A 183,314-nucleotide genomic window follows, 5' to 3' on the forward strand; every position below is an offset into this window, starting at 1 on the left:
CGGCTTATTCTTGTTGACCCAGGCATGAACGGCGTCCTGATCGCTAAGGTCGAGTTCCTGCCGGCTTACCGTAAGGACTTTGCGCCCTTCATTTTCCAGAGCGCGGACAACGGCGCTGCCCACCATCCCTCGATGCCCGGCAATCCAAATCACGTCCTGCATGCACCGCTCCAATTAGATCTGCTGCGTCGCGCGCCGCTATCGGCATAACTGGTTTCGACGTCAAGGCTTGGGCCATTGGCAATCTCCGCAGGCCAGCCCGTCGTAGAACGTTACCAACTACCGAGATCCAACGGTCAAGACTCTTAGCCAAGTACCGGTCCTTGCCCGTTTTTGCGCAGCATAGCAATTCGTCCAAAACCGCTTGCAAAGCTGGTCGGATGCGCTTCGGTCGCGGGGCGAACGGTTGCCCGCATCGTCATCGCACAGACGCGCCGCGCACCGTCGCGTGCGAACGTCAACCCGACCGCGCTGGCCCATGCTATCCCGTTACACCGCGCGAGCCCTATTAATGCCGCAGCAGGCACTCTATTTAGACACCAGCCCCTCCCGCAGGCGGCATTTATGATGTGACGGCTGATGCGACAGCCAAGAACCACCGCGGAGACTTTCAGTTGAATATGAGAACTCGGTTCGGTTCATGTGCGGCAGCACTGCTCATCACGCTGGCATCGACGCTTTTTTGCTATGCCGGACCGGCGCTATCGGAAGATACCGAAACGGGGTCGACTATCGTGGTGCATTCATCTGCCGAGCTCTACCAGGCGATTGACGCGGTCCATGTGAACAACGTTCGCGTTATTCGCGTCGCGTCGGGGCGATACGCGTTGGATCACCCGTTATTGCTGAGCGCGGCAACGTCCGGAACCGCGTCTCATCCCTTCACGATCGAGGGGATCGCTGGCGCCAAGGTCGAGTTTGATGGATCACGGGCCCTTCCTCCCCTAAAATGGGAACGACAGCCTGATGGTATCTGGCGCGCGCACTTGGAGACGGCGCCGTTCCAGCGACTGTGGTACGCCGATCGCCTGCTGCCCCGCGCCCGCTATCCAAATTACGATCCGGCGAAACTCCCGCTCGGCGGGGTATCGGCCGACGCGACGTCTGCGGAGCGGATCGCGCGCTGGAAGAACCCTGCCGGCGGGATCGTTCAGGCCCTCCACAGCAGCCGCTGGGGGAGTGTCCATATTCCGATCCTCGGAAAGAATGCAGATGGCACGCTTCGTCTCGGTCCGGCCGTTGGGAACGCCCCAAGTACCTCGCCAAGCATCACCGAGCGCTTCGTCGAAAACATTCGCGAGGAACTCGACGCGCCCGGTGAATGGTATCACGACGTCGGGCAAAATTGGCTTTACTTCAAGCCGCCCGTCCGGGACGCGTCGCCTCCGCCCCTTGGCTTCCGTGCCAGCACCGCCGAATCGCTGATCCAGATCGTCGGCGCGCCAGGGGCACCGGCGCATAACATACGCATCGCCGGCATCGGCTTTCGCGGGACCGAGCCGACCTTCCTCAAATCGACCGAACCGCTGCTTCGGTCCGACTGGAGGTTCTATCGGGGTGGCGCGCTCTTTATTACCGATGCGGAACGCATCGGAATCGAAGACGACAAGTTTCATGACCTCGGCGGCAATGCGATTGTCGTTAGCGGGCATGCCCGCGGCGTGTCGATCCGCCGCAACCTGATCGATCAAATCGGCGCGAGCGCGATCTCGTTTGTCGGAGAACCCCAAGCGGTACGGTTGCCCCCCCCTCCCCCCGCTGATGGCCAGTTGCGGGCCGATATCGATCGAACGACCGGCCCGAGATCAGATCAATATCCGGCGGATAGCATCGCGCAGGACAATCTGATCCACGACGTCGGCACGATCGAAAAGCAGTCCGCGGGCGTCGAGATCGCGATGTCGGCGCGGATCACAATTGACCACAACAGCATCTATCGCGTGCCCCGCGCCGGGATCAATATCGGCGATGGCAATTGGGGTGGACATCGAATCACCAACAACGATGTGTTCGACACGGTACGCGAAAGCAGCGACCATGGAGCGTTCAACAGTTGGGGGCGAGACCGCTATTGGCAGAGCGATCGTCCCGCGATGGAACGTGCCACGACCGCCGACCGGGCGATCGTCCGGCTGGATACGCTCGAGACAATCGTGTTGCGCCATAATCGCTTCCGCTCCGATCACGGCTGGGATATCGACCTTGATGATGGCTCGACAAATTATTTGATAGAAGACAATCTCCTGCTCGCTGGCGGATTGAAGCTCCGCGAGGGCTTCGATCGTACTGCGCGCAACAACATCATCCTCAACAACAGCTTTCATCCACACATGTGGTTTACCAACAGCAACGATGTCTTCGAGCACAATATCGTGATGGCGGGATATCAGCCTGTGATCATCAAGCGCTGGGGGAAGGCGGTCGACTTCAATCTGTTCGTCACCGCGTCCGATCTGAAAACGGCGCAGAGCAATGAGACGGATCTGCATTCGCTATCCGGCGATCCCCAGTTCATTTCGTCGAGACCGGGCGATTACGCCGTGCGTCCGACGTCCCCGGCCATTCGGATTGGATACCACAACATCGCAATGGGCGATTTCGGGGTCCGTCCGCAGCGACTGCGCGCGCTCGCGGAACGCCCCGCATTCCCCAAGCCCGAACTTGCCCCCGCCCCCGCACAGCGCGGTGCCCCGCGCGCCTTCGCTGGGATGATGGTCAAGACGGTCAGCACGTTGGGCGAGCAATCGGCCGCCGGACTCGCCAAGCAAGTCGGGGTGCTCGTGCTATCCGTCAAACCGGACAGCGCCGCGGCAACGTCGGGGTTGCGGCCAGGGGACGTTATTCTGACGATCGAGGGCACGACAGACATTCTCGCCCAAGCGGTGACGGCAGCGTCTTCTCTGATCGCCACGGCCAAGGCACGGCAATGGCAAGGGTCGATGGTGATCAGCGTCTTTCGCAATCAGCAGATCCGCAAGGTCTCACTACCGTTGCAGTGAGACACGCGGGGGCTCGACGATCGCGCGACGGCAGCGTCAAGCCGAACGCGCCATCGCTTCGAAAGTGGCCGAATCGATAAGGTCCGCCAAGGAAACGAACGCCGCACCTTCCGCGCTCGTCGGCTTACCAATCAGGAAGCGATGGCCGACCCCTGCCGCTTTGCCCGCCGCCAGATCACTCGGGCGATCGCCCACCATGATCGAGCGGAGCGGGTCGATTGCATGGTCGGCACAAGCCTGCAGGAGCAACCCCGGGCCCGGCTTGCGGCAGTCGCAGGCAAACGCCAGGTCGGGCACCACGCCATCGGGATGATGCGGGCAGTGATAGATACCGGTGAATTGGACGCCCAGCGCGGCGAACACCGCCACCATATGCCGTTCCACGCGGACATAGTCCGCAGCCGTATAATAGCCGCGCGCGATCCCCGATTGATTGGTAACGACGATGAGCCGGTAGCCGAGCCGCATCGCCTTCACGAGCGCGTCGGCAACGCCGGGGATGATCTCGAAGCGGTCGATCGTCCCGACATATCCGGAATCGAAATTCAGCACGCCGTCGCGGTCGAGGAAGAGCGCCCGCTCGGTCGCGATCACGCCGGGAACTTGCGGATGCGCTCGACCAGCTTCGTTGTCGAATACCCCGGCCGGAGCGCGATAGCCTGCGCCCGCCCGCCCCACGATTGGACAAGCGCAGTTTCGGGAAGCGCAGCGACGTCGTAATCACCACCCTTCACATAGATATCGGGTCGGACCTGCTCGATCAGCGCCAACGGGGTCCGGTCGTCGAAGAGGCAGACGAAGCTCACCGCTTCCAATGCCGCCAACATGATGGCGCGATCGCGCTCACCGTTGATAGGGCGATCGCTTCCCTTGCCCAGCAGCCGGGCGGAGAGATCGCTGTTCAAGCCGACAAGGAGGGCCGCGCCGAGGGCCCGGGCATCGGCTAAATATTCCACATGGCCGCGGTGCAGCAGATCGAACACGCCATTGGTGAAAACCAGCGGCCTACCGATATCGCGCACTGCGCGGGTCAAGGTGTCGCCGGCGAGGATCTTATCCCCGAACGTCATGCGGACACCGACCAAGCCTCGATATCCTCGAACACGGAAGCGACCTCCTCGAAGGTTGCGACCGACGTCCCAAGCTTGCTGACGACGATCCCGGCCGCAGCGTTGGCGAAATCGACGGTCCGCTCCCATGTCGCGCCCGCTGCAAGCATGACCGCCAGCGCGGCAATAACGGTATCGCCGGCGCCAGACACGTCGAACACCTCGCGTGCCTGCGCCGGCCTGTGGAGGACGGAGCCCTCGCGAACGAGCATCATGCCCTGCTCGCTCATCGTCACGAGCAAGGCGTCGAGCTCCAGATGCCGACGTAGAGCCTGCGCCTTGCTTTCGAACTCCTCCTGGGTGTTCCAGCTTCCTGCAACCGCGGTAAATTCCGCACGGTTCGGGGTGAGCACGGTCGCGCCGGTGTACCGACCATATTCGTCGCCCTTGGGGTCGACCAGGACCGGCTTGCCGCGCGCCCGCACACGCCGGATCAGTTCCTCGACATGCTCGAGGGCACCCTTGCGATAGTCGGAGAACACGACCAGGTCGGCAGCATCGAGACTTTGTTCGAACTCCGCTCTCTTCTGGTCGAGCACTTCGCGCGATGGCGCATCCTCGAAATCGATACGCAACATCTGCTGCTGCTGCCCGATCACGCGAAGCTTGACGGTGGTGCGGATGTGCGGGTCGGTCTGAAGACGGTGATCGATCCCCGCCTCGGTAAGAACCGTACGCAGTCGATCGGCCGCACTGTCCGCACCGACAACCGAAAGGAGCGTTGCGCTGGCGCCCAGCGCGACGATATTGCGCGCTACGTTTGCTGCGCCGCCCGGCCGTTCTTCGGACCGTGCGATCCGTACGATCGGCACCGGCGCCTCCGGCGAAATCCGCTGGACGTCACCAAACCAATATTCATCGAGCATCACGTCGCCGACGACGATGATGCGCAGATCCCTGATCGCGTCGCGAAGCGTCACTGAAATTCGGTGTCCAGGTGCGAGCAGAGCGCATGGTAGGTCAGCAGATGCGCGGCCTGGATCTGATCGGTCGCGGCGAGCGGGACGACCATCGCCACATCGCTCAACGGCAACAGCCGGCCGCCGTCCCGACCCAACATCCCTAAGGTTGTCGCGCCGATCGCGCGAGCGCTCTCGAATGCTGCAACCACATTGCGCGAATTGCCCGAGGTCGAGATCCCCCAAACGATGTCGCCAGGCCGCGCCAAGGCCTCGACCTGACGGCTGAACACCGTGTCGTAGTTGTAATCGTTGCTCCACGCGGTGAGGATCGAACTGTCGGTGGTGAGCGCTATAGCCGCAAGCGCTTTGCGCTTGACCTTGTAGCGGCCGACGAGTTCCGCCGCGATGTGCTGGGCATCGGCGGCCGATCCGCCGTTCCCCATGATGAGGACCTTGCCGCCATGCCGCAGAACCTCGGTTAGCGCCTCGGCGGCCCGATCGATCGCGCTGCAATATTCGGGCGTGAAGGCCGTTTGGAGCGACGCGATGGTCCCGGCAATCTCAACGGCGATCGGGGAACCTGAAGAAACAGTCGCCATGATAAACCCTTAGTTTGCCACCGCAGCGACATTTGCGCTGGCCCGGCGATTGGAGCGAGGGCTGGATCTTGCCGTCAGGATGTCGGCTAGACGCACGACCGCCCCCGCCGCAAGCGCATTTCTTGGCGGTTGCGCCGCAATGCTGCCTTCGATCGGATCGACCCGTTGAATCGACAGCGGACGCTCACGTGGCGGTGCATTCTCGCGGACCCACGCCTCTACCAATGGCCTGGGCGCGCCCGCCATGATGATCTCGTCGAAATGCGTCGCCTGACGGAGGAACGTCTCGAACAGCACCGCGCGCTCGTCGTCAGGCGCGGCCGCCCCCCACATCTCGAGCTCGTGTTCCGGAAGCAGAAAGGCCGTGAAGACCCCCTGTGAGCGCCAGCTATAGATCAGATCCCACTGCGGCTGGCTTCGAAATAGATAGCTTTCGACGCCGAGATAAATGTCGCCGGCAAACGGCACTACGACCGGCGCGTTGCGCGTCGAGGCCGACATCTCCTCGATCGATTCGAACGGCTGCTCGTAGAAATCGGTGTCGTGCCGATCGGCGGCGATCGGGACGACCGTATGGCCAGCCGGCAGGGAGCGCCGCAACGTCCGTATAAGATCGCTGACGGCTTCCCACTCGAACTGCGTCTTGGGATCGAGCACGTCGACATCGCGCCGGAAATTGGAGACGTCGACATACATCGAAGCCCCTTGCCGCATCCTTTCCGGGAAATTGCGCGCGATCGCCGCAGCCAAGGCCACCTTGTGCTCCGGAAGCACGGTGCCGAGCGTGTGCATGGTCTTGAGCTTGTTGATCTCGTTGATGAGAGCCGGAACCGCGCTCGCTGGATTGCGCGCGGTGATTTCGGAGCGGTAAATTGTATCGGTCTTCCCGGCGACGTCCGCAAGAACCAGATCGAACACCGCGTTGACCGAGATATCCTCCAGGCAGAAGACATCGAAGGGGCAACTTTTGCGATCGGGCAAATGACACGGCGCACATGCCGCATCGATCATGATCGCCTTCGCGTCGTTGAAGCCGGCACCCCATTGCTGGGGCAACTCATGGCCGCTGTATATGCCGATCGTGCGGCATCCGACATAGCTGGCGAGATGCACACCAAAGCTGTTGTTGCCGACACAGACTTGGTTCCCCGACAAGGATGTGTGGAGGTCGGCGAATTTCAAACCGCACCCCAGGTTGATCTTCTTATGGTGCGGCACCTGGATCGGCTCGAGCTCTTCGGCCTTTCCTGCATAGACATTGATTTCGGTGATCAGAGGGGAGGCCGCCAAGCGTTCGATAAGCTGCCGGAACCGATCGGAATCCCACTGCCGGGCGTCGAGTCCCACGCGGGGAAAGATCGCTACGGCGCCAGGGCGCTGCGGAACGCTCACGCCCAGTTTCGGCAACTGGACATAGTCGTTCGGATCGAACGGCAAGGCATCGACGATACGCAGGATTTGCTCGGAGACGTGCGTTTCTTCGAAATAGCGCCGCTCGCCCGCTTTCTCGGGATAGATTTCCAGGCCGGACGTCAGCAGGTTGTCGATGACCGCCTTGCCCGTCTTGTAGCCGAAATATTTGAGCGCATTGAATTTGAGCAGGATGAATCGCGTATCGTCCTGCCGCCTCAGATCGATCGCAAAATCATAATAGGGCATATCATCGGTGATGTTCAGCAGGTCACTGCGAAACTGCGCGCGATCCGACGACTTAATCTTAAAGAAATCCAAGATATAGATGTTGTCGAACAAGCCGCTGGCCTCAGCCGCATCCTTGTTCCAACTACCGATCACAGCGTCGATCCGCGCATCGGGGTAGCGCGCGCGCAGTTTTGCCATTGCCGGCAGGCCGAGGATGAAATCGCCGTGATGATCGAGCTTCTGCATCAGGATCGAGATGGTATTTGGACGGAAGATGCCGGTGGTCACGACTGATGCACGGCGGCTCTGATCGAGCGGCCGCTGCGTCTTGAGCGCCTCCAACGCCGCCAATGCCTCTTTCGCGCAATCGTCCCAAGTCAATTGTGCCGCGCGGGTGGCACCAGCCCCGGCCAAGCGGGATTGCAGCGCGGGGTTGGTGAGAACCTCGGTCATCTTCGCGGCGATGGCGCGCGGCGAGGTCGGATCGAAAACCGCGTCCGGATTGGCCACGATTTCGGGCAGGCTGGTCGCGTTGGAGACGATCGTCGGGGCCCCGCAGGCCATCGCCTCGAGCGCGGGCAAACCAAACCCTTCCCGCAGCGAGGGACAGACGAAGAGCGCGCAGGCGTTATACAGGTCAACCAATTCTTGGTCGGCGACATGTCCCACGATCGACATCATCTCCCGCACCGAAGGATCCGGAGCAAGGTTCAGGATTGCATCGACTTCGCCGGCGTTGCGCCGGCCGACGCAAACGAAGTGATACTGGCTGCGGAGCGTTGCCGGAAGGTACGACAAGCCTTCGACGAGGCCTTGCAGGTTCTTGTTGGGCTCCAGCCCCCCCACGAACAGGATGAAAGGCTTGGTAAGGCCGAAACGGCGCCGGACATCGTCCTTCTCCGTGTCCGAAAACGCCTTCGCGACGAACGCATCGCTATGCGCCGCGAATATGTTCACGACGCTGGATGCGTCACGACCCAATTCGTGCACGACCTCTGTCTTGCTGCTTTCGGAGATCGCCAGGAGCAGATCGCAGCGGTTGAGATTCTCGATACGATCGCGATACCAGGAACGCCGCACGGGATCCTCGCGATACGGCGCATCCGGCAGGAATACCGGCGTGAGATCGTAGAAAATAGCTGCAGTAGGAACTTCCGGCGTACTTTTCCTGACCGATATTACCGCTTCGTCATCAAATCCCTCGAACAGACTTGTTATCAGCACGACATCGGGCTCGAGCGCACGGATATAATGCTCGCGGAGGACCTCGGCGATTTCCCGAAGGTCCCGCCCCTGCGGTGCCGAAGCCTGGACAGGCCCCGGGGTATGCCAAACGCGAATCTGGGATTGCGGAAGGACGGAATCCAGATCCGCGCGAATCGCCTCGATGCCGGCCGAAAACCTACCATTCAAGACGATGATATAGTCGTGCTCGGGCTCGCGGCGAACCATTGCCTTGACAAGGGACGCCGCATACCGACCGATCCCGCGGTAACGGCTGTCGGTCTGCACGCCCTGATAATCTATAACGATCCGCATATGATCCCGCTAAACACGCAGAGCGTGGAACACACGCCGTTCGTTGCTGTGAAAATCGATCTCTCGCACATCGGCGATCGTCACGACCCGCGGCACATGGCTTACCGGAATGGTGCGCGCCGATTCGGTGCTCGCGGCCGGCGCGACGCTTTGACGGCTGACCAGCAGACTCAGATCGCGCTGCGCCGCCAGAAGGTCGCCGAACGCGAGGATGATCTCCTGCCGCGTGCGCTCAAGGGAATTTGTCATGGCGCGCGCCCGAGCGAATGCAGCGCGATTGCCAATCTCGGGATCTTTCCACCGCCGCCAAAATCCCGCAAAGAGCGGACGGGACGCTCGGTAGGCCTTCAAGGCAGCCTCGAGACCCTTCACCCGAGCCAAAAGCGGACTCGCCTCGGGCGACTTGCCTAGCTGATCGAGGACCTCAATTCGGCTACGCCCGCGTCGTAATCGGTCTACGTAATAGGTGCTGCCGGCAGTGTCCGCCGGACGCTGCAGCATGACATGATAGGCAATTTCTACGAATATGGTGTCGTGCCACTGCAAGATCTTCTCGATCGACGTCATCGAGTCGATGAATTCCTGACTAAGCGGCATACTCAGCGTGGGTACGGGATTCAGACTCTGCAACGCGTCAAATCCGCTCTTCATTTCCGGTCCTCACTCCGCCATCGGCGCAGGCGCACCGCTCTTGGACGATCACAAACGATTTGGCAACGTCGGGGGAGCGCGCGGCGTCGGATTGGATCGATGGTCGCGACGCTTGGCGAGCACGCCACATAACGTGCCCGCTTCCGGCGCAGAATCGTCAGGATGGTCCATCTCAGCCAATTGGATCACAACCAGAATCAGCCGATCTGGCACCCTTCTCGCGCGCGAGCTTCTTGAAAACGCTGGCATGCTCGCTCGCGCATTTTTCCCACGCGCGGATGTCCGCGGCGTCCAGCGATTGGCTCTCGGAGACGGCATCGGGGTGGCCATCCATGATCCGTCTTCGAATGGCATCGGCCAGTTCGGCCGTGTTCATCGGATCGACCAGAATAGCAGCCTGCCCGCAAAGCTCGGCCATCGCCGAACCGCGACCGGCGATCACCGGCGTTCCCGCAGCAAGGGAATCGCCAATGGGAAATCCGAAGCCGTCCCCCAGCGCCGGAAACACGGTGCAGCGCGCGTCCGCGTACAGCGACGACAGCGCCGCATTCTCAACCTCGCCGAGAAACCGGACCTGGCCCGCCGCCGTTCCGGCGCGCTTCGAAAGCTCTGCCGCTGGAATAGACCAGCCGTCTTCGCCCACCACCCACATCTCGCAGTCGGGCACATCGGCGTGTGAGAGAAGCTCCATTGCGGCGATCGCAGAGACCACGTTTTCGCGCGGTCGCGTCGTTCCGACGCATAACACATAGCGGGGGCGACGATCCCCGCGCGTGCGCACCACATCTGACTTCGCTCGCTCCGCCGTGCGGGCTTCCGGTCGATCGATTCCGAGCGGCACCACGGATGTTGCGACCGTCAAACCGGGGATAGCTTGCTTCAAGGCCTGCTCCGCCGAGTTCGATATGCAAATGATGTGATCCGCCGTGGCCAAGGCGTGCATTCGCCTGCGATACGAGACGAGCGCCCGCTCCGAGAACCATTGCGGGCCGATCAGCGGAAGGACGTCGCAGACCGTCATTACAGTGCCCAGACCGTCGAACCGCACGTCGAGCTTGTCCAACGGCACATCGGGGTAAAAGACGACGCCATTAGCCATAATGCCGTGCGGGGGCGCGAACCTAAGGTCATCGGGAAGCTTCCCTTCGCGGATGAGCTTTGCACACGACTCCGCCATCGGCGCCGAATGGAACATCTCAAGGTCGATCGTCGGGAGCCGGGCCAGATGAGTGAGCAGGGCGGAGACGTAGCGCGCGACGTTCGCCTCCGCGGCGGGATCGGTCGTCGCCACGCATAACATATCGATGTTGAAATACACCTTCAGTCCCCCGTGGTGCGCATGCAGCGCCGGGGGATCGTCTTTGATGGGTGCGAGGCGACCAGCCGCTTCTGCCACGGAGGGCACGCGGCTGTGTTCGGATATCTGATCGACGATCCAGGCTTCGCGCGGTGCCAGGGTGCCTCGCTCAGAGCCGCGCTTCGGGGTCTTCGGGAGCCTCAAAAGCGCCAGCAGGAATCCCCGCAACGCGGGCTGGACAGCCATGAACTCGCCACTGTTCACGAACCTTTCAAGGATAGCCGCGCGCGACTGCCCGCTGCTGACCATTTCCGCATAGTGCGCATATTCGGCGTCGCTGGCGGCCCGCCGGAGCAGGTTTGCATAAGCCATCACGACAAAGTCGCCGGCAGGTAAGGTGAGAAGGATCGCCAGATCTTCGGCGGCACAGAGAACCGGATCGAGCGGCGGGAAAAAGCTTTTGATATCGGCCCTGCGGTGGTCTTCCTCTGCTCCCAGAAAGCGGACCAACCGTACCATCCGCGACCAGATCCGCCAGTCGTCCTGCCGCAGATACTTCGCGTAGTATCGCACCAGAGCGCGACTTTTCAGATCCGTTGGGCAGTATTGATCAAGAACGTACAGCGTCGCCCGGAGATAGTTTGCCGAACGGAAGGAGAAGAAGCGACGATTTCTCGCCGATGTTCCTCCATCCGAAGCCTCCGAAAAGCGATTGTAGACGCGTGCCGCGGGCGAAACCCATCGCTCTATTCCCGCCCGCTCGGCGCGCATCGTCAGTTCGCTGTCGGCGTGATAATGCGGCGTCCATTTTTCGTTGTACAGCCCCACAGCTTCGTAGACCGAACGATGAAACAAACTGCCGTTCCCGGAAAGGTAGTCGACCGGAAGCAGCTCCAAATCCCCGGACAGGTCGGACAGGTCCTCCCATATGTTGCCCTGATTGAGCTGGACGAAGGCCCCCTCCGCCCAATTGTTGTAGGCGCCCACAGCCCAAAGCCGGCCGGGCTCATCGACATACGCAATGACACTGCCGACGATCTTGGCGTTCGTAGCGACCACCGACGCCATAAGGCGTGACAGGTAATCCTGCGCTACGATCGCATCATCGTTTATCGTTAGGATGAACTCGCAACCATCATCGAGCGCCTGCCGCACCCCAAGATTGGTCGCGGCACCCCAGTAATAGGACTCCGGTGCCCGCAAAACTTTGAGGAATGGGAACCTAAGCGCCTCGAGCGCCGCCGGCGTTCCATCGGTCGAACTCGAATCCACGATATAGAGTTTGAAGACAGGATAGTCCTGCGTATCCATCATCCGACAAAACGCAACGGACCAGGGAAGCCGGTTACGAACCGGAGTAACGATACCGACGACTGGGAACCGCTGAGATACCCCGCGTTCAATGGAGCCCGCGGACGAGGTAAAAGTCATAACTGAAGGTCCAGTTTCCACCCGAGGACTAACATATGACGGTCAGGCCGATGGGACTCGAAGGCAGCGCAGCTTGGTGCATAAATGCGAAAGGTACGCGGTCGATCCGTTCCGCAAATCCGCGACCGAACTCCGTTTGACAATCATGTCGAAGACCGACGCGCCACTCCGCCGTAGTTGCTCGTACTGAAGGACGCCTGAGACCTCTGTCGGCGTCGAATCCAAGACACAGTCGGCCACGTCGGGATCCAACACCGCATAGTCTGCCTCCTGATGAAGGTCCAATGCCATCGCGGCCAAGGCTATCCTATCCGGCGAATACCGGCCGAACCGACGATGATCGAACCGAACGACCAGTTGCAAGCTCGATCGGTCGTAGCGGGCGCTGAAATCAGCGACCGCATGGTCGACGGCAGACTTCGACGTGTCAGCACAATATAGGAACTTCGGAACGCCAGAAAATAGAGCGTCCATATCGTGATCCGCGCACATGCCCTGCGCCGCCGCGACCGATATGTCGGTATCTGCGCCAAACACTGATCCATGGAAGTCTGCCAGGCCTCCGCGCGCGCTAAGCCACGCTATGTCGGCCGGCCCAAGATCGACGTACAGAATCAAGATCGAAATTGGCCGGAATGGCGCCGGGGAAGACGGGCGAACTGCGGCCCCCCGTGCGCAATGCGCGCCCTTAGCCGCTATCGCTTGATCGATCGCATCCAGAAGATTCGCCGCCATCTTTTCGGACGAGAACTTCTCCGCCTGCCTAATACCTGCGCGTTTGTTCGCCTCACGCGTATCAGCATCTTCCCAGAACACCAGAATATCATTGGCGACCGCAATCGGATTCGCGGCATTCGCGAAATAGGATACCGCACCCGCACAGATCTCGGGGACCGCCGAGGTCCGATTTGCCAACACCGGAACGCCCAAGGCCATCGCATCGACCAGAGGAATGCCGAAGCCTTCGTACAGCGATGGGAATACCAGACCGGTGCTTTGGACGAACAGGTCGTAGAGTTCGGGTTCGGGCAGATACGCTTTCGGGACGACCAATCCATCGACCCCATTCGCTTTCACACTATCCGTCAACGCCTTCCGTATGCCGCCTCGATCGCCGACATTGGTAAGAATGACGGGCACCTCGATCCCACGACGTTTGAGATGACCAATGGCCTGGATCAAAACCTCATGGTTTTTGTGCAACCACGGCACCGCGGGATAAAGGAGATATCTGGCTTGAGGTTCGGCGGGTGCAGGATCGATCTGCCGCCGAGTCGCGGTGTCCTCCGCCATGAAACCCGCCAAGTGCACAACCGAGACGCGATCTGCCCCATAGAATTCCCGAAAATTGTCGCGTTCATATTCTGAGATTACGACCAGCCGGTCGGCGCGAGCTACCGCGTACGTATATTCGGCAAGCCGTGACGACATCTCCGACGCCGAAAAAAGCCACGGCATCCGCATATGTTGCAGGTCCAGCAAGATGCTGATCACGGCGACGGCGGGATCGATACTGGTGGGACGAAGGCCGTTCAGAGGATCGATGTAGCACTGGCACCACCGAAGATGGTCCGTCAAATACACATTTGTATCTTCAGGAACCGTAATCCAGTTGATCGCCGGAAAGCCTGCCGACAGGTGTTCGGAATGGGCCGCAATCGCAACCCGCAAATCGACATGCTGCGGAAGATGGGTCAACAGCGCGGTGACGAACCTTCCGGCCCCGCCTGCCCCTTGCGTCTCCGGCAGAAGCCGGACGAGGTTCATCAGAACGCGGGGTCGATCCAGCCGCTCTCTTCCATGGTGCGCCAGCATCACGCCTCGGCCGAAGCGGGTCTGAGCGGCAGAGGCACCAAGTCGCGCCCGTAGCGTGATCGCCGGCTAGCGCGTCGAGCCCTCGCGCCGAGCGCAAAATCGCCTCTGCCGTGCCACAGATGCCCGACCGGTCCGGTCGGCCGTCCGCCGCGGTGTTCCCCACAGCGTATCACCGCGCCCCAGAGGAGAGGTTCCCTGGTTCGTAGCCCCAAATCCCGCGCCGGCGCGGGCCACCATAAAGGAGCGCCCGAACCCGACCTCCAATCCCGGACAAGACCGCATTCACCCCGCACCGCGCGCCTCAACGGCGCGCGTGAACGATTGTACGGTAATTGCCTCTTTTGCTCGATCCCGCGGAGAACATCGACTTTCGCTTCCGCGTCAGCGGGTGGTTTGGCGATGTTGGCGACGCGGTCACCTCGATCTTGGAAAAGCCGAAGCTACCCAACATCACTTCCATCGCTGGGATGTTCGGCGCCCAGAAATTGGTTGGATCATTGCCCAGCTCGCCGGGCTTGTAGAGGCGCATCGCCGGAACGGTTTCATTTGGAAGCGCGGTGACGGTCTCGATGATCAGCTGGTCCGACGCCATCCGCGCCGCTGCCTCGAGACAGACATATGGGTCCTTAACATGATATAGGACACCGAGAAAAAGCACGACATCGAACGTACCGAGCGCATCGGGGGAGAGCGAAAGAACGTCGACGTCCAGACTTTCCACCTTGGAATTCAGCGTGCGATGAACGAAGTCGAATCCGTCACGCGTTCCCCATCCCGGTCCCGACCAGCAGAAGTGATCGGTAGCCAGCACGCGTGCTGCTCCACGTCTCTCGGCCTCAAACGAAAAGAAGCCGTCCCAGGCGCCGATATCGAGCACGGATTTGCCGTGCAGCTCATCCGAAAAAAAGATGTCGGCCTCTTGGCGCTGAACCTGCAGCGACTTGATACCCTCGAAAACTTGTCCATCCGGCAATTCAAATGAGTGAAACCATTGAATATTGGACGGATCATCTAAAGCGGTGGCAGTGGCTTCATTCATACTCAAAAGCTCTCACATCAAAATTTCGTGGTCGGAAATGCGGGTCGCGCGGTTTTCACCGTACCGACACCAGTGTCGGATCAGGACCACGCCAATAGAACCTTTACAACCTGCGGCCTTCCTGTCCCGGGATTCACAGCATGCCCGCAATACGCCCCATGGATCAGCGCGTCCACGGGCTATGCGGTCCTCATTATCGCCGATTGGTGCGACTGCCAAATGGCGATGTCATGCCACCGCGAACGCATCGCGGCCACGCGGGCCACGCGGCTCCGCCCACGCGCAAGCCGGCACCTCACCGAGACCGTGGCGAGCAACACGATCCCGCAGCCGCCGCATCTCACGCGCCATCGACAAGGCCGCCTTCCTGCCCCAATCAGTTAGCGACCGTCGCGCCACGGTCGGAATGACCATCGCGCCGCCAGACCCGATACGGCGGGCTTTCCCCCAAGATCGTCGCGAGCAACGACTGCGCACTCTTGCTCCAGGTTGACCACGCGACGGTCTGGATACGGGCGCCATCACTACCCTGCTCCAGGAAGCGTTCCACCGCTCCGCTTATCACGGCAGGGTCCACGTCATTCACGAAATAGCTGGCGACATCGCCCCCAACCTCCCGAAACACCGGTATGTCGCGCGCGATGACCGGGATGCCGTGGCGCGACGCCTCGATCAGCGGCAAACCAAAGCCCTCCCCCTCGCTCGCGGCCACAAGGCAGCCGCAGGAATTGTAGACGGCATCGAGATATTCGTCGCTGATCGCCCGGAGCCAAAACAAGCGCACACCATAATATGGGCTTTCGCGAACCTGGGCCGCGAAATCGTCCATCATCCAACCCAGCTGGCCGACAAGAACCAGATTTACGGTTAGCCCCTTCGACCATAAGATCTCGAACGCGGCCAACGTTTGGCGATGCCCCTTTCGCGGCTCGATGGTTCCAACCGACAGGAATGATGGGGCCGCGCGGATCGACGCCAGCACCGTCGGCGCGTCGTCCGGCAGGCCCTTGGTCGGCACGCTGCTTTCCATATCTGCGCCCAGATGAAACCAGTGAAGTTCAAGACCACGGGCCCTGTTTGGCCCATATCGACCGAGCCAATCGCAAAACTCGTCAGCGACAGCACGAGAGATACCAATGACACCGTTGAATTGTGCGATGACGTCGAGCCATAGCTGATGCCCGTCCTTCGTTCCCTCGACGAAATAATGCGAAAGGGTGACTGGCAAGAGATCGTACAATACGAAGTAGATCTTCATCCCGGATCGATGCCACTCCTCCAACGTCTCCCTTTGGCGTGGCACCACATGCGACTGGAGATCGAGACCGACGAAAATGTCGCTCGCGGTCGGCTCGATCAAATCGTCGGTCCACACGCCCGCCAGCCCAAGGAATTTCGCGGTAAAGGCGCGGGCGTAGCGATACCCGACGCGATCGGCCTCGGCGTATACGGGTTCGATGAGCCATCCCGAGGGGGGGGCGAGGAGCCATTGCATCAAGATCGAGCGCACGACCCGCTGGATACCAGACTTGGAATCGCGTTGCGCGAGTTCCGATACATCGACAAAGATGCGCTTTGTCTGCGGGCGGGGCGCCAGGGTGCGCGAGATTGCCTCGGCAAGCGCGACCAGATCGGCTTTCGATGGCGCCAGGTCGGCCGCAAGCAGGGCGTGTCCAATGCCGTATTCGCCGGTCGCAGCGCGAGCGTAACATGCCTCGATCGCTGCTACATACGCGTCGGCGCACGGTCCCGGAGCGTGCTTCGACAAAATCTGCGCCTGGGCGCGTCTGGCCATTTCGCGCCGCTCGCCCGGACTTGCTCGCAAGGCATTCAGGCCACCGATCAGATCGGCATCGCCGAAATGGTCCTCCAGGATCCAACCGCAGCCATTCGGCAACGGGTCGATGAGGCCGTTCCGCCGTGTGATGATCGGCACCTCCGCATCGACACAGTCCAGTACAGCGGCATCCGCGCGCCCCCCAAATCCTGAAAGCACGATCGCAACGTCAGCCGACGCCAACCACAGGGTGTAGGTATCACCGATGGTATGATCACAAAATTCAATTCTCCCGGATCGCGCGGCCCGGGCCCTCCGCCGCGCTTCCCCATCTCCCTCGTCCACGCCTAGAAAAACGAGGCGAGACTCGGGATCGCGCGCGAATGGACTGGCGAGCCAGGCCTCCAACACGCGCAACGTGTCGCCCGTCGCGTTCGATCCGCCGCCGAAGCAACACACGACGAACGCCGCATCCCCGACGCCGAGCTCGCCACGCGCCGCGCCCGTATCCGGCAAAGATTTCGAACCACGAATGACGGGAATGACACTCCACTCGTCCGCGGCACGCGCGCCATACCATTTCATGGCAAGGGCCCGGTCGTGCTCGCGGTGCACGATCACCCCCAGGGCGGCACGCAGGACATCAAGATTGCACGGGTAGCCGTGGCCATCGTCATAGGGCGCGTCAGGACGATAGCGCATCGCCGAAGCCCAGCCATGCGCCTGCACGATTGCCCGGACGACGCCTTTTCGGCCGTCGCCGATCGTATCGCGGTGTTCTGCCATCTTTACCTGCGAGAAGTCCTGCAGGATGACCAATCCAGGATGATCGTTCAGAGTGCTGACCGTACCGAAATCGTTCGGGGTTCCGCCGATTTGGTATACTACGCGCTCGCACCTCGCCGCATTCGCCCTGAACCAGCTGAGATCGCGAATGCTGCAATTTCCTACAATTTCCGGATCGGTGATATCATTTGCCGTCGATACGGCATCGATCTCGTAAAAGCGTGTGAGCTCTTTTAAGAGATTCGGGGTGGAGCGGTCGGATTTGATCCGCGCATCATCGGCATAAACAAAAACTAGCCGCCGACGCCGCACTTGGGGCGATCGATCTTTGCGAACCCCGATCTCCGCTACACGCCTTTGGCATTCTAGCCAAATCGCTTCGGTGGAAAGACCTTCGTCAAACTGTCGCACGGCGTCGAGCCCCGCTCGCTCCAACGAACCGCGGAAATCCACATCGACAAGCGCCCGTGCGATATCGCGGCTCAGGGAATCCGCATCAATCTCGTCGAATACCCTATTTCGTAGAGCAGCCCCCGAGCGTGGGGCTGCAGCGCTCGCGATTACCGTGCGACCACATTGCATCGCCTCGCGCGCCGCCACCCCCTGCGGTCCGTGCCAACCGGGAGACACGAAGAGTGCGCATGCGCGATACCATGCCGGCCAATCCTCGTCCGCGACGGCGCGATGCAAAACCAAATCGCTCGCTGACAAACCAAGACCTGCCCCCAGTTCGAGCAGTCTCGCACGATCCTCCGCGCCCGTCTCACACACGATCGCCAATTGGTGTGCCTCGCGCACTTCGATCGGAAGCTTGGCGAATGCTGCGATCATGCCCTCGACATCGGCACGACAACACAGAGGATCGGCATACAGAATGAAGGAACGCGACACGCCATAGTCGCGCTCCAGCGCCTGTGCCTCCATAGCAGTGGCGGCCCCGCGCGCAAATCGGCCGCTGGGGGGCGCCGCGATCACGATCGAGTCGACCGCTAGATGACGGCCCGCTTCCATCTGCGCCGCCTGCGACACAGCCAGGATCAGATCGGCGCGGCGCAAATGACCGAGCCTAGCCTCATACCATGGCGCCATAGCCAACCCAGCGCCGCTCGGCCGCTCGTCAAGCACGGACGAGAGAGAAAAGATCACCGCGAACGTCGGGATCGATGTGGATAGGCTGCCTATACTTGCTACGCCCCGCGCATCCTGCTCTTCCAGCAAAGACAGAATGATAACGAGATCCGGACTGAGGCTTGCGAACGCCGCTTCGCGGACCAATTCGGACGAGCGTCGCCGGACATCATGCATTGGCAGCTCGTGCGTAGTTGGCTCCACCCCATGCCATACGAACACGTTTTCGCCGGGCAGCGTATTTGCCAAATCGCTGCGGATGGACTCGATGCTGTCAGGAAAAAGGGAACTCAACCCTACGAAAACTTCATGATGGCCACGGCACATCGCCAGACTACGGACGAAATCGAGACCGTATCGAGCGATGGCAGTATGCCGGTTACTTCCTTGCGCGACTTGCAAATCAATGATGACGCGCATCTTGCTTTCCCGTTGACGCTTGGCTGAACGCCATAAGCGAATGGAGGCGCCGGAGGGATTTCGTGCCGCTAGCCCCCAGCTGCGGCGCGACGATGGACGTGGAAGGCCCGTCCTCGACCAACCCGCGCATCGATTTTTGCGCCGCGACGGCAGACGCCAGCCCTTCCGCAGGAACATCCAGCGCCAACCGAGCGACTAGGCTCTCGGTACGGTCACGCCAGCCATTCTGGTCGCGCCGCTCAGCCCGATCGTCGCGATGGTGATGTCGATTGAAGAGTTCGAATTGGCGATTCGATCGCCGGTTGGCGCTGACGATCCGTCGGAGCCACGCCCCGAGGCCCCGCGAACATCTCGCCTCTTCGTCGGTCACGAGCTTCAGTTCCCGCCAGAACGTGGAAGCCGCAGCAGCCTCGGCCGAACCCGCGATATCGCGCACAACGTTCTTTCGCGAGCGCCCCTTGGCGAGAACCTTGAGATAATGCTCAAGGCCCGCCGGATCCGAGCCTCTTCCAGCATACATTCGAAACTGCCGCTCGATAAATGCCGCGTCGGTCTGGTCGCGCTCTTCGCGAGACCATCGCTCGGCATATTCCCGCGAGGCCACAAGATCACTTAACAGCCGTTCCCGCCCCAGCCCCACTCGCAAGGCGCCGATCCTTGTGGTGTGCTCGCTCGGCTCAGGTGCGCGACCAAGCATAATCCGATAAGCCGCCTCGACGAAATAGGGGATCGGCAGATCTAAAAGATCAAGCACACCGACGTCAGGTCCAGGGACATCAGGAATCATCTCGGCTCGCAGGTTGGAATGTCGAAGCCCATAGAGAGACTGCAGGCGTTCTGCAAACACGATCGCAGCCCTCCACTGCCGGAACGCCCCCCCCCAGCCTATCGTGCTTCAATCAAGCGAACTTCCGCGATCGTTGGCAACGTGCCATTCTCGGCGACCAGGGCGTTTCAGAGAAATACCTATCGTTGAAGCGCTAGGGCTTTTAGGGGCGTGTCCCAGCGAAGATCGTCTTGTCGACATTCTGAATTATTCTTACGCGCCAGAAATCCGCAACGCGGCTATTGTATCGGCGGCCTTTTTCGCGCCAGGGGGACACGATAGGCTCGCACGGCCAGAAACACCTAGACGATAGATTTCGGGTATCTATCACCCTAATTCCACAAAAGTGCTACGCCGGACGTGTAAGGCCAGGCGATAGAGCGAACTGTCTTGGCCCGACAGGGAACGATCTTGGAGTCCTCAGAGATGAAATTTAGTGTTGTTACGGTCGCCCTCAATGCGGCAGCTGATCTGCCTCTGACGATCGAGAGCGTACTACAGCAATCATTCTCGGATTTTGAGTATATCGTTGTCGACGGCGGCAGCTGCGACGACACGCCGGCGGTTCTCGATCGATACGACGAATTTATCTCGCGCATTGTCAGAATAGAGGACGCCGGCATTTTCGCGGCGATGAATCAGGCGCTCGATTCCTGCAAAGGCGAGTTCGTCCTGTTCCTCAATGCAAAGGACAGGTTTTACGCTGCGGACGTTCTCGAAAAAATCAACGCGGCGATGGACGAGTCAGCCGACGTCGTGTTTGGCGACCATATTTACGTGAACGGGCGGCAGCACCATTTCCATCGAGCAGGCCGCTTCGAAGACACCGCAAGACTGCTGGAAAACGGCCAAGTCGATTATCGCTGGCACAGCCGGATCCCGGGGCATCAGGCCACATTCACCCGCACAGAACTTCTGCGGGAGCTGCACTACGACACGCGACTTCAGATTTGCGCGGATCACGACTTCATGTTCCGCGCATTCGCGCAGGGCGCTTCGTTCCAATATATCGATGAAACCGTCTGCCATTATATGGCGGGCGGCTTTTCGGCATTGCGGAGCGAACGACTCCGCCAGGAGTTTACGAGCACATATCGTAAGTTTTCGAAGCGGCCGTCGGAAGTCGATCGCTTGTTCTATCCAGAAATATCCGCTCCCTTTTCGCCCTACACGCCGAGAACGGGCCGACCTCTGGGCGGTGTCGGTCCGATTGAAGGGCCGTATCCCGAATTCGGCATTCCGAGCCAGATTGCATGGTGCAACGGCGACGGCTTCGAATTCCTGTCTCCGTCCGATCGGGCGACCACGGGATGCTCAATCAGCGTTTTCAACGTTTTCCCGGATCAAACCCTTGCGATCGTATGTGACGGCCAAGTCCTGCGCGAAGTCGTCGTTCCAAACGGATATACGAGCTATCGTGTGGAGTTCCTGGCCCCGGTGCCTCCAACATCGAAGGTGACGTTTACGACGTCGCAGCGCGGGCAGCTATCGCCCGGCGACGAACGCTTTGTGTCGCTGGCGTTGGGCAGTTTCCGCTTCGAAGATCATCAGACCCCGGACTTACCAAACGCGTCCGATATACCGGTGGGCGTCGGAAGCTACGAAGGTGCTGCAGTAGCGCTGGACCGATCGGCGGACAGCCTGTCGACCGACTCATGGCGTCTGGTTCTGCATGTGCGGAACACCGTTCTTACCGAAGCTGGCGCGCAAAGCCCGGATCAGATCGCAGCGGGCGACCTGCTTGCGACCGATCGGGGTGAGCCGGTCGCCGTGCGGAGCGTGCAACGGATGAGCGATCGACCCGGCGAAGTGCGCACACCCGTGATTACGATCGAACCCGAAGCCCTGGACACACAGGTCCCTTCGGTGCGGCTGACGGTCCTGCCGGGAACAATCCTTGCGACCAACACCGCGACCGTCAAGGCCGCGCAGCTCGCGAACGGAGCGACCATAATCCACGATACCGCCGACGCCGCCGATATCTATACTCTGGAATTGGCGGGCCCCGGGACCGTCGCCATCGGCGGCGTCAACGTCGCTCTCACGACCCCAAGACAGGTTCAGGAGACATCGGGTGCGGTCGATCTCTTGGCCTTGCGCCAGACCGTACGCGCTCAGGCGCTAGCAACCGGGTGGGAATATGTCGAAGACCGTCGCGTGCAGATTGCGGTGGAGGGCGCAATCGTTGCTCCGGCTGCGGTCGACGCCCGCCGCTCGCGTTTCGTGCTCGACAAGCCAGCGCGGCTTTTTCAGGTCTTTTCCGCCGCGGCAATCGCCGCGGAACACCTTCCTGCCAGCGCCGATGGTCGCCGCCTCGGCGTGCAAGTCGCTTGGGTGAAGGGCGACGGTCAAGATATTCCCTTGGACTCGGAGAGCTTTGGCAACGGCTTCTATGACGTGGAGCAGGGCAAGAAGGCCCGCTTCCGCTGGACCAACGGCAATGCGATGTTGCGGTTACCGATGCCGGTTTCCGTGCTGGAGATCGGCGTGCAATCGGCCCTTCATATCCTTGAGCACCATCCCGCCGGCGCATCAGCAGCGCGTATTTTGGTACAACGCAGGAAGGCGGGCTGGCGCGGCTGGCTACGCTCGGTCAAGCAGGCGATCGAGGCAGCTATCAGACGGTATCGCAGCTAACGATTGAAAGAGACCGGGGACCGCCTCGCTCGCGTGAAGCATGCGAGCAGGGCGGCGCGTTAGCCGTAGCTCCGGTTGCGCATGCCGCACGCGGCGGGCGCTGGTTGTCGCTTCAGCTGGCGATTTGCATCGGCTGATGCCGATCCTTCTCGAGCAGGCCGATCAAGGCCTTGGCGGTGTCGGGCCAGCTCGCGAGCGATGGCAGGACGTTCGCCGTAGCAGGCGACGTCTGGCAATCGAGCGCCGACAAAATCGAGGCGGCAAGCTCGTCTGCGCCAGCATCCGCGGGAAAGTAGCGAAGGCCGAGATGGGCGTTTTCCCGAAACACCGGTATGTCGCGCGCCAACACCGCGCAGGATCGCTGTGTTGCCTCGAGGATGGGGAGGCCGAAGCCTTCGCGATACGACGCCGCGATCAGCAGCGTCGCATCCTCATACATCGCCACCAGGTTCGTATCGTCCGTGGTGGCCGACCAGGATAGCCGGCGCCCGAATTCAGGGTGCCGCTTGATCCGGCGCTGTAGCGTTCCCGTTTTCCAGCCTGGCGACCCGACGATAGCGAGCGAAACGTTATGCCCGCGTGCCCACAACAGATCGAACGCGTCCAACACGTCCGAATATCCCTTCCGCGGCTCAATCGTCCCCACCGCGAGGACTGATGGCCCTCCAGCGTCCCGTACGTGCGCCCGGTGCCGCTCGGGCGAACCCGCCGGCGTTGGGTCCACCCCCATCGGGATGACCGAGATTATTGGCGCGCGGTCGATCCGAAACCGCTTGCACATGATCATGCGTAAATCCGCGGCGGTCGCCTGAGAGATACAGGCGTAGCCATCAGCGACGCGCGCGGTCGCTATCAGCCAGCGATCGAAACGGGCGACCACTTTCGACGAAAAGAAGCCGGGGTCACTGACCGGCAACAGATCATACATCACAAACCAGATGCGCGCGCCAGTGCGCCGTCGCGCCAGCAGCATTGCCGCTTGGCGGCGGACCGCATCGAACGACAAATCCAGCCCCAGAAAGACATCTCCGACGCGCAGATCCATCACCTCCCCTGGCTCTGCGTCGGACGAAGGCCAGAGAGAATGCCGATACGCGCCATCTACGTATCGGATTGGTTGTACAGTCCACCCGTTCGGGTCGAGGATGAGGGCGCCTGTGATTGATCGCACCACACGCTGGATCCCGGTGCCGGCATCATGCCGCGCGATGTTGGTGACATCCACGAAGAGGGTCGGGTGCTCCGTCGACGCGCCGCGGCACGGCAGGTCATGGCGGGAATGGGCGATTATCAGCCGCTGCAGCCACACTGGATACAGCGTCGAAAAAACACCACGAACAACAGTCCAGAGCAGTGCGGCCCGCATTTCTGCCGTTCCCAGCACAATCTCAGCGCATCGAGCTCTCATAGAATTCAAACGCCTGGTCGATCTCGTCAAAATTATGGAGTTGACCCTGCACGAGCACCGCGGCGCGCGTGCAATGCTCCCGAATGTATCCGGCATCGTGCGATACGATGACCAAAGCGCGATCAGCACGCTTCTCGAACAGTTCGACACGACATTTCTCGTGGAACCGGGAATCGCCGACCGATACGACCTCGTCGATGAGAAAGCAGTCGAACTCGATGCTCATTGATACCGCGAAGCCAAGACGGGCCCGCATACCGGCCGAATAGGTGTTGATCGGCTCGTACAGATATTCGCCCAAGTCCGAAAACTGCTGAACGAAATCAATTCGGCTTTTGGGATCCACGCCATAGATCCGGCAGATGAACCGAAGGTTGTCGATACCAGTAAGCGCGGACTGGAAGGCTCCGGTATAGGCAATCGGCCACGACGCACTCATTCCGCGATGCACGCGACCATCCGAGGGCTGTTCGGCGCCACTGATGATCCTGATCAAGGTCGACTTGCCGGCACCGTTACGACCGAGAATGCCAATCTTGTCGCCGTGTTCGATCGACAAATTCACCGAGTTGAGAATTTGCCTGGCGCCACGGCGGGTATGATAGAATTTATTGATATTCTCGAGTCTGATCATTCGGGAATTACCTCACGACTCACTTTGCGAAGCTGCGCGAGGGCCAATAAAGTCAAGACAGCATTGATCACGATGGGATAGGACGGCGTGTAATGCGCATGGAACTTCGACCCGAAATAGCCGTCTCTGATCATCTCGGTACAGTGCACCATCGGGACATACAGCAAGAAGTCCTGCGCATTCTTTGGCAGGATTTCCACCAGAAACGCCGCGCCCGAAAGCGGAAAGATGAGATACGCGGCAGGGTGCCACAATTTGTCGACGATCTCCGATCGCTCGGCCAAGGCGGCAAGCAACAATGCAAGCGAGATCCCGAACCACGCCAGGATCGCCCAGCCGGCGATGACCAGCAGAAGGTCTTCGGGGGGCTGGATCCATTCGATCGAGATGAAGATCAAGGATAGGACGGTGAAAGAGATCGTCGCACCCGCCCCCTCGAGCATCAAGCGCGCAAGCAGGATGTCGAGCACCTTCACCTGCCGGTGATACATCAAGGACAGATTGGGCTTAACCGCGCCGATGCTGCGCGAAGGCATATTGCGCCAGAGCAGGACCGACGAATAGCCGGTCAGCGCAAACGACACGATCGGCAGGCTCGTACCATGCGACGCTCCGGTCAGCGACCAGAGCGCCGTCACACCGAGCGTGAAGAGCATAGGCTCGACGAACAGCCAGAGGAACCCGATGTTATGCCGACCGTAGCGGGTAAGCACTTCACGCATTAACAACGCACCGAGCACCCGGCGCTGGATCGGCCATGCTGCCCTTAGCGACGCAAAGGTACTGTCCGCAGCCATGCGCTTAATCCTTATGCTCTTGAACACCAGCGAGCAGCATCGTCAGGATTCCCCAAGCCACCATCCCCAGCAACAGGGTCGACAGTATTCCACGCCAGCGGCGCGGCTCGACCGCCTGATCTGGAATGCTGGGCTCGACGATCCGCTCGAGATACGCCTGCTTGCGGCGCGCTTCGTTCGACGCATCCTGCAGCGACGACATCGCCGCTCCGAGTTGCTTGTCGGCCAGCTGGCTCTCCAGCGAAAGGCGCTGATACTGGGCGGCAGTCGATGAAAGCGACTTTCTCCCACCGGCGACCATCGAGACCTGGTTCTGCATTTCGCGCTCGAGTCCGGCAACCCGCGTAGCCAAGACTTCGATCTGCGGGTTCTGCGGGGTGAAAGAACGCAATTGGAGCAATTCGGATCGCGCCGAAATGATCTCGTCCTGAAGCTTGGACACCATCTGCAGCTGCACAGTAGCCTGCTTCTCTGGATCCACGACGCCTTGGCTATTGCGGAAAGCCGACAGCGCGACCGCGGCGGATCTGGCCTTTTCCTTGGCCTCGTCGACCTCGACGCTCGCGAAGTGAATCAAATCCTGCCGACCGCGCTCGTTGAGGTTGTTAACCGTGAGTTCAGCCATGTGGAGCAGTTGCGTATTAACCCTATACGCTTCCCGAGCCGTATACGCGCGCACCGTCAAACTGGTGATCGACGCGGTCGTCTCATGTTCGATGAGAACCTTCGACTTGTAAAACTTGTAAAGCGCTTCGAAGCTACCGTTGAACCCCAATCCGTTGAAGCGATCGACGAACGATATCTTGCGGTCGGAATAAGCTTGAGCAAAGGCGCCATTCTTATTCAGCGCGACCAGCGCGTCGCGGGACTGGATGAAACTTTCCGCGGCATAAATCTCATCACCTCCGCCCGTGAACCCGGTCGATTTGAGCAACACGCCCAGACCGGTGGATGCTGGCTTATCAGGGCTGCGCACAACAAACCGCGATTCGGATACGTAAACGTCAGACGCAAGAAAACCGAAATAAACGACCGCGACAATAACCGGTACAACTACAGTAATCATCAATATTCGGTCGATCTTAGCGACCCGGTCGAAAATAGTGTTTTGCATGATATCCAGGACTCTACCTAAACCGATGGTCGCATTTCATATTACATTGCGGGTCTGCAACCGCAAAGCCTTGTCTCAGCCGACAGCAAAAACGCCGCGAGGCATAGGCCGCATCGACGCGCCTTCCAGCGATCGCGCGCCACCTACCATCGGGCGCCTGCGTACGTCATGGCACAGCCGTCGCGACCGTAGCGATCGGAAATACGGTCGAAGAAATCACGCTAACGAACTTCTGGATATCCGCGAGAGGCGCGTTGGATACGTATACGACATCCTTGTCGCGGATCGGGAAGCTCTGCGCGACGAAGAAGGTCGACGGATCCTTGAAATTGATCCGGTAGATCACCGCAACCTTGCCGTCGGGCGTCAATTGCGCGCTCTGCAGCATTGCCGGATCGAGCGCCGCGGGATCCTCGAAACGGAAGATGAAGACCCCCTTCATGTCGGCGCGCTGGTCGTTGAGCCCGGCGAAGCGTCCAATCGCCTGTGCAAGGGTGAGGCCGGTGCCTTCAAACGCCAGTTCCTCGTTGCGGCCCGTCGCACCCAGTGCCGTAAAGCTGAAGGGCTGGTACAGCGCCGTAATCACGTCATCCGGCTGGAGGCGGATATTCTGTCGCGGATCGCGAATAACCGCACCCAGCGGCATCGAAGCGATCTTGGCACCGCGCGTTATCTGGATCGTAATCTTACCGATCGGCTGGCGCACTCCGCCGACCGATGCGAGAACGTCGAGCAAGCGCTCGCCCTTCGCGGTAACCGGCACGCGCGCACTCGAGTTGACGTCACCGACGACGGTAACGTTCGAGCTCGCATTCTTGACCATCCGGACGACAACCTGCGGCAAGTGTGCCTTGCCCGCCAGGCGGTTGGCGATCTCGCGCTCGATCTGGGACGAAGAGCGCCCCGCGGCGACGACCGAACCGACGAACGGGATGTTGATCCGCCCGTCACTGTTGACCATCTGCTCGGGCAGCGTGGTGCCGCGTGCGGTAGACGTCGACGTTGCGGTGCGAACATCTCCGCTGGGAGCGCCGAACAGCGCGGCCGGCGGCGCCTCCCAGATCGCGATGTCGAGAACGTCGCCCCGCCCGATGATCGAACCGGCGGCATAGCCCTCGCCCAGCGATTCGGAGAAGAGCCGATCATGCTGGGTCGCAATGACGCGGCGCGCGACAAGGTCAGAGACATCGATAACCTTGATCGACGCTTGGTTCGCCATCACCACGCCATCTGAACGATTTACGGCGCGCGACGAAGGCCCCGCCCCCGGAACGATCGCGCACCCGGAAAGGGGAATCGTAACGGCGGAAGCGAGCAATAGCCTACGGATCGCCTGCGAGCAGCCGCCCAGTTTAAAAGTCGTCATCACGTTCCCTTAACCGACCTCGGCGCCATACGCACGGTAAACCTCGACGGTTTTGTCCACACAGCACGCCCAACTGTAATGGGCCGCGACCGTTATGCCCGCCGCTATAGCGGCGTTGCGCCAGATGTCATCATCCAAACCCCGTTCGATCGCCAGGCTCAGGGAGTCGATATCGTCCGGGTCGATCGTCATTGCGGCGCCGCGCGTGACTTCGGGAAGACATGATCGGTTCGACACGATTGTCGGGACACCGCAGGCCATGGCTTCGATGGGGGGAAGGCCGAAGCCCTCGTACACGGACGGATAGAGAAAAAGGCGCGCGCCCGCATACAGCGTTGGAAGATCGTCCTCTTGGACGAAGCCAAGCATGATCAAACGGCCTTTGCGCTGTTCCTCCTCGATCAAGGCATGCAAGCTTTCGTTCCGCCACCCCTTGGCGCCAACCAATACCAGCGGCACGTCGCGCCCAGCCCGACTACAAAATTGGGCATGCGCCAGGATTGCCGCTTCGATGCGCTTGCGCGGCTCGAAGGTGGCGACGGACAGGACATACGCGCCGATGTCCCGACCCAATAGGGCTCGCAGCTTCTGCGGAGCGCCACGACTTGCCGGGTGAAAACGAGTGGAAACGCCGAGGTGGACCGTCGTTACCCTGTCTGCCGGATAGGACAGGTGCGCGATCAGGTCGCGCCGGGTGGCTTCTGAATCGGTCATGACGTGCGCCGCTCGATCCAGCGAGCGAGCGAACTGCTTTTCGAAATCCCGGATACGTTCGACCGGATGCGTTTCGGGGTAGAGATAAATTGAGAGATCGTGGACCGTAATCACGCCGGTCTCGGCCATCGGAGGGAGAAAGTAATTCGTACCGTGGATAAGACGCCCCTTGAAACCCGACTTCGCGCGCCACGGCCGCAGAATCTTGGGCAGCGGCGACCTCCGCCGTACACTCCCGTCGAGGAGTCCGGCAGGATTGGAATGCCAATGGTCGTTCAGAAAGAATGCGAGATCGTCGACGACGGGATGTCGGGCCAAACCTTGCCAAATCTCGCGGGTGTAGCGACCTATGCCGGTCAGATTGGTCGAAAGCGGATCAACGGTAATGCCTACGCGCATTCGCTACCCCTCGATCATCCATTGCAACGTCTCTTCCAAGGGCGGCATCGAAAGCGGTCCGATCGTTCTTTCCAGCTTATCGCGGGATCCCTTTAGCAACTTCACTTCGTTGGCGCGAACGAATGCCGGATTGACCGTCACCTCGATTTCATGCCCGGCGATCTTGCATGCCAAGGCGACCACGTCCCGCAACGAGACCGCCCGACCGGAGCATACGTTGAAGACATCGCCGATCGCCGACGGGGTTTCCAGCAATCGAAGATAAGCGTGGGTGACGGCCCGAACATCCGAAAAGTCCCGCGCCACGTCGAGGTTGCCGAGCTCGATCAAAGGTGCTCGCTTGCGGATATAGCTGACGATCTTCGGTATCAGAAAATCCACACTTTGCCCAACCCCGGTATAGTTGAACGGACGCGCCAGGATAACCGGAAGCCGCGGGGCATAAATCGCCGCGAGGTTTTCGACGGCCACCTTCGTTATGGCATAATCGTTCGCTGGATGAACCGGCGCGCTTTCCGTCAGCGTTCCCTCACTCGCGTTCCCGTAGACATTTGCGCTACTCGCCACCAGCACCGCACGGGGGGGCACAGAGGCGTTGGCGCTCGCCTCCAACAGAGCGCGCGTTCCCAGAATATTGGAACGATACATCTCTTCCAGATCACCGTGCGCGATGAAGGCGATCCCGGCCAGATGGAGGATATAGTCCGGCCGGACTTCCTCCATCACCGCCGTGAGGCGATCCAGATCCAGTAGATCGCAGGCATGCAAGGTGCCGATTTCACAGCACCCCGCACGGTCCGGCTCGCGCGCAAGGCCATGGACGGCATGGCCGGCGTCACGCAAGCGTTTCGCCATGTACCGTCCCGTAAAGCCATTAATGCCGGTTACCAGCGTCGTCGTCACTGTCGCGCACTCGTGCCGCGGCGTTCGCTCTTGACCGACGGCCCAGTCCGTCCCGGCACGGACCCGGCACGAGCCGAGATGCGCTTCATCAGAAGGACATGCCGTACTGGTTGCGACCCAGGTCAGCGTCCACCATCAGGCGGCAGAGTTCCTCGAGCGTGGTTTTCGGCTTCCAGCCCAGCACGCGTTCCGCCTTGCTGGGATCGCCGATCAGCAGATCGACCTCGGCCGGACGATGGAAGCGCGGGTTGACGCGAACGACCTCCTTGCCGGTCTTGACGTCGACTGCTGTCTCCTGATCTTCGCTACCCCGGAAATCGAGCTCGATGTCGGCCGCCTTGAATGCCATGCGGACGAAATCGCGGACGGTCTCGGTGCGGTTGGTCGCAAGCACGAAGGTGTCAGGCTCATCAGCCTGAAGCATCAGGTACATGCCTTCGACATATTCCTTTGCAAAGCCCCAGTCGCGCTTGGCGTCCATGTTGCCCAGCTCGAGCACCTCGGCCTTGCCGAGCTTAATCTTGGCAACGGTGTCCGTGATCTTGCGCGTGACGAATTCACGGCCGCGCAGCGGGCTCTCGTGGTTGAACAGGATGCCGCTGCTGCCAAAGATGCCGTAGCTCTCGCGGTAGTTGATCGTGATCCAGTGCGCATAGAGCTTGGCAACGCCGTACGGGCTGCGCGGCCAGAAAGGCGTATCCTCCTTCTGTGGCACGGCTTGCACCTTGCCGAACATTTCCGAAGTGCTTGCCTGATAGAAGCGGATTTTGGGGTTCACACAGCGGATCGCCTCGAGCATGTTCAACGCGCCGATGCCGGTGATCTCTGCGGTGGTCGCAGGCTGGTCGAACGACACCCCGACAAAGCTTTGCGCAGCGAGGTTATAAACTTCCGTCGCTTCCGACGTCTGCAACAATCGGATCGACGACGAAAGGTCGGTCAGATCATGCTCGACCAGATGCAGATTGGGATCGTTGAGAATGCCGAGCTCTTCGATCCGCCAGAAATTGACCGAGCTAGTGCGGCGATATGTGCCATAGACACGATAATTCTTGGCAAGCAGCATCTGCGCGAGATACGCACCATCCTGCCCCGAAATCCCTGTTATGACAACGGTTTTCATTAATCGCCTCTCAATTTCTCATTGCGTCGAAGGAGGTCTAGGACGCGCTGCCACCCAGGCATCTTCCGAAGCATCGGAAAAAACCAGTCGACACTCGGTCAGGCGCTTTTCGTCGCTTCACAATTGCCGTTCGGCCATTAGCAGGGTTTTTAGGGTGGTACAGTGCAAAGTTAGATTTTTCCGGGAGCATCATGCTGCGCTGCAGCAATGACGAGAACGGTATTTTGGCTCCGCCATGAGCTCAATCCCGAACCGAGCGTCACCCCGGACTTGCGTTCACTATCGACCTCTTATCTACCGCTACCTTCAGCGGACTTGCCGCCTCCAACCGAGCCACGACACCCTCGATCACCTTGTCGAGCGCCTCGTCGGAAAAGAACCCGCCCGCCACCAGGCAGCGGTCGATCAGCACGCGCCGAAACGCCGCAAAGGTTTCGGCATCGGGCTTGCCCGGGTCGCGCCAGAAATCGTCGAGCCGCCCCTGATAGGTAACGCCTTCGATGTCGTAGACCGCCTGACCCAGCGCGATCACGGGAACATCGAGCGCGATCGCCAGCGTGCCGCTGGTGCTGTTGATCGTCACCATCCCCTTCGAGCGTTGCGTCACGGGTATGATATCGCCCATCTCGAGATAATCGACCCGGTCAGCCACGCCGTGAAGCGCCGCGAGCATCATCGCCTCGTCGCGCCAGTCGCGCACGCCGTTGTCGAGCGGATGCTCCTTCACCACCAGCCGCATATCCTTCGGCGCATGGCTGGCGAACGACGTGACCACCATCAGCAACGCATCGGCGACACCCGCGAACGACGAGTGAAAGCGGATTTGCGCATCCGAATCGAGCTGGAGCGGAAACACCATATAGGGTTCGGTCGTCACCGCGAGCCGGGCAAGGACCGTATCGGCGCGTTCGCGCGCTTCCTTGCGGCGCATCAATCGCCGCGCCCAGCCGATGCCCTCGACCACCGGATGGAACGGCCGGTGGTTTTCCCAGAACGGATAATGCCAGCGCGTCAGCACGTCGGCGAGATTGTAGAGAATGCCTTCCGCTGCGCGGCGGCGAAACGACGAGGGGAAGGGATGCTGCGGCGGCACCGGCGGCAGCGTCGCCGCCTCGCCACGATACCAGGCTGCATCGCGCGGCAGCGTTGAATGGCCATTCACCCCGCCGAGCTCAAGCGTCACCCAGTCGGGCCGGATATAGCCTTCTTCGAAGACATGGACGGGAATGTGGAGATCGCGGCACAGCGCGATCGCGGCGATGTGGAGCGGCCGGCAGTCGCCGAACAGCACGACATCGGTAATGCCGCGATCGGCGATGATCCGCTCGAGAGCCGCCGGCCATTCCGTGGGGGTGCCGCGATAGTCGATCCCGTTCGGCAAGCGCCAGAACAACCGGTCGCCGCCGTTGAAATTGACCTTGTAGACGCCGTACCCGTCGCGTCGCAGCGCCTGCCCGACCTTGCGAAAGAGCGGCCCCATCAGGCCCTGCAGCAACAAGATGTTGCGGCGCTCGAGCGCGGGCGGCACGCCCGGCGCCGCGACCTGCGGCATCAGGACCGGAGCGCCGGTAGAGTGTTCGGGCATGTGGTCTTCCTCGTCTTTACCCGGCAATGGCTGCGCCCCATAAGCCATCGTACCAAACCGCGCTCATACAGAGCGTTGCCGAACTTTCCAAGAAGGCGCGCGTGCTTGGCCGATCGTGACAGCGTCGTCCGCCGGCGCTATAGCGCAGCCGCGTCTCCTTCCAGCATGTGCGCGGGCAAGGTTCGGTCTAGGCAGACGCGCCCGTTCGAAGCGCGCATTTGTGGCGGATGATGTGATCGTCTTTATTACTATGCTGATCGCGTCGATGCTGCTTGACGCTACTGTAAGGCCGCGCCCCGTGCGCTTTCGCGAGCCGCGCGGATTGGCGCTGCATGTACTGGCGATGACGGCGCTATTCGGTTTCGGCCTCGCCGTGTCGGGTAATGCGCCAGTCGCGGCGTTGCTGGCGATCGCCCTGCTGGCGTTGTTCGTCGTCGCCTCCAACGCGAAATTCACGATGCTAGGCGAGCCGCTGGTGTTTTCCGATCTCGCCTTACTCTTCGCCGTCGCGCGCCACCCGCGATTCTACTTCACCGCGATACCGCACCAACAGCGCTGGTTCGGGGCGATCGCGATGATGCTCGCCGCACTGACGCTGATGGCGCTGTTCGAGCCCGCGCCGCTCGCGCGCGCGGTGGGATTGGCGGTGATGGTCGGCGCGGGCGCCGCGATGGTGGCGCTGCTCCGCGGACGCTGGTTCGCGGCGGAGGCGCTGCGGCCGGCGCTTGAGGCCGATCTCGCGCGGTTCGGGCTGATCGCGACCGCGGCGCTGTATTGGCGGCGCTGGCGCGAAACCGCCGACCCGCAGCCGCAACCGCCCTTGCCCGCGCCGTACGCTGCCGCCGGCATCGCGGCGCCGCAGGTGATCGTCATCGTGCAGTGCGAATCGTTTGCCGACCCGGTCGCCTTGACGGGCGACCCGTCGCGCGCGCTGCCTGGGCTCGCCCATGCCCGCGCCGCCGCGTGGCAATATGGCGAGCTCGAGGTGAGCGGCTTCGGCGCCTATACGATGCGCACCGAATATGGCGTGCTGTTCGGCCGCAGCGAAGCAGCGCTCGGTTTCCGCCGATACGATCCTTTTCTCAGCGCACACGGCGAGGCGAGCTATGCGCTGTCGGCGCGGCTCGGCTCGGTCGGCTATCGTACGACCTTCGTCCATCCGCACGATCTGCGTTTCTATGGCCGCAACCGCCTGATGCCGGCGGTCGGGTTCGACCGGTTGATCGGCGCGGAGGGCTTTGCGCCGCTGCCCGAAGGCGGCGGGCGCTATGTCGATGACCGGACACTGGGCTACGCGCTCGCCGCGCTGGTCGAGGAAGCGCCCGAAACCGCGCTGATCTATGCGGTGACGATGGAAAACCATGGCCCGTGGGACAAACATCGCGAGCCCGGCGCGGCGATCGGGATTGACGCCTATCTGCGGCACCTGCGCAGCAGCGATGCAATGCTGACCGCGCTGTGCGAACGCCTCACGACCGACGAACGCCCGGCGCTGCTCGTGTTCTTTGGCGATCATCGGCCGAGCATTCCGGGGATCGTCGAGCCCGGCGGCGCGCGGCACACGCCCTATGTCATGCTACGCTTCGACGGGGCGGGGAACACGCTTGCAGGCAAGGGTCGAGTCGACCTCACGCCCGCCGATCTGCATCACGCCGTGCTCGACTGCCTCTGGCCGCCCGCAATGGTGTGATCGTCGCGCGCGCCGCGACGCCGTACGCCGCCGGCTGACCGCCAGCGGCTGTACCGCTTATTTGAGGCAGGCGACGATACCCTCGATCACCGCGACGGTTTCCTTGGGGTCGCGCACGCGAACCGTGTCAAGCCCGAGTTCCTTCGCCGGATAATCGTTGCCGCCCGGGAAGATCGCGTCGCCGATGAACATCATCTCGTCGAGCGGGATGCCGCTCGCGTCGCGCAGCTTCTTGATGCCGTAGGCCTTGTCGACGCCTTCGCGCGTGATGTCGATCGAGGTCGCGCCGCCCATGTTGATCGACAGCCCCGGCAGACGCTTGCGGAGGTCGGCCTGGATGATCTTGCGCTTGGCGAAATCGGGGTCCCAATGCTCCTTGGCGTCGAGCGGCGCCTGCTGGCCGAGCGCCGAGAATGTGATCTGGCTGCCGCGATCCTCGATCCGCTCGCCCCAGGTCTGCTCGGGGACGAAGCCCGTCGCGACCAGCGCCGCGTCGAATTCGGTGAGGATCTTGGCCTTGGTCGCATCGTCGAACAGTTCGGCGAAGACCGCCGACCAGGCGCCGTCGTTGAAGGTGTAGAGCTTGGTGCCGGTGGTCGGCATCAGCCACAATTTGCTGCGATCGGCGGCTTCGGGCAGGCGCGAGGCGACCTGCTTTTCGAACTGCGGCCAGTCGCCGCCCGAGATCACCGCAACGTGCGCGACGCCGAGCAGATCGGTCAGCGCCTGCTGCATCGCCTCCTGCAGCGGCTGCTTGCTCTCGGCCAGCGTTCCATCGAGGTCGAAGGCAACCAGTTTTTTCATACGCCGGGTCTCTAAAACGTGGGCCCGAAGGGCCGATGGACAGAATGCCTGAGGCCTTTGCGTAGCGTGCGCATTCTTGGCAAGCCAAATGTTGTCCGAGTCGGCGACGCCACAGACGCCATCAATCCCCCCACAAAATGATCTGCGGTCCGGTTTGCACTGTCTTAAGGTGCAGCCCTTAAGCACGGCAGCGGCGGACGAGACTGCCGGAAGCGAAAGAGATAGTCGTGAACAGCAATCCCCGGATAGACACTTCCGCCCGCAGAGGGATCATTCTTGCCGGCGGGTCGGGCACGCGGCTCTATCCGCTCACCAAGGGCGTCTCAAAGCAGCTGATCGCGATCTACGACAAGCCGATGATCTATTATTCGCTGTCGACACTTCTCCTCGCGGGCGTTCGCGAGATCATGGTGATCACCACGCCAAACGATCAGCCGGCGTTCAAGGCGCTGCTTGGCGACGGCAGCGCGCTTGGCATCCGGCTCGACTATGCGGTTCAGGCCGAACCCGCCGGCGTGGCGCAAGCCTATCATATCGCGGCCGATTTCATCGCGGACCGACCTTCCGCGCTGATCCTCGGGGACAATATCTTCTACGGCCACGGCCTGATCGACACCCTCGCGCGCGCCTCGGCGACCGCCTCGGGCGCGACGGTGTTCGGCTATTACGTCAAGGACGCTTCGGCTTACGGCGTGGTGTCGCTCGACGCGTCGGGCAGGGCCGAGACGATCGAGGAGAAACCGATAGCCCCCAAATCGCATTATGCCGTGACCGGGCTCTATTTCTATGACGGCCGCGCAGTCGAACTTGCGCGTAGGCTCAAACCCTCGGCGCGCGGCGAACTCGAAATCACCGATCTCAACCGGCTGTATCTGGCCCAGGGGCAGCTCTCGGTCGAGATATTGGGCCGCGGTTTCGCCTGGCTCGACACGGGCACGCACGCCTCGCTGCTTGATGCGGCGCTTTATGTGCGGATCATTGAGGAGCGCCAGGGGCTCAAAATCTGCTGCCCGGAAGAGATTGCGTGGCGGCAAGGCTTTGTCAACGATGCCCAACTCGAGCGCCTCGCGGCGCCGCTGCGCAAGAGCGGCTATGGCGAGTATCTCCTTGGTTTGCTCGATGGCCGGGCGGCTCTTTCGGCGGTGGCGCAATGACCATGTCGACGATCGCGCGTACGAGCCCCGTCTCACCCATGGGTTCGGGGCGCACGCGCAATGGCTAATTTGATCGTCACCGGCGGCGCCGGCTTTATCGGCGCCAATTTCGTCCATCACTGGCGCACGGCGGTCCCCGACGATTCGATCGTCGTGCTCGACGCGCTGACCTATGCCGGCAACCGCGCCAATCTCGACGGGCTTGCGGGCGTCGAGCTGATCGTAGGGGATATCTGCGATACCGATCTGGTGTCGCAGACTATCGCCGATCACCGCATCGACACGATCGTGCATTTCGCAGCGGAGACGCATGTGGACCGGTCGATCACCGGCCCCGACGCGTTCATCACCACTAACGTCGTCGGCACGCACAGCCTGCTCAAGGCGGCGAAGGCCGCCTGGCTCGATCGCGGTAGCGGCATGCCGCATCGCTTCCACCATGTCTCGACCGACGAGGTCTATGGCTCGCTGCGGCCGGACGACGCGGCCTTCAGCGAGACGACCGCGTATGCGCCAAATTCGCCCTATTCGGCGTCGAAGGCTGGCTCGGACCACCTCGTCCGCGCCTATCACCATACCTATGGACTCGAAACGACGACGAGCAATTGCTCGAACAATTATGGGCCGTTCCAATTCCCCGAAAAGCTGATCCCACTGTTCGTGCTCAACGCGCTGTCGGGTCGGCCGCTGCCGATCTATGGCGACGGGATGAATGTGCGCGACTGGCTGCACGTCGCCGACCATTGCCGCGGGATCGAACTGGTGCTGCGCGGCGGTCGGGTCGGAGAGACCTACAATATTGGCGGCGGCCAGGAATTGCCCAACCACGCGGTGGTCGACGCGATCTGCCAAGGCGTCGACCTGGCGTTTGCACGCGATCCGTCGCTCGCGCGTCGCTTTTCCCGCGCCCCGGCCGCACAAGGGCGTCCAACCGCCGAACTGAAGACCTTTGTCGAAGACCGAAAGGGACACGATCGCCGCTACGCGATCGACGAAAGCAAAATCTGTCGCGAACTCGGATACACCCCGGCACGAAATTTTAAGGGTGGATTCACCGAAACACTTGCTTGGTATCTAGCGCATGAGCAGTGGTGGCAGCCCTTAATAACCCGAGCGCAAGCCCAAGCCGCCGTCAGCGCATAGCGCCCCCGCCTTCCCCGATCGCCATGTGCTGCCTACGATTATGGGGTTCAGTTCCGTGAATTTTTGGTTGTATAAGGCTTGGCTGTATCCGTATTCCGGAAGGTCATTATACTTGGTTTCGAAACCCGAAGATGGATCTGCTAGGGCTGGAAAATTAAATAAGCAGCGCCGTCGCAGTCCTGCCAATGTTCGACCAACGAGCGGCCTGGACATTGTCCAGACACAGCCGCACGAGCTAGCGCGCACGAAAATGATCGAAGCGCCACCTCCCCCCGTTTTTCTTCATTCGAGCTTTCGAACGTCGAGCACATGGATTTGGACGAAGTTTAGAAAACTTCCGAACGTTCTTGCTTACTATGAGATATTCAATGACTCGCTCATAGATATCAACGAAAGGCACATCAGTGCTACGACCTACTCTACGTGGGACTCGCATCACCCTGCTCAAGCGCCGTATTTCCTGGAATACCTTCCCCTTCTGAAAAAGAGCGGGGGCGTCGTTGGCTTCGATTCTAGCATGGCATTGGACCGTTTCATCCCTGAAGGCGGGTTGAGCGGAAATTTGTCACTCGAAGAGCAATCGTATCTCAATATGCTCGTAGAGCACGCATATCAAAGTCGGAAGGTGCCGCTTCTCAGTTGCACCCGAAGCATCGGACGCATGGCTGCGATCAAGCGGTTCATGCCCGTGCAAAATGTATTGCTCCACCGGAACATTTTTGAGCAATGGTCATCCTACTCGGGGCAGTTCCTTCGCGGAAATCGATTTTTCTTTGACACCATCGACAAGACTTCTGCGTCTTTTCAACACGACACTTTCTTAAATGGGCTCAATCGGGTATTTTCAGCTCGCGATTCGTCGCCGAAAGATGAACAGACATTCCTCCTGTTCATTCTTATGCACATTTATTTGTACGCTCAGGCGATCGATTCCGCCGATGTCGTAGTCGATACGAGCGCGCTAACAACGGACCCCGAATTACGACATGCAATCGAAGCGCAATTGTCCAACCTAGTGTTCGCGCCTGTCGATCTGTCCGACGCGAAACCGAACTTCGATTGCTCGATCGTGCAGGTGCGCGACCGAAAGCAGTTCGTTGACACCATCGAGCAGTTCGTAAAGCTCATCGCATCGACCTGTTCGAGCGAGAAATCGGCGGCTTTCGCATTCAAGCTCAAAGACGACACACTAGCGCAATGGGATCTGCATGACACGCTAACGCGCAACTCGACCGCATGGTATGAACGTCTCACCATCGATCTGCAGCAGAAAACCGACGAGCATGGCCGTGCCCATGCGGCCATCGAATCGACGGTAGCCGCGGTGGCAGGCGAGCGTGACGAGGCGATCGCCACCGTTTCCACCCTCGACGCGGCGCGGGATACAGCCGAGGCGGCGTTGGCGATGGTAACCGCCGAACGCGACGCGATCGCTGCCATACTCGGCCAAGCCTCGGCCGCCAGGGAGACCGCCGACCAAATTGCGGCCGAGCTCGAGGCCGAGCGCGCTCGCATCAGCGCGGCGTTCGCCGAAACCGCGGCCGCCAAGGAAGCCGCTTGCCAAACTGTCGCCGAACTCACAACCGAGCGCGATCGGATTGCTGCGGCGCTGGCCGACACAAGCGCTGCCCAGGCTAACGCGGATGGCGCGGTCATCGTGCTTCAGGCAGAGCGCGATCGCCTCGCCGCGGCTCTCGCGGACAGCGACTTCGCGAAGGCCGTCGTAGACCATACGGCAGCGACGCTGACCGCGGAGCGGGACAACCTCGCCGTGCGGCTTGCCGAAACGGACGCCGCGCGAATCGCCGCCGAAGATGCGATCGCCCAAGCGAACGTCGAACGCGATCGTATCGCTGCCGCCCTTGCGGAAACCGCCGCGGCGCGCACCGACGCCGACGCCACCCGGGCCGCCGTTGCGGCCGAACGCGACCGAGTCGCCGCCGCACTGGAGGAAACCCTCGCGGCTCGGGACCTTGCAGAACAGGCGAACACTGCCCTTCGGGCCGAACGGGATAGCATTGCGGCCAATCTTGCCGAGACGATAGCAGCGAAAACGGCTGCGGATGACGCCATCTGCGTGCTCACAACGGAGCGCGATCGTATCTCCGCGACCCTCGCGGAAACCACGGTAGGCAAAGACGCCGCCGACCGTGCCGTCGTCCAACTCGAAGCGAATCGCAGTCGCATCGCGGCGACCCTTACCGAAACCACCGCCGCCAAAGACGCCGCCGACCACCGCCTCGCCGAACTCGGCGCAGAGCATGAGCGCATCCTCACCTCCCTTGCCAAAACCAGAGCCGCCAACGCCGCATCGGACGACAAACGCGCCGAACTCGAGGCCGAGCGCGATCGCATCGCCGCGACCCTCGCCGAAACTGCGGCCGGCAAGGACGCTGTCGACCATCGCGGCGCCGAACTCGAGGCCGAGCGCGACCGCATCGCCGCGACCCTCGCTGAAACCACGGCCGCCAAGGACGCTGCCGACCATCGCGTCGCCGAACTCGAGGCCGAACGCGACCGCATCGCCGCGACCCTCGCCGAAACCACGGCTGCCAAGGACGCTGCCGTCGATAGCGTCGCCGAGCTCGAGGCCGAATGCAACCGCATCGCCACAACCCTCGCCGAAACCACGGCCGCCAAGGACGCTGCCGACCATTGCGTCGCCGAACTCGAGGCCGAGCGCGATCGCATCGCCGCGACCCTCGCCGAAACTGCGGCCGGCAAGGACGCTGTCGACCATCGCGGCGCCGAACTCGAGGCCGAGCGCGACCGCATCGCCGCTGCCCTCGCTGAAACCACGGCCGCCAAGGAGGCTTCCGACAATCGGGTCGCCGAACTCGAGGCCGAGCGCGATCGCATCGCCGCGACCCTCGCCGAACTCGAGGCCGAGCGCGACCGCATCGCCGCGACCCTCGCCGAGACCGCGACCGCTAAAGACGCTGCCAACACCATCGTTGCCGAACTCGAAGCCGAGCGCGATCATCTCGGCGCGACCTTGGCCGGAACGGTAGCTGCCAAGGCCGCGTCAAACGCCACGATTACCACGCTTGAAGCCGAGCGCGATCGGATCTCCGCGACCCTGTCTGACATCAGCGCCGCGAAGGCGAGCGCGGACGAGAGCGTGACGGCGCTGCAAAGCGACCGCGACCGGCTCGCGACCGAGCTGACCGAGACGGCGGGCGCGCGCGACGCGGCGAACAGCCGCCTTTCGAAGGTCGTGGCGGAGCGCGACCAACTCGCCGCCACGCTCGCCGAAATGGAAGCGGCGCGCTCGGCCGCCGAAAGCGCGCGCGCTGCGCGCGCCTCACCGTTGCGCCGACTTTGGTCGAATTGACGCGGCGCACGGGCTTGTCGCAGGGCCTACCGCATGGCAGCGTCGCGGTCGACGGCGGCTGTGTTGCCAAAATCAACGCCAAGCCGTGCACGTTTCGGAAGTGTCTTTCCGGTATTTGGGATTGCGCTATTGCGAATTGATCCCATCTTTCGCTGCGTGTACTATCTTCGCTGCACTGCAGCTAAGCCGTTGCGCAGTCTGCCGTAGGATGACCATGCCAATCACTGGAACGCGACATAAAAGGGATAGCGGTGAGGAACAGCGTATCCGGCTGTTTCGCAACGACTTTCTCGAGCATACGACGACAGTGTCGCCGATCGCCTTCGTGATCACCTGGGCTGGCATGCTCGCGCTTGCGATCTATGCGGGCTGGGGCGCGGCGAGCTTTATCAAATCGGTCGGGCTTGCGCTGTTCGGCCTGTTCCTGTGGTCGCTGTTCGAATATGCGATGCACCGCTTCGTGTTCCACATGAAGCTCACCTCGAACCTCGGCCGCGCTTTCCTTTTCCTGTCGCACGGCAACCACCATACCCAGCCCAACGACGGGCTGCGCAACATCATGCCGCCGCTTGTCAGCGTGGCGATCTGCGGGTCGGTGTGGATTGTCCTTTATCTCGTCGCGGGGCCGATAGGTTCGGTAATCTTCGTCGGCTTCGGGATCGGCTATGTGATCTATGACAGCGTGCATTACGCGGTTCATCAGTTTCCACTGCGCTACGGCGTGCTCGGACGGCTGAAGCGCCACCATATCCGCCATCACTATGCGCATGAGGAAGGCAATTTCTCGATCACCGCGATCTTCTGGGACCGTGTCTTCGGGACCGAAGTGCCAACCAAGCGCCGCTGAGCGGGCTGTCGGGGCGCTCAGTCGCGCGCTCCGCTCCCGACAAATATCTCGCACAGCGGAGCAGGCTTATGAGCTCTCCTCAACCGGAGCGGCGACGGCTTCTGTTTCTTGCGCGGGCGTTTCTACCGGGGACGACTCGATCACGGGCGCCGCGGCCACCTGATCCGCAAGCGATTCATCGGTGATCGTCACACGCGCGCCGAGCCGGGTAATCGCATAAAGCCGCTTGGCAAAGGCGATCGGAACGCGGACGCAGCCATGCGAGGCGGCATAGCCCGGATCGCGCCCGGCGTGGATCGCGACGCCGTCCCACGTGATGCGCTGCATGTACGGCATCGCTGCGGAGTTATAGAGATTCGAGCTGTGCTTGACCGCCTTTTGCAGGATCTTGAAGTCGCCCGTCGGCGTATCGTGACCCGGCTTGCCCGTCGAAACCGCCGACACCGCAAGCAACGTCGCGCCGCGGTACACGTACAATTTCTGATCGGGGATGCTGACGATCAGCCGGACGCCGCTCGGCGCCGACACCGCACTGGGCGCGTCGTCCCACAAATAGCTGCCCGCACCCATCGTCGCGACCGACTCGCTGGTCAAACCGGCGCTGCGAGCCTGCGCGGCAAGCGGCATCGATGCCAATACAAAACCGACCGCCGCGGCACACACGCCGCGGCGCAAAAGCCGTGAAGCCATAGCGCACCTCGATTGTTCGCCCCGTCCTTCGTCGCGCGAGTCGCAGCGACTAAGTCAGGATCAAGGGCAAAACGCCAAGCGACGAAATTCGATCCAAAACCGCCGAAGTGCCGTCGCGTCAGGAAGGATTGCGGTGAGCGGGGCAAGTCCCGCGACGAAATCCCGTAAAATCCGGAACATATCGGTGCGCCGCGCAAAGCGTTCACCGATTCCGTGCTATGCCTGCGAGGTCGTTTCCGAAGGACCTGTTACCCATCGTGCAAAATCCAGCATTCACCCTTTCGCGGCGCAACCTCGGCAAAGCCGGGCTCGCTCTGCTCGGCGCCGCCGCCCTCCCGCGCGTCGCCTCCGCCGCACAAGTGCCCGCCACCGTCCAGCCGCTCGCTTCGAGCCGCGTCGTACGCCCCGAACTGCTCCGTCGCGCAATGGCAGCACTGCAGCGCCACGGACCGCGGATCGCGCACCGCGACCGGATCGCGATCGCCGATTTCGCGCAGCCTTCGGCACAGCCACGCTTCTATCTGATCGACATGGCGAGCGGGATGACGACGACCTTGCTCGTCGCGCATGGCAGCGGCAGCGACCCGACGCATAGCGGCTTCCTTCAGCGCTTTTCGAACACCGAAGGCTCGAACGCATCGAGCGAGGGCGCCTTCCTCGCCTCTGATTACTATGTCGGCAAGCATGGCAAGTCGCAGCGCCTGATCGGGCTCGATCCGACCAACAACAATGCGCTGGCGCGCGCGCTCGTCGTCCATGCCGCCTGGTACGCCAATCCCGACATGCTGCGCACGCACGGCCAGCTCGGCCGCAGCCAGGGCTGTTTCGCGGTCAGCGAGGGCGATCTGCAGCAGGTCTTCGCGCGGCTCGGCGAAGGCCGGATGATCTATTCCGCCAAGGTGTGAGCGACCGCCGCGGCGCTAGAAGGCGCCGCGCCGGTGCCGCGCGGGCGGCGTGAAGCCAAGTTCGACCAGATTGGCGACGCGCACGTCGCGCGCCTGGACCGACTTCTCGCCGAGCACCACCGCGATGACGCGAACCCCGCCACGCTTCGCCGAGGTCGCGATATTGTAGCCCGCGTCTGCCGTGTAGCCGGTCTTGATTCCGTCGACCCCGCCGACCTTGCCGAGCAGATGGTCGTGATTGACGTAGCGCCGCGACCGCCAGGTGATCGCGCGCGTCGCAAAGACCGGATATTCGCGCGGATGATCGCGCAACAGCGCGCGCGCCAGCGTCACCATGTCGCGCGCGGTGGTCTGGTTGCCGGCATTGGTCAGCCCCGATGCATTGGCAAAGCTGGTTCGCGTCATGCCGAGCTGGCGCGCCTTGGCGTTCATCAGCACGGCGAAATCGGCCTCATTCCCGGCGAGCCGTTCGGCGATCGCGACGGTCACGTCATTCGCCGAATGCACCGCCATCGCCTGCACCGCGGTCCTCAACGGCAGCGACGTGCCCGCCGTCAGGCCCAGCCGCGATGCCGGCTGGCGCGCGGCGTTGCGCGAGACGGGGATCGACTCGGTAACCCGCACCCTGCCCGATTCGAGCGCATCGTACAGCAGATAGAGCGTCATCATCTTGGTCAGCGACGCAGGGCGATGCGGGGAGTCGGGCAAATTGGCGAAGATCACGCGGCCGGTCGATGCGTTGATCAGCAGTTCGGAGACCGGTGCGCGCGGCGCGACTCGCGCGCTCGACGGCTGCGCCGCGAGTCCGCAGCCGAGCGCCAGAATGCCGAACACGATCCGCGTCGATCGTGCGGGGGGTACCCTTACGCTTACATCTACAAAAGCCATCGTCCGGTCTTTGCCCACCGCTCGCTTAACATGAGATTGCGCATCCACATTTTTTGGGCGGCGGCGCACGCCCGCGAAAAACCCCGGCCCCCATGATGGGGACCGGGGTCGCGCAGCCCCGACACCCGATATCGGGGGTCGGGCGCCGGGGCCGAGACCGTTTAGCCGAGCAGCTTGAGCACGCCCTGCTGGCTCTGGTTCGCCTGTGCGAGCAGCGCGGTCGAAGCCTGGCTGAGGATCTGCGCCTTGGCGAGGTTGGTCGTTTCCGTCGAGAAATCGACGTCTTCGATCCGGCTCTTCGCGTCGGTCAAATTGGCGACGCTCGAAGTGAGGGTGTTGACGACCGAGGTGAGGCGGCTTTCACCGGCACCGAGCGAAGCGCGAGTCGTGTTTACCGACGTCAGCGCCGCGTCGAGCGCGGTAAGCGCCGAAGTCGCCGAGCCCGAGCTCGAAACCGAGACGCCGCCGCTGACCGAATCGCCGGGCTGCGCATCGTGATAGATTTGGTCGCCGGTTGCCAGCACCTTGCTCTTGCCGATGTCGGCCGTGGTGACGGTCGCACCGGCCACCTTGCCGGCATAAGCGACGTCCGATGCGGTGACGATATGATTGGTGCCGACGCTGGAGTCGGTCGATGCGAGCGCTGTGCCGAGCCCGGCGGTGACCGCGCCGCCGACGGTGCCGCTGACAGCCGACATGTCAAGCGCACCAATGTTCAGCTTGACCTGATCGGTTGATGCCGAGCCGGTCTGGACGTTCACGGTCGTTCCCGTAGTGCTAAACAGCGAAACGCCATTATACTTTGTCGCGGCGATGTTGGTCAGCTGCTTCTGCAGTTCAGTCACTTCGGTCTGCATGTTGGTGCGGTCGCTGTCCTGATAGGTGCCCGATGCCGACTGGACCGCTAGCTCACGGATACGCTGCAGGATGTTGGTCGCTTCGCCGAGCGCGCCGTCTGCGGTCTGGGCGAGCGCGATGCCGTCATTGGCGTTGCGGATCGCCTGGTTCTGGCCCTTGATCTGCGAGGTCAGCGACGAGGCGATCGCGAGACCGGCGGCATCGTCCTTGGCCGAGTTGATGCGCTTGCCGGTCGACAGGCGCTCGATGCTGGTCGAGAGCGCCGAGCTCGCCGAGTTCGATGCGTTGGTCGCCTTGAGTGCGGCGACGTTGGTTCCGATAACGGTCATGGTGAGAATCTCCATCGTGGTCCGGCAATCCCGCCGCCCCCCCATCGGAGAGCCGAGCCGCCAAAGATGCTAACGACCGGGCTCGTCCGCGATTAAGCACTTTTGCAAACCAGATGCATTTTTGCCGATTTTGCGCGTGTTTACCGGCAACGCGACACAGAGCGGTCAGAGTTTGCCGCACCGGCAACGTCCTTAACCACTCGTTTACCAAAAGTGCGGCATTGCAAGGCTCGTTCAAGGGGGCCCTTCATGCGATCCATCGTTCCATCAGCCGCGATCCTTCGCCAACACTATCCGCTGGTGTCCGCGCTGCGCGCGCAAGGCTTTGCGATCGGCGCGTTCGAAGACGGCAAGCCACCGCGCGATGCGCTGTTCCTGGTCGCCGAGGGCGAGACCCCGCCCGCCGCCGCGCGCACCGTCGTGCTCGGCAGCGAAGGCCGCTATATCATCCCGTCGCGCGACGGCGGCCCGGCCCAGGTCGCGTTCGAGAGCGCCGATGCCGCGGTCGGTGCTGGCTTCGTCCGCGCGCTGCTCGCCGAGCCCGAAATGCCGACCGCCGCCGATCCCGAAAGCCTCGCGCTCCACGCGCTCGCCGATCGCGTCGCCGCGGCCGACATCACCGTGCTGATCAACGGCCCGACCGGCACCGGCAAGGAAGTGCTCGCGCGCTCGATCCACCTCAAGTCCGCGCGCGCCGCGGGTCCGTTCATCGCGATCAACTGCGCCGCGCTGCCCGAGACGATGCTCGAGGCCCTGCTGTTCGGCCATCAGAAGGGCGCGTTCACCGGCGCCTCGGCCGGCGGCGAAGGCTTCTTCCGCGCGGCACATGGCGGCACGCTGCTGCTCGACGAGGTCGCCGAGCTGCCGCTCCAGCTTCAGGCCAAGCTGCTCCGCGCGCTGCAGGAGCGCGAGATCGTCCCGATCGGCGCGACCACACCGCAGCCGATCGACGTACGCGTCATCGCCTGCGCGAACCGCGACCTGCAGGACGAAGTCGCCGCCGGCCGCTTCCGCGCCGATCTTTACTATCGCCTCTCGGTCTTCCCGCTGACGACCAAGCTGCTCGCCGAGCGTCCGCAGGACATTCCCGCGCTCGCCGCGACGCTGATCCTGCGCCACGCGGGCGCTCGCGCGACGATCCCCTGGCCCGACGCCTCGGCGATCGACCTGCTGCTGCGCCACGATTGGCCGGGCAATGTCCGCGAGCTCGAGAATGTCGTCCAGCGCGCGCTGCTGTTCGCCGGTGGGGACACGATCTCGGCCGAACATATCGTGTTCGACCGCCCGAGCGCGCGCGCCGCAAGTGCTGCGAACGACGAGCCCGCGCAACCCGCCACGCTCGGCAACATCGTCCAGATGCACGAATTCCAGGCGATCCGCGAAACGCTCGCGGCGTGCAACGGCAGCCGGATCGAGACCGCGCGGCGGCTCGGCATTTCGGAGCGCACGCTCCGTTACCGTCTCGCCAAGGCGCGCGAACAGGGTGACGACATCGTCTCCGCCGCCAGCCGCGTGGCTCAGTACGCCGTGGGTGCTGCATGAGCATCAACGCAATCGGCGGCGGCGGCGCGATGGGCGTCGACCGGGTGATGGCGCTGCGCGCACAGATCCTCGAACGCAACCAGGCGCTCGCGCGCGCCGGGACCTCGGGCCCCGCTGCCCCCGCGACCGAGGCCAAGCCCGCCAACTTCGCCGCGACGATGGAAGACGCGCTGAAAAGCGTGAACCAGGGCCAGGTCGAAGCGAGCAAGCTCTCCGAAAGCTATGAGCGCGGCGAGACGATCGACATCGCCAAGGTGATGCTCGCGCGCCAGCAGGCCTCGGTCGGCTTCGAGGCGACGCTGCAAGTCCGCAACAAACTCCTGTCCGCCTACAAGGACATAATGAGCATGCCGGTATAATCGATGAGCAACGCTCTCACCCCCGCTCCGCAAGGGTCGACTGGCTCCGGGCTCGCCGCAATGGTGCCCGAACGCTTCGCCAACCCGCTCAACCAGCTCCAGGGCCTGTTCGCGCAGCCTGCGGTCCGCCGCAGCCTGCCGATGGCGTTGCTGATCGGCCTGATCGGCGCCGCAGCACTCGCCTGGATGATGCTCGCCAGCCCCAACCAGAAGGTGCTGTTCGCCGGCCTCGCCGATGCCGACAAGGCCTCGGTCACCGCTGCGCTGCAGGCCGCCAACATCACATCGAAGATCGACGCGGCGACCGGATCGCTGACGGTCAATGAGGACGATTATTCGCGGGCACGCATCCTGCTCGCCGGCCAGGGGCTGCCCAAGGCGGCACCCGGCGGCTACGCGATCCTCGACAATCTCCCGATGGGCGTCTCGCGCGCGGTCGAGGGCGAACGCCTCCGCCAGGCGCGCGAAACCGAACTCGCGCGGTCGATCCAGGAGATCGACGCGGTCGCCGAGGCGCGCGTCCATCTCGCCACACCCGAACAATCGGTGTTCGTCCGCGATTCCGCCGCACCCTCGGCCTCGGTCATCGTCAAATTGCAGCCGGGCCGCTCACTCGGCGACGCGCAGGTGTCGTCGATCATCAACCTCGTCGCATCCTCCGTGCCGGGAATGAAGCCCGAAGGCGTGACGATCGTCGATCAGATGGGCGGGCTGCTGACCAAGGGTGCCAACCAGAGCGCGCTCGGCGCGGCGAGCGACGAGCGCGTCGCATTCCAGCGCCGCATCGAGGAGAAATACCGCGCGCAGGTCGTGCAGATGCTCACGCCGCTGATCGGCGCGGGCAATTTCACCACCGAAGTGCAAGCGGATGTCGATCTTAACGAAACGCAGGCGACCAAGGAAAGCTATGACAAGCAGGGTGTGCTCCGCGTCGAACAGGGCCAGTGGACCGGCAACGGCAAGGACGGTCAAGCCCCCGGCGGTATTCCAGGCGCACTGTCGAACACGCCGCCGCCCGCCTCGACGCTGAGCGCGCCGCAGCCGACCCCGACGCCTACCCCTGCCCCGGGAACTGCTCCGGTCGCATCGACGCCCGGTGCCACCGGCCCGGTCGTCGCGGCAGCTGCCGGTGCGGTCAGCGATGCGCTGAAAGCGAGCGACCAATATTCGCGGGCGTACGATCTCGGCAAGGAAGTGTCCGTCAGCCGCACCGCGCCTGGCACGATCACGCGCCTTTCGGTCGCAGTCCTGCTCCGCGATCCCGAAACGGGCAAGCCGCGCAGCCAGCTTGAGATCCAGCAGATCACCCAGCTCGTCCAGACTGCGGTCGGCTACAGCCAGCCGCGCGGCGACCAGGTCACCGTGATCAGCCGCAAATTCGCCGGCGCGACCGCGCTCGACGACAAGCAGCCCTGGTATGAAGCCGGCTGGCTGCCGGTGGTGGCGCGCAACGTGACGGCGCTCGTCATCGCGCTGCTCGTGCTGTTCCTCGGCGTCCGCCCGCTCGCGACCGCGCTGCTCAAGAAGCGCGACGACAATGCCGCCCAGCCCCGTGCCGCGCTCGGTCGCGAGATCGGCCCGCCCGACGGCTATGAAGGCGGCCAGATCCCGCCCCCGCGCAGCGACCAGCCGGTCAGCATCGATGCGCTCGAAAATGCGCGCAACTATGACGACCGGATTGGCATGGTGCGCGGCTTCACCCGCGACAATCCGGCGCGCGCCGCGCTCGCCGTTCGGGACATGATCAAGTCATGAACGCTCCAACCCGAATCTATACCGGCGTCGAACGCGCCGCCGTCCTGATGATGCTCGTCGGCGAGGAGGAAGCCGCCGCGATCCTGCAGAAGCTCGATCCCGAGGAAGTCCGCCAGCTCGGCAAGGCGATGTTCGCCGTCGCCGATGTCAGCGAGCTCGAAGTCGAAGGCGTGCTCGACGATTTCGTCGGCAAGGCGCGCGAACGCACCGCGATCGGCTTCGACCCGCGACCGCGGATCGAGGCGGTGATGACGCGCGCGTTGGGGCAGGAGAAAGCCGACAGCGTGCTCGCGCGGATCGTGCCCGCCCAGGAATCGTGCCAGCTCGACCTGCTCGACTGGCTCGACGCGGGCGAGATCGCCGCGATGATCGAAAAGGAGCATCCGCAGATCGCCGCGGTGATGATCGCCAATCTCGATCCGACCGTCGGCGCGCAGGTGCTCGAGCTGATGCCCGATGCGGTGCAGCCCGACATCCTCCACCGGCTCGCGCGACTGGGGCCGATCCCGCCCGAGGCGGTCGAGACGCTCAAGACGATGCTGGCGAACCGCACTGGTACGTCGCAAGCCTCGGCCGGCGTCACGCTCGGTGGCACCAAGGATGCCGCCAAGATCCTGTCGAGCGGGCGCAAGGCGACCGAGCTGCGCGTCATGCCGAAGCTGTTCAAGATCGACCGCGACGTGGCGAAGGCGATCGAGGAAGCGATGTTCGTGTTCGACAACCTGCTCGAGCTCGACGACAAGAACCTCGGCACGCTGATCCGCAACGTCGACAGCGATATCCTCACGCGCGCGTTGAAGGGCGTCGACGAGAGCATTCGCGCGCGGTTCCTCGGCTGCATGTCGAGCCGCGCCGCCGATGGCATTCGCGACGAGATGGAAGCGCGCGGGCCGATGAAGCTCAGCGAGGTGCTCGAGGCGCAGAAGGTGATCATCCAGATCGCGCGCAACCTCGCCAAGGACGGCACGATCCAAATGGGTGCAGGCGAGGACGATTATGTCTGAGTTCACTGCCGGATTCTCGTCGCGCGGCCAGGGCGTGGCCGAAGCGCTCAAGGCGGCGTTCGCGCCGCGCGTCGGCGGCTTCGCACCCGCCGATTTGCGCGACCGGGTGGCGCGCGGCCCCGTCTCGTTCGCGCCGCAAGCCGCGGGCGAGGCCGGCCCGCGCCACTTCACCCCCGCCGATCCCGACACCAACCCGACCGAAGGCTGGGACCCGTTCGACGCGGTTGCCGCCGCGACGCCGTTCGTCGATCCGATCGAGGCGGCGCATTCCGCTGGCTTCGCCGAAGGCGTCGCCGCGGCGCAGGCCGAGATGGCGGTGACGGGCGAGCGCGACCGCACGCTGCTAGCCTCGCTGGCACAGGCACTCCAATCCGATGATCGCGTCGATCGCGACGCGGTGGCGCAGCGGTTGCGGCAGACGGTGCTGTTCCTCGTAACGCGGCTGGTCGGCGAGGCCGGCATCGCGCCCGACCTGCTCGCACGCCGGATTGAGACCGCCGTCGATCTGCTCAGCGACGCTGCCGAATCGGCGATCCTCCATGTCCATCCCGACGATGTCGCGTTGCTCGACGGCAAATTGCCGCGCCAGATCTTCGCGGTCGGCGATGCGAGCCTGACGCGCGGATCGTTCCAGCTCGAAAGCGCCGCGACGATCGTCGAAGACGGGCCCGAACTGTGGCTCGAACAATTGGCGCACGCGATCGACCGCGTCGCGGTGCCGGAGGCGTGATGAAATTCGCTACAGCGCTCCCCTCCCTGAAAAGGAGGGGCTGGGGGTGGGTCGGCCTAAGGCGGGCGCGGCGTTCGATAACGGGCCGACCCACCCCCGCCCCCTCCCTTCCAGGGAGGGGAGGAGAATGCTGAACCGCTTTACCGACAGCTACCTCGAATCGCTCGGCCTCCCCGATTTCGCGCCCGCACCCAAGGTCGCCGGCCGGCTCGCCTCGTTCGACGGGTTGCTGATGGAGGCGGTCGGGCTGACCGTCCCGGTCGGCACCGTCTGCCAGGTCGGCGATCGCCAGTCGGGCGTCGAAGCCGAGGTGATCGGCTTCCGCAACGGCCGCACGCTCCTCATGAACCTCGGCGGCCCCGCCGCGCTCCTCCCGCAAGCCCCGGTCCGCCCGACCGGCGCGCCAGGCGAAGCCGAAGTCGGCGCAGCACTGCTCGGACGCGTCGTCGACGGCGCGGGCAAGCCGATCGACGGGCTCGGCCCGATCCGCGGCGCAGGCCGCTGGCCGCTCGCGGGCAAATTGCAGTCGCCGCTCGATCGCGGCCGTGTGCTCCATCCGCTCGATGTCGGCGTACGCGCGATCAACGGCTTGCTGACCGTCGGCCAGGGCCAGCGCATCGGCATCATGGCGGGCTCGGGCGTCGGCAAGTCGGTGCTGCTCGGTATGATCGTCCGCGCGGCGGAAGCCGATGTGATCTTGATCGGCCTGATCGGCGAGCGGTCGCGCGAGGTCGCCGACTTCCTCGAAACCAAGGTCGCAGGCGACGCGCGCAAGCGTGCGGTCGTCGTCGCGGTGCCCGCCAACCATTCGCCCGTGCTGCGCATCCGCGGTGCGCTCCGCGTCCATGCGATCGCCGAGGCGTTCCGCGCCGAGGGCAAGAAGGTCCTGCTGATCATGGATTCGCTCACCCGCGTCGCGCATGCCGGGCGTGAAATCGGGCTGGCGCTCGGCGAACCGGCGAGCGCGCGCGGCTATCCGCCGTCCGCGATCGCGATGCTGCCCAATCTGATCGAACGCGCCGGGACCGACGTCCATTCGGGCGGATCGATCACCGCGATCTACACCGTGCTCGCCGATGGCGACGACGGCAACGACCCGGTCGTCGATTCCGCGCGCTCGATCCTCGACGGCCATATCGTGCTGTCGCGCCAGCTTGCCGAGCGCGGCGTCTATCCGGCGATCGACATCGGCCCCTCGGTCAGCCGCGTGATGACCGACATCGTCGACAAGCCGCACCTCAAGGCTGCGCGCACGCTGCGCCGTCACCTCGCGACCTATGAGGAGAATCGCGACCTCGTACTGATGGGCGCGTATCGCGCCGGCGCCGATCCGGCGATCGACACCGCGATCGCATGCCATCCGGCGGTGATGGAATATATCAAGCAGGACCCCGACGAGCAGGTCTCGCTGCCCGATTCGGCGATCGAGCTGATCGGCGTGTTCGGCGCCGACTGAGATGGCCAAGCCGACCAAGCTCGAACGCATCCTGCGCGTCCGCACGCTCCAGCTCGGCCTCGTCCAGGCCGAGGAAGCGCGCGCGCATGATCGCACCGCGAGCGAGGCGGCGCTGAAAGGCCGTATCGCGCAGCTTACCGCCGGCGTCGCGCCAGCCCCCGAACCCGTGGCGGGTTTCTCGCTCGTCGCCGCGGCGCATTTCCGCGAGCGCCTCCAGCAATCGGCGCACGCCGCCGAGGGCCGGCTGCGCGCGGCGCAAGCGACCGCCGAGCGCGCGGTCGAGGCGACGCGCGAGGCACGCCGCGACCAGAGTGCCGTCGAGAAGCTGATCGCGCGCGCCGATGCGCAGGCGGTGATCAAGGAAATCCGCGCGCTCGAGGCCGCGCCGGCTGGCCGCAAGGTTCGGCACGATCCTTGCTGATCACGGTATGACGGCCGTTTGCGGCCGCGCCGGAGCCCCAATGATCGACCTTCCGCCCCTCTCGACCTCCCCCGTTGCCACCGCCCCGTCCGCGGCGAAGGCGGCCGCGAGCGCGCGCCCAGCGAGCTTCGGGCAAACGCTCAAGGCGTTCCTCGATTCGCGCGATACCGCGAGCGATCCGCCCACTGCTGCGACGGCGGCAGCCGACGCCCGGCACGACCCTGCCGATGACGGCAAGAGCTTGCCGACCGATTCCGACGCCGATGCACCCGACGCGACACCGCCGATCTGGACCCCGGCTATGCTTCCCGTAGCCGATCCGGCCGTGCCGATCGCGACGCCGACCCCGGTGCCCACCGCCATAACCGCCGTCACGACGGGGGCACAGCCGTCGCTCACCGCGACCCCGCCCGCCGTCGGACTGACCGACCCCGCCAGCGGCGCACCCAACCCCGCACCCACCGATACCTCCACCGCGACGCCGCCACCACTAGACCCGGCGATCACCGCAGCGCTCGACGCGGTGCTGACCCGCGCCACCACCGTGCGACAGGACGCGCAGCCGACCTCGGCGCCAGCGAGCGACGGCGCCCAGCCGCCAGCGCTCATCGCGTCCGATCCAACCGCCACCGCGATCGTCGCGAACGCCGCGCCACAGCCGGCGGGCCAGGTATTCGCGGCAGCGCTCGCCACCGCATGGCGTGACCGAACGCAGCGCACCGGTGATTCGGACGCGCTTGCCGGCGCGGCCGCGCTCGGCGCCGCTGCACCGAGCCAGGCGAGTAGCCATGCGATCGTGGCGGCATCGGGCGATGCGAACCAGACCGGGCTCGATCTCACGCGCGACACCGGGCTGCAGCGGATGATCGAGCATATCGAGACGCTGCGCGACGATATGGATTCGCGCGACACGCGGATCCGGCTGATCCCCGATTCGCTCGGCGGAGTCGATGTCGCGGTGCGGCAGGTCGGCGACCGCGTCCATGTCCACTTCACCGCCGAGCAGGAAGCGACCCGCGCCTTGCTGACCGAGGCGCAGCCACGGCTGACCGAGCTTGCCGCGGCGCGCGGCATGCGGATCGGCGACACCAGCGTCTCGGCCGATCCCGGCGGCGGCAATGGCACCGCGCCCCAGCCCCGCCCCGCGCCGCTGCTCGCCCCCGCGCCACACGCGGTTGCCGCAGACACCGAAACCCCAAGCGACGCCCGCGTCGCGTAACCTTTGAAGGACGCAGAGACCATGAGTGACATCGTCGAAGACAAGCCCAAAAAGAAGAAGGGCGGGATGATGAAGATCGTGCTGCTCGTCGTCGGCGCGCTCGTGCTCGTCGGCGGCGGCGTCGGCGGCGCGCTCTATGCGATGAACGCCGGATTGATCGGCGGCGGCAAGGGCGCAGCCGAACCAACCGGTCCGCGGCTCGTCCCCAAGGCCGAGCAGAAGCGCGCTGGCTCGGGCGAAGGCGGCGAAGCCAAGGAAGGCGGCCACAAGCCCCCGACGGGCACCGGCGGCGACAAATATGCCTCCAATTATTATGCGATGGACAAGGAGTTCACCTCCAACCTCCAGGACAGCGTCCACTTCGTCCAGGTCGGCATCGCAGTGTCGACTCCTTACGACGACACGGTGGTCGAGAACATCAAGACCAACGAAATCGCAGTCCGCTCATCGATCCTGATGGCGCTCGGCGACACCACCGAGGAACAGGTTTTCTCGAGCAATGGCAAGCAGATGCTTCAGCGTCGGCTGGCCAAGGCGATCAACGACACGCTGAAGGAGAAGGAAGGTTTCGGAGGCGTTGGTAACGTTTACTTTACCAATTTTGTTGTTCAGTGAGGCATGGTTAACGAAGACCTTCAGCACGCAGCAAGCGACCGGCGCGAACGTCCGCGCCGCGAGGCCGCGCATGCGACGCTCGGGGTCGCCAATCTCAACCCGTTCGGCGATCTGCACACGGTGCAGCATCTCTCGGCGCGGCTCGCGCGCGGCGTGCGCGCCGTGTTCGAGCCGCTGCTGCGCCGCGAATGCCGCACCTGGGCCGAGCCGCTCGTCGTCCAGCGGCTTGCCGATTACCGCGCGGAACGCCCCGACGGGCTGACCGCATGGCTGCCGCTGACGATGGCGTCTGCGGGCGCGCTGCCCTCGGGCCAGGCGCTCGCGGTGCTCGACGGGCGCTTCGTGCTCGAACTGCTCGATCTGTTCTTCGGCGGCACCGGTGCGGTGTCGAACGACGTGGGCAGCGAATTCACGCCGGCCGCCGAAGCGATGATGACGCGGCTCGGCGCGATGCTCGCGCTGCCGATGCAGGCGGCGTGGGAGCCGCTCGCGCGGATCGAGTTCACCCCCGGCCATGTCGAGGCGAACCCGTCGCTGATCCCCGAGCTCGATGTCGACGACGCCGTGGTGATCACGCGCTTCGGCATCGCGGTCGGCACCGCCAAGCCGGTGTTCCTCGACCTGCTCTATCCGGTCGCGGCGTTGAAGCCGCACGGCCCGTCGCTCACCGGCAAGGTCCACAAGACCGCCGAGCCCGATCCGGCGTGGCGCAACAGTCTCACCCGCGCGGTGATGGACGTGCGCTTCGAGGTTCGCTCGGTGCTCGCCGAGCCGATGGTCTCGCTGCAGCTGCTGATGGACCTCAAGGCCGGCGACGTGATCCCGATCACCGTCGGTCAGGATGTGCCGGTGATGGTCGGGGGCGACCGGCTCGGGGCGGGGACGGTCGGCACGTCGAACGGCAAGGCCGCGATCCGGCTGACGACAATTTCGAACGATTTAGAACGTGATCTCAGGGGTGGACTGCAATGAGCGAGATGAGCGGCGGTTTCTCCGTCGATACCAGCCTGGCGGCCAATTTCCGGCTGCTGCAGGATGTCGACGTCAAATTGACCGTCGAGATCGGCTCGACCTCGCTGACGCTGCGCGAACTGCTCGCACTCGGCGAAACCAGCGTGATCGAGCTCGACCGCCAAGCCAACGAACTGCTCGACGTGCTCGTCAACGGCACGCTCATCGGGCGCGGCGAGGTGGTGATGGTCGGCGATCATTTCGGCGTGCGCATGACCGAGCTGGTCAGCCCTGAAAAGCGGGGCTGACGCCATGATGTGGTCGTATATCCTAAAGCTCGTCGTGCTGCTGCCGCTCGTCTGCGGGCTGATGATCGGCTGCCTCTATGCGTGGCGCAAGCTCGAGTCGCGCATGCCGGGGCAGCCATCCAACCGGATGCTCAAGGTCGTCGAGACGATGATGATCTCGCCGAGCGTGCGCGTCGCGGTGCTCGATTTCGAGGGGCGCAAGCTGCTCGTCTCGGTCAGCCGCACCGGCGTGTCGCTGCTCGATCGCGGCGACGGCAAATGAGCGTCAAGGTCGTTCGCAAGGGCTCGGGGCCCACGCTGATCAAGGCGCCAGCGCCGCGCGTTGCGCCGTGGGGCAAGATCGCGCTCGTCGTGCTCGGCATCGTCTTCGCGCTGATCGTCGCGCATCCTGCCTTCGCGCAGGCCGCACCGCTTGCCACCCCGCCCGCACCGGGTGCCGGCGATGCCGCCGACCGCGCGCTGAAGGATCTCGGCGGCGGCAATGCGCCGCTCGCGCTGTCGCTGCAGCTGCTCATCGTCATGGGGCTGCTGACGATCCTGCCCGGCATCCTGTTGATGATGACGAGCTTCACGCGGATCATCATCGTGCTGTCGATCGTGCGCCAGGCGATGGGCCTCCAGCAGACCCCACCCAACCAGGTGCTGATCGGGCTCGCGCTCTTCCTTTCGTTCTTCGTGATGGCGCCGACGATCAACCAGATCAACGCAAGCGCGATCCAGCCCTATGCCGCCAACAAGATCGGCGCGACCGACATGATCAAGGCGGCCGGCGTCCCGCTCCACGCCTTTATGACCAAGCAGACGCGCAAGAAGGACATCACGATGTTCGCCGGCATCGCCAAGAGCGGGCCGTATCAGAATGCCGAGCAGATCCCGTTCTCGGTGCTGCTCCCCGCCTTCGTGACGAGCGAGCTCAAGACCGCGTTCCAGATCGGGTTTCTCGTGTTCCTGCCGTTCATCGTGATCGATCTCGTCGTCGCGACCGTGCTGATGTCGCTTGGCATGATGATGCTCTCTCCGACGATCATCTCGATGCCGTTCAAGCTGCTCCTGTTCGTGCTGGTCGATGGCTGGGCGCTGACGATGGGCTCGCTCGCAAACTCGTTCGTGAACTGAGCCGATGGACGCGGACTATTTCCTGACGATCGCCAACCAGACGATGTGGGTGCTCGCGCTCGCCTCGGCACCGATCCTCATTCCTGCTCTGCTCGCGGGGCTCATCACCGGCATGATCCAGGCGGCAACGTCGATCAACGAACAGACGCTGTCGTTCGTGCCCAAGCTGATCGTCGTTGCGGTGTCGCTGGCGGTGTTCGGCAGCTTGATCCTTGGACTGCTGTGCGATTTCACGTTGGGGATCTTCGAGCGGATCCCGGATCTGGTGCGATGATCGAGGGCTTGCGCCCTTCTTCCCCCCTCCCGCTTGCGGGAGGGGTCTGCCCTTCTGCTCCCCTCCCGCTTGCGGGAGGAGCTGGGGGAGGGCCTGTCGCAAGCGCATCGCATGGTTCCAGGTCATTCCCACCCCTAACCCAGTTCGAGGTGAACGATGCCCCGCATCGTTCAGGTCATGCCGGGGGCATGACCGACCTCGAACTCGCAAGCGGGAGGGGGATTTGAGTCCCTTAGGCTTCGGCCTGTCGATCGAACCGCAACTCTGGGCGCTGATCTTCGTGATGGTCCGCGTCGGTGCCGCCTTCGTCGCCGCCCCCGTGTTCAGCGCCGTCGGGATCCCGCTCGTCGTGCGCGTCACGCTGTCGGGCGCGATCGGCGTGCTCGTGCTGACCGCTCACCCGATCACCCCGCCCGAACACGTCTTCGCACTCGCGACGATCCTTGCGGTCGCCGCGGAAGCGCTGGTCGGGCTCGCGCTCGGCTTCGTGCTGCAGATCGCCTTTGCCGCACCGATGATCGCGAGCGAACTGATCGGCACCTCGATGGGCATCGGCTTTGCCTCGGCAATCGACCCGCAGAACGGCAAGTCGACCCCAGCGCTCGGCCAGTTCTTCTCGATGATGCTCACGCTGCTGTTCCTCAGCGTCAACGGCCACCTGATCCTCGTCGAGATGATCGTGAAGAGCTATGTCGCGCTCCCGCCCGGCGGCGCCTGGCTGAAACCCCAGCAGCTCGAGAATATCGCCTTTTTCGGCGGCTACACCTTCCTCGCGGGACTCCTGCTCGCGCTCCCGGTCGGCTTCCTCCTGCTGTGCCTCAACCTCATCGTCGGGATGATCTCGCGCTCGGCGCCGTCGCTCAACCTGTTTGCGGTGGGGCTCCCGGCGAGTCTCGCCGTCGGCGTCGTCGCGCTTGCGCTCGGCTTCCCGGCGATGGGCGATTATCTGCTCGTCATCATCGATGAGGGCCTGGCCGCGACGCAATCGCTGGTGCTCGGCTGATGGCAGACGAATATGGCGAAAAGACAGAAGCCCCAACCGCCAAGCGCAAACGCGATGCGGCCGAAAAGGGCGACGTCCTCAAATCCCGCGAACTCGCCACCGCATTGATGATGCTCGCCGGCTGCGGCTGGCTCGCCTTTATGGGCCCGTCGCTGGTCGGCGCGTGCAAAGAGGTGATGATGTCGAGCTTCGCGTTCGACCATCGCGACATCGAGGATTTCTCACCCTTCCGCCCGCTCATCCAGAGCGGCTGGAAGCTCGCGCCGTCGGTGATCTCGCTGCTTGCGCTGACGATCGTCGCGGCGATCGTGAGCCAGGCGGGGCTCGGCCATCTCAGCTTCAACGGCTCGCTGCTCGCGCCCAAGGCGGCGCGGATCAATCCGGCGTCGGGGCTCAAGCGGATCTTCGGCCCTCAAGGGTGGATCGAGCTCGGCAAGTCGCTGCTCAAGGTCGTCCTGCTCGGCGCGATCGGCTGGCACATGCTCGACCAGGTCGCGCATGCGACGATCGGGCTCGCCTCGACCAATATCGGCACCGCGGTCGGCGTGCTCGGCAGCACCTTTACCGGCGTGCTGTTCGCGATGGCGGGCGGGCTCGTCGTCATCGCCGGGATCGACGTGCCGCTGCAGATTATCCAGCTGCTGCGCAAGTTGCGCATGTCGAAACAGGATCTGCGCGACGAGCATAAGGAGAGCGAAGGCTCGCCCGAGGCGAAGGGCGCGATGCGCCAACGCCAGCGCGAGATGTCGAAACGCTCGATGCGCGGCGCGGTGAGCGAGGCGCATGTCATCCTCACCAACCCGACGCATTTCGCGGTCGCTTTGCGCTACAATCGCGAGACCGACCAGGTCCCCGTCGTCGTCGCCAAGGGCCGCGGCGTGATCGCGCTCGCGATCCGCGAGCTCGGCGCCGAGGCACGCGTGCCGGTGCTCGAATATCCGTCTCTGGCGCGCGCGGTCTATTACACCAGCCGCGAGGGGCAGGAAGTCCGCGACGATCTCTACGTCGCGCTCGCCACCATCCTCGCCTTCGTCTTCGGGCTCAACAGCCAGGCGGGCGCCGCCGCGCTGCCACCGTCGGTGCAGGTCCCGCCAAGTGCGCGCTTCGACGAGAATGGCGTGAAAGAAAGCTAAATTTCTCGGCGGTTTCGCCGTTCCTTGAGATGCGCACTTCTGGGGTATTACGATGACGACGACCTCTACGACGACTTCGGTATCGGGCTCGTCGATCCTCTCATCGCTCGGCGCCGGCTCGGGGGTCGATACCGCCGCCCTGGTCAAGCAGCTGGTCGAGGCGCAATTTTCCGCCAAGAACGCTTCGCTCAGCGCGCAGGACACCGCGCTCAACGCGCAAATCTCCTCGGTCGCCAAGGTCCAGAGCGCGATCACCAGCTTCTCCTCGGCGCTGAGCTCGCTCGTCACCGGCGGGTCGCTGGCGACGCAGCCGACCAGCTCGGATTCGGGCGTGCTGACCGCCACCGCGCTGCCCGGCGCGAAACTGTCCGGCCTGTCGACCCAGGTCACGGTCAACAAGCTCGCCACGGCGCAGACCGCGACGGCGAGCTTTCCAAGCGGCGCGCCGACCTTCGACACGGGCACGCTGACGCTGACCTTCGGCACGGCGTCCGACGACACGGTCGCGTCGCTGACCAATCCCACCGACCCGATCTCGATTTCGATCGCGCAAGGCGCATCGCTCGCCGATGTCGCCAAGTCGATCAACGCCAGCGGCAAGGGCCTGACCGCGACCGTGGTGAGCGACGTCGACGGCGCGACCTATCTGGCGTTGAAGGGGCCGACCGGAAAGGCCCAAGCCTTCACGCTCAGCGGGACCGGCACCCTTGCGCAATTGAACGTGGGTGGCGCGAGCAATGCGGCCAAGATCAACACCGCCGCCGGCAATGCCAATCTGACCGTCGACGGGGTGACGGTCGACCGCGCGAGCAACACGATCAGCGACCTGGTCCCAGGCGTGAAACTGACGCTCACCGGCGTCTCGCCGGGGGCAGGCAGCGGCAGTGCCGTCAAGCCGGTCACACTCGGCAGCACGACGCCGACCGATGGGATCGGCCAGGCGGTAAGCAATTTCGTCACGACCTACAATGAGGTGCTGGCCGAGCTCAAGACCGAGACCGACGCCACGAACGGCCCGCTCCGCAACGATTATAACGCGACCAATCTGATGCGCTCGCTGCGCGGACTGACGCTGACCACGCTGTCGAGCGACGCGGCGCCCGGCGACCCCGTCAATCTCGCCTCGATCGGCGTCAGCACCAACAAGGACGGCACGCTCAGCGTCGATTCGGCCAAGCTCAACACCGCCCTGCTCCAGACCCCTGCCGCGGTCGAGGCGCTGTTCGCCAATGGCACCGGCGCGAGCGGAGGCGGCCTCGCCGCTGCGCTGAGCGCAATCACTACCGCGGCGACCAACAACAAGGTGGTCATCAACGGCCAGACCGAGAGCACCGGGCTCGTCGGCAGCACGGCGCTCTACACCGCCAAGCTCGCCAAGGTGACCGATGCCGAGGCGAAGGTGGCGACCGACACCGCCGCCTATCAGGAGCGGCTGACCAAGCAATATGCCGCGTCCGACGCGATCGTCGCGGCTTATAAAGCGAGCGCGAGCTCGTTGCAGAGCCAGATCGACCAGTGGAACAAGAGCAGCTGATGAGCCTCGCTTACGCGACGGCCCTCTGCCGCAATCCCGAAGCGACCTACCGCCAGATCGAGCTTGCCGGGCAGACCGCCCAGGCCGATGGCCCGGCACTGGTGCAGCTGCTCTACGACGAAGCGATCCGCGCTTTGCGCGGCGCCGCCTGGGCGGCCGAGAACGGCAAATATGCGATGAAGAGCGACAAGGTGACGCGCGCCACCGCGATCCTGTTCGCGCTTGAGGCCGGGCTCGATTTCGCGGCGGGCGGGACGGTCGCCCCGGCGCTCGCCAAACTCTATGCCGGCACGCGCCATACCGTCGTCAACGCCGCGATCGGCCACGACCCGCAGCCGTTCCGCGAAGTCGCCGATACGCTCGAGGAGATCGGCCAGGCCTGGCGCTCGGTCCGCGCGGCCTGAAGCGCACGCCGACCCGACAGGCCGCCGGTCTCAGCCGAACCAGCGCTTCGCCGAGAAATATCCGATGATGCCGAGCGTGATCGCGATGCAGATCCCGCCGATCACGTCGAACGCCCAGGGCTCCTTGGCGAACGGCAGCCCTTCGACGTTCATCCCGTACAGCCCGGTGAGGAAGGTCAGCGGCAGGAAGATCAGCGCGACGATCGAGATCAGCAGCGAGCGCGAATCGATCTGTTCGGCGCGCAGGTCGGTCAGCGCCTCGTGCATCAGTGCCGAGCGTTCGCGGATCGCCTCCAACTCCTCGGCCATCCGCGCAGCACGATCGGCGGCGGAGGCGAGGTGCAACCGATCGTCGTCCTGCAGCCAGTCGCACGGCAGCGAGGCGAGCTTTTCGAGCGCGGCGCGCTGTGGTGTCAGGAAGCGGCGATAGCCGATTGCGGCGACGCGCACCTTGGTGACGCCGCGGCGCAGTTCGAACACCTTGTCGCCGTCGAGATCGGCCTCGCAATCGTCGAGGCTGTCGCCGAGATCGGCGACCTCGGGATCGAGCTCCTCGGTGATCGCCACCGCGAACTCGGCGATCAGATCGCCGGGATCGCGGATCGTGCCGCCTTCGATCTGCTTGATGACGTCGTCGACCGCAGTGACCGAGCGCCGCGTCACCGAGATCACCCGCCCCGCCATCGCCCAGATGCGTAGCGACGCGAGCGGGTCCGAGGTCGTCATCGCCTCGTTCGATCGGCCGCGCAGATTGAGGAACGCGCCGTCGCCGAGCGCCTCACAGCGCGGCCGCGACTCGCTCGTGGTCAGCGCGTCGACGACATAGCCGGGGACCTTGGCGACATCGCTCAGCCACGCCTGCGCCTGCTCGTTATTGCTGGTGAGATGCACCCAGATGAGATCGCCCGGCGTCTCGAGCGCCTTGGCGATTTCGACGCGTTCGGCCTTGCCGTCGGCGACCCGGTACGCAAATCCACTCATGCCCATTCCACCCAAATCGTCAGCCCCGCTTCGCGCGTAACGGGCGGCGTGTCGCAGAGGATCCGCACCGCATCGGCGCGCGCGCGGTCAAGGATCGCGGCGGGTACGTGCGCGGGGGCGTAGATCCGATCGGCAAGCGCAAGCGCGCGTGCCTCGCCGAGCGTCAGATCGTCGGGATCGGCCGAGCGCAGCCGCAGCGGGACGAGCCGGTCGATCGGTGCGGTGGGCGTCGCCAGCCACGTCTCGACCGCCTCGGGCGGTGCCGCGAGCGGATCGAGCGCGCCCCCTTGCGCGAAAGCGGCGCCCAGCGCACGGCGCCGCGTATCGAGCGCCGGGAACGCGAGCCGGATCGCCGCGCGCAAGGCGTAGAGCCGGTCGGCAAGCGGCCCGAGCGTCGCGGGGAGCAGCGCCTCGAGCCGCTGGCGCAGCGCCGCCGCAAGGCCCGCCGACGCGCCGCCAGTGCCGATCGCGATCAGCACCGGGCTGCGGTCGATGATCGCGGGCAGCGTGAAATCACAGCGATCGGGCCGGTCGACCGCGTTGATCAGCACGCCGCGCGCCTGAAGGCGGGCAATCGCCGCCTGCGCCTCGGCCTCATCCTCGATCGCGACGATCGCGAGCGCGGCGCTAGCCTCCTCGCCGACGATCACCGCACCCGCGCGTTCGAGCAGCCGGCGTTTCGCATCGGCCGGCTCGCCTTCGCCGAGCAGCATCACCGGCCGGCCCGCCAGCCGCACGAACAGCGGCAGGCTGTGCAGGCTCACGCCGCGGACGCTTCGGGCTTCAGCCATTCGGGAACGCGCTCGGCGGCGAGCACCGTCTCGGGCAGGATGCGGTCGGCGACGACGGCGAAGCGGTCGCCATCGACGAGCACCTCTGCCACCCAGGCGCGGCTGTTGTAGGTCGACGACATCGTCGCGCCATACGCGCCAGCGGTGCGGAAGATCGCGAGGTCGCCACGCTTCACCACGTCGATATCGCGTCCCATCGCGAAGGTGTCGCCGGTCTCGCACACCGGCCCGGCGATATTGGCGGTCATCCGCTCGCCGGTCGGGCGGACCGCGGCGAAATCGTGCCACGCGTCGTACATTGCGGGCCGCGCGAGATCGTTCATTGCGGCGTCGACGATGACATAGGGTGTCGGTACGCCCGGCTTGACCCAGATCACCTCGGTCAGCAGTACCCCGGCATTGCCGGCGATGAAGCGGCCGGGTTCGAACATCAGCCGGACGCCCCAATCCTTGGTCACGCGCGCGACCATCGCGCCATATTCCACGGGACTCGGGAAGGTCTCGCCCGCGCGATACGGAATGCCGAGCCCACCGCCGAGATCGACGCGCTCGATCGGATGGCCGGCGGCGCGCAGTTCGGCGACCAGCGCGCCGATCCGCGCATAGGCCGCCTCGAGCGGGCCGAGCTCGCTCAACTGGCTGCCGATATGCATCGCCACGCCGCGCATCGCGAGCCCGGGCAATGCCGCGAGCCGCGCGAAGATCGCGGGCGCCTGGTCGATCGGCACGCCGAACTTGTTCTCGCGCTTGCCGGTCGAGATCTTAGCATGCGTACCGGCATCGACGTCGGGATTGACGCGCAGCGTCGCATCGGCGCGCAGCCCCCGCGCGGCGGCGATCTGGGCGAGCACGACGCCCTCTTCCTCGAGCTCGAGGTTGAACTGGCCGAGCCCGACGTCGAGCGCGGCGTTCAACTCGGCGTCGGTCTTTCCGACCCCTGAGAAGACGATATCGGCGGCCGGGATCCCCGCCGCCAGCGCACGCGCGAGCTCGCCGCCCGAGACGACATCGGCGCCATAGCCGGCCTTCGCGAGCACGCGCAGCACGCCGAGATTGGGGTTGGCCTTGATCGCATAAGCGAGGTGGACGTCGCCCGCCCCCGCCAGCCCTTCGCGGAAGGCGCGCGCGTTCTGCTCGAACATCGCGGACGAATAGACATAGACCGGCGTGCCGACCGCTTCGGCAATCGCCGCGAGCGGCACGCCCTCACAGTGCAGCGCGCCGTCGACGAGCGAAAAATGATCCATCGAATGAAAGCCTGTCAGTTGGGAGGCGGAAGGCTGAACTCGTCGCTCCGGCGTTCCGCGGAATTGGTGAGCACCTCGTCGCTGCGCAGCGGCCGTTCCTGGTTGGTCGGTTTGAGCAGCTGCGCGGGGGTCGGCGTTTCTTTCGCGCCGTACGGCGCGACGGGGAGCGATCTCCCCTCGGCCGGTTTCAAGCTCGACGCCGCACCGCATCCGGCGAGCAACAGCGCCACGCAGAACCCCAGAGCCAGACCGTGCTTCATGCCGTCTTCCTCCCACGCGCCGCCGCGATCGCCGCGCGGACCCGGACCGGCGCGGTGCCGCCGAAACTCACGCGGCTGGCGACCGAGGCATCGACCGACAGCACGTCATAGACGCGCTCGTCGATCCGGCTGTCGATCGCCTGCAAAGCGGTCAGCGGCAGCGCATCGAGCTTGAGCCCGAGCGCCTCGGCGCGCGCGACCGCCTGGCCGGTGATGTGATGCGCCTCGCGGAACGGCACGCCGGCTTCGCGCACCAGCCAGTCGGCGAGATCGGTTGCGGTGGCAAAACCCGCCTCCGCCACTTCGCGCATCCGTGTGGTGCGGAAGGTCGCGCTCTCGACCATCCCGGTCATCGCCGCGATCGACAGGCCGAGCAGATCGTGCGCCTCGAACACCGGCGGCTTGTCGTCCTGCATGTCCTTCGAATAGGCGAGCGGCAGGCCCTTCATCGTCACCATCAGCGCCGTCATGCAGCCGAGGATGCGCCCCGCATGGCCGCGCACCAGCTCAGCGGCGTCGGGGTTGCGCTTCTGCGGCATGATCGAGCTGCCGGTCGACCATTGATCCGACAAAGCGACGAAGCCGAACGGCTGCGACGCCCAGAGCACGAATTCCTCGGCCAGCCGCGACAGGTGCAGCGAACATTGCGTCGCGCAAGTCAGATATTCGATCGCGAAATCGCGGTCGGACACACCGTCGAGCGAGTTGCGCGTCGGGCCGTCGAAGCCGAGCGCCGCCGCGGTCATCTCGCGGTCGATCGGGAAGCCCGTCCCCGCCAGCGCCGCCGAGCCGAGCGGCGACAGGTTCATCCGCTTGCGCGCATCGGCGAAGCGGCTGCGGTCGCGCGCGATCATCTCGTGATACGCCATCAGATGATGGCCGAGCGTCACCGGCTGCGCGCTCTGCAAATGCGTGAAGCCGGGCATCACGCTATCGGCATGCTCTTCGGCGCGTGTCAGCAGCGCGTCCTGGAAGGCGGCGAGCGCGGTCTCGACCTCGTCGATCGCATCGCGCACCCACAGCTTGAAATCGGTCGCGACCTGATCGTTGCGCGAGCGCGCGGTGTGGAGCCGCCCGGCGACCGGGCCGATCGCCGCGGCGAGCCGCGACTCGCTCTGCATGTGAATATCTTCGAGCGCCATATCCTCGGCGACGCCGTGCGCCTCGTAATGCGCCGCGACCACGTCGAGACCCGCGGAAATCGCCGATGCATCGTCGGGCGCAACGATTCCGGTCGCGCCGAGCATCGCGACATGCGCCTTCGACCCGGCGATATCCTGCCGCCAGAGCCGCTTGTCGAACGGGATCGAGGCATTTATCGACCGCATAACCGCGGCCGGACCCTCGGCGAAGCGCCCACCCCACATCGCATTGGACGTGCCCATGTTGTTTCGCTCGGTGATCGCTTCGGTCCTGCTGCTCGTGCTTGCCGGGTGCGATAAGCAAGTCTCGTCCAACGGGCAAGCGGAGGTCGCAGCGAACACCACCGCGCCCGCCGCCGCTACGCCCCCGGCCGAGGCCAGCAAGATCGATCGCAGCCACAAGGGCGAGGCCGCGCCGACGCTTTCGTTCGAGGACCCGACGGGGAAGAAGACCAGCCTCGCCGCGTTCAAGGGCAAGCCGCTGCTCGTCAACCTGTGGGCAACGTGGTGCGGGCCGTGCGTCAAGGAGATGCCGACGCTCGACCAGGCCGCCGCGACGATCACCGTTCTGCCGATCAGCCAGGACAAGGACCGCCCGACTGTCGCCACCTTCTTCGCCAAAGAAAAGTTCACGCGGCTCCAGCCGTATCTCGACAAGGAATTGGGCTTCAGCCTCGCGTACAATGCCAGCCTGCCGATGAGCATCCTGTTCGATTCGACCGGCCACGAGGTATGGCGCAGCACCGGCGGGATGGACTGGACCAGCGCCGCCGCGAAGGCCGCGCTCGCCGAGGCGAAGTAACATGGCCGATCTCGCGATCCTCTACGAGCATCCCGCCTGGTTCACGCCCCTGTTCGCAGCGCTCGACCGGCGCGGCGTCGATTATGTCGCGGTGACGCCCGACGGCGCGTTCGATCCCGCAGACACGACCCCGCCCGCGCGGCTGGTGTTCAACCGGATCGCGATGTCGAGCTTCCTGCGCGCGAGCGAACATCCGATCTTCTATGCGACCGCGTTGCTCGACCATTGGCGGCGCGGCGGCGCGACGATCGTCAACGGGCCCGAAGTGCTCGCGATCGACTCGTCGAAGGCGCGGCAATTGTCGCTGATCGCCTCGCTCGGCCTGGCGATCCCGGCGACGCGCGTCGTCCACCGTGGGGCGGACGTCGTCGCGGCGGCGCAGGCGATCGGCTTCCCGCTGGTCGTAAAGGCCAATATCGGTGGATCGGGCGCGGGGATCACGCGCTTCGATAATCTCGCCGAGCTGCGCTACGCGGTCGAGGCGGGTGAATTGCCGAGCAGCGTCGATGGCGTATTGCTGGTGCAGGATTACGTCCCCGCACGTGACGGCCGCGTCACGCGGATCGAGACGCTCGACCGCAAATTCCTCTACGCGCTCGACATTGCGGGGGGCGGCGCGTTCGATCTGTGCCCGGCCGACGCCTGCGTCGACGATGCCGCGCCTATCGCGATGGTCGCGACCGACCCCGGCCCCGCCTTGCGCGACGCCGCCGAACGGATCGCGCACGCGGTCGATCTCGACGTCGGCGGGATCGAGGTGATGATCGACGACCGCGACGGACTTCCACGCTTCTACGACATCAACGCGCTGTCGAACTTCGTCGCCAAGCCGCACGACGTGCTCGGCTACGATCCGCACGACCAGCTGGTCGACTATCTGCTCGCCCGACTGGGGGCCCTGTGATGCGCTACGGTTTCTGGATGCCGGTGTTCGGCGGCTGGCTGCGCAATGTCGCCGACGAGCCCGAGGCGAGCTGGGCGTACGCCAAGCGCCTCACGCAGCGCGCCGAGCAGATCGGGTACGACCTGACGCTGATCGCCGAGCTCAACCTCAACGACATCAAGGGAATCGAGCAGCCCGCGCTCGACGCCTGGTCGACCGCCGCCGCGCTCGCCGCGGTTACCGAGACGATCGAGCTGATGGTCGCGGTGCGGCCGAACTTCCACCACCCTGCGCTGTTCGCCAAGGCGGCGGCGAACATCGACCAGATTTCGGGCGGGCGGCTCGCACTCAACGTCGTCTCGTCCTGGTGGGCCGACGAAGCGAAGCAATACGGTCTGCAGTTCGACCAGCATGACGATCGCTACGCGCGCACCGACGAGTGGCTGCAGGTGGTCGATGGACTGTGGACCCAGGAGCGCTTCGACTTCACGGGCCAGTTCTACCAGACCGAGCAGGCGATCTGCGCGCCCAAGCCCGCGCACAAGCCGGTCATCTATGCCGGCGGCGAGAGCGAGAAGGCCAAGGCGATGATCGCCGCGCGCTGCGACGCCTATGTCATGCACGGCGACCCGGTCGAGGCGATCGCGCCGAAGATCGCCGACATGGCGGCGCGGCGCGAAGCCGCCGGTGGCGCGCCGATGCAGTACGGCATGGCCGCCTATGCGATCGTCCGTGACAGCGAGGCCGAGGCGCGGCGCGAGCTCGCGCGGATCACCACCGTCACAGATCTGCCGGCGGGCTATGCCAATTTCGACCAGTGGCTATCGGGCACGCAGTTGGAGCGCGAACTCAAGCTGCAGGAATATGCGGTGTCGAACCGGGGGTTGCGGCCCAATCTGGTCGGCACGCCCGAGCAGCTCAAGGAGCGGATCGCCGAATATGAGGCGGCGGGGCTCGACCTGCTGCTGCTCCAGATGAGCCCGCAGGAAGAGGAAATGGAGCGCTTTGCAGCGCAGGTGATCGGGACCGTCGCGGACTAGCGCTCGCCCCCCCACGTCACCCCGGGCTCGTCCCGGGGTCCACCGTGCCTCACACGCACCAGCCGCAATACGCGCGGCTCAGTGGACCCCGGGACGAGCCCGGGGTGACGGCGGGTCAAATACAGCGCGAATCGCGCTCCGGAGCCCCAGCGCCCCGCGTCTTCCACTGGCCATCAGGCCCCTTGTACTTCTCGCCCGGCGCGGTCTGGCCGATCAGGTTGCAGCCGCTGGTGAAGGCGAACTGCTCGACCGTCGCGCCCGAGCTCGCGCTCTGCTGCGTATAGGCGGCCTTGCGCTGGATGTTGATGTTGTTGACCAGCGCACGCACCGCCGGGCTCGCGCTGCCGACCACGCCGAGATAACCGTCGGGCTGCTCGCCGACCTCGCCCGCCGAGCGCGCCGCCTGATAGGCCGGGTCGCGCTGCGCGAGCGCCGCGGACGCGCTGCCGAACACCGCCAGCGCCAAAACCATCTTCAAGACCATGCGTGCCATCAGAAAATCCCCGGTTTGGACTGGATCAAACTCTTCGCCTGACCATCGAGACGATAGACCACTTCCTGCGTCACGCTGATGTTCAGGTTGATGACGATCGGCTTGTCGGGCGCGGTCACCGTGACGCAGCCGCCCGGCACCCAACACACCGCCAGCGCGGTCAGCCTCAAAATCCTGCTCATCGGCGTCGTGGTCGGGCGATCTGCGGTCTTCGTCAATGCTGTTTCGGTCATGGCACGATCCTGCTGTCGGAAGGCTGAATGGGGGGAGCCGCGCGCTTGCTCTGCTCCTCGAGCAAGGAGGGCAGATTGCGCTCGATCAGGCGCCGCGGATCATAGAAGCTCTGCGCCGAATCGATCAGCTGGCGGAAGGGCGCGGTGATCTTGACGTTGAACACCAAGGGCAGCTTCTGCAGCCGGTCGAACAGGAAGTTGCGCTTGGCGCCCGCCCCCTGCCCGATCCCGGCGAAACGCACCTGGGTGATCATCTCGCCCGCGAGCGGACCGTTCATCACGATCTCGAGGCTGCGATAGCGCAGTGACTTCAACGCCCGGAACGCGAAATTGCCCCAGAAGCCGACATCCTTCTGCGTCAGCTCGCCGACATAGGCGACCGTTCCTCCGCCCGGCTGCACGACGAGCGTGCCGCCCTCGATCCGCCCGCCGGTCGCATCGAACACCATCGGCAGCGACCCGTCGAACACCCCCGTCGCGTTGAGATTCTTGAAGTCGAACTGCTGGAGAAACTCATCGGCCTGCATCCCGGCGACCCTGAAGGTCAGCCGACGCTCCTGCGCGCTGCCGAAATCGAGCACCGTCGGGTCTAGTGTCAGAGCACCTCGCGCGAACGGCCAGCGCCCCTGCTCGACCGCGATCCGCGTACCGCGCAGCAATTGATAGCGCACCACGCCGTCATTGACCGCGATCCCCGGGTTGAGCGTCTTGATCGTCGCGACCTGCCCCGGCGCACTTTCGAGCGCGAGCAGGTCGGTGAAGTGGATCTCGCCCGCAATCCCCGTCGCCGGGCCGAACGCGGCGGCGAGATCGGTGCCGGGGGTGCGGAACACGCCGTCGCTCGTCAACGCTTGAGGCGTCCAGCGGATATGCCCCGCGCCCGACACGGTGCCGACGACATTGGCGATCACGCCGTACGTCAGCAGCGTCAGCTGGTCGGGCTGGAATTGCGGACCGAAGGTGATGCCGGGAACGGTGAGATCGGCATGGCCCGCCCCGCTGCCAAGATCGTGCGCGATCGCGACGTCGGCGATCCTGACGGCCTTGGTCGGTTCGAACAGCGTGCCGGTCGCGGTGATCGCGTTCCCCACAAGCGTCAGCGCGACGCTGCGTGCAGCGAGCGGCTTGAAGCGCGGGTCGGCAGCGCTGTCGGCAACCATCAGGCCGCCGTCGAGCGCCAGCCGATTCGCCGCGAACCGCCAGTTTCCGGCGGCCGATGACAGCAAGAGCGGCACCGCGCCCATCTGGCCGCCCGCGCCGTCGAAGCTGCCCGCGAACCCCGCAGCCGTCAGGCTCCCGCTAAGCGTCGCGACATCGAGACGCGTCTGACGCTCGGGCGTCCCCAGTCGAACGCCGAGCCCGGCGGCGGTGAAGCGCCGCGCACCCAGCAGCCATTCGCCATGCTCGAGCGTCACGGCAGCCGGCGCCGCGCCGAGCCGCCCGGCTAGGCGAACCGGCCCAATCGCCCCGCCCCCGCGTATCGCGCCCTGCTCGAGCCGGAACAGCGCCCCATCGCGCGGGCACAGCGTCACGCTCGAGCGCGGCAGATCGAGCCCGCCCGTCTGCAGCCGCTCGAACGCGAGCGGCGCGCAGGCGGGGTTGAGCGTCAGTCGAGCGCCGCCGTCCCAGCGCGCGTCGAGCGGAAGGCTGAGCGCGGTCACCTGGCCGGTGCCGATCGGCCCGCTGAGCGCGACCCGCGTCGTGATGTGCGTCACGCCGGTGCCGGTTGCGGTAAAATCGATCGGCGACAGCGCCAATCGTGCGCTGCCCGCCGCATAGGCCGCGACGATGGCGCGGCCGGTCAGCGGCGCGCCGAACCCGGCCTGCCGTAAGCGGAACTGCGCGCTCGGCAGGCCGCCGCCGCTCACCGTCATGCTGCTGTCGATGCGCACGCCCCCCGGCCAGCGATACAACAGGCCCTCCCCGCCCGCGAGCGTCGCCCGCGCGCCCGATGCCGCCGCGAAGCCGAGCCGCGAGACGAGCACCTGCCCGCGCCCCGGATTGATAATCGTCGAAAAGCGCGCGTCGAGATCGCCCGACCGTGCCGCCGCACGTAGCGCATCGACCGCGCGCGCGACGATCGGCCCGACGGGTGTCCCCACCCCCGCATTGCGCCATGGATCGAGCCCCGCGCGCCACGCGGCCGGCAGCCGCGCGCCACCGGCTTGCGCGCGCCCATTGAACGCAAGCCCGCCGCCCGCATAGCGATACTGCCCGACAATCGACGTCCGCGACGCGCTGATTCCGGCGGCCGCCGCATTGCCCGACTGCAGATCGACGCGGCCCGCGACGTCGCTGGCAGACCCGGCGAAATCGACCGTCCCCGCCACGCTGCGCAGCATCGCCCCGCCGCCCTCGAGCGCCGCGATCGCCAGACGGGCCGATCCCTGCCCGCTATCGAGCCGCGCTGCGAGCATGGCGGACAAGTCCGCGCGCGCCCAACGAACCCGCGCGCCGCCGCAGTCGCCACGCGCGAGCGTGACGGGTCCGGCCAGGCTCGGCCGCGCGTCGCGGATCTGGACCTGCAGCACCGCATCGACCGCCTCAAACCGGCAATCGCCGAAATCGAGCCGCGCCGCCGCCGCCCCGAGCGTCCCGGCAAAGCCGTCATCGAGCCGCCCCGCCCCGGTCAGATGCACCACGACCGGACCATGCGGCGTCGCCAGATCGATCCGGCCATCCGCGACGCCCAGATCGATCGCGGGAAGCGCGAACGGCTTGCCCGACGACGCCGGCAACAACCGATCGATCACGCCGAACGAGACCTTCCCGCCCGCAAGCGTCGCCCGCAGCGCGACCGGACCGACGCGAATCGCGCTGACGCTCGCGCCGGTAAAGCCCAGGCTGGTATCGACCTCGACCCAATCCGCGCGCAGAGCGGGGCGGCGCGGGTCGCCGAGGCTAAGGTTGGTCAGCCGCTGCGTGCGCAGCCCGATTCGTTCGATCTCATAGCGCGCCGGGATCCCGCGCGCGGCGAGCGCATCGTCGATGAAATGTTCGGCAACGGGTTTGCGCGCCAGCCACAGGGTCGCCACGATCGCCACGAGCAGCACCAGCACCGCGGCCGCCAGCCGCCAATAGCGTGGGCGGCGGTGCGGCGGCGCTGCCTCTGCAACCGCCGCTGCGCTGGGGACACCGTCAGTCACGCCCCACCCGTATTGCGTGGGGCGATCGGCCGCAAGCCGTGGTGGCGGCCGACCCAGAGCGGAAAGGTTTGGAAGTCGCTGGATGCCCTGTGAGGACTATAAGTAGATTTTCGCCAACATTCGCCACTGACCGCAAATGCCCTGAGCGTTCTCGCTGCGTTCCGGTTTGAACTTCGCCACGTTCCGCTAGTGTTCGCCGGTAACCGCGCTAAAGTGTGGTATCGGATGTGGGGCCATTGTAGTAAGCTAACCGTTGCCTTCGTGAAGAACGCCAAGCCTGGTCGTCACGGGGACGGCAAGGGCCTGTGTCTCGTCGTGAAGCCGTCCCGTGGCAAGTCCTGGGTCCTGCGCATCCAGCACGGCGGCATGCGCCAGGATATAGGCCTTGGCTCAGTCGACCTATCGGTGCGTTCGCCTGAAGGGTGCTGAGAGTCCGAGAAGTTGTCGGTCCTTCTACGGCGTGATCTCACGCTCGCTGAAGCTCGGGAGCAGGCCGATGAGCTGGGGAAGTTCGCGAAGTCGGGTCGCGACCCGATTGCCGAGCGAGATCGCGACCGTGCAGCCACGCCCGACTTCAAGCGGCGGAATTCGCGCACGCCGCGCTTAAGGATGGATGGGAGGCGACCCGACGCACATGGCGGTATTCCAAACCCGGCTCGATGAGTATCAGGATCCACGAGACCCACGCGAAGTGCTATTAGATATTGTAAAAAATCAGGGGTGAAATGAAGAGGACGAGCGGCTTCTGGCGAAGCTATCGGCCGCGCAATTTGAAGACTTAATCGAAGCAACCGAGAGGAAGGAACTGCGACAAGTGATTCAGATGGCATTGAGGATGGCCGCTCATCGCGGCATCGGTACGGGAATCCACGGGCCACTATCCGAAGCGCTCACGCGGATAGCATCGAAATCTCCCCTTCGCGAACGGCGGCTACGTGGGTGGGGTTTCGTTCCTCCGCCCCAAGCGCAACCAGATCCGTAAGCTCCCGATAGTTATGGTCGAGGAGATTAAGCCAGCGCTCCACTTTGTCGGCTTCCGGAGCCACAAATATCTTCGGCTGTGCAGATATGAGGGAAGCCCGACTTCATTCACCCAGCCTGGGATCGGTGGGCGCAGCAGGACATGCACCCCAGCGACAAGGTTATCTTCGCGCGAAGGACCGAGGCGGATCCGACGGCGCGGTTCACGGGAGTGAGCGGGCCTAGTGTCCGCTCACGCCCTAAAGCGCACATTGCCGAGCTTCACGAACGCGATCGTGCGCGGCGCGTTTGTCTGCAAGCAATGCGCCCATTGTAATTCGATCAGGTGGAGATCCTCTTTAAGAGCGGGAAGCAAGGTGTGAGATGCCCCGCTCAACGAAATGCGACTCAACCTTTCGAACCGCTCCTGTTGAAAACGTTGGCTGTTGAAGTCCTTGTCCTGCGTGATCAGAATGCGGCCAGTCCTGAGATAAGTCACTGCTACCACGGGGTCGGGCGAATCAGCAGGGGTCGGAAAGCGCTGACGCTTAACGCTATGACCACGCCGCTGGAGATATTTTCCAATCGAATCGGGGACATTGTTGTCGAGGAAAAATTGCAACCTAATCGTCGCAGTTACCATTAGGCGGCGACCGACTCCGATAGATAAGACAGTACTGCTTCGACATCTCGCACGGTGATGTCCAGGTATTCTTTTACAATCTTGGCTGCCGAATACCCTGCGTTGGCAAAGTCGCGGATCGCCGCAACAGAAACACGATTCCCGGCAATTACAGGCTTGTTTTGAGCAACGAAGCGAGCTTCAATCACTTGGCCGACGAGTTCGTCGCGATTATTGCGCTCTTTTACAGCTTTGCGTGTGATTGAAATGACAACGCGGAGCGGGATTTAGAACTCGCGCTGGCCACTGGCGATCTCCTGCCGGACCTTGGTCCGAGGATCGACGAACACGACCCATTTCCCGAGCACGTATAGAGTTGTCACAGTCCACCTTGCGTCACCGAGGTGGGCAAGTTCGGCGGAAACTGCGCGCAGATGCCTCAGAGGGATCCGCTTCGTATTGCGCAGGTCATTCAGCGCGCGAAGCGTAACGATATCGCGGAACGAGTAGATGCGGCCGAACGGCACCCCCTTCGCTTCGCTAAAGCTGGGCAAGAAAAAGCAGTTCGAATCCCAAGCTCTAAGCTGGTTCAGGGAGACGCCAGACAGCTGGGCTGCCTGGTCCTCGCTGCAGGCGCTAATGATGTTTTCTGCTTCGCTTATCACCCGCCTGCAACGCCTCGATCGCAAGCGCTATACCACCGGGTCGCGAATGAAAAGTTGAAGCATTTCGATTTCTCACTGGCGACACCGACGCGTGCTCCAGACTGCTCGCGCCCGCGGGCAGCATCATTCGGTCGTGGTCGCGCACATTGCGCAGTTCAACACAAACCCCGACGGCTTGGTCAACGCGGGGCACGACATGCGCGAGTTGATCAGCACCGACGCGACGCGCGGACCGCACCAGGGCGTGATCGAGACGACGCTGATCGAAGAGTGCGCACTGCCGCCGGAGCCGCTCGAGCGCGCGGTGATGACCGCGGCGTTCCTCGTCAAATATTACGGCGAGGGCGGGCAGCACCAAGCCACCGACCGGCCACTCGACGTGGTAATCACCAAGGCGCGTTATGCCGTCGTCACCGTGACGATCGACGCGGTGACCTATGTCATCGTCGATATTTTCGTGCGGATGCTTAAGCCGCCCGAACTGGCGCGCGCAGGGCTTCCCCGAGGGCTGCGTGCTCGACCCGATCGTGCGGAAGTTCGTGCGCGGCAAGTGGGTCGAGCAGCGCCTGACCATAGCCGAGCAAATCAGCGCGATTGGCAACAGCGTCTGCCCGCCGATGGCGCGGGCGCTAGCGCGGCCAATCAGCCGGGGGCCGAAGAGATGAGGATAGCGGCATGATCGGGCGGCACACCGACAATCAAGCCGATGGCCGCCCTAGCTCCGCCGAGTTCTCAATGCAGGGAGAGCTGCTCGGAACTATGGTCGACAGATCATGCGGCGGATACCCCAATAAAGGGGGATTGACGCCCGCGCACGCGCTGAACGTGTCCCCCGAGGCGCAAATCGACACGCTGCGAATGGCGGCATGATCGGGCAGCGCACCGTTCACCAATCCGGTCGCCGCCCTGGCTCTGGCCAGTTCCGAGCCCCGGCAGAGCTGATCGGGAATATGACAGATGATCCGCGCGGCGCAACTCCCCCGGAATGGGGATTGACGGGCACCATTTTGCGCAAGGTAGGCGGATCCAATGGCAATCGATAACCTCTTCGCGCGGGGCGCGCGGATGGTCCACGAAGACGCGGTCGAGATGACGCTCGCGTCGCTTCGTGCCTACTGGGATCGGCACGAGCATGTCGTCGTCGCCTATTCAGGAGGGAAGGACAGCACGGCTACGCTGACGTCGCTGATCCACTTGATCGACTCAGGAGAGCTGCCGCAGCCGCAGCGCCTCTACGTGCTCTACGCCGATACCCGGCGGGAGCTTCCGCCGATCCAGGCGGCGGCCGAAATGATCATGGCGAAGCTCGCGCAACGCAACTGGATCAAGGTCATCGTCGTGCGCGCCGATCGCCAGGCGCTTCATGCCCTACACCCTCGGGCGCGGCGTGCCGCCGCCGAACAACAACACGCTGCGCTGGTGCACCCGCCAGATCAAGGTCGAGGCGATGGCGGTCGCGATGGAGCAGGTGCTCGTGAGCCTGCCCGGCACGCTGCACCATCACTGGCGTGCGTGAGGGCGAGAGCGCGGTGCGCGGCGGCCGCATCCGCATGTCGTGCTCGAAGGACGGGGCCGAGTGCGGCCAGGGCTGGTATCAGCAGACCTTACCGAACTCGCCGGAGATCCGCGGTCGGATCGCGACGCTCGCGCCAATCCTGCATTGGGGCGTCTGCATCGTCTGGGATTGGCTGAAGGTCTACGCGCCGCGCGATGAATTCTGCGGCTGGCCGACGGCGATCCTTGCCGATGCGTATGGCGGCGACGACGCGGTCGAGGTCAACGGGCGCACCGGCTGCACTGGCTGCCCGCTGGCGGCCGAGCATACCGCCCTGGCGGTGATCGTCGCGACGAAGGGCTGGACGCACCTGTCGCCATTGCTCGAGCTGCGGCCGATCTACCGATGGATGCGGTTGCCGGCGCAGCGGCTCCGGAAAGCTGGCGTCGAACGGCTCAAGAGCGGCGCGATCGCGAAGAATCCGCAACGCATGGGCCCGCTGACGCTCGAGGCGCGCGCGACGGCGCTGGAGCAGATCCTCGACATTCAGGCTCGGGTCTGCGCTGGCGCGATCGCCGCTGGAACACCGGCACGCGGCATCGACCTGATCAATGCCGAGGAAGAAGCGCTGATACGGGAACTGATCGCCGTGCGCACCTTCCCGGACAAATGGGAAGGCGATGAACCCAGCGCCGCCGCGGGGCTCGACAGCGTCTATGGTGACGGCACCGCGCAACCGATCCTTTTCCGAGACCTGGTGGGATCATGGCCTGCGAGCCGTCACTCTCCCGGGCGGCATCCGCGCGATCGTCTGTTCCTCGCGCAAGCGCTCGCGCTGCGCCTGCGGCCGCCCCGCGCAGCTGCTCTGCGACCGGAAGGTCGAGGGGCGGCACGTGCGACGCGCCGATCTGCGGGCGCTGCACGACGTCGCCGGCAGAGGGGAAGGATTTGTGTCCGACGCATGCTGAAGCGTTCCGCGCGTGGAAGGCGGGGCGATAAGGGTACGCCACCTGAAAAATGAATTTATCATAAGTTTGGCCGGTATAACGTTTGGTTCGTAGGACGAGCGATGAGGCTATCGCACGACGACGCAAATTCTGAGGATCACGAATGGCCTGTTCAAAATCGTCCCGTTTTTCAACACGAGAAATGACAGATGACGAACTTCTAGCGTCGTTCGACCAAAGCTTGACGACCTTGACGCATCTCGCGCAGACTCATGACGACGGATATCATCCGATTTGCCTTGCCATGGCTACAGAGGTCCACAAGATTTTGGCGGGCAATGGTTCCACTGCAAAGCTGCGCGGCACACGCGTCTTTCTAACCGTCGACTTTGGTGAAGAAAGCGAAATGCTCAACGCCATGCATAAACTCGTCGGCGCGCGGGTAACAGGAGCCGTCCCCGCCCTGGACTTCATTCCAGATTTTCAGTTTGGCCAGGATATCACTAATGCGCTGAAGTTCGGAGACTGGTGGAACACTGACGTGATTTACTGCGCCAGCGCTGCCATCCCCGGTGACAACCCAGGCGTGATCCCAATCAATGCAAGCCCATTGCTCCCTTTCGACAAACGGCAGACGATAAATAGGCGGGACTTCGTGAGTTTGCTTCGCAACAAACGGGGGGCACATCAAGACGATGACATGCCGCAACTACTCGACGAGCTTGAGACGTCGCGCTCCTGGGGGGTCTTTGAATGTCAGACGCCCGCTGGGGTGCTCAGCACGTTGAATGACACTCTTTTGACAGGCGCATCTATGATGGCGGCAATGATGCGCCAAATCGTCCACGAGGTTCTTTTGGCGTACGGCCGGGCCGCCCCTCCCGCCTTGGTGTGGGAGGTCGAGCAGTAGATGAGATGGAAACCCATGCGCGTCCCGATTGGATATAACGGGCTTCATCAGTCTAGCGACGGGTCATATCCTCCCGATCACGCTGCCGTTCGCGACCTGGCCCGCATGACCTGGCCCTTCGGCGACCTGCAGCCCTTCCGATACTACGGCTTGAGAAACCAGATTGTTAGGAATTCCCCATGCTCGCTTGGAAGCCCTGCCTGATCTGCACCTCGCGGCACACGGTCCACCTGCAGGAAATCTACCTGCAACGGCAAGAGACAACGACAGCTCAATATTACTGCATGAAATGCCGCTCGTTTTTCCACCAAAGCAATTACGCGGAAAACGATGAGGCGCACCGAAACGATGCCCAGTGGCTCGCCGACCATCCGAGCGTAGAGAACGAGATCATTGCCGAGGAAGTTGTAACGAGGCTCGGCGCGCGGCGCGTGTTCGAGGCGGGCTGCGGAGTGGGGGATTTGTTGCTTGCCGTCGAGCGCTTAGGGGCTGCGGCGCAGGGAGTTGACCCAAATCCCGAGGCGGTGATGGTGGCCCATCAGAAAGGCGCACGTGTCGAGGCCGGCTATTTCTCGACACTAGCGGACCCTGTTGATGCGATATTCGCGCTCGACGTAATCGAGCACGTTCCGGATCCGCGGCAATTTTTTCACCAGCTGCGGGATTCGGTGGTCGATAAGGGGATGATTATCGTTCGCGTGCCAGAAGTGAACGAAGCTGACTGGCATCACCTCGAAGGTGCAGATCGCGCGCGCGATCACGTCCATACTGATCCGTTCATCGATAACAGCGTCCATATTAATCACTTCTCGGCATATGGCCTGGAAATGATGGGTGAGTCTTTGGGGGCAAGGTATGGGGGCCGGATCGTTGGTGGATGTCATCTATTTCGGCGGCTGTAGACGCCGGACCGGTCGTTGACTCCGGCATTCCTGCCGCGCACGTTCTCGCGATGCAGCACTCCGACCGACCCGACCCCGATGTCGAGGCGATCGTACGCGAGATCGAGCGGCGCGGCCTCGACATTTAGGACCCGCGATGGCCGACGAACAATCCGCTGAGGATTTAGGCGCGCTCCGCTGGATGCAAGCCGCGGCGTTTATGGATCTGCATGGGGATATGTGGCTACGTCGGGCCATAGAAGGATTGAAATCCTCCGGCCGGGATGACAGCGACCATCACTGGGCGGACCTTATCAATAAGATGGGGGCGATCGCGCATTCGCCCAGGCAATAAGCCCGAACCGCCTCAACGAAGCTCGGCGTTAACAGCACAATCCTTCTCCAAGAGCGCCGAGACGATCCGGCTATCCGAGTTGTGACAGCCCTCCCACGGACGATCGCGCGGGTTCGATGCGGATTCCCAATATGCGCGCAAGTCGGTCTGATCGCGCGGGAACGGGTAAAGCACCCGCAGCGCTAGGCGGACGTCCGACGTGGCGATTGGCACGCTGGCCGCGCGGTAGGTCGCCGCGTGCAGCACGGTCAGGGCGAGGTTCATCAGGATCGTCTCGGCGCGCTTCCGCCGGAGCGCGATGCGGCCCTGGCGGAAGGGCAGAGCCTCGACTTGTGTGTTCTTGCTGCCGCAGCGCGCGTTCTAGCGAAATAGGCTGGCGCACACCGAGTCCCAGTCCAACGTATCGCGGTGTCGATTGCGATGCTGGATCAGCGCCTCGCGATCGCACATCGGGACATGGCCGCATTCGTTGCAGGTCACGCGCACCGCTGCCTCGATCCGGTGCAGGTCTGTCAGGGTTTTGATGGCGCCGACCATGGCCGCGGTGAAGCACATCGCGGCGCGATTCGGCTAGAACATTGTGAGAACGACCGGGATGGCGATCGAGACGATGCTCGAGCGTCATTGGGCGCCGGGGTAACTCCGAATAAGAAGCTCTACGGCTTCGGCCCTATCCGGCCGGTTCTCGTGGCCCACATTGGAAGAGCAGGCCGATAGTGATCGTAGACCCGGTCGTACCCCTGCACCTCATAATGCGACAGCTCGGTCCCCTCAATTTTCCTGATCAGGCTGCCGATGCTCGCATCGTGACGATGCTCGCCAAAGGAGGGGTGGTTCGGTACTATCGAAGGACTATCGTCAGAATATCGGTAGTTGTCCTCCACAGAGATGTCGCACCACCTCTGCATGATGCCTATGTTTCGAATGGTCGGCATCACGATGAAAAACCCAGCAGCTATCTGGGTTGTGAACATGACGGCACCGTTATTTTGCACGCCAAGGCGAACTGCTAGATCCGCTTTAGTCCAATGGGCTTCGATGTGCGTGTTGTAAAACGACAGCATCTTATGCGTCGACGAACGAACGATATCGAAATATTCTAACATGCGATTGCGACCGGCTGCGTTGATCGTGAAGCCGACATCGCTGTAGACGATGATGTCATCCGGAGCGGATTGCAGCATCGTCATCAGCACGATCCTCGGCTTCCAGATCCAGTAACCAAACCCCTGCTTCCGCTCGTGCACAAATTCGCCGTGTGCGAGCTTAAATTCCTCAGGCAACGAGGCAAAGTCGTAGATATCGATGGAGTCATACAACTCGATCGCTTCAGCCTCGGCCCGGAAATCCACGCCTCTGCCGGCGAACGCGCCATCCGCAAATGATACCAGTCGCAGTGCCATAGAGTATTGCCTCGATCGTCGCGCGCTGAGGGTAAGGCCGAAGCCACGGGCGCGGTCAAGCAATCCGAGTAAGTGTGGGATCGATTCGGAGAGCGACCCAGAATATAGCATAATCTCAAGCTCTTAAGAGCAAATGGCTGGATGCCCCGTGAGGATTCGAACCTCAATAGGCGGTATCAGAAACCGCAGTCTTACCATTAGACGACGGGGCATCAGCAGGGCGTGGGCCAAGCCGGGATCTACGGGGGTGTGCGGTGGCTGTCAACCGATCGCGTGACACATCCGTCGCATCGCTTGCCGCTAGTCGGGGCTTGAGCTAGGATCGCGCCCAAGCACCGAACGGCGCGCCATCCGGCGAGCCGCGACGGCAGAACAGAATAAGCGAGTATCACGGCATGGCGGATCGATCGCCGGAGGTGCCGTACCGGCAGGGAAAACCTGCCCGTTCGGCGCCGTCCAACGGCAAGCCCCCCGGCCGGCCGCCGGCCGCCAAGCCACCGGCGGCGCGCGGCGGCGTAGCGCGTGGTCGCGAACCGCGGCATTTCGCCGCGCTCGATCTCGGCACCAACAATTGTCGCTTGTTGATCGCGCGGCCGCAAGGCGACGGCTTCGCGGTGATCGATGCCTTTTCGCGAATCGTGCGGCTCGGCGAAGGGCTCGCCGGGTCGGGGCGGCTGAGCGATGCCGCGATCGACCGCACGATCGCCGCGCTGAAGATCTGCGCCGACAAGCTGCGCCGCCGCAACGTCACGCTGTCGCGCGCGGTCGCGACCGAGGCGTGCCGCCGCGCGAGCAACGGCGCCGATTTCATCGCGCGCGCTTATGCCGAGACCGGCATCCTGCTCGACATCATCACCGCCGAGGAAGAGGCGCGGCTCGCCGTGCTCGGCTGCCACTCGCTGATCGAACCCGGCGAGGACCCGGCGCTGGTGTTCGACATCGGCGGGGGATCGACCGAATTGGTGCTCGTCGACACGCGCTCCGAGACACCGCGCGTGCTCGACTGGCACAGCGCGCCCTGGGGCGTGGTCTCGCTGACCGAAAGCGCCGGCCACGGCCCGCCCGGCCAAGATGGCGGCCCCGAAGGCCGCGCCGCATCCTATGCCGCGATGCGCGCGCTCGTTACCGAGAGCATGGCGCCGTTCGCGGCGCGGCTGCCGCGCGGGATCCCGGTGCCGCGGTTGCTCGGGACGTCGGGGACGGTGACCACGCTCGCCAGCGTCCATCTCGGGCTGACGCATTACGACCGCGCGCAGGTCGACGGGCTAATCGTTCCCGCCACCGCGATGCGCCGGATCAGCAGCGACCTTGCCGGCATGGATTTGCGCGAGCGTGCGCAATTACCCTGCATCGGCACCGAACGCGCCGATCTGGTGGTCGCTGGGTGCGCGATCCTCGAGACGATCATGGATTTGTGGCCGGCCGAACGGCTCGGCATCGCCGATCGCGGCATTCGCGAAGGCATTCTCCGACGATTGATGGGAAGTACGGCATGAGCAACGACGGCGGCGGACTGCGCGTCCGCGTCAAGACGGCGCGCAAGCGCACCGCGCAATCGACGCGCTGGCTCGAGCGCCAGCTCAACGATCCGTACGTCAAGCGCGCCAAGGCCGACGGCTTCCGCAGCCGCGCGGCGTATAAATTGAGCGAGCTCGACGAGCGTTTCAGTTTCCTGAAGGGCAAGCGCCGCGTGGTCGATCTCGGGCTCGCGCCGGGTGGCTGGGCACAGGTCGTGCGGCGCCAGGTGCCCAAGGCGGCGATCGTCGGGATCGATCTGCTGCCGGTCGATCCGATCGAAGGCGTGACGATCCTACAACTCGATTTCATGGACGACGTCGCGCCCGAGCGGCTGATGGCGGGCCTGGGCGGGACACCCGACCTGGTGCTGTCGGACATGGCGGCCAATACCGTCGGACATCCGCAGACCGATGCGCTCCGCACGATGGGGCTGGTCGAGGCGGCGCTGGCGTTCGCGATCGACGTGCTCGAGCCGGGCGGCGCGTTCGTCGGCAAGGTGTTTGCGGGCGGCGCGGATACCGCACTCGTTGCCGAGATGAAGCGCAACTTCACGACCGTGAAGCACGCCAAGCCGCCGGCGAGCCGGAAGGCGTCGTCAGAATGGTATGTGGTCGCGCAGGGGTTCAAGGGTCGGGCGAAGGCCGGACCGATCAGCACCGACGACGAAGACGCTTAACCGCGTCTCGTAACCGCTCCCCGCGCAAGCCGAGGGGCGGGAATAGCCATGATCTTTGGAGTGGGTCACGCCGTGGCAAAGCCACATCGGCCGAGACGCGCGGGGACAAGCCCGCGCGGTCGCCGTCCGGGTCTAGGCTGATCCTCGGCTAACGGCTTTGCCGTTAGCGTCGGGCCTCAACCTTCGTAATCAGCACCCAGATTCTGGTTCCGCGGCGGCGCAGCAGCCGTGAGACGGAGCGCCTCGGCCGAAGCCGACAGCGAACCGACCGCATCGGCGACGTCGTCTTCGTCGACCTGTACGCGCTGCAGGCTCTGGATCACCGATTCCTTGAGCGTCGGCGGATGCACCATTTCATCGGCGATCTCGCGCAGCGCGACGACCGGGTTCTTGTCGCGATCGCGATCGATCGTGATCTCGGCACCGCCCGAAATCTGCCGCGCGCGCTGAGCGGCGAACAGGACGAGATCGAAGCGGTTGGGAATCTTGTCGACGCAATCTTCGACAGTGACGCGCGCCATGAACGGCTTCCTTCAAAACGACGATAGTCGGAAAGGCGATCATCTAGGCGGGAAACGCTCGGAAGTCAACGAAACGCCGCAATCAAGCGTCGCGCGGCTCGACCGCAGACCAACACCGCGCCAGTGTATCAAGACTTTTGTCGACCCATCCGGCGAGCGGCGTGCCGACATTCGAGTCGAAGTCCAACCGCCCCCCCGCCGCCGTCAAAGCGCGCCTGTGTCCGCAACCGGTATCCGATGCCGTCCACGATGATGCTCCCGAGGCGCTGCTCCATCCCCGGTACGGTCGGGCGCGGAACCGCCAGCGTCCGCATCGCTTTGAGCACCGGCAGCATAGCGGGGCAGCCCCGGCTGTCGGCCCAGCCGATCGTATCGGGCTGTTGAAACCGCCGGCGGGTGATACGCATCGCGTAAACCGCTACGCTGGAGCGCGGCGGCAACGCGATAATCGCGACATCGACGGTTTCGCTGGTCCCCTTGAACGCGGGCTCGCGCGAAAAATGCGCCAGGCACGCTGCGCAAAGACGTCGGGCGGCGAGGGTAGCGCGGCGACAGCGGCGGCGTGTAAAATGAGCGAGATCAGCATCAGCGGCCTTCCCGAGTTTCGCTATGCTAAGACGCGCGCGCAGACCGCGTCAACGCCTTGCATCCGGCGCGCATAGCCATCACCAAGGCGCCCATGCCCGACCCCGCTCCGCAACCCACCTTCACCGTCGCCGGCAACCGTCTGACCATGCTCGACACCGGCCCGCGCCGGCTCGACACGCTGATCGCGCTGATCGACAGTGCGCGCGCCACGCTGCGGATCATCTACTACATCTATGTCGACGACGATGCCGGCGCCAAGGTCCGCGCAGCGATGATCCGTGCTGCCGAACGCGGCGTGCGCGTGGCGCTGGTGGTCGATGGACTTGGCAGCGAAGTCGCCGACAGCCACCATTTCTTCGAGCCGCTGCGCGATGCGGGCGTCCAGGTGTGCCGCTTCGTGCCGCGCTGGGGCCGGCGCTATCTGCTGCGCAACCATCAGAAGCTCGCGCTCGCCGATGGCGAAAGCAGCGAGGCGCGCGCGATCATCGGCGGGTTCAACGTCGAGGATGCCTATTTCGGCACGCCGGCCGAACAGGCGTGGCGCGATCTCGGACTGCTCATCGAAGGGCCGGCGGCAGAGCGGATCACCGGCTATTTCGACGCGCTGTCGAACTGGTCGAAGCAGCCCAAGCCGCCGCTCCGGTCGCTGCGCCGCGCGCTGAAGGCGTGGAGCGAGCCAGAGGGGCAGGTGCGCTGGCTGTTCGGCGGCCCGACGCGGCGACTATCGCCCTGGGCGCGCGCGGTGAAGTCAGACCTCGAGCGCTCCGCCAAGGTCGATTTGATCTCGGCCTATTTCGCGCCCAATCCGGGGATGCTGCGGCGGCTCGACCGCGCGGGGATGCGCGGACAGGTGCGGATCGTGCTCGCCTCGAAGAACGATCACGGCGCCGCGATCTGGGCGTCGCGCTTCACCTATGCCGGGTTGCTGCGCAAGCGCGTGCAGATCTACGAATATCAGCCGACCAAGCTCCACACCAAGCTCTTCCTGATCGACGATGTCGTCTATATCGGCTCGGCAAATTACGACATTCGCAGCCTGTTCCTCAATCTTGAGATGATGCTGCGGATCGACAATCCCGAGTTTGCCGCGCATGTCCGTGCCTATGTCGATGGCGAGGTCGCTGACTCGGAGCGGATCACCGCGCAGGGCTATCGCCAGCATACCGGCTGGTGGACACGCACGCGCCAGTTCGCCGCCTTCTTCGTGATGACGGTGCTCGACTATAACATCACCAAGCGGCTCAATTTCGGGCCCGAGCGGTGAAGTCCGCCGCCCGCATCGACCGCGATTTCGCGCTGCTGTTCACGGTGATGCTGACGATCGCGGCGGGCAACACCGCGCTGCAATCGGTGCTGCCCGCGCTCGGGCGATCGTTGAAGGTCGCCGACAGCGCAGTCGCGGCGGCGTTTTCGGTCTCTGCACTGTTGTGGGTGATCGCCGCGCCGTTCTGGGCGAAGCGCTCGGACCGGCACGGCCGGCGCGCGATGATCCTGCTTGGCATGGGCGGCTTCTGCGTGTCGCTCGGGGTATGCGGCGTGTTCCTCGTCGCCGGGATCAACGGCTGGATCAGCGGGACCGCGGCGTTCGTCTGCTTCATCCTCGGGCGGCTGATTTATGGCAGCCTCGGCGCCGCCGCGCCGCCTGCGGTGCAGGCACTCGTCGCGGGCAATACGACGCGCGCCGAGCGGACCAAGGCGCTGACGCTGCTTGGTTCGGCGTTCGGGCTGGGGACGATCCTCGGTCCGACGCTCGCGCCGTTCCTGCGGCTCGGGTCGATCGGCGGGATCAAGCTGCAGCTTGCCGGGCCGGCCTTCGTCTTCGGGCTGTTCGGGCTCGTCGTGTTTATCGCGGTGCGGCAGTTGCTGCCCGACGATCTCGTCCCGCAAGCCGACACGCATGGCGCGGCGAGCGCCTATCCCTCGATCGGCGGGCAAAGCTCGGGCGCGAGCATCACCGCGGCGACCGAGCCGCATAGCGAACATGTCCGCTATGCCGATCGGCGGATTCGCGGCTGGATGATCGCGGGACTGGTCTCGGGGCACGGCCAGGCGATGACGGGGCAGGCGATCGGGTTTCTGGTGATCGACCGCTTGCGGCTTGCGCCCGAGGAGGCGCTTCAGCCGACCGGTATCGTGCTAATGATCGGCGCGGGGGCGGCTTTGCTGGTGCAATGGGGGATAATTCCCAATCTCAATCTGCGGCCGCGGCCGATGATGCTCGCGGGGCTTGTACTCGCCGCGGCGGGCTGCGCGCTGACAGGGATCGCGACGTCGCTGTATACGCTGGCGTGCGCCTATGCGCTGGCGAGCGTCGGGTTCGGTTTCACGCGGCCGGCGTTTACCGCGGGCGCGTCGCTTGCGGTCGGGCATGCCGCGCAAGGCTCGGTCGCGGGGAAGGTCACCTCGATCAACGGGGCAGCGTTCGTGCTCGGGCCGTCGATCGGGGTCGGGCTGTACCAGGTGCAGCATTCGCTGCCGTATCTGGTCGCGGGCGCGGCGATGATGGTGTTGTACGGCTATGCCTGGGTGAAATTGCGCGAACGGTAACTTCCTCCCCGCCCTGGAAGGGAGGGGATCGAGGGGTGGGTCGGCCCGTAGTCGGGCGGAGCGTTCCACCTGAGAGCAACCCACCCCCCAACCCCTCCCTTCCTGGGAGGGGAGGAAGCAGCTCAGCCTTCCTTAGCGCGCGGCGGGAAGGCGAAGCCGATCGGCTGCAACGACGTCGCATCCTGCTTCAACCGCGCCTTCATCGTCTCATACTCGCGTTCGAGTTCCGGCGTGACCGAAGCGCGCGAATCGCCCAGCGCGGTTTCGAAATGCGCCATCGTCACCTCGCGCACCTCGAGCGATTCGCGCAAAGCCACGAGCCCCGCACGGCGCACCAGATCCTCGAGATCCGCACCCGTGAAGCGATCGGTCCGGCCCGCCAGCACGTCGAGATCGACATCCTCGGCGATCGGCATCTTGGCGGTCTGGATCGCGAGGATCCGCGCACGCCCATCGCGACTCGGCACGCCGACATAGATCAGCTCGTCGAACCGCCCCGGCCGCAACAGCGCCGGATCGATGAGGTTGGGCCGATTGGTAGCCCCGATCACCACCACCGACTGCAATTCCTCGAGCCCGTCCATCTCGGCGAGGATCGTGTTGACCACGCGCTCGGTGACCTGCGGCTCGCCCATCCCGCTGCCGCGCGTGGGAACGAGCGAATCGAGCTCGTCGATGAAGATCACGCACGGCGCGACCTGGCGGGCCCGCGCGAATAGTTTGGCGATCTGCTGCTCGCTCTCGCCATACCATTTGCTGAGCAGGTCGCTCGACTTGGTCGCGATGAAGTTCGCCTGCGCCTCGCGCGCCACCGCTTTCGCCAGCAAGGTCTTGCCGGTGCCGGGCGGCCCATAGAGCAGGAAGCCCTTGGCCGGGCGGATGCCCAGCCGCCGGAACGCATCCGGATCCTTCAACGGAAGCTCGACGCCTTCCTTCAACCGCATCTGCGCATCGTCGAGCCCGCCGACATCGTCCCAGCGGACGCGCGGCGCCTCGACCATCACTTCGCGCATCGCGCTCGGCTGGACGCGCTTGAGCGCATCGACGAAGTCCTCGCGCGTGACCGCGAGCGTGTCGAGGACCTCGGGCGGGATCGTCCCCTCGGACAGGTTGAGCCGCGGCATCAGCTTGCGCACCGCCTCGATCGCCGCCTCGCGCGCGAGCGCGGCGAGATCGGCGCCGACGAACCCGTAGGTCGTGCGCGACAGCTCGTCCAAATCGACCTTGTCGCCGAGCGGCATGCCGCGCGTGTGGATGCCGAGAATTTCGCGGCGCCCGCGCTCATCCGGCACGCCCACGACGATCTCGCGGTCGAACCGGCCCGGTCGGCGCAGCGCTTCGTCGATCGCCTCGGGGCGATTCGTCGCCGCGATCACGACGACATTGGCGCGTGCCTCGAGCCCGTCCATCAGCGTCAGCAACTGCGCGACGAGCCGCTTCTCGGCTTCGCCCGAAACCTGCCCACGCTTGGGCGCGATCGAGTCGATCTCGTCGATGAAGACGATCGAGGGCGCCGCCTTTGCGGCTTCCTCGAACACCTGGCGCAGCTTGCTCTCCGACTCGCCGTAAGCCGAGCCCATGATCTCGGGCCCGTTGATCAGGAAGAATTCGGCCGCTGATTCGTTGGCGACGGCACGCGCGAGGCGCGTCTTGCCGGTTCCGGGCGGCCCGTGCAGCAACACGCCCTTGGGCGGATCGACACCCAGGCGCTGGAACAGCTCGGGATAGCGCAATGGCAGCTCGACCATCTCGCGGAGCTGATCGATCGTCGGGCCCATCCCGCCGATATCGTCATAGGTGACGTCGGCGCGGCGCGCTTCCTTGGGCTCTTCATATTCGGGGCGCAGCTCGATCTCGGTCGTCTCGTCGACATGCACCACGCCCTTGGGCACGGTCGCGATCACCGCGAGACGGATTTCCTGTAGCGCATAGGCCGGCGCGCGCAGCATGTTCTGGACGCCCGGCGGCATGTTGTCGACGCGCTGCTGCCCGGCGGTCGCGACGACATCGCCCTGCGTCAGCGGACGCCCGAAGAAGGTGCGTTTCAGCGCATTGGACGAGCCCTGCAGCCGCAAATTCTGCTGCGCCGGCGCGAAGATCACCCGCGTCGCTGCCTTCGATTCGACCGCGCGGATCTCGACGAAGTCGCCCGAGCCGACCCCGGCATTGGCGCGCTGCAGGCCGTCGATGCGAATGATGTCGAGCCCTTCATCCTCGGCATAAGGCGCGACCGCGCGCGCCGGGGTCGAGGATTTGCCGACGATCTCGATGACATCGCCCTCGCCCAGCCCGAGCGCTGCGAGCATCGCGCGCGGCACATGCGCAAGACCGCGCCCGCTATCCTCGGGCCGTGCATTGGCCACCTGCAATTTCCGAATCGGCGTCTCGACGTCCGCCATGCTATCTGTTCCTCGCGTAAACCCGTTAAGTGCGCGAGATAGGCATGCGGTTCCGCGAATACGAGGGCGACCCGCGGGCCGCGAACAGACAAAAAAAGACCGACCCCCGGAGGGATCGGCCTTGAAAGTTTTAGGAGAGGATGCCTGAAAGGCACCCCCTATGTGACGCACGGCGGATTATGTTGCAAGTGCGAAAGGACCGAGGTGCGATTGTCGTTTCTGCAATCGTTGCATTGTCAGCTTCCACCGAGGATGGAGGTATTAGAGCGGATGGTATCTTGGTGCGCCGCACAAGATAGCGATGCCATAAGGAGATAAAGTCGACCATGCGCAGACTGCCGCCCCTCACCGCGATCGAAGCGTTCGTGCAGGTCGCCCGCACCGGCTCGATCAAGGCGGCGTCGCAAGAGCTCGCTTTGTCGCCGCCTGCGCTCAGCCGTCGAATCCAGGCGCTGGAACGCTTTATCGGACGGCCATTGTTCGAACGCCGCCACCAGGCGGTGGTGCTCAACGCCGATGGCGACCGCCTGTTGCAGCAGATCGCGCCCGCGCTCGATCAGCTGTCCGACGCGGTCGAGGTGATGACGAGCAATACCGATGTGCTGCGGCTGCGACTCGGGCTGCTCCCGCTCTGGGCGTCGCAGAAGCTGTTCCCGCGACTCGGCGAATTGCGCACGCAACATCCCGAACTGCACCTCGACATCGACACCGCGGCGCATCTGCTGTCGCGATTGGGCGAAGGGCTCGACGCGGTGATCGCGCTCGCGCGCGACATCGACCCGTCGCTCTATGCCAAGCGGCTCGATCGCAACCAGGTCTATGTCATCGGCGCGCGCGCGCTGATCGAGGGGGCGAACCCGATCACCGCGCCCGAGCAGCTCGCCGGGCTGACCGCTTTGGTCCATCGCGACATGCCCGACACGTTCAGCGCGTGGCGCGCGGCGGCGGGGCTGACCGATCTCGAGCCGCTGGCGATCGACCATTTCGATTCGGGCGCGCTGATGCTCGAGGCGGCGGCGCAGGGGCTCGGCATTGCCTTCATGCACGCCAGCCATTTCGAGGAAGCGCGCGACGATCGGATCGTCCGGCTGTTCGATATCCCGGTCGAGAGCCCGTACAGCTATTGGTTCGCGTGCCGCCCGCGCGCGCTGACGCAGAAGCCGGTGCGGCTGTTCCACGACTGGCTGATCGCGACGATCGCCGATCCGGGAGTTTGAGGGGCACGCAGGCCCTCTCCCGCGTGCGGGAGAGGCTACGCAGACTTGGGTCGCGGTCTTCACGCGGCCCTAGTCGTAGTCGGTGAGGGTCTTCTGCTTTTCGGGCGTCGGTTAGAAGAAGGCCCTCACCCAACCCTCTCCCGCAAGCGGGAGAGGGCTTTCGGTTGCGCTCGTTACTCGGCGTGCGCCTTCAGGATCTTGCCCGGGCTACGCGGCGGCTCGCCCTTCGGCAGCGCGTCGACATGCTCCATGCCCGACGTGACCTGACCCCAGACGGTGTACTGGTTGTCGAGGAAACGCGCATCGTCGAAGCAGATGAAGAACTGGCTGTTCGCCGAGTTCGGATCCTGCGCGCGCGCCATCGACGCGGTGCCGCGCACATGCGGCTCCTTCGAGAATTCGGCAGGGAGGTTCGGGTGGTTCTTCGAGCCGTGCATGCCGGTGCCCGTGGGATCGCCGCCCTGCGCCATGAAGCCGGGGATCACGCGGTGGAACACGACGCCGTCGTAGAAGCCGGCATTGGCCAGCTCGGCAATCCGCGCGACGTGCTGCGGCGCGAGGTCGCCGCGCAGCTTGATGACAACGTCGCCGCCGCTGTCGAGCGTCAGCGTGAGGGTTTCGGGAAGATCGGCCATCGGGGAACTCCTGGAAATGGGGGACGCGCCGCCCTAGCGAGGCTGCGCACGGCTGGCAAATCGCCCGCCGCCGCAAAGCCCAACGAAGCGGCGTTGGCTTTGTTGCCACACGCCGCTAGACCCTCCCGATTACAGGCCAAGGAGGTCCATGGTGAGCGAGACCGACCTGACCGAGCCCGAGCTCGATACCACGCAGCTCGATGAAGACGACCGGTTGAAACCCGCCTTTGTGCGCGCGGTGCTCGACGCGGTCGAGGCGGGCGACGCCGCCGCGGCGCGCGCTTTGGTCGAGCCGCTCCACCCCGCCGACATCGCCGATCTGTTCGAGCTGACGCCGCACGAAGACCGTGCAGCGCTCGCGACCGCGATCACCGATCTGCTCGACGGCGACGTCTTCGCCGAGATGAACGATTACGTCCGCGAGGATCTGATCGACGCGCTGTCGGCGACGCAGGTGGCCGACATCGCCTCCGAGCTCGATACCGACGACGCCGTCGCGATCATCGAGGACATGGAGCCCGCCGACCAGCGCGAAGTGCTCCGCGCTCTCGACCCCGACGATCGCGCCGCGATCGAAGAGGCGCTGAGCTATGACGAGGAGACCGCCGGCCGCCTGATGCAGCGCGAGCTGATCGCGGTGCCCGAACATTGGTCGGTCGGCGACGTGCTCGATTATCTGCGCCAACATGACGAGCTGACCACCGATTTTTGGGAAATTTTCGTCGTCGATCCCGCGCACAAGCCGGTCGGCACGGTCGCTTTGTCGTGGATTCTGCGCACGCCGCGCGGCATCGCGATCGGCGACGTGATGCAGCGCGAGCAGACGCTGATCCCGGTCGACATGGACCAGGAAGAGGTCGCGCTGCGCTTCCAGAAATACGCGCTGATCTCGGCCGCCGTGGTCGACCCGGTCGGACGGCTGGTCGGGATGATCACGGTCGACGACATCGTCCACATCATCTCTGAGGAAGCGGGCGAGGATATCCTCCGCCTGTCGGGCGCGGGCGACGGCGACATCAACGAGCCGATCCATCTGACCGTGCGGACGCGGATCACCTGGCTGGTGGTCAATCTCGGCACCGCGATGCTCGCCGCCTCGGTGGTCGGGCTGTTCCAGGGCGAGATCGGGCGCTTTGCGTTGCTCGCGGTGCTGATGCCGATCGTCTCGGGGATGGGTGGCAATGCCGGCACGCAGACGCTCGCGGTGATGGTGCGCGCGCTCGCCACCAACCAGCTGACCAGTTCGAACACCGGCCGGATGATCTACCGCGAATTCCGAATCGCTGCCGCCAATGGCGTGATGCTCGGGACGATCATCGGGATCGGGACGTTCCTGATCTTCGGCAACGCCCACCTCGCGATCGTCATCGCGATGGCGATGGTGATCAACAATCTGATCGCGGGCCTGTCGGGCGTACTGATCCCGGTGACGCTCGACCGGCTCGATATCGATCCCGCCGTCTCGTCGGCGGTGTTCGTGACGATGATGACCGACGTGATGGGCTTCTTCTCGTTCCTCGGCCTGGCGACGCTGTTCGGGCTCGGCAGCTAGGCCTGTGTGGAATCACCTGCCGGTATCGATCGGGGTTCAGCTCGTCTGCTGGGCGCTGGGCCGCTGGCTCGCTGTGCCGACACGTGGCGCGATCTGGCTCGGCTGCTTCGCGGGGTCGGCGGTGTGCATCATGCGCGAGATTACCCAACGCGAATATCAATGGATCGAGCAGTTCGGCGCTGGCCGCCGCGCGAACATTCCGGGCTATGCCGGGCTCGAAGTGTGGGACTGGAACGCTCATTCGCTGTCCGAGACCGCGGTCGCGATCGCCGGGTCGGTGCTCTTCGCGCTCGTCGTGACCCATTACGCCGCCGATCGCGAGAATTGAGCCTTTCGGGGTTGGCGGATAGCGCACGCTGCCCCATTTGCGTTGCGTGCCGCTTAATCTCACCAAGGTCGCGTTCGGCGCGACCAGTCTCGATCATCTCGACGAACGCCTGCGCCAGCGCGGTGCGGAGGGCCCCGTCTTCCTGACGACGCGCTATCTGCCCAAACGGCATGAGGAGATCGTCGGAAGCGCCGGTGCGGGCGGTTCGCTCTACTGGATCATCAAGCACACGCTCGTCGCACGTTCGCCGATCCTCGGCTTCGGCGAGGCCGAGGGCGGGCGCGTCGCGATCCATATCGACCCGGCGCTGGTGCTGACCGAAGGCCGCCCGAAGCGCGCGCATCAGGGCTGGCGCTATCTCGAAGCGGGCGATGCGCCCGCCGATCTCGGCGCGGGAATGGTGGCGGGCGACGCCATACCGACCGCGCTGCTCGCAAAATTGTCGGCGCTGGGGCTGGTCTAGCGATTTACCGCGCCGCGCCGCCACACGTCACGGCGGCGCCCGCGGGCGCCTTGATCTTGCATTTGGGGGTACCCGAGACCGTCACCGCGCCGAGCCCGGTCGCCACGATATCGGCGGCGTAACGCGCATTGGCCTGGGTCGCGCCCGATCCGTCGAGCCGCAGGATCGCTTCGTCCGCCAGCAGCGCGCTCGCATCGATCGACCCCGCGCCGGTGCTGAGCACGCGCAGCCGCGAAGTCCGACCGCCGAGCGTCATCGCGCCGGCCCCCAGCAACGTCACCGAAACCTGGTCGGCGGCGAGCTCGGCCATGGTGATCGATCCGCTTCCCGAGACTTGCAGATCGACGCGAGTCCCACGCAGCGGCCCTTCGACGACGAGTCTGCCCCCGCCGATCACCGCCGCACCGTGGAGATCGGAAGTGCGCACGAAGATCGTCGTGGGGTCGGGGGCATCGCGCCTGGTCGCCCCGCCCGATTCGGCGACGGCACGGCGGATCGTCAGGACGCGCGCATCGACATGCAGGTCAAGCCCGTCGGTCGTCCCGGTGACGCGCGCGTCCGGCGTGCCGCGCGTCGCGAGCCGCACGTCGAACGGCCCCTCGACACGGATCCGGTCGAAATCGCCGATGAAATAGCGCCGCTCGGCCGCCTGCGCAGGAGCGAGCGGAACGAGCAAAGCGAGGATCAGGAAACGTAGCATCGCCGCGACCATCCGCGCATGCGCCGCCTCACGCAAGCGCGATCAGCCGCCGCAGCGCACCTCGCCCGAGCCGACCTTGGTGGTCGTGCAACGCGCCGCCTGCCCCAGATCGACATTGCCCGAGCCGACCATCGACACGCTCGCCGCGCCGCTGACATCGGCGGTGACGTTGCCCGACCCGGCGAGCGAAATCGTCGCGCCGCGCGCCTTGAGCCCGCGGCCCTCGACATTGCCCGATCCGGCGGCGTCGATCTCGACGCGATCGACCGAGCCCTTGGCTGCGATGTTGCCCGATCCCGCGACTCCGAGCTTGGCCTGCGAGACGGCCAGCGTGCCGATCGAAAGATCGCCCGAACCCGCCGCATCGCCATCGAAGCGCGCGCCGTCGATCCGGTCGATCGCCATATTGCCCGAGCCCGCGATCTGCGCGGCGACGATCCGCGGCATCGTCACGAACACCTTGACGCTGTCCTGCGTCCCCCAGCTGAAGCCACCGAGATTCTTCTTGCGACCGACCCGCAACGTATCACCGACGCGGACGATCTCGAGCTTGTCGAGCTCGGCGCGCGGCCCCTCTGCGCGGACCGAAAAGCCCGTGCCGACGCGTACGTCGATATCGTCCGACCCGCGCAGCGCGACGCCGGTGAAATCGGCGATCGCGAAGCTGCGCGTGCCGCTCGGCCCCGATTGCGTGCCGCTCGGCGACGATGCGTCGCTGCCGAACGAACAAGCGGCGAGCGGTACGGCGATCAGCAGGGGAAGGATGCGCATCATAAAGCTCCTGTGTGTTGCATTATTAATACACCACATCATCGCCCACGCAACAAAAAAGGGGCGACCGTTGCCGGCCGCCCCCTTGATTGTACTTCTGCCGTGCGAAGGATCAGACCGGAGCCTTGTCCTTGTTGTGGATCGCGGCGGCCTTGCGCAGGATCTCGAGGATCTTTTCCTGTGCGGTCGGCTCGTCGACCTGCTCCATCGCGGCGAGTTCGCGCGCGAGGCGGCTGGTCGCGCCTTCGAAGATCTGCCGCTCGGAATAGCTCTGCTCGGGCTGGTCGTCGGCACGGAACAGGTCGCGGACCACTTCGGCGATCGACACGAGGTCGCCCGAATTGATCTTCGCTTCATATTCCTGAGCGCGACGCGACCACATGGTGCGCTTGACGCGGGGCTTGCCGGTCAGCGTTTCGAGCGCCTCGCGCAGCGTCTTGTCGCTCGAGAGCTTGCGCATCCCGACGCTTTCCGCCTTGTTGGTCGGCACGCGCAGCGTCATGCGCTCTTTTTCGAACCGCAGCACATAGAGTTCGAGCTGCATCCCGGCGATTTCCTGCCGTTGAAGCTCGATCACACGGCCGACACCGTGCTTGGGATAAACGACATAATCGCCGACGTCGAAGGACAGCGCCTTGGCAGCCATTCCGTAAGACCTTTCTGTGGACCGGGTATCCGGGGCAACGCATCCGCGGCAGAAAAGCTGCGGAGCACGTGCGGATGTGGGTGTTGTTGTACGTCTCCGTGCCGAAAGCGCGCGCAATGGCGCTTGCGTCCCTGTCCTTTTAACAGAGTCGTAATAAAATTACCAGCTAAACGTCGCAGTCGCGCCGTCTTTGCGGATTGCATTCCGGTTCGATCGCGAATCCCGGCACGATTTGTACCGAGTCGCGTACCGTCAGTCGCCGGCGCCGGGCTCGGGCGAGAAGAACTCCATCTTGCCCGGCTTGCCCTTCCACGCATCGGCATCGGCCGGAGTCTGTTGCGCGTTGCGCGTGACATTGGGCCATTGGCCCGAGAAGGTCGTGTTGAGTTCGAGCCACTGCTCGAGACCCGATTCGGTGTCGGGCAGGATCGCCTCGGCGGGGCATTCGGGCTCGCACACGCCGCAATCGATGCACTCGCTGGGATTGATCACCAGCATGTTCTCGCCTTCGTAGAAGCAATCGACCGGGCACACCTCGACGCAGTCCATGTACTTGCACTTGATGCAGGCATCGGTGACGACGTAGGTCATTAAAACACTCCCGGAGTACGAACGCTTGTGCTGCTATGCCCGAGCGTCAGCGGCGTCAACGCTTGCGCGCTCCGATCGGGCATTTTCAAGCAGGTCGTCGTAACAGGCGCGCCCCTCTTCGGGGGGACCGCGCCGCTGCGGGAGCATCGCGACGCGCAGTGCGCGCACCCGGCCCGAGGGCGTCGCGAAGGCGACGACACTGCCGATCCGCACCAGCGCGGCGGGCTTGTCGACCGCGCGACCATCGATGCGGAGATGCCCGCTCGCCGCCATCCCCTGCGCGATCGCGCGCGTCTTAACGATCCGCGCGAACCACAGAAAGCGGTCGAGCCGCATCGTCTGCTCGGCACCGCCCAAGCGCTACCCCGCCTGGCCGAGCGCGGCGAATGCGCCCGCCATTGCCCCGGCCATCGCGGTATCGCGCGGCGGCGGCGCACTGCGCACCGGCGGCCGGCCGCGCCAACTCCAGCGCAGCGTGTCGTCGTCGCTCGCCGCGGGGCGGAAACCGAAGCCGCCCATCAGCTGTTCGAGTGTCGCGCGCGTCAGCCCCATCGACAGCGCGAGCGCGGGATCGAGCACGAAGGGTTTGCGCCCCTGGCTGCCGCGCGCGTCATGCGCGGCGCGCGCGATCCGTTCGATCAGGTCGATCCGCACCGCCTGCGCGCCGACCGGGCGATAGCCGTGCGCGAGCGTCGCGCCGGGTGCGGCGCGATCGAGCACCGTCGCCCCTTCGCGCGGCCCCGCCCCGACCGGGCATGTCCCGCGCGCGGCGAGCAGCACGCGCCGCCAGCGCGCCGCGCCGGGCTTGAGCAGCCTTGGGTCGAACAGATCGAGCGCGCCGATCGTGAACCCCGCCCCGCGAAAGGCTTTGCGCGCAACTGGATCGAGCCCATCGACCGCCACCGCGATATCGGCGCGCGCGACGATCCCGCCATGCGCGACCAGCGCCGCTGCGACCGCGCGCGACGCAGGACTCGCAGCCGGATCGCGCTGGACGCTGTCGAGCACCACCAGCCCCGGCACGCTCCGCTTCAACTGTCCGGCGAGCCACAGCCGCAGCCGCGCCTCGATCTTGCCACGCGCCTCGACGCTGAGGCAATCGAGCGCGCGATCGAGCAGCACGCGCGGTCGCAGCAGCGTCGGCCCGGGCGCGAGCGTCGCCACCGCGAGCTCACCCCACAGCAAGGTCGGCACCGCGCCGACATCGGCAGACAGCGCAAGCGCGCTATCCTCCGCTTCGGCCAGCGCAACACCCCGCCGCGCGCGCTCGTCGCCGAGCCGGCGTTCGGCGGCCGCAAGCAGCAGCCGCTTGTCGGTCGCACGCGCATCGGCGGCGACGACGAAGCGGAAGCCGTCGAGCCGCCCGATCGCATGATCCTCGACCATCACCTCGCCCTGCGCGCCGATGGTGACCGGCAGCGCACGCGGGTCCGCGCCGATCTGCCGCATCAGCAGCGTCGTGCGCTTGTCGACGAAGCGCTGCGTGAGACTCAGATGGAGCGCATCGGACAGCCGCTCCTCGACCGCCCCCGCGCGCGCCGACCAATGTGCCGGATCGGCGAGCCAGTCGGCGCGGTTGGCGATGTACGACCAACTCCGCGCCGCCGCGATCCGGCCTGCGAGCGTCTCGACGTCGCCCGCGACATTGTCGAGCCGCGCGATCTCGGCGGCGAACCAGTCGTGCGGGATGTAACCCAGCCCCTCGCTCAGATACCCGAACAGCCTTGCTACGAAGCGCGTATGCGGATCGACCCCGAGCTTGCGGAAATCGGGAACGCCGCACGCCGCCCACAGCCGCGCGACCATCGCCGACGATCTGCAGCGCCCGCGTACGCCGGGTTCCTCGGCCATCCGCTTCAACACCGCGAGATCGGTCGATTGCGGCGCCGCCCACAGCACGCGGTGCTCGGGCCGCTGCTCGAGGCTTTCGATCAGCGCGTCGATGCTGGAATAATCGGGCTCACCCTGCCGCCAGTAGAGCTGCTCGAGCGGCGGGAAGCGATGCTCCTCGATCGCGAACACCTCCTCGGGCGTGAACGCCCCCGGCCCTTCCTCGACGAGCGCGCCGAAGGTCCCGTCGCGCTGATGCCGCCCGGCGCGCCCGGCGATCTGCGCCATCTCGGCGACGCGCAGCCGCCGCTGGCGATGGCCGTCGAACTTGTTGAGGCTGGCAAAGGCGACATGCGCCACGTCCATGTTGAGCCCCATCCCGATCGCATCGGTCGCGACGAGATAATCGACCTCGCCCGCCTGGAACATCGCGACCTGCGCGTTGCGGGTGCGCGGGGACAGCGCGCCCATCACCACCGCCGCACCACCACGCAAGCGCCGCAGCATCTCGGCGACCGCATAGACTTCCTCGGCGCTGAACGCGACGATCGCCGAGCGCTTGGGCAAGCGGCTGATCTTCTTCGCGCCGGCATAGCTCAGCGTCGAGAAACGCGGCCGGTTGATGATCTCGATCCCAGGCACGAGCGCCTTGAGCATCGGCCGCAGCGACTCCGAGCCGAGCAGCATCGTCTCCTCGCGCCCGCGTGCACGCAGGATCCGATCGGTGAAGACGTGGCCGCGCTCGGGATCGGCACCCAATTGCGCCTCGTCGAGCGCGACGAACGCCAGATCCTTGTCGAGCGGCATCGATTCGGCGGTGCACAGGAACCAGCGCGCGTCCTTGGGGACGATCTTCTCCTCGCCGGTGATCAAGGCGACGCGGCTCTCACCCTTGAGCTTGACGACGCGGTCATAGACCTCGCGCGCCAGCAGGCGCAGCGGGAAGCCGATCATGCCGCTCGAATGGCCACACATCCGCTCGACCGCGAGATGGGTCTTGCCGGTATTGGTCGGTCCCAACACAGCCGTGACGGCATGTTCTGCGCTACGCTGCATGACGGATGCAACATTGCGTGCCGTGCACCCAAGTGCAACCACTAGGGAGAAATACGATCTCCTCCGTGCGCGTTAACCACGCTAAAACACAGGTGAAAAAAGCGTTCCACCATCCCGTCGCAAGACTGCAACGCCTTGGCGTGCCGAGGCCGTTCAGCGTGCGGGGTTAATTTGACTTTAGGGTTTTGGCCCCACAGTCAGTCTGCTCCATGCTGCGGGGCGGAACGAGCAGCGTGTGTCGATTTTTCGGGGGCGCTAATCCTTGTTCTTGCGTAACGACCATGGGCTCGATCAGGCGGGGGGCACCGCCGCCATCGCATTCGGCCGCGCGATCGTCCCCAATCCCGAGCTGACGCGTTTCGAAAAACTCCGCGCCGCCGCGCTCAAGGTCGATTGGGTTCCCGACCTCGGATCGCGGATCGGCACGCTCGACTGGTGGCGCGGTGCCGCGACCTGCGCCGGCTTGTGCGCCACCGCGCTCGCGATCGCCCCGCCGATCAGCCGCCCGATCCTCGGCGCGGTCCCCGCCCCGCTCAGCGGCGCCGACCGCGACGAAGTCCGCGCGCAGGCGATCCTGCCGCTCGCGCTCGGCGCGAACAGCGGGCGCCACATGGCGTCGAACGATCTCGTCGTCCCGCTCGCCGAAGCCCCCGAACGCCCGATCGAGGACCGCACCGCGACCGTCGGCCAGGGCGACAGCTTCGGCGACATGCTCGAGCGCGCGGGCGTTTCCGAGCGCGATTCGCAAAACGCCGTCGCGCTGATCGCGGGCGCGGTCCCGCTCGGCGACCTCAAGCCCGGCACGCAAGTCCCGATGACGCTCGGCCGCCGCCCCAATCGCAGCGTCGCGCGCCCGCTCGAAGCGCTCGCGCTGCGCGCGCGCTTCGACCAGGAACTGACGCTCAAGCGCGTCGGCGACCAGCTCGTGCTGACCCGCCACGCGATCGCGATCGACAATACCCCGCTGCGCATCCAGGGCCCGGTCGGCAGCAGCCTGTATCGCTCGGCGCGCGCCGCGGGCGTTCCGGTCAAGCTGGTCGAGACCTACATCAAGGCGATCGCCAGCAAGTTCGCGATCGGCCGCGTCGGGCGCGACGATTCCTACGACCTGGTGATCGAGCGCAAGCGCGCCGCGACCGGCGAGACGCAGCTCGGCAATCTGCTCTTCGCCGGGCTCGACCATGGCGCCGCCAAGACGCAGCTCGTGCAATGGACCGACGGGACCTGGTACGAAGCGAGCGGCCAGGCCGAGCGGCAGGGCATGTTCACCATGCCGGTGTCGATGGCGCGCGTCACTTCGTCGTTCGGGATGCGCTTCCACCCGCTGCTCGGCTTCACGCGGATGCACAAGGGGATCGACATCGGCACGCCATGGGGCACGCCGGTCCACGCCCCCGCCGACGGGACGATCGTCTATGCCGGGCGCAGCGGCGGCTATGGCAATCTCATCAAGATGGCGCATGGCGGCAATATCGTAACCTGCTACGGCCATCTCAGCCGCTTCGCGACGCGCTCGGGCCAGCACGTCGCGCGCGGCGACGTGATCGGCTATTCGGGCAATAGCGGCATGTCGACCGGGCCGCATCTGCACTGGGAAGTGCTGCGCGGCGGCGTCGCGGTCAATCCGCGCGGCTTCTCCTTCTCGAGCGTCGCGACGCTGTCGGGTGAGCAATTGCGCGCGTTTAAGGCCAAGGTGGCGAGCCTGCTCGCGGTCAAGCCGGGGGCGTAGGCCTCAGCTGGGGCGGGGCGTCAGCACGATCAGCCACCAATCGGGCATCGCGCCGATCCGCAGCGGCAAGGTGCCCGAGCCGACGCCTGCGGTGACGAAGACCGACCGCCCCGCAGTATCGATCCGTCCGCAGCGGTATCTCGGATCGTACAGGCGATGCCCATGCGATGTGCGGACGAGCGGGCCGATCCACGGCAGAACGACCTGCCCGCAATGCGTATGCCCCGCCAGCAGCATCTGGAAGCGACTCGGCAGGTCCGGCGCGATATCGGGCGAGTGCGTGAACGCCAGCGGGACGCCGCCCACGGCATCGGCGCGAGCCACGGAACGCGCAAGATCATAATGCCGCGAAAAGCGGTCCCCGATTCCCACCAGCGCCAGCGGCCCGCTCCGGATCGCTTCGTTTTCAAGTACGCGAACGCCCGCGCGCGCGAGATTTTGCCGGATCGCTGCAGGATCGGTCCAATGGTCGTGATTGCCGAGCACCGCATACACGCCGCCTGTGGCGCGCAACCCCGCAAGCGGCGCCAGGTCCAACGCGCGCATCGCGGCGCCCGCTTTCTGCTCGCCGATCACGAAGTCGCCTGCCAGCAAGACGAGATCGGGCCGCGCGGCGTTCACGGCGCGCACGATCTGCGCCAATCGCGCCGGGCGCATGCCGACATTCCCGACATGGATATCGGACAGGAGCGCAACACGGATCGGCTTCGACCCTTTGGGGAGCCCGTCGAGCGCGACGGTCGCGGTCCGCTCGATCGGAGTCGCGGTCGCGTTGAAAAAAAAATGCACGCAATCGTCACAAGGACGGCCGCGAGCAGCGTCGTCGCCACCATAAACGTGTTCGGTCGCAACTGCACCACAGCATCCCCCGGTCGATACCTACATGCCGCTTATGGCATGTAAGTATCGAACCCGAAACGAGATGTCCTGTGACGCCCGCCCCCCCGGGCGCCCTGCCTACTAGCGCCCCTGCGCGCGCCAGCGCTTCAAGGTCCGTGTGATGATCTCGCCTTCGCCGCCGGTCTGCCGCCACAATTGCGAGAAGAGCGGATCGTCCGACGCCGGACGCTTGTCGTCGGCAAGCGAATCGAACGAGACGCGGATCGGGATCGCGACGCCCTCGCCGCAGATGATGCATTCGCGGTTGCGCAAGGCGGGGATCGAATCGAGGAAGCCGCGCGCGCCCTCGGGCATCGCCGCGCGGACGAACGCCTGGTCGCGATCGTTGTTGAGCCGCATCGCGATGATCGTGCCGCATTGCGACAGCACGCCCTCGGCAAGATCCGACGGTCGCTGCGTGATCAGCCCGAGCGAGACGCCGTATTTGCGCCCTTCCTTGGCGATTCGCGACAGGATCCGCCCGACGCTCGACCCGTCGCCATTCCCCGCGGGGATGTAGCGATGCGCTTCCTCGCAGACGAGCAGGATCGGCCGCTGCGGCTCACCGCGCGACCAGATCGCGAAATCGAACACCATCCGGCTGAGCACCGCGACGACGACAGAGGTGATCTCGGAGGGCACGCCCGACACGTCGATGATCGAGATCGGCTTGCCGTCGCCGGGCAAACGGAAGATCCGCTCGATGAAGCTCGCCATCGTATCGGCGACGAGCATGCCGGAGAACATGAAGCCATAGCGCGGATCGGCCTTGATCTCGTCGATCTTGGTGCGCAGCCGCAGATACGGCGCGGTGTCGCCGGCGCGGTCCATCTTGCCCATTTCGAGCCCGATCAGATTGGTCAGGTCGCTCAGCAGATAGGGCACCGGCGCATCGACCGTCAGCTTGCTGATCTCCTGCCCTAGCCGCCCCTTGGCGCGCGCCATGAGCAGGCATTTGGCGAGGATGTCGGCGTCGATCTGTTTTTCCGACCCCGACGAGGTGACGAACACCTCGCAATGTTCCTCGAAGTTCATCAGCCAATACGGCATCTGCAGGTTCGACACGTCGTAGATCGCGCCATTGCCCTTGAACGCGGCGGCATATTCGCCGTGCGGATCGACCATTACGATATGCCCCTGCGGGCTGAGCTCGCAGATGCGGTGGAGGATCAACGCAGCGCTGGTCGACTTGCCCGTGCCGGTGCTCCCGAGCAGCGCGAAATGCTTGCCGAGCATCGCATCGACATAGAGCGCGGCGCGAATGTCCTTGGTCGGATAGACCGTGCCGATCTCGATATGCGCACGATCGTCGGCGGCGTAGATCTGCTTGAGGTCGCCGGTCGAGACCGGGAACACCGCGCATCCCGGGGTCGGATAGCGCGTCACGCCGCGGCGGAACTTGTAGAGCTTGCCGGTCAGCTTCTCCTCGTCGCCCTCGCCAAGGAAATCGACCGTCGCTGCGATTCGGTCGTCATGGCCGTCGATCAGCTTGAGCGAGCGGATATTGGCGATCAGCCACGTGCCCCCGACGCGCATCTTGATCTGGCTGCCGACCGACCCCGCAGTGGCGATGACCGGGTCGGGATCCCCCATCGTCGCCTCGAGCGCGAGCGGATCGAGCATCACCAGGCTGCTCGATCCGGCGATCTCGAACACCATGCCGATGCACGCCACCCCCCGATCCGGCGCGCGCGTCAGTTGGACATTGGGCGCGAAACTGTGTGCGCTCGGCATCTCGGTCATGATGTGTCGTGTCCCCCCGGGGCTAAGGCCACCGCCATGCAGGAAAATCCGTAAACATCCGGTGAGGATCGCCGCGGACAGACCGCGCCGCGACAGCGCTTTGCAGCTTGCCGACAGGCGGTTTCGGGTAGAGGATCACCGCGATCGGGGGATCGGATGCAGCATCACCGCACACTCGGCCTGGCCGCCATCGGGATCGTCGCGGCGACCGCCGCGATCGCACAGGAGCGAGTCGCGCCCAATGCCTGGGGCTATGATTTCGCACCGCGCTACGATCCCGAGGTCGCGGCACCTGCGGTCCACCGCATCCGCTACGCCGACGATCACATCCTGCTGATGGAGGTCGCCAACCCGCCGGGTTTCGCCATGCAGCTCCACGGCCACCCCTATCCGTCGATCTTCGCGCGCTCGTCGGGGACGACGCATCTCGGCGGCGGCGGGCCGGGCGACCAGTATCTCGAACCCAGCGGCGGGCGAAACGGCGAGCATTGGCACAGCGCCCCGCCGCCCAAGGGCACGCCCGAGCTCGAATGCACCGCGGCCGATCCGCAGGCGCCGCATCGCCCGGTCAATCGCGGAACCGTGCCGCAGCATTTCTACCGGATCGAGTTCCGGCATTTCGACGACACCGGCGCGCCCGCCGCCGCCCGCTCGGGCGAGACAGCGCTGTACGAGGATGCGGTCGTCCGCCTGGTCGCGGTGCGCGTCGCCCCCGGCGCGTCGAGCCGCCCCACCGCCACGCGCTATCCCGCGATCCTCGCCATCGACACGCAGCGCGCCTTCGACGCGCTCGATGCCGTGGTCGGCCCGGCTGCCGGTCGCGCGCTACCGCCGACCGGCCTGGCGATGCCGCGCTGCATGACGCTCGATGCCGGCGCGGTCCTGGCGCTCCACAACGCGGGAAGCGCCGCGCTTCACTATTATCGGCTCGACTTCAAACGAATCGAAGGCGCCGCGCTCGCCGAGCAATGGCGGACCTGGTATCCCGCCATGACGACGATGCGCTGAGCCTCACCCAGCCGGCGCCGCACTCACCGCAGGCGTGCCATGGACCGCCGGCGCCATGAAGGGCAGTGTCGCGGCGTAACCGCCCAGCCCGAGCAGCAATGCAAAGGTTACCAGCGTCCCCGCCTCGCGCCCGATCCGTACCCCGTCCATCCCGAGCGGATGTGCGACGCGCGCGAGCAGGAACAGCGCGCTCGCCACCCACAGCCACAGGCTCGTGCCCGTGGTGAATTCGATCAGCGCGATCAGGATCACGATGAACGGGGCCGATTCGATGAAATTGGCGTGCGCGCGCATCCGGCGAATCAGCGCCTCGTTGCCGCCATCACCGACGCTGATCTTAGTCTGGCGGCGAATCGCCCCGGTCCGCATCGCCAGCCACAGGTTCAGAATCGCCGCGGCGCCCGCCGTCACAAGTGCGATCGGCAGCATGATAGTTCCCATCGACAATCCCCAAAATGTCCGTGCGGCGACCCTGGCACCCCATGCACAAGCTTGCAACGCCGCGGAGAATCGCTATAGGCCGCCATCTTCGCGATTTGTCTGGCATCGGTGCCGCTTGCGCGGCCAACCTCAGGCGTTGGTTGCGTAGGAGCCCCGACCGGGCGTATCGCACCTGTCAGACACGAATAAGGTTTCGCCAAAATGGCCGTCCCCAAAAGAAAAACCACGCCGTCCAAGCGCGGCATGCGTCGCAGCCACGATTCGCTGACGGTCGCTTCGTTCCAGGAATGCCCGAACTGCGGCGAACTGAAGCGTCCGCACAATCTGTGCCCGTCGTGCGGTCACTATAACGGCCGCGAGATCCTCTCGGTCGAAGGCTGATTCGACGCATCGCCCGGCCAATTGAACAGGGAGCGACCAGCGTGACGAACAGCTCCCGGATCGCGATTGATGCGATGGGCGGCGATGAAGGCCTGGCGGTGATGCTCGCCGGCGTTGCGCGTGCGCGCCGCCGGTTCGAGGACATGCGCTTCATCCTCGTCGGGGATGAGGCCGCGATCGCGGCTGGGTTGAAGGATCACCCCAATCTCAGCGCGCAGTCCGAGATCGTCCATGCGCCCGACGTGATCGGCTCGAGCGAGAAGCCGAGCCAGGCGCTGCGCCGTGCCAAGACCACGTCGATGGGAATCGCCATCGACATGGTCAAGCAAGGCCGTGCCGCCGCGTGCGTGTCGAGCGGCAATACCGGCGCATTGATGGCGATGTCGAAGCTCTCGCTCCGGATGATCCCGGGGATCGACCGGCCGGCGCTTGCCGGGCTGATGCCCTCGCTCGGCGCCAACGACACCGTCGTGCTCGATCTCGGCGCCAATACCGAGTGCGATTCGCGCAACCTCATCCAGTTCGCGGTGATGGGCGCGGCGTACGCCCGCACCACGCTCGAGCTGGCGCGCCCGCGCGTCGCGCTGCTCAACATCGGCAGCGAGGACCAGAAGGGCACCGAGACGATTCGCGACGCCGCGACCGCCTTGCGCGCCGCGACCCATCTCCCACTCGATTTCACCGGCTTTATCGAGGGCGACAAACTGTCGCGCGGCGATGTCGACGTGATCGTGTGCGACGGTTTCTCGGGCAATATCGCGCTGAAAACCGCCGAGGGCACCGCGCGCTTCGTCGCCGATCTGCTCAAGCGTGCGTTCCGCTCCTCGACGCGCTCGAAGATCGGTTTCCTCATCTCGCGCCCGGCGACCGAATTGCTGCGCCATCATCTCGACCCGAACAACCATAATGGTGCCGTCTTTCTCGGGCTCAACGGGCTGGTGGTCAAAAGCCATGGCGGCGCCAACGAGATCGGCGTGTGTACCGCGATCGCGGCTGCCGCGAAGATGGTGCGCGACGATCTCACCCGGCGGATCGCCGAGGATCTGGGCGATTTCGAGAAAAAGGCAGCGTAATGCCCCCTATGTCAGTGCGTAGCGTCATCATCGGCACCGGGTCGGCCTTGCCGGCACGGCGCGTCTCCAATGCCGAACTGGCCGAGACCGTCGATACTTCGGACGAATGGATCGTCGAGCGCACCGGCATCCGCTTCCGCCACATCGCCAGCCCCGACGAGACCACCGCGACGCTCGCTGCCGACGCGTGCCGTGCCGCGCTCGGCTCTGCGGGCATTTCGGCGCACGAGATCGACCTGATCGTGCTCGCGACCGCGACCCCCGACCAGACCTTCCCGTCGAGCGCCACCAAGGTGCAGGCGATGCTCGGCATCGACGATTGCGTCGCGTTCGACGTGGCGGCGGTGTGCTCGGGCTTCCTCTATGCGCTCCAGGTCGCCGACAGCATGTTGCGCAGCGGCGCTGCCAAGCGCGCGCTGGTGATCGGTGCCGAGACGTTCAGCCGGATCCTCGACTGGGAAGACCGCACGACCTGCGTGCTGTTTGGCGATGGCGCCGGCGCGGTCGTGCTCGAGGCGCAGGACACGCACGACACCGGCAATGAAGGGCGCGGCATCCTCGCGATGCGGCTTCACGCCGATGGTCGTCATAACGAGATGCTCTATGTCGATGGCGGCCCCTCGACCACGGGCACGGTCGGCAAGGTCCGCATGAAGGGCCGCGAGGTGTTCCGCCACGCCGTCGTCAACCTCGCCGCGGTGATGACCGAAACGCTCGAGCGCGCGGGCCTCACCGCCGCCGATGTCGATTGGGTCGTGCCGCACCAGGCCAATGCGCGCATCCTCGACGCGACCGCGCGCAAGCTCCACCTCGCCCCCGAGCGTGTTATCGTTACCGTCGACCAGCATGCCAATACTTCGGCAGCGTCGGTCCCGCTCGCGCTCGACACCGCGGTCAAGGATGGCCGGATTGCGCAAGGCGATTTGATCGTGCTCGAGGCGATGGGCGGCGGATTCACCTGGGGCGCTGCCGTCATCCGGTTCTAACGATTGTTAAATATCGGTACCTTGCACCTTTTCCCGTCCGCTTTGTTATGATAGCGTAAGGGTTCTTAGAAGTTTTGCGGGGGACGTATCGATGGAAGCTGCGGGAACGTTGACGCGCGCCGATCTGGCCGAAGCACTCCATCATAATGTCGGCCTGTCGCGTACCGATTCCTCGAAAATGGTCGAGCAGATCCTGCACCACATGTGCAGCGCGCTCGCCAAGGGCGACAACGTCAAGATTTCCGGCTTCGGCACCTTCGTCCTGCGCGACAAGGGCGAACGCATCGGCCGCAATCCCAAGACCGGCATCGAAGTTCCGATCGCGCCGCGCCGCGTGCTGACGTTCCGCGCCAGCCAGATGATGCGCGACCGCATCGTCGAAGCCGACTGACCTATCGCATGACGGTGCCGCCCGCGCGGGCCGGAGATAAGGCGACCAAAGACACGGCGTCCGGCGAGACCGCACCCGGCGACAAGGCGGCCGGGGCGTATCGCACGATCGGCGAGCTCGCCCGCGACACGGGGCTGCCGCAGCATATCTTGCGCTATTGGGAAACGCGCTTTGCGCAGCTGCGCCCGCTGCAGCGCGCCGGCAACCGCCGCTATTACCGGCCCGAGGATGTCGCGTTGGTCAAGCGCATCGCGACGATGCTGAACCAGGACGGCTACACGATTCGCGGCGTGCAACAGGCGCTCGCCGCCGGTCGCCCCGCCCCCGAAAGGACACCCGGCACGCCACCCGGAACGGGCAGCGATGCGGTGCGGGCGGTTCGCGACGCGCTGGCGGACGCGCTCGACGCTGATACCGCGGACTAGGGCGCGAGGCCGCGGGCGAGCATGTCGGCGACCGTGTCGGCGATCGCGTCGAGCGTGAGATCCTCGTCCCACACGCCGTAGCGCAGGCCCAGAAACACGTTCATCCCCATGATCGCCCAGGCATGGACTTCGGAGACGTCGCGGCGGATCTCGCCGCGCTCGGCACCCGCCTTTAGCCGTGCCGCGATCCGCTCGGCGGTCGTCGCATAGTGCAGCTTGAACGATGCGGGATCGACGAACTCGGCCTCGTCGATGATCCGGTAGATCTCCTTATGCCCGCGCACGAAGGCGACGAATTCGCGTAAGCCGGCGCGCTCGGCGGCGATCTGGTCGGGCGCGGCGCGAATCGCGGGGGCAACACGGTCGCGCACCTGATCCGACATGTCGCGCACCAGCGCGCGGAACACCGCATCCTTCGAATCGAAATAGGTGTAAAAACTGCCCAAGGCGACGCCTGCGCGGCGCGTGATGCCGCTCACCGATGCATCGTGAAAGCCGCGCTCGCCGAATTCGATCGCCGCCGCATCAAGGATGCCGCGCAACGTCTTGCGCCCGCGTTCGGTGCGCGGCGCCTTTCCCGCGCTCGCTGCCGAAGGGCTTGTCGCTGGAGCGACGGGTGGGCTTGTCGCCGGAGCGACGGGTGGGCTTGTCGCCGGAGCGACGGATGGGTCCGCCATGGTGCCTGTCATTTCTCAAGTTGAAACCCGGTTCAGGTTTCAGTATAACGATCGTAACGAGCGCACAACCCGGACAATATCGGGCCATCTGGATGCGCCGCAGGAGGGGATAACCGATGACACGCCTGAATTCCGTGCGCGCCTTGCTCTTTGCCGGGGCCGCCCTCGCGGGATCGACCGCGCTTCCCGCCACCGCCCAGACTGCGCCTGCGCCCGCCGAACCGCAGGCCGACGAGACCGCCTCGGGCGAAATCGTCGTCACCGCGCGCCGCCGCGAGGAGACGCTGCTCAACGTGCCGATCGCGGTCACCGCCTTCTCGGCCGACCGGCTCGAGGAGACCGGCGCGGTCGACCTGACCGACATCCAGAACGTCACCCCCAACACCACGCTCAAGACCGCGCGCGGCACCAACTCGACGCTCGCCGCCTTCATCCGCGGTGTCGGCCAGCAGGATCCCGTCCCCGGCTTCGAGGCGGGCATCGGCATCTATCTCGATGACGTCTATCTCAACCGCCCACAGGCGGCGGTGCTCGACATCTATGACGTCGAGCGGATCGAAGTGCTGCGCGGCCCGCAGGGCACGCTGTACGGCCGCAACACGATCGGCGGCGCGGTGAAATACGTCACCAAACGCTTGCCCGACAGCCCCGAGGCGACGCTCAAGGCAAGCTACGGCTCGTACAACCAGGCCGACGGCATCGTCAGCCTGTCGACCCCGATCGGCTCACTGTTCAAGGTCGGCGTGGCGGGCGCACGGCTGACGCGCGACGGGTTCGGGCGCAACACCAACCTCGGCATCGACAATTACAACAAGAACATCTGGGCGGGCCGCGGCACGATCGAGTTCGAATCGCCCGACAGCCGGATGAGCCTGCGCCTGACCGGCGACTATACCGAGGACAAATCGAACGCGCGCAACGGCTCGCGCCTCATCACCAGCCTGCTGACCAACACGCCGGTCCAGTCCAACCCGTTCGATACCCGCGCCGGGCTCAACACCCCCAAGCAGAACATCCAGGCGGGCGGCCTGTCGATGGTCGCGACCGGCGAGCTGAGCGATCACCTCACGATCAAGAGCATCAGCGCCTTCCGCAAGGACCGCTCGTTCACCCCGATCGATTTCGACGCGCTCCCCGCGGTCGATGTCGATGTGCCCGCAGTCTATCGCAACGAGCAGACCAGCCAGGAATTCCAGCTGGCGTACAAGAGCGACAAGCTCAACGGGCTGATCGGCTATTACTATCTCGGCGCCAAGGCCTCGACCGGGTTCGACGTGCTGCTCTCGACCACGCTCGCCAATTTCGACGCCTATACCGCAGGCGACGTGCGGACCGAGACGCACTCGATCTTCGGCGACTTCACCTATGATTTCACGCCAAAGCTCAGCCTGTCGCTCGGCGGCCGCTATACCTGGGACGAGCGCCGGTCGTTCATCTTCAAGGCGAGCTATTTCGGTGTGACCTCCGAATTCGGCGGCAATCCGACGATCATCGGCGCGCCCTCGACCAATTTCAACGGCACCGCGAAGTTCAAGCGCTTCACACCGCGCGCGTCGCTCAGCTTCAAGCCGACCGCCGATCACCTGCTCTATGCCTCCTATTCGGAAGGCTTCAAGGGCGGCGGCTTCGATCCGCGCGGCTCGGGCACCTCGGCGCCCGACGTCAATCAGGACGGCGTGCGCAGCTATCAGGAAATCTACAACTACCTGCTGTTCAAGCCCGAAGTCGTGAAGAGCTACGAGATCGGCTGGAAGGGCTCGGTGTTCGACAAGCGCCTGACCTTCGCGCTCGACGGCTTCTATTCGAACTATAGCAACGTCCAGGTGCCGGGCTCGGTCGGCTGCATCATCGGCGGGGTGCAGTCGTTCTGCGGCATCACCACCAACGCCGCCAAGGCGACGATCAAAGGCGTGGAACTCGAATCGAACGCGGTGCTCACGCGCGATTTCGCAGGGGTGGGCTCGAACGTGTCGCTGGCGGGCACGCTCGGCTATATCGACGCCAAATATGATCGCTTCATCGGACCGACCGGCACCGACGTCGCCAATGTCCGCGTCTTCCAGAACACCCCCGACTGGACCGCCTCGGGCACGCTGTCGACCAACATCCCCGCAGGCCCCGGCCGCGTCAACGCCTCGACCACGCTGTCGTATCGCAGCCTGACGCACCAGTTCGAGACCGCGAGCCCGTTCCTCGACCAGCCGGGCTATGCACTGTGGGACGCGAACCTGACCTACACCTTCGGCAAGGGCCGCTATACGGTCGGCGTCCACGCCAAGAACATCACCGACAAGCATTACAAGACGTCGGGCTACCAATATATCAATGCGACGCTCGCCGGCGTGCCGATCCTGAACGCTGCCGGGAGATATACGCCGACATTGGGCCGCGAGGGCATCGCCACCGCCTTCTACGGCAACCCCCGCCAGGTGTTCGGCACGATCACCGCGCGCTTCTGACCGCCAGACTATCCCGCACCGGCCGCTTGCCACGCGCAGGCGGCCGGTGCGATGATTCGGGGATATGACCATGACCGCCGCGCCCGCCCCCCGCTCCCCTGCCCGGGCGCGCCTCGTCCTCGCGATGTTGCTCGTGGTCTACACGTTCAACTTTCTCGACCGTCAGATCCTCAGCATCCTCGCGACGCCGATCAAGGCCGACCTCCATCTGAGCGACGCGCAGTTCGGCGCAGTCGGTGGGCTCGCCTTCGCGATTCTCTATTCGGTGCTCGGCGTACCGCTCGCCTTCCTCGCCGACCGTACCAGCCGCAGCGGCGTGGTGATGTGGTCGCTGATCGTGTGGAGCGGCTTCACCGCTCTGTGCGGGACGGCGACGGGCTATTGGCAGCTCTTCTTCTACCGCCTCGGCGTCGGCGTCGGCGAGGCGGGCGGGGTCGCGCCCTCCTATGCGCTGATCTCCGATTACTTCCCGCCGGAACGCCGCGCGCGCGCGCTCGCGGTCTATTCGCTCGGCATTCCGATCGGACTTGCGGGCGGCGTGCTGCTCGGCGGCTATATCGCGGCGCTGGTCGATTGGCAGACCGCCTTCATCGCGGTCGGCGCCGCAGGGATCGTGGTCGCGCCGCTGTTCCGCTGGCTAGTGCGCGACGTGCCGCGACCCGTGGTGAGCGCGCAGGATACGGTGCCGGTGAGCGCGGTGTTCGCGATCCTTGCGCGCAAACCCGCTTTCTGGCTGCTTGCCTTCGGGGCGTCGTTCAGCTCGCTGTGCGGCTATGGCCTCGCGCTGTGGGCGCCCTCGGTGATGATCCGCAGCTTCCACTTCAGCATGATCGAGACCGGGCAGTTCATGGGGTCGCTGCTGCTCATCGGCGGCGTGGCGGGCGTCTTCGCGGGCGGCTGGCTCGCCGACCGGCTCGGGCGGAGCGATCGCGGCTGGTACGCACGGCTTCCCGCGATCGCCTGGGCGATCACCGCGCCGATGTACGCGCTCGGATTGCTCGCGCCGAGCCCGTGGGTGGCGTGGCCGCTGCTGCTGATCCCCAACGCGCTCAACATCCTGTGGCTGGGGCCGGTCACCACCGCGGTCCAGCACCTCGTGCCGCCGCGGATGCGGGCGACCGCGTCGGGCAGCTTCCTGTTCATCAACAATCTGATCGGGCTCGGCGTCGGGCCGATCCTGATGGGCGGCCTGTCGGATCACCTCAAGGCCGCCAACGGCGTCGAATCGCTGCGCTATGCCGCGGTCGGGTGCCTCGGCTTCTATGTGCTCGCGGCGATCCTCGTCCTCTTCGCGGTGCCCTCGCTACGCCGCGATTGGGTCGACGAGCGCGCTTAGCGCTCGCGCGTCGCCGCGAACTTCACCTTGGGGTAGCGGTCGGCGACATAGCCGACGTCCCACGCGGTCTTCGCGAGATAGACCGGATTGTTGTCGCGATCCTTCGCCATCGACGTACGGTTGAGGTCCATGAACGCCTTGAGATCGGCCGGATCCGCCGCCGAAACCCAGCGCGCGGTATCGTACGGCGCCATTTCGAGCCCGGCATCGACCTTATACTCCGCCTCGAGCCGGCTCAGCAGCACCTCGAGCTGGAGCTGCCCGACCACGCCGATGATCCAGTTCGACCCGATCTCGGGATAGAAGACCTGCGTCACCCCCTCCTCGGCCATGTCGTCGAGCGCTTTCCGAAGCTGCTTGGTCTTGGTCGGATCCTTGAGCGCGACACGCCGCAGGATTTCCGGCGCGAAATTGGGCAGCCCGGTGAAGCGCACGTCGGCGCGCTCGGACAGCGTGTCCCCGACCCGCAGCGTCCCGTGGTTGGGGATGCCGATGATGTCGCCCGGAAACGCCTCGTCGGCGAGTTCACGCTCGCGCGCGAAGAACAGGATCGGCGAATGGATCGCGATCGGCTTGCCGTGGCCGGTCGGGGTCAGCTTCATGCCGCGTTTGAAGGTGCCCGAGCACAGCCGCATGAAGGCGATGCGATCGCGGTGGTTGGGGTCCATATTGGCCTGGACCTTGAACACGAAGCCGGTGACGTCGGCGCGCTCCGGCAGCACCTCGGCGGGCTCGGCCGGCTGCGGGCGCGGGCCCGGCGCGTGGCGGCCGAGCGCGTCGATCAGCTCGGCAACGCCGAATTCCTTCAACGCCGATCCGAAATAGACCGGCGTCTGGTCGCCGCCGCGATATGCCTCGACATCGAACGCGCCATAGCCGCCGAGCGCGAGCTCGGACTCGTCCTGGAGCAATTTCAGGCCAGCCGGGCTCAGCGTCTTGGCGAGCGCGGGGTCGTCGAGCCCGGTGAAGCTCAAGGCCTTGCCCATGAACTCGCGGCTGGGCCCCTCGGGCTGGCTCAGGCTGTTGGCGTGGAGATCGTAGACACCCTCGAAATCGCTGCCCATGCCGACCGGCCAGCTCATCGGCGTGACGTCGAGCTGTAGCATCTCGGCAATCTCGTCGAGCAGGTCGAACGGCGGGCGCCCCTCGCGATCGACCTTGTTGACGAAGGTGATGATCGGCACCGAGCGCAGCCGGCACACCTCGAACAGTTTGCGCGTCTGCGCCTCGATACCGCGCGCGGCGTCGATCACCATCACCGCCGAATCGACCGCGGTGAGCGTGCGATAGGTGTCTTCGGAAAAGTCCTCGTGCCCCGGCGTGTCGAGCAGGTTGAAGGTCAGCCCGTTACGCTCGAAGGTCATCACCGACGAGGTGACCGAGATGCCGCGCTGCTGCTCGATCTTCATCCAGTCCGAACGCGCGCGACGGTTTTGCCCGCGCGCCTTCACTTCACCGGCGAGATGGATCGCGCCGCCGAACAGCAGCAGCTTTTCGGTAAGCGTGGTCTTACCGGCGTCGGGGTGGGAGATGATCGCGAAGGTGCGGCGGTCGGACGTGTGATTCATCTGCGCGCGATAGCGCTTTACGGCTCCAGCGTCACGTGCATCGCGATGGTCTTCGATTCGCCCGGCGAAACCTCGAACACACCAGGCTTGGCGGTGAAATCACCCGAGAAGCCCTCAGGGTCGGCGATGCCGTGCCACGGCTCGATACAGATGTATGCGGCGCCCGGCTTGGTCCAAATGCCGAGCATCGGCGTATCGGCGAAATCGACGCGCAGCTGCGGGCCGCTCTCGGCGCCATAGCGGACGCTCTGCGCGCGGACCGCGTCCCAGATCAGCGCGTCCTGCTCGAACAGAGCGTCGCGCAGATGCAGCGTGCGACCGTCCTCAAGCGGCGACGGTCGCTCCTGCGCGACGATCAGCCCGCCGGGGGTGAGCTCACGCAAGGGCTCGGGCTCGTCGGCGGCGAAGACGATGCGGTGCTCGGCGCGCGCTTTGCCGTACGGCAGCGGCCAGGCGAAGGCGGGGTGGAAGCCGAAGCTCGCGGGCAGGGTGCGCTCGGCCTCGCGGTTCTCGATCTCGGCGGTGATCGCGAGCGTAGCGCCCTCGATCGCATAGGTCAGCCGCAGCGCGAAGGAGCGCGGATACACGGCGAGCGTCTCGGCGCTGTCCTCGAGCAGGAACACCGCGCGGGTCGCGCTGTGCTCGACCACCGCGAAGCTGCTGCGGCGCGCGAAGCCGTGCTTGCCCATCGTGTAGCTTTCGCCATCGAGGCGGAGCGTATCGTCGTTGAGCGCGCCGACGATCGGGAAGAGGATCGGCGCATGACCGGTCCAGAAGGCCGGGTCGGCGTCGGTCATCAGCTCGCGGCCATCGGCGTCGCGCAGATGCGTGAGCTCGGCGCCGTACGGGTTGATCGCGGCGGAGAGCTCGGCCGAGGCGATTTCGATCAGGGCAGCTTCAGGCATCGGTCGGTCCTCGATCAAACGGTTTTTACGCTCTCAAACGTCATCCCGGGCTTGTCCCGGGGCCTACCGGCCCGCGAACGCAACGGCCGAGGCGCTCGCACGACGGTGGACCCCGGCACAGGGCCTGGGTGACGGTCGGGGTCAGCCCCGCAGGCTCGCCCCCAGCTTGGCGGCCGCAGCTACCACCTTGTCGGCGATCGCCTTGAGATCGGCTTCGGCAAAGCTCTTCTCGCCCGGCTGGAGCGTCACCTCGACGCCGAGGCTCTTATACCCTGGCTCGACGCCCGCGCCGGTGAAGACGTCGAACAGTCGCGCCGCGACGATGCTCGCCTTGTCCGAGCCCTTGACCGCGCGCACCAGCGTTTCCGCCGCCAACGTCTCCGGCACCAGAAAAGCGAAGTCGCGCCGGACCGCCTGCAACGCCGGCGGCGCATAGGCCGCGCGCGCGAAGCCGGTCGAGCGCTTGGCGGGAAGCGCGTCGAGATACAGCTCGACCGCCGCCACCGAGCCATCGAGATCGAACGCGCGCAACGTCAGCGGGTGGACCATGCCGAACGCCGCGAGCACCGTCTTCGACCCGAGCCGGAGCGTGCCCGACTGCCCCGGATGCCACGCCTCGCCGGCATCCCCCATCACCTGCAGATTCTCGACCGGCGCGCCGATCGCGGCGAGCAAGGCGAGCGCCTCGGCCTTGGCGTCGAACGCGTCGAACGGCTTCGCCTTGCCGTCCTGCCAGCCGCGCGCGCGATTTTCGCCGGCGAGCACGACGCCGAGCGTCGGATGCTCGCCATCCGCCAGATACCGCCGCCCGATCTCGAACAGCCGCACGCCCGCGGCGCCGCGCTTCATGTTGCGCTCGGCGGCCGAGAAGAGGCCGGGGAGCAGCGACGGCCGCATGACCTTCAACTCCTCGCTGATCGGGTTGGCGAGCGTCCAGGCGCCGCCACCGATCGCGGTCGCCTGCGCGTCCGAGAGGAAGCTCCAGGTCAGCGTCTCGTTGAGCCCACGCGCGGCGGCTGCGCGGCGGGCGCGGCTCTCGAGGCGCTGCTCGGGCGTGGCGGTCGGCTTGGCGACGCCGGCCGCGCGGGGAAGCGGGACGGGAGCGACCGAGTCGATCCCCTCGATGCGGATGATTTCCTCGACCAGATCGGCCGGGCCATCGACGTCGCGACGCGCGGGCGGCGGAAGGACGGTCCAGTCGGCCTCGACTGTGAAGCCGAGCGCCGTCAGGATCGCGCGCTGGCGATCTTCCGCCACCGCGAGGCCACCGAGCGTTTCCGCGAGCGCCGGATCATAGGCGATCCGCTTGCGGTCGAGCGGCGGCATGCCCGAATAGGTCGGCGCGCTCGCGCTGCCGCCGCACAGATCGAGCACCAGCCGCGTCGCGATCGCGAGGCCTTCCTCGAGAAACGCCGGATCGACGCCGCGCTCGAAGCGCGAGCGCGCGTCCGAGGTCAGCATCAGCGCCTGGCCGGTGCGTGCGATGCGCTCGGGGTCGAAATAGGCGCATTCGATGATGACGTCGGTGGTCTCGGCCGAAACGCCCGAATCCTCGCCACCCATGATCCCGCCGATGTCGTGGACATGCGCCGCGTCGGCGATCACCGTCATCGTCTCGGCGAGCGTGTAGGTCTTGCCGTTGAGCGCGACGACCTGTTCGCCCGCTGCCGCCTTGCGCGCGACGAGCCCGCCCGAGAGCTTGGCGCGGTCATAGACGTGCAACGGCCGCCCCAGATCGAACATCACGTAATTGGTTATGTCGACCAGCGTCGAGATCGGCCGCTGGCCGATCGCGGTGAGGCGGCGGCGCATCCACTCGGGCGCCTCGCCATTGGTGAGGCCGCTCACACTCTGCGCGAAGAAGGCGGGGCAGCCCGCCGCATCCTCGGTGCGCACGTCGGGGCCCTCGCCCGCGCCTTCGACCGGCGCATAGGCAAGCGGCTTGGCTGTGCCGAGCCCTGCGACGACAAGGTCAAGCGCGATCCCCCGCACGCTCATGCAATCGGGGCGGTTGGGGAGCACGTTGATGTCGATCACCGGGTCATTGAGACCGGCATAATCCGGATAGGCCATCCCGATCGGCGCATCGGCGGGAAGCTCGATGATGCCGTCATGGTCTTCGCCGAGCTCGAGTTCGCGCGTCGAGCACATCATGCCGTTCGATTCGACCCCGCGGATCGCCGTCACCTTGAGCACCATGCCGTTCGACGGGACGGTCGCGCCTGACGGGCCGAACACGCCGAGCATCCCGGCGCGCGCGTTGGGCGCGCCGCAGACGACCTGGAGCGGGCCGTCACCGGCATCGACCGAGAGCACCTGAAGCTTGTCGGCCTGCGGATGCGGCGCGGCGCTGAGCACCTTGGCCACCTTGAACGCGGCGAGCGTGGCGCCCGGATTCTCGACGCCTTCGACCTCGAGGCCGATGCGCGTTAGCGTCTCGACGATCTCGTCGAGCGACGCCTGGGTTTCGATATGCTGCTTGAGCCAGTCGAGGGTCGTTTTCATTTCACACCATCCGTCACCCCGGCGGAGGCCGGGGTCGCTGTGAGGTTGGGGTTGCGCGTGGCAACGAGGCGGCCCCGGCCTGCGCCGGGGCGACGGGACGGGATCATGCCCCCACTCCCTGGCTCAGCGTGGGCACGTCGAGCGCGGAGAAACCGTAATGCTTCAACCACCGCGCATCGCCCTCGAAGAACGGCCGCAGATCGTCCATGCCGTATTTGAGCATCGCGAGCCGATCGACCCCGACCCCGAAGGCGAAGCCCTGCCATTCCTTGGGATCGAGCCCGCACGCCTCGATCACCTTGGGATGGACCATCCCGCTGCCGAGCAGCTCCATCCAGCCTTCCGAGCCACCGAGCGTGCGGCGGCCCTTGACCGTGGTGTAGCCGACATCGACTTCGGCCGAAGGCTCGGTGAAGGGGAAGTAACTCGGGCGGAGCCGCAGCACGATGTCGTCGCGCTCGAAGAAGGCCTTGAGGAAAGTCTCGAGCGTCCATTTGAGATGGCCGAGCGTGATGCCCTTGTCGATCACCAGCCCCTCGATCTGGTGGAACATCGGCGTGTGCGTCGCGTCCCAGTCCGAGCGATAGACACGGCCCGGCGCGATGATGCGGATCGGCGGCTCCTGGCTCATCATCGTGCGAATCTGCACCGGCGAGGTATGCGTGCGCAGGACCTTGGCCTCTTCGCCCTCAACGGCGTTGAGATAGAAGGTGTCGTGCATCGCACGCGCGGGATGGCTCTCGGGCATGTTGAGCGCGGTGAAATTGTGCCACTGGTCCTCGATCTCGGGCCCGGTCGCGACCGCGAAGCCCAGATCGGCGAAGATCTCGGCGAGCTCGTCCATCACCTGGCTGACCGGATGCACCGACCCGTGCGGCGCGGCGTCAGCGGGCAGCGTCATGTCGAGCGTCTCGCTGGCGAGCCGCGCGTCGAGCTCGGCGCGGTCGAGCGCAGCCTTGCGCGTCGCGATCGCGGTCGTAACCGCCTCACGCAGCCCCTGGATGCGCGGCCCCTGCACCTGCCGCTCGTCGGGCGACATGCCGCCGAGCGTCTTGAGCAACGCGGTCACGCTGCCCTGCTTGCCGAGGCCCTGCACCCGCACCGCTTCGAGCGCGTCGAGCGTCGCCGCCGCATCGATCGCGGCGAGCAGGTCGGTCTTCATCTGGTCGAGGTCGGTCATCGCTTGTCCGTTCGTGCTGAGCCTGTCGAAGCACCGCTCTTCGTCAGGCTGGCGTTAGAAGAAAGACCAGGGCTTCGACAATCCCGGATCCGGTCCACGACCGAATGGGCGGAGGTGTCGGGGCCAAAAAGAAAGGGCGCCGGTGTTGCCACCGACGCCCCGATCTTGTCTCGCAGCAGGTCGCCTTAGGCGGCCTGGGGCAGAGCCGCCTTTGCCTGCGCGATGATGACGCTAAACGCGGCACCCTCGTGCATCGCCAGATCGGCGAGGACCTTGCGGTCGAGTTCGACGCCGGCGAGCTTCACGCCGTGCATGAACACGCCATAGGTGAGGCCCTCGACGCGGACTGCCGCGTTGATGCGCTGGATCCAGAGCGCGCGGAAGTTGCGCTTCTTAACCTTGCGATCGCGATAAGCGTACTGGCCGGCCTTTTCGACTGCCTGACGGGCGATACGGATCGTGTTCTTGCGACGGCCATAATAGCCCTTCGCCAGATTGAGGATCCGCTTGTGCTTTGCGTGGGTGGTTACACCCCGTTTTACGCGTGCCATTCTCTAATTCCTTCCGCTCAGCCGAGACCGTAAGGCGCCCACGCCTTGACGGTTGCCGTATCGGCCTTGGACAGCAGCTTGGTGCCGCGGTTCTGACGGATGTACTTGCTGTTGTGGCTCATCAGTCGGTGACGCTTGCCGGCGACGCCATGCTTGAGCAGGCCGGTTGCGGTGAGCTTGAAGCGCTTCTTGACGCCGCTCTTCGTCTTGAGTTTGGGCATTTTCGTCCTTTCCAAATATGCGACGATCTATGAACGGCCACGGCAGCCCATACCGGCCGGGCAGTTCCTCTTACTCGCAGGAGGGGCGGCGCATACGGGAGAGTCGCCGAAAGATCAATGCCCGCGGCAAGCGAGCGCCTCGAGAATCTCCTCGATCCGCGCCGGATCCCCCGCCGCGACGACTTCGCCGACCGAATCGGCGGTGAGCGGATCGCCCTGCCAGTCGCACATCCGCCCGCCCGCGCCCTCGACGACGGGGACCAAGGCAGCGAAATCGTGGAGCTTCAGCTGCGCCTCGACCACCACGTCGAGCCACCCGCTCGCGACGCAGCCATAATTGTAGCAATCGCCGCCTAGCACGGTGCTCATCACTGCCCCGTCGAGATGCTCGAACGCGTGGAGTTGCGAATCGTCGAACAGAGCGGGCGAGGTCGTCGCGAGCAGCGCCTTGCCGAGATCGGCGCAGCGCCGCGTCGCCGCAGGCTTGCCGTTGAACAGTGTCGGCTTGCCCATCACGCCCGTCCAGCGTTCGCGCAGGATCGGCTGGTCGATCACCCCCATCATCGGCCACCCTTCGATCACCAAGGCGATCAGCGTGCCGAAGATCGGCCGCCCCGAAATGAACGCGCGCGTCCCGTCGATCGGGTCGAGCACCCAGGCGCGGCCGCTCGTCCCTTCCTTGACGCCATATTCCTCGCCGATGATCGCATCGGCGGGAAAGGCGCGCTCGATCAGGCTGCGCATCGCGGCTTCCGCAGCACGATCGGCGAGCGTCACGGGCGAGGCATCGTCCTTCGCCTCGAGCCCATAATCGGCACGATAATAGGGGCGGATCGCCGCGCCCGCCGCATCGGCAAGGGCGGCGGCAAGGGCGAGATCGGTGTCGGTGACGCGCATTGCCTTTGCCTAAAGCGACTGGCAGAATTTCGCCAGCCCAAGCGTCGGGAAACGCTACGGGTAGCGGGTGGTGTCGGGGGATTCCAAGATGATACGTCGTTCGGCCCTGGTCATGGGCGCCGCGCTGCTGTGCGCGAGCCCAGCGCTGGCGCAAGTGCGCCCCTTGCTCGACCCGCCCGCCTCCGCCGACGCCGCCCGCGCGGGCGTCGAGGTGTTTCTGCTCAACGAAGGGCCAGTTTCGCAGCCCGCACACGGGCCGGCCGAGATCGAAACGGTCGCGCGAGATGGGAGCACGCTGCGGCTGGTCGCCCCTCCCAACTCGGCGCCAGACATCGCCGCTGGCGGCTTCGCGCGCGTCCGCTACCGACTCGCCGACGCCGCGCCCGTGGCGCTCGCCGCGAAACCGCCGAGCGCGGCGGCCCGTGCAGCGGCACCCGCCGGGGAAAGCATTATCGCCACCTCGCGCGGCGGATCGGGAGCGTTCCTCGACCGCCTGCATCCCTATGCTCCGATCTACGGCGTGTTCGGCGCAGGCGATTCGGGCGCGAAGCTGCAGGTCAGCCTGGATTTCCGCGTGCTCGGCCGCGACGATGGCCCACGGCTCGACATCGCCTATACGCACACGATGTTCTGGGCGACCGACAAGGCGTCGGCGCCGATCCGCGCGCAGGGGTACAGCCCCGAAGTTTTCGTCGACGTGCCCGTGTCGTCGTCGCTCCTCGTCGGCGGCGGCTATCGCCACGATTCGAACGGCGGCGGAGTCACCAATTCGATCGACCTCAACCGCTTCTATCTGCGCGCGACCAAATCGTTCGATCTGGGAAACACGTGGAAGCTCTCGCTCGCGCCATGGGTGTGGGCCTATTTCGGCAATCAAGGGCTCGCGCCTGATCTCGAGCGCTATTGGGGCTACACCGCCCTCGGCGTGACGATCGGACAGCGCGACGGTCTGAAGGTCGCGGTCACCGGGCGCGGCAATCCGGGTACCGGCAAGGGCAGCGCCGAGGGGTTCATCTCCTATCCGCTGGTGCGGATCGACAGCCGGCTGCCGCATCTCTATCTCTTCGGCCAGGTCTTCACCGGCTATGGCGAGACGCTGGTCGAGTATAACCGCAACGTCAGCCATGCCCGCGTCGGCCTGGCCCTGACGCGATGAGGCGGTCACCCGACGTCGCTTTCGGCTCGCCGGTCACCCAATGTTAGCAGTTCGCGGGTAAGTAAGCACGACTGGCCACGACATGTGGCACATGATGCTGAGGGGCTTTGACAGCGATGGGGCTAGCGCGGAGCACACGGCTCGTTGCCGCCGAGGACCGTGCCGCGCAGGTCTTCGACTGCGTCCGCGCCTTCCTGACGCTGCATCGCCTGAGCGCCGAGCCGGCGCATTACGCCTTTGCCTATGACGTCGTCTGCAACCCCGCCGGGGTGATCGCCAAATCGGTCGCGACGATGACCGAAGGCGGCATCCGCCTGTCGGCGCGCGATATCGAATCGCTCGGCGGCGGCACGGTCACGACAGCGACGGCCGGCGCCTCGCCCGATGGGCTGGTCGCGCAGACGCAGATGCAGGTCGAGGGTTTCACCGACATGGTCCGCTCGATGCGCGCCGAGACCGCCGATTTCGGGCGCGATCTCGCCGCCAGCGCCACCGCGCTGCAAGGCGGGGCAAGCAGCGCAGACATGATCCGGCTGACCGCGGTGATGCTCGATCGCGTCCAGTCGGCCGAAGCGCGATTGCAGGCCGCGACCTCCGAGGCCGACCAGCTGCGCGCCAAGCTGGAGGAAGCGCGCGGCGACGCGCGCCGCGACCCGCTGACCGGGCTTCCCAACCGGCGCGCGTTCGAAGAGGCGTTCGCCGAGCACACCGTCCGCGGAACGCGGCTGTGCCTTGCGGTGTGCGACGTCGATCGCTTCAAGCGCGTCAACGATCAGTTCGGCCATTCGGTCGGCGACCGCGTGCTCAAGGCGATCGCCGAGGCGTTGAGCGCGGCGTGCGAGGGCCATTTCGTCGCGCGCTATGGCGGCGAGGAATTCGTCATTCTGTTTGCGAACGTCGATCTTGCGCAAGCGCATACGACGCTCGAATCGGCGCGGCTGACGGTCGACGCCAAACGCTATCGGTTGCGCGAGACCGACATGCCGCTTGGCGCGGTGACCTTCTCGGCCGGGCTGACCCCGGCGGAGACCGGCGAGCTGCTCGGCGCGGTGTTCGGCAGGGCCGACAAGCTGCTCTATGCGGCGAAGGACAGCGGCCGGAACCAGGTGCGACTGCCTTAGCAAATTACGCTTAGGTTTGGCGCAGAATGCCATGCCCGATTCCAGAGACACGCGCACATTTCAGCATATTCCCTGTATTTCATGTACTTAGTGATTTGGCACGCGCTGTGCAAAGATCCCGGCATCGACGCTTCGGATGGTCCGAAGCGCCAGATTGCAAAGGGAACTCCATCATGACCGTCCGTTTCGAATCGCTCCAGCGCGTCGCCGTCTCGCTCGTCGCAGCGCTCATGCTCACCGCCGTGCTCGCCTCGACTGCCGTGTCGCTCGCCCCGATCGCCTGATCGGGAGCGGGCCACCGCCCGCCATTTCCCATCACGAATTTTCGAACTGACAAGCGCGATACTGCCCCTTAGGTTCTTCTTACTAGGGGGAGATATCCATGACGAAGCCGCGTATCGTAACGCATTGTTTGGCGCTTGCCGCCTTGCTCTCGGCCTGCAGCGGGGGCGGCGGCGGCGGGTCGAGCTCCACCCCGACCGCTTCGACACCGACACCGACGCCCACATCGACTCCAACGCCCACCGCCGTCGCGGGCTGTTCGCTGCGCGAACGCCAGGATTGGGCGGCGGCGCAGCTGCGCGAATGGTATCTCTTCCCCGACACGCTGCCCGCAGCGCTCGACCCGACGCCCTATACCACCGTCGGCGATTACATCGACGCGCTCACCGCGACTGCGCGCGCGCAGCGCAAGGACCGCTATTTCACCTATCTCACCTCGATCGCGAGCGAGACCGCGTTTTACGACAGCGGCGCGAGCGCCGGCTTTGGCTTCCGGCTCGGAATCGATTCGACCGCACGCCGCGCGTTCGGCATCGAAACCTTCGAGGGCACGCCGGCGCTGGCTGCCGGCATCGACCGCGGCACCGAAATCCTCGCGATCGGCACGACCACCGCCGATCTGCGGACGGTCGATTCGATCATCGCGACGCAAGGCAGCGCGGGGGTGAGCGACGCGCTCGGCCCCAATACGGTGGGGACGACGCGGCTGCTGCGGATCAACGATGCCGCCGGCACGCGCACCGTGACGCTCAGCAAGACCGATTTCGCGCTGACCCCGGTGTCGAGCCGCTACGGCGCGCAGATCATCAACGATGGCGGGCGCCAGGTCGGCTATCTCAACCTGCGCAGCTTCATCTCGACCGCCGACCCGGCCTTGCGCGCCGCCTTCGCGTCGTTCCGCACCGCCGGCATCACCAACGTGATCATCGATCTGCGCTACAATGGCGGCGGACTGGTCTCGATCGCCGAACTGATGAGCAATCTGCTTGGCGCGAACCGCGCGACGTCGGACGTGATCGACTATATGACCTTCCGGCCGGAGAAGGCGTCGAACAACACCACCGCGTTCTTCGCGCCGCAGCCGCAATCGATCGCGCCGACCAAGATCGCGTTCATCGGCACGGCGGGCACCGCCTCGGCGAGCGAACTCGTGCTCGCGGCACAGATTCCGTATCTGCACGCAAATGTCGGGCTGATTGGCACCAACACCTATGGCAAGCCCGTCGGACAGATCGCTCTCGACCGCACGCAATGCGACGATCGGCTGCGCGTGATCGCCTTTGCGCTGCAGAACGCCAATCGCCAGGGTGCTTATTATGACGGCGTGCGCAGCATCGTCGAGGCCAGCTGCCAGGCGAATGACGACATCACCCATCAGCTGGGGAGCCCGCTCGAAAGCTCGACCCGCGCCGCGCTCGATTATCTCGCCGGGCGCAGCTGCACCCCGATCACCGCCGCCGCGACGAGCAGCGTCGCCGCACGATCGCTGCGCGCCGATACCGCCGGGCTCGAACTGATGACGCCCAATCATCCCGATCCTAGCCAGCGCCAGATCCCGGGATCGTACTGAGCGATCGTAATTTGGGGGGTGCCGGACGCGAAGGGGGGCGCGTCCGGCATGAGCGATAACGGGCCGCCTGCCCAAAGGTTGCGGCAAATCGCCGCACGTCCGAATTGATGCGGCTACCCGCACGATTCGGCGCTAGGGTGCGGCGGGGCCTTTCGCCCCGGTCAGGAACCGTCATGGCCAAGAGCCAGAAGAAATCGAACAAGGAAGTGCGCAAGCCCAAGGCCGAGAAGGCGCCCAAGGCAAACGCCTCGAACCCGACCAGCAAGGGCCAGCCGGTCCCGATGGTCACGATCAAGAGCTGAACATGAGCGACACCGACAGCTATATCTATGACGAAGCCAGCGGCGAATGGATCGCTGCCGGCGATGCCACGGCCGCCGCAACCGACGATGCGGTCGTCGTGCGCGATTCGGTCGGCAACGTGCTCGCCGACGGCGATCAGGTCACGCTGATCAAGGATTTGACCGTGAAGGGCGCCGGGCAGACGCTCAAGCGCGGCACGCTGATCAAGTCGATCCGGCTGACCGGCGACGCGCAGGAGATCGATTGCCGTTACGAGGGCATCAAGGGCCTCGTGCTGCGCGCCGAGTTCGTCCGGAAGCGCTGACGGGCGGGCGATGCAGCCGTTGCCCCCCCGCTGGCGCGATGCGTTGGCGGATGAAGTCGCGCAGCCGTACATGCAGGCGCTCGATACATTCCTCGATGCCGAGCAGGCCGCGGGGACGGAAATCTTCCCGGCGCGCGGCGACTGGTTTCGTGCGCTCGAGCTGACGCCGCCCGACGCGGTGCGCGTCGTGATCCTCGGCCAGGATCCGTATCACGGGCCAGGGCAGGCGCACGGGCTAAGCTTCTCGGTGCGGGACGACGTGCGGATCCCGCCGAGCCTGCGCAACATCTATAAAGAGCTTGAGGGCGATCTCGGCATCGCGCCGGCCCGGCACGGCCTGCTCGACGCCTGGGCGGCGCAGGGCGTGCTGCTGCTCAATGCGGTGCTGACGGTGCGGATGGGCGCTGCCGCCTCACACCAAAAGCGCGGCTGGGAGCGCTTTACCGACGCAGTGATCCGCGTGGTGGCGGGGTCGCCCGACCCGACCGTGTTCATACTCTGGGGTGCGCACGCGCAGAAAAAGGCGGCGTTTGTCGAGGACGTGACGCAGGGTGGCCGGCACCTCGTGCTCAAAGCGGCGCATCCCTCGCCTTTGTCGGCCTATGCCGGCTTCTTCGGCAGTCGCCCCTTCTCCGCCGCCAACACGTTTCTCGTCGCGCATGGCCGCGGCGCGATCGACTGGGGCTTGCCGCCGCGCGCCTAACTGCGCTGCCGCGCCGCCATCCGCGCGACGCCGAGCATCGCTGCGTCCGACAAGACCGTTCCGGCATTCGACGGCGCCATCGTCGCACGTTCGGCGCGGCGGACGCGGTCGATCGCATCGCTGATCTTGGGTGCCGACCAGATCCGCAGCGCCGCCGCGGTCGTCACGCGTTCGCGGAAGAAGACGCGCTCGATCACGCTGTTGATGTTCGCACCGTTATCGATCTCGGCGCGCAGTTCGGCGAGACTCATCAGGCGGCGGACGAGCTGGCGCAGCAACGGGATCGGCGAGACGCCCGCGACCGCGAGCCGCGCCAGTTCCTCGCCGAGCACATCGGGCCCGCCGCCGATCGCCGCATCGATCGCGCGCGACATTTCCGAATCGCCGAGGTCCGCGCCGATTGCATCGAGCGCGGCATCGTCGAGCTCGCGCGGCCGCTCGGGCGCTGCGTCGAGATAGAGCGCGATCTTCTCGAGCTCGCGCGTCATCACCGCACGGTCGCCCGCCGCGGCGAGTGCGATCCGCGCCGCCGTCCCGCCCATCGTGCGCAAGCCCTGCTCGCGCGCGATGCTCGTCGCGATCTTGTCGGCCTCGCCGCCCTCGGGGACGTAGAAGACGCAGGACATCGCGCGCGGGTCGCCCGTCGCGAGCTTGACCAGCGCCGAGGTCGCCTTTGCCGTCGGCGCGAGCAGGACGACCGGATTGCCGGCGCGCTCGGCCGAGAGCAGCAAGGTCGCCGCCGCAACGCTTTCCTCGCCGGCACCCGCGACGCGGATGTGGCGGGCGGTGCCGAATAGCGACATCGACGCGGCTTCGTCGGCGAGCCGACCGGGCGAAGCCTTGAGCAGCGCCGGCTCGAGATCGACGCGCTCGGCATCGGGCCCGAGCGCGCGCGCGACCCGGCCCGCGATGTCGCGCGCGCCCGCTTCATCGGGGCCGTACAGCACGTAGAGCCGGATGTCGGGATTGCCGCTGTCGATCGCGCGCGTCAGCTGGTTGAGATTGGCTTTCACGACGCCCGCCCGCGGGGCATATCAGCGCGGCTCGGGCGCGGTACGCTGCACATAGGTGGCGACGCGCGCGACGATCTGGTCGGCGACGATCTGCGACAGCCGCTCGAGCGCAGTGTCCTCGGCAGCGATCGTCGCATATTCCGAATTGACCGCGTCGATACCGGCGTCCGACCCCGCGGTCGCATCGAGCAGCACCGACCCGTTCGACAGATCGACCAGCTGATAGCGCGCGCGCAGCGTCCGGCGCTCGCGCGAGATCGAGTTGTCGCGATTGACGCCGAGCCCGGTGATCTGATCGTCGAGCTTGATCTCGAGCCGATAGCGCGGGCTCGCCTGCGCGTGGAGCCGGTCGCGCAGCGCATTGCTCATCAGCCAGCCCGACTTGCCCTCGATCGGACCGACCTCGATCTGCGTCAGCCCGCCCGCGACCGCACCCGAACCGCCGCCCGAATAGAGCGGATGCAGGCCACAGCCCGCCAGCGCGAGCGTGAGCGCGGCGAACGGCACGACAAGGGCAAGCCGCCGCATCATGCGACGATGTTCACAAGACGATCGGGCACGACGATGACCTTCCGGGGGGCTTTGCCTTCGAGGATGCGGACGATCTTGTCCGACGCGAGCGCGGCGGCCTCGACCGCATCGCTCGGATGGCCCTTGGGGAGCGTCAGCGTGTCGCGCAGCTTGCCGTTGACCTGCACCGCGATGGTGACCTCGTCCTCGACCAACAGCGCGGCATCGACCTTGGGCCACGGAGCGTCGGCGATCAGGCCCTGGTTCCCGGCGGCGGCCCAGGCCTCTTCGGCGAGATGCGGCGCCATCGGCGCAACGAGCCGCATCAGCGTGGCGATCGCAGCATCGCGCGACGCCGAGGGTTCGGCGCGTTCGATCGCGGCGGTCAGCTCGTACAATTTGGCGACCGCCTTGTTGAAGCTCAACGCCTCGATATCGAGCGCGATGCCGGCGATGCTCTGGTGCAGCTTGCGGTCGAGCGCGGCGTTCTTCGAACCGCCCTCCCCGGCGCGCTCGCCGTCGAACAGCCGCCACAGCCGCTGGATGAAGCGCCACGACCCTTCGATCCCGCTCTCGCTCCACGGCAGATCGCGCTCGGACGGCGAATCGGACAGCATGAACCAGCGCGTCGCGTCGGCGCCGTACTGATCGACGATGCCGGTCGGGTCGACGGTGTTCTTCTTCGACTTCGACATCTTCTCGACACGGCCGACGGTGACCGCCTCGCCCGTCGCCTTCTCGGTCCAGCCGTCGCCGTTGCGGACGATATCGTCGAGCGACAGCCACAGCGGCTTGGTGATGCTGTCGACGCCGTCGCTGCCGAGCTCGGTGATCTGGCGGCTATAGGTCTCGTGCGTGACCATGCCCTGCGTGAACAAGCCGGCGAACGGCTCGGCCACGTCGAGCAGCCCGATATGCTTCAACGCACGCGTCCAGAAGCGGGCGTAGAGCAGATGCAGGATCGCATGCTCGACCCCGCCGATATATTGCGCGACGGGCAGCCATTGCTCGGCGACCGCGCGGTCGAACGGCTTGTCCTTGGGCTGGCTGGCGAAGCGGATGAAGTACCACGACGAATCGACGAAAGTGTCGAGCGTGTCGGTCTCGCGCCGCGCCTGCCCGCCGCACGACGGGCACGCGACGTGCTTCCACGTCGGATGGCGATCGAGCGGGTTGCCGGGAATGTCGAACGACACGTCCTCGGGGAGCACGACGGGGAGCTGGTCCTTGGGTACCGCCACCGCGCCGCACGCGTCGCAGTGGATGATCGGGATTGGCGTGCCCCAATAGCGCTGGCGGCTGACGCCCCAGTCGCGCAGGCGGAACACGGTCGAGCCGGTGCCCCAGCCTTCGCCCTCGGCACGGGCGATCACGGTGCGCTTGGCGTCCTCGACGTCCATGCCATCGAGGAAGTGCGAGTTGACGAGCGTGCCGGGTCCGGTCGCGGCCTCGTTGCCCTCGAACACCGGGTCGGTCACATCGCCGTCGGAGACGACGCGGCGCACCGGCAGATCGTATTTCCGCGCGAAATCGAGATCGCGCTGGTCGTGCGCGGGAACGCCGAACACCGCGCCGGTGCCATATTCCATCAGCACGAAATTGGCGATGTAGACCGGCAGCTGCCACGCGGGATCGAACGGATGCGCCGCGGTGATGCCTGTGTCGAAGCCGAGCTTCTCCTGCGTGTCGAGCTCGGCGGCGGTGGTGCCGCCGCGCTTGCACAAGGCGATGAACTCGGCCGCTGCGGGATTCTCGGCCGCCAGCGCCTGCGCGATCGGATGATCCGCGGCGACCGCGACGAAGCTTGCGCCGAAGATCGTGTCGGGGCGGGTGGTGAACACCTCGACCGCGCCGCCGTCGGACAGCTTGAACCGGAACTGCAGCCCCTGGCTGCGCCCGATCCAATTCTCCTGCATCAATTTGACCTTGTCGGGCCAATGCTCGAGCCCATCCAAGCCCTCGAGCAGCTCATCGGCAAAGTCGGTGATCTTCAGGAACCATTGCGACAGCTTGCGACGCTCGACCAAAGCGCCCGAGCGCCAGCCGCGGCCATCGATCACCTGCTCGTTGGCGAGCACGGTCATGTCGACCGGGTCCCAATTGACCGAGCTTTCCTTGCGATAGACGAGCCCCGCCGCGAACAGGTCGAGGAACAGCGCCTGCTCGTGCCCGTAATACTCAGGCTCGCAGGTCGCCAGCTCGCGGCTCCAGTCGAGCGCGAAGCCCAGCCGCTTCAGCTGCGCCTTCATCGTCGCGATATTATCGCGCGTCCAGCCGCCGGGGTGGACATGCTTTTCCATCGCGGCATTCTCGGCGGGCATGCCGAACGCGTCCCACCCCATCGGGTGAAGCACTTCCATGCCGGTCATCCGCCGATAGCGCGCGAGCACGTCGCCCATCGTATAGTTGCGGACATGGCCCATGTGGATCTTCCCCGACGGATAGGGGAACATCTCGAGCACATAGGAACGCGGCTTGGTCGAGGTATCGTCCGCGGCGAAGGTGGCGCGGTCGTCCCACACCTTTTGCCAAGCCGCGTCCGCCTTCAGCGCATTGAAGCGTGACGCCATAAGAGTGCTGCCTTAGCCCGCGACGGCGGCGCGACGCAGATCACGCGCCTTGGTCAGGATGATGTCTTCGAGCTTCTGCACCGTTGCCGCCTGGACCGGGGCCGCGACCCACTGGCCGCCCTGGTTGACCTGGCGAAGCGCTGCGACGCGCAGACCATCGGCGCGCAGATCCTGGTCGAGGATCGTCACCGTCACCTTGACGCGCTCGGAGGGCGCGGCCGGATTGATGTACCAGTCGGTCACGATCACGCCGCCGTTCGAATCGGTCTGCAGCAGCGGCATGAAGCTCAGCGTGTCGAGGCTCGCGCGCCACAGATAGGCGTTGACGCCGATCGTCGTGACCTTCGACGCGGCGAGATCGGCATTGACCGGGCGACCGCCCTTATGACCGCAGGCGCCGAGCGACAGCGTTGCGGCAAGCGCGCATGAAACCACGAAAAGGGTGCGGGGCGCGGTGCCTGAGCGGCGGATCATCGGCAGTTCCTGAGCAAAACGGAGACTTGGGAGTGGCGGTATCTATAGAATGTTGCACGTTCGCCGCAAGCAACACCTCCGGCGGGATCCTCTGCGAAAATGCGCCGTTGAGCGTCGCCTGCCGCAATGTGTGTCCTTCGTGACACTCTTCGAGGAAATTGCGCCATTACAGTGGCACGACGGAATTGAATCGTGATAGGCGCGTTGTCAGATAAGCGATGCCGATTGAGGCACGCACAGAGGGGTTGCACGTGTTGTCTGTTCGTTGGTTGTCCGGGATTGCTGTGGGGTCGCTCGTCGCCCTCGGCTGTGCCGTGGCTCCGGCACTCGGCGCGAGCGAATCGCCGGCGGCACGCTTTGCCGCCAAGCGCCCCGTGTTCGTGCGCGGCATCGGTTCGTTCACCCCGGCTTCGGCCGATCCCCGGCTTGCTGCGATCTTCGCGCGCGGTGGTCTCGATACCAGCGGCTTCCGCTTCACCCCATCCGACGCGCGCGGTGATGGCGCGCATCCGGTGACGGTGGCGATTCGCGCGCGCTCGGCCCGCGGCATCGCCGTGGTCGATCGTACCGCGCCTGTTCCGGCCTCGACCACCAACCTGACGCCGATCGCCTACAATCTCGGCGTCGCAGTCGGCTGGAAGCGCTTCGCGGTGTCGGGCGACGTGTCGAAGGTCGATCTCGCCGGGCTGCCCGGCGGTCGCGAGGCGGCCGATCTCGGCGTCAGCTATACCGGCAACCGCTTCACCGGCCGCGTAAAGGCCGCGACCGACCGTCCGCTCCCCGGCGCGCCCAAGCTGATCGAGGATGCGCCGGCCTATTCGATCGATGTCGGCGGCTCCTATGCGCTGACGCGGCGGATCGATGTCACCGCCGGCGTGCGCTACAAGGCCGAGCGTGAGCGCCTGATCGAGCAGCCCGCTGCCGATCCGACGCGCCGCGACAGCCAGGCCGTCTATGTCGGAACTGCCTTCCGCTTCTGATCCGACTCAGGGTGCGACTCTGGGCGTCAGCCCGTCGATCGCCGCCCAGCCGACAAAGCCCAGTGCCTTCATCCGCTTGAACCGCGCGCGCGTCATTCCGCCGAGCGCGATCGCGGGGAGCCCTGCCGCGCGTGCGATTGCCGCGGCGCGGAGCGGACCTAGCGCGGCAGCGCCGGGATGCGTCCGCGTCGGATAGACCGGCGAGACCAGCACCAGCGTGGCGCCGGCGCGCCGTGCGACGATCGCTTCACGAACAGAATGCGCTGGATGCAGCACCCGGCGTTGCGCGGCGCTTCCCCCCTCGACCAGCATGAGCCGGCGCCGCCGTGCGATCCGCGCAACGCGCGCGAACAGCGCAGCACGCTCGGCCGCTCCGGTGGCGAAATGGCGGAACACCACGCCGCTCCCGCGCGGCAGCACGGCGAGCGCTGGCCATAACGCCGCCCCCATCCGTTCATCGGTCATCAGCCAGAGCGTCGGCGCACGCGCTGTGCGGCTATTGGGGTGACGCGAGGGCATAGCCGCGCCTATAGCGCCGCCAATGTCCACCGACGACCCCACCGCCGCGCTCGCCGCCGTCCAGGCCAAGATCGCCCACGCCGCCGCGCTCGCCGACCGCAAGCCCGATTCGGTCACGCTGATCGCCGTCTCGAAGACCAAGCCCGCCGAAGCGATCGAGCCCCTGCTCATCGCCGGCCAGCGCGCGTTCGGCGAGAATCGTGTCCAGGAAGCGCACGCCAAATGGCCCGCGCTGCGCGACGCCTATCCGGGTGTCGCGCTCCACCTCGTCGGGCAGTTGCAATCGAACAAGGCCGAGGATGCCGTCGCGCTGTTCGACGTGATCCATTCGGTCGACCGCCCCTCGCTCGTCACCGCGCTCGGCCGCGCGATGGACAAGCACGACCGCCGGCCCGACTGCTTCCTCCAGGTCGATATCGGCGACGAGCCGCAAAAGGGCGGCTGCCCCATTGCAGACCTCCCCGCACTGCTCGCCGAAGCGCGCGCCGCGGCGCTGCCGGTCATCGGCCTGATGGCCGTCCCCCCGCTCGAAACCGAGGCCGCACCCTATTTCGCACTGCTCGCCAAGATCGCGCGTGACCACGGACTCGATGCGCTCAGCATGGGCATGTCGGGCGATTATGAAACCGCGGTGATGCTCGGCGCGACGCATGTCCGCGTCGGCACCGCTCTGTTTGGAAGCCGTTCATGACCTTCGACGCGATCATCTTCGATTTCGACGGTGTGCTGATCGAGAGCGAGGCCGTCGGCAACCGCCAGATCGCCGACTATCTGACGAGCATCGGCCATCCGACGACGGCGGAGGATTCGTTCGCCAATTTCATGGGGCTCTCGGGCGCATCGTTCATCGGCGCGGTCGAGCGCTGGATCGGGCGCACGCTCCCCGACGATTTCCACACCGCGCGCCGCGCCGAGGACGATCGCGTGATGCGCGAGGGGATCGACGCGGTCGAGGGGGCCGTGCAGTTCATTCTCGATCTGCCGGCCGACTTGCCCAAGGCGATCGCCTCGTCGAGCTCGACCGCATGGATCGCGCGGCATCTCGATCATATCGGCCTGCGCGATGCGTTCGGCGACCGCTTGTTCTCGGGCAAGGAGCATGTCGTCAACGGCAAGCCCGCGCCCGACATCTATCTCCACGCCGCCGCCGCGCTCGGCGTCGATATCGCGCGCTGCGTGATCGTCGAGGATTCGCCCGTCGGCGCGACCGGTGCGGTTGCCTCGGGCGCGCATGTCATCGGCTTCGTCGGCGGCACGCATTGCGGGCCCGACCATGCCGACAAGCTGCGCGCGATCGGGGTGCACGACGTGGCGGGGGATTTCGCGACGATCCGGCAGCTGCTCGACTGAGCTTCCCCGCCTTCGAATTGGGCGCCGAGGGCAATCGCGTGATGCGATGGTGAGACGCCGGCATGGGACGCGCGATCACCCATCTCCCGTCACCCGGGACGTGTTCCGAGGTCTACCATGCCGCGGATCCTGCCGAGGTGTACCGCGCGGCACGCTGGGCCCCGGCACAAGGCCGGGGTGACGGTGGGCGACGCGTTAGAACTGGTGCCCGGTGCGGTCGCGCTTGGTCGCGAGATAACGCTCGTTGTGCGGGTTGGCCGGCAGGACATGCGGCACGCGCTCGACCACATTGATCCCGGCACCCTCGAGCTGCGCGACCTTCTGCGGATTGTTGGTCAGCAGCCGCACCGAACTCTGGCCGAGCAATTCGAGCATCCGCGCCGCGACAGCAAAATTGCGCGAATCGACCGCGAAGCCGAGCCGCGTATTGGCGTCGACCGTGTCGAACCCCTGGTCCTGCAGCGCATAGGCGCGCAGCTTGTTGATCAGCCCGATCCCGCGGCCTTCCTGGCGCAGATACAGCACGATCCCCCACCCGCTCGCGGCAATCGCGTCGATCGCGGCGTGAAGCTGCGGGCCGCAATCGCATTTGAGGCTGCCGAGCATGTCGCCGGTCAGGCATTCGCTGTGCAACCGCACCAGCGGCGGGCGGCCGTCTGGCTCGCCGATCAGCAGCGCGATATGTTCGCCCGGCATTTCCGGCGTGCGGAAGGCCACGATCTCGGCATCTTCGGCGCCGACCACGGGGAGATGCGCGCGGGTGGCGATGGTGAGACGGGCGGCGTCCTCATGCGCGTCGATATCACCGGGCGTCAGCACCAACGCAACCGATTCGCCCGCCCGCGCAAAGAACGCCGGCAGCACGCCGCCGATTCGCGCGAGGCGCAGCGCAGCCGCCCCGGCCTCGGTCTCCGCGAGATGGATCGCGCGGAACGGCCCCTTCATCGGCGTGTCGAGATCGAATTGCGGATCGGCGAGCGCGGTCGCCATCGCGAAGTCGATCCACGGCGCGCGCTCGACCAGCACCGGCGCATCGGGCGCCGCCGCCTCGAGCTGGTTGGCGAGTTTGAGCGTCGCCGAGCGGCCGGCCGAGAGCAACAACGGCGCGCTCGCGCCCGGATCGAACGCTGCAAGCCGCGGGGGGTCGGCGGTCTCGATCGGCAGCAGCGCGAGCGTGCCGTCGGCGCCTTCGATCGCCACCGGCCAGCCGCGGCGCAGCGCATCGATCGCGAGCGCGGTCTTGTGCGCGTCGCCCGCATTTGGGCCAGCACTCGGGGGGGTCATATCGCGAATTCGGTCATAATCGGAACATGGTCGGAGGGTTTGAGCCAGCTGCGGCATTCCTCATAGACATGGTGCCGCGTCGCCTTGGCCGCAACATCGGCGGTCGCCCACATATGGTCGAGCCGCCGGCCGCGATCGTTGACCGTCCAATCGACCGAGCGATAGCTCCACCACGTATGCAACCGCGCCGGCGCCGGGAAGAAATGCCGCCCGAGATCGACCCAGCTGTTCGAAGCCTTGAGCCGGTCCATCGCCGCGACCTCTACGGGCGTATGGCTGACGGTCTTGAGCAATTGCTTGTGGCTCCACACGTCCGACTCGAGCGGGGCGATGTTGAGGTCGCCGACCAGCAGCGTCGGTACGGTCAGACCTTGCGACCACTGCGTCATCCGCTCGAGGAAATCGAGCTTCTGGCCGAATTTGGGGTTCACCGCGCGATCGGGCACGTCGCCGCCGGCGGGCACATAGACATTCTCGATCCGCATCCCCGATTCGAGCCGCACGCCAACATGGCGCGCCTCCTGATTGGCCTGCCAGTCGAAGCGGTCGTCCTCGACCAGCGGGACCTTCGACAGGATCGCGACGCCGTGGTGCATCTTCTGCCCGTGGAGCATGATGTGGGTGTAGCCGAGTGCGCGGAAGCTGTCGGTCGGAAAATCCTGATCGACCACCTTGGTTTCCTGCAGGCACAGGATATCGGGTGCCATGTCGCGCAGGAAGGTCTCGACGATGTCGAGGCGGAAGCGGACCGAATTGATGTTCCACGATACGATCTTGAGCGGTGTCGTCATGCCAGCGCTGTAGCCATCGCAAGGGTCCCGCGCCACCCGCCGCTACCAGACCCAGTACCGGACATGGAAAGGCCCCCGCTCCGGGGGCATGGAGCGAGGGCCGACCTAGCGTTCGTCACGCAGGCGGGAAGCAAGGGTCCGGGCAACAGGGGGAAAAATCCCGGTAGCACCTCACATCCGCAAGTCCGCATTACCGCTGCAAACCTGTCGCCAATATGAACCGATCGCCGCGCGGGTTATTTTCTGCCCGACGCGGGCGTTGGATCGCGCCATTGGAACGCCGAATTGCTCACGGGCGCGTTGAAACGCTGGTTCGACAGCCGAATCGTCGTGCGATTGTTCTGCGAATCGAGCGCGACCCAGCCCTGCAGCATCAGCCCGCCCGGTGCGGTCGCATTGCGCACGAACACCAGGCTGATTCGGCCATATTCGGGATGCTTGGGGTCGGCGGCATCGACCGCGACCGTCTCGGGGTTGCCCGTCGGCACCACGCTGGCAATCCCGCGCATGTCGCGCGACGGGTCGAGCAGGATGCCGAGCGGCGAACCGCCGATCGGCCAGCGCTGCTTCTGCCCGACCGAATAGTCGAGGAACCACAGCGATTTGCCGTCGCCGACGATCAGGATCGGCACGCCCTTTTCATATTGGAAGCGGATCTTGCCGGGCTTCTTGAGCGTCAGCACGCCGGTCAGCACTTTGCCCGCGCGATCGGTCTGGGTGAACGACGCGGTCATGCTCTCGACCGATTGCAGATGCTTCTGCACCGAGGAGAGGTCGCCGACGGGCGCGGCCGACACCAGGGCCGGCGCGGCGAGCGCGGCAAGAAGCGATGGGTAACGAAGGGACACGAATAATCTCCTGACGCTGCCGCTTAAGCCCGAAGCGGCTTGAACCCGCTCTGAACCGGAAAGCGCTAGACCGGGTTCCCGTCGCGGTCGCGCAACACCTCGCGGCGCCCGACATGGTCGGGGCGCCCGACGATGCCGTCCTTCTCCATCCGCTCGATCAGCCGCGCCGCGCTGTTGTATCCGACGCGCAGCTGGCGCTGGAGCCAAGAGGTCGAGGCCTTCTGGCTTTCGACGACGAGCTGGATCGCGGTGCGATATTGCTGGTCCTCGGCGGTATCCTCGCCGGTCGGCGCGCCGTCCATCGCGAAGCCGTCCTCGGGCTCCTCGGTGATCGCCTGATTGTAATCGGGCTGGCCTTGCGCGCGCCAGTGATCGGTGACGGCGCGAACCTCGTCGTCCGAGACGAACGGACCGTGGACGCGCACGATGCCCTTGCCGCCGGGCATGTAGAGCATGTCGCCCTTGCCGAGCAGCTGCTCGGCGCCCTGCTCGCCGAGAATCGTGCGCGAATCGATCTTCGAGGTGACGTGGAAGCTGATTCGCGTCGGCAAATTCGCCTTGATCACGCCGGTGATGACGTCGACCGACGGGCGCTGCGTCGCCATGATCAGATGGATGCCCGCCGCACGCGCCTTCTGCGCGAGCCGCTGGATGAGAAATTCGACTTCCTTGCCCGCGGTCATCATCAGATCGGCGAGCTCGTCGATGATCACGACGATCTGCGGCAGCACCTGATAGTCGAGCGTCTCTTCCTCGTAGATCGGCGCGCCGGTGCCGGGTTCGTAGCCGGTCTGCACCTTGCGCCCGAGCGGCTGGCCCTTGGCCTTGGCCGCGCGCACCTTGTCATTGAAGCTGGCGAGCGAGCGCACGCCGAGCGAGGACATCTGGCGATAGCGATCCTCCATCTGCTCGACGGTCCATTTCAGCGCGCGCACCGCCTTGGACGGATCGGTCACGACCGGCGCGTAAAGATGCGGGATGTCCTCGTACATGCTCAGTTCGAGCATCTTGGGATCGATCATGATCATCCGGCACTCTTCGGGCTTGAGCCGGTAGAGCAGCGACAGGATCATGCAGTTGAGCCCGACCGACTTGCCCGAGCCGGTGGTGCCCGCGACGAGCAGATGCGGCATCGGCGCGAGATCGGCGATCACCGGATCGCCCGCGATATTCTTGCCGAGCACGAGCGACAGCGACCCCGGCTGGTCGTCGAGCGAATCGATCAGTTCGCGCAAGCCGACCGTCTCGCGCTTGGCGTTGGGCAGCTCGATACCGATCACGGTGCGCCCCGGGATCGTCGCGACGCGCGCCGACACCGCCGACATGTTGCGCGCGATATCGTCGGCGAGCTGGATCACGCGGCTCGCCTTGATGCCGGGCGCTGGCTCGAGCTCGTACATCGTCACGACCGGACCCGGCCGCACGTTGATGATCGATCCCTTGACGTGGAAGTCGCTGAGCACCGTCTCGAGCAGGCGCGCATTGCGATCGAGCGCGACCTTGTCGACCGGGCCGCCGACCGCTGGCGGCGCAGGGTTAAGCAGGTCGAGCGAGGGCAAAGTCGACTTGTCGCCGAAATCCATCGAGGTCTGTTTCGCGCGCGGCTTGGCGAGCGTCACCGGCGTCATCGCGCGATCGGCGATCACCGGGCCGGGGCGAACGTCGGGGCTGGCGAGCGCACGCGGCATCGACAGCTTGCGCGGGGTCGGCTCGGGCGCGAAGCCGTCGTCGTCCGCCTCGTCGTCGCGGTCGCGGCGCTGGTCGGTCAACCGCTTGGGTTCGCGCGCGATGCGCGGCGCGCGCTCGCTGACGTCGATCGTGAAGCTGTAGGCCCAGAGCGCGAGCCCGGCCAAGCCGAGCACCGCCGCGATCCCGCGCGTCGTCCACAGCACGGCGTTCGCATTGGGAAGCAGGCCGATCAGCGCGCGCAGCACGTCGGCGAGGCCGAGCCCGACCACGCCGCCATAGCCCGCCGGCAAGGCTTGTACCGCAGCGCCCCAGATCATCGCGAACGCGGTGCCGATCAACGCGACCCCGCCCAGCGACGCGCCGAACATCAGCCGCCAACGCCCGACCGGCACTGCGCGCCACAGCCGCAGCGCGATCAGCAGGACCGTCGGCAACACCAGCACGAAGCCCGGCCCCAGCAGCCAGAAGGTGCCATCGGCGACGAGCGCACCGGGTTTGCCGAGCCAGTTGCGCGCGGCGGCGCCCGAGGCGGTGTTGAGCGACGGGTCGCTCGCATGATAGCTCGCCACCGCGACGACGAGCAGAACGACCAACGCGACGAGCGTGATCGCGGCAAGCAATGCGCCGCTGCGCACGGCGCCGGCCTTGACGGTCTCACGCCATAAGGGTGGCTGCGCGCGGCTCGCCATGATCTCTTGTCCCGATGTTCGCTGTCTGTGCTGCGGATTCATCGCGCGCGGCGGCTCCGGCGTCAAGACTTTGCGGGCTGGCGAGCGCCCGGACGAGGCGCTACAGCAGCGAGTATGGACACAGCAGACGTCATCATCCTCGGCGGCGGACTCGTCGGCAGCGCGCTCGCCGTGGCGCTCGACACGCATGGGCTCAGCGCGATCGTCATCGACATTGCCGATCCCGCAGTGATTCTCGCGGCAGGTTTCGACGGGCGCGCCTCGGCGATCGCCGGCGCGCCGTGGCGGATGCTGCAGGCGATCGGCGTCGCCGACCGGCTCGCGCCCGTCGCGTGCCCGATCCAGGGAATCCGCGTCAGCGACGGGCTCGAGCCCGGCGCGCTCGATTTCGAACCCGAGCCGGGCGATGGCGCGCTCGGCCACATGATCGAGAATCGGCGGCTGCGCGCGGCCTTGTTCGAAGCGGCGTCGGCCGCCCCCAATGTCGACGTGCGGATGCAGACGCGCGCGGTGTCGGTCGATCGCGGTACGGCCGGTGTCACCGTCACGCTCGATTCGGGCGCGGTCATCAAGGCGCCGCTGCTGATCGCCGCCGAGGGCCGCAATTCGCCGACGCGCGAAGCCGCAGGCCTGCGCGTCGCACGCTGGACCTATGACAATGCCGCGATCGTCACCTCGCTGCACCATGAACATAGCCACGAGAACATCGCGTTCGAGATCTTCTATCCCGACGGCCCCTTCGCGATCCTGCCGCTCAACGACGACGAGCAGGGGCATCGATCGTGCATCGTCTGGTCGGTGACGCATGATCAGGCGCCCGGGATGATGAAGCTGTCCGATCGCGGCTGGCTCGCCGAGGCGGACAAGCGGATCGGCGGGTTTCTTGGCAAGCTTGGGCCGCTCGGCAATCGCATGAGCTATCCGCTCGGCTTCCACCATGCCGCACGGATCGTATCGGACCGGCTCGCGCTGGTCGGCGACGCCGCGCACGGGATCCATCCGATCGCAGGCCAGGGCGTCAACGTTGGCTTCCGCGACGTAGCGACGCTGGTCGAGGTGCTGGTCGAGGGCAAGCGCACGGGGCTCGACCTCGGCGACCCGCAGCTGCTCGCGCGCTACGACCGCTGGCGCAGCCTCGACACCTTCATGGTGGCGGCGGCGACCGATGGCCTGACGCGGCTGTTCGGCATTCCCGGCAAGACCGCCAATGCCGTGCGGCGGATGGGGCTATCGGCGGTGCAGCGCGTGCCGCCGCTCAAGCGCCGCTTCATCGCCGAGGCGCGCGGCGAGAGCGGGGATGTGCCGAAGCTGCTCCAGGGGATGACGGTTTAGGCGGCAACGCGCGTTACGGCGTCGATCGGGTTCGCGCAGAGGCGCGGAGGACGCAGAGTGGCGTGTTGCCAGGGTGCGCGCCCGACTCGAATAGCGCTTCCCCAGCGAAGGCCAGGGCCCAGTCGATATGGCCAGGCTGGTCGCGCTCACCGTGCGACCAGGAAGCATGCTACTTTTGGGCCCTGCCTTTGCCGTGGAAGCGATTCAGAAAGTGCGATAGGGGTGCCGACCCGGAACCGGGGCGCAACCGCTCTGCGTCCTCCGCGCCTCTGCGCGAACCAATCCACCGACGAACCGCGAGACGCGCCCGCTCAGTCGCGCACCTGCCGCGAATCAGCGGGCGGCGCACTAGCCGTCGCCGCGATCCGATCGCTCTCGCCGCCGATTCGCCGCTGCGTATCGATATGCACCACCGCCGCCCCCTTCTTCGGGTCGAACAGCGTCGCGAAGAACATGCCGAGCATCATCGCAGCCCCGCCGACGCGGCCCTTGCGTTTCGCGGCGTCCTTCATTGCAGCGTGACCGAATCCTCGCCGTCATGCCGACCGAAGAACTGCATCAGCTGGATGATCAGCTCGGCGCGATCCTCGATTCGCCCCGCCTCGAGCAGCCCCTGCTTCGCTGCCACGTCGAACGGCGCGATCTGCGCGATGCCGTTGACCAAAGCCTCGTCGTCGAGCCGCGTCACCGCGTCCCAATCGACCGCATAGCCCTGCGCATCGGCAAAGGCGCGCGATTCGCTCTCGAGCGCCGAGCGGCGCGACAGCGACAGGATCTCGGGCTCGCTCGGCCCCGGGATCAGCTCGGCCTCGACCTGGCGGAAGGCCGTGGTAACATCAAGCTCGCGCACGATTCGAAACAGCGACAGCCCTTCGAGGATCAGATTGTAGCGCCCGTCCTCACTCGCCTCGAACTCCGAGATTTTGCCGACGCAGCCGATTTCGAACAGCGGCGGCCGGTCGGGCCGCGCGGGCACGTTGGGCCGTGGCTGGACCATGCCGATTCGCCGATCGCGCGCCATCGCGTCCGAGATCATCGCGCGATAGCGCGGCTCGAAGATGTGCAGTGGCAGATGCATGCCCGGAAACAGCAACGCCCCCGGCAGCGGGAAGATCGAGAGCCGCGTGATCGTCATCCGAACAGGATCGCCGAGAGCTTGCGCCGCTGCGCCGAGACCCACGGGTCCTCGAGCCCGACGACCTCGAAGATCTTGAGCAATTGCGCGCGCGCCGCGCCCTCGTTCCATGTCCGGTCGGCGGCGATCATCGCGAGCAGCGTGTCGGCTGCGGCATCGCGGTCGCCCGCCGCCATCTGACCACCGGCGAGCTCGAAGCGCTTCTCGTAATTCTCCGGGTTCGCGGCGACCTCGGCAGCGAGGCCCGCCAGATCATCGACCGGCTGCACTTCGCGCGCCAGCGCCAGAGCGGTGCGCGCGCGCTCGATCTCGGGCAGCTTGGCGATCTCTTCGGGGAGCGCAGCGATCGCCGCCTCGGCCTCGTCGGTCCGCCCCGCAGCGACCAGCGCGCGCACCATGCCCGACAGCACCGTAGGATGCTCAGGCGCCATTTCGCTCAGCTGCGCGAACACGCTCAGCGCGCGCTCGGCATCGCCTTCGACCAGCAGCTGCTCGCCCATCGCGATCAGCGGCTCGAGCTCGGCCTCGAGGCTCGCCGCCTCGCTTTCGAGCGGCAATTGCTTGAGCAGCTGGTCGAGCATCGTGCGCAACTGCGTCTCGGTGCGCGCGGGCGTCAGGTCGGCGACGAGCTGCCCCTGGAACATCGCATAGACCGTCGGGATCGACTTGATCTGGAATTGCGCGGCGATGAACTGATTCGCGTCGGTATCGATCTTGGCGAGAACGACGCCCTTGTCGGCATACGCCGCCGCGACCTTCTCGAGCAGCGGCGTCAGCGCCTTGCACGGCCCGCACCATTCCGCCCAGAAATCGATCACGACCAGCTTGGTCATCGACGGCTCGACGACGTCGCGGCGGAAGCTCTCTACGGCCTCGCGTTCGGCGGCGCTCATTCCCAGGGTGGCCAAGTGTCGCTCCAATCTTATGTGCTGTGCGTCTTATGTGGGCGCTCCGCCTGCGAAGCCAACCCTTTTCTCAACGATCTGCACGCGATCGCGATAAGGGGGTTGCCGAGTATGAAAGTCGCTGTTAGAGCCCGCCACCTTACCCGCCCAGTCAACGACTGATTGGACCGTAAACGCCAGAGCGGGCGTAGCTCAGGGGTAGAGCACAACCTTGCCAAGGTTGGGGTCGAGGGTTCGAATCCCTTCGCCCGCTCCAGGTTTCTTAAAAGAAACAGCGACTTACCGCGTAAGTCGCCATACCACGAAATAGGTAACGAGGCGTTGGTCCACACTTGGTCCGCACCAAGGCTGGGCGTTCCTTTTTGCCAAGACCGGCGTTGGCGGTAATCTAATCTTGTCCGGTGAAGCGCTCCCATCCCGAATCGACGGGGCATCCGCGGAACCCTCGCCCCTGGCAGGCGATGGAGCAGGCGTCGAATTCCCCGAGCATCAGGGCTCACCGGTCCGCCCTTTGCCGGATTCGAATTTTCCAACAGCAGTATTTGGCCGTTAGGCGACAGGCAGGACGAACGGACGGTAATGACGCTTTCGTTCAGCGGACCTGAATGGACCGGCGGGTGTCGACCAAACCACGACGTTCAATGGCGTCGTAGCGAACGTCAGGATCGGACAAGAGCAGCCGCCCGAAATTCATGACCTGTCCGGCGGCGCCTTGGCCCAGGCCCTCGATTATTTGACACCGGCTCAACGCGGTCGGATAGCTGTGACCTCCGCCACGGAACCGCGCATCCTCATGGCAAAGTCGACCCGCTGTCCGACTTTCACGGTCTTGAGCAGTGCCGGTGGGATTGCCGTGAACGCCATCGTCATCGCAGGCCAGCCCAGTGCCGCGATCGGCCCATGCTGGATCGTCACCTTGGCGGCCTTGGGATCGAGCGCGGTCACGACGCCACTGCCACGACCGACCTTCACGGCCCCCTTCATCGGCATGACCTGCATGGAAGCGCTCGACTGCGCCGATGTTGTGGTCGTTGTGAGGCCCGCGAGGACGGCGAATGCCAACAGGGTCTTCTTCATAGCGTATTCCTTTGCAGCGGTGAGACTGGGGTCGAAGGGTGAGACGATCGCCGGGAGCGCCGCAGCAGCAGGAACGCTGCCGGCAGTACCAGCATCGAGAGCAAGGGTGCGGTTAGCATGCCCCCGATCATGGGAGCCGCGATCCGGCTCATCACTTCGGAGCCGGTGCCTGTACCGATCAGGATCGGAAACAGACCGGCCAGGATCACCGCGACCGTCATCGCCTTGGGCCGGACGCGAAGGAGGGCGCCTTCGCGCACCGCAGCCTCGACCTCGGCATCGTCCGGTGTGGGACCGCGGGCATCCAGCGCGTGCTTGAGGTAGATCAGCATCACCACGCCGAACTCCGCTGAGACACCGGCGAGCGCGATGAACCCGACACCGGTCGCGACCGATTGGTTGTAGCCGAGCAGATAAAGCAGCCATAGACCGCCGGTGAGCGCGAACGGGAGCGTGCCCATCACCAGCGCGGCTTCATCGAGTCGGCGAAAGGTCGCGTAGAGCAGCAGGAAGATGATGACCAAAGTCGCCGGAACGACGATCTTCAATCGCTCGACCGCGCGCTGCAGATACTCGAACTGGCCAGTATAGGTGACGCTGACGCCGGGCGGCAGTTTCACCTTGGCGGCGATCGCGTTCTGCAGATCACGAACGATGGTGGTGAGCGGCGCGCCGCGCCCGTCGATGTAGATCCAGGTCACCGGTCGGCCGTTCTCGCTGCGTAGCATCGGCGGTCCATCGGTGATGCGAACGTCGGCGACGGTGCCGAGCGTGATCTGCTGCCCTGCCGGCGTCAGCACGGCCAGGTTGCGCAAGCCCTCGATGCTATCGCGCAGCTCGCGCGGATAACGCACGCTGATCGGATAACGCGCGAGCCCTTCGACGGTCTGGCCGATCGTCTCGCCGCCGATCGCGCCCGACACGATCGACTGCACGTCGGCGACGTTGAGACCATAGCGTGCCGCAGCGGCCCGGTTGATATCGACATCGATATACCGCCCGCCGGTGAGCCGTTCGGCGAGCGCAGACCCCACCCCAGGCACGGTCTTCGCGACCTGTTCGATATCGCGCGCGGCCGCGTCGATCTCGGCGAGGTTCGCCCCTGCCACCTTGATCCCGATCGGACTCTTGATGCCGGTCGACAGCATCTCGATCCGGTTACGGATCGGCGGAATCCAGAAATTGGCGAGGCCCGGCACCTTCACCGCCTTGTCGAGCTGATCGATCAATTTTTCCTGCGTCATGCCCGCGCGCCACTGATCCTTGGGCTTGAAGCGGATCGTCGTCTCGAACATTTCGAGCGGGGCAGGGTCGGTCGCGGTATCGGCGCGACCGGCCTTGCCGAACACACTTTCCACTTCGGGTACGGTCTTGATCAGCCGGTCGGTGAGCTGGAGAAGCTGGCCGGCCTTGCCGGTCGAGATGCCGGGCAGCGCGGAAGGCATATAAAGCAGGTCGCCCTCGTTCATCTGCGGGATGAACTCGCCGCCAAGCTGACTGATCGGCCAGAGGCTGGTCGCAAACACGAGGCCGGCAATGACCAGCGCCTGCTTCGGCCGCGCCAGTACCCAGTCGAGCGCGGGACGGTAGATGCGGGTGAGGACGCGATTGATCGGATTGGCATTCTCGGACGGGATGCGGCCGCGGATCAGCAACCCCATCAGCACCGGGATCAGCGTGATCGACAGGATTGCTGCACCTGCCATCGCATAGGTTTTGGTGAAGGCGAGGGGCGCGAAGAGCCGCCCCTCCTGGCCCTGGAGCGAGAAGATTGGCACGAACGAGAAGGTGATGATGAGAAGGCTGAGGAACAGCGCCGGGCCGACCTCGACCGCTGCGGCGGTGATCACGCGCCAGCGCTCGGCACCCGCCAACGTCTCGTCCGGATGATCGTGCGCCCAATGTTCGAGATGCTTGTGCGCGTTTTCGATCATGACGACGGCCGCATCAACCATTGCGCCGATGGCGATGGCGATGCCGCCCAGCGAGAGGATATTGGCGTTCAGTCCCTGGACGCGCATCGCAATGAAGGCGATGAGGATACCGAGCGGGAGCGTGAGAATGGCGACCAGCGCCGATCGAACGTGCCAGAGGAACAGCGCGCAGACGAGCGCCACGACGATGAACTCCTCAATCAGCTTACTGCGCAAATTGTCGACCGCCCGATCGATCAGGCCCGAGCGGTCATAGGTGGTGACGACCTCCACGCCGGGTGGCAGGCTCTTCTTCAATTCCTCGAGCCTAGTGCGTACCCCGTCGATCACCTCGCGCGCGTTCTTGCCTTGGCGCATCACGATGACGCCGCCTGCAACCTCACCCTCGCCATTGAGCTCTGCCAACCCGCGCCGCATTTCCGGACCGATCTGAACCGTGGCGACGTCGCCGAGTGTCACGGGCACGCCGCCAACCGTCTTGAGCGGCACGCTGCGGAAATCGTCGAGTGTCTTCAGATAGCCGGTCGCGCGGACGATATATTCGGCCTCGGCCATCTCGAGGACCGATCCGCCGCTCTCCTGATTGCCGCGCTTCAGTGCCTCGGTCACCGCCTCGTGGGTGATGCCGTAAGCGGCCAATTTCTGCGGATCGAGGACGACCTGATACTCTTTCACCATGCCGCCGATGCTCGCGACCTCGGCGACCCCCGGCACGGTCTTCAATTCGTAGCGCAGGAACCAGTCTTGGATGCTGCGGAGCTGTGCGAGGTCATGACGCCCGGTTCGGTCGACCAGCGCATATTCATAGACCCAGCCCACCCCGGTAGCATCCGGGCCGAGCGATGCCTTTGCACCCTCGGGCAGGCGGCTTTGCACCTGGCTCAGATATTCGAGGACCCGGCTGCGCGCCCAATAGAGATCGGTCGCGTCGTCGAACAGGACATAGACGAAGCTGTCACCGACGAACGAATAGCCGCGCACCACGCGCGCGCCCGGCACGGACAGCATCGTCGTCGCGAGCGGATACGTGACCTGGTTCTCGACAATCTGCGGAGCCTGGCCCGGATAGGTGGTGCGGATGATGACCTGAACGTCGGACAGGTCGGGCAGCGCATCGACCGCGGTCGAGCGCAACGCGCCCACCCCGACGACGATCAGCGCGAGGGCTGCGAGCAGGACGAGGACGCGCGCCTTGACGGACGCCTCGATGATCCGCGCGATCACTTCGTGTCCCCCGTGATCGGGCGCGCGGCGATGCCGGTCAGGCTCGCCTCGCTGTCGAGCAGGAACTGGCCCGATGCGACGACCTTCTCCCCTGCCGCCAGTCCTGCGAGGATTTCGGTCTGACCGCTCGCCTCGCGCCCGATACGGACCTCGGCCGGTCGGAAATGACCCTTGACGTCGGCGAGCATGACGAGCGTGCGCTTGCCGGTGCGGATTACGGCTTCGGTCGGCACCAGCAGCGCGGTGTCGGACGTGCCGCCTAGATGGACGGTCGCGAACATGCCGGGGCGCAGGCGACCACCCGGGTTACGCAGATCGATCCGTACCGTCAGTGTTCGGCTGTCCGCCTGCGTCGTCGGCAAGATGGCAATGACGCGGCCGGTAAAACGCTCACCGGGGAACCCCGCCAGATCGGCCGTCGCCGTCTGCCCGACTTGGACAGCGCTCGCGCGCACTTCCGGCACCGCAGCGTTCAACCAGACCGTGCCGAGGCCGTTGACTTGCGCGAGCGTCTGGCCGGGTGCGAGCGTGACGCCGGCGCGGGCATCGAGTGTCTGAATAACGCCCCCGATCGGGCTGCGGATGGTGGTCATCCCACGCCCGCCCGCCACGCCGCCCGGAATGCCGATCAGTCGCAGACGCTGGCGTGCAGCAGCGATCAAGGACGGGTCGCCGGTTTTGCACACCGCTTCATATTCGCCCTGCGCGCCGGCCCATTCGGGGACAAACACGTCGGCAATCGGCGCCCCGGCACGGATTATGTCGCCCGGTGCGTGGCCATAGACCCGCTGGATAAAGCCTGCGGCACGTGCCTGCACGATTGCGATGTCGCGCTGGTTGAAGTCGATCGCGCCGGTCACATCGAGCGTGCCGGCCAACGTGCCGGTCGTCGCGGTCGCAAACCGGATGCCGAGATTCTGCATCGCCGAAGGGTCGACCGTGACACCTGGCTTTGCCGTCGGGCCCCTATTCGTGTCGGCATATTTGGGGACCGTCTTCATACCCATCGACGACAGGGTATCCGGATTGTCGTAATGCTCCTGCGGCACCATCGGGTCGTAATAATAGAGCGGCTTGCGAGGAGTATCCGGCGTCCCGGCGGCAGGTGTCCCATTGCGCGTTCCAGCCAGATAATAGCCTCCAGCGCCCGCGACGAGGGCGACAGCGGCAAGCGTCGCAGCGATCTGCGACCGTTGAAGTGACGTGGTCATTGGTCCGCGCTCCCGAACAGGAGAATGAGCCGCGCGCCATCCGCGGCGACAGTCGCTCTGCGATCGAGCGTGGTGAGGACCGCGTCGGCAAGCGCGGCATGCGCGTCGGCGATGTCGGTGAGCGTGGCGCGCCCGGCGCTGTAACTGCCGGTCTCGAGCGTCACCCGCTGCTCGGCGAGCGGCTCCAGCACGTCCCGAGCGCGCGACCATTGCGCGTGGTGCATCGCGTGATCGGCAAGACCTGCTTCGAGATCGGCGGTCAGTTCGCGCAAACTGGCATCTGCGCCGGCGCGTGCACTGTTGGCATCGGCAGCGCGGGCCGCGATCAACGGTTCCTGACGCCGCTTTTTGAACAACGGCAGGCCGATCGTAACCCCGGCAGACACGTAATCGCCGAACCGGGGATCGCGGCGTTGGTAGGACAGATCGACGCCGAAATCGGAACGCCGTTCGGCCTCGGCGATGCGGAGGTCGGCATCCGCGCGACCGATCGTGGCACCGGCCAACACCAGCGTCGGATGCTCGCGAAGCGACGCGCGCAGGCGCGCAGGCTCTACCGTGAAGTCCGGGATCGGACCTGCGATGTCGGGGTCGGCTTCGCCCGTCCAGCGCGTGAGGTCGGCACGTGCGCGGCCGACCATCGACACTAGCTCGTCGCGACGGTCCTGTAATTTCGCAACGGCTTCGCGCCCGGCGAGCACCTGTGCTGGCCGCGATGCCCCCGACGCGACCGCACCTGGCGACGCTTTGACGAAGCGGTCGAGCCGTTGGAGTACCGTGTCGAGCGCCGTAAGGCGCCGCTCGGCATAAGCGAGACTGATCCAGGCAACCGCGGCCTGGACCTTGACGATGCGCGCCTCCACGCCGGTTTCTGCGTCGGCGACGCCGATGTCTGCCTCGGCGCGACCACGTTGCGCGCGACGCTTGACGAGATTGGGAATGTCCTGCGAGACACCGACGCGCGCCCAGGTGAAGTTATCGCGCTGCGGCGCGAACGCGAGCGGTCCTGAGATCGGAAAGCTGTCGATCCCGAGCGCGAGCTTCGGATCGGGCAACTGTCCTGCGGCGCTTCGCGCGGAACGCATAGCATCAGCGCCGAGCGACTTCGCCTTGATGGACGGCGCGTCGGCAGCGGCTTTTTGCAGTGCCGCGTCGAAGGTCAGCGGTCCGGCAATCGCCGGCATACTGACCGACGCGAGCGCGAGCCATACCAGCGCGCGCGACGCGCGGCGGCGTAAGGGGGTTCGCATTTCGTCATGTCCTGATCCTAGAGTTCACATCGCGTCGTACCCGGCGCATGCGCGCCGGGTCGCGTGACGGGCACGCGCGCGGACTTGAAATCAGATCAGGATTGAAGGCGGTTCTGGTTCCGGAGCGGTCGAACGGCCCCGTAAGGCTGCGAAGATACCGATCTGCTCGTCACGATCGGAGCGGGCCGCAGCCTGGAGAACCATCGATGCGTCGGACAGCATCATCGGTCCGCCCGACGCCATCATGGCGATGCAGCCGGCCAAGCCGCACTTGCACGGCTTGTGGGCTGCGTTCTTCTCCGCCGCTGACATGCAGTCCGGCATGGATGCCATGTCGCTGGTTGCCATCGCTGCCATGTCCATCGCACCTGCAGGCGCGGCAAGCGCCTGAGCCGGCTGCTGCACAGCCAGCCCGACCATCACGCCGATCAGCATCAGGAAAAGGAACAGGCGCTTCACATTCACTTCCTGCGGGGCGCCTCTCAACCTGTCAATCGGCCAAGTCTTCTTCGCGAGATCATCGATTTGGTTACATGATGAATCGGAAGTCCGCCCTGTTGCTCGTGCTTGATAAAACAGGGCGGCCCAACAATCGGCTCCGGCCGGGCAGAGACTGAGTAGGCAGGCTTGACCTTGACACGATGTCAGACCCTACATGCCCCCGGGTAGAAGGAGTTTCACGCCATGAACGACCCTCATTCCCATACGCCTCAAGCCAGCGGGTGCGGCTGTTCCGGGCAGAGTACCGCTGAACCTGCGGCCGCGAATGTCTCTCCCGCGCCAGCGGCCAGCTGCTCGGGTGGAGCGGCTGAGGGGCCTCCTGAGACGGCCAAAAACGACGAGCATCACTCTGAGGCTAGATGTTGCTGCGCTGGCGGCAAAGTCTCTCAAGGCGCAGCGACCGTTACGGACCCGGTGTGCGGGATGACGGTCGATCCGGCAAAAACGGCGCATCATGCCGAGCACGCCGACCAAACCTATCACTTTTGCAGCGCCGGGTGCCGGACAAAATTCGTTGCCAACCCTGACGCCTATCTCGGCGACAAGCAGAAGCCTGAACCAACGGCGACGCCGGGCGCTATCTGGACGTGTCCCATGCACCCGCAAATCCGTCAGGAGGGACCGGGGACGTGTCCGATTTGCGGCATGGCGCTCGAACCGGAAGAACCGTCGCTCGATGATGGGCCTAATCCCGAGCTGGTCGATTTCACGCGTCGGCTGTGGGTGGCGGGCGTGCTCGCCGTGCCGCTGCTGGCGATCTCGATGGTCGTCGAAATGCTCGGCGTCCATGTCGTCAGTCCTGCCGTATCGCCTTGGGTACAGCTCGCGCTCACTGCGCCGATCGTGTTGTGGGCGGGCGGGCCGTTTTTCCAGCGGGGATGGACTTCGCTTCGCACCCGCCATCTCAACATGTTCACGCTGATCTCGATCGGGGTCGGTGCCGCCTTCCTCTACAGCCTGGCCGCGACGGTCGCGCCCGGCATTTTCCCCCCGACCTTCAGAATGCACGGGGGCGTAGTGCCGGTCTATTACGAGGCGGCCGGGGTAGTGGTGGCGCTGGTGCTGCTCGGACAGGTCCTTGAACTGCGTGCCAGAGCGGCGACCGGGCGCGCGATCCGCGCCCTCATGGATCTTGCCCCCAAGACGGCGCGCCGGGTGCGATCGGATGGGTCCGAGGAGGAAGTCAGCCTTGCCGACGTGGCGGCCGGTGATCGGCTACGCGTTCGTCCCGGGGATGCGATCCCGGTTGACGGCGTGGTGGTCGAGGGACGCTCCTCGGTCGATGAATCCATGCTCACCGGCGAGCCTGCCCCTGTCCTCAAGGAAGTCGAGGCTGCCGTCACCGGGGGAACGGTGAACGGCACGGGTAGCCTGGTCATGGAAGCCCGCGCGGTCGGCTCGGATACGATGCTGGCGCGGATCGTCCGCATGGTCGCGGACGCGCAGCGCAGCCGTGCCCCGATCCAAGCTGTTGCCGATCAGGTGTCTGGCTGGTTCGTGCCGTTGGTCGTGCTGGTTTCTATCGCGACGTTCGTGGTCTGGTCGCTGGTCGGTCCTGAGCCGCGCATGGGCCACGCCATGCTCAATGCCATTGCCGTGCTCGTCATCGCCTGCCCCTGCGCGCTGGGTCTCGCTACGCCCATGTCGATCATGGTCGGGACGGGTCGCGGGGCTCAGGCCGGCGTTCTGGTGAAGAACGCGGAAGCGCTACAGGGGCTAGAGAAAGTCGATACACTGGTCATCGACAAGACGGGCACGCTCACGGAAGGCAAGCCCAAGCTCATCGCCGTCCAGACGATCGGCTCCGTCGTGGAGAACGACATGCTAGCGGTTGCAGCGGCCGTCGAAGGGCAATCGGAACACCCGCTCGCGCACGCGATCGTCGTTGCCGCCAAGGATCGAGAATTGCAGCTCGGCACGGTCACGGACTTCGCCTCGCAAACCGGTCTAGGGGTCAGCGCCAAGGTCAATGGCCGATCGGTCGTGATCGGGAACGCCGAGCAAATGATCCGGATTGGTGCTGATCCCAAGGCGCTCGATGCCGATGCCGATCGTCATCGTGGCGAGGGTGCAGGCGTAATCTTGGTGGCGATCGACGGCGCTCTTGCCGGCTTGCTCGCGGTCGCCGATCCGGTGCGCGCCAACGCCGGAGAGGCAATTGCCGCACTCCGCCAGCAGGGCCTCCGCGTCATTATGCTGACCGGTGACAATCAGACGACTGCCGATGCGGTCGGCCGCGCTGTCGGCGGACTCGACGACGTGCGCGCCGGTCTGCGCCCGGAAGACAAGGCGCGTATCATCGGTGAGCTGAAGGCGAGCGGTGCCAAGGTCGCGATGGCCGGCGACGGAATCAATGATGCGCCCGCTCTGGCGGCTGCTGATGTGGGCCTCGCGATGGGCACGGGAACAGACGTCGCGATCGAAAGCGCCGGCATAACGCTCACGCGCGGCGATCTCTCGGCGATCGTGCGTGCCCGCAAGCTCGCGCACGCGACGATGCGGAATATCCGCCAGAACCTGTTCTTCTCGTTCTTGTTCAACGGGATCGGCGTGCCCGTCGCGGCCGGGGTGCTCTACCCCGTGGCTGGCATTTTGCTCTCGCCGATGCTGGCTGGCGCGGCGATGGCGCTCTCGTCCCTCACCGTAGTCCTCAACGCGCTGCGGTTGAACACGGTGAAGCTATGAACATCGGGGCGGCATCGGATGCCAGCGGCGTCTCGCAGCGCATGATTCGCCATTACGAGAAAATCGGTTTGGTGCCCGCGCCGCCCCGGCGCGGGAGCTACCGTGACTACTCGGATGCCGACATTCATCGGCTGCGCTTTATCGCCAACGCGCGCGACCTGGGGTTCCCGATCGAGGAAATCCGCACGCTGCTGGGACTCTGGTCGGATCGCGCGCGGTCGAGCGCCGAAGTAAAGGCCCTCGCCCAATCGCGCGCTGCCGAACTGGGCCGCAAGGTCCGCGCCTTGGAAGCAATGCGCCGATCACTCACTGAACTTGCTCAGTCCTGTCACGGAAATGATCGCCCCGATTGCCCTATCATCGAACGTTTGGCCGAATAGCTCCTAAGGCTAAGAGTTACTCGACCGCCCCAAGGGTCAAAACCAAACGGTTGCGACACCAGTGAGGGGCCGATCATAACTATGCGAACCCTAAAAAGATTGCCGGTGCCTATTCCACCAATTCTTCGCGTACACGGGTTTTAAATCGCGTCATCCGGGATGACCGCTTCTGGCCGAAGCCGCCGTCCAAGGCGGCTGGTTCGAAAGACCGGAATGTCTCAGCTGCGGACCTTCAAAGTGGCGTGAAGGTGATCCTTTAGGAAGACGAAGGTTGGGGGGCGATGGTTGTGTCCGATGTCACCAGTGGTGCACTAAGCCCCTCAGGGAATTTTCAGTTACCTTCGCTCGATGCTGTAAAACATCGGATTACACAGCCAGACCATGACCGCGGATTCGCGCCATCCGACGCAGCGAGCGGCGATAGGTACCTGAGGGGAAGAATGCGGTCGGGGGCATCGGCGGTCATGGCATGATCCTCGTTCGCGCGTGATCCAACGGTAGCCCTGACAGCTACGAGATCGTGGCGGGCAAGCGGCGCTATCATGCGGCGCTGGCGGTCGCCGCCGAGGGCGGCGAAATCGAACCGCTTCCGTGCGCCGTCATGGACGCGGGGGACGATGCGGCGGCGCTCGAAGCCTCGCTGATCGATAACATCGCGCGCTTGCCGATGGCACGCCTGATCAAAGCTGGTCCGCAGATCATCCAGCCGAGCGGCGACGGATGATGCTCGCCGCGCGCTACATGTTGACCGAACGCGATTCGCGCAGTGCGCTGCTCGATCCGGTGGCGTGCTTCCATATCGGCAAGGGCGCCCGGATCGATCGGTGCTCTTGGCTCGGCGACACCAGTGCGCGCGGCATGGCGCGATACGATGGGCGGATGCTCAATTACGCCTATGATTTGCCCGCGCTCGAAAAGAAACGCGATGCTTATGCGCGGCAGCGCTCGGTCGCTGCCGCACCCGCTGTGCGCGCCCTGCTCGCCGCCGGCAGCGTTTTGGGCCGGGTGAGCGGTTAGGTCACTCGGTCCAGATCAGGCGCTCGACCCGGTCTGGGTCACTGAGCGTGGCCGGCGTGCGGGCAAGCATCATGGTCTGCCGCGCCTTGGCGTCATATCGCTGCCAGGCGGGCAGGCCAGCGGCAACGGGTTGCCCGTCGCGCACAAACCGGACCATCGCCTGGTGGACCGCGTCCGCCATCGGCTGGTCTGCCGCGGTCAGCCCGAAAAACCCCGCGAAGGCCGACGTCTGCACATGATCGAAGGTGAAGGGCACGTCGATGACGTGCGGGCTGCGCCCCGCGAACGGACCGCCCGCTGCAGGATAGGTCCAGCGATAGCGATACACTGCGCCGCCGGATCCGGAATGCCCCTCGGCGATCCGCTGGCAGGGCATGCCATATTCCTCGGCAGTGAGCAGCCGCCAGTGCCGCTCGGCGACCGACAGGTCGGGGAAGGCGCGCGTATAGGCGCCATCGAGCGCGGTCATCCGCGCCAGGGTCTCGTTCGACAGGCTTTGCTCGCGAAACGGGCTCTGCGCGGCGGCGGCGGGCAGGAACAACCGGCTCTCATCGGCATTGCTGCCGATCAGCATCGGGACGCGCGGAGCACGTCCGGCGCGGATCCGCGCGAGCGGGACGTCGGGTAGGTCGCGTCCGTCGACCATCGGCCGGAACGGAAAATTGCGCGGCCAGGCCGCTCGCGCCGCCGCCTGTGCGGCCAGCATGGCCGCGACGGGTGCCGTCGCCAGGCGGTCGGCACCGCCGAGCTTGTCCGCAAACAGGCGGGCGAAGGCCTGCGCCTCGGTCGATGTATGCACCGTCTGTGCGCCGCCGCTGAACAATGCGGTGCGCGCATACAGCCCGTCCGCGGCCGGCATGCCCATCAGCGTGCCGACATTCTTGCCGCCCGCCGATTCACCCGCGAGCGTCACGCGCGTCGGGTCACCGCCGAACGCGGCGATGTTGGCGCGGACCCAGCGCAAGGCGAGGATCACGTCGCGCATGCCGTTGTTGGCGCTGCCGGCATAAGCGCGGCCGAGCAGGCCGCCAGTCTCGAGAAAACCGAACGCCCCGATGCGATAGTTCATCGTGACACAAATCACGCCATGCGCCGCGAACCGATCGCCGGCCGTCCCCTGGTCGCCGCTCCAGCCGGTTTCGTTGCCACCGCCGTGGATGTAGACCAGCACCGGATACGACCCAGGCGTGGCCGGCGCCCAGACATTGAGCTGCAAGCAATCCTCGGACATCGCGCCCTCGAATTTCGCCATTCCCGGCAGTTGCGGGGCGACCGCGGCGGGGCGCGTGGCGTCGTACACGTCGCGCCACGGGCGCAAGGCGAGCGGCGCGGCGAAGCGCTGCGCCTGGCCATAGGGGATGCCGGTGAACACCCGGATGCCCTCGACCGCGCGACCGCGCACCCGCCCTTGACGGGTGGTCACGACCAGCCCGTCGGGTGCCGCCGCGCCGAGCGGTTCCGCCGCAGCGGCCAATGCCGTCATCGTGGCGAGCGCGAGGAAACCCCGCCGATCGAGGTGCATCATTGTACTGTCTCCGCCGCCTGGAACAGATCGGCATAGGCCTCGCGTAACTGCTTTTTCTGGACCTTGCCCATCGTGTTGCGCGGCAGTTCGGGCACGAAGATCACCCGCCGCGGCTGCTTGAACCGGGCGACCTGCCCCTCCAGCGCCGCGAGCACGGCAGCCTCGTCCAGATCGGCGCGGCTGGACTGCACCACCGCGACCACGCCTTCGCCCATGTCGGGATGTGGGATACCGATCACCGCACTTTCGGCGATACCGGGCACGGCGTCGAGCAGCGCCTCGATCTCTGCCGGATAGATATTGAAGCCGCCGCAGATGATGAGATCCTTGGCGCGACCGACAATCCGGACATAGCCGCGGTCGTCGACCACCCCCAGGTCGCCCGTGATGAAGAAGCCATCGTCGCGCAGTTCCTCGGCCGTCTTTTCCGGCAGCCGCCAATAGCCCTTGAACACGTTGCGCCCGCGGACCTCGATCATGCCCGGTTCGCCCTGCGGCAAGGTGGTCGCGGTGGCCGGGTCGGTGATGCGCAGCTCCACGCCGGGCAGCGGGAACCCGACGCTGCCGGGTACCCGATCCCCATCATAGGGGTTCGACGTATTCATGTTGGTTTCCGTCATGCCGTATCGCTCGAGGATGGCGTGCCCGGTCCGCGCGGAAAAGGCCTGGTGCGTCTCGGCGGACAGCGGCGCCGATCCGGAAACAAACAGCCGCATTCCGGCAACACGCTCGCGCGTGAAGGCAGGGTCCGCCAGCAGGCGGCTGTAAAAGGTCGGCACGCCCATCAGCGTGGTCGCGCCCGGCATCAGCCGGATCAGGTCTGTCACATCGAACCGGGGCAGGAAGATCATCGCGCTCCCAGCCATGATCGTGACGTTCGTCGCGACGAACAGACCGTGGGTGTGGAAGATGGGGAGGGCGTGCAACAATCGGTCGTGCGATGTGAAGCGCCAGGCGGCGGCGAGCGTCGCGGCATTGGACGCGAGATTCGCGTGGGTCAGCATCGCGCCCTTCGAGCGCCCGGTCGTCCCCGAGGTGTAGAGGATCGCGGCGAGATCGTTCTCGGATACCGCCCGATCCTCGCCAGGTGCCGTCTCGGCAGCGGCACCGGTCAGCAAGGTGCCGGCGCCGTCGGCGCCCAGCGTAAGCCGTTGCGGCACCCCGATATCGGCGCACAGCGCCGCCATCGCCGCCTCGTCCTCGGGCCGGTGGATCAGCAGCGCGGGCTCTGCATCGGCGAGGAAGAAGCGCAGCTCAGCCGGGGTGTAACCGGTATTCAGCGGCAGATAGACCGCCCCGATCCGCGCCGTCGCGAGATACGTCAGCAGGGCATCCGCGCTCTTTTCGACCTGGATCGCGACGCGATCCCCGAAGCAGACGCCGAGGCGGCGGAACAGGGTCGCCATCCGCAGGCTGCGCTCGCACGCTTCGGCGTACGAAATCGCCGTTCCATCGGGCAGCAGCAGAAACGGTGCACTCGGCGCGGCATCGGCGCGCTGCCGAAAGACCGAAAACAGATCCTGCTCCATCAAGCCCCTCGCAATGATACATCGCCTTAGCACGGACGGCGTCGCGGCGCATAAATTTCAGCGGAAATCTAGGCGAGTGTATGCGCGATGACTTGCCAAGGGAAGGACTGCATGCAAACTTTGGTCATGGCCACAATCGGTGAAGTTCCCAATCTCTTACTGTCGGAACGGATCCGGGTTGCGCTGGCCGATGAGATTACGGCCGGTACGATGCCATCCGGGATGACCTTGGACGAACAGCAGATCGGCGATCGGTTCGGCGCTTCGCGAACCCCCGTGCGCGAAGCCATCCGCCAACTGGCCGCGGTAGGCCTTGTCGCCATGCGGCCCCGCCGCGGGGCGATCGTAGCCGGCTTCACCGCCCAGCGGATCGTCGACATGTTCGAAATGGCAGCGGAGATTGAGGCGATGTGCGTGCGGCTGGCGACCTACCGCATGTCTCCGCTCGAACGCAGCCGATTGTCGCTGCTGCACGACGAATCCGAGGTGATGGTCGCGGCAAATGATTTCGACGCCTATGATCGGATGAACTGGAATTTCCACCAGATCATCTACGATGGCACGCACAATGCCTTCATTGCCGAGCAAGCGACGGCCCTGCGCGAGCGCATGGCGGCTTTCCGCCGGACGCAGCTGCGCGAGGAGGGGCGCCCCAGCCTTTCGCGGGCGGAACATGGCGCGGTGATGACGGCGATCATGCGCGGTGACGGTGAAGAGGCGGCGCGCTGCATGCGCGCGCACATGGGCAACGCCGCGATCGCCCTTGAACGATTCACGGCCAGACAGCAGGCCTGTTCCGACTCCTAGACGAGGCCGTCGCCGGCTTCGTGCGGAAAAACGGCGACTGATGAGCGGTTGGTTCCCCATGGTGCGCTGATCGCGACGTTCCATACCGGCAGCGGATGCCCGCTGTGCCCGTCTGTGTTTTCCATCATCCGGAGGCACCTGGTTTAGCCGGGGTCGTGAGGCGTGTATGCCGTCCGGGCTGGTATGCACGGTCTCGCATACAGAGCGCGAAAAATCGTTTGACGTCGTTCTTGTCATGAAATACCAAAACTACCGTATGCCGGATAACGGTATGCAGTAATGGCCGTAACTCTCCGTTTCCGTATATCGCCGAAGAGCGAGTGTTTTGGAGCGCGAACACGCCCCCTGAACACGCGGTGGACGTAGTGGGCCGCGAGGAGGGGAAACATCATGAAGTGCTTGCTGCTAGCTTCGATTTCGCTGGGCGCCTTTGGGCTCGCATCGCCTGCAAGCGCACAGAGCCAGCCAGCGCCGAATATGAGTGACGCCGATATCGTCGTCACTGCGCAAAAGCGCAGCGAGCGATTGCAGGATGTCCCCGTCGCGATCAGCTCGGTCAGCGGCGACACGCTGAAGGCTGCCAACCTAACCAACATCACCGACATTCGCTTTCTGGCGCCAAGCGTCCAGTTCGCCGAATCGAACAACGTACGCGGCGAGGGATTTGCGGTACGGGGGGTGGGTACCTTCGCGTTCGCCGATGGCACCGAACAAAGCGTGAGCGTCGTCGTCGATGGCGTGGTGCTGGGGCGCCCTGGAATGGGCACTGGCGATCTTTCTGACATCGCGCAGGTGGATATCCTGCGGGGGCCGCAGGGGATGCTGTTCGGCAAGGGCGGCTCTGCCGGCGTAGTTAGTATCACGACGCGCAACCCGACCCCGAACTTCTCCGCAGAAGGGCGGGTCTCGTACGGTACGGATAACGAATCGAAGCTGAACGCGATCGTCAACACTCCGCTGACGAGCAATCTCGCGCTCCGGATGAACGGCTATCTCAACCACCGCGACGGCTTCATCGACAACGTTTTCACCGGACAGAAGTTGGGCGGCGTCACCGAGGGCGGCTTCCGTGGCAAGCTACTATACAGTCCGACCGATGATCTAACCGTGCTGTTGGCCGGCGACTGGGCGCGCCACACCTCTGCCTGTTGCCAGTCGGTGATCATTGGAACGGTTGGCGCTGCGCCAAACACCTATGTCGTGTCGCGGCTCGCCGCCTACAATATCGTGCCGAGCTACACTAATGACCAGACCAATGTCGGTGGCGCGGTCTACGAGAACATGACGCAATGGGGTTCGTCGCTCGAGATCAACAAGTCGTTCGGTGATTATACGCTGACCTCGATCAGCGCCTACCGGCGTTGGGTCCTCCACGACAATACCGACACCGGCTTCACCGACACGCCTGTTTTTCCAGTCAATGGCGCGGACGAACGCCAGCAGCAATTGACCCAGGAGCTCCGGCTCGCTTCGCCAAAGGGCGGTTTGGTGGATTATGTCACCGGCCTCTATTACTTCAATCAGAACCTGAAGGCTGCCTATCCCCAGCAGGGGCAACTCGCCTTGCCGGCGGCGACGACAATCTTCAGCCGAAAGGCACAGCCGGATATTCAGACGCTGAATTATGCGGTCTTCGGGCAAGCGAACATCAACGTTACCCCCAAGCTGACGCTGATTGCCGGCGGGCGCTACACGCATGACGACATAACGCTGGTCAGTTACGACCGCACCTTGGTCTCGAGCAGCGATGCGCCTTTTCCGGGCGCGCCGCCGCTGTCGTTCAACAAGGATACGTATCCGAGCAACCGCAAGGCGAACAATTTCTCCTACCGCGTAGGCGCGCAGTACAAATTCTCCCGCGCTGCAATGGTGTATGCGACCAACGCACGCGGGTATAAGGGGCCCGGCATCGGGCTGGTCAGCGGGTATTCGCTCGGACAGCCGCTGTTTTCGCGACCGGAAATTCCGACCAGCTACGAAATCGGCTTAAAATCGACATGGTTCAACCGTAAGCTGGTGTTCAACATCGATCTGTTCACGACCGACATCAAGGATTTCCAGACGCAGGTCGCGACACCGTTCATTTTCAACGGCACCAATCTTGCCATTCTGCAGATCGCCAATGCCGGCAAGGTGCGGACGCGCGGCGTTGAAATGGATTTTTCCGTGCGACCCACCGCCCGCCTGACGATCGGTGGCAATGCCGCCTACATCGACGCCAAGTTCGCCGACTTCCCCAACGGGACCTGCAACTATCCGACCCAGCCGGGATGTTTCTTGAGCACGACGATCCCGGGCACCAGCACGACGGTGCCGGCCACGCGCTTCTTCAACACGACCGGGCAGGTCCTGCCGAACTCGCCGAAATTCACCTATTCGTTGACCGCCAGCTACGACGCGCCCCTGTCAGATGCGATGACCGGCTTTATCCGGGGCAATTACAATTATCGCAGTTCGGTCAATTTCAGCGCGAACGGTGACGCCCTGACCGCGCAACGCGGCTACGGAATCGCCGGCGGACAGATTGGCGTGCGATCGACCGACGGACGCTGGAGCGCGGCGGTGTTCGCCCGAAACCTGTTCGACACGCATTTCCTGGCGTCGATCAACAATGGCGGCAGCTATCAGAATGCACAAAGGACGTCGGCCGCGATCCGGACGATCGGACTTGTGCTGGACGGCAAGTTTGGTGCGCACTGAACGGCACGATCTTGAAGGCCTGGGGTCAATCGACGCGGCAGCATGAGGGATTGAGGATGAAGACGATGCGATCTTTCCTGCTGGCGTCGGTGTGTGCGGTCACCGCATCGTCTGCAATCGCACAGACTCGCGCGGCCAACCCAGCACCCGCCGACGCGGCGGCGCGGGCCGAGGCGACGGTGAAGCGGATGCGGTCCGACGAGAAGACCGTTCTCACCCACGGCATGATGCCGCTGCCGCTCGGCCCGAACGCGCCACCGCTGCCGGCCGGTGCAATTCCCGGTGCCGGTTACGTTGCCGGCATACCGCGGCTTGGCGTGCCATCGCTGCGCGAGACCGATGCGAGCCTTGGCGTGTCGTATGTCATGGGGCTGCGCAAGGACGGCGCGACCGCACTCCCCTCCGGGCTGGCAATGGCGGCAACCTGGAACGATGCTCTGATCGAGCAAGGCGGCCGGATGATCGGTGCCGAAGCCAAGGCCAAGGGCTTCAACGTCCTGCTCGCCGGCGGCGTCAACCTGATGCGGGATCCTCGCAACGGTCGCAATTTCGAGTATCTGGGCGAAGATCCCTTGCTCGCCGGTCGCCTTGTGGGCCACGCGATCCGGGGTATTCAATCCAACGGCATCCTGTCCACCATCAAGCATTTCGCGCTCAACGGGCAGGAAACCGGGCGCAAATTCGTCGATTCCAAGATTTCGGACGCTGCCGCCCGAGAGAGCGACTTGCTGGCCTTCCGCATCGGGATGGAGATCGGCAATCCGGGCGCGGTGATGTGCGGCTACAACCGCGTGAATGGCGAGCAGGCGTGTGCGAGCGACTGGTTGCTCAACACCGTCCTCAAGCGTGACTGGGGCTATCGCGGCTTCGTCATGTCGGATTGGGGCGCGGTGCCGGGTCTGGACGCAGCCCTCAAAGGGTTGGACCAGCAGTCCGGAGCGCAACTCGATCCCGCGCTCTTCTTCGGCGATCGGCTTGGCGCCGCGGCCAAGGCCGATGCGGGCTATGCGAAGCGGCTCGACGACATGAACCGTCGCGTCCTGTATTCGATCTACCAACACCGGCTGGACCAGGTGCCAGCGCGACCGCAGGCGCCGATCGACATCGCGGCCAATGCCAGCATCGCCGAAATGGTCGCCAGGCAGGGCATCGTCCTGCTGCGCAACGAACGCGGCGCCCTTCCGCTTGCGGCGACGGCGAAGCGGATCGCGGTGATCGGCGGTTTCGCAGATACCGGCGTCGTTTCAGGCGGCGGCTCTAGCCAGGTGCAGGGGCAGGGGGGCGCGGCGGTCGCGATCCCGATCGGTGGTACCGGACCGTTTGCCGCGATTCTCACACAATCGTATCACCGCTCGGTTCCGCTCGACGCGCTGAAGGCGCTGGCGCCGCAGACGAGCTTCCGCTTCCGCGATGGACGCTATCTGACCGATGCAGTGGCAGCGGCCCGGCAGGCCGATGTCGCGATCGTGTTTGCGACCCAATGGTCGACCGAAGGGCTCGATCAGCCCGACATGTCGCTGCCCAATGGTCAGGATGCGCTGATCGAGGCGGTTGCGGCAGCCAACCCCAACACCATCGTCGTGCTGGAGACCGGCGGCCCGGTGCTGATGCCGTGGCTGCACCGAACCGCGGCGGTGATCGAGGCCTGGTATCCCGGCGCGCGCGGCGGTGAGGCGATCGCGTCCGTCTTGTATGGCAGCACGAACCCGTCAGGCCGCCTCCCGGTCACCTTTCCGGCGCGCGACGACCAACTGCCGCGCAAGGCCATCGACGGAGCCGACGTTCTCGAGCCCGACTTCATTGGTAACCCGCCCCATGGCGACATGACGCTGACCGCCGATTACGACATCGAGGGCTCCGATGTCGGATATCGCTGGAATGCGCGCAAGGGAATCAAGGCTGCGTTTCCGTTTGGGTTCGGGCTGTCCTACACACGCTTCGCGACGTCCGCACCGGTGATCGCGGGCAACGTGGCCACCATGACCGTCACGAACCGCGGACCGCGTTCCGGCGCAACAGTCGCGCAATTGTATCTCGTGTCGCGCGCGGGCAAACCGATGCGGCGGCTCGTCGGGTATCGGCGCGTGGAGCTTGCGGCCGGCGCGTCGGCGACCGTCGCGATCCCGATCGACCTGCGCTTGCTGGCCGATTGGCAGGACGGAGGATGGTCGATGCCGGCGGCCACCTACGAAATGGCGAGCGGCGACAGTGCGGAAGCCGTCGGGGCGACGGTCGCTCTGCGCTTGCCCGAGCGGCGCTGGCACGATCAATCGCTATAGCGTGTCTAGATAGCAAAGAATCGCCAGCCAATTAAAGCGACGTATCTTGCTGGCCGCAAGGTCGAATGGGCGCCTTCGCCCGCATCGCGAACAGGAGTGGATTGCCGCCGAATGCGCCCCCCTGCTCTGATCGATGTAACTATCTGCGATTTCGCAAAGCGGACGGACTGCTTAGACCATAGTTGGCCGTTTAGATCAGCCAGCGCGAACGTCTGCTTCTGACAGAAGCTACCGTGGAACGTTACGAAGCGGGCCGTCAGGAGGGCGCCCCATGATCGCTCCATTGACGCTTGGCCGGATTGTGTTTGGTTAATGCAGCAAAACGTCGGCTGCCACGATCTGAAACGCATGACTGCGGCGTGACCCGACCGAAACCAACACCGAGATGGTTTGCGGGCCATCGCTGTGTTAGAGCAGTGCAACTGCATGGTGGGGGACGCGGTGAGCAGGCTGCGTAGATGGTGGTTTCATCGAAAAATAAAGCGTCGGAAATTGCGCGAGAGAACGATCGCGCGAGAAGCCAGAAGCTCGGCCAGCCTATTCCCGAACTCGTCAGACGCTCAAGCCGCCGCAGCGTGGGTCGCAGTCCACGAGGCGAGGCGCGGGATTTCAGCAGCTTGGTTTGCGGCCGTCATCAACATCCTGGTCATCACAACGGCCTTCGGGGTTCCCTATCTTACAAAGTATCTAGCTGATGAAGACCGGCGTTCGGACGTCCATGACGCCAAGATGCTCCTCATGCCCCGCCTTACAAATTTGCTGGAGGCGCTCGAAGCTAGTCACGTTTTCGACGACGGCGGCTTGCCTGACGTGAACATCCCGCCAAATCAAAGGCGTGACCGAATGGAATCTTTAGAAGAAGATATGAGCAGATCGGATAAAAGGAGAGAAGATTTATATCGCCTAATGGCCAGATTTTCTACTGACAAAGATATATATAAGTTTCTTGACGTTATGGAAGAGGCTGAAGGCGCATTTTATGCAACTATCGCCAGTATCCGTGATAGATTGAAATGGTCTTCGTTATATGTCGATAAATCAGGCGCTGATGATGGTCGCGATCTTCGACCATCGGTTCCTCCGATTGATCGCCGTCCGGCGCTGAGATTATTGATAGATCTTAACACCGAAGGAAATGGGGATGTTGCCCCTGGACCGATGCTTTACGAGTCATGTGACGACATTGCTTATGCTAACAAGTGCATGACTTACCTTTCCGCATATCACGAAGGCGAGCCTAAGTGCTTTGGACTATCGTGTACCATGCTGGACGGTAGGAAAGTGACCATCGACAAAGCATTCGGCCAAACAAAGCCAAAAAACGCTAATAAGCAGCGAATAGAGTTGATGGACAGCTATCGGCGCATGATGAAACAATAGGCCGTTCGTTTCCTATGCTTGGGTTTGTTACGAGGATCGCCTAGGGAGCTTCAGTGATAACTGCGTCAAGCGTCGCCACGCTTAACAGCCATTTGCAGTCGCCAGGCAGCGCCTGAATCGGCACCCGTTTTCGGGTGGCGATCCGATCGGCACGACCGACACTGTGTCTTCGCAGATTTGAAGTTCGTAGAACGAAGGTCCGCTTACGCAGTTTGCCGCATTTGAACCTGCCAGACCGCAAACGGCCCAGTTCCTGTCATGCCGAGATGCCGCTTGGGCGACCGTTGCATGTCGGCTTTTGTCAGAACACGACGTATAGCGATTGGGGCGGGAATGGCGACTTTGTCCCAGCCTCCGCCTCTCGCCGGGGGTGCCAACATTCCGAAAGAAAGGCGGCTTACGGGATCGACGACCTGGGCGAAAAGCAACCATGATCGGGTGACGAAAATGACTTTGTGCAACGCGCACGATCGGACGCATTTTTCAGTTAGAATCCACCGCGATTTTGATAGTCTACGCTTAACTTAGAGAGCGATAGCCGGTGACAGGAGCCGCGCGATGGATGAAGATCTATATCACGCAAAGCGGATGGAGATGATCGGCGGGTTCTTTCAGGTCGTGCTGCTGGCTTCTGAAACTGAAATCGATGGCGAGCGGCACGCTTACATCAATTCGACTCTGGCGGTCGATGCGATCGAGCATCTGCTGGCAGCAATCATCGAAAGCAGTCCGCACATCAAGACCCGCAAGGACATTCGTGCGATTACGGAAATGTTCGAAAAGCGACTGCGACTCGGGATTGAGCATCTCCGGCAGGAGTTCGACAGGACGGGTCGACGTCCGTTCCCCGTTATCAACGCAAACTGAAAATCTTGCGGCAGGGCTCGGCGTAGAGCGAGAGACCCCTGCCCCCCCCCCCGACGATGCTTCGAATCGCCGATCTGATTCAGCAATCAGACTGCCACCCGTTCGATCGCCGCCTACGCTATCGCCTGTATTACTGCGCCACCCAGCTACTACGATAAATCCTTGTTGAATCTCGTCTTTTCCTGCGTCTCTTAATCGCCCGGTAGGCGTCGGTTGCTTCGAACCAGCGCCAAACTGGGAATTTAGATGAGCGCGCAGCCGATCAGATCCGAGGCCATCATCCGGGGAGCCCGGATGCTGCGCACCGCGATGGGCGCTTCGATCGCGACCTGGCTGGCCGACGTATCGGTAATCGAGGTGATGCTCAACCCAGACGGCCGGCTCTGGGTCGATCGATTGGGCGAGGGAATTTCCGATAGCGGTGAACGGCTGGCACCAGCCGATGGCGAGCGCATCATTCGTCTTGTCGCGCACCATGTCGGCGCAGAGGTCCACGACCAAGCGCCGCGGGTTTCCGCCGAACTGCCTGAGACCGGTGAGCGGTTCGAAGGTCTGCTGCCGCCGGTCGTCGCCGCGCCAGCCTTTGCGATCCGCAAACCCGCCGTCGCGATCTTCACGCTCGACGCCTATGCGCAGGCGGGGATCATGTCGCGCCTGCAGGCAGCTGTCCTGCGTAACGGGGTCGCGGCGCGCGCCAACATCCTCGTCGCCGGCGGCACCGGCACCGGCAAGACGACGCTGACCAACGCGTTGCTCGCCGAGGTTGCGAAGACCACCGATCGCATTGTGCTGATCGAGGACACGCGCGAGCTGCAATGCGCATCGCCCAATCTGGTCGCGATGCGCACCAAGGACGGCGTTGCGACGCTCGCCGATCTCGTCCGCTCGAGCCTGCGCCTTCGCCCGGATCGAATCCCCATCGGCGAGGTGCGCGGCAGCGAAGCGCTCGATCTCCTCAAAGCGTGGGGCACAGGCCATCCGGGCGGGGTGGGCACGATCCACGCTGGCAGCGCGATCGGCGCGCTCCGGCGCATGGAGCAACTCATCCAGGAAGCGGTCATCACGGTGCCGCGAGCGCTCATCGGCGACACCATCAACCTGATTGCCGTGCTCGCGCGCGACGGAGCGGGAAGACGACTGTCCGAACTCGCGCGCGTCGATGGTCTCGATCCCGCGACCGGCGACTACCGCCTGACCTTTCTACCCTCCCCCAACCATGGAGATTCGCAATGATCGCTGTTCCCCGGCGTCCTCTTCGGCGCCTGCGTCACACCGGCCTATGGCTGTGGGCAAGCCTGCCGCTGCTGGCGAGCCCGGCATATGCCTCCGGCTCTTCCATGCCGTGGGAGACGCCGCTCAATTCGATCCTCGAATCGATCCAGGGGCCCGTCGCCAAGATCGTCGCGGTGATCATCATCATCGTGACCGGGCTGAGCCTTGCCTTCGGTGAAACCTCGGGCGGATTTCGGCGGCTCATCCAGATCGTGTTCGGCCTGTCGATCGCCTTTGCCGCCAGCTCGTTCTTCCTGTCGTTCTTCTCGTTCAGCGGCGGGGCGCTCATCTGATGCGTGCCAACGACGAAAGTGTGCCGGGCTTTTATGCACCGGTCCATCGTGCGCTGAGCGAACCCATCCTGCTCGGCGGCGCGCCCCGCTCGGTGGCGATTGTCAACGGCACGCTTGCCGGTGCGGTCGGGCTGGGCCTGCGGCTCTGGTTTGCAGGACTGGCGATCTGGGCGATCGGCCATGCGCTCGGCGTATGGGCGGCGCGCCGCGACGCTCGGTTCGTCGACGTCGCCCGTCGTCATTTGCGCTACCCAACGTGGATGCGGCCATGATGAGCTTGCGCGAATATCGCGGGCACGCGGCGTGCCTCGCGGACTTCCTGCCCTGGGTGGCGCTTGCGGCACCCGGCGTGGTGCTCAACAAGGATGGCAGCTTCCAGCGCACAGCGCATTTTCGGGGGCCCGATCTCGACAGCGCCACGCCGTCGGAGCTCGTTGCCGTGACCCACCGGCTCAACAATGCGCTTCGGCGGCTCGGCACCGGCTGGGCGGTGTTCGTCGAAGCGCAGCGCTCGCCGACGCTGGACTATCCGCAATCGACGTTCCCTGACGCGGCGTCCGAACTGGTCGATCTCGAGCGCCGCGAGCAATTCCGCGAGGAAGGCGCGCACTTCGAAAGCCGCTATTATTTGACCCTGCTGTGGATGCCGCCGCCTGAAGATGCCACGCGCGCCGAAGGTTGGCTATATGAGGGAAGATCCTCAAGCGGCGTCGATCCCGAGGCGTTGCTCAGCGGCTTCATCGACCGCGCAGATCGCGTGCTGCATCTGGTCGAGGGATTCATGCCCGAGGTGGGCTGGCTCGACGATGCCGAGACGCTGACCTTCCTGCACAGCACCGTGTCGACGAAACGCCAGCGCGTCCGCGTGCCCGAGACGCCGGTCTATCTCGACGCGCTGCTGAGCGACGAACCGCTGACCGGGGGGCTCGAGCCAAAGCTTGGCGCGCAGCATCTGCGCACGCTTACCATCACGGGCTTTCCGACCGAGACGTTCCCGGGTTTGCTCGACGAGCTCAACCGGATGGCCTTTCCCTATCGCTGGTCGACGCGCGCGATCATGCTCGACAAGACCGATGCCACCAAGGTGCTCGGCAAGATTCGCCGGCAGTGGTTTGCTAAGCGCAAATCGGTCGCCGCCATCCTCAAGGAAGTGATGACCAACGAAGCGTCGGTGCTGACCGACAGCGACGCCGCGAACAAGGCGACCGACGCCGACATTGCGCTGCAGGAGCTCGGCGCAGACCAGGCCGGCATCGCCTATGTCACTGCGACCGTCACGGTCTGGGACCGCGATCTGGTCTCCGCGTCCGAAAAACTGCGATTGGTCGAGAAGGTCATCCAGGGCCGCGACTTCACCTGCATGGTGGAAGGCCTGAACGCGGTCGAGGCCTGGCTCGGCAGCCTTCCGGGCCAAGTCTACGCCAATGTCCGCCAGCCCCCCATTTCCACGCTCAATCTCGCCCACCTGATGCCGCTATCCGCGGTGTGGGCGGGGGCGGAACGGGACGAGCATTTCGGTCTCCCCCCCTTGCTGCACGCAAGGACCGAAGGCTCCACCCCGTTCCGTCTTTCGCTTCATGTCGGCGATGTCGGGCACAGCCTGATCGTCGGGCCGACGGGAGCGGGCAAGTCGGTACTGCTCGGCGTCATGGCGTTGCAGTTTCGGCGCTATCCGGAAAACCAGATCTTCGCGTTCGATTTCGGCGGGTCGATTCGTGCCGCCACGCTGGCAATGGGCGGGGACTGGCAGGATCTCGGACACGCGTTGCACGATGACGAGCATGGCTCGGCCGTCACCCTGCAACCGCTCGCGCATATCGATGAAGCCAGCGAACGCGCCTGGGCCGCGGAATGGCTGTCAGCGATCCTCGCCGGTGAAGGCGTGGGTATCGACCCGCAGGTGAAGGACCACGTCTGGTCGGCGCTGAACTCGTTGGCGACGGCTCCGGTCACGGAACGCACGCTCACGGGACTCGCGGTCCTGCTGCAGTCGCAGAAACTCAAACAGGCCCTGGCGCCGTATCTCGTGGGCGGTCCCTGGGGGCGGTTGCTGGACGCGGAATCCGAATTTCTCGGGCAGGCGTCGGTCCAGGCCTTCGAAACCGAGGGACTGGTGGGCGCCGCCTCCGCCGCGGCCGTCCTCTCCTACCTCTTCCACCGGATCGAAGGTCGCCTCGACGGGCGGCCGACGATGATCATCATCGACGAAGGCTGGCTGGTGCTCGACAGTCAGGCATTTGCAGCCCAGCTGCGCGAATGGCTGAAGACGCTGCGCAAGAAGAACGCGAGCGTGATCTTCGCGACGCAGAGCCTGGCCGATATCGAAACGAGCGCGATCGCGCCGGCGATCATCGAAAGCTGCCCGACGCGGATCTTTCTGCCGAACGAGCGCGCCACCGAGCCGCAGATCGCGCGCATCTACGAGCGGTTCGGACTGAACGCCCGGCAGATCGACATTCTCGCGCGCGCGACGGCGAAGCGCGATTATTATTGCCAGTCGCGCCGCGGCAATCGCCTGTTCGACCTGGGGCTGGGCGAGGTGGCGCTGGCGTTCGCGGCCGCGTCGTCGAAAACCGACCAGCGCCGCATCGCCGAGCTGCTCACAGAGCACGGCCGCGAAGACTTCGCACGTGCGTGGCTCCGGCACCGCGGCCTGGACTGGGCAGCGAACCTTCTTCCCGATCCCGCCCCGGCACCGGCAGCCGGCGATCCCCACGACGTCACCCCAGAGGAGGTTGTTCCATGAGCGTGTTCCCCATTCGGCGGCGGCTTGCGGCCGCCGCGCTCGCTCTGGCGACCGTGTCGGGTCTGGCGCTCTGCGCTCCGGCGCAGGCCCAGTTCGGCGGCATTGTCTACGATCCGAGCAATTATGCGCAAAACGTGCTCACCGCCGCGCGTAGCCTTCAGCAGATCAACAACCAGATCCAGCAGATCCAGAATCAGGCGACCGCGCTGATCAATCAGGCGAAGAATCTCGCCAGCCTGCCAGTGTCGACGCTCTCCACGCTGCAACAACAGGTGCAACGCACCCAGCAGCTTCTCGCCCAGGCACAACGCATCGCGTACAGCGTGGCCGACGTCCAGCAGGCGTTCACGACGCGCTACAACGGCGCGAATCTGACCGCGCCGCAAGCGCAAATGGTGACGAACGCCAACGACCGCTGGCAGGACAGCGTCGGCGCGCTCGAGGACGCCCTGAAGGTCCAGGCCGGTGTCGTCGGCAACCTCGACGGCACGCGCAGTTCGATCAGCACGCTCGTGACCGCAAGCCAGTCGGCGAGCGGCGCGCTGCAGGCGTCTCAAGCCGGCAATCAGTTGCTTGCTCTGCAGGCCCAGCAACTCGCGGATCTGACCGCGACGGTTGCCGCGCAAGGCCGGGCGCAGGCATTGGAGGCGGCCCGCAATGCGGCGACCGAAGCCGAAGCGCGCGAGCGCTTCGCACGGTTTCGCGGCAATTGAGATGGGCCCGGCCGGCAAAATTGCGGTCGGAGCGGGCTTGGGCGGGCTGATGCTGGCCGTCGCGATCGCATCGGCAATGCGCGCACCGCCTCGGCCCGCCGCGCTGCCAGAAGCGCGCCCGAGCCTCGCCGGGTCGGTTGATGCGACGCCGCCGCGCTGCCGGACGGTCACCCAGTCGGAGAGTGAATGCGCGTCCGCTTGGGAGGCCCGCCGGCGCCACTTCTTTGGTGAGGAGGCAGTTCAATGAACGACACCGGCGTGATCGACAATTTCCTGTCGGTGTTCACCCGCTATATCGAGAGCGGCTTCGGCCTGCTCGGCGGCGAGGTCGGGTTCCTGTCCTCGACACTGATCACGATCGACGTGACGATCGCTGCCTTGTTCTGGGCTTGGGGCACCGATGAGGACGTGCTCCAGCGGCTGGTCAAGAAGACGCTCTACATCGGCGTGTTCGCCTACATCATCGGCAACTTCTCCAACCTTGCCAATATCCTGTTCCAGAGCTTCGCCGGGATCGGGCTGAAGGGGTCGGGCAGTGGCATGGCGGTCGGTGATTTCCTCAAGCCCGGCACGGTCGCGGCGACCGGGCTCCAGGCGGGAAAGCCCTTGCTTAACGCGACCGCGGGTCTCCTGGGCCCGGTCGGCCTGTTCACCAATTTCTCCGAGATCGTGATCCTGCTGCTGGCTTGGGTGATCGTCGTGCTCGCCTTCTTCGTGCTCGCGATTCAGGTGTTCGTCACGATCATCGAGTTCAAGCTGGTGACGCTCGCTGGTTTCATCCTGCTGCCTTTCGCCTTCTTCGGTCGAACCGCCTTCATGGCCGAGCGCGTGCTCGGACACATCATCTCGTCGGGCATCAAGCTGATGACGCTCGCGGTGATAACCGGCATCGGCACAACGTTGTTCAAGCAGTTTACAGACGCGCCGACGGTGGTCGAGCCTGACCTGAAACAGGTCATGGCCATTGCGCTGGCGGCGCTGACCCTCTTCGGTCTCGGCGTGTTCGGCCCCGGCATCGCCAACGGCATCGTCACCGGCGGTCCGCAACTCGGCGCGGGCGTCGCAGCCGGGACCGCGCTCGCAGCCGGCGCGACGATTGCGGGCGGGGCCGCGGTGGCGGGCATCGCCGGTGGTGCTGCAGCCGGCGCCATCGGTGCCGCGGCGTCGGGCGGCGCGCGAGCGGCGGGTGCCGCATCGGCTGCGTATCAGGCCGGCAGCGCCGGCAAAAGCGGCGGAGCATCGGTCGCAGGCGGGCTTGCCAATGCCGCGCGGAGCGCAGGCTCCGCCACGATGTCCCCCCTCCAAAAGGCTGCCAGCTCGATCCGGGAAAGCTTTGCGGAAGGGCGCGGCACCTCCGCCGGCCCGACCGCATCCGCCAACCCGGGCGGCCAACCGGCATGGGCGGCAGCCATGAAGCGGCGGCAGACGGCGACACACGGCGCCACCGTGCTCAGCCACACGCTCAAATCCGGCGATAGCCATGGCGGCGGAGCCGGCCCCGACATCACGCAAAAGGACTGACTCGATGTTTCGACGATCCTCCACACGCTACGGACAGACGCCCGAACCCGTGACGCCCTACCAGCGGGCAAGTCAGGTCTGGGACGATCGGATCGGCTCTGCGCGGGTTCAGGCCAAGAACTGGCGTCTGGCCTTCTTCGGCTGCCTGGCTTTGTCCGGCTGCCTCGCCGCCGGCCTGGTATGGCAGTCGGCGCGCGGCACGATCGTCCCCTGGGTGGTGCAAATCGACAAGCTCGGCGAGGCGCAGGCCATCGCGCCGGCGCAAGCCGGCTATCAGCCAAGCGACCCGCAGATCGCATTTCACCTCGCGCGGTTCATCGAGAATGTGCGCACCATCCCCGCCGATCCGGTCGTGCTGCGGCAGGATTGGTTGCGCGCGTACGACTTCACGACCGACAAGGGTGCTATCGTCCTCAACGACTATGCGCGCGGCAACGACCCGTTCGCCCAAGCTGGCAAGGTTCAGGTGGCGGTCGACGTGTCGAGCGTGATCCGGGCGTCTCCAGACAGCTTCCGCGTCGCCTGGACTGAGCGCCGCTATCAGGACGGCGCGCTGGCCGACACAGCGCGCTGGTCGGCGATCCTGACGATCGCAATCCAGACGCCGCGCACGCCCGACGGCCTGCGCAAGAACCCCTTGGGCGTCTTTGTCGATGCCCTCAATTGGTCGAAGGAGCTCAGCCAGTGATACCTCCCAAAACGGCGGGAATGCCTCTGCCCGCGATCGGCACTCTGATCGCCGCGATCCTGTGCGGCGGCACCGTGCCCGGCGAAGCGCAAAGCACCCTGCCGTCCTCGCCACGCGCGGGATCTTCAACAGCGGACGCGCGCACGGCGGCTGTAGCTGACTCTCTCTCGCTGCCGACACGCAGCGCACGGAAAGAGTCGGAAGTGCCGTCCATACCGCCGAGCGCGAAGGTACGCGTTGGGAAGGCGAATGCGAGCGCGAGGATCGAACCCGATCGCGCGTCCTGGCTGAACGCGATCCAGCAATATCCCTATGCGGATGGCGCGCTGTATCAGGTCTATGCGGCGCCTGGTCGCGTCACCGACATCGCGCTGCAGACCGGCGAGGAATTGGTGGGCAGCGGACCGGTTGCGGCTGGCGACACCGTCCGCTGGATCATCGGCGATACCACCAGCGGTGTGGCTGCAAACAAGCAGGTCCATATCCTCGTAAAACCGACGCGCGCTGATCTCATGACCAACCTCGTCATCAACACCGATCGGCGTACCTATCATCTCGAGCTGAGGGCAACGCCGGCGACCTATATGGCCGCGATCTCGTGGAGCTATCCGCAGGACATGCTGATCGCGCTCAAAGCGAGCAAGGCCGAGGCCGAACGCATCGCGCCAGTCGCCACGGGCATCGACCCGGCGACACTCAATTTCCGCTACCGGATCGAGGGTGACAAAGCCGTATGGCGTCCGGTGCGTGCGTTCGACGATGGTCGCCAAGCCTATGTCGAGTTCCCGGACGGGATCGCGACGTCGGATATGCCGCCGATCTTCGTGCTCGGTGCGGACGGCAATGCTGAACTGGTGAACTACCGCGTGCAGGGCCGCTACATGGTGGTCGACCGGCTGTTCACGGCTGCCGAACTTCGGCTCGGGGGTAGGAAGCGCGCACAGATGATCCGGATCGTCCGCGACGAGCCGCGGCGTGGGGGGCGGTCATGACCGATCCAGCCGAGGCACCGTCTCCCGAGCAACCGGCTCGGGAAGATCCGGCACTTGCCGACACCAGCGACGCGTTTCGCTTGCGAGGTGCGCCGCCGCACGTGACCCGTCTGTCGCGCAAGACCCTTGCGGTGCTCGGCGTTGCCGCAGGTGTGGGGATCGGCGGATCGCTGATCTATGCCCTGCAGCCGCATGGACCTGTGGCACCGCCGCCGAATCTCTACAGCGCGGATCGAGCCCCCAAGGCCAATGCCGTGACGGCGGCCCCTGCCGACTATTCGAAAGTACCCAAATTGGGGCCGCCACTGCCCGGAGACCTCGGACGCCCGATCGTCAGCGCGCAGGCAAACGGCCAGATCGTTCCTGTCCCACCGATGGGAACGTCCGCGGCACCACCGCCCGACCCGCAGCGCGCGCGCGCAGAACAGGCGCGCCAGCGAGCAGCCCAGGAGCGCGACACCGCTCGCACCAGCAGCCTGTTCCTCGCAGGGGCCAGTGTCGGCACACCCGGAGGCGGCACGTCTGCAGTGCTCATTCCCAGCGCGTCGCCGACGGTCGATGCTGGCGCTGCAGCCACGCCATCAATCTTACCGCCCGCGGCAGGCCAAGCATCGAACCGCGCCTTCCTTCAAGTCGGCACAAATAGGATGACGGAAAGCATCGAACGCGCGACGAGTTCGACATCGCCCTATGTGCTCCAGGCGGGCAGCATCATTCCGGCAGCGCTCATCACCGGCATCCGCTCCGAGCTTCCCGGACAGATTACGGCGCAGGTCACGCAGAATGTCTACGACAGTCCGACCGGCAGAATCCTGCTCATCCCACAGGGCGCGCGGCTGATCGGCACGTACAGCAGCGAGATCGCGGCCGGGCAGAACCGCGTGCTGCTCGCGTGGGATCGCCTCATCCTGGCTGGCGGACGCTCGATCCTGCTCGACCGCCAGCCTGGCGCGGATGCTGCTGGCATGGCGGGCTTGCAGGATCGGACCAACTACCACTGGGGCAATATGCTGAAGGCCGCTTTGGTGTCTACGCTACTCGGCGTTGGGTCCGAGCTTGCTACCGACAGCGATGACGCGCTCACGCGGGCGCTGCGCTACGGAACCCAGGACACAATCAATCAAACGGGCCGGCAGTTGGTGCAGCGCGAGATGAATGTGCCGCCGACATTGACGATCCGCCCAGGCTTCCCGCTGCGCGTGATCGTGACACGCGATCTGGTCCTCGAACCGCAAGGTGCCAGGCCATGACCAAATTGCGACTCGGTCGGATCGAAGACGACAAGCCCGTGAAGGTGACGATCGAACTGCCGGGCGCGGTGCACCGCGATCTCGCCCGCTATGCCGATGCGCACGCGCGCGAGACGGGCATCGAGCGCCCACTGCCGGTCGAGCGGTTGATACCGCCCATGCTCGAGCGGTTCATGGCGAGCGATCGGGCGTTCGCCCGTCGGCGTTCCCCATCTGCGGTCTAATGCCGACATTCTGGCTGGACGCGTGCCTCAAACCTCTTGTCATCGCATTGTAATCCAACAATATGATCGAGATCGCTGTCTGCAAGGGCAGCGTGTGACCGGGCTTCTGACGCGTATGTCCAGGCTTTCGCTAAAGGCGTCGGTGCGCGCTCCGCGCGCGCGTTTCCCCGCTCGGTCACTCTCTCCAAAGATGATCCGACAGATTGGGCAAGTCTGCCCGATTATAATCAAATTATAAAATGGATGAGGCCGGCTCGTTATGAAATTCTCTGCTGGCGACTGAATGAGTCGCATTCAAGCAGGAGAAGCGAAATGGAACGTTCCGACATCCGCAATGATGACATCGTCGACATCGGCGATGCAACCGCCCTGACCCGCGGCGTGTCGCCGATCGGGCAAGACGACGTGGACGGCACGCTTCGGCAGTTCGCCGCCATCAGCGACGAAGATTGACCGGATCGGGCGCGCGGGGCGATAGCTCTGCGCGCCCCTTCGCTTGCGCAGGAACAATCATGCTTAGGCTGGCCGATCATCTTTACGGAACAGTTGTAGGAGAAACGCCGATACTTTTCGACGTCGCAAAAGGGCGCTATCTATTACTGCGAGGTCCGGCAGCCGAGAATTTTCGAACTTTGTGGGATAATGAATCGACTTCGGGCGGGGTAGCTCCGCTTATCGAAGCAGGTCTCGTGCATGATGCGAGTACGGTGAAGTTCGAACCCGGCCCCCAAAGCGCGGAGGTGAGCTATGAAGATGGCTCGCAACCTTTACCTTCGCGCAGGCTGACCATTGGGGCGATCCACGCGCAAATCGTAGTCAGACGAGCGCTCCGTCGGCAGAAACTGCCCGGCGTTCTGAAGACGCTGCGCGCTCGCAGCGGCGCCCCATCTCGAGTGATCCGATCCGCCACACACGTAACAGAGGCCGACGTATCGTCGGCATTCGTACGAAGCCGACTGTTGCTGCCGTCGCTGGATCAATGCGTGGCGAGAAGCATCGCGATTGTCTCGATCCTCGGCCGATACGGCCACGACGCGACGCTGATCGTTGGCGTCCGGCTGCCTTTTGCAGCGCATTGCTGGGTCCAGTGCGAAAATCGCGTGGTCAGCGATCCCCTCGATCGCGCGCGCGCGTTCCAGCCGATCTTCGCCTTATGACGGCGCCGAATTTCCTGATCGTGTCCGGCGTCGAGGATCCGGCTTACCCCGGCGCTTTGCTGAACGCGGCCGAGGGGATGTCGCTGGTCTTCTCGCGGAGCGGAACAAAGGTTTGGGCAACAGACCATGTCGTCGACATCGGAGATTATGGCGTGGTGATCGGCCATCTCTTCACGCGCTCGCAGCCGAGCCGGCGGGTTTTCAAACTCACGCCCGACGAGATTTTTCGGATCCACGGATCTTCGGGGAGTAGCCTCGTTCGGGACTTTTGGGGCGGTTATGTGGCCGTCGTGGAGGCGACGGACGGGCAGGTGGAGATCATCCGGGATCCGTCTGGCGCGATCCCGGTGTACTGGCGAAGCGATGGAAGGCGGGTCTATCTCGCAACCGAGATGGGAAGGGCCCCCTTCTCGAGGGAAGACGGCCTTCGCGTCGATGCGGACCTGCTGACCGCGCATTTGTTTCAGCCGCGGCACGGCGGTCCCGAGACGTGCATCGCGGGCGTTCGCGTCCTGATTCCGGGACATGCAATGCGCCTGCGCGCTGGGGCGCCGTCGACCCATGTGCTGTGGTCGCCATGGGACCATGCGACAGAGGATGCGGATCCTCGTGATTATGATCCCGAGCGCTTTCGATCGACCGTGCTCGACACGATTAGCGCGCTGGGCAGTTGTTTCCACTCTGTTTTGATCGGGGCGTCTGGCGGCCTCGATTCCAGCGTTGTTGGCGCCGGACTAGCGAGTTCCTCCGCGCGGATCTGCGGTCACACGATGGTCGGGGAAGATGCGGATAGCGACGAGCGCGCGTACGCCGAGCGCGTTGTGACAGCGTTCGGCATGGCGTGGCGGATTGATCATTTCAGCTTGGAAGATATCGATATCGCCGCCCCTGTCGTATCGCACGTCCCGGTGCCTTTCACCGCGCATTACGCGCAGGCGATCGCCGCGGCGCGGGACAGGGCGATGGGCGTGCGACCGATCGACGCATTCTTTTCCGGTAATGGTGGCGACAATGTCTTCTGCCTGATGCGTTCGGCGACGCCATTGGTTGATCGATTGGTCACGTGGTCTTCGCCGAGTGCGATCATCCGTACGACGTTCGACATCGCGCATCTGACCGGTGCGGATATCGGCACGATCCTACGATTGGCACTCTCGCGGCTCAGCAAATCGGGCGGGAGTGTTCATGGCTCAGGAGATGCGACGTTCCTTGATCCGCGGGGCTTGAAGCGGGCGCTGGACGCCCTGGTTACAAACCCCTGGTTGGAGCCACCTGGCGCAGTGCGGCCGGGAAAGCTGTCTCACGTTCGGATGATCGCGCGCGCGCAGGGCAATGACGGCTTTCACAGTCGCAGGACGCACCCGCCCTCGATCGCGCCGCTGCTGGCCCAGCCCATAGTCGAGCTCTGTCTTTGCATACCATCCTGGGCCTGGATCAGCGGCGGCGTAGATCGGTCGGTCGCGCGTCGAGCATTCCGGGGAACGTTGCCCAACGCGGTGCTGGACCGCCGCTCGAAAGGCGGGCCGAGCGGATTCATGGATCAGATCTACCGACATCATGAACGCTACGTCCGTGCGAGTCTGGAGGCTGGCGCGCTTCGTGAACTCGGAATTCTCGATCCTGCGTGGCCAAGCACTGCGCCGTCGATCAGCGACGAGAGCGATCCCGTCGCCCCTCGGCGGCTCCTGTCACTGGTCGCGGCAGAACATTGGGCTCGTTCATGGGTGTGACGTCGACGAGAGAGGCCCCGCGGTTGGCTTCTGACGCATTCCCTCCCATCGTTTGCGTCGCTCGCTCTGGTCGCCGGGCGGCGGCATGTCCCGCAACCAGAAGTCGAACCATTCCAGGTTTTCCTCCATCGCCAAGCGTCGATTCGAAGGGACATGAAAGAGATGCGTCTCATCCGACGCGGGCGTTTCGCCGGGATAGAGCGTAATTTCTGCCGGTTTGCCAGCCGCGCGCAGTGCCTGGAAAAAGTCGATCGCGCCGGGACGCGGTTCGGCGACCTGCTGCAGGATCGCGGCGTTGGCGAACCTCGCCCTGTACGATGGCGTGAGCGCCGCATAGTTCGCAGCGGCTGCGGGATCACCCGGGGGGCCGCCGTAGACGGCGCGGTAGCTGCAGGACGTGTAGCGATAGGAGGCGGGCTCGAGAAATCCGCCATCGCCGCTCGATGCGGCTTTGAAAAGGTCAGCTTGTGTGACCGCAACATTCGCAGCTTGGGAGCCCGCGCTGTAGCCGGCGATCCCGACGCGCGCCGCATCGACCAACCCTTCGCGACTGGTTTGCTGCACGACCGACTTGAACGCCTCGAGAGTGTTCAGCCAAATCCTTCGCTGAAGCTCGCGTGGTGGAAGGCGGTCCCCGCACGCATTCCAGTCGGCAATGGCTTCCTCGAGCACCGCGCTTTGTGTGGGGTAAGGGGCATTCACCAACAGGACGACATACCCCTTTTCCGCAAAAAGCTGCACAGGGTAGCTCCATTGCAAATCTTCCGATCCGAAGCGCTGATCGGCGTCCGACCCATGCGTCACGAGGATGGCCGGGTAGCGCGACCCCGGCTGATAGTGCCTGGGGTAAAGTATGAAGCCCGTCGCTTTGTATCCAAGGTCATTCGTCCAGGTCCGGGCTTCCGCGCGTAGCGGCTCTACACTCGCGAAGGGGCCGGAAAGCGCGTGGAGGGGCGAAATTGCGCCGGTCGAACTGGACACCCGAACCAATTGCGGGGGCATAACGACGCCCTCACGAACGCAGACCCCATCGGTCGCGCTAGGGGTGAAGGCACAATGGGTGAGGCTTTCTGGAACCTGGATGAGTTTCGTGGCGCCGCCGCGGTCGATTCGCAGCAGAGCGTAGCGTGGTTGTTCGTTCAGACGAACCGCGACAATTGCGAAAGCGCCGTCGGGCGAGCGCCAGTTCCCTGGAGAGCGTAGATCCGACAACGAAGCGGTCGTCGGGCCGTAGTCGATAGACTGACCATCGGGCAAATGTTCCGACAGCCGTCGAACGCCATCGACCCTCGCAACGCCAAGCGTGCCACCATGCGGCCCGACGACGGTTTCGCGATAATTTGCTGCCGAACCGATCGGAGCGGGAGAGGAGCGCCCACTGCGGAAATCGAAGCGAAGACGCTGGACCTGTGGATCGTTTCGATCGTCCCCCTGAATACCGTAGTCGAGATAATCCACCCCCCAGTCGGGAAGCGCGCCCAGATAGCGCGCGATCTTGTCGTCGCTTGACCGTGTCACGACCGGCAATGCCGGATTCGAACCGGTCCTTAGGAAATATCGTACGATCTGCTCGGGGGCCCATCTGCGGACGGCGCTGGCCGCGGTCACCTGCTCGTTCGTCGACACCTTTCGTGCGGCCCGTTTGGTCTCCAGCGTTGCATAGAGGAGGTGCCTGCCATCGGGAGACCAGTCATACGATACCACGCCGAAGCGGAGCGGGACGGTGTTGGTAAATCCGTAACTTGCGCCATCGGCGCTGCCAACCAACGTGGTCACGCTGCTGACGACAAGTGGGCGGTGAGTGCCGTGACTGCTGACTTGGTAGAGTTGCACGCCATGGCCGAAATCGGCGAGTACGCTCCAGTCCGGGCTGTTTGGAATCGATCGAAGCCGATCGAGCCATGTCGAGCGAGCGAAGATCCGGTCCGTCCGGCCGTCGGCAGAGACAAGGTGCAGCTCGTAATCCGGACGGTCGAGCGTGAGATTCGCCCGGCGCGCGACGTAAGCAACCGATCCGTCGGCCGGCGACACTGCCACATCCTTGATCTCTGGAATCGAAAGAATGTGCTCGATCGTCCAGCGGGATGGTTGTTGGACATCTTCAGCACGCGCGAGAATTGGCGGCATCGCCGCAACGACGATGGCTGTCGCGAAGATGATACGGCGCATCATCTTACCAGGCCTTGCGTAGAGAAATGGAGATGAACCGACCGATTGGCGAGAAATTGGTGCTGTCGAACGTCGTCTCGTACGGCGAACCGGTGACGATGATCGGCGGCTTGGCGTTGAACAGATTGTCGATGGTCGCACCCAGTTCGAAGCCGCCACCGGCTTGCACGATGCTGGTAAGATCGAAGGTTATAGGCCCGTTGGTTGTGTAGACTTTGGCCGTGCGCCGATCGGTCAAATCCGACGACACGTTGGCAAAGCCCGAAAGCGAAAACCGTGGTGTCGAATACGTGGCGCCGAGGCGCCCCTTGAGATGGGGAGGATTGAAGATCGTCCCGGCAAGCGGCGTGTACGGTAGGCCCGCTACCAACTGCTGCTTGCTCTCGATCCAGGTTCCATCAAGACTGAGATCGAGCTTCTGACGATCCTTGTTCCCGAGCGTGTAGCGCGCGGACGCGGTCAATCCATGGTAATTTTGCCGGGCGACATTGCGGTCGCGCTCATCGAAGATCGCCACCACCGTGCTGGGATTATATGGGAGACTGGTGCCGTTCTGCAGGCCGATGGTAGCGCCTGTGTTCAGACCCTGCTGCAGGGCCGGTGACGGATTGAGTGTTATCAGATTCGCGTAAAGGGGATTGTTGAGTCCGCCCACCGTCGAGGTGACCGGCGTCGCCACGCGATCCGTATAATCGTAATTGAAGTAGCTGATCGTCCCAAAGAAGCGCGGGATAGAGGATGGTTTGAACTCGGCCGACAGCGTCCAGTTTTCCGAGCGCTCGGGCTTCATGTTCGGTCCAGCGCCTACCAGCACGATGAAGTTCGACCCCGTCGGGAAGCCGCTCGCGTACGCGGCGACCGGCAAAAGGACGGACGAATAGCCGGAATACTGCTGATAGAGCGTGGGCAGCCGGAACGATCGGCCCCAGCTTCCCTTCAAGGTGATCCCGGCAATCGGCGTATAGACGAAACCGGCCTTGGGAAGCGCGACTGAGCCCACTCCCGAATTGGCCTCATAGCGGAAGGCGCCTGTCAGCGAGAGCGACTGGCCGAAACGCGATTCCGAGGCGGGGGCCAAGAGCGGGACATACACTTCGGCATAGCCAAAGCGGTTGTCGCGATGGCGATTGAAGGCACTGCCGGTCACCCCGCCTGTGACGCTGACGAGTTCAATACCGGTTTGGCGATAGCCTCCTCCGACGGCGGCCCTGACGGCACCGGCCGGCAGTTCAAAGAGCGGTCCCTCAGCATTAATTTCGACCGAAAGGGCATCGTTGTCGTAACGACGACCGCTAGTCGAACTGAGCCGGTTGGCCGAGAAGTTGTTGGAATTGATGCGCGACTTGTCGAAGCCATAGGACGACACAAAGCGCGCGGTCCACCCTGCGCCAAGTCGGGCGGTAACGGTCGGTGCCACGACAAAATTGTACGTATTCGCGCGGGCGTCGGCGCCACTGACGGTATGCGGCTGGCCGGTAACATAGCCCTGAACGATGTCCTGACGACCATTCTTGTAGAGGAGGTCGACATTGGCGGTCAGCGCGCCAACCTCCTGAAACAGGCTGACCAAGCCGCTGTTTCTCCCGATCCTCGGGTAGAGAGACGAATCCGTTGCCATCTTGGTGGCGTACGACCGTTCGCCGGCTTCGACCGCGGAATTTGCCAGGTAGTCGTAGACCGCCAGCACGCCGCCACCCTTCCACGTGCGGCCACCGACCGCGCTATAATGCTGCTGGAAATCGCCACCGTCGGTCGCGCCTCCCAGAGTGCTTTGAACCGACAGCCCCTGGTAGTTGCGGCGGAGGAAGACGTTGACGACGCCAGCCACGGCGTCTGCTCCGTAGATCGCAGAGGCGCCATCGGTGACGATCTCGACACGGTCGACCGCAACGGCAGGGATGGCGCTGATATCGACCCCGGCGTTGATGCCGGTGTAGCTAAGCCTGCTTCCGTTCAGCAAAGTTAGCGTCGCATTCGGCCCCAGGCCGAGCAGATTGACCGAAGACGCGCCATTGGCGTTGACGTTCGCCGCCCCCTGATTTGTACCGATCCCTGGACTTTGGCCGCCCGCGAAATTCAGGGGCGAGCTTCGTAACGCTTCGCCTAGGTCGGCCTGACCGGCGCGGCGGATATCCTGCGATGTCATTGTCGTGACGGGAGCCGTCGGTGGTGCACCGCGAATGCGACTACCCGTTACAATGATGTCCGTCGCTTCGGTACCTGCCGCGGCCAAACGCCCCCGGATGATGACCGATCCATTCGCATAGGTCGCTATCAGGCCGGTGGCGCCGAGCAGCCGGTTGATCGCTTCAGCGATGGTCAAATCGCCTCGGATCGCTGGGGCGCTTAGCCCGGCAACGTCGGTTGGGGAGAACATGATCTCAACATGGGCGATCCGGCCGATATCCCGCAGGGAGCTGCCGAGATCCTGCGCTGGCAGATCATAATGCGCGATGACGGGGGCCCGCGCCATGGCTGGGGTGGCAGCGGCAATGAGCGCGGTACTCGCCAACGTAGCCACATAAGTCTTGGAATTCATGCTTCGTCCCCCATTGTATTTGGGGGCACGACGTGGCGAATGATTGTCCGAGTAGTTGACTAAGAAATATTTCGAATCAGCGCCGGATCTCGATCGCGTTTCTCCGCATATCGACGTGGAGATCGAACAGGGTCGCAAGGTTTCGCGCCAGACGTTTGCGGTCTGTAAGATCGAAGCGACCTGACACACGCAGCTGCTGGAGCGCCGGATCGCTCACTGTGATCGGTGGACCGGCGCCCTGATTGCCGCGCTCGAGAAGGTAACGAAGTGAAACATTGTCGAAATCGACTGCATGATCGCTCCACTGCGGATCGGCCGCGGGGGTCGCTGCAGATGCACCAAGCAGCGTGCCACTGACATAATCGGTCGTCTCTCCGGGCGCGAGCCGGCGGACGAGCACGGGGTCGCGTCGGGGGGAAGTAGGGGCGGCCGACGGGACGACATCGACTGAGCCTCGTATCAGAATGACGGCGACGCGACCCTGCGGACTGAGCGCTACATCAAAGATCGTGCCGCGTGCCGTCACCGAGCCGCCGCCAGCGAATACGGTGAACGGCCGGCCATCATGCGCGACTTCGAACCGCGCGCGGCCACGCAGCAGAGTAACGTGCCGAGCGTCATGCGCGAATGCCACTTGGACGGCGCTTGCGCTGTCGAGAGTGACGACCGATCCGTCCTCGAGCCCGACCGCGTTGATCGAGGTAGCGGGTGCAGCTATCCGCCGACCTTGCGCGACGATACGGCTTGCGCCGACAGCTACAGCTGTCCGTGATCGGTCGATCCCCGCGCTCGGCAACGATTGCTGAAATTTGGGCAGGAGCAGGATCAACGCAAGCGCGACCACGGTGAGGGCCGCTGCTGCCGCCATAGTAGGAACAGAGCGACGCCGCGCCGCCGGAGGCCGTGCTGCATACCGCTGTGATCCTCGAAGCACCCGGGCCCCTTCAAAACGCTGCGTCATGCGTCGATACGCGAGCGTATGTCGCGGGTCAGCCGCAAGCCAGCGCTCTAGATTCCGCTCCAGGCGTGGCGATTGGCGATGTTCCAGCCGCACAATCCAAGCTGCCGCGGTTGCGCGAATGCGTTCTGTCTCGGGGTCTGGTGTGGTTTGATCAGTCGTCATGGTTGAGCGTTCGGTCGAGATGCGTGAGGGCGCGTTTCATATGATATTGAACTGTCCAAAGCGTGATGCCCAAGCGTTTGGCAATCTGCGGATAGGTCAGGTCGTCGGCTCGCTTTAGCAGGAAGACCAAGCGCGTCCGTTCTGGCAAGGCAGCGATCGCTTCCTCGTAGCGGCGCAACGCATCGCGGACGACGAGGGTGTCTTCTTGATCCGGGGGCGTCCCGGCATCCCACTCCTCCAGGGGGACGAACACTTCACGTTCCTGTGCCCTGCGCGCGCGATCAATCAACAGGTTCCGCGCGATCCGTTGTAGATACGCTGCCGGATTGACAAGATTTGGCACATGTTCCGCGCTGGCGAACCGAACGAAGGCGTCTTGCACGAGATCGGGGGCACTATGACTATTGCCGGTCCTGCGCTGAAAATATCGTAATAGTCGCGGCCCTTCCGCCACGTACAGTGCTTCCATTGTCGCGTCTGACGCGCACGCGTCCGGCAGCTGGGCGCGAAGCATATTGCGGGCAGTAGACGGCACCGGCGGTCTCGAGCAGGCGACACCAAGTCGGCCGGAATAAACCAGCCTCGTTGGCTCCAGCGCTGTGCCGTCGTCCAGCCGCCGAAAGGCGCCCTTGACCGGTGCGGCCGCCCGTCCTTTGCGGACCGGCGTTCATAATGCTTGGCGGATATCTCCACGTTGCGACGGCCAAAATTCCGCAACGCAGAACTATGATGCCGATACATTCGCTTGGTAGCAAGTGAACTTGCAACCCGACTTGATGCAGAAATAGTGTCAACGTCGGCGCGTACATTTTTCTCGGTTGGATAATGCCGCATATTCGGAATGAGCGTCTCCTTGAAACCGTCCGCCGTGGCGCGACTGCCAAGCGGTGCGCGCTCGCACATGTGAAATCGGCGAATCCGGCACAGCTGGACTTTGGTAATAGGGGTGGTTGCACGAACCCGCTGCGCGGGAGGGCGTGTGCGGCATGGTTGAGGTGAAGGAAAGAGCGTTGCGCGCCGGTTGAGCGATGCAGGACGCAGGCAGAGCATCGGGCTCCACCAGAAGGAGCCTCACCATGCACATCCTCGCACCCGCCGTGGCTGTCAGCCCGCTACGCCAGCGCCTCATCGACGAGATGGAGATGCGACGGTTCTGTCGCGAGACGCAGCGCAACTACATCCGCGACGTCGGGCGGTTCGCCACATTCCTGGGGCGCTCGCCCGACACCGCAACGGCGGAGGATGTGCG

The 183,314-nt window shown here is 65.0% G+C and carries 169 protein-coding genes, 2 tRNA genes and 2 pseudogenes (1 of these 173 only partly in view); 89 read left to right on the forward strand and 84 right to left on the reverse strand.

Going from position 1 to position 183,314, the window contains the following annotated elements; translation table 11 throughout:
• Nucleotides 1-162, reverse strand: partial view of a GDP-L-fucose synthase family protein gene (locus EAH76_RS16510; RefSeq protein ID WP_140851384.1) — the start only. Its footprint begins 774 nt before the window's first position; 162 of the gene's 936 nt are visible here — the first part of the coding sequence; the start codon lies at nucleotides 160-162; its stop codon lies off the left edge, out of view.
• Nucleotides 163-569: 407 nt separating this feature from the next.
• Here EAH76_RS16510 and EAH76_RS16515 point away from each other — a divergent pair, with 407 nt between their 5' ends.
• Entirely contained in the window at nucleotides 570-2,999 is a 2,430-nt protein-coding gene (locus tag EAH76_RS16515; protein WP_140851385.1) for a PDZ domain-containing protein, read from the forward strand.
• Nucleotides 3,000-3,035: 36 nt separating this feature from the next.
• On the opposite strand, the gene EAH76_RS16520 is transcribed toward EAH76_RS16515, so the two are convergent.
• From EAH76_RS16520 to EAH76_RS16570, 11 genes are all read right to left on the reverse strand, one after another.
• Nucleotides 3,036-3,593 (reverse strand): D-glycero-alpha-D-manno-heptose-1,7-bisphosphate 7-phosphatase, encoded by a 558-nt coding sequence (locus EAH76_RS16520; RefSeq protein WP_140851386.1) that lies wholly within the window; start codon nucleotides 3,591-3,593, stop codon nucleotides 3,036-3,038.
• A complete protein-coding gene (gene rfaE2, locus EAH76_RS16525; protein ID WP_206667904.1) occupies nucleotides 3,590-4,084 on the reverse strand; it encodes a D-glycero-beta-D-manno-heptose 1-phosphate adenylyltransferase in 495 nt (164 codons plus the stop codon). Before rfaE2 ends, EAH76_RS16520 begins: the two co-directional genes overlap by 4 nt.
• On the reverse strand, nucleotides 4,066-5,028 hold the full coding sequence (gene rfaE1, locus EAH76_RS16530) for a D-glycero-beta-D-manno-heptose-7-phosphate kinase (protein ID WP_241659751.1): 963 nt from the start codon (nucleotides 5,026-5,028) through the stop codon (nucleotides 4,066-4,068). Before rfaE1 ends, rfaE2 begins: the two co-directional genes overlap by 19 nt.
• Complete coding sequence (locus EAH76_RS24320) at nucleotides 5,025-5,609, reverse strand: D-sedoheptulose-7-phosphate isomerase (RefSeq protein ID WP_140851387.1); 585 nt, start codon at nucleotides 5,607-5,609, stop codon at nucleotides 5,025-5,027. Before EAH76_RS24320 ends, rfaE1 begins: the two co-directional genes overlap by 4 nt.
• 9 nt (nucleotides 5,610-5,618) lie before the next feature.
• Nucleotides 5,619-8,789 carry a glycosyltransferase gene (locus EAH76_RS16540; RefSeq protein ID WP_140851388.1) on the reverse strand — a complete coding sequence of 1,057 codons (3,171 nt, stop codon included), beginning with the start codon at nucleotides 8,787-8,789 and terminating at the stop codon, nucleotides 5,619-5,621.
• 9 nt (nucleotides 8,790-8,798) lie between these two features.
• Nucleotides 8,799-9,440 carry a DUF4214 domain-containing protein gene (locus EAH76_RS16545; protein ID WP_140851389.1) on the reverse strand — a complete coding sequence of 214 codons (642 nt, stop codon included), beginning with the start codon at nucleotides 9,438-9,440 and terminating at the stop codon, nucleotides 8,799-8,801.
• A 172-nt stretch (nucleotides 9,441-9,612) separates the two neighbouring features.
• Nucleotides 9,613-12,168: a glycosyltransferase gene (locus tag EAH76_RS16550; RefSeq protein WP_140851390.1), complete on the reverse strand. Its 2,556-nt coding sequence runs from the start codon at nucleotides 12,166-12,168 to the stop codon at nucleotides 9,613-9,615.
• 42 nt (nucleotides 12,169-12,210) lie between these two features.
• Nucleotides 12,211-13,935, reverse strand: coding sequence for a glycosyltransferase family 4 protein (locus tag EAH76_RS16555; RefSeq protein ID WP_161989073.1), 1,725 nt, complete (start codon nucleotides 13,933-13,935; stop codon nucleotides 12,211-12,213).
• Between the two features lie 349 nt (nucleotides 13,936-14,284).
• Nucleotides 14,285-15,022, reverse strand: a complete 738-nt coding sequence (locus EAH76_RS16560; RefSeq protein ID WP_140851392.1) for a class I SAM-dependent methyltransferase — start codon at nucleotides 15,020-15,022, stop codon at nucleotides 14,285-14,287.
• 376 nt (nucleotides 15,023-15,398) lie between these two features.
• A complete protein-coding gene (locus EAH76_RS16565; protein ID WP_161989074.1) occupies nucleotides 15,399-19,133 on the reverse strand; it encodes a glycosyltransferase in 3,735 nt (1,244 codons plus the stop codon).
• A complete protein-coding gene (locus tag EAH76_RS16570; RefSeq protein WP_140851394.1) occupies nucleotides 19,117-19,980 on the reverse strand; it encodes a DUF4214 domain-containing protein in 864 nt (287 codons plus the stop codon). Before EAH76_RS16570 ends, EAH76_RS16565 begins: the two co-directional genes overlap by 17 nt.
• Nucleotides 19,981-20,385: 405 nt before the next feature.
• Between EAH76_RS16570 and EAH76_RS16575 the strand changes: the two genes are divergently transcribed.
• The gene (locus EAH76_RS16575) at nucleotides 20,386-22,596 is read left to right on the forward strand and encodes a glycosyltransferase family 2 protein (RefSeq protein WP_140851395.1); all 2,211 of its coding nucleotides are present in this window, start codon (nucleotides 20,386-20,388) and stop codon (nucleotides 22,594-22,596) included.
• Nucleotides 22,597-22,708: 112 nt separating this feature from the next.
• On the opposite strand, the gene EAH76_RS16580 is transcribed toward EAH76_RS16575, so the two are convergent.
• The 9 genes from EAH76_RS16580 to EAH76_RS16620 form a co-directional block, all read right to left on the reverse strand.
• The gene (locus tag EAH76_RS16580; RefSeq protein WP_161989075.1) at nucleotides 22,709-23,962 is read right to left on the reverse strand and encodes a glycosyltransferase family 4 protein; all 1,254 of its coding nucleotides are present in this window, start codon (nucleotides 23,960-23,962) and stop codon (nucleotides 22,709-22,711) included.
• A 22-nt stretch (nucleotides 23,963-23,984) separates the two neighbouring features.
• Nucleotides 23,985-24,638: an ABC transporter ATP-binding protein gene (locus EAH76_RS16585; RefSeq protein ID WP_140851397.1), complete on the reverse strand. Its 654-nt coding sequence runs from the start codon at nucleotides 24,636-24,638 to the stop codon at nucleotides 23,985-23,987.
• Complete coding sequence (locus EAH76_RS16590; protein ID WP_140851398.1) at nucleotides 24,635-25,435, reverse strand: ABC transporter permease; 801 nt, start codon at nucleotides 25,433-25,435, stop codon at nucleotides 24,635-24,637. Before EAH76_RS16590 ends, EAH76_RS16585 begins: the two co-directional genes overlap by 4 nt.
• A gap of 4 nt (nucleotides 25,436-25,439) precedes the next feature.
• Nucleotides 25,440-26,549 (reverse strand): hypothetical protein, encoded by a 1,110-nt coding sequence (locus EAH76_RS16595; protein WP_140851399.1) that lies wholly within the window; start codon nucleotides 26,547-26,549, stop codon nucleotides 25,440-25,442.
• A 166-nt stretch (nucleotides 26,550-26,715) separates the two neighbouring features.
• Nucleotides 26,716-27,768 carry a polysaccharide biosynthesis/export family protein gene (locus EAH76_RS16600; protein WP_347233112.1) on the reverse strand — a complete coding sequence of 351 codons (1,053 nt, stop codon included), beginning with the start codon at nucleotides 27,766-27,768 and terminating at the stop codon, nucleotides 26,716-26,718.
• A gap of 156 nt (nucleotides 27,769-27,924) precedes the next feature.
• Nucleotides 27,925-29,028 (reverse strand): glycosyltransferase family 4 protein, encoded by a 1,104-nt coding sequence (locus EAH76_RS16605; protein ID WP_140851401.1) that lies wholly within the window; start codon nucleotides 29,026-29,028, stop codon nucleotides 27,925-27,927.
• 3 nt (nucleotides 29,029-29,031) lie between these two features.
• Nucleotides 29,032-29,931, reverse strand: a complete 900-nt coding sequence (locus EAH76_RS16610; protein WP_140851402.1) for an NAD-dependent epimerase/dehydratase family protein — start codon at nucleotides 29,929-29,931, stop codon at nucleotides 29,032-29,034.
• 88 nt (nucleotides 29,932-30,019) lie between these two features.
• Nucleotides 30,020-31,054, reverse strand: a complete 1,035-nt coding sequence (gene gmd, locus EAH76_RS16615) for a GDP-mannose 4,6-dehydratase (protein WP_140851403.1) — start codon at nucleotides 31,052-31,054, stop codon at nucleotides 30,020-30,022.
• Between the two features lie 259 nt (nucleotides 31,055-31,313).
• A complete protein-coding gene (locus EAH76_RS16620) occupies nucleotides 31,314-32,639 on the reverse strand; it encodes a capsule biosynthesis protein (RefSeq protein ID WP_140851404.1) in 1,326 nt (441 codons plus the stop codon).
• A gap of 343 nt (nucleotides 32,640-32,982) precedes the next feature.
• On the opposite strand from EAH76_RS16620, the gene EAH76_RS16625 reads away from it, so the two are divergent.
• Entirely contained in the window at nucleotides 32,983-34,329 is a 1,347-nt protein-coding gene (locus EAH76_RS16625) for an LTA synthase family protein (RefSeq protein WP_241659752.1), read from the forward strand.
• Nucleotides 34,330-34,386: 57 nt separating this feature from the next.
• Here the strand turns inward: EAH76_RS16625 and EAH76_RS16630 are convergent, their stop codons facing one another.
• Nucleotides 34,387-35,133, reverse strand: a complete 747-nt coding sequence (locus EAH76_RS16630) for an HAD-IIB family hydrolase (protein ID WP_140851405.1) — start codon at nucleotides 35,131-35,133, stop codon at nucleotides 34,387-34,389.
• 227 nt (nucleotides 35,134-35,360) lie between these two features.
• On the opposite strand from EAH76_RS16630, the gene rfbA reads away from it, so the two are divergent.
• From rfbA to EAH76_RS16650, 4 genes are all read left to right on the forward strand, one after another.
• Nucleotides 35,361-36,287 carry a glucose-1-phosphate thymidylyltransferase RfbA gene (gene rfbA / locus EAH76_RS16635; RefSeq protein WP_241659753.1) on the forward strand — a complete coding sequence of 309 codons (927 nt, stop codon included), beginning with the start codon at nucleotides 35,361-35,363 and terminating at the stop codon, nucleotides 36,285-36,287.
• Nucleotides 36,288-36,347: 60 nt separating this feature from the next.
• Nucleotides 36,348-37,430: a dTDP-glucose 4,6-dehydratase gene (gene rfbB, locus EAH76_RS16640; RefSeq protein ID WP_140851406.1), complete on the forward strand. Its 1,083-nt coding sequence runs from the start codon at nucleotides 36,348-36,350 to the stop codon at nucleotides 37,428-37,430.
• A 661-nt stretch (nucleotides 37,431-38,091) separates the two neighbouring features.
• Nucleotides 38,092-40,764 carry a hypothetical protein gene (locus EAH76_RS16645; RefSeq protein ID WP_140851407.1) on the forward strand — a complete coding sequence of 891 codons (2,673 nt, stop codon included), beginning with the start codon at nucleotides 38,092-38,094 and terminating at the stop codon, nucleotides 40,762-40,764.
• Nucleotides 40,765-41,071: 307 nt separating this feature from the next.
• Nucleotides 41,072-41,611: a sterol desaturase family protein gene (locus EAH76_RS16650; RefSeq protein ID WP_241659754.1), complete on the forward strand. Its 540-nt coding sequence runs from the start codon at nucleotides 41,072-41,074 to the stop codon at nucleotides 41,609-41,611.
• Between the two features lie 66 nt (nucleotides 41,612-41,677).
• Here EAH76_RS16650 and EAH76_RS16655 read toward each other — a convergent pair whose 3' ends face one another.
• On the reverse strand, nucleotides 41,678-42,301 hold the full coding sequence (locus EAH76_RS16655; RefSeq protein ID WP_140851409.1) for a L,D-transpeptidase family protein: 624 nt from the start codon (nucleotides 42,299-42,301) through the stop codon (nucleotides 41,678-41,680).
• A 218-nt stretch (nucleotides 42,302-42,519) separates the two neighbouring features.
• Between EAH76_RS16655 and EAH76_RS16660 the strand changes: the two genes are divergently transcribed.
• Nucleotides 42,520-43,206: a murein L,D-transpeptidase catalytic domain family protein gene (locus tag EAH76_RS16660; RefSeq protein WP_140851410.1), complete on the forward strand. Its 687-nt coding sequence runs from the start codon at nucleotides 42,520-42,522 to the stop codon at nucleotides 43,204-43,206.
• 15 nt (nucleotides 43,207-43,221) lie between these two features.
• Here EAH76_RS16660 and EAH76_RS16665 read toward each other — a convergent pair whose 3' ends face one another.
• Entirely contained in the window at nucleotides 43,222-44,040 is an 819-nt protein-coding gene (locus EAH76_RS16665; protein WP_241659755.1) for a D-alanyl-D-alanine carboxypeptidase family protein, read from the reverse strand.
• 215 nt (nucleotides 44,041-44,255) lie between these two features.
• Complete coding sequence (locus EAH76_RS16670; protein ID WP_140851412.1) at nucleotides 44,256-45,281, reverse strand: flagellin; 1,026 nt, start codon at nucleotides 45,279-45,281, stop codon at nucleotides 44,256-44,258.
• 249 nt (nucleotides 45,282-45,530) lie between these two features.
• Here EAH76_RS16670 and EAH76_RS16675 point away from each other — a divergent pair, with 249 nt between their 5' ends.
• The 18 genes from EAH76_RS16675 to EAH76_RS16760 all read left to right on the forward strand — a co-directional run bounded on the left by EAH76_RS16675 (nucleotide 45,531) and on the right by EAH76_RS16760 (nucleotide 61,105).
• Nucleotides 45,531-46,823 carry a sigma-54 interaction domain-containing protein gene (locus tag EAH76_RS16675; protein WP_140851413.1) on the forward strand — a complete coding sequence of 431 codons (1,293 nt, stop codon included), beginning with the start codon at nucleotides 45,531-45,533 and terminating at the stop codon, nucleotides 46,821-46,823.
• Nucleotides 46,820-47,182, forward strand: a complete 363-nt coding sequence (gene fliE / locus EAH76_RS16680; RefSeq protein ID WP_194151025.1) for a flagellar hook-basal body complex protein FliE — start codon at nucleotides 46,820-46,822, stop codon at nucleotides 47,180-47,182. Before EAH76_RS16675 ends, fliE begins: the two co-directional genes overlap by 4 nt.
• A gap of 3 nt (nucleotides 47,183-47,185) precedes the next feature.
• Entirely contained in the window at nucleotides 47,186-48,937 is a 1,752-nt protein-coding gene (gene fliF, locus EAH76_RS16685) for a flagellar basal-body MS-ring/collar protein FliF (protein ID WP_140851414.1), read from the forward strand.
• Nucleotides 48,934-49,941 carry a flagellar motor switch protein FliG gene (gene fliG, locus EAH76_RS16690; protein ID WP_140851415.1) on the forward strand — a complete coding sequence of 336 codons (1,008 nt, stop codon included), beginning with the start codon at nucleotides 48,934-48,936 and terminating at the stop codon, nucleotides 49,939-49,941. Before fliF ends, fliG begins: the two co-directional genes overlap by 4 nt.
• On the forward strand, nucleotides 49,934-50,671 hold the full coding sequence (locus EAH76_RS16695) for a FliH/SctL family protein (RefSeq protein ID WP_140851416.1): 738 nt from the start codon (nucleotides 49,934-49,936) through the stop codon (nucleotides 50,669-50,671). Before fliG ends, EAH76_RS16695 begins: the two co-directional genes overlap by 8 nt.
• 127 nt (nucleotides 50,672-50,798) lie before the next feature.
• Nucleotides 50,799-52,127: a FliI/YscN family ATPase gene (locus EAH76_RS16700; protein ID WP_140851417.1), complete on the forward strand. Its 1,329-nt coding sequence runs from the start codon at nucleotides 50,799-50,801 to the stop codon at nucleotides 52,125-52,127.
• A gap of 1 nt (nucleotide 52,128) precedes the next feature.
• Nucleotides 52,129-52,548 carry a hypothetical protein gene (locus tag EAH76_RS16705; RefSeq protein WP_140851418.1) on the forward strand — a complete coding sequence of 140 codons (420 nt, stop codon included), beginning with the start codon at nucleotides 52,129-52,131 and terminating at the stop codon, nucleotides 52,546-52,548.
• A gap of 40 nt (nucleotides 52,549-52,588) precedes the next feature.
• Nucleotides 52,589-53,767, forward strand: coding sequence for a flagellar hook-length control protein FliK (locus EAH76_RS16710; RefSeq protein WP_241659756.1), 1,179 nt, complete (start codon nucleotides 52,589-52,591; stop codon nucleotides 53,765-53,767).
• Nucleotides 53,768-53,788: 21 nt separating this feature from the next.
• Nucleotides 53,789-54,382 carry a flagellar basal body-associated FliL family protein gene (locus tag EAH76_RS16715; RefSeq protein WP_140851419.1) on the forward strand — a complete coding sequence of 198 codons (594 nt, stop codon included), beginning with the start codon at nucleotides 53,789-53,791 and terminating at the stop codon, nucleotides 54,380-54,382.
• Between the two features lie 3 nt (nucleotides 54,383-54,385).
• Nucleotides 54,386-55,354, forward strand: a complete 969-nt coding sequence (locus tag EAH76_RS16720) for a flagellar motor switch protein FliM (RefSeq protein ID WP_140851420.1) — start codon at nucleotides 54,386-54,388, stop codon at nucleotides 55,352-55,354.
• Complete coding sequence (fliN, locus tag EAH76_RS16725) at nucleotides 55,351-55,641, forward strand: flagellar motor switch protein FliN (RefSeq protein WP_140851421.1); 291 nt, start codon at nucleotides 55,351-55,353, stop codon at nucleotides 55,639-55,641. Before EAH76_RS16720 ends, fliN begins: the two co-directional genes overlap by 4 nt.
• Before the next feature lie 4 nt (nucleotides 55,642-55,645).
• Nucleotides 55,646-55,903 (forward strand): flagellar biosynthetic protein FliO, encoded by a 258-nt coding sequence (locus EAH76_RS16730; RefSeq protein WP_140851422.1) that lies wholly within the window; start codon nucleotides 55,646-55,648, stop codon nucleotides 55,901-55,903.
• Entirely contained in the window at nucleotides 55,900-56,757 is an 858-nt protein-coding gene (gene fliP / locus EAH76_RS16735) for a flagellar type III secretion system pore protein FliP (protein WP_140851423.1), read from the forward strand. Before EAH76_RS16730 ends, fliP begins: the two co-directional genes overlap by 4 nt.
• Before the next feature lie 4 nt (nucleotides 56,758-56,761).
• Nucleotides 56,762-57,031, forward strand: a complete 270-nt coding sequence (gene fliQ / locus EAH76_RS16740) for a flagellar biosynthesis protein FliQ (protein WP_140851424.1) — start codon at nucleotides 56,762-56,764, stop codon at nucleotides 57,029-57,031.
• A gap of 223 nt (nucleotides 57,032-57,254) precedes the next feature.
• Nucleotides 57,255-58,034, forward strand: a complete 780-nt coding sequence (gene fliR / locus EAH76_RS16745) for a flagellar biosynthetic protein FliR (RefSeq protein ID WP_140851425.1) — start codon at nucleotides 57,255-57,257, stop codon at nucleotides 58,032-58,034.
• On the forward strand, nucleotides 58,034-59,167 hold the full coding sequence (locus EAH76_RS16750; protein WP_140851426.1) for an EscU/YscU/HrcU family type III secretion system export apparatus switch protein: 1,134 nt from the start codon (nucleotides 58,034-58,036) through the stop codon (nucleotides 59,165-59,167). The genes fliR and EAH76_RS16750 overlap by 1 nt, the downstream gene beginning before the upstream one ends.
• A gap of 52 nt (nucleotides 59,168-59,219) precedes the next feature.
• Nucleotides 59,220-60,701, forward strand: coding sequence for a flagellar filament capping protein FliD (fliD, locus tag EAH76_RS16755; protein WP_140851427.1), 1,482 nt, complete (start codon nucleotides 59,220-59,222; stop codon nucleotides 60,699-60,701).
• On the forward strand, nucleotides 60,701-61,105 hold the full coding sequence (locus EAH76_RS16760) for a flagellar protein FliS (RefSeq protein WP_140851428.1): 405 nt from the start codon (nucleotides 60,701-60,703) through the stop codon (nucleotides 61,103-61,105). Before fliD ends, EAH76_RS16760 begins: the two co-directional genes overlap by 1 nt.
• A gap of 30 nt (nucleotides 61,106-61,135) precedes the next feature.
• Here the strand turns inward: EAH76_RS16760 and EAH76_RS16765 are convergent, their stop codons facing one another.
• Genes EAH76_RS16765 through argH form a run of 5 tightly spaced genes read right to left on the reverse strand, consistent with a single transcriptional unit; the run spans nucleotide 61,136 to nucleotide 65,751 of the window.
• On the reverse strand, nucleotides 61,136-62,086 hold the full coding sequence (locus EAH76_RS16765; protein WP_140851429.1) for a zinc transporter ZntB: 951 nt from the start codon (nucleotides 62,084-62,086) through the stop codon (nucleotides 61,136-61,138).
• Nucleotides 62,083-62,877, reverse strand: a complete 795-nt coding sequence (locus EAH76_RS16770) for a precorrin-2 dehydrogenase/sirohydrochlorin ferrochelatase family protein (RefSeq protein ID WP_241659757.1) — start codon at nucleotides 62,875-62,877, stop codon at nucleotides 62,083-62,085. Before EAH76_RS16770 ends, EAH76_RS16765 begins: the two co-directional genes overlap by 4 nt.
• A complete protein-coding gene (gene lysA, locus EAH76_RS16775) occupies nucleotides 62,847-64,124 on the reverse strand; it encodes a diaminopimelate decarboxylase (RefSeq protein ID WP_140851430.1) in 1,278 nt (425 codons plus the stop codon). Before lysA ends, EAH76_RS16770 begins: the two co-directional genes overlap by 31 nt.
• Nucleotides 64,125-64,138: 14 nt before the next feature.
• Nucleotides 64,139-64,384, reverse strand: a complete 246-nt coding sequence (locus tag EAH76_RS16780; RefSeq protein ID WP_140851431.1) for a hypothetical protein — start codon at nucleotides 64,382-64,384, stop codon at nucleotides 64,139-64,141.
• Complete coding sequence (gene argH / locus EAH76_RS16785; RefSeq protein ID WP_140851533.1) at nucleotides 64,381-65,751, reverse strand: argininosuccinate lyase; 1,371 nt, start codon at nucleotides 65,749-65,751, stop codon at nucleotides 64,381-64,383. Before argH ends, EAH76_RS16780 begins: the two co-directional genes overlap by 4 nt.
• Before the next feature lie 16 nt (nucleotides 65,752-65,767).
• Between argH and EAH76_RS16790 the strand changes: the two genes are divergently transcribed.
• Genes EAH76_RS16790 through EAH76_RS16800 form a run of 3 tightly spaced genes read left to right on the forward strand, consistent with a single transcriptional unit; the run spans nucleotide 65,768 to nucleotide 68,251 of the window.
• Complete coding sequence (locus tag EAH76_RS16790; protein ID WP_140851532.1) at nucleotides 65,768-66,328, forward strand: TlpA family protein disulfide reductase; 561 nt, start codon at nucleotides 65,768-65,770, stop codon at nucleotides 66,326-66,328.
• Between the two features lies 1 nt (nucleotide 66,329).
• Nucleotides 66,330-67,232 (forward strand): ATP-grasp domain-containing protein, encoded by a 903-nt coding sequence (locus EAH76_RS16795; protein ID WP_140851432.1) that lies wholly within the window; start codon nucleotides 66,330-66,332, stop codon nucleotides 67,230-67,232.
• Complete coding sequence (locus tag EAH76_RS16800) at nucleotides 67,232-68,251, forward strand: LLM class flavin-dependent oxidoreductase (protein ID WP_140851433.1); 1,020 nt, start codon at nucleotides 67,232-67,234, stop codon at nucleotides 68,249-68,251. The genes EAH76_RS16795 and EAH76_RS16800 overlap by 1 nt, the downstream gene beginning before the upstream one ends.
• A 115-nt stretch (nucleotides 68,252-68,366) precedes the next feature.
• On the opposite strand, the gene EAH76_RS16805 is transcribed toward EAH76_RS16800, so the two are convergent.
• From EAH76_RS16805 to EAH76_RS16815, 3 genes are read right to left on the reverse strand one after another with little or no spacing between them, the layout of a single operon-like run.
• A complete protein-coding gene (locus EAH76_RS16805) occupies nucleotides 68,367-68,744 on the reverse strand; it encodes a YdbL family protein (RefSeq protein WP_140851434.1) in 378 nt (125 codons plus the stop codon).
• A complete protein-coding gene (locus EAH76_RS16810; RefSeq protein WP_194151026.1) occupies nucleotides 68,744-68,977 on the reverse strand; it encodes a YnbE family lipoprotein in 234 nt (77 codons plus the stop codon). Before EAH76_RS16810 ends, EAH76_RS16805 begins: the two co-directional genes overlap by 1 nt.
• Nucleotides 68,974-72,123 (reverse strand): intermembrane phospholipid transport protein YdbH family protein, encoded by a 3,150-nt coding sequence (locus EAH76_RS16815; RefSeq protein WP_241659758.1) that lies wholly within the window; start codon nucleotides 72,121-72,123, stop codon nucleotides 68,974-68,976. Before EAH76_RS16815 ends, EAH76_RS16810 begins: the two co-directional genes overlap by 4 nt.
• Before the next feature lie 225 nt (nucleotides 72,124-72,348).
• Between EAH76_RS16815 and EAH76_RS24870 the strand changes: the two genes are divergently transcribed.
• Nucleotides 72,349-72,552, forward strand: coding sequence for an Arm DNA-binding domain-containing protein (locus EAH76_RS24870; protein WP_431357998.1), 204 nt, complete (start codon nucleotides 72,349-72,351; stop codon nucleotides 72,550-72,552).
• Nucleotides 72,553-73,336: 784 nt separating this feature from the next.
• Here the strand turns inward: EAH76_RS24870 and EAH76_RS23995 are convergent.
• From EAH76_RS23995 to EAH76_RS16830, 3 genes are all read right to left on the reverse strand, one after another.
• A complete protein-coding gene (locus tag EAH76_RS23995) occupies nucleotides 73,337-73,726 on the reverse strand; it encodes a DUF5615 family PIN-like protein (protein WP_161989077.1) in 390 nt (129 codons plus the stop codon).
• Nucleotides 73,726-73,914, reverse strand: coding sequence for a DUF433 domain-containing protein (locus tag EAH76_RS16825; RefSeq protein ID WP_161989078.1), 189 nt, complete (start codon nucleotides 73,912-73,914; stop codon nucleotides 73,726-73,728). The genes EAH76_RS23995 and EAH76_RS16825 overlap by 1 nt, the downstream gene beginning before the upstream one ends.
• Nucleotides 73,915-73,992: 78 nt before the next feature.
• Nucleotides 73,993-74,370, reverse strand: a complete 378-nt coding sequence (locus tag EAH76_RS16830; protein WP_161989079.1) for a MerR family transcriptional regulator — start codon at nucleotides 74,368-74,370, stop codon at nucleotides 73,993-73,995.
• Between the two features lie 91 nt (nucleotides 74,371-74,461).
• On the opposite strand from EAH76_RS16830, the gene EAH76_RS16835 reads away from it, so the two are divergent.
• Complete coding sequence (locus EAH76_RS16835) at nucleotides 74,462-75,049, forward strand: hypothetical protein (protein ID WP_140851437.1); 588 nt, start codon at nucleotides 74,462-74,464, stop codon at nucleotides 75,047-75,049.
• Nucleotides 75,050-75,573: 524 nt separating this feature from the next.
• On the opposite strand, the gene EAH76_RS24560 is transcribed toward EAH76_RS16835, so the two are convergent.
• The gene (locus tag EAH76_RS24560; protein ID WP_241659759.1) at nucleotides 75,574-75,735 is read right to left on the reverse strand and encodes a hypothetical protein; all 162 of its coding nucleotides are present in this window, start codon (nucleotides 75,733-75,735) and stop codon (nucleotides 75,574-75,576) included.
• On the opposite strand from EAH76_RS24560, the gene EAH76_RS24565 reads away from it, so the two are divergent.
• From EAH76_RS24565 to EAH76_RS16855, 5 genes are all read left to right on the forward strand, one after another.
• A complete protein-coding gene (locus EAH76_RS24565) occupies nucleotides 75,734-75,886 on the forward strand; it encodes a hypothetical protein (RefSeq protein ID WP_241659760.1) in 153 nt (50 codons plus the stop codon). The genes EAH76_RS24560 and EAH76_RS24565 overlap by 2 nt on opposite strands.
• Nucleotides 75,887-75,899: 13 nt before the next feature.
• Entirely contained in the window at nucleotides 75,900-76,886 is a 987-nt protein-coding gene (locus tag EAH76_RS24570) for a hypothetical protein (protein WP_241659761.1), read from the forward strand.
• 89 nt (nucleotides 76,887-76,975) lie between these two features.
• Entirely contained in the window at nucleotides 76,976-77,722 is a 747-nt protein-coding gene (locus EAH76_RS16845; protein WP_140851438.1) for a hypothetical protein, read from the forward strand.
• Nucleotides 77,723-77,901: 179 nt separating this feature from the next.
• On the forward strand, nucleotides 77,902-78,624 hold the full coding sequence (locus EAH76_RS16850; protein WP_140851439.1) for a class I SAM-dependent methyltransferase: 723 nt from the start codon (nucleotides 77,902-77,904) through the stop codon (nucleotides 78,622-78,624).
• 136 nt (nucleotides 78,625-78,760) lie between these two features.
• Nucleotides 78,761-78,958 (forward strand): hypothetical protein, encoded by a 198-nt coding sequence (locus tag EAH76_RS16855; RefSeq protein WP_140851440.1) that lies wholly within the window; start codon nucleotides 78,761-78,763, stop codon nucleotides 78,956-78,958.
• A gap of 12 nt (nucleotides 78,959-78,970) precedes the next feature.
• Here EAH76_RS16855 and EAH76_RS16860 read toward each other — a convergent pair whose 3' ends face one another.
• The 4 genes from EAH76_RS16860 to EAH76_RS16875 form a co-directional block, all read right to left on the reverse strand.
• Nucleotides 78,971-79,222 (reverse strand): hypothetical protein, encoded by a 252-nt coding sequence (locus EAH76_RS16860; protein ID WP_140851441.1) that lies wholly within the window; start codon nucleotides 79,220-79,222, stop codon nucleotides 78,971-78,973.
• 96 nt (nucleotides 79,223-79,318) lie between these two features.
• Nucleotides 79,319-79,513 (reverse strand): hypothetical protein, encoded by a 195-nt coding sequence (locus EAH76_RS16865; RefSeq protein WP_140851442.1) that lies wholly within the window; start codon nucleotides 79,511-79,513, stop codon nucleotides 79,319-79,321.
• Nucleotides 79,514-79,614: 101 nt separating this feature from the next.
• Nucleotides 79,615-80,361: a hypothetical protein gene (locus EAH76_RS16870; protein WP_140851443.1), complete on the reverse strand. Its 747-nt coding sequence runs from the start codon at nucleotides 80,359-80,361 to the stop codon at nucleotides 79,615-79,617.
• A 138-nt stretch (nucleotides 80,362-80,499) separates the two neighbouring features.
• Nucleotides 80,500-80,573 (reverse strand) — tRNA-Gln (locus EAH76_RS16875).
• 183 nt (nucleotides 80,574-80,756) lie between these two features.
• Between EAH76_RS16875 and EAH76_RS16880 the strand changes: the two genes are divergently transcribed.
• Both EAH76_RS16880 and EAH76_RS16885 read left to right on the forward strand, forming a co-directional pair.
• Complete coding sequence (locus tag EAH76_RS16880) at nucleotides 80,757-81,857, forward strand: Ppx/GppA phosphatase family protein (protein ID WP_194151027.1); 1,101 nt, start codon at nucleotides 80,757-80,759, stop codon at nucleotides 81,855-81,857.
• Nucleotides 81,854-82,555: an RlmE family RNA methyltransferase gene (locus tag EAH76_RS16885; RefSeq protein ID WP_140851444.1), complete on the forward strand. Its 702-nt coding sequence runs from the start codon at nucleotides 81,854-81,856 to the stop codon at nucleotides 82,553-82,555. The genes EAH76_RS16880 and EAH76_RS16885 overlap by 4 nt, the downstream gene beginning before the upstream one ends.
• Before the next feature lie 176 nt (nucleotides 82,556-82,731).
• Here EAH76_RS16885 and rpoZ read toward each other — a convergent pair whose 3' ends face one another.
• Nucleotides 82,732-83,076 carry a DNA-directed RNA polymerase subunit omega gene (gene rpoZ / locus EAH76_RS16890; RefSeq protein ID WP_140851445.1) on the reverse strand — a complete coding sequence of 115 codons (345 nt, stop codon included), beginning with the start codon at nucleotides 83,074-83,076 and terminating at the stop codon, nucleotides 82,732-82,734.
• Between the two features lie 679 nt (nucleotides 83,077-83,755).
• Here rpoZ and EAH76_RS16895 point away from each other — a divergent pair.
• Together EAH76_RS16895 and EAH76_RS16900 are read left to right on the forward strand one after the other, a co-directional pair.
• Nucleotides 83,756-84,928 carry a phospholipase D-like domain-containing protein gene (locus tag EAH76_RS16895; protein ID WP_140851446.1) on the forward strand — a complete coding sequence of 391 codons (1,173 nt, stop codon included), beginning with the start codon at nucleotides 83,756-83,758 and terminating at the stop codon, nucleotides 84,926-84,928.
• Nucleotides 84,925-86,211: an MFS transporter gene (locus EAH76_RS16900; protein ID WP_140851447.1), complete on the forward strand. Its 1,287-nt coding sequence runs from the start codon at nucleotides 84,925-84,927 to the stop codon at nucleotides 86,209-86,211. Before EAH76_RS16895 ends, EAH76_RS16900 begins: the two co-directional genes overlap by 4 nt.
• Nucleotides 86,212-86,333: 122 nt before the next feature.
• Here EAH76_RS16900 and EAH76_RS16905 read toward each other — a convergent pair whose 3' ends face one another.
• Nucleotides 86,334-88,610, reverse strand: coding sequence for a CDC48 family AAA ATPase (locus tag EAH76_RS16905; RefSeq protein ID WP_140851448.1), 2,277 nt, complete (start codon nucleotides 88,608-88,610; stop codon nucleotides 86,334-86,336).
• Between the two features lie 326 nt (nucleotides 88,611-88,936).
• Between EAH76_RS16905 and EAH76_RS16910 the strand changes: the two genes are divergently transcribed.
• Nucleotides 88,937-89,827 carry a LysR substrate-binding domain-containing protein gene (locus tag EAH76_RS16910; protein ID WP_140851449.1) on the forward strand — a complete coding sequence of 297 codons (891 nt, stop codon included), beginning with the start codon at nucleotides 88,937-88,939 and terminating at the stop codon, nucleotides 89,825-89,827.
• Between the two features lie 173 nt (nucleotides 89,828-90,000).
• On the opposite strand, the gene EAH76_RS16915 is transcribed toward EAH76_RS16910, so the two are convergent.
• Nucleotides 90,001-90,462, reverse strand: a complete 462-nt coding sequence (locus EAH76_RS16915; protein ID WP_140851450.1) for a peptidylprolyl isomerase — start codon at nucleotides 90,460-90,462, stop codon at nucleotides 90,001-90,003.
• A 148-nt stretch (nucleotides 90,463-90,610) separates the two neighbouring features.
• Here EAH76_RS16915 and mgtE point away from each other — a divergent pair, with 148 nt between their 5' ends.
• Genes mgtE through EAH76_RS16930 form a run of 3 tightly spaced genes read left to right on the forward strand, consistent with a single transcriptional unit; the run spans nucleotide 90,611 to nucleotide 92,805 of the window.
• The gene (gene mgtE / locus EAH76_RS16920; protein ID WP_241659762.1) at nucleotides 90,611-92,014 is read left to right on the forward strand and encodes a magnesium transporter; all 1,404 of its coding nucleotides are present in this window, start codon (nucleotides 90,611-90,613) and stop codon (nucleotides 92,012-92,014) included.
• A 4-nt stretch (nucleotides 92,015-92,018) separates the two neighbouring features.
• The gene (locus EAH76_RS16925; protein ID WP_140851452.1) at nucleotides 92,019-92,342 is read left to right on the forward strand and encodes a hypothetical protein; all 324 of its coding nucleotides are present in this window, start codon (nucleotides 92,019-92,021) and stop codon (nucleotides 92,340-92,342) included.
• 46 nt (nucleotides 92,343-92,388) lie between these two features.
• Entirely contained in the window at nucleotides 92,389-92,805 is a 417-nt protein-coding gene (locus tag EAH76_RS16930) for a DUF1489 family protein (protein WP_140851453.1), read from the forward strand.
• Nucleotides 92,806-92,809: 4 nt separating this feature from the next.
• Here the strand turns inward: EAH76_RS16930 and EAH76_RS16935 are convergent, their stop codons facing one another.
• From EAH76_RS16935 to EAH76_RS16960, 6 genes are all read right to left on the reverse strand, one after another.
• The gene (locus tag EAH76_RS16935; RefSeq protein ID WP_241659763.1) at nucleotides 92,810-93,505 is read right to left on the reverse strand and encodes a head GIN domain-containing protein; all 696 of its coding nucleotides are present in this window, start codon (nucleotides 93,503-93,505) and stop codon (nucleotides 92,810-92,812) included.
• Nucleotides 93,506-93,547: 42 nt separating this feature from the next.
• Entirely contained in the window at nucleotides 93,548-94,276 is a 729-nt protein-coding gene (locus EAH76_RS16940; protein WP_140851455.1) for a head GIN domain-containing protein, read from the reverse strand.
• A gap of 112 nt (nucleotides 94,277-94,388) precedes the next feature.
• Nucleotides 94,389-94,922, reverse strand: a complete 534-nt coding sequence (locus EAH76_RS16945) for a CarD family transcriptional regulator (RefSeq protein WP_140851456.1) — start codon at nucleotides 94,920-94,922, stop codon at nucleotides 94,389-94,391.
• Nucleotides 94,923-95,174: 252 nt separating this feature from the next.
• The gene (gene fdxA / locus EAH76_RS16950) at nucleotides 95,175-95,513 is read right to left on the reverse strand and encodes a ferredoxin FdxA (RefSeq protein ID WP_140851457.1); all 339 of its coding nucleotides are present in this window, start codon (nucleotides 95,511-95,513) and stop codon (nucleotides 95,175-95,177) included.
• A 33-nt stretch (nucleotides 95,514-95,546) separates the two neighbouring features.
• Nucleotides 95,547-95,849, reverse strand: a complete 303-nt coding sequence (locus tag EAH76_RS16955; protein ID WP_140851537.1) for a S4 domain-containing protein — start codon at nucleotides 95,847-95,849, stop codon at nucleotides 95,547-95,549.
• 24 nt (nucleotides 95,850-95,873) lie between these two features.
• The gene (locus EAH76_RS16960; RefSeq protein WP_140851458.1) at nucleotides 95,874-98,399 is read right to left on the reverse strand and encodes a helicase-related protein; all 2,526 of its coding nucleotides are present in this window, start codon (nucleotides 98,397-98,399) and stop codon (nucleotides 95,874-95,876) included.
• A 262-nt stretch (nucleotides 98,400-98,661) separates the two neighbouring features.
• Here EAH76_RS16960 and EAH76_RS16965 point away from each other — a divergent pair, with 262 nt between their 5' ends.
• Nucleotides 98,662-100,128 (forward strand): M23 family metallopeptidase, encoded by a 1,467-nt coding sequence (locus EAH76_RS16965; protein WP_140851459.1) that lies wholly within the window; start codon nucleotides 98,662-98,664, stop codon nucleotides 100,126-100,128.
• 3 nt (nucleotides 100,129-100,131) lie between these two features.
• Here the strand turns inward: EAH76_RS16965 and EAH76_RS16970 are convergent, their stop codons facing one another.
• Both EAH76_RS16970 and EAH76_RS16975 read right to left on the reverse strand, forming a co-directional pair.
• On the reverse strand, nucleotides 100,132-100,917 hold the full coding sequence (locus EAH76_RS16970; RefSeq protein WP_140851460.1) for a metallophosphoesterase: 786 nt from the start codon (nucleotides 100,915-100,917) through the stop codon (nucleotides 100,132-100,134).
• Between the two features lie 171 nt (nucleotides 100,918-101,088).
• On the reverse strand, nucleotides 101,089-102,750 hold the full coding sequence (locus EAH76_RS16975; protein ID WP_140851461.1) for an ATP-binding protein: 1,662 nt from the start codon (nucleotides 102,748-102,750) through the stop codon (nucleotides 101,089-101,091).
• Between the two features lie 156 nt (nucleotides 102,751-102,906).
• Here EAH76_RS16975 and EAH76_RS16980 point away from each other — a divergent pair, with 156 nt between their 5' ends.
• A complete protein-coding gene (locus EAH76_RS16980) occupies nucleotides 102,907-103,758 on the forward strand; it encodes a hypothetical protein (RefSeq protein ID WP_140851462.1) in 852 nt (283 codons plus the stop codon).
• 3 nt (nucleotides 103,759-103,761) lie between these two features.
• Here the strand turns inward: EAH76_RS16980 and EAH76_RS16985 are convergent, their stop codons facing one another.
• Complete coding sequence (locus EAH76_RS16985; protein ID WP_170208037.1) at nucleotides 103,762-104,199, reverse strand: MAPEG family protein; 438 nt, start codon at nucleotides 104,197-104,199, stop codon at nucleotides 103,762-103,764.
• Nucleotides 104,200-104,400: 201 nt separating this feature from the next.
• On the opposite strand from EAH76_RS16985, the gene rpmF reads away from it, so the two are divergent.
• From rpmF to EAH76_RS17010, 5 genes are all read left to right on the forward strand, one after another.
• Complete coding sequence (rpmF, locus tag EAH76_RS16990) at nucleotides 104,401-104,580, forward strand: 50S ribosomal protein L32 (RefSeq protein WP_010184208.1); 180 nt, start codon at nucleotides 104,401-104,403, stop codon at nucleotides 104,578-104,580.
• A gap of 41 nt (nucleotides 104,581-104,621) precedes the next feature.
• On the forward strand, nucleotides 104,622-105,653 hold the full coding sequence (gene plsX / locus EAH76_RS16995) for a phosphate acyltransferase PlsX (protein ID WP_140851463.1): 1,032 nt from the start codon (nucleotides 104,622-104,624) through the stop codon (nucleotides 105,651-105,653).
• An 8-nt stretch (nucleotides 105,654-105,661) separates the two neighbouring features.
• A complete protein-coding gene (locus tag EAH76_RS17000; protein WP_140851464.1) occupies nucleotides 105,662-106,639 on the forward strand; it encodes a beta-ketoacyl-ACP synthase III in 978 nt (325 codons plus the stop codon).
• A gap of 91 nt (nucleotides 106,640-106,730) precedes the next feature.
• Nucleotides 106,731-107,030, forward strand: coding sequence for an integration host factor subunit alpha (locus tag EAH76_RS17005; RefSeq protein WP_140851465.1), 300 nt, complete (start codon nucleotides 106,731-106,733; stop codon nucleotides 107,028-107,030).
• 8 nt (nucleotides 107,031-107,038) lie between these two features.
• A complete protein-coding gene (locus EAH76_RS17010; RefSeq protein ID WP_140851466.1) occupies nucleotides 107,039-107,455 on the forward strand; it encodes a MerR family transcriptional regulator in 417 nt (138 codons plus the stop codon).
• Here EAH76_RS17010 and EAH76_RS17015 read toward each other — a convergent pair.
• A complete protein-coding gene (locus EAH76_RS17015) occupies nucleotides 107,452-108,132 on the reverse strand; it encodes a TetR/AcrR family transcriptional regulator (RefSeq protein WP_140851467.1) in 681 nt (226 codons plus the stop codon). The two genes, EAH76_RS17010 and EAH76_RS17015, sit on opposite strands and share 4 nt — an antisense overlap.
• A gap of 116 nt (nucleotides 108,133-108,248) precedes the next feature.
• Between EAH76_RS17015 and EAH76_RS17020 the strand changes: the two genes are divergently transcribed.
• Nucleotides 108,249-110,591, forward strand: coding sequence for a TonB-dependent receptor (locus EAH76_RS17020; protein WP_140851468.1), 2,343 nt, complete (start codon nucleotides 108,249-108,251; stop codon nucleotides 110,589-110,591).
• Nucleotides 110,592-110,661: 70 nt separating this feature from the next.
• On the forward strand, nucleotides 110,662-111,927 hold the full coding sequence (locus EAH76_RS17025; protein ID WP_140851539.1) for a spinster family MFS transporter: 1,266 nt from the start codon (nucleotides 110,662-110,664) through the stop codon (nucleotides 111,925-111,927).
• On the opposite strand, the gene EAH76_RS17030 is transcribed toward EAH76_RS17025, so the two are convergent.
• From EAH76_RS17030 to hisN, 7 genes are all read right to left on the reverse strand, one after another.
• The gene (locus tag EAH76_RS17030; protein WP_140851469.1) at nucleotides 111,924-113,495 is read right to left on the reverse strand and encodes a peptide chain release factor 3; all 1,572 of its coding nucleotides are present in this window, start codon (nucleotides 113,493-113,495) and stop codon (nucleotides 111,924-111,926) included. The genes EAH76_RS17025 and EAH76_RS17030 overlap by 4 nt on opposite strands.
• 17 nt (nucleotides 113,496-113,512) lie before the next feature.
• Nucleotides 113,513-114,400: an aldose 1-epimerase family protein gene (locus tag EAH76_RS17035; protein ID WP_140851470.1), complete on the reverse strand. Its 888-nt coding sequence runs from the start codon at nucleotides 114,398-114,400 to the stop codon at nucleotides 113,513-113,515.
• A gap of 141 nt (nucleotides 114,401-114,541) precedes the next feature.
• Complete coding sequence (gene pheT, locus EAH76_RS17040; RefSeq protein WP_140851471.1) at nucleotides 114,542-116,905, reverse strand: phenylalanine--tRNA ligase subunit beta; 2,364 nt, start codon at nucleotides 116,903-116,905, stop codon at nucleotides 114,542-114,544.
• A gap of 103 nt (nucleotides 116,906-117,008) precedes the next feature.
• Nucleotides 117,009-118,085 carry a phenylalanine--tRNA ligase subunit alpha gene (pheS, locus tag EAH76_RS17045; RefSeq protein WP_140851472.1) on the reverse strand — a complete coding sequence of 359 codons (1,077 nt, stop codon included), beginning with the start codon at nucleotides 118,083-118,085 and terminating at the stop codon, nucleotides 117,009-117,011.
• Nucleotides 118,086-118,270: 185 nt separating this feature from the next.
• Nucleotides 118,271-118,636 carry a 50S ribosomal protein L20 gene (gene rplT / locus EAH76_RS17050; protein ID WP_140851473.1) on the reverse strand — a complete coding sequence of 122 codons (366 nt, stop codon included), beginning with the start codon at nucleotides 118,634-118,636 and terminating at the stop codon, nucleotides 118,271-118,273.
• Between the two features lie 17 nt (nucleotides 118,637-118,653).
• Nucleotides 118,654-118,857, reverse strand: a complete 204-nt coding sequence (gene rpmI / locus EAH76_RS17055) for a 50S ribosomal protein L35 (protein ID WP_010184218.1) — start codon at nucleotides 118,855-118,857, stop codon at nucleotides 118,654-118,656.
• 114 nt (nucleotides 118,858-118,971) lie between these two features.
• On the reverse strand, nucleotides 118,972-119,754 hold the full coding sequence (gene hisN, locus EAH76_RS17060) for a histidinol-phosphatase (protein ID WP_140851474.1): 783 nt from the start codon (nucleotides 119,752-119,754) through the stop codon (nucleotides 118,972-118,974).
• 88 nt (nucleotides 119,755-119,842) lie between these two features.
• Here hisN and EAH76_RS17065 point away from each other — a divergent pair, with 88 nt between their 5' ends.
• The 6 genes from EAH76_RS17065 (at nucleotide 119,843) to ung (ending at nucleotide 125,193) form a co-directional block, all read left to right on the forward strand.
• Nucleotides 119,843-120,910 carry a phospholipase A gene (locus tag EAH76_RS17065; protein ID WP_140851475.1) on the forward strand — a complete coding sequence of 356 codons (1,068 nt, stop codon included), beginning with the start codon at nucleotides 119,843-119,845 and terminating at the stop codon, nucleotides 120,908-120,910.
• 116 nt (nucleotides 120,911-121,026) lie between these two features.
• Nucleotides 121,027-122,031, forward strand: coding sequence for a GGDEF domain-containing protein (locus EAH76_RS17070; protein ID WP_140851476.1), 1,005 nt, complete (start codon nucleotides 121,027-121,029; stop codon nucleotides 122,029-122,031).
• A gap of 382 nt (nucleotides 122,032-122,413) precedes the next feature.
• Nucleotides 122,414-123,883: a S41 family peptidase gene (locus EAH76_RS17075; RefSeq protein WP_140851477.1), complete on the forward strand. Its 1,470-nt coding sequence runs from the start codon at nucleotides 122,414-122,416 to the stop codon at nucleotides 123,881-123,883.
• 173 nt (nucleotides 123,884-124,056) lie between these two features.
• Nucleotides 124,057-124,185, forward strand: coding sequence for a hypothetical protein (locus tag EAH76_RS24725; RefSeq protein ID WP_268249508.1), 129 nt, complete (start codon nucleotides 124,057-124,059; stop codon nucleotides 124,183-124,185).
• Nucleotides 124,186-124,187: 2 nt separating this feature from the next.
• Nucleotides 124,188-124,490 carry an alkylphosphonate utilization protein gene (locus EAH76_RS17080; RefSeq protein ID WP_140851478.1) on the forward strand — a complete coding sequence of 101 codons (303 nt, stop codon included), beginning with the start codon at nucleotides 124,188-124,190 and terminating at the stop codon, nucleotides 124,488-124,490.
• A 10-nt stretch (nucleotides 124,491-124,500) separates the two neighbouring features.
• A complete protein-coding gene (ung, locus tag EAH76_RS17085) occupies nucleotides 124,501-125,193 on the forward strand; it encodes a uracil-DNA glycosylase (protein ID WP_140851479.1) in 693 nt (230 codons plus the stop codon).
• On the opposite strand, the gene EAH76_RS17090 is transcribed toward ung, so the two are convergent.
• From EAH76_RS17090 to EAH76_RS17105, 4 genes are read right to left on the reverse strand one after another with little or no spacing between them, the layout of a single operon-like run.
• On the reverse strand, nucleotides 125,190-126,206 hold the full coding sequence (locus tag EAH76_RS17090) for a DNA polymerase III subunit delta (protein WP_140851480.1): 1,017 nt from the start codon (nucleotides 126,204-126,206) through the stop codon (nucleotides 125,190-125,192). The genes ung and EAH76_RS17090 overlap by 4 nt on opposite strands.
• 21 nt (nucleotides 126,207-126,227) lie before the next feature.
• On the reverse strand, nucleotides 126,228-126,737 hold the full coding sequence (gene lptE, locus EAH76_RS17095; protein ID WP_140851481.1) for an LPS assembly lipoprotein LptE: 510 nt from the start codon (nucleotides 126,735-126,737) through the stop codon (nucleotides 126,228-126,230).
• Nucleotides 126,734-129,286: a leucine--tRNA ligase gene (gene leuS, locus EAH76_RS17100; protein WP_140851482.1), complete on the reverse strand. Its 2,553-nt coding sequence runs from the start codon at nucleotides 129,284-129,286 to the stop codon at nucleotides 126,734-126,736. Before leuS ends, lptE begins: the two co-directional genes overlap by 4 nt.
• A gap of 12 nt (nucleotides 129,287-129,298) precedes the next feature.
• Nucleotides 129,299-129,760: a DUF3576 domain-containing protein gene (locus EAH76_RS17105; RefSeq protein WP_140851483.1), complete on the reverse strand. Its 462-nt coding sequence runs from the start codon at nucleotides 129,758-129,760 to the stop codon at nucleotides 129,299-129,301.
• 251 nt (nucleotides 129,761-130,011) lie between these two features.
• On the opposite strand from EAH76_RS17105, the gene EAH76_RS17110 reads away from it, so the two are divergent.
• A complete protein-coding gene (locus EAH76_RS17110; protein ID WP_431357996.1) occupies nucleotides 130,012-130,740 on the forward strand; it encodes a hypothetical protein in 729 nt (242 codons plus the stop codon).
• 6 nt (nucleotides 130,741-130,746) lie between these two features.
• On the opposite strand, the gene EAH76_RS17115 is transcribed toward EAH76_RS17110, so the two are convergent.
• On the reverse strand, nucleotides 130,747-131,259 hold the full coding sequence (locus EAH76_RS17115; RefSeq protein WP_140851484.1) for a thiamine phosphate synthase: 513 nt from the start codon (nucleotides 131,257-131,259) through the stop codon (nucleotides 130,747-130,749).
• Between the two features lie 22 nt (nucleotides 131,260-131,281).
• On the opposite strand from EAH76_RS17115, the gene EAH76_RS17120 reads away from it, so the two are divergent.
• The gene (locus EAH76_RS17120) at nucleotides 131,282-131,950 is read left to right on the forward strand and encodes a YggS family pyridoxal phosphate-dependent enzyme (protein ID WP_140851485.1); all 669 of its coding nucleotides are present in this window, start codon (nucleotides 131,282-131,284) and stop codon (nucleotides 131,948-131,950) included.
• Entirely contained in the window at nucleotides 131,947-132,609 is a 663-nt protein-coding gene (locus EAH76_RS17125; RefSeq protein WP_140851486.1) for an HAD family hydrolase, read from the forward strand. The genes EAH76_RS17120 and EAH76_RS17125 overlap by 4 nt, the downstream gene beginning before the upstream one ends.
• A gap of 195 nt (nucleotides 132,610-132,804) precedes the next feature.
• On the opposite strand, the gene ribA is transcribed toward EAH76_RS17125, so the two are convergent.
• From ribA to EAH76_RS17145, 4 genes are all read right to left on the reverse strand, one after another.
• Complete coding sequence (gene ribA, locus EAH76_RS17130; RefSeq protein WP_140851487.1) at nucleotides 132,805-133,893, reverse strand: GTP cyclohydrolase II; 1,089 nt, start codon at nucleotides 133,891-133,893, stop codon at nucleotides 132,805-132,807.
• Nucleotides 133,890-134,684 carry an exodeoxyribonuclease III gene (locus EAH76_RS17135; RefSeq protein ID WP_140851488.1) on the reverse strand — a complete coding sequence of 265 codons (795 nt, stop codon included), beginning with the start codon at nucleotides 134,682-134,684 and terminating at the stop codon, nucleotides 133,890-133,892. Before EAH76_RS17135 ends, ribA begins: the two co-directional genes overlap by 4 nt.
• Before the next feature lie 236 nt (nucleotides 134,685-134,920).
• A complete protein-coding gene (locus EAH76_RS17140) occupies nucleotides 134,921-135,532 on the reverse strand; it encodes a LolA family protein (protein WP_140851489.1) in 612 nt (203 codons plus the stop codon).
• Between the two features lie 65 nt (nucleotides 135,533-135,597).
• Nucleotides 135,598-137,910: an FtsK/SpoIIIE family DNA translocase gene (locus tag EAH76_RS17145; protein ID WP_140851490.1), complete on the reverse strand. Its 2,313-nt coding sequence runs from the start codon at nucleotides 137,908-137,910 to the stop codon at nucleotides 135,598-135,600.
• 114 nt (nucleotides 137,911-138,024) lie between these two features.
• Between EAH76_RS17145 and EAH76_RS17150 the strand changes: the two genes are divergently transcribed.
• Nucleotides 138,025-139,242 carry a UbiH/UbiF/VisC/COQ6 family ubiquinone biosynthesis hydroxylase gene (locus EAH76_RS17150; protein WP_140851491.1) on the forward strand — a complete coding sequence of 406 codons (1,218 nt, stop codon included), beginning with the start codon at nucleotides 138,025-138,027 and terminating at the stop codon, nucleotides 139,240-139,242.
• Nucleotides 139,243-139,553: 311 nt separating this feature from the next.
• Here EAH76_RS17150 and EAH76_RS17155 read toward each other — a convergent pair whose 3' ends face one another.
• The 3 genes from EAH76_RS17155 to EAH76_RS17165 are packed head-to-tail and all read right to left on the reverse strand — an operon-like array spanning nucleotide 139,554 to nucleotide 141,270.
• Complete coding sequence (locus EAH76_RS17155) at nucleotides 139,554-139,754, reverse strand: hypothetical protein (RefSeq protein WP_140851492.1); 201 nt, start codon at nucleotides 139,752-139,754, stop codon at nucleotides 139,554-139,556.
• Complete coding sequence (locus EAH76_RS17160) at nucleotides 139,751-140,377, reverse strand: LON peptidase substrate-binding domain-containing protein (RefSeq protein WP_140851493.1); 627 nt, start codon at nucleotides 140,375-140,377, stop codon at nucleotides 139,751-139,753. The genes EAH76_RS17155 and EAH76_RS17160 overlap by 4 nt, the downstream gene beginning before the upstream one ends.
• Entirely contained in the window at nucleotides 140,374-141,270 is an 897-nt protein-coding gene (locus tag EAH76_RS17165; protein WP_140851541.1) for a tetratricopeptide repeat protein, read from the reverse strand. The genes EAH76_RS17160 and EAH76_RS17165 overlap by 4 nt, the downstream gene beginning before the upstream one ends.
• Before the next feature lie 193 nt (nucleotides 141,271-141,463).
• Between EAH76_RS17165 and EAH76_RS17170 the strand changes: the two genes are divergently transcribed.
• A tRNA-Gly gene (locus EAH76_RS17170) sits at nucleotides 141,464-141,538 on the forward strand.
• Nucleotides 141,539-142,026: 488 nt separating this feature from the next.
• Here the strand turns inward: EAH76_RS17170 and EAH76_RS17175 are convergent.
• From EAH76_RS17175 to EAH76_RS17195, 5 genes are all read right to left on the reverse strand, one after another.
• Nucleotides 142,027-142,359: a copper-binding protein gene (locus EAH76_RS17175; RefSeq protein WP_140851494.1), complete on the reverse strand. Its 333-nt coding sequence runs from the start codon at nucleotides 142,357-142,359 to the stop codon at nucleotides 142,027-142,029.
• On the reverse strand, nucleotides 142,356-145,517 hold the full coding sequence (locus EAH76_RS17180; RefSeq protein ID WP_140851495.1) for an efflux RND transporter permease subunit: 3,162 nt from the start codon (nucleotides 145,515-145,517) through the stop codon (nucleotides 142,356-142,358). Before EAH76_RS17180 ends, EAH76_RS17175 begins: the two co-directional genes overlap by 4 nt.
• Nucleotides 145,514-146,728 (reverse strand): efflux RND transporter periplasmic adaptor subunit, encoded by a 1,215-nt coding sequence (locus EAH76_RS17185; protein WP_140851496.1) that lies wholly within the window; start codon nucleotides 146,726-146,728, stop codon nucleotides 145,514-145,516. Before EAH76_RS17185 ends, EAH76_RS17180 begins: the two co-directional genes overlap by 4 nt.
• On the reverse strand, nucleotides 146,725-147,978 hold the full coding sequence (locus EAH76_RS17190; RefSeq protein WP_140851497.1) for a TolC family protein: 1,254 nt from the start codon (nucleotides 147,976-147,978) through the stop codon (nucleotides 146,725-146,727). Before EAH76_RS17190 ends, EAH76_RS17185 begins: the two co-directional genes overlap by 4 nt.
• Nucleotides 147,979-148,068: 90 nt before the next feature.
• Entirely contained in the window at nucleotides 148,069-148,437 is a 369-nt protein-coding gene (locus EAH76_RS17195; RefSeq protein WP_010188990.1) for a hypothetical protein, read from the reverse strand.
• A 456-nt stretch (nucleotides 148,438-148,893) separates the two neighbouring features.
• Here EAH76_RS17195 and EAH76_RS17200 point away from each other — a divergent pair, with 456 nt between their 5' ends.
• The 4 genes and pseudogenes from EAH76_RS17200 to EAH76_RS17215 all read left to right on the forward strand — a co-directional run bounded on the left by EAH76_RS17200 (nucleotide 148,894) and on the right by EAH76_RS17215 (nucleotide 152,561).
• Complete coding sequence (locus EAH76_RS17200; RefSeq protein ID WP_140851498.1) at nucleotides 148,894-151,164, forward strand: heavy metal translocating P-type ATPase; 2,271 nt, start codon at nucleotides 148,894-148,896, stop codon at nucleotides 151,162-151,164.
• Nucleotides 151,161-151,544 carry a Cu(I)-responsive transcriptional regulator gene (gene cueR, locus EAH76_RS17205; RefSeq protein WP_140851499.1) on the forward strand — a complete coding sequence of 128 codons (384 nt, stop codon included), beginning with the start codon at nucleotides 151,161-151,163 and terminating at the stop codon, nucleotides 151,542-151,544. The genes EAH76_RS17200 and cueR overlap by 4 nt, the downstream gene beginning before the upstream one ends.
• A gap of 493 nt (nucleotides 151,545-152,037) precedes the next feature.
• Nucleotides 152,038-152,208: pseudogene (locus EAH76_RS17210) on the forward strand (ParB N-terminal domain-containing protein); the annotation flags it as partial.
• A 56-nt stretch (nucleotides 152,209-152,264) separates the two neighbouring features.
• Nucleotides 152,265-152,561: a malonyl-CoA decarboxylase domain-containing protein gene (locus EAH76_RS17215; protein WP_140851500.1), complete on the forward strand. Its 297-nt coding sequence runs from the start codon at nucleotides 152,265-152,267 to the stop codon at nucleotides 152,559-152,561.
• Between the two features lies 1 nt (nucleotide 152,562).
• Here EAH76_RS17215 and EAH76_RS17220 read toward each other — a convergent pair whose 3' ends face one another.
• Together EAH76_RS17220 and EAH76_RS17225 are read right to left on the reverse strand one after the other, a co-directional pair.
• Nucleotides 152,563-154,086, reverse strand: coding sequence for a carboxylesterase/lipase family protein (locus tag EAH76_RS17220; protein WP_140851501.1), 1,524 nt, complete (start codon nucleotides 154,084-154,086; stop codon nucleotides 152,563-152,565).
• On the reverse strand, nucleotides 154,083-155,615 hold the full coding sequence (locus EAH76_RS17225; RefSeq protein WP_140851502.1) for a malonate--CoA ligase: 1,533 nt from the start codon (nucleotides 155,613-155,615) through the stop codon (nucleotides 154,083-154,085). Before EAH76_RS17225 ends, EAH76_RS17220 begins: the two co-directional genes overlap by 4 nt.
• A gap of 111 nt (nucleotides 155,616-155,726) precedes the next feature.
• Here EAH76_RS17225 and EAH76_RS17230 point away from each other — a divergent pair, with 111 nt between their 5' ends.
• The 20 genes and pseudogenes from EAH76_RS17230 to EAH76_RS17325 all read left to right on the forward strand — a co-directional run bounded on the left by EAH76_RS17230 (nucleotide 155,727) and on the right by EAH76_RS17325 (nucleotide 176,234).
• The gene (locus EAH76_RS17230; protein WP_194151028.1) at nucleotides 155,727-156,422 is read left to right on the forward strand and encodes a GntR family transcriptional regulator; all 696 of its coding nucleotides are present in this window, start codon (nucleotides 155,727-155,729) and stop codon (nucleotides 156,420-156,422) included.
• Between the two features lie 24 nt (nucleotides 156,423-156,446).
• Nucleotides 156,447-156,569 (forward strand): annotated as a pseudogene (locus tag EAH76_RS24575) (malonate transporter subunit MadM); the annotation flags it as partial.
• Nucleotides 156,570-156,899: 330 nt separating this feature from the next.
• Nucleotides 156,900-159,122, forward strand: a complete 2,223-nt coding sequence (locus EAH76_RS17240) for a TonB-dependent receptor (RefSeq protein WP_161989080.1) — start codon at nucleotides 156,900-156,902, stop codon at nucleotides 159,120-159,122.
• 65 nt (nucleotides 159,123-159,187) lie between these two features.
• On the forward strand, nucleotides 159,188-161,401 hold the full coding sequence (locus tag EAH76_RS17245) for a beta-glucosidase (RefSeq protein WP_431357997.1): 2,214 nt from the start codon (nucleotides 159,188-159,190) through the stop codon (nucleotides 161,399-161,401).
• 492 nt (nucleotides 161,402-161,893) lie between these two features.
• Nucleotides 161,894-162,781: a hypothetical protein gene (locus EAH76_RS17250; RefSeq protein WP_140851505.1), complete on the forward strand. Its 888-nt coding sequence runs from the start codon at nucleotides 161,894-161,896 to the stop codon at nucleotides 162,779-162,781.
• 558 nt (nucleotides 162,782-163,339) lie between these two features.
• Nucleotides 163,340-163,648, forward strand: a complete 309-nt coding sequence (locus EAH76_RS17255; RefSeq protein WP_140851506.1) for a hypothetical protein — start codon at nucleotides 163,340-163,342, stop codon at nucleotides 163,646-163,648.
• Nucleotides 163,649-163,894: 246 nt separating this feature from the next.
• Nucleotides 163,895-164,881, forward strand: a complete 987-nt coding sequence (trbB, locus tag EAH76_RS17260) for a P-type conjugative transfer ATPase TrbB (protein WP_140851507.1) — start codon at nucleotides 163,895-163,897, stop codon at nucleotides 164,879-164,881.
• Complete coding sequence (locus EAH76_RS17265) at nucleotides 164,878-165,213, forward strand: TrbC/VirB2 family protein (protein ID WP_140851508.1); 336 nt, start codon at nucleotides 164,878-164,880, stop codon at nucleotides 165,211-165,213. The genes trbB and EAH76_RS17265 overlap by 4 nt, the downstream gene beginning before the upstream one ends.
• Nucleotides 165,213-165,485: a VirB3 family type IV secretion system protein gene (locus EAH76_RS17270; protein WP_140851509.1), complete on the forward strand. Its 273-nt coding sequence runs from the start codon at nucleotides 165,213-165,215 to the stop codon at nucleotides 165,483-165,485. Before EAH76_RS17265 ends, EAH76_RS17270 begins: the two co-directional genes overlap by 1 nt.
• The gene (gene trbE / locus EAH76_RS17275; RefSeq protein WP_140851543.1) at nucleotides 165,482-167,959 is read left to right on the forward strand and encodes a conjugal transfer protein TrbE; all 2,478 of its coding nucleotides are present in this window, start codon (nucleotides 165,482-165,484) and stop codon (nucleotides 167,957-167,959) included. Before EAH76_RS17270 ends, trbE begins: the two co-directional genes overlap by 4 nt.
• Nucleotides 167,956-168,672: a P-type conjugative transfer protein TrbJ gene (gene trbJ / locus EAH76_RS17280; RefSeq protein WP_140851510.1), complete on the forward strand. Its 717-nt coding sequence runs from the start codon at nucleotides 167,956-167,958 to the stop codon at nucleotides 168,670-168,672. The genes trbE and trbJ overlap by 4 nt, the downstream gene beginning before the upstream one ends.
• Nucleotides 168,673-168,721: 49 nt before the next feature.
• Nucleotides 168,722-168,919, forward strand: a complete 198-nt coding sequence (gene trbK-alt, locus EAH76_RS24875) for a putative entry exclusion protein TrbK-alt (protein WP_431357999.1) — start codon at nucleotides 168,722-168,724, stop codon at nucleotides 168,917-168,919.
• Nucleotides 168,916-170,193, forward strand: coding sequence for a P-type conjugative transfer protein TrbL (gene trbL / locus EAH76_RS17290; RefSeq protein ID WP_140851512.1), 1,278 nt, complete (start codon nucleotides 168,916-168,918; stop codon nucleotides 170,191-170,193). The genes trbK-alt and trbL overlap by 4 nt, the downstream gene beginning before the upstream one ends.
• A 4-nt stretch (nucleotides 170,194-170,197) precedes the next feature.
• Nucleotides 170,198-170,881, forward strand: coding sequence for a conjugal transfer protein TrbF (gene trbF / locus EAH76_RS17295; protein ID WP_140851513.1), 684 nt, complete (start codon nucleotides 170,198-170,200; stop codon nucleotides 170,879-170,881).
• A complete protein-coding gene (gene trbG / locus EAH76_RS17300) occupies nucleotides 170,878-171,873 on the forward strand; it encodes a P-type conjugative transfer protein TrbG (RefSeq protein WP_241659767.1) in 996 nt (331 codons plus the stop codon). Before trbF ends, trbG begins: the two co-directional genes overlap by 4 nt.
• Entirely contained in the window at nucleotides 171,870-173,123 is a 1,254-nt protein-coding gene (locus tag EAH76_RS17305) for a TrbI/VirB10 family protein (protein WP_140851514.1), read from the forward strand. Before trbG ends, EAH76_RS17305 begins: the two co-directional genes overlap by 4 nt.
• Nucleotides 173,120-173,347: a DUF2274 domain-containing protein gene (locus tag EAH76_RS17310; RefSeq protein ID WP_140851515.1), complete on the forward strand. Its 228-nt coding sequence runs from the start codon at nucleotides 173,120-173,122 to the stop codon at nucleotides 173,345-173,347. Before EAH76_RS17305 ends, EAH76_RS17310 begins: the two co-directional genes overlap by 4 nt.
• A gap of 312 nt (nucleotides 173,348-173,659) precedes the next feature.
• A complete protein-coding gene (locus EAH76_RS17315; protein ID WP_140851516.1) occupies nucleotides 173,660-173,800 on the forward strand; it encodes a benenodin family lasso peptide in 141 nt (46 codons plus the stop codon).
• Nucleotides 173,801-173,859: 59 nt separating this feature from the next.
• A complete protein-coding gene (locus EAH76_RS17320) occupies nucleotides 173,860-174,504 on the forward strand; it encodes a lasso peptide biosynthesis B2 protein (protein WP_140851517.1) in 645 nt (214 codons plus the stop codon).
• Entirely contained in the window at nucleotides 174,501-176,234 is a 1,734-nt protein-coding gene (locus tag EAH76_RS17325) for an asparagine synthetase B family protein (protein ID WP_140851518.1), read from the forward strand. Before EAH76_RS17320 ends, EAH76_RS17325 begins: the two co-directional genes overlap by 4 nt.
• Here EAH76_RS17325 and EAH76_RS17330 read toward each other — a convergent pair.
• The 4 genes from EAH76_RS17330 to EAH76_RS17345 form a co-directional block, all read right to left on the reverse strand.
• On the reverse strand, nucleotides 176,223-178,406 hold the full coding sequence (locus tag EAH76_RS17330; RefSeq protein ID WP_206667901.1) for a prolyl oligopeptidase family serine peptidase: 2,184 nt from the start codon (nucleotides 178,404-178,406) through the stop codon (nucleotides 176,223-176,225). The two genes, EAH76_RS17325 and EAH76_RS17330, sit on opposite strands and share 12 nt — an antisense overlap.
• Before the next feature lies 1 nt (nucleotide 178,407).
• On the reverse strand, nucleotides 178,408-180,942 hold the full coding sequence (locus EAH76_RS17335) for a TonB-dependent receptor (protein ID WP_241659768.1): 2,535 nt from the start codon (nucleotides 180,940-180,942) through the stop codon (nucleotides 178,408-178,410).
• Nucleotides 180,943-181,018: 76 nt separating this feature from the next.
• Nucleotides 181,019-182,065, reverse strand: a complete 1,047-nt coding sequence (locus EAH76_RS17340; protein WP_140851519.1) for a FecR family protein — start codon at nucleotides 182,063-182,065, stop codon at nucleotides 181,019-181,021.
• Nucleotides 182,055-182,534, reverse strand: coding sequence for an RNA polymerase sigma factor (locus EAH76_RS17345; RefSeq protein ID WP_206667902.1), 480 nt, complete (start codon nucleotides 182,532-182,534; stop codon nucleotides 182,055-182,057). Before EAH76_RS17345 ends, EAH76_RS17340 begins: the two co-directional genes overlap by 11 nt.
• A gap of 607 nt (nucleotides 182,535-183,141) precedes the next feature.
• Here EAH76_RS17345 and EAH76_RS24880 point away from each other — a divergent pair.
• Nucleotides 183,142-183,314, forward strand: a 173-nt coding sequence (locus EAH76_RS24880; protein WP_194151029.1) for a phage integrase N-terminal SAM-like domain-containing protein, incomplete at its 3' end; no start/stop codon positions are given.

This window comes from Sphingomonas glacialis (assembly GCF_006439055.1).
GTDB lineage: Bacteria > Pseudomonadota > Alphaproteobacteria > Sphingomonadales > Sphingomonadaceae > Sphingomonas > Sphingomonas glacialis_A.

Coding starts and splice junctions, on each gene's coding strand:
- EAH76_RS24320 (WP_140851387.1), bottom strand. CDS start 5,609: ATGGCGACTGTTTCTTCAGGTTCCCCGATCGCCGTTGAGATTGCCGGG.
- EAH76_RS16540 (WP_140851388.1), bottom strand. CDS start 8,789: ATGCGGATCGTTATAGATTATCAGGGCGTGCAGACCGACAGCCGTTAC.
- EAH76_RS16545 (WP_140851389.1), bottom strand. CDS start 9,440: ATGAAGAGCGGATTTGACGCGTTGCAGAGTCTGAATCCCGTACCCACG.
- EAH76_RS16550 (WP_140851390.1), bottom strand. CDS start 12,168: ATGACTTTTACCTCGTCCGCGGGCTCCATTGAACGCGGGGTATCTCAG.
- EAH76_RS16555 (WP_161989073.1), bottom strand. CDS start 13,935: ATGAACCTCGTCCGGCTTCTGCCGGAGACGCAAGGGGCAGGCGGGGCC.
- EAH76_RS16560 (WP_140851392.1), bottom strand. CDS start 15,022: ATGAATGAAGCCACTGCCACCGCTTTAGATGATCCGTCCAATATTCAA.
- EAH76_RS16565 (WP_161989074.1), bottom strand. CDS start 19,133: ATGCGCGTCATCATTGATTTGCAAGTCGCGCAAGGAAGTAACCGGCAT.
- EAH76_RS16575 (WP_140851395.1), top strand. CDS start 20,386: ATGAAATTTAGTGTTGTTACGGTCGCCCTCAATGCGGCAGCTGATCTG.
- EAH76_RS16580 (WP_161989075.1), bottom strand. CDS start 23,962: ATGCGGGCCGCACTGCTCTGGACTGTTGTTCGTGGTGTTTTTTCGACG.
- EAH76_RS16585 (WP_140851397.1), bottom strand. CDS start 24,638: ATGATCAGACTCGAGAATATCAATAAATTCTATCATACCCGCCGTGGC.
- EAH76_RS16590 (WP_140851398.1), bottom strand. CDS start 25,435: ATGGCTGCGGACAGTACCTTTGCGTCGCTAAGGGCAGCATGGCCGATC.
- EAH76_RS16595 (WP_140851399.1), bottom strand. CDS start 26,549: ATGCAAAACACTATTTTCGACCGGGTCGCTAAGATCGACCGAATATTG.
- EAH76_RS16600 (WP_347233112.1), bottom strand. CDS start 27,768: ATGGCGAACCAAGCGTCGATCAAGGTTATCGATGTCTCTGACCTTGTC.
- EAH76_RS16605 (WP_140851401.1), bottom strand. CDS start 29,028: ATGCGCGTAGGCATTACCGTTGATCCGCTTTCGACCAATCTGACCGGC.
- gmd (WP_140851403.1), bottom strand. CDS start 31,054: ATGAAAACCGTTGTCATAACAGGGATTTCGGGGCAGGATGGTGCGTAT.
- EAH76_RS16620 (WP_140851404.1), bottom strand. CDS start 32,639: ATGCCCGAACACTCTACCGGCGCTCCGGTCCTGATGCCGCAGGTCGCG.
- EAH76_RS16625 (WP_241659752.1), top strand. CDS start 32,983: ATGACGGCGCTATTCGGTTTCGGCCTCGCCGTGTCGGGTAATGCGCCA.
- EAH76_RS16630 (WP_140851405.1), bottom strand. CDS start 35,133: ATGAAAAAACTGGTTGCCTTCGACCTCGATGGAACGCTGGCCGAGAGC.
- rfbB (WP_140851406.1), top strand. CDS start 36,348: ATGGCTAATTTGATCGTCACCGGCGGCGCCGGCTTTATCGGCGCCAAT.
- EAH76_RS16645 (WP_140851407.1), top strand. CDS start 38,092: ATGGCTGCGATCAAGCGGTTCATGCCCGTGCAAAATGTATTGCTCCAC.
- EAH76_RS16655 (WP_140851409.1), bottom strand. CDS start 42,301: ATGGCTTCACGGCTTTTGCGCCGCGGCGTGTGTGCCGCGGCGGTCGGT.
- EAH76_RS16660 (WP_140851410.1), top strand. CDS start 42,520: ATGCCTGCGAGGTCGTTTCCGAAGGACCTGTTACCCATCGTGCAAAAT.
- EAH76_RS16670 (WP_140851412.1), bottom strand. CDS start 45,281: ATGACCGTTATCGGAACCAACGTCGCCGCACTCAAGGCGACCAACGCA.
- EAH76_RS16675 (WP_140851413.1), top strand. CDS start 45,531: ATGCGATCCATCGTTCCATCAGCCGCGATCCTTCGCCAACACTATCCG.
- fliE (WP_194151025.1), top strand. CDS start 46,820: ATGAGCATCAACGCAATCGGCGGCGGCGGCGCGATGGGCGTCGACCGG.
- fliF (WP_140851414.1), top strand. CDS start 47,186: ATGAGCAACGCTCTCACCCCCGCTCCGCAAGGGTCGACTGGCTCCGGG.
- fliG (WP_140851415.1), top strand. CDS start 48,934: ATGAACGCTCCAACCCGAATCTATACCGGCGTCGAACGCGCCGCCGTC.
- EAH76_RS16695 (WP_140851416.1), top strand. CDS start 49,934: ATGTCTGAGTTCACTGCCGGATTCTCGTCGCGCGGCCAGGGCGTGGCC.
- EAH76_RS16700 (WP_140851417.1), top strand. CDS start 50,799: ATGCTGAACCGCTTTACCGACAGCTACCTCGAATCGCTCGGCCTCCCC.
- EAH76_RS16705 (WP_140851418.1), top strand. CDS start 52,129: ATGGCCAAGCCGACCAAGCTCGAACGCATCCTGCGCGTCCGCACGCTC.
- EAH76_RS16710 (WP_241659756.1), top strand. CDS start 52,589: ATGATCGACCTTCCGCCCCTCTCGACCTCCCCCGTTGCCACCGCCCCG.
- EAH76_RS16715 (WP_140851419.1), top strand. CDS start 53,789: ATGAGTGACATCGTCGAAGACAAGCCCAAAAAGAAGAAGGGCGGGATG.
- EAH76_RS16720 (WP_140851420.1), top strand. CDS start 54,386: ATGGTTAACGAAGACCTTCAGCACGCAGCAAGCGACCGGCGCGAACGT.
- fliN (WP_140851421.1), top strand. CDS start 55,351: ATGAGCGAGATGAGCGGCGGTTTCTCCGTCGATACCAGCCTGGCGGCC.
- EAH76_RS16730 (WP_140851422.1), top strand. CDS start 55,646: ATGATGTGGTCGTATATCCTAAAGCTCGTCGTGCTGCTGCCGCTCGTC.
- fliP (WP_140851423.1), top strand. CDS start 55,900: ATGAGCGTCAAGGTCGTTCGCAAGGGCTCGGGGCCCACGCTGATCAAG.
- fliQ (WP_140851424.1), top strand. CDS start 56,762: ATGGACGCGGACTATTTCCTGACGATCGCCAACCAGACGATGTGGGTG.
- EAH76_RS16750 (WP_140851426.1), top strand. CDS start 58,034: ATGGCAGACGAATATGGCGAAAAGACAGAAGCCCCAACCGCCAAGCGC.
- fliD (WP_140851427.1), top strand. CDS start 59,220: ATGACGACGACCTCTACGACGACTTCGGTATCGGGCTCGTCGATCCTC.
- EAH76_RS16760 (WP_140851428.1), top strand. CDS start 60,701: ATGAGCCTCGCTTACGCGACGGCCCTCTGCCGCAATCCCGAAGCGACC.
- EAH76_RS16765 (WP_140851429.1), bottom strand. CDS start 62,086: ATGAGTGGATTTGCGTACCGGGTCGCCGACGGCAAGGCCGAACGCGTC.
- EAH76_RS16770 (WP_241659757.1), bottom strand. CDS start 62,877: ATGGCTGAAGCCCGAAGCGTCCGCGGCGTGAGCCTGCACAGCCTGCCG.
- lysA (WP_140851430.1), bottom strand. CDS start 64,124: ATGGATCATTTTTCGCTCGTCGACGGCGCGCTGCACTGTGAGGGCGTG.
- EAH76_RS16780 (WP_140851431.1), bottom strand. CDS start 64,384: ATGAAGCACGGTCTGGCTCTGGGGTTCTGCGTGGCGCTGTTGCTCGCC.
- argH (WP_140851533.1), bottom strand. CDS start 65,751: ATGTGGGGTGGGCGCTTCGCCGAGGGTCCGGCCGCGGTTATGCGGTCG.
- EAH76_RS16790 (WP_140851532.1), top strand. CDS start 65,768: ATGTTGTTTCGCTCGGTGATCGCTTCGGTCCTGCTGCTCGTGCTTGCC.
- EAH76_RS16795 (WP_140851432.1), top strand. CDS start 66,330: ATGGCCGATCTCGCGATCCTCTACGAGCATCCCGCCTGGTTCACGCCC.
- EAH76_RS16800 (WP_140851433.1), top strand. CDS start 67,232: ATGCGCTACGGTTTCTGGATGCCGGTGTTCGGCGGCTGGCTGCGCAAT.
- EAH76_RS16805 (WP_140851434.1), bottom strand. CDS start 68,744: ATGGCACGCATGGTCTTGAAGATGGTTTTGGCGCTGGCGGTGTTCGGC.
- EAH76_RS16810 (WP_194151026.1), bottom strand. CDS start 68,977: ATGACCGAAACAGCATTGACGAAGACCGCAGATCGCCCGACCACGACG.
- EAH76_RS24870 (WP_431357998.1), top strand. CDS start 72,349: ATGTGGGGCCATTGTAGTAAGCTAACCGTTGCCTTCGTGAAGAACGCC.
- EAH76_RS23995 (WP_161989077.1), bottom strand. CDS start 73,726: ATGGTAACTGCGACGATTAGGTTGCAATTTTTCCTCGACAACAATGTC.
- EAH76_RS24565 (WP_241659760.1), top strand. CDS start 75,734: ATGCCCTACACCCTCGGGCGCGGCGTGCCGCCGCCGAACAACAACACG.
- EAH76_RS24560 (WP_241659759.1), bottom strand. CDS start 75,735: ATGAAGCGCCTGGCGATCGGCGCGCACGACGATGACCTTGATCCAGTT.
- EAH76_RS16845 (WP_140851438.1), top strand. CDS start 76,976: ATGGCCTGTTCAAAATCGTCCCGTTTTTCAACACGAGAAATGACAGAT.
- EAH76_RS16850 (WP_140851439.1), top strand. CDS start 77,902: ATGCTCGCTTGGAAGCCCTGCCTGATCTGCACCTCGCGGCACACGGTC.
- EAH76_RS16855 (WP_140851440.1), top strand. CDS start 78,761: ATGGCCGACGAACAATCCGCTGAGGATTTAGGCGCGCTCCGCTGGATG.
- EAH76_RS16860 (WP_140851441.1), bottom strand. CDS start 79,222: ATGAACCTCGCCCTGACCGTGCTGCACGCGGCGACCTACCGCGCGGCC.
- EAH76_RS16865 (WP_140851442.1), bottom strand. CDS start 79,513: ATGTGCTTCACCGCGGCCATGGTCGGCGCCATCAAAACCCTGACAGAC.
- EAH76_RS16870 (WP_140851443.1), bottom strand. CDS start 80,361: ATGGCACTGCGACTGGTATCATTTGCGGATGGCGCGTTCGCCGGCAGA.
- EAH76_RS16880 (WP_194151027.1), top strand. CDS start 80,757: ATGGCGGATCGATCGCCGGAGGTGCCGTACCGGCAGGGAAAACCTGCC.
- EAH76_RS16885 (WP_140851444.1), top strand. CDS start 81,854: ATGAGCAACGACGGCGGCGGACTGCGCGTCCGCGTCAAGACGGCGCGC.
- rpoZ (WP_140851445.1), bottom strand. CDS start 83,076: ATGGCGCGCGTCACTGTCGAAGATTGCGTCGACAAGATTCCCAACCGC.
- EAH76_RS16895 (WP_140851446.1), top strand. CDS start 83,756: ATGCCCGACCCCGCTCCGCAACCCACCTTCACCGTCGCCGGCAACCGT.
- EAH76_RS16905 (WP_140851448.1), bottom strand. CDS start 88,610: ATGGCGGACGTCGAGACGCCGATTCGGAAATTGCAGGTGGCCAATGCA.
- EAH76_RS16910 (WP_140851449.1), top strand. CDS start 88,937: ATGCGCAGACTGCCGCCCCTCACCGCGATCGAAGCGTTCGTGCAGGTC.
- EAH76_RS16915 (WP_140851450.1), bottom strand. CDS start 90,462: ATGGCCGATCTTCCCGAAACCCTCACGCTGACGCTCGACAGCGGCGGC.
- mgtE (WP_241659762.1), top strand. CDS start 90,611: ATGGTGAGCGAGACCGACCTGACCGAGCCCGAGCTCGATACCACGCAG.
- EAH76_RS16935 (WP_241659763.1), bottom strand. CDS start 93,505: ATGCTACGTTTCCTGATCCTCGCTTTGCTCGTTCCGCTCGCTCCTGCG.
- EAH76_RS16940 (WP_140851455.1), bottom strand. CDS start 94,276: ATGCGCATCCTTCCCCTGCTGATCGCCGTACCGCTCGCCGCTTGTTCG.
- EAH76_RS16945 (WP_140851456.1), bottom strand. CDS start 94,922: ATGGCTGCCAAGGCGCTGTCCTTCGACGTCGGCGATTATGTCGTTTAT.
- fdxA (WP_140851457.1), bottom strand. CDS start 95,513: ATGACCTACGTCGTCACCGATGCCTGCATCAAGTGCAAGTACATGGAC.
- EAH76_RS16955 (WP_140851537.1), bottom strand. CDS start 95,849: ATGCGGCTCGACCGCTTTCTGTGGTTCGCGCGGATCGTTAAGACGCGC.
- EAH76_RS16960 (WP_140851458.1), bottom strand. CDS start 98,399: ATGCAGCGTAGCGCAGAACATGCCGTCACGGCTGTGTTGGGACCGACC.
- EAH76_RS16975 (WP_140851461.1), bottom strand. CDS start 102,750: ATGACCGAGATGCCGAGCGCACACAGTTTCGCGCCCAATGTCCAACTG.
- EAH76_RS16980 (WP_140851462.1), top strand. CDS start 102,907: ATGCAGCATCACCGCACACTCGGCCTGGCCGCCATCGGGATCGTCGCG.
- EAH76_RS16985 (WP_170208037.1), bottom strand. CDS start 104,199: ATGGGAACTATCATGCTGCCGATCGCACTTGTGACGGCGGGCGCCGCG.
- rpmF (WP_010184208.1), top strand. CDS start 104,401: ATGGCCGTCCCCAAAAGAAAAACCACGCCGTCCAAGCGCGGCATGCGT.
- EAH76_RS17000 (WP_140851464.1), top strand. CDS start 105,662: ATGTCAGTGCGTAGCGTCATCATCGGCACCGGGTCGGCCTTGCCGGCA.
- EAH76_RS17005 (WP_140851465.1), top strand. CDS start 106,731: ATGGAAGCTGCGGGAACGTTGACGCGCGCCGATCTGGCCGAAGCACTC.
- EAH76_RS17010 (WP_140851466.1), top strand. CDS start 107,039: ATGACGGTGCCGCCCGCGCGGGCCGGAGATAAGGCGACCAAAGACACG.
- EAH76_RS17015 (WP_140851467.1), bottom strand. CDS start 108,132: ATGGCGGACCCATCCGTCGCTCCGGCGACAAGCCCACCCGTCGCTCCG.
- EAH76_RS17020 (WP_140851468.1), top strand. CDS start 108,249: ATGACACGCCTGAATTCCGTGCGCGCCTTGCTCTTTGCCGGGGCCGCC.
- EAH76_RS17025 (WP_140851539.1), top strand. CDS start 110,662: ATGACCGCCGCGCCCGCCCCCCGCTCCCCTGCCCGGGCGCGCCTCGTC.
- EAH76_RS17030 (WP_140851469.1), bottom strand. CDS start 113,495: ATGAATCACACGTCCGACCGCCGCACCTTCGCGATCATCTCCCACCCC.
- EAH76_RS17035 (WP_140851470.1), bottom strand. CDS start 114,400: ATGCCTGAAGCTGCCCTGATCGAAATCGCCTCGGCCGAGCTCTCCGCC.
- pheT (WP_140851471.1), bottom strand. CDS start 116,905: ATGAAAACGACCCTCGACTGGCTCAAGCAGCATATCGAAACCCAGGCG.
- pheS (WP_140851472.1), bottom strand. CDS start 118,085: ATGACCGACCTCGACCAGATGAAGACCGACCTGCTCGCCGCGATCGAT.
- rplT (WP_140851473.1), bottom strand. CDS start 118,636: ATGGCACGCGTAAAACGGGGTGTAACCACCCACGCAAAGCACAAGCGG.
- rpmI (WP_010184218.1), bottom strand. CDS start 118,857: ATGCCCAAACTCAAGACGAAGAGCGGCGTCAAGAAGCGCTTCAAGCTC.
- hisN (WP_140851474.1), bottom strand. CDS start 119,754: ATGCGCGTCACCGACACCGATCTCGCCCTTGCCGCCGCCCTTGCCGAT.
- EAH76_RS17065 (WP_140851475.1), top strand. CDS start 119,843: ATGATACGTCGTTCGGCCCTGGTCATGGGCGCCGCGCTGCTGTGCGCG.
- EAH76_RS17070 (WP_140851476.1), top strand. CDS start 121,027: ATGGGGCTAGCGCGGAGCACACGGCTCGTTGCCGCCGAGGACCGTGCC.
- EAH76_RS17075 (WP_140851477.1), top strand. CDS start 122,414: ATGACGAAGCCGCGTATCGTAACGCATTGTTTGGCGCTTGCCGCCTTG.
- EAH76_RS24725 (WP_268249508.1), top strand. CDS start 124,057: ATGGCCAAGAGCCAGAAGAAATCGAACAAGGAAGTGCGCAAGCCCAAG.
- EAH76_RS17080 (WP_140851478.1), top strand. CDS start 124,188: ATGAGCGACACCGACAGCTATATCTATGACGAAGCCAGCGGCGAATGG.
- ung (WP_140851479.1), top strand. CDS start 124,501: ATGCAGCCGTTGCCCCCCCGCTGGCGCGATGCGTTGGCGGATGAAGTC.
- lptE (WP_140851481.1), bottom strand. CDS start 126,737: ATGATGCGGCGGCTTGCCCTTGTCGTGCCGTTCGCCGCGCTCACGCTC.
- leuS (WP_140851482.1), bottom strand. CDS start 129,286: ATGGCGTCACGCTTCAATGCGCTGAAGGCGGACGCGGCTTGGCAAAAG.
- EAH76_RS17105 (WP_140851483.1), bottom strand. CDS start 129,760: ATGATCCGCCGCTCAGGCACCGCGCCCCGCACCCTTTTCGTGGTTTCA.
- EAH76_RS17115 (WP_140851484.1), bottom strand. CDS start 131,259: ATGCCCTCGCGTCACCCCAATAGCCGCACAGCGCGTGCGCCGACGCTC.
- EAH76_RS17120 (WP_140851485.1), top strand. CDS start 131,282: ATGTCCACCGACGACCCCACCGCCGCGCTCGCCGCCGTCCAGGCCAAG.
- EAH76_RS17125 (WP_140851486.1), top strand. CDS start 131,947: ATGACCTTCGACGCGATCATCTTCGATTTCGACGGTGTGCTGATCGAG.
- ribA (WP_140851487.1), bottom strand. CDS start 133,893: ATGACCCCCCCGAGTGCTGGCCCAAATGCGGGCGACGCGCACAAGACC.
- EAH76_RS17135 (WP_140851488.1), bottom strand. CDS start 134,684: ATGACGACACCGCTCAAGATCGTATCGTGGAACATCAATTCGGTCCGC.
- EAH76_RS17145 (WP_140851490.1), bottom strand. CDS start 137,910: ATGGCGAGCCGCGCGCAGCCACCCTTATGGCGTGAGACCGTCAAGGCC.
- EAH76_RS17150 (WP_140851491.1), top strand. CDS start 138,025: ATGGACACAGCAGACGTCATCATCCTCGGCGGCGGACTCGTCGGCAGC.
- EAH76_RS17155 (WP_140851492.1), bottom strand. CDS start 139,754: ATGAAGGACGCCGCGAAACGCAAGGGCCGCGTCGGCGGGGCTGCGATG.
- EAH76_RS17160 (WP_140851493.1), bottom strand. CDS start 140,377: ATGACGATCACGCGGCTCTCGATCTTCCCGCTGCCGGGGGCGTTGCTG.
- EAH76_RS17165 (WP_140851541.1), bottom strand. CDS start 141,270: ATGAGCGCCGCCGAACGCGAGGCCGTAGAGAGCTTCCGCCGCGACGTC.
- EAH76_RS17175 (WP_140851494.1), bottom strand. CDS start 142,359: ATGAAGAAGACCCTGTTGGCATTCGCCGTCCTCGCGGGCCTCACAACG.
- EAH76_RS17185 (WP_140851496.1), bottom strand. CDS start 146,728: ATGACCACGTCACTTCAACGGTCGCAGATCGCTGCGACGCTTGCCGCT.
- EAH76_RS17190 (WP_140851497.1), bottom strand. CDS start 147,978: ATGCGAACCCCCTTACGCCGCCGCGCGTCGCGCGCGCTGGTATGGCTC.
- cueR (WP_140851499.1), top strand. CDS start 151,161: ATGAACATCGGGGCGGCATCGGATGCCAGCGGCGTCTCGCAGCGCATG.
- EAH76_RS17215 (WP_140851500.1), top strand. CDS start 152,265: ATGATGCTCGCCGCGCGCTACATGTTGACCGAACGCGATTCGCGCAGT.
- EAH76_RS17220 (WP_140851501.1), bottom strand. CDS start 154,086: ATGATGCACCTCGATCGGCGGGGTTTCCTCGCGCTCGCCACGATGACG.
- EAH76_RS17225 (WP_140851502.1), bottom strand. CDS start 155,615: ATGGAGCAGGATCTGTTTTCGGTCTTTCGGCAGCGCGCCGATGCCGCG.
- EAH76_RS17230 (WP_194151028.1), top strand. CDS start 155,727: ATGCAAACTTTGGTCATGGCCACAATCGGTGAAGTTCCCAATCTCTTA.
- EAH76_RS17240 (WP_161989080.1), top strand. CDS start 156,900: ATGAGTGACGCCGATATCGTCGTCACTGCGCAAAAGCGCAGCGAGCGA.
- EAH76_RS17245 (WP_431357997.1), top strand. CDS start 159,188: ATGCGATCTTTCCTGCTGGCGTCGGTGTGTGCGGTCACCGCATCGTCT.
- EAH76_RS17255 (WP_140851506.1), top strand. CDS start 163,340: ATGGATGAAGATCTATATCACGCAAAGCGGATGGAGATGATCGGCGGG.
- trbB (WP_140851507.1), top strand. CDS start 163,895: ATGAGCGCGCAGCCGATCAGATCCGAGGCCATCATCCGGGGAGCCCGG.
- EAH76_RS17265 (WP_140851508.1), top strand. CDS start 164,878: ATGATCGCTGTTCCCCGGCGTCCTCTTCGGCGCCTGCGTCACACCGGC.
- EAH76_RS17270 (WP_140851509.1), top strand. CDS start 165,213: ATGCGTGCCAACGACGAAAGTGTGCCGGGCTTTTATGCACCGGTCCAT.
- trbE (WP_140851543.1), top strand. CDS start 165,482: ATGATGAGCTTGCGCGAATATCGCGGGCACGCGGCGTGCCTCGCGGAC.
- trbJ (WP_140851510.1), top strand. CDS start 167,956: ATGAGCGTGTTCCCCATTCGGCGGCGGCTTGCGGCCGCCGCGCTCGCT.
- trbK-alt (WP_431357999.1), top strand. CDS start 168,722: ATGCTGGCCGTCGCGATCGCATCGGCAATGCGCGCACCGCCTCGGCCC.
- trbL (WP_140851512.1), top strand. CDS start 168,916: ATGAACGACACCGGCGTGATCGACAATTTCCTGTCGGTGTTCACCCGC.
- trbF (WP_140851513.1), top strand. CDS start 170,198: ATGTTTCGACGATCCTCCACACGCTACGGACAGACGCCCGAACCCGTG.
- EAH76_RS17305 (WP_140851514.1), top strand. CDS start 171,870: ATGACCGATCCAGCCGAGGCACCGTCTCCCGAGCAACCGGCTCGGGAA.
- EAH76_RS17310 (WP_140851515.1), top strand. CDS start 173,120: ATGACCAAATTGCGACTCGGTCGGATCGAAGACGACAAGCCCGTGAAG.
- EAH76_RS17315 (WP_140851516.1), top strand. CDS start 173,660: ATGGAACGTTCCGACATCCGCAATGATGACATCGTCGACATCGGCGAT.
- EAH76_RS17320 (WP_140851517.1), top strand. CDS start 173,860: ATGCTTAGGCTGGCCGATCATCTTTACGGAACAGTTGTAGGAGAAACG.
- EAH76_RS17325 (WP_140851518.1), top strand. CDS start 174,501: ATGACGGCGCCGAATTTCCTGATCGTGTCCGGCGTCGAGGATCCGGCT.
- EAH76_RS17330 (WP_206667901.1), bottom strand. CDS start 178,406: ATGATGCGCCGTATCATCTTCGCGACAGCCATCGTCGTTGCGGCGATG.
- EAH76_RS17335 (WP_241659768.1), bottom strand. CDS start 180,942: ATGAATTCCAAGACTTATGTGGCTACGTTGGCGAGTACCGCGCTCATT.
- EAH76_RS17340 (WP_140851519.1), bottom strand. CDS start 182,065: ATGACGACTGATCAAACCACACCAGACCCCGAGACAGAACGCATTCGC.
- EAH76_RS17345 (WP_206667902.1), bottom strand. CDS start 182,534: ATGGAAGCACTGTACGTGGCGGAAGGGCCGCGACTATTACGATATTTT.